Here is a 230686-nt window from a genome sequence, read left to right as displayed (position 1 = left end):
CTTCATTGAGCTTTTCCCACGCCGTGAGCCGACGTTTAAGCCCCGGAAAACCGTCACCTGCTATGTAAACGACCGCCCCTTCTCGCACGTGTCGGCCGTTGAACGGTAATCCAGTAGCAACGCTACAGCTTATGTCCAAAGAGAGAAGGCTTTTTCCGCTCTCGGGTTCCCCGAAAATGAGAGCTAAGACATTTTCTTCTATAAGCTTATCTACTATAAATACCGGCTCTCTTAACTCCATATCGCCGGCTCGAATGAGTTTAAAACCCCGCTCAGGTTCTGGCTCTTGATTGCCTTCTTGTTCCCCTTGCTCGGGGCTCCATTCCTCGCATTGTTCGGCAAGCTTTAAAAGTTCGCCCTTGCCGTGCCCGGCCTTCAGCCAATCGTAAATGTCTTCTTTGGGCTGTAGGCTTGGTAGCTCCAACAGCTTCACGGAGCAACCTCTTTTTTGTAAATCGCCTGCCACCTCGTAAGCATGCTTCCGCCCGGGCTCGTCGTTATCTGGTAAGACGATAACCCGTGTTCCGCCCTTAAACCATTTCCCGGCCCCGCCCCATTTACCCGCCCCGCCCGAATTCGTGGTAGCGACTAAACCCAGTCCCCGCAAAGATTCGACGCACTTTTCACCCTCAACGATATAAATTATCTGGTTGCTGTTTATAGCCTTGAGAAGTTCAGGCAAGCGATACGGAACCCTTTCAACCCCCTTCATGGATTTTTCCCTTTTTCCATTCTCACTGACGGCCCTTTGGAATACCCGCTTGCCGCTCACGTCGTCGAGCCTGACGACTTCGTATTTTAGGTTCCCGCTTGCGTCGTGGTATGGGTAGATGGTTTCCCTTGCTTGAATTTTTCCTCGTCCATGCCATGGAGACTGAACGCCGCAAAGTTCGCAAAGGTCTTTTATGCTTCCGCTCGAACCCGTGCTGTGGCATGTCCAGCAACCCTGTTCAACGTTGAAGCTAAAGCTCGGGCTCTTGTCACCGTTTTTGTGGCTATGGCTCGGGATGGGGCAAGAGCAATAACACTGGTCGCCTTCCCATTTTGAATTCTTGGGCTGAAGTGTTCGCTCGAACCATTGCCGGATATCGGCGGGGAAAAGCCCAATTTCTTGTAGGGATGACATTATGCCCGCCCCCTTTTCCAAGGAAGGCATAGCAATATTGCCCGGGCCAAGGAATAACTTATCAGGTAATGTTTATTGAAGTAATTTTTTATTTGGGAAAAAGAGATGATAGGCAACCATCTCAATAGAAATGGAAGGGGGAATACGTTTATTGGCGGGTCTGAGTCGTCGGGGTCGTCGCCGTCGCCACCGCCCCCGCTGTCTTTGGTTCGTTGCCGTTCATGGCGAATTCCACGCCTGCAAAAACCCCTTTTTACCGGTCGTTTGATAAAATTGGTAAAAAAGGATCTCTTCCGACGACTTCGAATCATCGCAACCGCCCTTTTAATGTTGTTTCGAACGAGCCGTTTCGCGAACGATTTAAGTTGAAGATCGCCCATGCAATGGTTTGCCATATCACGAATATCTCTGACAAAACGATTAAACATCTCCGTGATTCCAAGTAAACACTCTCTTCTCAAGGTTTGTTGAGCTTTTAACACCGTTTCTTTTATCGCCTCGGCGCAATCACAAAAATACACATCGTCATCTTGACTAACGTTTACGCAATCATTATAATCTAAACTGTAGTTCATATATAAACCTCCTTGCCGGCTAGCCCCGGCATTTTTTATTCCTCAACCCTTGCGAAACCTTCATCATCGACAATGGAAGACTGGTCAATGTTGAAGAAGTCAGCAAGGCTTCTTTGATATCGTGGATATAAAACTTGCCGTCGTAGCTCGCTTTGGCACAAAGTCGAAACATCAACCCCTGTAGCCATTGAAACTTGCTTCAAAGTGAGCCTATGCTTCTTTCTTAACCCCCTGATTACCGTTTCCATTGGATACCCCCCCTTCATTTTTATTTTCCGTTCTTAAGTCTTATGCTGATGTGATTCTCTAGACCTATTGATAAATGACAATAGCGTTTATAGTCTAATATGAGGTATTGTGTGGATTTATAAACAAATTGTATCACTATTAAATTATCTCACACTTCCCAGGATATACAACCCCATTAATGTTGTTTGCGTAAATAAGTTGTGGCTATGCCCACATATATAGAGTTACACATATACATCACATGAAATTTAACCCCATATACGTATGGCTTGAATTGTTTATTGTTATAGGTTATAAAAGAGACAAGGAAAGGACCCTTACATTTCCACACCAACGAAAAACAGGATTATTAACTTTGAAAAACGAACCTTGAAAATGTCAGAAGACCAACGCTCCAGAAAGGCATAAAAAAACGGGAACCCTTGGTATAACTGGATTCCCGACACATTCTATCTACCTACGGCTTGGAAGGCCATCGCTCTAGCCAACTGAGCTATTCCCGCTCGTTGCAACGAAGTTCTTTCGTTCAGCACGGGAAATACTACCATATGACCAGCATTCCTGCAACCATTTTTTGTGACTTATTTAAGTTCTACTGTTATATTTTTTGAAGGACTTTGCTCTTTTTATGTTTGAACTTTTAAAGAAGCGGTTTTTATGACTCTGGTGCTTCAAAACGTTCTACAAGCTATCGGGGGATGCAAAGTTGCTAAGTTGTGCTCTGCTGGTCGAATATTACGGCCTTTCCGGGGTAATGCTAGCCAGGGTGAGCATCTCAACCCTGGTTTTAGCAAAAAAGATCGCGTTGGTCTCCATATGATACTTGAAGCAGCGGGGGTACCCCCGCTGCTCTTAATTTGTTTAATGAACATGCTACACCGGCTTAAGCCCATTGATTTTAGTGATGCCAAGCCCAGGTCCTTTTGAAAGAGTGATTGCCGGGCCATCGTATTGGGCGCCACCTTCCACTGGATCTGCTGAACATAAAATAGGCGGGTCTAGATCAGCTCTGGTGATAACAGACATGGCAGTGGCAAGATGACATGCTGCCGTTACGCTGATTTTACTTTCCATCATGGCACCGATCATGCACTCTACCCCAGCGGAGCGAGCCATGGCACAAATGGCAAGAGCATTGCGAATGCCGCCCGTCTTCATAAGTTTGATGTTGAGAAGATCCGCAGCCCTCATAGTAAGGAGAGTAAAGGCATCTCGGGGAGAAAATACTGCTTCATCAGCAAGAATCAGCGTGTTTACTGTGTCTGTTACCATTTTCAGGCCTTCAAAATCATAAGCAATAACCGGCTGCTCTACCAGTTCAATATTTAGACCGTTATCTTCCATAAAATGAATGATGCGAATGGCTTCCTTGGGTGTCCACCCCTGGTTTGCGTCTACCCGCAACAATATCTTATTTCCTACCGCTGAGCGAATTTCTTTTAGACGGACCATATCCTGATGGAAATCAGTACCCACTTTGATTTTGAGGGCTGTGTACCCCCCCCCCACGGCTTCAAGACTGTCTTCCACCATTTCATCGGGGGCATTCACACTAATAGTATAGTCTGTGACCACTTTTCGTTTTATTCCGCCTAAAAGGGCGTAGAGAGGCTGATTCAGCATTTTCCCCCACAGATCATGAAGGGCTATATCTATTGCTGCTTTGGCCGAAGTGTTGTGTAATATAGCGCGATCTACAACATCAAGGATCGCCCCCAGATTGTCAATATCTTTGCCTATTAGAAGAGGGCGTATCCGCTCCTGAATGGCACCATAAATGGCACCATTAGTGTCTCCCGTTATAACCGCCGTGGGAGGTGCCTCCCCATATCCGCAAACTCCGTTGTCTGTTTCAATTACCACCACATTGGTTGTTACTTCTGAGACGGATCTCAAGGCCGTTTTAAAAGTTTTTTTCAATGGGATAGACAGTTGTCTCAGATAAATATCTTGAATCCTCATTTTAAACTCCCGCGATTATTGAAAGAACTTTGGCGACGAAAAGTCCTCCCCATGTACCTACTACATACCCCATAAGAGCCATAAGAACACCTATTGGCACCAAGGTTTCTTTATATGCAGCGGCAATAATAGGAGCAGCGGCAACAGCCCCTATATTAGCAAGACTTGCCACGGCGCATGTAAAAAGATCAAGTTTGATAATTTTAGCTATGATAGCCATGAGCAATGCGTGGATTCCCAAGACGACAAATCCCGCCGCCAGATAGTAAGGAGCATCTGTAAGCTCTTTGAAGGAAGCCCGGGAAGCAATGAGGCAGATAATAATATAAAGCATGGTAACAGAAACTGGAGATGAGCCAGGAATGCTGTTCATAGGAGTCATGGCGCATATGATGCCAAGGAATGTGGCTATTATGATGGTAACTGTGCTCACAGACAGAAAGTCGCTTTTGCCAAAAATATTGATGAGCATAGGCGATAAAACTGAAGCACCGTAACTTGATAGAGCAGAAACAAAAAGTCCGGAACCTACCAAGAGTACCAAGTCTCCTGTTTCCATTTTTGTGCGAGCGTTATCTTGCATTTCAGATAGCATCATTCCTACAGAATCAATGGTAGAAGTATCGGTCTTTGTCCATTTATTAAAAAACCGTGCGTAAGGAACGCTTGCAAGAAGTAGAATCACCCAAATAGAATAGTTTACGTTATCCACCAGAAGAGTGTATCCCATAGAAGAGTCGCTAATACCCAAAGCTCCCTGAATGGCTACCATGTTGGCTGTGCCGCCAATCCAGCTCCCAGCTAAAGCTCCCCAGGTCTTCCACGATTCCTCAGGGAAACCATTTTTCATGAGGAAAAACATCACTACGAAGCCTATCATGATGGTAAAAGTCGCAGAAAAGAAACCAATAAGCATGCGAGGCCCTAATTTGAGAATCTTTCTTATGTCGCACCGTAATAACATGATAAAAATCATTGCGGGGATAAGATTTCCTCTTATTACTCGGTAGGTAGCCTTGATACTGTCATTGTTCTCCCATAGACCGAAGGTAGCAAAGATCATACAAGAAACGTAGAGAATGACAGGAGTTGGTACATACTTAAAAAAAATAGAGTTCTTGTACTTCATTTCTAAGGTTGAAACGATTCCTGCGAAGCAAAACAAGAAAGCAAAATACGCGAAACCCTGGGTTATCACTGCAACCCCTCCTCAAAATGAAATATTAGGCCTATATTTAGAGCCTTTACATAAAAAAATCCAGCAGCTGCCGGCGCATATACGCCGGTAACCGCTGGATTTCATCCCCTGACATCCGTGAGCCAAACTCAAACGAACTTAAGGACGAAGCAGCCTTTCCCTATTAAGCTTTCTTTAAGGCGGTAACCTCTTTATACTTTTTTATTGCATCTCGGTATGCTGCTATAATAGCTTTTTGGGAAGACCCGAAATATCGTGTCAGAACATTTGAAACAATAACTTCTTCATCCTGAACAAGACGGCGCCCTAAAAAGATCTCCTGAACAAACCTCTCTGTTACTTTAAGAGTCATGGAAACGCCACAATCAATAATTTCCTCACTGTCTTTCAACAGAATGAAAGATATGAAGAAAGCTCCAAATTGCTGATTGATCGGATTAAAACTTGTTGTTTGCGAATTCCCCACTATAAGGATGGAATTCTCCGGATATTTAACATAATTCGACATGATGAAATTCTATCATGTTCTAATAGAATTTGTCTACTTTCGCCCCGGAGCATTAGATTTTATACAAAAAGGGGGAAACTGCATATTTGCAGCTTCCCCTGATCTAAAATGGTCGGGGCGAAAGGATTCGAACCTTCGACCCCCTGCTCCCAAAGCAGGTGCGCTAACCAGACTGCGCTACGCCCCGGTTTAAGCACTGGTGGAGCTGGGGGGATTTGAACCCCCGGCCTCTTCCGTGCGAAGGAAGCGCGCTCCCCCTGCGCTACAGCCCCACATGATCAACGGCGAATATTGTAATGATCGCAGCAGCACTTGTCAAGCTTTTAGCGGAATACTTGCTCTCGCGATAGTTTGTATCTATTATTCTATTATAAAAAGAAAGGAAAATATATCATGATATATGGAGCAGAATTTGTACATCAATGGGCAGAAGAACTTGATGAAATCCTTTCTGGCCAACGCCTTTTTCGGGTAGAGGGAGCTGAAAATTGGCTAGCGATGCGGTTTTCATCTATTCCCCTTTCACTATTTATAAGCTGGCATCCTCAAAGTTCTGGATGCAGCCTTCTCAGTGAAAATGAGCTTGATCAGGTAAAACGTTTTTCGGATGGCAAACACAGGTTCGTAGATGCACTGAAAAGCCATGTGGTCAAAGGAGAAGTAACTGCTGTAAAGCAGGTGGATTATGACAGGATCATCGCTCTCAACTTTTCACGTAAGGTTGGGGCCGGTTTCGATGTCGAGAGAACACTGATTTTAGAGTTTATGGATAGGAATAGCAATATTATCCTTCTCGATGAAAACAAAGTGATCATTGACTGTGTAAAACATATTCATCCTGAGATAAACCGCTACAGAACCATTGTGCCATCTCACCCCTATGTGACGCCGCCTCCCCTGCAGGGACCGTCTCCATTAGAACTGTCGCCAGAGGCATCTCTTGAAGATATGATGCAGGTGAAAGGCATTGGCCGAGGGCTGAGATCTTATATGAAAGACTACTGGCACCATCTTTCCCCATTTGAGTGGGCTGTAAACATTCGAAAGATGTATGAAGAAACGAAGCCTTCAAAAGGCCTCATACAGAAGCACAACAGTTATATAACAATATTTCCCCTTTCCTTGGAAGATATGGCATCTGTGGGGGAAAACAAGGCCCTTATAGCGTCAAAGATGTTTGTGCTTGATCCCTTTATTCGTGACAAAAGCGAACGGATAAAAAAAGAAACAATGAAAATTGTAAAGCGGGAGATAAAGTCACTTGAACGGCATCTTAAAGGAGTTGAGAAGCAAAAAAACGAATCACTAAAGGCGACATGGTACAGAACATGTGGGGAATTGTTGCTAGCCAACCTTTACTCTATTTCATCCAGAGCCGATAACGTGTCTCTTCCGGGATGGAATGACGAAGGGGAAATAACTGTGGAGATTCCACTAGATCCCAATAGATCTGCTTCAGATAATGCTTCTCTCTATTTTAAGAAATACAAGAAGGCAAAAGGCGATCTTGAAGAGATAGAACAGAATATAACAGCGCTTGAGGGGCGCATATCAGAACTTGAGGATCAGTTAGAAATTATAGAGGAGCTAGAGATTCCGTCTCTTATAGATACACTTTGTCGTGATATTCGAGAATGGTTGGTACCTGCTAAGAAGAAAAAGGGGAAGAAAGCAAAGAAAGAAGCGACGCGACCACCTCATCTTCGCTTGTTTTATGAAGATGCCATTCTTCTTGTAGGACTTAATGCCAGAGGAAACCGTTACGTAACATTCCAGGAGGCGTCTCAGGAAGATATCTGGCTTCATGTTCACGAATTGCCTGGCTCCCATGTAGTTATTAAACGGCCAGAAGGAACAAAGGAAGATTTGGAGGGTACAGATTTGCTGACGTTAGCGGCATCACTGGCCGCGTTCTTTAGTAAAGGTCGCCATTCAACAAGGGTTCAGGTGGATTATACGGAACGAAAACATGTGCGCCATATTTCCGGCAGCGGTATAGCTCATGTAACCTATACCCACCCTGAAACGATTATTATTGACCCTGACCTGTGGAAAGAATATTTTTCAGAAAAAGAGATAATTCCTGAGGGAGACAGGCTCTGAAACTCATTCGACTTCCATTTAGGGGATGATCAAAAGCCAATTTCCATGCATGAAGAAACATCCTGCCTGGTGTTCTTTGCAGACTTTGTTTTGTGCCGTAGAGGCCATCACCCACAATAGGGCAACCCCTATGTTTGAGGTGCACCCGAATCTGATGGGTACGGCCTGTATGAAGGGTGCATTCAATAAAGCTATACTTTTGGTGTGTCCAGAGAATGCGATATTCTGTCAATGCAGGGCGCCCCGTGTCTGTTACTGTCATCATGAGTCTGTTCCGTTGGCTTCGACCTATGGGTTCTTCTATAAAGCCTGCGGCCTTTCGAAGTTTTCCGCAGCTGAGAGCAAGGTATTTTTTCTCCACAGAGCGGCTTCGAAACTGGTTTTGGAGGTTCTGTAAGATCTTTGGGGTTCGAGCAACAACAAGAAGGCCAGAGGTGCCGCTGTCGAGGCGATGGACAATTCCTGGGCGAACCTCTTCATCGAATTTTCTCATGTCTCGGTATTTATACAATAAGCCATGGACAAGGGTCCCATGCCAGTTGCCGGGAGCAGGATGAACAACGAGGCCTGCTGGTTTATTGACAACAATAATATAGGGGTCTTCGTAAATGATCCCGAATTTTACCGGTTCTGGCTCAATTTCCAGAGTTTCAGCAGGGGGAACCACTATATGTATAGCCATTTCTGCCGTAACTTTAAGGGCAGGTTTCAGAGCGCGTCGAATTCCTGAAATTTCCACGTTGCCCAGACGAATCAGTTTTTGAACGTAGCTTCGAGTCAGACCAAGCTCTTCGGCAAGGAATGCGTCAATTCGCTTGCCTTCTTCATCCCCTTGTGGTGTAAGGGTAACTTTATGTTCTATGTTTTCTTCCTGCTCTTCGAAAAATTCGCCACGTTCTTTGTCTACCATTTTTATCCCTTTTCTAAAAAACAGGGGCGGAAACGAGCTCCGCCCCTTGGCATTGTTAGTCTTTTATTACTTCGGCACAGCGAGGACACAGTCCCCGAGCATCTACATCCTCTGAGTATTTCCAGCAACGAGGGCATTTTTCTCCCTTCGCCTTGTCCACTGCCACAGTCAAACCTGTTTCTTCATCTTGCCATGTAATGGCCAGATTTCCAGTTTCTTCTACCCATTTAAAGTCAGAAACAATAGCAAACATGCCCCACTCTTCTGGAGTGAAAAGGGAATGGTCATAGTCTTTTGATATCTTAACTTCCACCCTTGCTTCAAGGGAATGTCCAATAATGTCCGACGTTCTTGCTGACTCAAGGGCACGGCTGACAGCTCCTCTGACCGTTAGCACCCGATCCCACTTATCTTCGAGTTCTGGTGCAATATGTTTTTTTTCAATTTCAGGCCAGTCTGAAAGGAATACGCTTTCTGGAAGACGGGCGTCTATCTTTATCATTTCCTGCCAGATCTCTTCTGCAGTGAAGCTGAGAATAGGTGCCAACATGCGGGTCAATGTAAGGAGAACTTGCCACATAGCTGTCTGGCAGCCTCGCCTTGATATTGAATCCGTTTCATCTGCATAGAGGCGGTCTTTGCTTACATCGAGGAAGAAGGAGCTCAGCTCTGTAACGCAGAACTGGTGAATTACAAATGTAGGCACATGGAATTCATATTCGTCGAAGCCATGGGTCGCCCGATCTACAACTTGATTCAATTTCGATAAAATCCATTTATCGATTTCAAGAAGCTCATTATAAGGAACTGTGTCTTTCGCTGGATCAAAATCCACAAGGTTGCCAAGAAGATAACGAGCCGTATTACGAATGCGGCGATAAGACTCTGTAAGGCTCTTGATAATACCTTCTGAGATTCGGATATCGTTTCTGTAGTCTGTAGAGGCCACCCAAAGTCTTAGTATATCTGCACCATATTTGTCCACCACTTCCTGAGGACGAACGACGTTCCCAAGGGATTTAGACATCTTTTTCCCTTCCCCGTCAACAATAAATCCGTGAGTGAGAACATTTCTATATGGGGCCTTTTTACGTATCGCAACTGATGTCAGGAGTGATGTCTGGAACCAACCGCGGTGCTGGTCGCTTCCTTCCAGGTACATATCAGCAGGCCATTTAAGTTCAGGTCTTGTTTCTAGAACTGAAAAATGGCTTACGCCTGAATCGAACCATACGTCCATAATGTTGGTATCTTTCACAAGTTGGCGGCTTCCGCAAGTCGGGCACTGCGCCAGGTTTCCAAGAAGCTCTTCAGGGGACAGTTTCCACCATACACTTGATCCCTCTTCTTTCACTTTAGCCTGAACAGCCCGGATCAATTCGGGTTTGAGGATGAGTTCGCCACATTCCTTACAGTAAAATGCTGGAATCGGAACACCCCATACTCGCTGTCTGCTGATGCACCAGTCGGAACGATCTCGTACCATGTTGTAAATGCGATCCTTTCCCCAGTCAGGAATCCAACGTACACTCTTCTCAATAATGTCGAGGGTTTCCTGCCTGAACTTGGAAACTGCTATGAACCACTGCTCTGTAGACCTGAATATAATGGGACGTTTACATCTCCAGCAATGGGGATAGGAGTGTTTAATTTTAACCTTTCCAAGGAGTCTTCCGCTTTCGGCAAGAAGGGCAAGAACTTTATTTGCCCCATCGTCGAGGGAAAGACCACCAACTATGGGTGTTTTGGGCAAGAAGTAGCCGCTGCCATCCACAGGGTTATAGATCTCTATTCCATACCGAACACCAGTTTCATAGTCTTCTACGCCGTGGCCGGGTGCAGTGTGAACACAACCAGTTCCCGTATCGAGCATGACATAATCAGCAAGAAGCAGGGGGGTTGTCCTATTAGGATAGAATGGGTGGATAGCTTTAGCGTGCTCAAGTTCTCTCCCTTTACAACGATGCAGAATTTCACCGAATTCCAGGCCTATTTCCTTTGTAACAGCTTCAAGAAGGGCTTCTGCTAGAAGATATACCTTGTCTCCACTCTCTACAAAAACATAGTCGTAGCCTGGGCCAAGGGCTACAGCCATACTGGCAGGGAGAGTCCAAGGGGTTGTTGTCCATACCACTACATTCACATCCCGCCCCTTTAAAACCTCGATGGAATCGCCAATTTCAGGCATTGAATAGGCAACGAAAATAGAAGGAGATGTTTCATCCCAGTATTCTATTTCAGCAGCAGCGAGCGCTGTCTGGCAATCAGTGCACCAGTACACTGGTTTATGCCCTTTATATACAAGCCCCAATTCAACCATGTCGGCAAAAGCTCCTAGTTGAGCGGCCTCATATTCCGAATGAAGAGTTACATAAGGGTTCTCCCAGTCGCCTACAACACCCAGGCGGATAAATTCATTTCGCTGAATGTCAAGATATTCGTAGGCATATTTAGTACATTTCTCTCGAAGCTCAACAGGATCAATGGCATCTTTTGTAATGCCATGGCTCTTAAGAACATGAAGTTCTATTGGTAGTCCATGGGTATCCCATCCGGGGACATAAGGGGAATAATATCCCTTCATAATTTTGTATTTGGGAATAAAATCTTTCAGGATTTTATTGAATGCTGTTCCAATATGTATGTTACCATTTGCATAGGGAGGTCCGTCATGAAGAATGAAGGACTCTTTCCCCTCCTGTTTTTTTAACATTTTGTGGTAAATATCGATGTCTTTCCAAAATTCAAGATATTCCGGCTCTCTCTTAGCGAGATTAGCTCTCATCGGGAAAGACGTTTGGGGAAGCTTAAGTGTATTCTTGTAGTCTGTAGCCAATGTTATGTACCTCCTTTCAAATAGGAAAAGGCCGTCTCTAAAAAAAAGAGACGGCAAATTCGTAACTTGTTGATTTTAGCACAAGTTGAAAACTTGTAAAATGTTACTCTGTCGTCCCGGCTTCTTTCTTTGCTTTTCTAACCTGAAGTATATGGATGCCTATGAGGATAATCAATCCTATGGCATCTGTTTGCCAACCAGGGATCAATAGACCTAGAGCTCCGCCCAGGGCAATAACCCGCTTCCACCAGGCCATTGAAGTTTTATAGTATCCAATAGTAGCCATCCCTAGCAAAAATACACCTAAAACAGCAGTGATAATCGCTAATATAAAGGGGAAAAGCTTAAAGTCAACAAGCACAAGCATTGGGTTATAAACGTAGATAAAAGGAACAAGAAACCCAGCCAGCGCCAACTTGACAGCTGTAACCCCTGTACGCATTGGATCTGCGCCCGCAATGCCAGCACCAGCATAGGCAGCAAGGGCTACAGGGGGACTAAGGTCAGCCGCTATGCCAAAATAAAGAACAAACATGTACGCTGCCATGGGCGGGACTCCCAGTTTGAAGAGCGCTGGAGCTGCCATAGTGCTAGTAACTATAAAGTTAGCTGTTGTTGGAAGACCTGCTCCAAGGAGAATACAGGCTACCATTGTAAGAAGCAATGTTGCCAAGAGCTTCCCTCCGGCTATGGCGACAATGGCACTCGCTATTCTCAAGCCTAACCCTGTTAACGTGGCTGTTCCTACAATAATGCCGACTGTGCCGCATGCACAGGCTACGCCAAGTGCTCCTTTTGCGCCATTTTCGAGCGCAAGTTTTAGTTTTTCGGGCGTAAGTCTTGTTTCCTTATTCAGAAAAGAAACAGCAATGCTGATTATTATCCCATTATAAGCAGCTTTCAGTGGCGTGTATCCCGCTAGCAGGAAATACACTATGCCAAAAAGGGGCAGTAAAAGATGCCCTTTAGTTTTCAAAAGTTTCAAAAGGCTTGGGAGTTTTTCCTTTGGAAGTCCCAACAGCCCGAGGCGTGTAGCTTCAAAGTGTACCTGAACCATAACCGCAAAATAATAAAGAAGGGCCGGAACTACTGCCGCAAGAGCTACCTGAACATAGGGAACCCCCATAAACTGGGCCATAATGAAGGCAGCTGCTCCCATAACAGGAGGCATGATTTGTCCTCCTGTTGAAGCCACCGCTTCTACTGCTCCGGCAAAGTGGGGCTTATATCCAACACTTTTCATCAGAGGGATAGTGAACATTCCCGTAGTACAGACATTCGCCACAGAGGACCCTGAAATTGAGCCCATAAAACCTGAGCTTAGGACAGCGACCTTGGCAGGCCCACCAGTAGCCCCACCAGCCATTGCCATGGCCAGGTCGATAATGAACCGCCCCATACCTGTTTGTTCCAATACAGATCCAAACAAAATGAACATAAACACAAAAGTAGCAGATACGCCCAAGGGAATGCCAAATACACCCTCTGTTCCTAGATACATGTGGTTAATAATCCTTTGGATATTAAACCCCCGATGCTGAAACATTTGAGGGAAATAGCGCCCAAAATAACAATAAAAAAGAAAGAAAATAGCGATACAGGGTAACACTGGACTTGATACTCTGCGCGTTGCTTCCAACAAGAGAATAATACCCATAAAACCAACAATGATATCCATGGTCGTTGGCAAACCAGCCCTATTCACAAGGTCTTCAAACTCAAAGAAGATATAAAGAGTTGCAAATGCAGCAAGGGCCGCCAGTACAAAATCGTACAATGGAATGCCGTCTCTTCTGCTTGTTTCTCGGGCAGGATACAATAAAAAAACAAGAACTAGAACAAAGGCCAGGTGCAAAGACCCCTGTTTCATAGCCAATAGCAAACCGAAACCAGACGTATAAAAATGAAAAAGTGACATTGCTACAGCAATGGCAGTAATAAGTATACCCTGCCACCCTAAAAGATCACGATATCTGGCTTCAGTGTCAAACTGACGTCTAAGTTCATCTAGATTGATTTCTGAATTTTGAGCTGCTTCTGTCTTTTCATTTGGCAGATTGTTCACGTCACCCAAAAATCTCCACCTCCAGTCAGTATGTAAATTATCAAATAATTATCTTTTTCTGAAAAGCAGTGGGACTTGTGTCACTTCAATGTAAAAAACACTATTGGGTATAAGTTGATATAAATCTAGCTTCCCAGTTGTTGAGGAATAAATCCAGTTTTTGCCTAATTCATCGTCGCCTATGCGAATACGTAAAACTTCCCATGTATAAGGGCTTCCCCGAATAACCATCCAATCTCTCTGCAACAAAAAACGCCCTCGTGGAGGCGGTTCTGTAGGGAGGCCAGCATTATGAGAACGAAAATGCTCCTCCCAAAGCCAAAGGCGAGGGCCTGACAACACATAAACATCTTCCACTGGAGTTTTTTCTACAGAATGAATGTAACCAGTTTTTATTTCGACTCCAGAGGGGGCTGGTGCTGAACAGAGTTCCCGATCCTGGGTTCGAAAAGAAAGAAAATGTACTGGTACAAAAAGAAGATAAAAGGCAGAAAAAAGAATGAGTGATATCAAGATGTTCGAGGTCCAACGTTTCGACGTTCTTACCCCCTCCCTGATTTTCAGTCTTTTCAGACTCATAGCCCACAAAGAGGATTATACCTGTTTTTAACGTTAATTGGCAACTGAAAGGGCAATATATGGCGGACCTGGGCCGATTCGAACGGCCGACCTACGGCTTAGGAGGCCGTCGCTCTATCCCCTGAGCTACAGGCCCGCTCGGGACGGCGATAATGTTATCATGAGGTACTTTTTCGTGCAATATGCTTTATTTTAAATTCCCCCTTGTCTTTTGTAGCTAATTGGATAGTATATAGAGAGAAAAAAGGAGGCGACGGCGTGTTTTCTGGGAAAAGACTATCCGAATTAAGAGTAAAACGGGGATTAACACAATTAGAACTAGCTGAAAAGCTAGGGGTATCTTTTCATACAATTCTCCGCTGGGAAAAAGAACGGCGATTCCCTGATGTTTTCCACCTCTCCATCCTTGCTGATGTCTTGGGAACAAGTGTAGCCTACCTTATGGGGGAGAAAAAAAATGGAAGCGGCAAATATTATGCTCTGGACATTGATAAGGAAGCCGTTATAGCGGTTCCTTTGCTTGACTCCTCTTTTGTTGCCTGTGCTGGATGGGGCTTTGGTGATATGGAAGGAATAGAGCCTGATTTTTGCGCTACTTTGATAGTGGCCAAAGACGATATAGGGCGGATAGGGGGAAAAAGCCCTTATGCTGTAAAAGTTGAAGGTGACAGCATGCAGGAAGCGGGGATTCCCGATGGGGCCCGAATTTCCGTGAATCCGGAAGAACCCATTTACAATGGCGACGCTGTTTTAGTGAAGTGGGGGCGGCGGGGAGATTTAGCTGTAAAGTGGTATTACGAATATAACGATCGTGTGGAGTTGCGCTCTTCAAATCCTGCCAAATACCCCCCAATCATTATTACGAAAGAAGAGATAGAACAAGAAGCGGAGGCTGGGAATATCGATTTTTTTAGGATATGCGGAAAGGTTATGGTTGTAAGTGTTATCCCCAAAAGGGGAATTTAAAGGATTGGGGGGAATACGTATGGGAATACAATTTACCAGATCGGATGGGAAACCACGGTCGATCCACGACGAACTGCTGGGGATTCTTATTCCTGCCCCTCCCGCAGCATTTTTATTCAAAGAAAACGGGGCTATTTGCATCGTCGATCGATCTGTATCTCCTTCCAACGGAGACAACGTCATTATTTACGATGAAAGTCAGGGATTTCAGCGAATCACCTTTAGCGAACGAGTTGATAATGAACAAGTATGGGGTGTTGTGACGTGGATTTGTCATGAAGCATGTGGCAGTAAAGCCAATAGTTCTGTGCGATTGTAATAATTTTTTTGTTTCATGCGAGAGAATTTACAGACCTGATCTGCAAAAGAAGCCGGTAATAGTTCTATCAAGCAATGATGGTTGTGTTGTGTCACGATCAAATGAGGCTAAAGCATTAGGGATTCCCATGGGAGTGCCATTCTTCCAAGTAGAAAAAGCATGCCGCCATTATGGGATTGCCGTTTTTTCCAGTAATTTTGAACTCTACCAGGACATTTCTTCCCGAGTTATGGCTGTTATGAAAGATAATGTTCCAACCGTAGAAGTATATTCTATAGACGAAGCCTTTTTGACCTTTGATTTGTCAAGTTATGCTCATATAGAAGAAAAAATGGCCCAGATTCGCAAGCAAGTCTATCAGTGGATTGGAATTCCGGTTTCCATTGGTGCTGCCTCCTCTAAGACTTTGACAAAACTTGCCGCTGAATATGGAAAGAAACACGAAGAAACAGGGGGTTGTTACAGCCTTCTGTCTTTAGCTTCTGAAGAAATGACAAACTTCCTCGAGAGAGTACCTGTAGGTAATATCTGGGGCATAGGGAAACAACTGGCTGTGCGCCTAGGAAAACATAGGATACGTACGGCAAGGGAGCTGCGTGATGTTCGAGATGAAAGAATTATGAAGATAATAGGCATGCCAGGGGTGAAAACGGCATGGGAGCTCAGGGGGATTCCCTGTATCAAAATAAAGGAAGCTGAAACCTTGCAGAAAACCCTTCAGGTTTCCCGCTCTTTTGGGAGAGAGATTAAAGATGTTGATGGAATCGCAGCAGCTATTACTCATTTTGTTTCATCAGCAGGAATTCGTCTTCGTCAGGAAAAGGCCCTGGCCGGAGCTATAAGCGTATATATTACGACAAATCGTTTTCTGACCCCTTACTATTCCAACAGTGCCAAGGTTCTAACTCCCTACCCTACAAACTATACACCCCAGCTCATAAAGCTGGCCCTGTTGGGGCTGGACAGGATTTACAAGCCTGGATATTCCTACACGAAGGCCGGCGTTACTTTAGAAGATCTATCGTCCCGCAGCTATATGCAAAGGTATCTTTTTGCCAAGGACGAAGGCGATGACGCAGATAAAAAACAGACCTTGATGGATGTAGTGGACGCCATAAACGAGAATGTCGGGGGAAAAATTATTTCACCTGCAATCCTTCATTTCAATGAGGGAAAGGAATGGGCCCCTCGCTCAAATTTGAAATCTCCTGCTTATACTACTCGATGGGAAGATGTTCCTTATATAGAAACTGCTGACTAAAACGTCTGTAAAAAGGGTTTTCCCTTTCTGTGTTTTCTTCGAAGAGCGTCACCGCAATTTCTGAATCCCGAGAAAGCTGCTTTGCCAATGCTTGGCGGTTCGAAAAACGTTTTTCGCTCCTCAGATATTCTTCGATGAATACCATTATTTTTTTGTTGTAAAGGTCATCTGAAAAACCCGGGATATGTACTTCTATCCTTAACCCTTTTACATCTGTAAATGTGGGATTCGACCCGATGTTGAGGGCTCCAGGATGAAAGGAACCGTCTATTATAACGGTCGCAGCATAGGTGCCGCTTGGCGGGATGATTTTATGGTCAGGAACAGTAAGGTTAGCAGTAGGGAACCCTAGCTCTCTTCCTCGATGGTGACCATGCACTACGGTTTCATATAAGAAGAAAGGGTAGCCTAACAAATACTTGGCCATTTGCATCCGCCCAGAAAGAACCTCACTCCGTATTACAGTGCTGCTTACTGCCAAACCATCTATTTCAAGGGTTGGGACAGGAGAGAAAAGAATGTTTTTCTTCTTGCAATATTGCCGCAAAAAAGCTATGTCACCCTTTCGGCCAGCTCCAAAACGGAAATTCTCTCCAACAACAATTCCGGTTACTGATGTTTGGCTTTCGAGCCTGCGCAGAAAATCCAGAGGGTTCAGAGCCGCAATATACTGATCAAAGGGCATCCATAGAATATTTTGAATATGAAGGGCTGAAGCTATCTGTCGCTTTTCAGCCTCTGTAAAAAGCAAAAAAAGACGATCTGGATTAAACACATACTGGGGATGAGGGGTAAAAGTTACTACTCCCCAAGTGTCGTTTTGTTCCACAGAGAGACGTTCAGCTTCTTTCAGAAGCAATTGATGCCCCTTATGAAAACCGTCAAAAGCGCCTATAACCTGAATCATTGCCTACCCCTCTTATTGTTCTAGAGAAAAAGATTAGTTTGCGGCTTAAAGAAAATATTGTTTTCTTTTTTTACAAACACGCCTAAAGAGATCAGATCCCTGCCGGTAAAACAGACAACTTCTTCTGTGGGTACCTGACCACGAGATTCGCAATGCAGTTTTCTAATTGAAATAAACATCCCGTTTTTTAGGTCATTCTCCGTTTGATCGTCTCCGGAAAAGACCGTGAAATGTCTTATAAATTCTCCTATAGACATTATGTGTTTGTCTATATCTTGTTCTGCTGCAGTTTCTAACTCTTCAAAAGAAATGGCCTGGTCTAAAGACAGCAGCCCGGTTTTTAATCTAGTTAGTTCCACCACAATAGCTCCACATCCTAGCATATAACCAAGATCTCTGACTATGCTTCGTATATAGGTCCCTTTGTGGCATTTAATAAAAAACGAAACTTGCCCCTCTTCTGAGATAGTGGAAGTACGCAGAATACTGGTTATTGTTACTGGACGCGGAGATATTTGGGGTTCAATCCCCTTTCGTTTAAGGTCAGATGCCCGCTTCCCATTAAGCTTAATAGCCGAAATAACTGGTGGTTTCTGCATTCGCATGCCCAGAAAAGCCGGTAATATCCTGTCTATGTCTTTATCCTGAATATGACGAAAGGGATAGGTAGCCGTTACGGTACCGTCATAGTCAAGTGTATCTGTCGTCGTTCCTAATTGTATCGTCACCATATATTCTTTAGGCAACATCATAACGTAGTTTGAAAGTCGTGTAGCCGCTCCTGCAAGAAGAACAAGAAGGCCATCAGCTGTGGAATCAAGAGTTCCGCCATGACCCACTTTTATTTTTTGTGGAAGTTTACGCCGAAAAGCAGAAACGCACTGAGCACTTCGTAACCCTCTTGGCTTATTAAGAAGGAGAAGACCTTCTATCATTGCATTGCCTCTTTCACAGACTCAGTGATAATAGCAATGGCTTCGGTGAGAGCAGCTTCTATATGACACCCTGCAGCCTGAATATGCCCGCCCCCGCCAAATTGTTGAGCAATTTCACGGGCTGAGATATCCCCCCGGGAACGAAGGCTTACTCTTACCTGATCTTGTTCCTCTACAAGGAGAACAGCAAACTCTGCTCCTTTAACTCGCAGCAGTTCATTAACCAGGCCCTCCGTATCAGCAGGCGAAGACCCAAGTTGAGAGAAATCCTGAAGAGAGAGCCACGAAAGAGAGGCCCTATCATCGACTATGAGCTGAACTCTTTCAAAAGCCTTTCCCCACAAATGCACGCTTTCTACAGGCTGGCTATAGAAAATCTTATGATTAAGATCTGAGGGAGAAACCCCCTTCAGAAGCAGTTCGGCTGCTGCCTGGTGGGTTCGGGGGGATGTAGAAGAAAACGAAAACTTCCCACTATCAGTGATGATAGCGGTGTAAAGTCCTATAGCAGTATTGTAGTCATATTGAGCATTGGCAAGATGGAACATATGCCAAAGGATCTCTCCTAACGAAGACGCGCTCTCATCAATATAGTTATAATCGCCATATCGTGTGTTGTCACCGTGGTGATCTATATTAAAGATTGGATGCTTCTCCTGCACAACTTCAAGACCTGGCACCGAACGTTCCAGGTTACTCGTGTCGAGGGAGATGACCGCTGTTTTTTCAGGGAAGGGCAACAGTTCGTTTATATGGGTGAAGATTTCGTACTGATCTGCCAAAGGCAAAAAATAATACGTTGAAGGGAGAGGGTCTACCCCTCCCCAACGAATATTTTTACCGTGCTCCATTCCGTATACAGCAAGTGATGATGCCGCCCCCACAGCGTCACCGTCTGGTTTTTGATGAGTAAGAATAATCCACGTGCGAAATGAACTTAAAAGAGAAAATATTTCCTGAAGGGTAATACTACTCTCCAAATTCATCTATTTGATCATCCTCGGCCGATAATTCATTGTTGCTGCTTTCTTTGATACTGTCTAAAAGCGCATCAATACGCCGTCCATAGTCCACTGAAGAATCTATTTCAAAACGTATCTCCGGTATCTGTCGAAGACGTAGCCGTTTCCCAAGTAAAGAGCGGATTGGACCAGCTACACTCTCTAAGGCCTTAAGCACAGCCTTACGCTGCTTCTGATCGAGAGTGACAAAAAAGACTGTAGCAACTTCAAGGTCTTTTGAACAAGATACTTCTGTAATAATAGCATCCTTTGCCACATCATTTTTTATTTTATACTCCAAAAGCAAACAAATTTCTCGCTGAAGCTGTTTGTTAATCCTCTGCATCCGATAAGTCGCCATAAGCATCTACCTCTTGCCAGAAATGAATAATATTAAACGTCGCCATTTCCCCTTCTCGTTCCAGGAAATTTTTCAGGGCTTCTATACGATCCTTACACATCCCATAAGAAGTTCCGACGAGAGAAAAGGCAAGATAGGCCTGATCCCATCGATTTTCCGGCCCCAAATCAATTGCTGAAACATTCCACCGGCGACGAATCTTGTCGATAAGGGACCTTACAACCTGCCGTCGTTCTTTTACACTTCGACATGCTGGAATATCTATTTGTACCTGAAAAAAACCTACATAGGGCAATATGCTCTCGTTATTTTTCATTATTCGAGATATCGTTTTTCCTCCACGAGTTCATAGGCTTCAACAACATCGCCTTCTCTGAAGTCTTGGTAGTTGGTAAAGCTCATGCCGCATTCATAACCTGCTTTCACTTCTTTTGCTTCGTCTTTAAAGCGTCGCAAGTTAGCCAGACTTCCAGTCCATATTACAACCCCATCCCGGATAATCCTCACCCTGCAATTACGCTTAATCATGCCTTCAGTAACATAGCAGCCAGCAATTTTACCAGCCTTAGGCACCTTAAAAACCTGTCTGATCTCTGCCTGCCCCAATTCTTCTTCTTTAATTGTGGGGGTGAGCATTCCTTCCAGAGCTGCCTTTACATCATCAACAACGTCATAGATGACATTGTACAGTCGGATTTGAACACCCTCTACTTCAGCAATCCTCTCAGCATTTTTGTCAGGTCTGACGTTAAAACCGATAACCACAGCATTAGAGGCAGTCGCGAGCATTATATCCGACTCAGCTATGCGGCCGACACCACGGTGAATAATATTAATACCCACCTCATTTGTTCCCATCTTCTCCAAAGCAGCACATAGAGCCTCGTTTGTTCCCTGTACGTCAGTTTTAACCAGAAGATTAAGCTGGGGGATTTCTCCCTCTTTCAACTGAGAGTAAAGCTCTTCAAGGGTGAGACGTTTCGCAGTCACGTTTTCACTTTCGCGTTTTTCCTGTTCTCTTTTTGATATTTCATCCCTTGCGCTCTTTTCATTATCCACCCGTACGAAGTGTTCGCCTGGCTGTGGAACAGAAGTGAGCCCCAAAATCTCCACAGGAGTGCTTGGCCCGGCTTTTAGAAACTGCCGTCCGCGAGAGTCGAGCATAGCTCTTATCTTTCCCCACGTTGTGTCGAGAAGAATAATATCTCCTTTGCGAAGAGTCCCCTGCTGAACTATCACTGTAGCGACAGGCCCCTTGCCTTTATCAAGATTCGCTTCAATTACTATTCCTTCCGGTGTAACTGTGGGATCAGCCCGAAGCTCTTCCATTTCTGCAACAAGAAGCACCATCTCTAAAAGATGTGGAACGCCTTCGCCAGTCTTAGCAGAAACATCAACCATGATTGAGTCTCCGCCCCACTCTTCTGGAACAAGACCAACATCGGAAAGCTGTTGTCTCACCCTGTCAGGACGTGCTGCGGGTTTATCTATTTTATTAACGGCCACTACTATGGGCACGCCTGCCGCACGGGCATGGTTGATCGCTTCTTTTGTCTGGGGCATAAGGCCATCATCGGCAGCTACAACAAGTATGGCTATATCCGTAGCCTGGGCACCTCGTGCCCGCATAGCTGTGAAAGCTTCGTGGCCTGGAGTGTCAAGAAAAACGATGTTCTTTCCCTCATAGGTCACAGTGGAAGCTCCAATGTGCTGAGTAATGCCCCCGGCTTCACGAGCAGTAATATTTGTCTGCCTGATATAGTCAAGCAGCGTGGTCTTCCCGTGGTCAACATGTCCCATTACCGTAACAATTGGTGGTCTGGGTTCCATGTGCTTCCCATGAAAAACGGGCCTGCCAGTTGCGACTTTCTCTTCTTCCGGTTCTTCATATTCAAAATCAATACCATACGCTTCACCCAAGGCTATAAGAATGGTTTCATCCACTTGAGCTCCCGCTGGCGCCATGATTCCTAAATCTAAAAGGGCTTTCACCGCTTCTGCTACTGGAACATCAATTACTTGAGCAACCTCTTTAACAGTTGCTGCTTCTCGAACACGTATGGTCTGTTTTTCCTTCACCTTTGTTTCCTCTTTCTGTGTTTTAGGTGGTTGTTTAGCTTCTTTTTTGCGTATAGTCTCTTCAACAAGTTGTGCTGCGTCGTTATCGATAGAGCTCATGTGAGTTTTAGCGTCAATGCCAAGATCCTCTAGCATTGTCAGTAAATCTTTGTTGCTTATTTCTAACATCTTGGCTAATTCATAAACTCTTATTTTACTCAAGCATATTTCCCCCTTCCGCTAGCAGGGCTTGTATTTTCTCCCCAAGTCCACTTCTTCGTGACAATGCCACGATTTGTGTACTCGTGGTTCCTATGGCCCTTGATACCTCTCCGCAAGTGAGGGGTATGTTGATTAAAATACTTTGCCCTTCCGCCATTTTGGCTGTTACGCTTCGCTTAACACCAGAAGAAGCATCAGAAGCCAAAAGGACGAGGAGCCCCTCTTTATTTTTCTTTAACTTTTTATTTATTTCATCTACCCCTATTGTGAGCAGGCCAGCTCTGCGAGCCAGCCCGAGAACAGAAGAAAGCTCTTGTTCTATCAACGTTGCTCTCCTTCTACTATGGCAATTAACTCATCATAAATAGAATTATCCACCGAACAACGCAATGCTCTGGCCAAAGAGTGCTTTTTTCGGGCCTTCTCTATGCATTCCATATCCGAGCAAAGATAAGCTCCCCGCCCCGGTTTCTTGCCTGTTCTGTCGATAGTTACTATACCATCAGGAGACCGAACAATTCGAATTAGGGTTTTCTTCGGGCTTTCAGAGAGACAGCCTATGCAAGTTCTTGGCTTTCTGCGCTTTTCATCTGCCATAGAGGACAACTCCTCTTACTCTATAATATCCTGAAAAATATCCTGCAGTGTAGGCATGCGCTCAGGCTCCAGCGCCTTGATATCTATTTTCCAGCTTGTTAACCGTGCTGCCAGACGCACATTTTGGCCAGCCTTGCCAATAGCAAGGGAGAGTTGATCCGGTCTTGCATATACAGTAACAGCCTTATCCTGCTCAAGAACTGGTTCTATCTTTACAATTTTTGCAGGCGACAGCGAGTTGCGAATAAAAATTAAAGGATCGCTGCTCCATATGATAACATCTATTTTTTCTCCTGAAAGCTCCTGGCTGATAGATTTGATACGAGCTCCATTATTTCCTACACAGGCGCCAACGGGATCCACATTAATATCCAAGGTCTGAACTGCTACCTTAGCTCTGGTACCGGCTTCCCTGACAATGCTTTTTATTTCAATGATCCCTTCCTGAATCTCAGGCACTTCAAGCTCAAGAAGTTTACGCAGTAATCCCGGATGGGTTCTGGAAACGACTATTCTAGGACCCCGTGTCGTTTGTCGTACATCAAGTAGATAGAACTTAAGTCGTTCGCCAGGAGTGTATTTTTCACTGATAACACGCTCTTCCTTCGGCAGAATCGCTTCTGTTCGGTCATTTAGACGCACAAGAACCTGATCATTTTCGGATTTAAAAATGATTCCATTGACAAGATCTCCTACTCGACCGGAAAACTCTTCGAAAATAATTTGTCGTTCTGCATCCTTAAGTTTTTGAATAATAACCTGCCTGGCAGTCTGCGCAGCTATACGTCCAAAGTTCTCAGGGTTTTTTTCTATTCTTACATACTCATTCACTTCCACATCTGTAAACCCAAGCTTTTGGACATCTATAAGACTGATTTGAGTATCAGGGTTGTCTACTTCATCTACGACAAGCCTTACTTCATAGATAGAAACATTTCCACTTTCAAGATCGATATGGACTTCGGCATTCCTGTCTCCACCCTGATATTTTTTATACGCTGAAATAAGCGCCGCCTCCAGACTTGACGCTATGACCTCTGAGGTCAGCCCCCGTTCCGCCGTTAACTGTTTCAATGCACGGACGAAATCACGCCCAAGCTGCATAGTACTCCTCCTCCTCTATTGGTCGTAAACAAGGTTCCCTTTTTGAATAGAAGCAAAGGGAATTTCTACTATTTGATCTGATTCTTCCAGTTGAACGCATACAGTTTTTGTTGCATTGTTCACTGAAAGTATTGTCCCGGTAAAACGTTTCCGCCCCTCTACTAATATTTGACAACGAATTTTTACCTTTTTGCCAACAAATCGGGCATAGTCATCGAGGGAAAAAAGAGGCCTGTCCAACCCAGCAGACCCTACTTCAAGAAAATAACGATCTGGAAGAGCGGAGTCGTTTTCATCAAGATAACGGCTGAGACTGCGAGATACTGTTTCACAATCTTTTACAGTAATGCCACCGAGCACATCAATATAGACTTTAACATAAAGGTTTTTTGATTCCTGAGCAAAAACTACTCCTACGCATTCATATCCCAAACTTTCGACAATCTGGCGAAGAGAAGCAGATAGTTTTTCTTTATCAAATAATGGTTTAGACACGATCTTCTCCCCCTTTATAGCCTTTGAGCGTTAAACAAAAAACAAAGAGTGGGCGAAACCCACTCTTTGAAAATAAACACATAACATCTCGCGCATTATGTACTGCTGCATAGTATAGCACGTTTTATGTTTTTTTTACAATACTATAAAACAAATGGCAACGGCGCACTAAAGACACAGTCCCTATTCAATCCAGTAGTTTGGGGCCTCCTTTGTCACGACCACATCGTGAGGATGGCTTTCCTTGACTGACGACGGCGTTATTTTGACAAAACGTGCTATACTATGCAGATCTTCAATGGTCTTTGCCCCTACATATCCCATTCCGGCTCTCAAGCCGCCTACGAGCTGGTAAACTACCGCTCCTAAGGGACCCTTATGAGGAGCAAGCCCTTCTATGCCTTCTGGAACAAGTTTTTCGGCAGTAGCGCTTTCCTGAAAATATCTGTCTTTGCTACATCCTTCTTTCATTGCTCCCAGAGAACCCATGCCACGATAGCTCTTAAAAGACCGTCCCCTGTAGATAACAACTTCTCCGGGGCTTTCTTCTGTGCCGGCAAAAAGCGAACCTATCATCACGCTATCTGCCCCACCAGCCAAAGCTTTTACGATATCTCCAGAATAACGAATGCCTCCATCTGCTATTACTTTTCTACCTCGCTCATGGGCAACCTTGGCAACATTAAAAACAGCTGAAAGCTGCGGGACTCCAATTCCTGCGATAACTCGCGTTGTACAGATAGAACCAGGCCCAACTCCTACTTTTACTGCGTCTACACCTGAGTCAATGAGTGCTATGGCAGCTTCAGCCGTAGCAATATTCCCGCCAATAAGGGGAATGTCCTTATTCTTTCTGCGTATTTCTCTAATAGTCTGAAGCACTTTAGACGAATGCCCGTGGGCCGTATCTACAACTATAAGGTCTACACCACACTTTATAAGGGCCTCTGCTCTTTCGAAGACATCAGCGCCTGTTCCCACTGCGGCTCCAACACGAAGGCGTCCATGACCATCCTTGCACGCGCTAGGAAAGTCCTTTACTTTTTGAATATCTTTTATTGTGATGAGCCCTTTAAGTTTGTTGTTTTTATCAACAAGAGGCAATTTTTCTATCTTATGCCGCATCAAAATGTCTTTAGCTTCTTCAAGAGTCGTTCCTTCAGGACCCGTAATAAGACGCTCGTGTGTCATTAAGGCCGAGATGTCCTGTTCAAAGTTTGTAACAAAACGAAGATCCCTGTTTGTTATAATTCCAACAAGTTTCTGGCTATGGTCTACAATAGGAACCCCTGATATGTGGTAGTGCTCCATGAGCTCCACTGCCTGCTTAACCTTATCTTGCGGATGAAGAAAAAAAGGATCGACGATAATTCCTGCCTCTGAACGTTTAACCATGTCCACTTCTTTTGCCTGTCTCTCTATAGGCATATTTCTATGAACAACGCCTAGACCGCCTTCTCGCGCAATAGCTATGGCAAGACGACCATCTGTGACAGTATCCATAGCAGCGCTACAGATAGGGGCATTCATCTGAATATCAGGTGTAAGGTAGGTACTTACATCAACCAGTGATGGAAGAACCTCACTGTAACCAGGTTCAAGAAGCACATCATCAAAGGTAAACCCTTCATAGGGTACAAATTTGTTTTCTATTGACATGAAATAACCTCCTCTTTCATTTCTCTATGCTCTTTCAAGCCGTCGAAGAGTTTCTGATCTCCCTAATGCCGCCATTTCCAAAGGAATTGCCGGCCCTTTTTCTTCTCCCGACAGAAGAAGTCTCAATGGATGAAAAAACTCCTTCCCCTTCAGCTTTTTTCCCTTTTGCCAACTTCGGAGAGTCTTGTCAAGAATGGCAGGTTCCCATTCTTGTGTCTGGCGAAGTATCTCAATAATTTCAGGCTTCCACTCTGGTGATAAATTTTCTTTTACTTCGCTCAAATCAGGAGAGTCAAAAAGCCATTTGGAAGATTCTAAAACTTCAAGGACTGTAAGGCAAGCCCCCGAAATATCTTCGAGTAATAAATGTAAAAACCGGAGGTTCATTGCGAGAATCTTAGCTGTTATTGATGAGTCAAGCTTTATAAATTCTTCAAGAAGCCATTGTGGCCCTCTTGCCCTCAAAGCCTGCGATTGCCAGTGGTCTAGATGTGTTTCATCGTGGACAGGCGACGATGAGGCTATTCTTTCAAGAGAAAACGCCATGATGATTTCTTCCTTGTCCAAAAGATTGACGGATGAATCCGGCGCCCAGCTTAAAGTAGAGAGATATGCTATGAGAGCTTCTGGCAAATATCCTTTCTCCCTAAATCCCCTAATGGCGTCCGCTCCCGTCCGCTTACTTAATTTTTGTCTATCCATGCTCACTATCATTGGAACATGGCCGAAAAACGGGGAAGATAAACCCAGGGCTTTTTGTATAAGAATTTGCAGTACAGCATTTTTAATATGCTCATCACCGCGAATTACATGGGTAATATGCATAAGGGCGTCGTCCAGTGCTGCAGTAAAAAGATAGGTAGGCCAATTATCAGATCGCTGAACTACAAAATCACCGATTTCTGCATAATCAAAAGAAATGTCCCCATGGATAAGGTCACTCAATACAAAGGATCCTGATTCCGGCACTGCAAACCGCCAGCAGGGGCGTTCACCCTCAGCTATTTTGGGGCCGATTTCTTCGGTGGAAAGGAAGCGGCAACGCCCTTCGTAGCGTGGGGGCTTGCTGTTCTCCAACTGCCGCCGACGATCTTCCGCCAGCTGTTCAGGAGTACAGAAACAGGGATATATAGCCCCTTTTTCTTTAAGAATTTTTAAATAGTGCTCGTAATATTCAAAGCGTTGACTTTGAGTATAGGGGCCATAGGAACCGCCGGACCACGGGTTTTCATCAGAACAAAGGCCAAGCCACGTAAGATCTTCATTGAGCATTTCAGCGTATTCATGCCGTGATCGTTCCTGATCAGTATCTTCTATTCTCAGAATAAATTGCCCTCTGTTTTTTTTAGCAAACAGCCAATTAAAAAGAGCTGTCCGTGCTCCCCCAATGTGGAGCAATCCCGTTGGCGAGGGAGCAAAACGTGTGCGTATCATTCATTAAACCTCCCATTGCGAGAAAGAGTCGCCGTTGCAGTACAAATCATACATTGTGCATTTCCTACCAGCCCTATATGCTCACCGGATTTCACTTTAAGATGAACTATCAGCTTCTTATCGCAGCAATGGCACAGCCCACTCTGTAACTTTTCTACAATAACGTCTATATAAGAAGCCAAAGGCGGAACCTGGGCTTGCAGGGTAACATCAACCCACTCAATATTCCATCTGTCACGTTGAAGTAGCGATGCCACTTCTTTTAACAGATCGAAAGAATAGGCATCCTTATATGATGGCTCTGACGCTGGGAAGAGTATGCCTATGTCGGGAAGACCAGCAGCTCCCAAAAGTGCGTCCATTACAGCATGAGTTATAACATCCCCATCAGAGTGGCCTTCGAGGCCTAAGGGGGAGTCTATTGTAACCCCACCGAGAACTAGAATCCTGGAGGGAGTAAGGGGATGGATATCGAACCCTTGTCCGGTGCGGTATTCTTTTTTATTTCTCATGAGCATTTCAGCCATTTGAAAGTCCTGCGGGTATGTTATTTTCATGTTGAAGGAATCCCCTTCTACTTTTTTTAGAGACCCTTTAAATTTTAGCCATACTTCTGCTTCGTCCCTATAGGAATCAGCTCCTTCTTTCAAGACGGTCAATAAACCACACCGTGGAAAGGCCTGAGGAGTCTGGGTTATGTATAGATTTTCCCTTGACAGAGGCAAAATGGCTTCCTGATTTTGTATCGTTTCAACCTTCTTAAGGGCATCGGTAATCGGCAATACTGGGATGACGCCACATTCCGAATCCATAGCCTCTATAATTCTATGACAAAGGTTTACTGATAAGAACGGCCTGGCTGCGTCATGAACCAAAACGTACTCACAACCCGCTCCTTTGAGCCCATTTCTCACAGATTCTGTGCGGCTTTGTCCTCCTGCAGTTACAGTACAGTTTTGAGAAGAACCACTCAATACGGCAACTTCTTTTCTTATCTGCTCTACAGCAAAGGGCGGAACAACGATAACTATTTCATGGATGGCCTTTTTCATAAATAGCTCCCAGGCCGTAAAAAAACTCCATTGCCACAGAGGTTTCCCTCCGAGCCTACGAAATTGTTTGGGAGAGCCACCCATGCGCTCTCCCAAACCTGCAGCCACTATAATGAAGGAAAACCGTTTCATACCCGAACCTCTCGGCGAATTCGTCCGAAGACCATCCGCCCAGCTGAGGTCTGAAGCATAGAAGTAACAACTACTTCTACTCGTTTACCCACATATTCCTCTCCATCTTCAACGACAAGCATGGTTCCATCGTCGAGGTAGCCAACACCCTGATGGGGTTCCTTACCTTCCCGTATGACATCAACTATTATGGATTCTCCTGGCAAAAGCATAGGTTTCAAGGCATTGGCAAGATCGTTTACGTTGAGAACTGTGACACCCTGGATCTGCGCTATCTTATTAAGATTATAATCAGTGGTTAATATTTCTCCGCCTATTTGCTGGGCAAGAGCCACGAGCCCGCTATCCACAGTTTCAACTTTCAATTGTTTCAGCGTCACTTCCATAATTTCAACTTCAAGGGTCGAAAGTTTTTGTAGCTCATTTACAACATCAAGTCCCCTTCTTCCCCTTGTCCTGCGGGCTGGATCAGTTGAATCCGCTACGGCTTGCAGTTCTAATAATATAAAGCGAGGTAAGACAAGGACACCTTCCATAAAACCCGTTCGGGCAATGTCGAGAATTCGGCCGTCAATGATTACGCTGGTATCGAGTATCTTTCTTGGAGGGCACCATTCCTCTTCTAAAATCTCTTCACCGGCAACGCCCTTTTTACCCCGAATTTTCCTGGTCGTCAAGCGCTCTTTAAGGGCTCCTAAATTAAAGACTCCTCTTATATCCTCTTGCCGTTTCCAAAAAATTCTAGCGCCAAGGTATCCTAGAACAATGTTCAGTACCACAGCAATGTAGCTTCCAACAGGTAAATCAAAAAATGGAACAGCTATTAGATTGGCGATCAATAGACCGACAATAAGACCTAATATTGCAGAAGAAATGTCTTGCCAGCTCAACCCTTTGAGGTGAAATTCAAATAAGGCCCCAATAAAGCCAAGTCCTTTAAGCAGCAAAGGCGTTATTGCCCACCCTATGAGGGCAAATATGGCTACACAGGCTACCACAAAGAAAATCTCTTTCGCCAACCAGCCGGGCATCCATAAACGAAAAATTTCTGATACAGGTGCAGGAATAAAGGGCATGGCCAACATGGCTATCTGATATCCTGCTATTCCAAAGAAAACCATCATAAGCATTCTACACAATCTTTTGATCATGTTGTTAAAGCCGTCTGTCATACACCCTCACCTCCTCTTATTCTTTCTTACGTCGACACGTGATTCAAACGCTGCATGCAGTGTAATTCTGTCGGCAAATTCTATACTCCCCCCCACAGGAAGTCCATAGGCAAGGCGGCTAATCTTCACATCAAGATCTTCGAGCTCAGAAAAAAGAGAATAAAAAGTAAGGTCGCCCTCTACCCTGGGATTCGTCGCTATAATAACCTCCTTTACTCGTGTATTTATAATGCGCTCTTTTAACCGCTCGTATTCTGAAGGAGGAAGATCTTCCCCATCCAGTGGTGATATTTTCCCTTTTAACACATGGTACAATCCATTATATATCCCTGCCTGCTCCATGCTCAACAGATCCTCAGCTGTCTCAACAACGCAAAGAGTCTGTCTTTCCCGTAAGGGGTCTGTACAAATAGAGCATGGATCAACATCTGTTATATTTCCGCATTTAGAGCATTCACACAAACGTTCTTTTAATCCATGAAGAGCTATCGCTAATTCTTCTGGATAAGAGCCTGGCTGCTGAATAATGAAAAAAGCCATGCGCCGGGCGCTTTTTTCTCCCACTCCCGGTAGTCTTTTTAAGAGAGTAACAAGTTGCAAAAGTGGTTCTGGAAGGGCCACGTTACATTATCCCCAATGACCCAAGAGCCCCTGAAAATTGCCCCATTTTTGAGTTGGCTAGCTCTCTGCTGTTCTTGAGAGCATCTGAAACAGCGGCAAGGACAAGGTCTTCGAGCATTTCTATATCTTCAGGATCAACAACTTCTTTTTCTATTTTTACAGAAACAATGTCCCCTTGCCCATTCGCGATAACTTTGACCATTCCTCCGCCAGCATTGCCTTCTACTCTTTCATGAGCAAGTTCCTCTTGCATTTTCATCATTTGTGCTTGCATTTTTTGAGCTTGTTTCATAAGTTTATCCATTTTCATAGTGCTCGACTTCCCTTCTTGAATAATTAATGATGATACGACATTCCTTCATGAATGGCGATAGCCCGATATAATTGTTCTGTAAGAAAAAGTAAACACAATTCGTGGGGAAACGTCAACATAGAAAGAGCTATTTTCACCTGACTGCGCTTCTTTACCCTTTCTGCAACCCCATGGGAACCGCCTATAACAAAGACCAACCGCCCTCTCACTTCTCCTATAGATCTATACACCCATTGAGAGAAGGCCACGCTGGTAAATTGCTCTCCCTTCTCATCTAAGAGAACAAGATAATCCCGATCCTTGATTCGCTTGAGAAGCCCATCAGATTCTTGCTCTATTGCTTTTTCAGGAGCAGAAGCCCCCCGTGCTTCCGGAACATGTTCAAACTCCAGAGGCATAAAGGGTCGACAGCGTTTCGAGTATTCATTGATCAATTCCGCTATATTTTGATTTCTAGGCTGCCCTACAGTTATTATAACTATTTTCATTGCCAATCACTTTGCAATAGGGGAATATCCCTTTTCTTTCTTCTTTTTTGAAAGTTTCTTTATTGCGTAACGCTCTTGACGTTCTCTTTCTGAGAGAATGTCACATATTCTGCTCTCTTCCTGTTTTAACTCAGGAAGAAGTATATATTGTAACGTATTTATCTTCATCATGGTTTTTGACAGTTCTTTCTCAAGAGAAGCTAATTTTGCTTTCAAGTTAATATAAGTCCATATTCTTTCTTCGATCTTCTTCATTTCACTAAGCAGTTCGTCTAGATAAAGAGAAGTCATTGCCGGGTCGTAAGAAAGCCCGGTAAGGGGAGAGTTGTGGCCCTTTCCAGGTTGAAACTGAGTAAAGCGACAACCCATAAGGGTATGGCGTTTGGAAATTACTTTCAAAGTTCCGGCATCCGGCTTTAAAAGTTGCATAACAGTCTGCCCCTCATACATGCGGACCAATGCATAGACAAAAGATAGATGCTTTATCTGTTCTCTAAAGAGCTTGTCAAGCTCTTTAAATTTGCGGCGGTCCTCCTCAATTGCTCGGAGGAGCGCATCTCTTTTTTTCTCCAGAAGCTGTTTGCCGTACTGTACTGTGCCCATTTGCCGCCTGATATCCAGAAGCTGCTCTCTTGTGGGCGGGCGCATTCCCTTACTCATGGCGCCCCAATTTCTCTGTTATATAATGCTCAGGCAAGCGGTAAAGTTCTCTCACCGGAAGCTCAGATAGACATTGCCACGCAACATTGACAGACTCTGTAATAGTCCTATGAATGTGTCCCTGATTAACGAAATTCCTTTCAAATTTTTCCCCAAATTTTATGTAGAGATGCTCCGTTTCAGTGAGGCCGTCATCACCGACTATTAAACGAAGGCGAGAAAGTTCCAGAGCCCTGGCATAAGATGCATAGAGCTGATCTGCGAGAGCCCGGTGATAATCAAAGGTCTTCCCTTTGCCTATCCCCTTATTCATCAGCCTGCTTAAACTCGGAAGAACATTAATGGGAGGATAGGCTCCTCTATCATGAATACCACGGTCAAGAACAATTTGCCCCTCTGTAATATAGCCGGAAAGGTCTACGACAGGGTGGGTCATATCATCATCCGGCATGGTTATAATTGGAATTTGAGTAATACTTCCCTGGCAATTTTCTACACACCCTGCCCGCTCATAGATTTCAGCCAGGTCCGAATACATATATCCTGGATATCCTCGTCGGCCTGGCACTTCTTCGCGAGCCGCGCTTATTTCTCGCAGAGACTCACAATAGTAAAGCATGTCTGTCATAATTACGAGAACGTCGTATCCTTTTTCAAAGGCAAAATATTCGGCTGTGGTTAGGGCCATTCGAGGTGTAAGCAATCTTTCTACTGCAGAATCGCTGGCCAGGTTCATAAAGAAAATGCCATTATTAATGGCACCTGTCGATTCGAAAGTATCAATAAAATACCGCGCCTCTCGCCGAGTAATCCCCATGGCAGCGAAAATAACAAGAAAATCAGTTTCGCGACCTGGAACTGCGGCCTGCTGTACTATTTGAGCTGCTATCTCATTAGCAGGAAGGCCTGAACCAGAGAATATCGGAAGTTTCTGACCTCGTACAAGGGTATTCATCATGTCAATTGAGGATATCCCCGTTTCTACATACGCATTAGGACTCGTCCGCCGCACCGGATTGATAGGCATTCCTGTTATAGGCAAATCTTTATCTATAAAAGAAAGAGGGGTGCCGTCAATAGATCGTCCCCTTCCGTTCAGTACCTGGCCTACAAGGGAGAGTCCCACCGGCATTTTCACTACATCCCGCTCAAGCCAAACTGTTGTTTCACCAGTATTGAGCCCCATAGTCCCGTCAAAGACCTGAATGACGCATATATCATCCTGAATTTGCAAAATCTGGCCTGAACGCAAGCCATAAGGTGTCTCTATGCGCACAAGCTCACTATATCCTGCTTCTCTTATGCCCGAAACAAAAATAAGGGGCCCTGCTATTCCGAAAACCGAACGATAGCCTTCAAGGGCAAGTCTCATTCTGGAATCACCACCAGACTTTCGAGCTTATCATCAAAGTTCTTAAGCCACTGATTACCCTGTTGCTCAAGTTCTATTTCTGGCATTTCCCTCAAGCGCAACAATTCGACTCGTAAGGGGTAGTCGGCCACCTGGTCATATAGAAGCCCTGATTCTATACGCTGCCGCATTAAATTATCCAGGTCATAAAGTAGCTTCAGAAGTATAAATTGCTTCTTCATAGAGCAACTTGCATCTGCATCACTATAGGCATTTTGTTGTAAGAAGACTACTTTTATGGTTTCCACATGGGCTAATAGCCATTTATCTTCCTCAGAAAGGCCATCTCTCCCAACGAGCTGAACAAGGTCAGTGAGCACTTTTTCCCGATCAAGCATTTCCTTCAGATAACTTTTTAAAACTTTCCATTGAGATCCAAGCTCCCTCTCAAATACAGAAGCAAGACTCCCTTCGTAAAGAGTGTAACTCTGCTGCCAGTTAATAGCTGGGAAATGACGCTGCTGGGCCAGTCGTTTATCAAGGGCCCAAAAGGCCCCTGACAGGCGAAGGCTTGCCTGAGTAACAGGCTCAGAGAAATCCCCACCCGCTGGAGAAACTGCATTGATAACAGTCACTGACCCTTCTCGTTCCGGAAGCCCCAACAATTTCGCTCTGCCAGCGCGTTCATAATATTGAGCAAGACGTGTTCCCAGATAGGCTGGATATCCTTCTTCTCCCGGCATTTCTTCAAGTCGGCCACCAATTTCCCGAAGCGCTTCTGCCCATCGTGAGGTTGAGTCAGCCATAATTGCAGTGTTATAGCCCATGTCCCTGAAATATTCAGCCAGGGTCATGCCCAGATAGACACTAGCTTCTCTAGCTGCTACCGGCATATTAGAAGTGTTGGCAATTAAGACCATCCTTTCCATAAGAGGAGCGTTATGGAAAGGGTCGCTAAGCTCTGGAAACTCTTCAAGGACCTCTGTCATTTCATTGCCTCGCTCTCCACAGCCTATATATATAATAATTTCGGCATTACACCATTTAGCGAGGGATTGCTGCGTAACAGTCTTTCCAGTGCCAAATCCTCCTGGAAGCACTGCTGCTCCTCCTATGGCAATGGGAAATAAGGTGTCAAGTATTCGCTGCCCTGTCAGAAGTGGGGCGTCAAAGGAAAGGCGGCTTAAGACTGGGCGAGGGCGTCGTACTTCCCATCGTTGTTTCATTGTAAGTTCAACTCCATTTTCAAGACGGCAAATACTATCCTCAATGGTATAGTTTTCCTCAGAAGCAACCCAAAAAACTTTTGCCGGCTCTATATAGGGGGGAGCCATGATCCTGTGCTGAAGGAAAGAGCCTTCAAACACGTAACCTATAAATGTTCCCGGAGTAACAATTTCTCCCTCTTTTATTGAAGGAGTAAAATGCCATTTTTTCCTAGAATCTATAGCAGGGAGATGTATGCCTTTCTTTAAATAGATGCTATCTTTGCCCAAAATTTCTAAAGGGCGGCCAATGCCGTCAAAAACGCTGCCAAGGATGCCCGGCCCAAGATCTACCGCTAACAGTTCACCTGTAAATATTACAGGTTCTCCTTTTGTCAAGCCGCTTGTATCTTCATAGACCTGAATATCCACACGGTCCCCCTTGATCCTGATAACCTCCCCTAGAAGTTTGCTATGGCCAATATAGGCCACCTCGAACATTTTTATGGGGGTATATGTTACAGCCCCTATAACTGGCCCGGATATGCCCGTTATGTTTCCAGAAGAAGCTACTCCCATTATTTTCCACCTCAGTCCGTTTCTATCTCAAGGGATGGGAAAGGGATCCAGACTGGCTTTTGCGTTTTTGCCAGCCTTTTCCTGTAAGTATCAGGCAAATTCCTAAACCAACTCTCTTCTACAAGAACAAATGCAATGGATTCGTCAAGCAGCTCTCTGAAGATATGCTGAATATCAGATGGTTTTTCACAAAGAACCTTTTCGAATCCCTCGAGGCCCCAGAGATCAATAAAGAGCTGCCGCCCAAGAACAAGCGCTCTTTTCTCCTGAAAAGTCATTGCCTTTCACTTCCTCCTGGTCAACTATGTATAGGAATAAGATGAGATTCTAATTCTTTTTCAGAGAGTCCTAGCGAGAGTCCCACAGCTAAAAGACTTAGGTTCTGCCATTCTATAAGATATTTAGCAATAAATCCCAAGCCCACGGCCACACCGAGGGGATCAGCCCTGAAAAGATCTGATTGCCATTTCATAAACTGAACAAATAAGGCCCGTTGAAATTCTTGTGGTTTGCTGTTTTCTATCGGTTTTATAATCCCCTGCCAGGGTGTTCCTTGAACGACTTCAGATAGGATCGTTGTTTTTGAAAGTTTTTCTATGAATATCCATCGCCCGTTTTGAAGATACATTTTAGTAGCCTCTACTGTAGAAACCTGCCCATATCTTTGTCGAAGCCATATTCCTAAATTCCACATATCAATAGATCGCTCCAGGTATTCCTGAAGAAGCCTGCTGTTGCCCGAGTTAAACTGACCTACTTTCTTCCAGAAAAGATCGAGCATTGAAAGTAGAAGCATCCTTTCAGCTCTGACGAGATTGCCTGATTGATCCAGTTCTGCAAAAGAAGCTGCTATGGCCAGCGCATAAGGATGCCCCAAAGCTCTGCACCCTTCGATTATGTCTGTTGCTGTTTTAGTGTTTTTCCATAGATCACTATAAAAACCTTCGGTAAGGTTGCCATAATTGTGCCATTGGGGTTCTTCGCCGTTTTTACTCCCAGTATGGAGGGCTCGCAAAAGGATGCGCCCGTTCATTAAATCAGAACGGGCCAAGACCACTCCTAATAGTTCTTTTGCTTCTCCTTCGGCTTTTTCCTGAACAAATCGCAGCTGAAGATTGACCTCATGAGCAATTGCTGCCTCTATTCTGCGCAATGGCCCCCCGCGGGATGTTACCAATTTAAGACGCAAACTTTCACCATAGTGACTTTCAAGCAAAAATTGTTCAAGTGACTGCAATGTCCCGCGAGCAATGATGCTATAGTCTTCAGTCTTGAAGAGCCTCGACGTCCTCCCCCGAAGACAGGCGTTAAGATAGCCGTAATTTTCGTGAGAGAAACTCTGCTTCCCGAAGAATTTGGTTAGCCTGTGCTGCAATTTTCCTCGTAATGACAGGCTCAAATTTTTCCCATCTTGTTCTAAAGGTGTTATCAACAATAAAGTCACCCTTTTCTGACATCACCATACAGCCACCCCATCGCTGCATGGTTTTATCGGCTTTTATGACCACTCCGCGATCGTGGGTGAAAAAAATTTCATCTCCAGCATGAACAAAAATGACACATGGGATGGGGCAAAATTCAAGAGCCTCATCCAGTAAGTTTTTCATTATGACCCCATACAGCTCAGGATCTTGTCGTAACTCACTTAGACGTGTAGTGACTCTTCGCACCACCTCCGCCACTATGTTGTTATATTCATCAAGAAATTCTTTCCGAAGGCGATTGTGTACTCTCTTCTTATTCTTCTCTAAAAGCCTTTGCGCCCTTTCTTTATGAAGGTTCCGCATTTGGGCAATACGAATTTCCACCTCACTTCGCCTTGATGATATGGCATCGGCAATGTCGTTCTCAGTCTTTTTTCTCAAACTATCAATTTTTTCATCGTGCTCTTTTTTCAGGGCCTCAATAAAAAGAGTCAGGTCCTGATTCTGCAAAAAATTCCCCAAGGATCTCTCCACCTAGGCAAATTGTAAAATCAACATAATAGCAACAACAAACCCAAGGATGACCATGGTCTCTGGAATTGCTTCAAGGATAATCATGACACCGGCAGTTTCTGGTTTCTCAGCAATGGTCCCTGCCCCAGCGCTGCCTATTTTCGCCTGAGCCATGGCTGTGGCAAATGCAGGGATTCCAACAGCTAAAGCAGCTGCTAGTGCTATTATTCCTTTTTCCATCGAAGTTCCCTCCTCCGTGAAAACGGTCTGTAATTTTTACCGCCACCTACGTAAAATTTGCCCATGAACTCCACGTAATGTAACCGGGCTGCGTGTATGCTCGACCCGCCTATGGCCAAAACAAAATTTAGCAAATGGATACAAAGAGCCAAAAACAATCCTAAAATAGAAAGACCAAAGACATCTACGAATTTTGAAGCGACAAGAGCAAGTATGGCGGATGATAGTCCTATGGCCGCAATGCGTACGTAACTTAAAATATTCCCTAGTGATCCGAAGGACTCAACAAGTCCTCCTATGCCGCCACCAGCAATAAGAAAAACAAGGCCTAAAATTAATAGAGAAATTGCCATAGTAAAAAAGCTCTCTGGTAGCCAGCCTTTAAGCCCTACTAAAGCACAGATCAGAGCGAAGATAACAAGAAGGTTTCCAGCTTTCTCCATCCAGACATGCCTGTTCTTAGTTTTCACCCCTTCATAGAACCCTATCAACAGTCCCAAAATGATATGAGCAGCGCCCAAAACCACTGTAAATATCATAACGGGCATAACTGCATGGGAGCGCTCGAGCCATAAGGGGTTCAGGTGGAAAAGACGATGGGCGAGGTCGCCAAAGAACTCGCCGTAAGCGGCCCCCCAAAAGATGCTCCAGAAAGCTAAGAAGATAAAAATATATCCCACATTAGAGAGTATCTTTTTTTTCTTTTTACCGTAGAGCCAAAGCCCTAAAAGCAAAATAAGTGCTCCGTACCCCATATCTCCGACCATACAACCCGCGAAAAACGGGAAAAATAGGGCGATCACAGCTGTAGGATCAGCGGTTTTATAACGCGGAGGCTGTAGAAGTTTTAGAAAAATCTCGAAAGGCTTAAAAAGGGCTCGATTTGAGAGGGATGTGGGCACATAGTTCCACTCCTCTGCAGAAGGATAGCGCCATTGGATAAAAACATTTCCCCCAAACTGCTCTTTGAGACGAACTACGGTGAGCTCAAGTTCATCTCCAGGGATCCACCCTTCTATAAGAAAGGCGTCATCAAGGGAATGGGCCGCATTTTCAACGAGAAGCGCTTCTAGTTTCTCATCGGCAAGTATATAAAGGGCTGCAAATTTTGGCCCCCAAGTGAGGGCTGTTTCCCTTAAGTTCACCTGCAATTCTTCAAGGCGGCGAGGGATCACGCTTATTTCTTCTTTTATTGCATCAACAGAATCTAAAAGAACTTCCCGTTCGAATCCGGCTGGGGCTTTCCAGCGTATGGCATCATAGGAAACAAGCACTCTAGAAACAACATCCACATCCTGACCTAATACACTGATTGCAAGTAAGGTTTCATCGCCGCTGTGGCGATAGGAATGGTGGCGAAGATATTCTCTGTCTTTAACTGGTGTTTCCTGAACAATTTCGTTGCGAAGAGCAGATAGAATTTCTGAAATGTCCTCTCTTTCAACCCACCATAAGGAAACAAGGGCTCCTTGGGTTGTTTCTTCTTTGATAAAGGAATGAAAATGAAAGAGGATATCTTGGGATCTTTTTAGTTTGTGATGCAGCTCTTGCAAAGAATTTCTTTCGTTAAGGGTGGAAATGAGACGATCTGAAAACTGATCGAGGCTTTTGTTTACTTCTGAAATTATTTCGTCAAGAGGCAGACGCATGCTTTTTCGGGCATGTTCAATATCGCTGTCTTTCAGACTAGCCCACTCTTTCCACTCTAGGGATTCTAACATCCCCAACAGCTTTCCCCTCAATAGTCGCAGTTTGTCGAGATGAGGTGTCGACATATCCGTCGACCTTGGGAAATCAAGATGAAGAACCCCGAAATCATGTAAAGACTCTATTATTTCGGTTTTGCGGCTTGAAACGCCCCATATGGCAAGTCTGAGCATATCACGTATCAAGAGAGTATCTTCCTTTCTCTCAGCCCACCCGCCTCCTTAGTCTTCTATTTTCTTAATTGCCGTTATTTGCTTTTCTTCTTTCGACGACAGCATTTATCCCTTCATCTACTAAGTTGCCTAAGCCTATAGAGTTGTTCACCTTCTCTATAAGTTGTGAGAGAACAGAGCGAAGTTCTTTCTCATATTCTTCTGTTTGAAAGGCTACTTTCGCTTCTCTGTCTTTCCACTCATCCTCAACTTGTTGAATCGTGGCCTTTTCCATTTCCTCTAGACGAGCTAATGCTCTTTTCTTTTGTTCCAGAAGATTTTGTTCTTCATGTTCATATTCTTCTTCAAGTTTTAAACGAAATTCATCTATTTGTTTCTCCACAGATTGAACTTCGAAGTTATTCACTATCCCGTTCCTCCATCACATACTCGCAGAAAGCCTCTCGATTGATAATTCCTATAAGCTTGTTCCCTTCAACAACGGGAAGCCTCTTTATTTTTTTTCTCAACATGAGATCAGCCACAGTCATGAGGCTGGCAGAAGGGGGTACTGAATAGGGGTTTTTTGTCATAAATTCCCTTACTACCTTTTTACCTAAATTTTTGAAACGGTCAACAAGATGAATCTCCCCGTTATTTAAAAAAGAACTCTGAGCAAGTATTTCCAAATATGTGGGAATAGCTGCCTGCAATATATCAGTCTCCGAAAGATAGCCCACAAGCTCCCAATCTTCTTTTACAACAGGTATGCCTGATAAATTATGACTGTAAAGGATGTGAACAGCATCCTGTATCAGATCTTCTTCCATAACGGCAGTAAGATCACGATGCATTAGTTCCCCGGCACACGTGTTCAATGTGCTGCTACCTCCTCACTATACCCAGTTTCGTTAGCAAAACCCTGACAGCAAAAGCAAAGAGGTCCAGGTCCCTTTTCCAACGCCAAGGTTCCTGAATAAGGCGATATAACCATTCCAGACCTGCTTTTTGAATAAAGAGAGGAGCACGGGAAAGGTTCCCTGAAATGACGTCAAATGACCCTCCTACACCAATGGCTACCAGGTCACCTAACTCTTGACGATGGGCATGGATCCATTTTTCCTGACGTGGAATTCCCATTCCTACAAAAAGAAGACGTGTCCCGTTCTGTCGAATTTCTTCTATAATCCTTTTTTCTTCAGCAGCCGAAAAATAGCCATGTTGAACTCCAGCTACTTTTAGCCCAGGATATAGAGCCTGAAGTTTTTTCGCCGCTTGATCCGCAATATCAGGTTTTCCCCCAAGCAAATAGACTGGCCATTCTTCAGCACTTGCTGTACGACAAAGCTGAAGCAAAAAATCAATGCCCGTAATACGTTCCTGAATGGGTTTCCCAAGGAAACGCAATGCCCAGATTAATCCTGTTCCGTCTGCCAGGGTAAGGGCTGAGTGAGAAACTATCTCTTTATACTCCTGATCCTTCACTGCCGTCTGCACGGCCAACGAATTTACAGTGGTGATAAGGGAACACCCCGTATTTTGAATAAGAAGGGAGTGGACTTTTGCCACGGCATAGTTCATGGATACATTGTCGAGAGCGACACCCCATAATTCAGGGCGCTCCCCACTTGGAGTTTTCAGAGACATAAGCCTTGAGAATACGGGGATCATTGTCAAGCCCGCAAAAAAGACCAATACACTTACGAAAAAGACTGTCTGTTGTCCTGCAGTAAGCTGAAACATAGCGATAACAGCACCTACCAATGCACAAATAGAGGTAATGAATTTTACAGCACTTGGGTGGTCTATGCCTTTCCCAATAAGGCTGCGATAGATAACCATGGCACCTTTAGGGTTGGCTGAAAGCGCCATACTGGCAAAATGAAGGGACGTTTCCATCAAGGGGATGGCAAAAAGCCCTAGAGGGAGCACCATCATGGTGCTAAATGTTATTCCTTTACTCACGCCAAGAAGGGATGTGCCAGCTACAAGAACCCCCCAAAAGGCGGAGAGGGATTCTCCCAGGCGGCGATACATATGGCCATGACGGCTCCAGAACACGCCAAGAAGCAAAAGACCAGTCAAACTTGTATAAAAAGCATCTGGCAAATATTGACCTGACATGACTGTAGCTGCCAGCAAAATTGAGAATGTCACGGCAAGAAGGTGGCCAGCCATGCCGGGGATGTTGTCCAGTTCCTGTATAAGAATGGGGAAAACCGCAAGCCATGCGCCTGTGAGAGCTACTGAAATAAAATCATTCAAATAAAGATACTCTCCCTGAGGTAATCCTAAAAAAGTTATTTTAGGACCCGATACAGCGAAAAGAACGCCTAGTAAAAAATAGATCCAGCGTATCTTTTTCTGAGGGTAGACATGCTGATACATCCCCACTACAGCCGCGATAACTGCTGTTCCTGTAATGAGTGTGATCTCAGGATCCCCTGACCATATGCCGCTAACCATCCAAGCTCCAATGAGCAGTATGTCTCTCAAATAGTTATATTGGCTATTCTCCAGGGAACGCCTGCATAGTCTTTGAAAGAGAAAGCATGCGAAGACGAGTATGAACATGAAGAGATAGAGATCAATCTCGAATAGTAGAGATTTTACGTTGACTATGACAAGCCCACCTTTCCTCAAGAGTAATTATAAAGAAGCTCATTGAGATATTTTATCAATTTTACAGTGCTTTTGCACTATTTCCTTAAAAAAATAAAAGGTTATCTATTAGATTAACACATTGAGGAAGCATATTCATCAATGTAAGCTGATTCTGAAGATGACTACAAGAAAAACAGTGCAAAGTCACTCGCTGATCTTGTTAAAGCCAAATACAATTTCACACAGTGCCTTTACACCTATAACAAGTATCTCATCATTGAAAACATAGTTGGGAGCATGTATCGGTATCATATCGTATCCTTCCATATCATTTCCTATATAGAGAAAAAGGCCCGGTATCTGTTCCTGAAACAAAGCAAACTCCTCACACCCCATTACTGGAGTAAAGTTATCGGTTACCATGTCTGGCTCAAGTGCTTTCTTTAGAATTTCGTAAACCTGGGCTGTCAGACAAGCATCGTTGTTGACTGGCGGCATTATGCGGTCATAGGTTATTTCAAATGCTGCGCGAGCTGCTTGAGTAATACCCTTAACTATCTCTTCTATGCGGATTTGAATAAAATCACGCACTTTAGGATCAAAGGCACGAACGGTCCCGTCTAAGGTTACGGCTTCTGGAATGATGTTTACAGCCGTTCCGCCGCTAATCTTCCCAATGGTAATTGCCGCTGTTTCAAGAGGATCAATCTCTCGACTAATGATGTGTTGAAGCTGAGAAATTACATCAGCAGCAACAACAATCGGATCAACTGCCAAATGGGGCCATGCGCCATGTCCGGGTGTTCCAATTATTTTCAGTTGAAAGATATCACTGGAAGCCATTACGGGGCCCGATTTAACCGCCATAACACCTTGCTTGAGTCCCGGCCAGTTATGAAGAGTAACAATGGCATCCACATCGGGGAATTTCAGTCCGCCCGCCTTAATGATTTCGGCTGCGCCGCCTGTGTCTTCTTCTGACGGCTGAAAAATGAACTTCACATTTCCATTTAGTTTATCCTTGTACTGAGACAATATTTTGGCAGCTCCCAATACAATCGCCATATTACCATCATGTCCGCAGGCATGCATGATTCCACTGTTTTTAGAAGAATATTCTACACCGGATTGTTCTTCAATGGCCAGCGCATCCAGACAAGCTCTCAACCCAATGGTGAAACCATCGTTTTTACCTCGTAGAAGACCTATAACACCAGTTTCTCCTATGCCAGTTTTCACTTCAAATCCTAGCTTTTCCATGTAATTCGCCACTTTTGCGGCGGTACGAAACTCCTGGAAACCAAGCTCCGGATAACTGTGCAAATCTTTCCTGATAGTTACCAGCTCTTCTTTAATTGCGGCTATTTTATGACCCAGTAGTTTCATCCCATAGCCCCCTAGTCTTATTATCTATGCCCACAAGTAAAGGTGTGAAAGAGCATTGACCGTCAACGCCAATGCTCTTTGTTTGTTACTTTATTTGTTTGAGACTACCCACAAGGTAGTTTCTTCTATGGGTTACCTCTTCCACGCTTCACCGTATTTCTTTCATTCCGCCCATATAGGGAACGAGTGCCTCCGGAATTTCCACAGAACCATCTTCTCTCTGGTAGTTCTCGAGAACTGCGATCAAGGTTCTGCCTACAGCAATACCAGATCCGTTAAGGGTGTGTACATAACGCGGCCTTCCTCCATCGGCAGGCTTATAGCGGGTTCCCATTCTCCTCGCCTGGAAATCCTCACAATTACTGCAAGAGCTGATTTCACGGTATTTATCCTGGAAGGGAAGCCAAACTTCAAGGTCATAGGTTTTGCTTGCGCCAAAGCCCATATCTCCTGTGCAAAGCGTAATAACCCTGTAGGGGAGCCCCAGTTTCTGCAGAACTTCCTCTGCATTAGCTGTAAGTTTTTCAAGCTCATCATAACTATTCTCCGGTTTGCTTAATTTGACAAGTTCTACTTTGTCGAACTGATGCTGACGCATCATTCCTCTTACATCCCTGCCGTAGCTTCCTGCTTCTTTTCTAAAGCAAGGTGTGTAGGCTGTGTAATATAGAGGCAAAACTTCTTCAGGGAGAATTTCCCCACTATGAAGATTGGTTAAAGGAACTTCTGCAGTCGGGATAAGCCAGAGGTCTTCTCCCTCACATTTGTATAAGTCTTCCGCAAATTTGGGAAGCTGGCCAGTGCCCTGCATAGTCTGTGATGAAACCATAAAGGGGGGCTGTATCTCTTTATATCCATGGTGTTCTGTGTGAAGGTCGAGCATAAAATTAATCAGGGCTCTTTCAAGACGGGCGCCAGCACCTTTAAGGACAGTAAAACGGCTTTCCGCAAGAGAAACACCCTTTTCAAAGTCAAGAATTCCAAGCTTTTCCCCGATGTCCCAGTGAGCCTGAGGCTCAAAGACAAATTCTTTTGGGGTGCCCCATTTTCGAACTTCCATGTTGTCATTTTCATCTTTACCCACAGGAACGGAGTCATGAGGGCGATTAGGCATCTGGAGCAGCAAGGACTGCAGCTCCTGGTCTATTTCCGCAATCTTGCTGTCATTTTCCTTTACCATCTGCCCAAGATTTTTCATTTCTTCCATAAGGACATCGGCATCCTGACCGGAAGCCTTCGCCTCTGCAACTTTACGGGAACCTTCGTTTCTCTGGGCTTTTAGATTTTCAGTTTCAGTGAGCAGGGATCTCTTTTCCTCATCAAGAATCACTATCCTGTCCACATCGAAATCGTTATTTCTGTTTACCAGAAATGCTTTCACTTCTTCAATGTTGTTACGTATCCATTTGATTTCAAGCATTAATCTTCCTGCTCCTTTCCCGTTCTGAGTACCTTTAAGAGATTAGCTGTTTCTATGAAAGCCAGAGCTGACTCAGCTCCTTTATTTCCAGCTTTGCTACCAGCACGTAGAAGAGCCTGCTCAAGGGTGTCACATGTCAAAACACCAAAGGAGATAGGTGTTCTATGTGAGAGTCCTACTGTTGCGAGACCTTTTGCCATTTCGGAGGATACATATTCAAAATGGGGTGTATCACCTCTAATAACAGCTCCAAGAGCAATAATGCCATCAAACCGGCCTGAAAGGGCCGCCTCCTGAGCGACCAGGGGAAGTTCCCAAGCACCGGGAACCCAAATAATTTCGATGTTTTGATGTGAAACTTCATGACGCAATAAAATGTCTTTTGCCCCTTCGATCAACTTTGACGTAATGAGCTCATTAAAGCGTGAAGCTATTATACAGACCTTTAAACCAGTTCCAATAAGTTTTCCCTCTGATATCTTCATTCGTACGTTCCCCCCCTTTTTCTATCGGAGAATATCTTTTAGATGAAGCAAGTGTCCCAGCTTCTCTTCTTTTGTGTTCAAATAACGCTGATTGAATTCGTTGGGTTCTATTACAAGTGATACTCGTTCTGTAATTTTAAGGCCATATCCCTCCAGCCCCACTACTTTTCGGGGGTTGTTGGTCATCAGGCGAATGGAACTTAATCCAAGATCTCTCAAGATCTGTGCTCCAACCCCGTAATCTCTCAAATCTGCTTCATACCCAAGGGCCTCATTGGCTTCCACGGTATCGAGGCCTTTTTCCTGAAGTTGGTAGGCTTTTAATTTATTAACGATCCCTATGCCTCGCCCTTCTTGACGCATATAGAGAACCACGCCGCGGCCCTCTTCTTCGATTCTTGTCATGGCTGAATGAAGCTGTGGCCCACAATCGCACCGCAAAGATCCAAAAACATCTCCTGTTAAACATTCGGAGTGTACCCGAACAAGAACATCTTCTGCCTCTCGCACCTCGCCCTTTACAAGGGCAATGTGGACACGGTCCTGATCTTCATCCAAAACATCATGGTAGGCATGGGCAATAAAGTCACCATAGGCTGTGGGGAGTTTAACTTCGGCTACTTTTTCCACAAGTTGTTCCCTACAACTTCTATATCGAATCAACTCTTCAATAGAGATAATGCGGATGTCATGAGCTTCAGCAAACTTCAAAAGCTGAGGCAGACGGGCCATACTGCCGTCTTGGTTCATGATTTCACAGATAACCCCTGCGGGATACAGACCAGCAAGCCGTGTAAGATCTACTGCAGCCTCTGTATGTCCAGCTCGTTTTAGAACCCCACCCTTGCGCGCTGCCAGTGGGAACATATGTCCAGGCCGCAAGAAGTCCTCCGATTTTGTGTTTGGATCAGCAAGAAGCCGGGCTGTAATCGCTCGTTCTGCCGCAGAAATACCTGTGGTGGTTCCTTCCCTGGCATCGACACTGACAAGAAAAGCCGTTCCGTGACGGTCTGTATTGTCTTTTGCCATTAATTCAAGATCCAAGCATTGGGCCCTTTCAGCAGTGATAGGTACGCACACAAGCCCTCTGGCCTCTCTTACCATGAAGTTGATAATCTCTGTGGTGGCCATTTCCGCTGCAACCACCAAATCGCCCTCATTTTCTCGGTTATCGTCATCAACTACAATAACCATCTTACCATTCTTTATATCCTCAATAGCTTCATCTATTGAACTAAAAAATTGCTCCCTTCGCTCGCTCATAAATGCCCCGATCCTTTCCTCTTTCAGATAATTTAACTCCAACCTATCTCTCTCAGACGCTCAATGGTGATATCTGCTGAAGACGTGGTGATTTTTTCATCTTTCAGGTAATTCATAAATTTTAATACATATTTGCCTAAAATGTCTGTTTCAATGTTGATTATTTCACCTTCCCGCACTGTGCCAAGGGTACAACCAGCAAGTGTCACTGGGATAAGACCTACTGAAAACCAGTTTTGCGTCACATCTATAACAGTGAGACTGACGCCATCAAGGGTTACAGAACCTTTTACTACAATCAAATCAATAATATCTTTCTCTGCCTCTATACGCATGATCCTGGTCGTTCCCATAGAAATAATTTCAGCAACAGCACCTGTCCCATCAATATGACCGCTGACTATATGACCATCGAAACGACCGCCCGCCATAAGGGCTCTTTCCAAATTAACGGAACTGCCTGTTTTTAATAAACGGAATTTCGTCCGTTTCTGTGTTTCTGGCATTATATCAACAGTGAAAGATCTATTATCATGGGACGTAACAGTAACACACGCTCCTGAAACTGCAACAGATTGGCCAAGAACAAGTTCTGAAGCAATCATTGGTGCTTCTATTTTTAGACGAACCACATCATCTGCAGGTGTTATAGATACGAGCTTCCCTATGCACTCTATAAGTCCGGTGAACATTCTGGAACCCCCTCTATCCATATATCCCGCCCCGTTCTCGACATGTTAAGCACTCTAAAACGAATAAGCTTGTCCAAAGATGGTACTACAATTTCTTTAAAAAGAGAAATTCCCTGTCCCATTATAGTTGGTGCAATAAAAAGAGATAGGCCATCTATCAGCTTTTCCTGGATAAAAGCTGAAGCCAAAGTTGCCCCGCCTTCGACAAGAACAGAATTAAGTCCCCGTTCTCCCAGTATGATAGCCGCGCTTCTAAGGTCGACTCGATTGTTTTTTTCAGGAAGATAATAGATTTCTGCCCCTGCTTTAGAGAGCTGATCGTGTTTACCCATTTTTTGAGCAGAAATACCTGCCAGAATGATGGCTCCATCACCCCTTAAAATAGCAGCATCTGGTGGCATGCGAAGCATGGTGTCCACCACAATCCGAATAGGTGACCTCCCAACGGTATGGCGAACTGTAAGAGAGGGGTCATCGCGAAGCACCGTTCCTACCCCAACCATAATGCCGTCATGCTCCGCCCGCAACAAATGGGCCTTATTTCGAGATTCTTCCGATGTGATCCATTGGCTTTCTCCGTTGGGAAGAGCTATTTGTCCATCTATAGTCGAGGCAGATTTTAAGGTGAACCAAGGGCGCTGATCCCTCACCCTCCGAATGAATCCTCTATTCACCCATTTGCACTCGTCTTCAAGAACACCTGTTTCTGTGATGAGTTGGTTCGATCGGAGTATTTCAACTCCTTTCCCATTTACAACTGCATTGGGATCAACCATCCCTATAACAACTCGACCTACTTTAGATCTCACTAATTGTGGAGCGCAGGGAGGAGTTTTACCAAAATGAGCGCATGGCTCAAGATTGACATAGACAGTGGCACCTTTCGCGCCATCTCCCGCGCGCTGCAAAGCCTCTACTTCCGCGTGAGGCATTCCATAGGATCTATGATATCCCTCCGCTACAATAGTATCCTCTTTTACAATGACACAGCCTACCAGCGGATTAGGAGATGTCTGCCCCGTCCCGCGGCGTGCGAGACTTATAGCCCGTCTCATATAATATTCGTCGTCACGCCTCTGTTTCAGACTCATTGTCTTCACCTCTGAAAAATGCAGCTATATTTTTGGCTAAAACCGGACCTATCCCTTTAACTTGCATCAGCTCCTCAGGAGTTAGTACAGCTATTTTTTTGACGCTGCCGAACGAGGAAAGAAGAGAAGCAGCCATGTGTTTGCCTACTCCAGGGATTTCTTCCAGCACCGAACGCGTCAAAACTATGCCCCTTCCTCGCCTATGGCTCTTAATGGCAAAGCGATGGGATTCATCACGAACACGCTGTAAAAGGCGAAGGACCGGATCTGTCCAATCAAGACGAATTGGCGGTTCTTTTTCGTTATGGTATATCAGTTCCTCCCTTTTCGCCAGGGAAATGGCAGGTATCTTTTCCATTTTCAATTCAGAAAGGGCTTTTTTCGCAAACTCCAGCTGTATAGGGCCGCCATCTATGAGAATAAGCTGAGGAAGAGGTTCGTTATTTTCAAGCATCTTGCTATAGCGGCGTTTTACAACTTCTTCAATAGATCGAAAGTCATCGATACCTTCAACGGTCCGTACTTTAAATCGCCTGTATAGAGTGGGGTTCGAAACCCCTTGTTCAAAGACCACTACAACACCATAGGTTTCGTGACCAGCCATATGGGAAATATCAAATCCGTCGATTCGCCATGGAAGGGTATCCATATGGAGAAGGCACTGCAATTTATTCAGAGCTTCCCATGTTTCACTATCGATATCCTCGCGAAGACTAGAAGATATCCGCTGGCGGGAGAGGCGCCATATGGCGCTAATAGCATCACGGTGGCGTGCAGCTTTTTCAAAATCAAGGGAGTGTGCGGCTTCTTCCATCCGCTTTCGTATTCGTTCTACAAGTTCGGAAGATTGTCCAGTTAAAAGCAGAATAACGTCGTCAACCCTTTCTCTGTACTCTGTTTCACTGCAAAGTGCTGCACAAGGTGCAAGACATCTTCCAAGGGAATAATTGAGACAGGGCCTTTTTTTCTTATCTGGCTTCACTTCTGCCTTACAACTCCGAAGGGGGAAATAACGTTCAGCCACTCTTAAAAGCGCCCTAACATCTTTTGCGCTGATAAAGGGACCTAGATATGTTGCGCCGTCGTCATCCTTATGCCGGGTAATTACAAGCCGCGGGAACGCATCATCCGTTATTTTAATATAAGGGTAGCGTTCATTCATTTTGAGATCTATATTGAAAAAGGGCTTGTATTTTTTAATAAGGCGTGACTCTACAATAAGGGCCTCCGCTTCTGTTTCAGTTCGTATAACAGATATATCAGCAATGCTTTCTACAAGTTTACGCAAACGGGGAGAAGCAAAACCCTCATGTCTAAAATAAGACGACACTCTTTTTCGAAGGGATTTTGCTTTGCCTACGTATATTACTTTCCCTTCCTCGTCGCGCATGATATAAACCCCAGGGCGAAGGGGAAGATTTCTTATCGTATTTTTCAATTTTTGGTTTATCATTAGATCACCATTATATGAAGTATAATATGGTTTCTAAGCTCTATCTTCCTTTTATATGACTCCATATTATAATGTATTCTAACAAACGGAGGTGAATAGAGTGAGTTTAATGCTCTATAACGATTTAACGCGAAAAAAAGAACCTTTCATCCCTTTAAAAGAGGGGGAGGTGGGCTTTTATAGTTGTGGGCCAACAGTATACGATTTTTTCCATATAGGAAATGCTCGCCCATTTATTGTTTTCGATGTATTCCGCAGGTATCTTGAAGACATTGGCTACAAAGTAGTTTTCGTCCAGAACTTTACCGATATTGATGACAAGATGATCAATAGGGCCAACGAAGAAGGCATCACCGTTAAAGAATTGGCAGATACTTTCATCAAAGAATATTTTGAAGATGCTGATGCTCTGGGTGTTCGGCGGGCCGACATTTATCCCCGAGCTACTGATCATATGAAAGAGATTGTAGAAGTGGTTCAAACTCTTATTGATAAGGGACATGCATACGTTGTGGACGGGGACGTTTTTTTCAGTGTCGAAAGTTTTCCGGGATATGGTAAGTTGTCAAAACAGAGTATAGAAGACTTACAATCAGGCTCACGTATAGATGTGAACGAACAAAAACGTCACCCCCTTGATTTTGCTCTGTGGAAAGCCCAGAAACCTGGTGAGCCAGCATGGGAAAGTCCATGGGGGCTGGGACGTCCAGGATGGCATATTGAGTGCAGCGTTATGTCGACTAAGTATTTAGGAAACACTTTCGATATCCACTCTGGCGGAAGCGACCTTATCTTCCCCCATCACGAAAATGAGGTAGCACAGGCAGAAGCCGCCACTGGAATGCAGTTTGTACGATTTTGGCTCCATAATGGATATCTATTGATAGACAAGGAAAAAATGTCGAAATCCCTGGGAAACTTCCTCACAGTACGAAACGCTCGGAAGAAGTACTCTCCCCTTGCTATTCGCTACTTTATGCTGAGTGCTCATTATCGTTCCCCCATTAATTTTTCAGAGGAAGGGCTGAATCAGGCGACAGGTGCCGTAGAGCGGCTGCGCAATTGCTGGACAGACCTTGAGTATGCCCTTCAGTCTCGGGAACAGAAAGAAAAGGATGACACAGAAGCATTCCTTAACGAGGTTAAACAGGCTGAAACAAAATTCTTTGAAGAAATGAACGACGATTTTAACACAGCAGGAGCTTTGGGTTCGGTTTTCGAAGTTGTTCGCCTGATAAATACGTATCTTAAAGACAACAGTTCAATCGATTTTAAAGTTTGCAAAGCTGCCCAAACATTCTTTACAAAGATCGATGGGATTATGGGCATCATGGGTCTTGAATCAGAGAAGGAAGAATTGGATACTTCTGAAATAGAATCCATGATAGAAGAACGCACCGCTGCGCGTAAGGCAAGGGACTTTGCAAAGTCAGATGCCATACGAGACCAATTAGCAGAAAAGGGTATCATCCTTGAAGATACCCCCGAAGGAACCAAATGGAAGAAGCAGCTGTCCTAACAAAGGGACAAAGACTTTAAGCGGGAGTAACTATAGCTCCCGCTTTTCTTTTCCATATTTCTTCTCAAGAAAAATAATCAATGGAATGCCAAGAAAAGCGCACGCAACAATTTCGCCAAGTCCCACATAAAGGGCCGTATAAATAAAGGGCATTTTTGCTAGAATAGACAGATATCCCCCCACCACAAGGCTATTAACCACTACCGGTGGAACTGCAGCGAGATAGGGAGTGGGCATGCGGCTTGTGATTATGGCCGCTATAAGGGTCGCTGCGCTCCCAAAGACTACATCGATGATACCGAAGCCCCCGGCAAAATTGGCTATAAGGCAGCCTATGAAGAGTCCGGGTATGGCCTGCGGCCAGAGATAGGGCAAAAGTGTCAGGGCTTCTGACACTCTAACTTGTATTGGGCCATAAGAGATGGGAGCCAGAATTATGGTTACTGTAGCGTATATAGCAGCTATGAGAGCCGAAATTACTATGTTTTTAATCGTTAAAAATTCTTTCATCCTTTTATTCATTAAACAAATCTCCTTTAGAAGGATTAAGGGCCTGGAAATGATTCCCAAACCTATCGGGCCGAAAGAGATACTCTTTATATATTGGCTTCGGCCAATTTTAAAATGGTGCCAAGAGCAATATCTACACCTTTTTTCAGCTGCTCATAATCTGTCCACTCTTCGGGACAGTGACTTCTACCACCTTTACTGGGCACGAAGAGAAGGCCGACCCTGGTTAAACTTGCCATAATCATGGCATCGTGGCCGGCACCACTCACCATAGTGCGATAACTAATTCCTCTATGGTTTGCTTCCTGCTCAAAGATACCCCGTATTTTTTTATCGAGGTGAATAGGCGGAACCGAGATTTTCCTCTCCATATGAACGGAAACCCCCATGCGGGCGGATACTAATTCCAGTGTTTTTTTCATCTCTTTGACAATATCTTCTATATTGCTTTGCTCCACAGAGCGGATATCAACAGTGAAAAATGCTTTTCCAGGAACAATGTTAGCGCCTCCTGGATAGATCTGCATTATACCTACAGTTCCCACAGTTCCTTCCCCTTTAGCATAGGCAACATCGTGCACCGTCTTTACCACTTCAAGAGAAGCCAGGAGGGCATCCTTTCTCATGTGCATGGGAGTTGTTCCCGCATGATCTGCCCGCCCCTCAATTTCTATATCAAATCGAGTTATACCAACTATGGTACTTACAAAACCCGCATCAAGGGTTTCAGACTCAAGCACTGGACCCTGCTCGATATGAAGCTCAATAAAGGCCTTTAAGTCTTCAGGGTTACGAACAGCATCTTTTACTTTAAGAGGGTCGAGGCCAAAGTCCTGAAGAGCTTTTTCAAGAGAAATGCCATTAGCATCACGAAATGTTTTTATTTCATTATTAGATACTTGTCCAGCCATGGCTCTGCTACCGTAAAGGCCTGCGCCAAATCGTGTGCCTTCCTCTTCGATCATAGCTACAAACTCTATAGGGTTTTCTGTGGAAATATTATTTTCATGAAGAATCCTTGCTACTTCCAGGGCTGCCGCAACTCCAGCAGGCCCATCAAAGTTCCCGCCATTTTTTACTGAATCAAAGTGAGAACCGATCATTACAATTGGAACTCCCTCACCAACGCCATCTCTTCGTCCACAGATGCTGCCTGCCGCATCTGTGTAAACATGCAACCCCGCCTTTTCCATTTCAGAACAAATGTATGCTCTAGTTTTTCTATCTTCTTCAGTAAAGGAAAGCCGTGTCATTCCATTACCAGGTGTGGCTGTATATTGAGCCATGGTTTCTATATCACGCTGAATTCTTGAAATTTTGCTTTCAAGCATTTTTCATTCTCTCCTTTCTGTTGTTTCATGAACATGTGCAAGAAAATTATGCCACATGTAGTTGGAGAGTTAAACCCCGCATACTTAACCAAAACGTAAATCTACGGGTGGACTTTTTTCATATTCACCTTTAGAATTATCAATTGTCTACGGAGGCGAGTGGTCTCTGGTGAGGCCCCCGGGCTTCAAACCCGGCCGAGAGGCGGCATTGGCTGTCTTTGGTGAGTTCGATTCTCACACGCCTCCGCCATTTTTTTATGGAGCCTTGATATTACAGACTTTTCAGAAGCCGATTACTGGAATTTGCACCCTTAAAGCCTTATAAACACTTTGCTACACGCACTTACCACAGTGTAGTTAAACAGTATAAAATGTGGACATTAAAAGTTTGTCTTTGGCTTTTATATGCAACATTATCGATATGCTATTCATTTTACTGTTGCTATTAACCCTATGGTGTCAAAATATTGGTTATTTTCAGCCTTCATCATTTCTATATCTCTTTTCGCGTATGGATTGTCACATTCTAACCAATCTTCCCATGCTTTTTTATGACAAGACAAAGATAGGCTCTGCTCTATTTTCACCTTCTTAGACTCTTCCCATAAAGAACGCCACCAACTTCTTGAATAAAAATTCATGTCTTCATCTTGCCAATAAGGTTTCAATACCTCAGGAACATCATTAAAAAAATCTTTTTGCAATCCAGGAACGGCAACTGCTATAATGCCGCCTTTTTTAGTCAAAGGAACTATATATTCGTCCAAGAAGCTTCTTTTAGCACCAAAATAATGATATGCATCTATACTAATGATCGCATCAAAAAAACCTTTAGCATAGGGCAATTCGTGAGCATCTGCATGAATTGGAATAATTTTATGATCAAGCTGTACAAGTTTGAACCGCTCATAATTTTCTGTCGCATTAATCCATAGGTCTGTAGCAAATACTTCAACATCATATATCCCTGCTAGAAAAATTGATGTTAGTCCTCTGCCGCAACCCAAATCTAAGACACGCATCCCCGAATGTAATTCTACTGATGCTAAAAGCTCTTCAAGAATTCTGACACAATTGGGCCCCATCATGTTCTGAAGCAAGAATTCCCTAGTAAATAAATTTTCTCTTTTGGTTCCCATTTTTACACTCCTCTCTTATCTACGGGGTTATTTCTTTATACCACCTACTGAGAAAAAGGAAGACCTCCTTCATGTTTCTGAAACAAACAAAAGCCACAAGATTCAATCTCATGGCTCTTTTCATCAAGAGTTACATTCAGTATTTCTTATTATCTTATAGATCGTCTTAGAAAAAAGACAATGCAATTTTGCACGCTGCTCCACAGTTACTTCGTTTTTGCACTTTGCGAATATTTTCAGCTTACGAGCAGCTATAGTTTTCTTAGTCTTCTTTACTTCTCCTCACACCTTTTTATTACATTCCTTACGAGGGATATAAATATATTCTCCTTCAACATAGTTTTGAATAATATTGGTAAACTGGCTGTTCGTATTTAAAACCCGAGATTACGCTGTGCTTTTGTGAATCTTTCGTGCCCTGCCTGGCAATACCACTTTGCAGCTGTCTGAATATCTCCTCTAACGCTGGCTTCATTACCTTTTTGCATCGCTATTTCTGCTGAATTTGAAAAAGTAATGCCTGAAAATAATATGACCCCAAAGAATAAAAGCGTGAGAAGAAATACTGTCTTCTTCATCCCATCTCCTCCTATATATAATATTTCGAACACCTTGGGAATAGTTCGTTTCTGAGGTTATAGAAACACACCGTACTACTATTAATATTGTACGGTTATTTAATAAAATTTCAAGGTTAGTGTAGGTGAATTTTTTTAATCTTTTATTTTCTAACCTTTTAACTTGAGAGGTGTTTCTTTTCTCATGCTGTGATATTATTAAAGTCACCCTGTTTTTTGGCCCCATTGGTATACTAAATATCAAGGAGGTTAAGAGAGATGAGTGTCAAAAATGCTATGACAATAGAGTTTTTGCGTTCCGCTTATGGTGGCGAAAGCATGGCTCACATGCGATATCTTATATGGGGAGAAATAGCTCGAAAAGAAGGCTTCCCCAATATCGCAAAGCTTTTTGAAGCCATAGCCTATGCGGAGTGGGTTCATGCAAGAAACCATTTTACAGTGCTTAATGGCAATGTAGCAGACTACTCTGTGACGGCAGGGGGGGTTTGGGGGAACAAGGTGACAGCAGAAAATCTTATCGGAGCCATTATGGGCGAAGATTTTGAAGTTGATCAAATGTACCCAGTCTATCTGGAAACAGCTAAATTCCAGGGGGAAAAGGACGCGGCAAGATCCTTTATCTATGCTTTAGAAGCAGAAAAAATTCATTCCAAGCTTTTTTCAAAGGCTCAAGCAGCGGCAAAGGGCGGCATTGACCTAGAGTTGAAAGCTGTTCTTGTTTGTCCTGTCTGCGGGCATACAATTCTAAATGAAGCACCAGATAAATGTCCCGTGTGCGGACTTGCCAAAGAGAAATACCAGAAATTCTGAATAAATAAAAAAGCAAAAGAAGGACCTCGATGAAGTGCACCTCTAGCAGAGCATTATGAGGCCCTTATTTTTATGAGATTGATATTCTCTTAACTCCTTCTTTTTCAAGAAGGGTTTTGATTCTTTCTCTTTGGTCGCCTTGAACCACTATTGTTTCATTTTCAATGCTGCTTCCACATCCTAACTGTTTCCGCAGATATTTTGCGAGTAAATCTTTTTCCTCAAGGGTTCCGCTGGCAGTCTCAACAAGAGTAACTGTTTTGCCACCTCTTCCCTTTCTTTCGATCCTTATTGCGACTTTGCCTGAGAGAGTAGTCTTAAAAGAAGAAGCTGTATCCTTCTTGGGTTCTTTCTTTTCATGATGATCGGATTCATAAGCAGTTCTTTTAAAAACATCACGAAAAGCCGTATTATATAATTCTTCTTCTTCAAGAGAGTGTTTATTTTTCTTAAAACGTGCCATTTCCCGTCATCCTTATAAGGCTTTTAAATAATCTATTGTTGATCGTATGATATCTCCTTTTTCAGAAAGCACTATTTGTCCCTCAAAGGGGAAAATTTTTCTTGAGAAGACAAAGGGGGCAATTTGCAGATAAAAGAGATTCATGTCATGGAGGGTAAAGCTTTCATCAATGTCATACCATTCAACTAACCCCTCTTCACCACTCTTCAAGTCACCTGAATATGAACGGCAAGTAAAGTAAAAAGTGAGAGTTTCTTGAGGGTTGTTTTCCTGGTAATTATGAACCATACCAGCAAGTTCAAGAGAACACGGCGTCAGCCCTGTCTCTTCCTCAACTTCTCGAATGCATGCCTGGGAAAGACTCTCTCCATGTTCTTTCTTGCCTCCAGGCACAGTAAGGGTATTTGCATAGGGTTCTTTTGTTCTGCGGATTAAAAGAATTTTATCTTTGTCGATAATAAAGCAAAAAACAATGATTGTGTTGTTTCCGTAGTGTTCGCAACTCATGTGGTTCCTCCTACCATCTAAACACCTGCTCCTTATTTTTTTCAGAGAGTTCTTTTTCCCCTGTCGTAAAAAGTGGCATTGGATCGACAAGTTGTCCTTGAAGTGCCATCCCAAAATGAAGATGAGGCCCTGTAATACGTCCTGAAACTCCACTCTTAGCTATGAGATCCCCCCTCCTGACATGCTCGCCTCCCTGAACCAGTGGCTTCGATAAGTGACAATATAGAGAAACAACTCCAGAGCCTGAATTAATATATATTACATGCCCGCTGAAATAGTGTTCAGCGACAAGAGTTACAATTCCGTCTGCTGCTGCATAAACGTCTGTTCCCGCTGACGCCCGTAAGTCTATTCCCGTATGAGGGTTAGAAGGCTTTCCATTGAGTACTCGCCTTTTACCATAAGCGCTTGTTATCATACTGTCAACAGGTTTAAAAAAAGGCAAATCCCAAAATCGATCTTGTCGAATATCGAGTAATGTCTGTCGGACTACCCTTTGCTCCTCTTTTATTCTGACGAGTTCGTGACTGGGTGGCACAACCATTTTTTCAGGCAGTGTAAGAAGCTCGCGAGGATAGCTTTTTGCCAGAATTTCTACAGGCACTGCAAACTTCTCCGCTTTTCCGTTCATAAAGAACTCCATACGAAAGCTAGCCCGCCCTGGAGATGCTGTTTTAGCGCTCGTCCCCATGAGCAGAGACTGAGAGTAAGATGTTTTTTCAGAAAAGTGAATGGGTATCTGTTGTCCGCACCAGTAGGCTTTTCCTTCCAATGGCAGTTGCGGCGTTTTCAAGTGAATAATAAAGGGCATTCCTATTTCCACAGAAGGAGGGAAAGACACTTTGATCTCTCCTCCGTAGGCCACCTTTCCAAAAGTCAGAAGCATAAGGATCAAGAGGCTGCAAAAAAGTTGTTTAAATTGCGACACAAAGAATTTAGTCATGAGGCTACTATCTCCATAATAAGGTTTTGGTCTAAAGGTTTGATGCTCTGAAGAGTTACAGCATGCTCAAAGTAAAAGATCGCCTGCTGAAGCTTCTCTTCCTTTGAATAATAGATGTCCAGCAGCGGGTTGCCTTTTTCTACATAATCCCCTATTTTAGCGATAAGATGGACAGCAACTTTCAAGTCAACATGTTCTTCTTGGCGAGTGCGCCCACCCCCTATACGTTTTACGCCCTCTCCTATGGACCGGGCGTTAAGATCACTCACAAAACCAGATTCTGAAGCATAGACTGTATGTTTTTTTCCGGCTGGTTTTAGAACCTTCTCAGGGGAGTCGCATACTGCCCCGTCTCCCTGTTGAGCAATTATGAGCTCCTTGAATTTCTCCAAAGCCTTTCCGCTTTTAAGGGTATTTTGTGCCATTTCTATTCCTTCTGCCAGCGACTTTGCTTTTCCGCCTAGATAAATCATGGTTCCAGCGAGATTGAGAGACAGCGTTTCTGTGTCAGATGGCCCCGCTCCCTGAAGAACACGGATGGCTTCGTACACTTCCATGCTGTTTCCAACCCATTCCCCAAGGGGTTGGTCCATTGCGCTTATTATGGCCATGCTGGGACGCCCCAACGATTCGGAAAGAGAAACAAGAGCTTCGGCCAGGTCACGTGCCTCAGAGAAGGTTTGCATAAAAGCACCTCTTCCGCATTTGACATCAAAAACAAAGCTTGACGCTCCCCCAGCTATTTTTTTACTGACTATGCTGCTGCATATGAGAGGAAGAGAAGGAACGGTAGCCGTCACATCCCTCAGCGCATAAAACTTTCCTTCGGCAGGAGCTAGCTCCAACGAGTGGCCAGAAATTGCGCATCCTATTCTGTGTACCTGGTTCATAAAGGCTTCTGTAGAAAGATGTACGTTCATCCCTGGAATGGCTTCCAGTTTATCCACCGTTCCACCTGTAAAACCAAGGCCACGCCCTGAAAGTTTAGCTACTGAAACTCCTGAAGCTGCTACAAGAGGAACTACTACAAGTGTGGTTTTATCTCCTACTCCTCCTGTACTGTGCTTGTCTGCCGCTTTAAAACCTTGAGGGAAGGATACAACGTGGCCAGAATGAGCCAAAGCTAGTGTTAGAGTTTTAAGCTCTTCAGTGCTCAGCCCCTTATGATAAACAGACGTAAGCCAGGCACTGACCTGATAACCCGGAATGGTTCCCTGATGAAACTGATTTACAAAAGTTTCGATATCCGCAGCTTTATGAACCATACCGTCTCTTTTCTCTTCGAGGAAAGAGAGAATATCAAACATATTCCTCACCTATTTTGCGCAAAAGGCCCTTCAATAGAATTGTCAATTTTCCCGTTGCCTTTTCCATTTCACGAATAACTTCCTCTTCTGACAATTTCTGAGAGGTAACTCCAGCAGCATAGTTAGCTACACAAGAAACGGCAAAGACCCGCATGCCCATTGAATGAGCGACTATTGTCTCCGGTACTGTAGACATGCCCACCACGTCGGCCCCTAACGTCCTGGCCATCCGTATCTCTGCAGGGGTTTCGTAGGAAGGGCCTGTAAAGGCAATATATACTCCCCGGCGAACTGTAAGATTGTTTTCTCTTGCAGATGCTTCTGCCATATCAAGAAGTTCCCTGTCATATGTATATGACATGTCAGGGAAGCGTTCTTCTTTTTCTGAGAAAACAGTCCCAATGAGAGGGTTAGTTCCCATATAGTTGATGTGGTCATAAAGCATAACCATGTCGCCAGGCAAGTATGCGAGATTGATCCCGCCAGAAGCATTGCTGGCTATATAACAAGAAATTCCCCATTCTCCAAAAACTCTCACTGGGAATGTGATGTCTTTCATTGAATAACCTTCGTAAAAATGCACTCTGCCCTGCATAACGGCAACGTAAACATTATCCAAAAAGCCAAAGACCAGTCGGCCTGCGTGGCCTGGGGCCGTGGAAAGTGGCCAGTGAGGAATTTCCGTATAAGGGATAACGATAGGATCTTTAATGGAGTCAGCAAGACCTCCGAGACCGGAACCTAAAACAAGCACTGCTTTAGGGGTTGTAGAAACCCTCTCGCTTATGTATGAGAGTGCTTCCGCTACTTTTTTATTGTATTCCATAAGAGACACCTCCGAAATTAAGCTCGTGGATGAGTCTTATCATATATGTCCCGAAGCTCCAGGTCAAAATGAACATATTTTTCAGTGGTAGCTATGGTAGCATGCCCTAACAACTCCTGGAGGGTACGGAGATCCATTCCTCTTCGCAATAAATGAGTAGCAAATGAATGGCGCAAAATATGAGGAAAAAGTCGGGAGGAGGAAATTCCTGCCGCAGCTCCTCTCTTTTTTACAATCCTCCATATATCCTCTCGTCTTAGGGGATTTCCAGTCTTAGAAATAAATAATTCCTGAACATGTGCATCTGGACGTGCTTTTTCCATGTAAAAACCTACGCGGCGGCTGACTTCTCCAAGGAAGGGGATTATTCGCTCTTTCCCACCCTTGCCAAAGATTCGCAGTGTCCGGCCTGAGAAATCTATATCTCTCAAACAGATAGTACAAAGCTCACTTGCTCTCAACCCGCAACCATAGGCAGTTTCTAGAATAGCTCTGTCACGAATAGCCAGAAAGGAGTTACCAGAACAGGCCTCAAAAATTCTCTCCACTTCTCCCTCATTTAATATATGAGGCAGGCTGTTCCCCTTTAAAGGGAGGGTTGGCAATGTAACTTCTTCTTCCACCAATTTTTCACTGTCGAGATATCGCAGCCATGAACGAAGGGATGCAATTGCACGCTGCTGGGAAGAACGCTTTTTACCTTCTTCGTGTAAGGATCGCTGATATCTTTCTAAATAAGTTTGATTAGGGGGGTAGGCTGGTTGATCATTTTTATCGCAAAAATCCAGCCAGGCCTTGATATCACGATTGTAGGCCAAGATCGTGTTTTCACTGCATCCTCTTTCAAGAAAGAGATAATCAAGAAAATCATCAAGCAATTGGTCGTATTCAAACTTTACCATGGGATATTATTAAAAAAGGGCTGGTTATGCCAGCCCCTTCCTCCTGCTAAGTTATTTATGAGTCTTTGAGGTAATTTAAGAGCCAGGATAAAGCTCCAAAAGTTTTACAGTCCCGAATGGATCCATCTTTCAATAGCCTGGGGATATCATCCACACTTACAGTTTCTACTACAATTTCTTCATCATCATCTTGTTCAAGAGATGACGGGCAGAGATCTAGGGCAAGAAAGATGACAAGAACTTCGTCACTGAACCCTGGGGAAGTGAAAAATCGCCCAATTTCCATCAGTTCTCCGGGGTAATATCCTATTTCTTCCTGAAGCTCCCTAATGGCCGTGTCTTTAAATGTTTCGCCTTCTTCAACTATCCCTGCCGGAATCTCAAGTATTTTTTGTTCAAGGGCATAGCGAAATTGCTTAACCAGCAGTACTTCTTTGTCACTTGTCAAAGGAATTACAGCCACTGCCGGTTCATGTTCTACCACTTCTCGTACTACTCTTTTGCCAGAGGACAAACGGACATTATCCACTCTAAGGTCAAGGACCTTTCCTCTATAGACGACATTTTGTGATAGAACTTTTTCGACGGAATTCATTTATCAACCTAGAATCTTTCTCGCAATTTCCTTCCCTTTAGCAAAAGCCTCGAGGTTCATTGGAAGAAATTGTGGTTTCCTTTTCCCCAATTTATCTTTTATTGTTTCGATACACGTTTCTTCTTCAACAATTCCTGTAGCTTCAACTAAGGCCCCCAAAGCAACAATATTAGCCACTTTGTCGCTGCCTAGCTCTGCTGCTACTGAGTTAGCCGGAACAGCAATAATCTTAATGTCAGTGCGGGGATTCTCATATGTCACAAGATCACTATTGTATATAAGAACTCCGCCTTCCCTGACTGATTTTACAAATTTGGTAAGGGAGGGCTGGTTCATAATAACAACAGCATCGGCTTCCGCGACAACGGGAGACGCAATTTCTTCACTGCTTAGAACAACACCGCAGTTTGCTGTGCCGCCTCGCATCTCAGGGCCATAGGATGGAATCCACGTTACATGAAGTCCCTGGGCTATGCCAGTATATGCTACCAACTGGCCAAGCACCATTACACCTTGTCCGCCAAATCCTGCCGCGATGAGGCTTCTATCATATTTAACAGTCATTGTGTCTGCCTCCTACTCGTAATCCTTAAACAGACCAAGGGGATAGTAGGGCATCATTGAATTCACAGTCCATTCAAAAGCTTCCACGGGTCTCATTCCCCAGTTTGTAGGGCAGGAGGAGAGAATTTCAACGAAGGAAAACCCCTTCTTGTCGATTTGATACTGGAAAGCTTTTTTCAGGGCCTGTTTTGCTCTGATTATATATTTAGGCTGTGCCACTGTAACCCTCTCTATGTAGCCAGGAGTAGCAAGTGAGCTTAAAAGCTCGCAAACCCGTATGGGATAGCCGCTGACTTTGGGATCTCTTCCCAAAGGACAGGTTGTCGCTCTTTGGCCTATAAGAGTTGTTGGTGCCATCTGGCCGCCTGTCATACCGTAAATAGCATTATTGATAAAAACAACAGTAATATTTTCGCCCCTGTTCGCAGCATGGATAATTTCTGCTGTTCCAATAGAGGCAAGGTCCCCGTCTCCCTGATAGGTAAAAACTACCTTATCTGGACGGACACGTTTCAACCCTGTTGCCACTGCCGGTGCTCTTCCATGTCCCGCCTCGCAAAAATCTGTATCTATATAATCGTACATCATGGCGGCGCATCCCACTGGCGCTACTCCGATAGTATCCTTTTGAATATTAAGCTCATCGATGATCTCACAGACAAGACGGTGGGCTATGCCATGTCCGCAGCCAGGACAATAGTGGGTATGTACTTCAGGCATCCATGTTTTAGGGCGTTCATATACCTTTACTTCTTTCATCGCATTATCCCTCCCTACTCCAGGCCGAGCAATTTTCTGCACTGCTGTTCAATTTCTTTTACGGAAGGTGACATGCCGCCGGATCGACCATAGAAACTAACTGGGATTTTGCATCCGGTTGCAACTTTCACATCGTCCACCATTTGTCCGCAGTTCATTTCTGCCACAAGAATGTTCTTTACGGTCTTAGGCAGCTTTGCAAAGTCTGCGTAAGGATAGGGCCATAGGGTGATGGGCCTAATCAGACCGACCTTGTGACCTTGTTCTCTAAGGTTGTTGATAACAGAACGAGAGATACGGGCTGTTGTTCCATAAGCTGCTATGACCAATTCTGCGTCCTCAGTCATATAGCTTTCACATCGAGACTCTCTTTCTTTTATTAAAGCATATTTCTTCTGAAGATCTTTATTGTGGTTCTCAAGGGCTTCCGGAGAAAGATACAAGCTTTTAAGAGAACTTCGTTTCCCGCCTCTTTCTCCCATGTACCCCAATGCCCATTCAGTAATATCTGGTACATCCTTATCGACGTAGGGTTTTATTTCAACAGCTTCCATCATCTGCCCCATAAAGCCGTCGGCAAGAATAAGCACGGGATTGCGGTAACGCAAAGCAAGCTCAAATGATTCCTGTGTAATATCGACCGCTTCTTGTAGGGTGCTTGGGGCCATTACTATCAAGTTGTAATCGCCATTCCCGCCGCCCTTGGTAGCCTGTAAATAATCTGCCTGGGATGGTAGGATCCCACCAAGGCCTGGCCCTCCTCGCATAACATTTACAATAACAACCGGGATTTCAGCTCCAGCCATATAGGTTATTCCTTCTGACATGAGAGAGATTCCTGGACTGGACGATGTTGTCATAACCTTATGACCAGTTGCTCCGCCTCCCATGATCATATAACTGGCCGCTACTTCACTTTCAGCTTGTACGAAGGTTCCGCCAATCTCTGGCAGATGGGCTGACATGTATTCGGGAATTTCATTTTGCGGTGTAATAGGGTAACCAAAGAAAAATTTGCAGCCAGCCTGTATGGCTGCCTCTGCAATGGCTTCAGTTCCTTTCATCAGTACGCGTCCCATTAGATTTTCCACCTCCAGAAAACGTTAGCCTTCAACGACCTTAAATACTTCGATCGCTGCGTCAGGACATGAGGTTGCACACATTGCGCACCCAATACATCCTTCTTTGAATTGCTCAACTGGCCTATGCCCTCTGCTATTAATTTTTTCTGATATTCGCAGAACTTTGACAGGACAGGCAGCGACACAAAGCCCACAACTCTTGCAATACTCTTCAAGAACGTTAATACGTCCTTTTGCCATTACGTGACACACCCCTTCCCCATTTAGTTCGACTCTTCAGTCTGACGAGACCACATAAAACCATCTTCCCATGGAAGAAGCATATATCTCGAGAGAGGCCATATCGGGACAGGGTATTCCTCTCCCAAGACTCTTTTTACATCAGAAGCTAACGACGGATCAACACCTGCATAAAGAACTGGCAGATCGAGGTTCTGCCCAGCATCATAGACGGTTTTTATTCCTTCTATAGCATCGTGGACTGTTGTTTCATGCATAAGGTGAGAATTACTTATAAGAGCCCCCACTTCCAGCCCGCAAATACTCTCCATTTTTTTCATCATTTTCTGGATTCTTGTTACGCTGGCGGTCTGAGGGCGAAACGCATTTACTACAAGGATAAGCCGATAACCAACTTTTTTGATAATAGGTTCAAATTGCTTAAGTGCCAAGGCCCCCTCTGCATCCCCTCCTATATCCATTAGGAGGCGTGTACTTTCATCATGGAGAGCCCAGTCCACCTTGGGTGTTACAAGGGACATATCAAGCCATTTCGCCTGTTCAGGCATGGTTATGACAGAGAGCCCCTTTTTTTCAAGAACGTCGCTTACCTGACGTATACAAAAATATGGATTAATAATATCAATATCAGCAATTGTTACTTTCTCCCCAGCCTCTAAAAGGGCAAGGGCCATATTCAAAACCCATTCGGTTTTTCCTGAACCGAGGGCGCCTGTAACCGCTACGGCTTTTGGCCATTCATAAAGGCGAATTAAATTAGCAAGAGGAGTAAGTCTATTATTCAACAAGTTTGTCCCCCTTCTTTAAACGAATGCCTCTGCTCCATTCTGAACCTGATTGAACTCGGCGGCCTTCTGGCTGAACCTCAAGAAGAAGAACTGCGCCTTCTTGCAATGCTACGAGAGGATTCCCTTCTATAAAATCAAGTACTTCGCCTGGTTTTCCTGCCTCTTCACAAACAGATGTTTTCCAAATTTTAAGCCTGCGTTTTTTATAAAAAATAAAGGCCCCCGGTTGGGGATTCAGAGCTCGAACCGTGTTGTGGAATCTCTGTGCATCAAAACTCCAAGAAAGCTGAGTTTCTCTTTTTTCTATTTTTGAAGCATATGTAACTAATTTAGAATTTTGTAACGTTGTTATATTAGTACCCTCATTACAAGATTTTACAACTACTTTCAGTAAATTACTACCCTCTTCCGCTAACCTCTGGAATAGGTCCCCCGAGGTTTCTTCTGGCGCTATCTCTATTTGAGTCTGTCCAAGGACAGGCCCAGCGTCCATTTCCTCCACCAGTCTGAACACTGTTACACCTGTTGTTTTTTGTCCATCCATCAAAGCTCTCTGGATGGGAGCAGCACCTCGATATTGAGGTAGGAGGGAGGGGTGGATGTTGAGGCAGCCCCATAGAGGGGTGCTTAAAAATGGTTCCTGGACTTTCTGTCCAAAATCAACAACGATAATGCAATGGGGTGGAGATTCTAAAAGAACTCTTTTTAGTTCCTCGTCTTTTGAAAATTTATCTGTCCGAAAGACGGATCGGTTCAATTTTGCTGCTGTTTCTTCTACATATGAAGGTCTTTCACCCATGCCTCTGCCTCCACGCGTAGGCATGCCAGTAATAATCCGATCAAAATGCATATTACATTTCGAAATGAGATGTTCAAGGCAAAAAGCCGCAAATGAACCCGTTCCTATAAACCATATCTTCATTATTAGCGTTCATCCTTTGCATGCTTTCTCATTTTTTTCCGTATAATATTCTTTTTCAAGGGAGAAAAATGGTCGATTAAAAGCCTCCCTTCAAGATGGTCCATCTCATGAAGAAAAGCTCGGGCAAGAAAATCTTCAGCTTCTATTGTCAGTTTCTCCCCATGTTCATTATAAGCCTCAATTACTACATGACGGGGGCGAAGAATATTCCCGAATATTCCCGGGAAGCTCAGGCACCCCTCTTCATTAACCTGCTCGCCATCGGTTTTTAAAATGACGGGGTTAATGAGGACATAAAGAGTTTCATCATAATATACAATTGCCAGTTTTTTTGATACCCCCACTTGGGGGGCTGCAAGTCCTACCCCATCCGATTCAAGCATAATAACCTTCATTTCTTCAATGAGATCCATTAGTTCCGAATCAAATAGGTCTATGGCTTCTGTTTCTTTTCGCAAAACAGGATCTGGATAGGTTCGAATCAGAATTTTTTTCAAGATCTTGCTCCTCTAAATTATGACTTTTCAAAATTTTATTCAGTAAAAAGGGCTGCTGGTTCCAGCAGCCCTTCTCTTTATTTAACGATTAAGAAAGTCTTTCAAGACATCCCCGATAGTAATCGAGGGTTCTTCTTCATGGAATGTTGGCTGCTGTTTTTGCCTGCCCTCTTCTGCTTTCTGAGCGAGACGTTTCTTTTTCTCTTCTTCGCGATTCTTACGAATCTCTTCTTCGAAGAGAGCGCTAATACTTAGTCTCATTCTTCGCTCTGCAGGATTAATTTCAATGACCCGCGCTAAAACTTCCTCGCCTTCAGACAATACGTCTTCGGGCTTGTCTACGCGTTTTGTGCTCAGTTGAGAGATATGGATGAGCCCCTCAACGCCTTCTTCCACTTCTACAAAGGCACCGAAATCAGCCAGCCTGACAACTTTAACAGTAATATCCTGTCCTTTAGTATATCTTTCCTCTATTCCTGTCCAAGGGTCATTAAGCTGTTTGTAGCCGAGGCTCATACGTTTTTTCTCTGCATCCACATCAAGAACCACAACTTCTACATTCTGGCCCTTTTTAAGGACATCACGTGGATGTTTAATACGCGCCCAGCTAAGATCACCAATATGGATAAGCCCTTCAATGCCAGGTCCCACTTCTACAAAGGCTCCAAAGTCTGTGACATTTGTAACTACACCAGAAGCTTTGTCCCCAATTTTCCAGTTCTCATCTACAATGCTCCAGGGATCTGGCTGAGTTTGTTTTATGCTGAGGGAAACACGGTTGTTTTCCTGCTCTATACCAATAACCTTTACCTTTACGGTTTCACCTTTTTTAACGACTTCTTTCGGTTTTACATTGCGCTTCCATGAAAGCTCGCTAATGTGCACAAGACCATCGATGGGGCCAAGATTGATAAAAGCACCGAAAGATGTAATGCTGCTTACCCTGCCCTCAAGAACGTCTCCCTCTGAAACAGTTGTATAAAATTTATCCCGCTGCTCCTCTACTGCTTCTTCAACAAGCATTCTTCTTGAAAGAACAAGACGTCTCTTGCGTCGGTCTTTCTCCAGAAGTTTTACATCAAAGACCTCTCCCACAAATTTACCGGGGTTCACCCCTCGTCCCTCTTCAGCAAGATGGGAAATAGGAATAAACCCTTCGAGATTAAAGCAGTTGACCATCAATCCGCCCTTAACCTTGCGTAGTCCTCTCACTGAAATAAGATCGTGAGAAGAAACAAAGGATTCCAACTCAGCCCAACGTCTGTCAAATTCACAGCGCCAGCGACTTACCAGAAGCTGAGCATCTTCTCCGTGGCGTATATTGATGACCTGTACTTGAATTTCATCGTTAATAGAGGGCTCTTCTTCCTCTTCAACTAATATTTTATGAGTCCACTCTCTTCGAGGAAGAAAACCTTCACATTTATATCCTACATCCACGAGCCAACCATCTTCATTTGCTCCAACAATTGTCCCTGTTACGACTTTCCCTTTGTGAATTTCTTCTCCCGCATATTTCTCGAGCATGGATTCCATATCCATATTTTCGAAATTTTCGGTTGTTTGAACATCATTATTCATTTCTTCCATCATAACCTTCCATCCCCCTTGGCTACCTGCGTGATGACAATGTATTTTTAAGCTGACTAATCAGCCAATCCGGAGTACTGGCCCCGGCTGTGATACCTACTCGCGCCTTACCTGATAACCACCTCCTGTCCAATTCTTCAGCGTGTTCTATCCACACAACGTCAATTCCGGAAAAGCGGGCTATATCATACAGCTTCCCTGTATTTGCGCTGTTCCTGCCCCCCACTACTATAATACCATCTACAAATTGAGCTAGCTTGCGAGTGGCATCTTGTCGTTCACGAGTTGCATTGCAAATCGTGTTATAGACGCGCATTTCCTGAGTTCTGAGCGCGAGCTCTGAAACAATGGCTGCAAAAACCTTACTATCCTGTGTTGTCTGTGATATTACTCCTAATTTAGCAGTTTTACCAATATCTGTGACGTCCTCTTTTTTTTCTATGACCGTAGCCTTGCCCTCAACTATCCCCTGAAGAGCTTTTATTTCTGGGTGACTCCCGTTACCGATGATACAAATCGTATATCCTTCCCGAGCAAGAAGCTTTATTCGCTCCTGAGCTTTTTTAACAAATGGACATGTCCCATCAACTATGTGAATGGAGTGCTTTTGAAGAGTGGAAAAGATTTCTGATGATATCCCATGGGCACGAATAAAAATACGGGATAACGGGGGAATCATATTGGGGGAGTCAACAACAATAAGGCCCTTCTTCGCAAGTCTCTCAACTTCCTGTGGATTATGTATGGGCATGCCGAGAGAATATATGGGGCCTTCATCGCTCAATATTTTTTCGAGGGTTTCTATAGCTCTGCGAACGCCAAAACAAAAACCCGTAGGGTCAGCAACTATTATTTGCTTCAGATTTCGTTGCCCCTTTCAAGATGCCTTAAACAGGCTTCTAAAACATTTCGCTTCAAATCATCTTCATTGTAAGCAGAAATATCATACCACAGAGTTGGCAAAAACTTTTTAAACCAGGTCATTTGTCTTCTGCAAAACTTTTTAGTTGCACTTATATCTCCTTCGACAGCTTCTTCTTTCGTTAATTTCCCACGAAGATAAAGTGATATTTCCTTATATCCAAAACCCTGCATAGATGGAAACCGCTCATCAAAACCATGATGTAAAAGCCATTCCACTTCTTCTATAAAGCCACCATCGAACTGTTGACGGACACGTTTCTCTATAGCGTCGAAAAGAAGTAGTCTAGCCCGATTCAGCCCTAAATAAAGCACATCATAATATCCCTTTCTTTTTTCTTCGGAGGAATACCACCATGTAGCATTTTGTCCTGTCAGCTTGTAAATTTCAATAGCCCGGCTTACACGACGCACATCGTTAACATGAAGCTGTGAAGCTCTTTTCGGATCAATTGCGCTCAGTTGGTCATGAAGAGCCTGGTTTCCATGTTCTGATGCAAACTTTTCAAGTTCATCAGTGAGTTTTCTATCCCTAGGAAGGTCTTTCGTCAGAACTCCTTCAAAAAGCGCATGATAATAAAAAGGTGTCCCTCCCACAAAAAGGGGAATTTTTCCCCGATTCATGATTCGCTCAATCGCCGCCATGCTTTTGTCCACAAAATCTGCAGCAGAAAAAACTTCGTCAGGATCCACCACATCAAGCATATGATGTAAAATATGCTGCCTTGTCTGGAAGGTTACTTTATCAGTACCCACATCCATATATCGATAGACTTGTCTTGAATCCACAGAGATAACCTCGGCCTTTAACGTTTCTGCTATTTCTAAGCTTAATTTGGTTTTCCCCACTGCTGTGGGGCCAATAATAGCAAGAATTGGCAGCTTTCCCTTCATCATTTTTCCCTCCCGAAAAATTGTTCGATTTCATATTTATCTAGTACGAGTGTTGTCGGCCGGCCGTGGGGGCAAACAGAAGGATTTTCACAGAATTGCAGTGCTGCATAAAGGTGTAATGCTTCTGCAGCATTGCAATGGGTTGCAAGTTTTACCGCTCGTTTGCAGGCAATTGTAGCCCATTTTTTCCAAATCACATCATCAATAGCTCGGGAACCAGTTTCATTCCATGTCAAAATTGCCGTCCTTAAGAGGAAAAGAGGTCCCTCTCTTCCTTCAATGGGAAGAGCGGGGGAAGCAGAAAGCATGCTTTGTCCTTCTTCAATTTCAAAAATAAAACCTGCCTTTTCCAACTCCACTCCATACTCCTCAACTTCAGAGGCAAGAGTTGGTGGGATGAGAAGCGGCGGATTCAACTTTTGAGATGGAAATTGCTCAGATTTCATTCTGGATAAGACTTTTTCATATTCTATGCGCTCGTGAGCCGCATGAGGATCCATAATAATGAGCTGCCCGTTTTTCTCAAACAGAAGGTATCCTGCAGCCATTTGAGCTATGAAAAATATCTTTGACTCATCTGGGGAAAAGACACTTTTTTCCCCCCAACTTTCAATTTTCACTTCTTCTAAAAGTTCCGGGGATGAAACTCTGGAAAATAGATCCTGTCCTTCTTCTCGTTGCAGAAGTGCTTGTTGATGTAAATGAGGCGCAACAAATTCCTTCAGTTCTTTCCCTTTCCAAAAAGAAGGGAAAGAGAGCCTGGTCGGCCTGTTCTGCAAATCCAGACTCGCCGCTTTGACCGCCTCAAAAATTTCGGCAGGATATCTAAAACGTACTTCCGCCTTTGCCGGATGGATATTAACATCCACAAGTTCCGGGGGAAGAGTAAAAAAGAACATCCAATTTCCAGAAAAATCCTTACAGGCTGCAGAAGCCGCTCCACGTATCAACGGGTCAGATACAATTCTTCCGTTAACAAAGGAGGTAATTATGTTTTTTTGGCGTCCAGGAGTGGACTGCCACCAGCACTCAAGCTTTATTGATCCGCATGAGACTGTTGTGGACCGAGTTTCAGGAGAGGCCCCCCATAATGAACGAAGAACGGCGGCACGATCCCCAGTGCCCTGAGTTTCAAATATTTTATTGCCATTATGATAGAGACTGAATAACACTGCAGGGTAGGCTGCTCCAAAGTCTCGCATTAACGCAGATATTTTCCTCAATTCGGAAAGGTTGCTTCGCAGAAATTTCTTACGTGCCGGGAAATTGAAAAAAAGGTCATCCACCTGCAGGCGGGTCCCTTCTTTCCATGGCAGCTGTTCATGACAGACAATACTGCCCCCCTCCGCCTTTAGAAGTCCTCCTTCGGCGGCTCCTTTAGCTTTGCTTCGAAGGTCTATTCTGCTCACAGCGGCAATACTGGCAATAGCTTCACCACGATATCCTAATGTCTTAATATTGCTCAGGTCATTAACAGTTGCTATTTTGCTAGTAGCATATCGGGTAATAACCAGGGGCATTTCTTGCCATAGGATGCCGTTACCATTATCTTCAACAACGATGGAGGACTTTCCCCCTTCAGTTAAAGTTACCAGGATGCGAGACGAATGGGCGTCAAGAGAGTTTTCCAGAGCTTCCTTCACTACCGACACTGGGCGTTCCACAACTTCCCCAGCCGCTATTTTGAGAGCAACTTCACGGGGAAGTTTAAGTATTGCCATGAGACTGCAGCTCCTCTCTGCATTGATCAGTGATTTTATACATCATCTCTAACGCCCTGAAGGGAGTCATTTTGTTGGGGTCAATTGCCGCAAGCTCCTCTATTATAGCCTGACTTGAAACAGGGAAAAGCTGTATTTGCTGGGATGCTTCCATAACTTCGCCCGATGGCTTTACCTCATCGGCGCGCTCAAAGGTTTCGAGCAAATGGAAGGCCCTTTTCAGCACTGCTGGAGGAATGCCGGCCAAACGGGCAACCTCAATGCCATATGAACGGTCAGCTGGCCCATCAACTACTTTATACAAGAATGAGATGCCCCTTTCTCCTTCATGAACGGCCATACTCAAATTTTTAAGACCATTAAGATGATCTTCCAACGCCACAAGCTCATGGTAATGGGTGGCAAAAAGAACTTTCGGCTTGGAGCCGCACCCATGATCAAGATATTCAAGTACAGCCCACGCGATGCTCATCCCATCATAGGTAGAAGTGCCACGCCCGATTTCATCCAGCACCACAATGCTTCTATCCGTTACATTGTGGAGTATATTAGCTGTTTCTATCATTTCCACCATAAATGTGCTGTTACCGCGAGAGAGCTCGTCACGAGCCCCTATACGGGTAAAGACCCTGTCCATCAATCCCATGGAGGCCTCGGCAGCTGGGATAAATGCCCCCATCTGAGCCATGATGACAAGCAATGCGGCCATTCGCAAATAGGTAGACTTGCCTGCCATGTTTGGGCCGGTAATCAAGGCTATCCTCTCTTCGTCCCCATCAAGAACGATATCGTTGGGAACAAATGGCAGATCTAGAAATGTGGCTTCTATGACTGGATGGCGGCCGCCTTCTATTTTCAGACTCAGACCGTTATTTATTTGTGGGCGGATATAGTTCCGCTCCCAGGCAACCTGAGCAAGTGAAGCAAGAACATCAATACAGCTGAGCATAGCAGCCCCATCTTGTATTTTTTGTACATGTTCCAAGGTGTGCTGAACAAGATCTGCGTAGATCTTCGATTCTAAGCTCGCTATTTCCTGCTCAGATGCTGCCATTTTTTCTTCAAACTCCTTAAGTTCAGGAGTGATAAAACGTTCAGCCGAAACCAAGGTCTGTTTGCGAATGTAATTTTCCGGCACCTTGTCAAGGTTGCCTTTGCCGATTTCTAAATAGTAGCCGAAAATCTTATTACTTCCCACTTTCAGTTTGGGAATATCCGTTTTGGCTTTCTCTTTTCCCAAATATTGATCAAGCCACTGGTCGCCATGCTCCCGCAATTCTCTCCACGAATCGAGCTCGCTATTAAAACCGGTGCGAATTACGTCCCCATTATGCAAATGGCGAGGAACTTCATCGCACAGGGCAGAAGCCAGCAGGGTGGAGAGTGTTTCCAAACTGTTATCGGATGATATGAACTTTTCCAGTGGTGAAGATTTACAATACCCATAAACAAGAGGTATAAGAAGCAAAGTGTCACGAATGGCTGCCAGGTCCCTGGGATTTCCTGTGCCAAGGCTCAGCCTGGAAGATGCCCGTTCTATGTCTCGACATTCCCCCAGCAAATTTTGAAGTTTTTGCCGCACAACAGGATCCTGTACAAGAAATTCAACACTGTTCTGTCTCTTGTTGATTGCATCTTGATCAAGAAGAGGGCGAAGTATCCACTCCCTGAGAAGCCTCCGCCCCATTGGATTTTTACATTTATTCAGCACTGAATATAAAGTAGGGCCATCGCCGCTGACAAGTTCCAGATTCTGTTGAGAGGCGACATCAAGATGTAAAAAATGTTTCTCGCGCAAGGGATATATTCGCGTCACATGCTGTATAGCCCCAAACTGGGTTTCTTCAAGGTAATGAAGAACCGCTCCCGCACACCCTGTATCAAAAGCCCCTTCTTCAAGGCCAAAAACCGATAAAGCAGGAACATTAAAGATCTTGCACAGCCAGCGGGCAGCCCCGTCAGGGGTAAACTGCTCTTTTGTTCTTTGGAGGATAAAAAAGTTTTGCAGTTCCACAGGAAGATCCTCTCTTTTGATCGTATCTGGAATAAGAACCTCTCCTGGATTAAAACCGGTAATAAGTGACAGAGCCTCTTCTTTCTTCAATACTCCTGCCTCGAGGCATCCAGTATTTACAGAAAGCATGGCTAAAGCGATAGTGTCATCATTTAAGAGGTTTATCGAGGCTAGACGTCCCTCTTCCCCTGCCTCTTCAGGGACATAGGTTCCGGGAGTTACAATGCGAATAACCCTGCGGTCTACAAGGCTTTTTCCGTCTGGGACGCTTACCTGCTCACAAATAGCTACTTTATAACCTGCTTTAACAAGTTTTCCAAGGTAATTGTCCACTGCATGGAACGGAACGCCAGCCATAGGAATACTCTTGGAAGGGTCTCTGCTCGTCAAGGCTATATCGAGTATTTCAGATGCCTTCTGTGCATCTTCAAAAAACATTTCATAAAAATCCCCCATCCGAAAGAATAGAAGACAATCAGGGTATTTCTTCTTCCATTCCACATATTGAGAAAGCATGGGGGTCATTTTTACATTGGGAGGAAGTATCAAAAGCTAAACACCTCTCGTATGGTCAAGATAATTCTGAAGAATCAGGGCCGCTGCAAGCTGATCCACCTTTTCTTTTCTTTTTTTTCGTGACACATTCCCTTCGAGAAGCACCTGTTGAGCTATGGCTGTTGTGAACCTCTCGTCCCATAATACTATAGAAATATGAGGATATCTTATTTTCAGTTCTGCCGCAATGTTTTTTATCTTATCGGTTTCAGGGCCAGCTGTTCCATTAGTGCGGAGGGGGTTGCCGATTAACAGCATCTCTACATTTAGAGAAACGAGATTTTCGTCTAGTTTTAAAAGCCATTCCTTATTCATGGGGATGAAACCGACCCCCTGGGCAAAACACCCCAGGGGATCGGAAACAGCCATTCCTATCCTTTTTTCGCCAATATCAAGGGCAAGAATTCGGCCCATGTCACGCTCCCATCTGTTTTTCAACGATCCCTCGCAAAGCATGAAAGGCCTCGTCTATTTTCTCAGGTTTTTTGCCGCCGGCCTGAGCTATAGCAGGCTTACCGCCGCCGCCGCCGCCTAGAATAACCGCTACTTCTTTTACGATTTTCCCGGCATGGGCCCCCGCCTTCATGGCTTCGTCATCAGCCATGGCAACGATCAAGACATTTTCTTCTGAGATCTGGCTTGCTAATACAATAACTATGTTCTTGTTTTTTACCTTGATACGATCGCAAAGTTCACGCAGCATGTCAGCTGAAACACCCTTAAAGCTCCCCTGGAAAATGGACGTTCCGTTGGACAGAATTTCTTTTTTCACTGATTCATCTATGGCTGCTGCAAGATTGTTCAGTTTAAGCTCGTCGATCTTTCTGCCTAATCCCTTTATTTCCGCCTGCATATTCTCAACATAGTAAACCAGTTCCTCTGGGGTTGATGTCAGAACACAGCAGAGTTCTTCTACTACTCTAAAAGAGCTTTGGAAGGTACGGAAGGCATTAAGTCCAGTCAATGCGGTAATCCTCCTGGTTCCAGATCCAATGCCCTCTTCTTTTATGATCTTGAAGGCACCAATATCGCCAGTGGCATCCACGTGGAGGCCGCCGCATAATTCAGTAGAGAAATCTTTTATACGTACAACCCGTACAACATCTCCGTATTTCTCATCAAAGAGAGCTTTCGCTCCCATCTCTCTTGCCTGTTCAAGGTCGCTTTCTATTGTTTCAAGAGGAATGTTCTTGAGGATTTGCCTATTGACCATATCTTCCACAGCTGCAATCTGTTCTCTTGTCATGGATTCGAAATGGGTAAAATCGAAGCGAAGCAAGGCTTCGTTTACAAGGGAACCCGCCTGACGAACATGGCTTCCAAGAACCTGTGACAAAGCTTCATGAAGAAGGTGGGTTGCTGTATGGTTTCTTCGTATGGATTCTCTTTTCTCTTTATCAACAGAAGCATGGACGGCAAGACCTTCTGTAAGGACGCCTTCAAGAACTGTTACTCTATGAACAATAAGATCAGCTGTTTCGGCTGTGGTGTCAGTTACACAAACCTTAACGCCCGCTGCGGAAAGAAGCCCCTGATCCCCAATCTCTCCGCCCCGTTCAGCGTAGAATGGAGATACTTTTAATACTGCCTCTCCGCTTTCACCTTCAGAAAGAAAATCAACAAGCTGTCCATCTTTTATAAGAGCTACAACTTCTGTGTCCAATTCAGAAAGCACATAGCCCTCAAAGGAAGTTTGTCCCTTTTCAGCAGCAATTCGAGAGTAAACATCACCTTTCATTTCGCTGCTTAATTGTTTGCTTGAAGCCCGAGCCCGCTCTCTCTGTTTCTCCATTTCTACGTGAAATCCTGCTTCATCCACTTTAATGTCATTTTCAGCACAGATTTCAGTTGTGAGTTCAAGAGGAAATCCGTAGGTATCGTATAGTTCAAAGGCAATTGTTCCCGAAAGAGCGTCTATATGACGTAGCCTCAGTCTGGAAATTTCCTGCTCTATAAGTTCTGTTCCTTGTTGGAGAGTTCTTCCAAAGCGTTTTTCCTCCATGCTCACAATCTGTTCTATCATGGGGCGGTTATCAAGAAGCTCCCTGTAGGGATCGGCCATGAGATCTAACACGTCGGGGAAGAGTTCGAGAAGAAATGGCCGGTCAAGACCAATAAGCTTTCCATAACGAGCTGCCCTCCTGATAAGTCGGCGCAGCACGTAGCCTCGTCCATCGTTCGCTGGCAAAATGCCATCGGCAATCATGAAGGCAACAGAGCGGATATGGTCGGCTATGACCCGTACCGCAAGGTTATGAGATGGAGAAGAACCGTAGGTCACACCTGTCATGGCGCAAATATGATCTATGAGCGGTTTAAAGAGATCAGTTTCAAAATCGGTACGTACGCGCTGCACTATGGATGTTAAACGTTCTAGCCCCATTCCGGTATCAATGTTCTTTTTCGGGAGTGGAACCAGGGTGCCGTCTTCCTGAAGATCAAATTGGGTAAAAACAAGGTTCCAAATCTCAAGATAGCGGTCACAATTACAGCCAACGTCACAAGTAGGCTTGCCGCAGGAAAATTCCGGGCCCTGATCATAAATGATTTCGGAACAGGGGCCGCAAGGACCGGTGTTTCCCATAAACCAGAAATTTTCATCCTTGTCGAAACGATAGATCTTATTTTCCGGGAGGCCAACCTCGTTCCTCCACACAGAATATGCTTCTGCGTCATCTTTATAGATCGTTGCGTATAGCCGCTCAGGTTCGAGTCCTATCACTTCCGTCAGAAACTCCCAGCCCCACGTTATAGCTTCTTTTTTAAAATAATCACCCCAACTGAAATTACCAAGCATTTCGAAAAAAGTATGATGACGAGCGGTTCGCCCTACATTTTCGATATCATTTGTCCGTACACACTTCTGAGATGTCACCGCTCGTGTAAATTCCGGCTGTTGAATACCAAGATAGTATGGTTTGAAAGGAACCATCCCCGCAATGGTAAAAAGTAAAGAAGGATCATTAGGAATTAAGGAGAAACTCGGATAATGCTTGCTTCCCTTCGATTCCCAAAAATCAATGAAAAGAGAACGTATTTCTTTTCCTGTTCGCCAACGCATATATTTTCCCCTTCTTTCTCAACTCTCAAGAGATTAAAGCTTTTCTTGCCTGAGCCGCTTGTTTCAAAATTTCTTCTCGATCCACACTGGGGAATTCCCCATTAAAATAAACCCACTGCCCTTTTACCATTGTCGCTTCAACATCGGTAGAAGAGCCTGCGTAAACAATATATACGGGAAGGTTCTCTACGTCAAAGCCGAGATAGTGAGGGCGATCAAGATCGATGAGAACGAGGTCTGCATCCCAAGTTTCGCGGATAAGTCCCGTTTTTTCAAAGCCCAGTCCACGCGCTCCATTCAAAGTTGCCATGGTCAAAATTTGTTTCGCTTTTATTATTGTAGGGTCATGGCGAACACCTTTATGAATAAGGGCCCCATGACGCATTTCTTCCCATATATCGAGCCGGTTGTTGCTGGCGGCGCCATCCGTGCCGAGGGAAACAGAAATACCCTGATCGATCATTTCAGGAAGAGGCATAATGCCGCTTCCCAATTTTAAATTGCTATTAGGATTATGAACTATGGTTATATTGGAATCTTTTAACAATGGAAGTTCCTCTGGCAAGAACCATACTCCGTGGGCAAGTATGGTTCTTGGAGTATTAAGCAATCCTGTCTTTTCCAGATATTCCACTGGTTTACAATTAAGTTCGTCTCTCAGATACTGCCGTTCCCATTCAGTTTCAAGAAAATGGGTGTGGATTCCTACGTTCCTTTCTAAAGCCAGCTCACTTATTTTTTTCATGGCATTCATGGGGACAGTATAGGGAGCATGGGGACCTAGCTGCACAGAGAGAAGTCCTTTCTTTCCATGCCAATCATCGATAAGTTTCAGGTTCTCATCGATCCTCTTCTGATCTTCACCGATGAGGCCTCTGGAAAGAGCGCATTTCATTCCCATGGCCAAAGAAACTTGAGCCACCTGATCCATTTCAAAATACATATCGCCAAAACATGTTACCCCGCAGGAAGCCATTTCTAAAAGGGCCAATGCCGTTCCCCAATAAATATATTCCGGTGTAAGGCGGGCTTCCACTGGCCAAATCTGTTCTTTCAACCACGACATCAAAGGCGTTTCTTCGCCAAGTCCCCGTAAAAGGGACATGGCCGCATGGGTGTGACCATTAACAAAACCGGGAAGAAGTAGTTTTTCCCCGTTACAGTCAATAAGGGAGACATGGCCATCGTCGATGGTGTTAGGAGCTTCTATTTTAGAAATTACCCCATTCTCTACGAGCACATCGCAGCGCAGGCCTCGTTCCATTTGTCCATCGTAAATGTATGTGTTTTGAAAGAGGTAGGTTGACATTCATTATTCCTCCCAGCTTTTCATATAAAGCTCTTGCTCCTCAGTTAACTTTTCCAGCGAAATGCCAAGAGACGCCAACTTTACTTCCATGACACTCCTGTCTATTTCTTCAGGAACTGGGTGCACTCCGGCAGGAAGGGAGATGCGAGAAATATGAAGTGCGGACTCAAGTTGAAGGGCGAAGCTCAGGTCCATGATTTCTATGGGATGTCCGTCTGCACAAGCCAGATTCACAAGACGTCCTTCTCCTAAAAGATGAAGAAACCGCCCATCGTGCAGTTCATAGGTTTCAATGTTCTGCCTGGTAGATTCAATGGAACGAGCCATTTCTGAGAGGTCGCGCTTACTTATCTCCACATCGAAGTGGCCTGCATTGGCAAGAATCGCACCACTTTTCATGTGCTGAAAATGCTCTTTTCTGATAACCTGTGTATTCCCTGTAAGGGTTAGGAAAATGTCCCCAAGGGAGGCTGCTTCTTCCATGTTCATAACCTGATGGCCATCCATCAGAGCTTCAAAGGCACGGTGAGGATCTACTTCCACGACAATAACAGAGGCCCCCATGCTCTGTGCCCGCATGGCTACCCCCCTGCCGCACCATCCATACCCTGCCACAACAACCCTTTTGCCGGCAATGAGCATATTGGTGGTACGCATAAGGCCATCCATCACCGATTGCCCTGTCCCGTAGCGATTGTCGAAAAGATACTTGCTGTAGGCATCATTTACGGCAATCATGGGAAATTTTAGTGTGCCGTCTTCCTCCATGGCCTTGAGACGCTTAACGCCGGTAGTTGTCTCTTCAGAACCTCCCCGCACCAAAGAAATGAGCTGAGGGAATTCTGTATGAAGAGTAGCTACGAGATCAGCTCCGTCATCGATAATAATATCAGGGGCAATTCTAAGAACTGAACGTAGGTTATCATAATATTCTTTTGTTGACATTCCATAATGGCTAAAAACGTGAACCCCCTTTTCCACGAGGGCAGCACAGACATCATCCTGGGTTGAAAGGGGATTACTCCCTGCAGCCCAGACCTCTGCCCCGAGTTTATGAAGAGTTATAAGCAAACATGCTGTCTTTGCTTCGAGATGCAGGCATGCCGCCAGTTTCAGTCCATGTAAAGGAGCCTTAGGAACGTAGTCCTTGGAAAGGGTTCGAAGCACTGGCATAAATTGCCATGCCCATGTAATCTTTTTCATCCCTGCTGGTGCAAGGTTCACATCTGCAATGCGGTTTTCCATGGGGTATTTCCTCCCTAAAAAATTTATATATCAATGATCTTTTCAAGAAAGGGCGGAGTCAGAACCCCTTTTTCTGTGACGATTGCTTGTATTAGTGTATGTGGGGTTACATCGAAGGCCGGGTTCCAAACAGGGAATGACTCTGGGATCAGAGGATGGCCGGCAGGCTCCCGCACCTCGCTGCCGTCCCTTTCTTCAATTTCAATGCAAGACCCCTCGCAGGCCTCCTTATCTATGGTCGACGTTGGCGCAACCACATAAAAGGGCACTGAGTGATAGCGGGCCAGAATAGCGAGGGAATAAGTGCCAATTTTATTAGCTGTATCACCATTCAATGCAATTCTATCGGCTCCTACCAAAACAGCGGCAACAGCCTGTTTTTGCATAAGAGCACCTGCCATATTGTCACATATTACAGTAACATCAAACCCCTCCTCAAGCAGTTCCCATGCGGTAAGGCGAGCCCCTTGAAAGACCGGACGGGTTTCATCAGCATAGACCTTTATATTTTTACCATGTTCCCGTGCTGCACGAATTACTCCCAATGCTGTACCATAACCTGCAGTGGCAAGAGAACCGGCATTGCAGTGAGTTAAAACTATGCCATCCCTGGGAAGAAGGCTCTGACCCAAAGTGCCGATCTGACGATTTATAGCAATATCTTCTTCCCGAATGGCGTGGGCTTCATTAAGCAAACACGAAAAGAGTTTCTCTTCTTCTGTTCCCGCCGCAATTTGTGACATTCGATCCAGAGCCCAGAATAGATTTACAGCAGTTGGTCTCGTTCTGGAAAGCCTTTCTATGGCTCTTTCTACTTCTAACTTTCCCTTTCGTGCCCCAAGTGCCACCCCATAGGCTGCCGCAACTCCTATGGCCGGGGCACCGCGAACTGCCAGGCTTTCTATTGCTTGCGCCACATCTTCACAAGTGTTGCAAAATATAAAAGACACTTCCCAGGGAAGAAGCCTCTGGTCTAAAACGCAGAGGTTTTTTTCTTGGTTATCCCAGCAGACCGGACAAGGCAGCATGGTCTTCGTCCTTTTCTCCAGTTTTTGTTATCTTTTCTACCCGCACATTTGATCGTCCATCTATAAAGGAAAGAATGAGTTTTTCCCGAATCTCAAGCTGATCTACAGAAGTTACCACTTCTCCTTCTTCCTTTGTACAGCTTATAAATCCTCTTCCAAGGATGGATAAGGGAGAAAGGGCATTAAGTGCGCCTGCTACAGATGATAGTGCCTGTTTTCTCCCTTCCAGGAGGGTTTTCATTAGAAGATCCATATGTCTTTTATTTTCCTGGAGGATTTTAGCCCCTCTTTCCACCGTTCTGGAAGAGTAAGTAAACATGAGCTGTTGGAAATGAGCGAGGTTATCTTTTTTCTTTCTAATATCCGTCTGCATGGTTCTAGACAAAGAAGATGAGAAAAAATCTACGTGACGAATGAGGTCTATGTGGTCGGGGAAAAGACGCTCTGCCGCTGCTGAAGGTGTAGAAGCAGCGACATCAGCAGCCAAATCGCTTAAGGTCGTGTCTGTTTCATGTCCTACTCCAGTTATCACTGGGATAGGACATGATCGTATGGCGCGGATAACCCTTTCGTCATCGAAAGGGTTGAGATCATCGCGACTTCCCCCTCCCCTCACAAGCATCACTGCGTCAACATCTATGAGAGGCCTGATCTGCACGAAGGCAGAAAATATTTCTTCCGGTGCATCGTAACCCTGAACGAGACAAGGGACAATCACAATAGTACATTGGGGGAAACGATTACGTGACACCTTCAGCACATCTTTTATAGCAGCCCCTGTCGAGGAGGTGATTACTGCCACTTTCTGAGGATAAGCGGGAAGTTTTCTTTTTAAGCGAGGGTCAAAAAGCCCCTCTTTATCAAGCCTCAAGCGCAATTCTTCCCTGGCACGAGCCGCAGCTCCTATTCCTTGAGGGGTAAGGCGGCGTACGTAGAGCTGATAGCTCCCCCTGGGAGGATACACACCAATGCGGCCTTCCGCCCACACTTCATCCCCTTTTCGGGGCCACTCAGGAATACGAGCAGCATCATTCTTGAAAAGAACACATGATAACCGCCCTTCATCACCTGACAAAGTAAAATAAACATGGCCGCTTGTATGTTTTTTAATTTCAACAATTTCGCCCACAACTATAAGGTTCTGTAGTTCCGGATCAGAAAAAAATAGTCCTTGAATGCGCTTCGTTACCTCGTCAACTGAGAGTTTTGGAAGGTTTGTCCCCTGCATTTTCCTCATCCTTTACCGATGGTGAAAGAGCACGTACAATTTTGCCGAGTACTCCATTAACAAATCGGCCTGACTCGTCTGTTCCAAAGGTTTTCGCCAGCTCCACGGCTTCAGAGATGGCCACAGGTACAGGGATCATCTGTTTTATAATCCCTTCATAAATAGCGAGACGAAGGGCGGCGCGATCAACGGCCACCATTCGCTCAGGCCTCCACCCTACTACATGTTTGCGTATAAGGGTATCAATTTCAAAGCGCGATTCCCACACTCCTTTAACAAGAAGAGAAGCATAAGAAACAACATCTGGCTCCTCATCTTCAAATGGATAGAGTGAGAACATTTCATTCACCTTTTCACTATTGCGAATATCGAGGGCATATAAAATCTGTATCGCTATTTCACGAGACCTGCGTCTTTTTTGAGGAAGGATGTTCTTAGTCAACATTTACCTCCTAATAATCTGTTTAACACGATCGATGCATCGGTGCAACAAAATCTGCCCATTTTCAGAAAGAAGGAATCGAGCTATCACAAAAGTCAGCGCGCCCACTACTATTGTCCACAGAACACCTCTTATGCGCATATGGATAAGGGCCGTTAACCCCGCTGCTCCCACAGTCCATGACAAGGGGGTTTTTAAGATTTCTGGAAAAATCCTAGGTTCTATGGGCTGCTTTTCTTCAGTCCACGAAATATGGGTGCCTAATCCCATTTCATTACAAGACGCTGATATTTTCTCCTCTAGCATCTTAACTTCGAGAGTATTATGGGGATGAGGCAACGATAAAACAATATACAACGAATTCTCTGCTCTGGAAAGGGCTACTTCTTTACATGCATAGGAAGGCAAAAGCAACGAATTTATAAATTCTGTTATCCCTTCCCTAGAAAGACTGAGACTTCCAAGGGCTGTACTTTTCCAAAAAAGATACACTTTTAACCACCCCCGGGATTAAGACAGGCCGGCCTCAATGGCCGGCCTGTCAATCTTATAGTAAGAACTAATTCTATTTAGGCTCAGCGTCAACATCAATTCCTGAAGTAAAATCTTCTTTGGCAGGAATCTTATCTGAAGCTAGTTTTTCTGTATCGGTAACAACATTCTCTGCCGGGCGATCATTAATAAATATTCCCTGCACGTTGACATTGACAGCTTTCACTGCATAGCCAGTATACTGTTCGAGATTGTTTTTTACTGCCTCCTGAAGATCCCAAGCCACATCAGGAATACGAAGTCCGTATTTTACCAGTACGAACACATCCACAGTTATAAGGGGTGGAGTTACGTTCTCTTCAACAGAAACCTTTATCCCGTCAATAGCTTTGCGTCCTACTAACCCTAATTTAGAGGCTAGCCCTGGATTTGCCGGTTGCACCCCAGGGACAAGAGATAACGTTTTTCGGGCTAGTTCAGTGATGACATCTTCTGCAATATGAACGCTCCCCTGAACAGAACGCTCTTCATCAGCCATTGTCTGTTCTTCTATTGCTCCTTCTGGTTCTTTTTCTTGCTTCTGAGATTCCAAGTCCAGGGTATTATGAACTTCATCCATCACTAACCCTCCTTTTTAGCTTACTCCTCAGCTGGTTGGGCAAAGGTCTCTCCACAGTCAGGGCATTGAAGAGCTTCGCCTTCTTCATACATTTCCGGCTGGTAGTAAAAAACATGTCCGCATTTCGGACATGCTACAGACTCATAGGCTTCATCGAATTCATTCTCTTCTTCGTCGGTTTCTTCAAAATCTTCACCCATGAACTCTGCAAAGGATCGTTCTAAAGTATCAAGGTCCTCGTCAAGAAGAGAGAAATCGTCTTCAAGCTCTTCATAAAGATCCTGCTGCTCTTCAATTAGTGCTGCATGCTCTTCAATTTCATCTGCAAGAGCTTCAAGAGCTTCAGTAACCGAGCTAAACGCTTTAGCTGCAGTTTCATCCTTCATGTTAAGCCCAGCCAACAAGCCCTTCAGATATGCTATCTTTTCTTTTGCGCTCATAGTTTGCCCTCCCAGATTCTCATTTTTTAGCCCGTTCGAGATATTCTCCAGAACGGGTATCAACAACCACTGTGTCTCCAATGTTTATAAAAATTGGCACTGTAATTGTTATTCCTGTTTCCAGTGTTGCCGGTTTCCCTCCGCTGGAAACAGTATCCCCCTTGTATCCAGGAGGAGTATCTATAACTTGCAACTCCACGCTTTTGGGGAGATCGATTCCCATTACTCGTTCTTCAAAATACTCAATCTGTACTTCCAGGTTGTCAGTCAGGTAATTAATTGCATCCCCGAGCACATCTTTATGGATATAGAGCTGGTCATAGGTTCCCATATCCATGAAAACATAGCTGTCACCTTCCTGGTAAAGAAACTGCGCTGCCTTCTCGTCATAAATGACTCTTTCAAATTTTTCTCCGGAACGGAATGTCGTCTCTACAGAAGAACCTGTTTCGACATTTCTAAGTTTTGTGCGAATAACAGCTCCACCGCGGCCCATTTTATGATGCTGGTAATCTATTATTTCCCATATTCCATCTTGCCACTTCACTTTTATGCCCGAATAAAAATCACTGGTGTCAATAACTTGACTCATGCATTTCTTACCTCCTAGTAATATCAGAGCTTGTTATACACATGCAGTAAGGATACAGCATAAACGCTATAGATGCAAAGTGTAGAAGTGACACTTTCTGTTAAAGCCGCTTTTTTATAAGTATTTGCTATGATAGCTCTTCTTATGTATATTATGCCACATCACCTAAATAATTTATCCATGGAATTTATTATGCATTGCATGCATTTCGCGCCTATGCCCATCTGTTGACAGGTATTTATCACCATGATAGACTGCGTTATAAATTAAGAGTTTTATCCTTTAATTAGATAAAGCTGCAAAGAAGCGGGGTCTTAAGATGTCGTCTTTCAAACAAATGATCCGTCTCGATAAAAACGAGAATCCCTTTTCCATTCCAGATTTTATTCAAAAGGAAATCTTTTCTGCTCTTGTACATACAGAAATAAATAGATATCCCGACGCATCGTATGGAGAAATTAAGGAGTCACTGCGAATATTAACAGGTTTTTCACCTAAAAACTATATTTTGGGAAACGGTGGAGACGAGGTTCTCTGGCTTCTGTTTGCCGCATACGCAAGGCCAAACGCGACCATTCTTTCTTTTTCTCCTTCTTTTTCAGAATATGCCCACTTATGCAAGGTCTTTCATGCCCGTCATGTAACAGTGCCCATCGATATGGGCGATAAGGATTGCTCTTTTGACACAGGCCTTTTCTTAGAGAAGGTCAAAAGTGAAAGACCGGCCCTAGTCCTTATAGATTCACCCAATAACCCCACCGGTAAAAATCTGCCGCAACACTTCCTTAGAGAGGTTATAGAAAACAACGAGGGAATTACAGTGATTGATGAAGCTTATGGGGAATTTGCTCAGAAAACCTTTTTGCAATCCCTCCAGACGAAAGAAATGTCTCCGAATACTGTAATTCTTAAAACTCTCTCCAAAGCATGGGGGCTGGCAGGTATTCGTTTTGGCTACGGCATCTGTGATCCCACAGTAGCCCACGCTCTAAATACTATAAAAAGCCCTTTTAACATCAATCAGCTTACTGCTGCTATAGTTCAAATAGTTCTGAAGTATCCCCAATTATTTGAAAATCGAAAGATGGAACTTATAAAAATCAGAGACTCTTTTATTGATCAATGTTCACGATTCCCATGGCTTAAAATTTATCCGAGTGAAGCTAACTTCGTGTTGCTTCATATTCCTGAAGAGAAAAAGTTTTTGCAGCGGTTTTTTGAAGAAAACAATGTAGCAGTCAAGTTTTTCAAGATATCCCATGAAGATGATAGTTGGATTCGAGTTTCAATTGGCCTCTCCAGCGAGATGGAAAAGGTGCTAGATTGCCTTTCTCGACTATCAAAACGTTTTGAATAACGAGGAGGTAAGGAGTATATGTCAGAAAAGTGGAAAGATCGGTTAACAGATCAACTTTGCGAAGCGCTGCTCTCGTTAAACTCTGTTGATGAAATGTATGGGTTTCTCGAAGACGTAGCTACCATTGGGGAAATACGTGCCTTGGCACAACGTCTTGAAGTGGCTAGACTTCTCGACGAAGGATACACCTATCCTCAAATTGCGCAACAAACCGGAGCGAGCACTGCAACCATAAGCCGAGTAAAAAAGTTTCTCGAGTATGGAGCAGACGGATATCGCGCTGTCTTGGGAAACCTCAAAAAATCCGAGGAAACAAAAGAAGAGGCATAGGCGGCCAGAAGGCCGCCTATTGCACTTCTCCATTTATTACAAAAGCACATAAGTCGTTTACTGAACATTTATCGCATCGGGGCTGCCTTGCGAGACAGATATTTCTTCCGTGGGTAATGATATTAATGTGGCCACCCAGGTAACGCTCTTCTGGAACTACCTGCTCTAACATTCCTTCTATTTCTTCTGGTTTACAACGATCATGGGCCCAGCCAATCCTCTTAGAAAATCGGTGGATATGGGTGTCTACTGGGAAAGCAGGATACCCGAGATCAAATAGCAGCACACATGCCACAGTTTTTGCCCCCACTCCAGGCAATTTAAAAAGGAAAGCCCTTGCCTGTTCGCGGCCACGCTTTCGAAGCTCTTTTATGGAGTAACTGCCAAATGTGTCTTGTATCGCTACAAGGATTTCTTTTATTCTTTTCGACTTGATATCAGATAGACCTGCGACCCGAATGGCTTCTTTTATTAGTTCAGTATCAGCCTGTGCAACTTCTTCCCACGTTGGGTATAGTTGTCTTAAACTCTCGTAAGCCCTGTCTCTGTTCCTATCGTTCGTATTCTGGGACAGAAGGGTTAATATGAGCCCATCCAAAGGCTCTTCATGGCGAAGATCCGGAGGATTTTTCTCCATATTCCAGCAAAGTTCAAGACGATCTAAAACTTTAACGACATGAAACGAATTTGGGAGAGATTTACAAACTTTTTCCTTCAATGGGCTCCCCCGGTTAAGCTTTTGAGGCGTCTTTCTCATTCTCTGATGACGCACCATATTTCTTCTTCAGCTTCGCAGCTTCTTCCATCCACGTAACAAGCTGCTTTTTCACAAGACCATGCACAGAATCCTCAGGATATGTACACTTTTCGTCAGGCACTCCTGCCGGTTTACCTGTAAGGATCTCTACCCCCTGGTCAATAGTTTCCACTGCCCAGATATGGAATTGACCCTTTTCAACGGCATCCAGCACATTCTGGCTTAACATTAAGTGAATAGTATTGGGCGCCGGGATCATGACCCCCTGAGTTCCCGTCAGGCCACGATGCTCACAGTACCTGTAGAATCCTTCTATTTTCTCATTTACTCCCCCTATGGCCTGCACATTCCCAAACTGGTCCACAGAGCCTGTCACCGCTATATCCTGTCGCAGCGGGAGGCCGGAGAGAGCTGAAAGCAGGCAGTATAGCTCGGTAGAGGATGCGCTGTCCCCCTCGATCTCACCGTAGGTCTGCTCAAAAGCTATACGAGCTGAGAGGGAAAGAGGCATGTCCTGAGCATATTTCCTTCCAAGGTAGCTGGTAAGAATCATTAGCCCCTTATTATGGATAGGCCCCGTTAATTTCACTTCTCGCTCAATATTTACAATGCCTTCCTGCCCCATGTAGACATTTGACGTGATCCGCGAGGGGTGACCGAAAGCGTAATCCCTCAGATCGATAACAGAAAGTCCGTTGATCTGCCCTACTAGGGCGCCTTCCGTCTGGATGTTGATAACTCCCTCTTCATAGGCTCTCTGGATACGCTCCTGAATAAGGTTGCTTCGAAATCTTTTTTCTTCTATGGCCTTATAAACGTGACGATCTTCAACTAGAGTTGCATTCTCGGAAAGAGCCCATGCCGTGGCTTCTACAATCACCTCTATTATCTTATTGAATTCCGTTGTTACACGATTCTGATGCTCTGCAAGGCGACCTGCCCATTCTATGACCTCCGCAACCGCTTTCACAGTGAATGGTATTTTCCCCTCATTACGTACGAAGCCGCAGATAAATTGGGCCATCTGCTGCTCTGATTCAAAAGTACGCGGCATATCCCTATCAAATTCGGCCTTGATCTTAAACATCTTAAGGAACTCGGGATCGTAATATTGCAGCAAAGCGTAGAGATAGGGCGTTCCCACCATAACAACCTTAACGTTAATAGGGATAGGCTGAGGTCGAAGAGAGGAAATGGGAATTGCCCCATACTGTTCCCCAAGGTTTTCAATGGTAGCTTCTCCTGTTCTAAGAGCACGCTTCAACGCTTCCCAGGACATGAAGTTGAGAAGTACCTTTTCAGCATCAAGCACGAGATATCCGCCATTTGCCTTCTGGAAGGCGCCAGATACAATCTTATGAAAGTCAGTGTAAAGATAGCCCTGACGGCTTTCATACTCCACTTTCCCTGTCAGATTATAATAAGTGGGGTTGGTTTCCCAAATCACAGGCACGCCGTTTTCAGGGTCATTGGCTACGAAGACATTTATGGTGTACCGGCTGAAGTCTATTTCCGTTGATTCGTCTTTTGCTGCCGCAACGAATATATTGAAGTTGCTGATAATATCTTCGGCCAGGGCATCGATCCACTTGCAGAGGATCTCAGTGGTTCCATACTTTTCTTTAACATCCTGCAGGTAGGGGGTAATAGCGGAACGGCAAATTTCCGCTTCGAGTTTGCCAATCTCTTCTTTTAAGGCTTTTTCAAGATCACGGATTTTACGCAGGGTGTCGAGAGTCCTTTGAGAGATCTCTTCTGATTTTCCCTGCAATTCCTTCTGTTTCTCTTCAGAGAGAGATTCAAATTCCTCCTGCTGCAATTCTCTTTTAGACACATCCCCTGATTCCGTAGTTTCTTCGATCATAGGAATATTGACAAAGCCCTGAGGAGTTCGTTTAAGAGCGAAGCCTTTCTCTCCTGCCCAGGCCCGCACTTCTTCCATAAGCCCATTGACCTGCTCCTGAAAGTTCTTTACAAGCTGGGCTTTGGCATCTTCATACTGGCTCTTCTCGAAGGCTTTACTGATCGCTAATTTAAGCTCACTCAGCAGTTCCTCGAAGGCAGATCCCATTTCCTTTCCTTTTCCCGCTGGTAAATTGATGGCCAGCGGTCGACTGGGGTCACTAAAATTATATGCGTAGATCCAGTCATCTGGCGCTGGTTTCTCTTTGGCACTTTCATGAAGTCGCTGAAGAGAGTAGCTCGTGCGGCCACTCCCTGGATTTCCGAGAACAAAGATGTTATAACCTTTACTTTCTACAGACAAACCAAAGGAAATAGCTTGCACTGCCCTCTCTTGTCCAATAAATTTTTCCAGACATTCTATATCATCTGTTGTTTTAAAGGAAAGGGCGCTAATATCGGTTCTTTTCCTCAGTTTCTCTAAAGGTAGTTTATTTTCATTGATTACTGACACGGGGACACCTCCTCCGATGAGATAATAATTCCTCCGCCACAAACAACGTCTTTATTATACAGAACGAGGGATTGTCCTGGAGCTACAACTGGACAAAATTCCACTCCTCTAACCACCATGGCCTGTTCCGTCACTCTTTCTATCATTACAGGGAAGGGGCTAGTTCTGTATCTATGCTCAGCCATGTAAAAAGCTCCTTCAGTTAAATAGCTATACATCACGGGCGCTTCACACCAAATACGCAAAGAAGAAAGCTCCTTTTTACGTGAGACATGCAAAATATTATGAACTATATTTTTAGAAACTACAAACCAGGGACCGCCGGGCAAACCTAAACCTTTCCGCTGCCCAATGGTGTAACGCCACAGCCCGTTGTGAGTTCCGATTTCTTTGCCGCTTTCATCCATAATACTGCCCGGCTGGCATGTCTTCTTATCACTCAAATGAAAATTTAAAAAATCGCCAAGACCTTCCGGCGCAAAACAAACATCCTGACTCTCCTTTTTCTGGACCACCCACCCTGGCAAAGACGACCTGGCTATCTCCCGAACTTCCTCCTTGCGAAGATCACCAAGGGGAAAAACAATAGAACCCAACCACTCCTGAGGAAGGCGATACAACATGTAACTTTGGTCTTTTCTTTCGTCAACTCCGCGTGCTATGGCAGGCCCGTTTTCTCCCTCCGCTATACGGGCATAATGACCTGTAGCAACGTATGGGATAGCTTTTTGCTCTGCAAGAAAAAACAAGAGTTTAAACTTGACAGAAGGGTTACAAAGAATACATGGATTGGGCGTCATTCCCTTCTCATAAGCAGAAAGAAGTTTCGTTAACACATCTTTTTGAAAGAGTTCCCGGCCATCGTAAACTTCGAATTTTATGTCAAGTTTCTGGGCCAGATCTGCGGCCTGTCTTTCAGCAACGCTTTCATCTGCTCCTGAAAGGGTGAGAAAAATTCCCTCTATCTCATACCCCTGTTTTTTTAAAAGAAGAGATGCGACCGCGCTATCAAGACCGCCACTCATCCCTACAAGAATCTTTTTCTTCATTTTCCCACCTAGAATTCTGTAATGAACTTACGCAACTGAGCAATTAAAGTTGGAAGCAGCGCCGCACAGAAAACTATCCCCCACTCTTCCAGTTGAAGGGGGACAATCCTTAATACCTCCTGAAAAAGAGGAATGTACGTAATACTAATTTGAAGTGATATGGATAAAGCTATTCCACACAAGAGCCACAGATTCTGCCATAATTGCGATGGGTATCTGAAAAGGCTCTGCTTCCGCACACTTACGACAAAAAAGAGCTGAGCCAGAACCAAAGTATGGAAACTGATCTCTGTTGCCCTTACAAAATCTCCTTTATGATACCAGAGAGACCAATAATACGCCGCAAAAACACCAGAAGTGATAACCACACTATAGAAAAGAATCAATATCTTGTGGGTTCCTGTAATTATACCTTCATCTCTGCTTTTAGGCTTACGGTCCATAATGCCCGGCTCTGCAGAATCTAGAGAAAGAGCGAGGGCTGGCAAAACATCTGTTACTAGATTGATCCAGAGTATCTGAAGGGGAATGAGTATAGCCGGCAGTTTCATTGTAATGCTGATGAAGACTGTCAAGACCTCGCTCATGTTGCAGCAAAGTAAAAAGAGTATGGCTTTTCGAATATTATCAAAAATGCGGCGACCTTCTTTTACAGCTTCCACTATAGTATTGAAACGATCGTCCTGCAGAATGATGTCAGATGCCTCCTTGCTCACTTCCGTTCCCTGAATGCCCATGGCAATCCCAACATCCGCCTGCTTCAACGCTACGGCATCGTTCACTCCGTCACCTGTCATGGCAACAACTTCTCCCGCTTTTTGAAGCCCCTTCACTATTTTTAGCTTATGCTCAGGCGCAACTCTTGCCACAACTGCCACTTGACCAGCCTGGGCTGCAATTTCATCTTCCGACATCCTTTCGAGATCTGCACCTGTCAGAGACGTCTTGTGGGTATCTTTTAATATACCAATCTCCTGAGCTATGGCTTCCGCGGTAACACGATGGTCTCCCGTTATCATAATAACGTGTATGCCGGCCTTATGACACAGAGCTACTGCTTCGGGCACTTCTTCTCTAGGGGGATCATCTATTCCCGCCACTCCTAAAAAAACAAGGTCTTCCAATGAGGACCCCCAAGCCATCGCTATGGTACGCATTCCTTTTGAAGCAAGCTCCCTTACCTTGGTATACCATTTCTCCCGCGATTCTTCGGTGAGGGGGATCGCACCTTCTTCAGACCAGATAGCGCTGGAATCATTCAGTATCCGCTCTGGAGCCCCTTTCACTGCGACCCCATTCTCATGCCATGTAACCATTCTCATAGTTTGGGAATCGAAGGGTTCTTCCTTTATCCGAGGAAAGCTTTTTCGTAAAGACACGATGTCCTCTCCCGCATAGCGCAAAAGAGCTACTTCCATAGGGTCGCCAATTCCTTCGTCCTTTGAAAGAACAGCATCGTTACAGAGTACCGCTGTTCGAAGAAAAAGAGAACTTGCCAAAGGATGGACAAGCTCTGCCGTTCGAACTGTCATGTTATTCATAGTGAGGGTGCCCGTTTTATCTGTACAGATTACTGTGGTGGAACCCAGGGTCTCTACCGATGCAAGATTCCGTACCAGTGCATTGATTTTGGCCATTCTATGAACGCCGAGGGCCAGGGTCATGGTGGCAACAAAGGGAAGACCTTCTGGAACTGCCGCTACTGCTAGAGCAATGCCGGTTTCAAGCATAGAAACAAAACCTCGCCCCTGAAAGATGCCTATCCCTACAATGATTGCCGCTATAGCAAGGGTTGCCCAGATAAGGAATTGACTGAATTTTGCCAGACGTTCTTCTAAGGGTGTAGACTGAGCGTCCACATGCTGCAGCATTTTCCCAATTCGCCCTATTTCGCTATCCATGCCAGTATTGAAGACCAGAGCTCGGGCAGTGCCTTTAACAACGCTCGTCCCAGCGTATACGCAATTCTTTCGATCAGGAAGCAATGTTTCATATGCCAAAGTTTCTGTTATTTTTTCGCTGGGCATGGATTCCCCTGTCAGGGCTGCTTCGTTCACCATAAAGTTAGATATTTTAAAAAGACGTCCGTCTGCCGGAATCACATCTCCAGCTTCCAGAATTAAAATGTCACCAGGAACCACGTCCTTCGACTGGATCAATGCGGGCCGGCCATTCCTCAACACACGGCAATGGGGAGATGTCATGGCTTTCAAAGCTTGCAAAGCCCGTTCTGCCCTGTATTCTGTAAGAAAACCAATAACCCCATTAATAATGATTACCACAACTATTGCACTTCCATCGAGAGTTTCTTTCATCACAAAACTGATAATGGCAGCCGCTGTCAGAAGATAGACCATAGATGTGGTAAACTGCCGTAATAAAATTTTCCACCATGGAACGGTTTCCGTTTCTTCCAGTACATTCGCACCGTACTTTTCCAGGGCCAGTGCGGCCTGCCTGTCGTTTAGCCCCCCCTCGGGAAGGGTCCCGAGTTCGTTCATAAGATGCTCCACTGATGCAGCGTGAGGATTCCTATTCATATGACTGCCTTCCTTTCTCCATCCCAAGCCCCTTAGTATTCAATGCCCCGTCGACCCGTTATCCCCTTCTGAAAAGGATGGCGAATTTCTTTCATTTCAGTTATCAGATCAGCATATTCCAGCAAGGCTACTGGTGGATTCCGTCCTGTCAACACCACTTCCACAAAGGAAGGGCGCTTTTTAAGAAGGTCTATTACTTGATCCAGTTCGACTAGTTCGTAGTCAAGGGCAACGTTTATTTCATCTAAAATAACAATATCAAAAAGTCCTTTTTCAATCCATTTTTTTGCCAGTTCGAGCCCTCGTTGAGCTTCTTCTATATCAATTTGCAAAGGGGCGCCCTTTTTAACAAAATCAGGGCGGCCTGTCTGAACCAATTGTATCTCTGGGAAGCGGGCTAAACTGGCAAGCTCTCCATATTGGGGCCAGCCCTTCATAAATTGGATGATCCCGACTTTCATGTTCCATCCCGCAGCTCTTATTGCTAGTCCTAGAGCAGCAGTGGTCTTTCCTTTCCCATCGCCCATATAGACCTGAACAAAGCGCCTGACCTCTGTATTTTTACCCATTTTGATGGCAAAGCTCCTTTATTCATATATTTGGCCCTTGAGCCAAAGCTTTCTCTGTTTTAAAATGCCTTGAGAACGGAGGTTTGTCAATGCACAATATCTCGACTTTTCTTGTTACAGGAATAGTACAGGGAGTAGGATTCCGGCCATTTTGTGCCCGACTGGCCGAAGACATGGGGCTTGGCGGCTCTGTAAAGAACACATCCGATGGTGTTGTCATAAAGTTGCAAGGTTCCCAAACCCAAATCGATGCTTACCTTCAAAGACTACAAAAAGAAAAACCTGAAGCCTCCCACATATCATCTATAGACCTGCTTTTTCAGGAAGACAGTTGTGAAGAAAAGGGAAACTTTGTTATAGAAAAAAGCCTTCGTCTTGAACATCAACGGGTGCTTATACCTCCTGATATAGCTACCTGCAATGATTGTCTCAGAGAAATGAGAAACCCATCAAACAGGCGGTATCGGTATCCCTTTATCAATTGCACTAACTGTGGGCCCCGATACACCATCATAGAAGATCTACCTTATGACAGACCATCTACCACCATGAGATCCTTTGCTATGTGCCCTCAATGTCATTTTGAGTATACTCGGTCATCTGATCGAAGATATCACGCACAACCTAACGCCTGTTTCGATTGCGGCCCCTCTCTCTACCTCATTGATAAAAACGGCAGGGTCGCGGCAGAGGGTGAAGAGGCCCTTCAGATCTGCTGCTCACGGTTAAAAAAAGGGGAAACTGCTGCCATTAAAGGGCTAGGAGGGTTTCATCTCGCCTGTGACCCTTTCAATAGTGAGGCTACGCAAAAGCTGAGGCGACGTAAAAACAGAAAAGACAAACCTTTCGCTTTAATGGTTTCAGATCTTGCTCGGGCCAAACAACTTGTCTATCTGACAGGGACAGCAGAAAAACTTCTTACATCCTCAAAACGACCAATTGTTTTGTGCCCCGCCAAGAGAAATAGCGGCCTGTCTCCATTGGTGGCCCCTGGACAGAATGCCCTTGGCATCATGTTGCCCTACACACCCCTTCACCATTTGTTGCTAGAGCACTTCGATGCCCTTATTATGACAAGCGCCAACATGAGTGACGCCCCCATTATTTCTGATAACAACGAAGCCCAGGCGTCCCTTTCTGACCTCGCTGACCTTTTCCTTATGCACAATCGGGATATCCACATGGCCATCGATGATTCTGTCATTGCATCCCAGGGGCAAGAGTACATAGTGCTGCGCCGGGCTAGAGGATTTGTTCCTATCCCCCTTGCATCTCTTCATAAGGGACCAGTAATAATTGCTGCAGGGGCGGAGATGAAATCCACATTTACACTGACCCAGGATAACACCATCTTCCCAGGACAATATCTAGGCGATCTCAAACAGATAGGGACAATAGTCTATTATAAAAAGGCATTAGAGCATTTTCTTAAGCTTTATAATTTGCACCCAGAATATCTTGTCTACGATCTTCACCCCCAATATATTTCTGCCCCACTCGCCCGAAAGGTGATAAAAAGACCCTTTAATGCAACTCTTGGAGTACAGCATCACCATGCCCATATGGCAGCATGCCTTCTTGAAAATCGCAGGGAAGAACCGACCATAGGAGCAATCTTTGATGGCACCGGGTATGGAGATGACGGAACGATATGGGGTGGAGAATTTTTAGTGGCAGACATGAAATCCTATGAGCGTAAGGGCTCACTGCTGCCTTGCCCACTTCCAGGGGGAGAAAAGGCCGTGCTTGAACCGTGGAGATACGGCCTGGCTCTTTTAACATTAACCCTGGGAAATGAAGAGGCAATGGCGCTTTCTGGTCAAATTTGGCCTGAAAAGAAGAGTCTGCTACCGAGTCAGCTCGCTATAATGAATGCTTCCCCTATAACCACTTCTTGCGGACGTTTCTTTGACGGTGTATCCGCTCTATTGGGTTTCTGCACCGACATTTCCTACGATGGACAGGCGGCAATGGAGCTCGAAGGACATGCGAAAGGAGAATCTATTGCTCCCTTTGAAATTCTGGAAAAGGACGATTTTTTGTCTTTGGACTGGCGTCCCGCATTGAAATGGATGGTAGAAAACCGCCAACACCATAGAAAGGAATCCCTTGCAGCTGCATTCCATGGAGGGCTTGCTCTTGGCACGGCTAACCTGTGTTTGCGCATCTCTGAGCGAACCGGGATAAAACACGTAGCCCTATCAGGCGGAGTGTGGCAGAACAGGAGGCTCCTGGTTCTGACTCTTTCCTATCTTCGCAGAAGGGGACTTCTCCCACTTACCCATCATCTGCTTTCTCCAAACGATGAGAACGTTTCTGTGGGACAAGCGGCCATAGGCATGGCCCACTGGGCAGTGCCAGGTCTTGAATATGTGCAGAGTGGGCAATAAAAAGGAGCTGCTTCGTCAGAAACAGCTCCTTTACAGTTTCATTCAAAATAAATGTTTCTTATTGATGGTTGGCCTCATATTCAGGTGCATAGTCTATGCCGCTGATAGTACATAATTTTTTAGGGTGATGAATGGCCTCTACATATCGCACAGTACCGCTTTTCGAGCGCATTACCATAGAGAAGGTACGAATGCGTCGGCCTTCATAACGAACCCCCTTCAAGAAATCACCGTCTGTAACGCCAGTGGCAGCAAAGAAGACATTGTCTCCTTTAACGAGGTCGTCTAGGGTAAGCACAGCATCAAGATCAAGCCCCATGGCCCTGCTCTCTTCAGCTTCCTTCTCATCCCTTGCCCAAAGTTTGCACTGCATATTACCCCCAAGACATTTAATGGCACAAGCAGTAATAACAGCCTCCGGAGAGCCTCCTATCCCTACGAGAAGGTCTGCGCCACCCTCTTCCTTGCAAGTCAAAAGAGCTCCTGCCACATCTCCATCCGGAATCAGCTTTATACGTGCCCCTATTTGGCGTATGCGGCTTTTTATCTCATCGTGACGGGGTCGATCTAGAACAACAACTGTTACGTCTCCAACAGATTTAGCTTTCTTTTTAGCTACCCTCTTAATATTCTCTTCGATGGGAGCCTCTATATCTATGACTCCGGCCGCATCGGGACCGGTAGCTAGTTTGTTCATATAAAAAATATTCCTGGGATCATACATGGTTCCTTTTTCAGAAAGGGCCACTACGCTAATTGCACCAGGAAGCCCCATGGCCGTTAGGCGGGTACCATCTATGGGATCAACGGCAATATCTACTTCAGGGGAAACCCCGGAACCCAGGCGTTCGCCATTGAAAAGCATGGGAGCCTCGTCTTTTTCTCCCTCTCCTATGACTACGGTCCCATCCATAGCTATCGTATTCAGCATATAGCGCATAGCTGTAACGGCAGCCCCATCAGCTTCGTTCTTATCTCCCCTGCCCATCCAACGGCCGGCAGCCATAGCAGCAGCCTCTGTTCCTCGCACCAGTTCAAGAGCCAGATTTCGTTCTGGAATCGCCATAATTTATCCTCCTAATCTTATTCTTGAATCTGAGACGGTTCAGTAAATCTTGAAAAGACCTCATCTACAGCACTCAAATAGTAGTCAATGTGGAATAGGCTATCAAGTTCTTCCCTTGAAATATATTGATTAACTCTATTGTCAGCCCATAGAAGGTCTGCAAAGGTTCCTTCTCCGCGCCAGCATTTCATAGCATTTTCCTGTACCACAGCGTAAGCTTCTTCCCGGGCCAGCCCAAACTTTTCAACAAGTTCAAGCAAAACCCTCTGACTAAAAACAAGCCCCTTCATCTTTTTAAGGTTGGCCATCATATTTTCAGGTTCTACGTCAAGGCCTTCCACAATCTGGGACATTTTCTGCAGCATATAAGTAATGAGATGAAAGGCATCCGGCCAGATTATCCTCTCTACGGAAGAATGACTGATATCCCTTTCATGCCAGAGAGCCACATTCTCCATGGCAGCTGCGGCGTATCCCCTCAACAAACGGGCCATTCCCGTAAGTCTTTCGCAAAGGATCGGGTTTCTTTTATGGGGCATGGCTGAAGAACCTTTTTGCTTTTTGCCAAAAGGTTCGAGAGCTTCAAGAACTTCTGTCCTTTGAAGGTGACGAACCTCCACGGCCATGCGTTCAATAGCTGCGCCAAGAAGGGCCAGAGCATTCATGACATGAGCATGTCGATCCCGCTGAAGAATCTGGGTTGATATCGCCGCAGGCTGTAGATCAAGAATTTCGCAGACACGCCTTTCTATGCGGGTGGGGCAATGGGCATAAGTACCTACGGCACCAGAAATCTTACCGTAGCTGATCTGCTCCCTGGCCTGTCCCAGACGTTGTTTGTCTCGAAGCAGTTCATAATACCAATTTAAAAGTTTCAATCCAAAGGTCATGGGTTCAGCGTGAATCCCGTGGGTTCGCCCAACACAGGGGGTGTATTTGTGTTCAACCGCACGTTTCCATATGAAAGAAAGAAGTCTGTCTACCTCTATTATGACAACGTCAAGTGATTCTTTAAGCAATAATGATGAAGCTGTATCAAGCACATCACTGCTAGTGAGGCCTAAATGAATGAAACGCCCGCAGGGGCCAACTTTTTCTGCCACCGCTGAAACAAAGGCGATCATGTCATGATGAACCTGATTTTCTATCTCGTAAATCCTCTCTATATCGAAATCTGCTTTTTTTTCAATTTCTTCCAGGGCTTCCCGAGGAATGAGCCCATCTTCCGTCCAGGCTTTACATACAGCCAGTTCTACCTGGAGCCACGTTTTATATTTGTTATCATCTGACCAAATTTCTTTCATCGATGGAGTTTCATATCTCTCAATCATGAACGTTATCTCCTCTCCGCCATTTCCTTAGACCAGATATCCCTGGCTTTCAACAGAAAAGCATCATAACGCTCACTGGCAAAATCAGGGAAAGTATAATCAAAGGGAACCCACCGCTTAAAGCGGTATCTCATTGTAACCTCAGCAAAAATCCCATCAGAAATATAAATACGATGGGCATGGTCCTTAGTGGAGGCCAGCACAAGCCTAGCTCCATTGACATACCCCGGATCAATATTTACAGTTCGTATGGTTCGGTTTTCAAATGCCTTGCTGCTCTCTTCTTCAATAGAACAGCTCTCTTTTTTCCATCGGACAATATCTCCTCCATGGCGAAGTCCCTTAAAAGAAAGAAACTGCCGATAGAGAGTTGGAGCTATGTCATGGTAATAATTTGTAAGGTCAAAAGGAACAGGTTCACTCTCTGCGTCAATCTCGCCCCAAACTGCAGTAACTTTTTCTATTACCCATTCCCGCCATCTCTCGTCAGGGTACAGAACTCCTGTGATCAATTTCACTGGATAAAACATACAGAGGACTCCTTTTATACGTTATTCCCGTTATTTTCAAGCAGCGCTCGCACAAATTCCTGGGGTTCAAACAGCCTCAGATCATCCACACTTTCTCCTAGACCTATATATCTGATCGGCAAAGCAAGACGGTGGGCTATGGCAAGGATGACACCACCTTTTGCAGTGTTGTCATATTTTGACAAAATCACTCCATTCAGGTTGAGAGCCTTATGGAATGACTCGGCCTGGGCAAATCCATTCTGCCCCATAACGGCATCAAGCACTAGAAGGTTTTCCATAGAATCCCGCCCCACTTCGCGCTCAATAACACGGACAATCTTTGTCAGTTCCTCCATCAGATTATGTTTTGAATGAAGCCTTCCTGCTGTATCGATAATCAAAACATCCGCTCCAGAAGCCCTAGCTGCCTGAAGGGCATCGTAAGCGACTGCGGCAGAATCGCTTCCCTGCTGCTGAGCAATAACGCGGCTTCCCGTACGCTCCCCCCATATTTTCAGTTGATCGATAGCAGCAGCTCTAAAGGTATCGGCTGCGCCTAAAATAACCTTTTTACCCTGTCGATGGAACTGTTCTGCTAATTTTGCAGCAGTAGTAGTCTTTCCACTACCATTCACTCCCACGAGCACGATGACTTTAGGTGATTTGTCAAGGACAATTTCCTTGCCCATTCCATCCACAGCTACAAGGCGTTCTGTCATTAAGTCGATAAAATACGTTATTAGCTGGTCAGGCGTTTTCAGGCCTTCCCGCTTCACAGTTTTTTGAAGCTCTTCGATCAATTCTTCCGTAAGATCAATACCTACGTCGCCAGATATAAGAATTTCTTCTAGGCTCTCCCAAAAATCTTCATCTATTGTGGAGCCTGAAAAAAGTGAAACCAACCCGCCGCTCCAACGATTTTTTACCTCTTTCAGGCTATCTTTTAATTTACTCCAAAGAAACATTCGCTCCACCTCACACCACTAATCGTCTTTAGACGTATCTGTTTTTTCCGGCCTCTTTTTTCTCAAGGGCCGTTTGTTTCGGGGACGGCTCCGTTCTTCTCCCGAACGGGTTATTTTGTTTCGGGGGGTTTTTTCTTTTTTCCCCTCCGCCCCACCACTCCCAGACTGTGGTTTCTTTTTGCGTTTCCGTTTCTTTTTATTTCTGGCACTATTTTCTTCTTTTCCCCTATGCCTTTCTTTTTTCTCTTTTATATTTTCGTCCTCTTCCTGAACATCTGCAGGTTTAAAGGCTTCTGCATCTGTAAGGACTGTCGCTGCCAAACGTTCTTCTTCTATATCATGATTGAATGCAACAAGAACTCCCTCTTCTGGTAAAAGGGAAGGGGTTTCGAGAATAGACGATTCCCAGTTTTCACCCTTCATGACCGTTTCCTTGAAGTTTTCAAAGTCTTTTACAGATACTAGTACTTCAGTCCCTTCGGGAGTCCTTGCTCGAAAAGCGCTATGGGCCAGGTCGACGCCAAGTATAATATAAACACCTTGAGGAGATTTAATCTTCGCTCCAGGATTGGGAAGATCCTTCCAGAGGCACCCGTACATCTGATGTTCATAGGCCATACAACACATGAGCCGCCCACAAACGCCAGATATTTTGGTGGGGTTGAGGGCCAGATTTTGCTCTTTTACCATTTTTATACAAATGGGATCAAATTTATGCAGCCAATATCCGCAACAACATTCTCTTCCGCATGGCCCCAGACCGCGCACCGTTTTAGCTTCATCACGAACTCCAATTTGGCGAAGTTCTATCCGCGTTTTAAATTCCCGAGCAAGGTCACGAACATAGGCCCTGAAATCCACCCTCTGTTCTGATGTGAAATAGAAAAAAAGTTTTTTGCGGTCTAATAAATATTCAACATCTACCAACTTCATAGATAGGTCATGCTGGGAAAGAAGCTCTCTCGCCTTAACAAGAATAGCTTCCTCTTCTTCCCGCTGAGTTTGTGCCATCTCTTCATCCTCTTCCGTCGCAGTGCGTACAAAAGAGATATTTTGCAGCATAGGTTCCCCACCCTTGGGCTGTCCATCGCAGAGATCCTCGCAACATGTATTTCGATAGCGGTCCTCCTGCTCTTCAGAAATTGGGCCGCCCACAATAGCCAGTTCTATACCTCTCATTGTTTCAGCAACAATTTTTTCCCCTTTTTCCGGGGTGAATGCTGTGTCTTCTATGTTTACTAAACCTAGGTATCTTGGTTTACCAAAGATTGTCAAATACATGTTCAAACGCAAAACCCTCCTTGAGTGATAATAATATAAGATCAAGCACCATCCCCTGTGGAAGTTTGCGGCTTTCACATATGAGACGTAACCTATCGACCCGGGCAGCAAGAGAGGCTTGTCCCTCTTCAATGGCCCATGTTTCCCAACAATGAAGTTGTTTCTCCAACTCTTCTATAGTCATAGTTTCCCCACTTTCAAGCCATTTTTTCCAGCTTCTCTCTGCTGATGGAATTTCTTCTGGCTCAAAGCGTTCTTCATGAGCTAAAGCGAGATTCCAGCATCGGCTCTTTAGTGTTGGTAAAAACTTGTCATTTTCCAAAAGGAAAAGAATAACTCCGTGCTCTGGCGGTTCTTCAACTATTTTCAACATGCTATTAGCAGCTGGAAGTAATAGAGTGTCCGCTGACTGAATAACTACAAGCCGACAAGAGGCAACCACCGGATAAAGAGAAAGTTCTACTGCTATCTCCCTGCACTCGCCGATGGTAGGCGCCTTTTCTAAGGAACCCGAAAGGACGAGATCAGGGTGGGTTTTCTCGTGCCAGGAACAGCACGAGAGACACTGTCCGCATGCATTCTTCTTTTCACATAGGAGAAGCCGGGCAATATCAATTGCTATCTTTTCATGATACTGCTTAGGTGCTGACAGCGCCAAGCTCTGTGGAAACCGATTTCCCTCCAAAGCTTTTTTCAGTTCAGACCACATTAGGCTTGATGTCACGAAACATGTTTCTTTTTCGTTCATTTCGATAGATGGACCTCCACAACTTTCCATATCTGTGCCGATACTTCCTCGGTTGGCTGCGAACCGTCTATTCGCACTATCCTATGGGGGAAACGCCTTGAGAGCTCTTTATATCCCTCACAAACCCTGTTAAGGAACCCGTCTGTTTCGGACTCTATGCGATCAAAATGCCCCCTTGTGGTTTTTATCCTGTTTATTGCCACGGGAAGGGGCGTGTCTATCCATAATGTAAGATCAGGTTCGGGGAAAGAACACCATGCGAAAAGGTCTTCTACTTTCTCTTCCGGCAAGCCTCTTCCCCAGATCTGGTAGGCTCGAGTGGAATCGGTATAACGCTCACATAAAACAATCTGGCCGCACGAAAGGGCTGGAGATATAACCTGACTCACATGTTCACAGCGATCAATTACAAAAAGGAACAGCTCGCTTAGTTCGTGGCGTAGATCCTTCTCCAAAAGAAGTGTTCGCACAAAATCTCCATGAACCCATCCTCCCGGCTCACGAGTCCAGAGCACAGGCTCCTTTTTCTTCTGTTGCAACTGTTCTTTTAAAAAGGCTGCCTGGGTGCTTTTGCCGCAACCGTCAATCCCCTCAAGGGTTATAAACATCGTTATTTCCTTTCCTTGGCATCATTTTCTTGTGGTTCTACCTGTATTATTTCACGAAGGAGGCCTTCCACCACATAATCTGTTTTAAAGATGCGCAATGTCCCCTCGTCAAGCCTTCTTTCCTTGGTCTGACTCAAAAGCTCACGATCTTCTTTTGTTGGCCCCGGCTTCGCTCCATCATCAGGAACTTTATCATAGTTCAGTTCTAATATAACCTCATTGTTAGTTTCAAGGGCGTTAATTTCTTTCAGCATCTGGTCAAAATTATCAATAGACTTCCACCCCTGGACAATAGCCTCTTCTTCAAGGGGCATGATTCCACCGCCACGCACTGCGACCTCAACTGATCCGGCAGCATTTTGGGGCACCATCAGTTCAAATTTCTTTTTTGTCTGTTCTCCCCGGTAGGGACGCAATGTTATTTCCACAGGAACCTTTTCACCTGGGAGAAAGGTTTCACCTTCAACTTCCAGGCCCTCAATATATATAACGTTGGGTTTTTGTGTTATCTCCACAGCGAGGTGAAAGCCCAGCGGATAGACCTCCTTATAAGGATTCAGGGAGATCGCTTTCATTATTTCTCTAATCTCGCTAAGAGCTTCATCGCCAATATCTTTGTCTGAAAAGAACATGTTACTTCGAGTCCACCCTTTTGGGAGGCCAAACCCCTCTATCTGCAGAGAAATCCTTGCCGTCCCTTCTCCAATTCTTCCCCATAGGCGGTCAATCAAGCCCGTAAAAAGGGTTGATGTCATATCAGAGTTCACAAAGGGATCTGATACGATATGGAACCGCTTTAAGTCTCTCTGGTTTCGATCAATATCCCTAAAACGAAAGGAGGCATCCACAGATGGAGTAAAGTAACCTACTTGCCCACCAACAGCCTCTGCTCGATCCTGAGTCACCGTTCCTATAATTCGCGAGAAGCTGCCCACTTTAAATGGACTTTCCAAACTCGGGATGACATTATGTACCTGAACTTTTGCGGCAGGGAAAGCTACAATGCCTTTCTGTAGAAAAGGATGCCCGAAAGCTAAAAAACGCCCCTTTTCATCAATGGATGTTACAGTACCAATAGTTCCAACTGTTACGTCACCCCATGCCAGAAGAACCCCTACCGCCTCCCCTGGGACCAACTGACTGCTGTAGTCTACCAGTTGTCCCTCGCCATTTAATCCTCCGGCAAGGACTGCCTTTCCTCCCAGAAAGGTCCCAAGACGATCTGCTGTCCTCTGGCTGACTCCACCAACTTGAAGGGGAGCTGCTTTTTTGATCAACCCTGTAATCTCATTTTCCTTTTCATCCTCTTTTTCTTGTTCCAGTTCAAGTTCATGTTCTTCCGGAGGAAAAACCGATAGTTGTGGAAGTTTCTGTCTTTCATCTGGCCATTCCCAAATAGACATCATATCTTCTATAGGGGTTACGTACCCAATATCATGCTCGCTAAAATTAAAACCGTATCCAATTGCTCCTATGAGTTTTTTATTGATATAAACGGGGCTTCCGCTCATCCCTGCTGCAATGCCCCCTGTCTTTTTTATAATATCACCGCCAGCACGTACCATAATCAAATGGCGCGGCCTGCTTTCAAGCTGGGGGACTACGCTTATTATCTCTATGGGAAAGGATACTACATCTTCACCTTGAATAACGGTCAAAGCTTCCCCTTTCATTCCCGGCTTGATCTCACTGAGAGGAAGAATTGGTACAGATGAAGCAAAAGAAACTGAAGAGGCAAAACCTGTTTCTATTAATATTGTGAGTAAAATTAAAATGGAAACAATGCCAACGGAAACTTTGCTTCGTACATAACGTTCTATCAAGACTATCCTCCTCCTAACCACTCTATTCGCTATTTGCTGCCTAGTTTCTTCCAACGCAAGTAGGCCATTATGAAGTCGTCAATATCTCCATCTAGCACGGCCTGCACATTCCCCGTTTCCTCTCCAGTCCTGTGATCTTTGACGAGGGTATAGGGGTGAAGGACATATGAACGGATCTGACTCCCCCAGCTTATTTCTTTTTTCTCTCCTATAATGGTGTCCATTTCGTTTCTTCGCTCTTCAATGGCCCTCTCATAGAGCTTGCTCTTCAGAACCTGCATTGCCACAGCTTTATTCATATGCTGAGAACGCTCATTCTGGCAGCTTACCACAATACCGGAGGGGAAATGGGTTATACGAACTGCTGAGTCAGTCATGTTGACATGCTGGCCGCCAGCTCCGCTTGATCGGTAGGTATCGATCCGCAAGTCTTCAGTTCGTATCTCTATGTCTTCATCTTCAGGAAGTTCAGGAACAATATCCACAGAAGCAAAACTCGTATGACGTCTCCCCGCTGAATCAAAGGGCGAAATCCTGACGAGACGATGAACACCCTTTTCAGACTTTAAATACCCATAGGCATAGCTACCTTCAACAAGTAATGTAACGTTGCTAATTCCGCCTTCTGAATCTTTGATCAAGTCGAGTACCTTTACACGAAAGTCATTCTGTTCCATCCATCGCGCATACATCCTATAAAGCATTTCTGCCCAATCCTGGGAATCCAGACCGCCTGATCCTGCATGGACAGACACAATAGCATTGCCCTGGTCATAATCTTCACTCAGAAGCTCAATAAGCTGCTGGCGTTCTATTTCTTTTTTAAGGGAAAATGCTTTCTGCTCAAAATCCTTTTGAAGCTCTCTGTCTTCTTCTTCCTTAAGCATCTCTTCTATGATTTCAAGATCCTCATAGTCTTCGGCTATTTTCTTCCAGGAATCAAGTTTGTCCTGATAGCGAGCCAATTCCTGTGTTACTTTCCTTGCCTCATCACTTCCCCAGAAATCCGGTTTTAAAGTCTTTTCTTCCAGTTCTTGTATTTTTACCTCCAAAATGGGCAGGTCAAAGACTTTCCTGCAGTTCATCTTTTAAGGAACGCAGTTCCTCCAATACTGTAGAGTTTGGAATTGTTGCCATAATTCCAAATGCCCCCTTTACAAAATGCTGTATAATTTTCTTCAAGCATTTTATTATAACATTCTGATTGAGCTGTAATTGCTTTTATTCCAAAGAATTGTAAAGATAAAACATACTAAATATCCACCATATAAAGTGCACCTTTTAATAGAGGTGCCTCTTTAAGAAAGCTATGTCTTTTTGTTATAATTATTATTGCGTTTAAACATCAAAGGAGGCCTTCGCGCTATGCGATTAACAGAACTCTCTAAAACAAGTGGCTGAGCAGCCAAAATAGGTCCGGCGGACCTGGAAAAGATTTTGCGGGATCTCCCTCCCGTAAAAGATGACCGTATTATTTCGACATGGGCATCAGGAGAAGATGCGGCTCTTTGGATCATTGATCAGAAGCGTCTTGGCATATTGACCCTGGATTTTATAACACCTATTGTGGATAACCCAAGAAAATGGGGGGAAATCGCTGCGTGCAACTCCATAAGCGATGTTTTCGCCATGGGTGGACGTCCGATAGTGGCCCTAAATATCGTGGGCTTCCCTGTTAAAAAACTTGATATAGAGGTATTGCGGCAAGTTCTGGAAGGCGGCTACGCAAAAGTCAGGGAAGCAGGGGCTTTTCTAGTAGGAGGCCATAGTGTAGAAGACGATGAACCTAAATATGGCCTTGCGGTGTATGGAGAAGTGTCCAGAGATCATCCATGGCAAGTTATAGGATCCATGCCAGAAGACGCCCTAATACTGACAAAGCCGGTAGGGACAGGCGTTATAGCTACTGGAATCAAAGCGGACATGATCGAAGATCCTATGGGACCAGAGGAAGCCATACGCTGGATGACAACACTGAACAATGTTCCCCTTGTTCTTCCGCAGCACCTTCTTGATGAGGTTCATGCCTGTACAGATGTAACAGGTTTTGGCCTAATAGGTCATGCCCTTGATATGCTTTCAACCAAAGAACTGAATCTATGTCTCGGCCTTCATAATGTTCCTCTTCTTCCCGGGGTCATAGAGCTGGCAGAGAGCGGGCTCATACCTGCAGGAACGTATAACAACAGAATCCAGTACGAGAATAGTGTTGTCGAAATTGAAACTTTGCAGGAAGAAAGGGTCGACATGCTTTATGATGCCCAGACATCAGGCGGATTGCTTCTCTCCGTTCACAAAGATCATGTGCCGGCGGTGATAGCCGCTTTAAAAGAAGCTGGTTTCGAAAAAACTGAATGTATCGGTTATTTCAAGAAAGGGCAGGGACAGATTGAAATTGTCCATAACGTTTAGTAATATAAGACTATAGCATGACTTTTAATTAAACTCCCTCATTAAAATGAGGGAGTTTCAAAGGGGCTCTACTCTATGCGCAAAACTTTATCATCTCATCATAGCTACATTTTATTGACTCTTTCCTTGGCGCTTTTCTGTGCAATGCTCGGAGTTGGAGTTATCAGCCCTATTTTGCCGATTTACGCATCAAAGCTTGGTGCAAGCGGAATCCTCATGGGGTTAATATTCGGAACTTTCCCTTTTGCAAGAACTGGGGGAATGATACTAAGCAGTGAACTTGCAGAACGTTTTGATAGAAAACGTTTGCTAAGTGCCGGTTTGCTAGTCTATTCACTAGCATCTTTGGCTTATATTCATGCAGAAACAACTGAATCCCTTATTACGATCCGTTTTTTCCACGGACTTGGCTCCGCCTTTGTCGTTCCTATTGCTATGGCTATAGGTGCGGATATTGCGGAAAAGGGTAAAGAGGGAGTCTTTTTCGGCACCTTGCAGGGAGCGCATTTTCTGGGGATTGGTTTTGGTCCCCTTATCAGTGGTGTCCTTACAGACCATTTCGGGTGGCATGTTCCTTTTTACTTTATGACAGCTCTCACTGCTTTAGCTCTAGTTATGGTTATCAAAAAACTCCCCGTAGAGCTGACTGCCAAACCTTCTTCCAGCGGCCAAATGCTTTCTTCTATTGGTGGAATGATAAGGAACTCTGCCCTTCGTACATGTTTTTATTACCAATTCTGCTTTGCCATGTGTCGGGGCACAATGCTCATGGCCATTCCCCTTATGGCGGCCGGTTTGTCCCTATCCTTCTCACAAATAGGAATAATATTATCTCTGAACTCTCTTACAACTGGTGTACTGCAAAGATATTTCGGGAAACTCGCAGACAAGATATCCCGGTATAACCTGATCATCATAGGGGGTATCATTTCGGGGATAGTTTTTATGATCATTCCTTTTTTCAATACTTTCATAGGACTCACAGTGGCAAGTGTAATTTTCGGCGTAGGACATGCTCTTTCGTCGCCATCCCTTGCAGCTATCGCTGCAGAAAACAGTTTCATGTTTGGCAGCGGCAGGACCATGGGTGTATTTAACATTTTCTTTAGTCTCGGCTTGATGACCGGCCCAGTTCTCAATGGTTTTGTAGTTCAATCAACTCTTTCTCTCAGCCCCTTCCATGTGTTAGCTGTTTTTATTTTTTCAGCCACAATTCCCTTCCTCTTTCTTATAAAAAAGAAAGAAGTATCTACTGTGGAAAACGTTGATTAACTTCCACCCGAGGAAGCTGCATTCCAAATCGCCAAGTATTGATCGTACAGAGAAAGAATAATATCTTGTCCAATATCAGGATATTTCAATAGGACAACACCAAGGCTTTTACTCTCTAAAAGCACTTTATGAATAGAGACCGGGCTTTTCATATCAAATAGCACCGGGACGCTGTTCTTTCGGCATTCCTCGATTTTTTGTTTAAGGCCATCCAGAGAGTCTCCTTTGGCCCACTCCTTCCAAAGCTCATCCTCTGGATGAAGAATCTCGCATTGCGCTGCACGTAAAAACTCAACGAAGCCCTTGGAGAGGTTGAAAACCTTTTTCCCTTTTAGCAACTGTCGTCCAAGAAGGACCGTACTCTCAAGACGCCCTTGAAACTCGGCCAGCCGACGTTGATAGAAAAAGTAATGTTCATGATCAAGACTCGAAAAAATGTTCATAATCCTTTGTGCTATAAAAGGGAGGACTGATGGGTCTGTAAAATATGTGTCCGCCTCTTCGTAAGAAAAAGGCAGATGTGTATATAGAACAAAAAGATTCTTCTGAGATGACTGGATGCCATATTTCAGTGCCTCATCATAATCTAAAGCAATAAAATGGCTGCCAGCGGGAACTTTTTTTATAGAAAGCTTATTTATTCCACCATCTTCTGCCCATTGGCCTAATGGCTTAACATTGATGAAAACACCTCCCATAAAATTAGCAACTACAGAAAGCCATGGAGAAGTTATCCATACGTCCATGGCAAAGACTTCGGAAGAAAAGGAAAACAGACAGAAGAGCAACAGCAAAAATCTTGCCGCACCCTTTCGAAACCGAGAAATTCCTGGGTTAGCTGTCTTTTTCACAGATAACCACGTCATTCTTGCCATCTATTTCTTCTACACGTACTTCCACTATTTCGTTGGAAGATGTGGGAACCTTTTTGCCGCAATAATCAGGCTGGATTGGAAGCTCCCTATGCCCACGATCAATAAGGACAGCCAGCTGAACAACTGATGGGCGCCCTAAATCCATAAGGGCGTCAAGGGCAGCGCGGACTGTTCGTCCCGTGTAGATCACGTCATCCACTAAAACCACTTTTGTTCCGTTCACATCGAAGGGAATAGACGTGCTTTGAACAACCGGCTGTTCATGAAGGAGGGTGAGGTCATCCCTGTAGAGCGTTATGTCAAGTTCGCCAGCAGGTATTTTTGCCTTTTCCTGTTTTTTAAACAAATTCTGGAGATGCTTGGCCAAAAAAACGCCGCGTCTTTGAATGCCTACTAAAGCTATATTCTCTGTCCCTCTGTTTTTTTCAATAATTTCATTGACGATTCGTTTGAAAACCCTTTCCATATCGTCGCTGTTCATAATTATTGCTTTTTCCCTGAGCATTTCCAAGGCCCTCCATAATGGTTATTTTTTACACCCCAAACCTACCTGTTCCAATGCTCGCTGCGCCGCTAGAGTTTCCGCTACTTTAATAGAATGCCCCTGACCGCTCCCGTAAAGCTGCCCATCTATTTTAAGCTGAACTGTAAAAATCGGCATGTGAGGGGGGCCTTCTGTTGAAATAACCACATAACAGGGCTGCCCTAAACCTCTTTTTTGTGTTTCTTCCTGTATAAGAGATTTTGGGTCGCTATTCTTGTCATAAGCGTTAATGTTCGATTGGAAAAAAAGATATCTCCGCACAACATTTTGGGCTGCCTCAAACCCGCCATCTAAAAAAACTGCACCTAATACAGCTTCAGACGTATCAGCAATTATAGACGCACTCGCCCCTTGCTGTTCTAGGCCCTTCCCCAAACGGATGATCTGTGGCAACCCTGTGGATTCTCCCCATACTGATAATGCATTTTTGCAAACAAGGTTTGAACGGTATCGAGTGAGGGTACCCTCGTCAACATCAGGATATCCGTTAAAAAGATTAGTTGAAACAATTAATTCAAGAACAGCGTCTCCCAAAAACTCTAAACGCTCGTTATGAAAATGGAGGCCCTTTTCATGTGCATAAGAAGCATGGGTTAGGGCCTCCTGGAGAATTTCCTTTTTTGAAAAAAAGTATCCTAACCGTTCCTGGAAGGAGGCAAGCTCTCGTTGCCACCATTGCTCCCTCTCTGATAAGCTCCCTTTCAAAATTTTACCCCTCGAATTTCTGGATTGCTACAACTGCATTATGCCCGCCAAAACCAAAGCTATTAACGAGAAGACGGGCGACATCTTTAGAAACGGCCTCTGTCCCCACAACATTAATAGCGCACTCTGGATCTGGAGTTTCATAGTTTCTTGTTGGATGAATAACTCCCTCTGCAATTGTCTGGATTGCGGCTATGGTTTCAAGGGCTCCTGCTGCTCCCAAACAGTGTCCTATCATAGATTTTGTTGAGTTAACGTGAACTTTCGGCGTATGGTCGCCAAAAACAGTATTTATTGCCATGGCTTCCATTTTATCATTGAGCTCTGTCGATGTCCCATGGGCATTGATATAGTCTACATCTTCAGGAAGCCATTTTGCCTGACGCATGGCCTGGCGCATAGCTCTTACAGCTCCATCACCCTGGGGGTCTGGCGCCGTTATGTGGCTCGCATCGCATGTAGAGCCATATCCCACTATTTCGCCATAGATCGTAGCTCCTCTTTTTTTGGCATGCTCGAGCTCTTCTAAAACAAGAACCCCTGCCCCTTCTCCCATAACGAACCCGTCACGATCCTTATCAAAAGGACGAGATGCACGTTCTGGTTCGTCATTTCGAGTAGAGAGAGCTTTCATTGCCGCAAAACCAGCTATGCTTATGGAACGAAGGGCTGCTTCAGTTCCCCCAGCTAGAATAATGTCAGCATCATCACGCAATATGGAGTAATATGCTTCGCCAATGCTATTCGTTCCAGTGGCACAAGCTGTAACAACACACATATTGGGCCCCTTGGCACCATATCTGATAGCCACATAGGCCGTTGACATATTACTGATCATCATTGGAATAAAGAAGGGACTTACCCGTCTTGGTCCTTTTTCAATAAGGGTCTGAAAGTTGTTAAATGTGGTTTCAATACCCCCCTGACCTGTTCCAATATAAACTCCGAATCTATTCGAATCCAGGCTCGTTACATCTAGATGGGCATCCTCAACTGCAAGATCTGCGGCAGCAACGGCAAAATGAATTACCCGATCCGATCGTTTTGCCTCTTTTTTGTCAAGCCAAAGTGTTGGGTCAAAATCTTTTATCTCGGCGCCAAAGGTTACCGGGAGATCACTGGCATCAAATGTGGAAAAAGGTAAAACTCCGTTTTTTCCTTCTTTAAGAGCCTGCCAAAAGTTTTCCCTACCATTCGCGATTGGGCTGACAAGACCAAGCCCTGTGATAACTACCCTTCTCAAATTATGTCACTCCTCACCGTTCAGGGATAGGGCGTTTCATTGTTTTGGAAGGCCGGAGGATGTTAAAATCTTTCCCCTCCGGCCTTTACGATGCATTTATTGTGTTTATTCTTCCACTCCAAGCTTATCGAGGGTATACTTCATAGCTTCCCCTACGGAAGTGAGCTTTTCTGCATCCTCATCAGGAATCTCGATGTCAAACTCTTCCTCTATACCCATAATGAGCTCAACAATGTCAAGAGAATCTGCCCCAAGATCTTCTACAAAGGATGCCTCAGGGACGATCTGGCTTTCTTCTACGTCTAGTCTGTCGATGATTATTTCTTTCAGATGGGCAATTACTTCGTCTTTCTTCATTCTCTTTCACCCCCTTCCAAACTCTTAATTCAAATATAAAATGTCTTTAACACATGGTCATGCCGCCATCGACGGCTAACACCTGTCCTGTAATATATGCTGCATCATCACTTGCGAGAAAAGCTGCAGCTTTCGCTATATCCTCGGGTGTACCTACTCTATTCAGTGGGATCTGAGACAGCATAATCTGTTTTATCTCTTCTTTCAAGATAGCGGTCATGTCTGTTTCAATAAATCCTGGTGCTATGGCATTGACTGTAATGCTCCTCCCCCCGTATTCTCTTGCAATAGCTTTTGAAAAGCCTATTATGCCTGCCTTTGAAGCGCAGTAGTTTGACTGACCGGGGTTTCCAATGAGCCCTACAACTGATGAAATATTAATTATTCGCCCCCACCTGGCTTTTACCATTTTCTTAAGGGCCTGTTTAGAACAGCGATATACGGATGTCAGATTGGCTGAAATAACGCTATCCCAATCATCATCCTTCATGCGCATAAGAAGATTGTCCCGGGTTACACCTGCGTTGTTAACAAGTATTTCCACAGGCCCCAGTTCTTTTTCAATCTCTGAAAACAGAACCTCTACCTGATCTGCAAATGTAACATTGCATTTTACCGCCAGGCTCTTAACGCCAAAGGTTGAAATTTTTTCGCATATTTTTATCGCTTCGTTTTCGCTTCTGTTATAACTAATGGCTACATTATTCCCTCGAGAGGCAAGTTCCAGTGCAATAGCACTCCCTATGCCCCGTCCACCACCTGTTACAAGAGCAACCCTTCCAGACATTTTACGCGGCACCTCCCTCGCTGAACAAAGCGGCTATAATCCGCAAATCCTCTTCATTCATAGCCGAATAGGTTTTCAGCCCCTTCTGGCATCTTTTAATAAGTCCAGCCAGAACTGTTCCTGGACCTAATTCCAGGTAAGTGTCAACTTCTTGTGAAACCATATATAAAACCGAATCTGCCCATAGAACAGGACTATAGGTCTGATGAAAAAGTGCCTTTTGAATATCTTCCACTGTAAAAACAGGCTGGGCCGAAACATTAGCAACTATGGGGCAAAGAGGAAGATTCCACTGGCATTTTTCAAAAGCCTTTTGCAACTGATCCGCTACGGGCACCATCAAATTGCTATGGAAGGGAGCACTCACCTTCAACATAACGGCTTTACGAGCTCCCTGGACCTTCGCCTCTTCAACCGCCTTTTCAACAAAAGACGTTTCTCCGGAAATAACTACCTGCCCTGGAGAATTGAAATTCGCGGCCTGGCATTCTTTGTTCGGAGCAACCCTTCGGCAAACCTCTTCGACCACATCAGGCTCTAGCCCTATGAGGGCAGCCATTGCGCCCTTACCCTCAGGGACAGCCTCCTGCATCAGGGATCCTCGCAAATGGACTAGGCGAACTCCATCTTCCAGTGAAAGGGCTCCTGCGGCAACAAGGGCCGTATATTCTCCAAGGCTGTGTCCCGCAAGAAATGCCGGCTTTAACGATACACCCATGCTCTCTGTCAAAACCCTATATGCGGCAATGCTTGCAGTTAAAATAGCAGGTTGAGTAAAAGCCGTAAGGGTCAATTTCTCTTCGGGTCCTTCAAATATGAGCTGGCTTAATTTGAAATTGAGGGCATGGTCAGCTTTTTGAAAAACGTCTCGTGCGGCATCAAAAGTATCATATAAACTTTTCCCCATACCGACTTCCTGAGCCCCTTGGCCAGGAAAAACCAGAGCATATCTCACAGTAGACACCTCGTTTCCCTAAAACACAAAATGTGGGAGCTTAGCTATAACGCCAGCAGCTTCGTCAAACATGGCATGTATAATTTCCGCAGCTGGTTTAATGTCATTGATCATGGCAGAGCTTTGCCCGGCCATAAGAGACCCCCACTCAACGTCGCCATTAACCACCGCCGCCCTCAGCCTTCCAGTGCCAAGTTTTTCTATTTCCTCTATTGATGCTCCTGCTGATTCAAGTTCTTCAAAACGTGATGTTAGTTTGTTTTTCAGACAACGTACAGGGTGCCCGGTAGGCCTACCCGTTACTACATTGCTTCTGTCACGAGCCTTTATAATAGCCTCTTTGTAATTCTGATGAACTGTACACTCAGAACAGCATACCATCCTGGTTCCCACCTGAACTCCCTCAGCGCCAAGACAGAAAGCGGCGGCTACTCCACGTCCATCCGCTATTCCACCTGCCGCTATAACTGGAATTCCAAGTGCATCCACTACTTGAGGCACGAGAACCATCGTAGTCGTATCTCCAACATGTCCCCCCGCTTCTGTCCCTTCTGCCACAACAGCATCAGCACCTTGTTTTTCCACCCGTTTAGCCTGAGCTACTGATGCTACCACAGGGATAACTACCGTTCCAAGAGGTTTTAATCTATCGATAACTTTCCCCGGACTTCCCGCACCAGTGGTCACTATGGGGACACGGTGTTTTTCTGCAAGTTCCAGTGCATCATCTGCGGTAGGAGACATAAGCATAATATTGAGCCCAAAAGGCTTATCTGTAAGCTGCCTTATCCGCACGAGTTCCTGGTCGAGGATTTCTGGAGGCATATTAGCTGCCCCGATAAGTCCTATCCCTCCTCCATTGCTCACAGCTGCGGCAAGGGCCGAATTTGCTACCCAGGCCATGCCTCCCTGTATGAGTGGATATTTCACCCCGAGAATCCGCGTTACTCTATTTTCCCAAACCAAAATTTTCACCTCACATCTCATACAGTATAGAGCCGTATGTCATACCCGCTCCAAAACTTGTCAACACCATTTTATGTCCTTTTTTCACTCGCCCGCTCTCAAAAAGTTCGGCAAGGACAAGAAAAATAGAAGCCGCAGATGTGTTTCCGTAACGATCAAGATTTATCCATGTTTTTTCAGGTTCAGCATCAAGGCGCTTCATCACTCCGTCTACTATGCGAAGATTGGCCTGATGGAACAGCCACCAATCGATTTCTGCCGGTTGAATATTTTCAGCCTGAACAAACTCCTTTAAAAAGGTTGGAATAACCTGGTTCACAAACTTGAAGACTTCGTTCCCCTTCATATGGACATAATGCAAACCCTCTTTAAGGGTCTTTTCTGAAGCTGGATTTTCAACAACCCCACCAGGAAAAATAATGAGGTCTGACTTTGTTCCATCTGACCTAAGATCAGATGAAATAAACCGACCTTGCCCAGCATGGGCTGAACCAAGAACTACCGCTCCGGCACCATCTCCGAAAAGCACACACGTATTGCGATCCTGCCAATTTATAATTCTGGAAAGCACTTCTGCTCCCACAACTAGAACCTTATCCCAAAGCCCGCACGAAATGCCAGTTGCAGCCACAGTAAGAGCATACACACACCCTGTGCATCCAGACTGGAGGTCAAAGGCTCCAGCACGAGAAGCATTTAGTTTTCCTTGCACTTTAGGAGCTACCCCAGGAAACACCGTATCCGGGGAGTTTGTCGCCACAATGACCATGTCTAGTTCAGACGGTGATACGCCGCTTTTATCAAGAGCTGCCAAAGAAGCTTTGTACGCTAAATCGCTTGTCAATTCTCCTTCTGATGCGATATGTCTCTCCCGAATACCTGAACGCTCCTGTATCCACTCATCACTCGTATCGACTATTTTTGAAAGATCGTCGTTTGTCAATGTTTTGTCTGGAACGTACATTCCCGTTCCAAGAATAGTGACATCGCGACCGTGAAACTGGCCCATAATATAATTAAACCTCCTTGTGAAGCTCATTTGTTATATGTTCGACGCCCTTCTGCAGAACAAAGTTTCTCGCCACTCTAATCGCACTCGCAACAGCTGGGGCTTTCGAACGGCCATGAGCTTTAATTACAACTCCTTTTACGCCGAGAAGAGGTGTTCCTCCATGCTTTTCGTAATCGAACCGGCCCCATAAACTCTTAAGCATGGGAACCATGAAAACCATGCCTATTTTAGGCAATATTCTTCGTCCCATCTCTTCTTTGGCAATTGAATAAACAGCCTGAATAACGCCCTCAGCAAATTTCAAGACCACGTTTCCGGAAAATCCATCGCAAACCACAACATCAGCCTTGCTGAAAGGAACTTCGTCACCTTCCACGTACCCTGTGAAATTTAAGGAGCTAACTTTTAACATTTCCTTTGCGCTTGCTATAACTTCGTCTCCCTTAATATCTTCAGAACCATTAGAAAGCAGAGCTATTTCTGGGGAAGACACCCCTAAGATATATTTTGAGTAGATATTACCCATTAAAGCGAATTGATAAAGATTAATAGGCTTTGCTCGAACAGTAGCTCCCACATCTAAAAGGAAAGTATATTTATTCAGAGTCGGCATGGCCACTCCTAATGCGGGGCGGTCAATTCCGGATATACGACCTACGACAAGAACACCACCAGCAACGATAGCCCCCGTGTTCCCAGCTGAAACACACCCCTGGGCTTCACCGCTTCTAGCCATTTCCATGGCCAGCCGGAGGCTGGAATGTCGTTTTTGTCGTATGCTTCTGCTCGGATGTTCATCCATGGAAATATATTCTTCCGTATGGACCACAGAAAGTCTTCGGCGTACATCATCAGCCGCCTGATCTATAATAGGTTCAATTTGTGCACGATTTCCCACAAGAATGATTTCAAGATCGCTAAATTCCCTACAGGCTAAAATAGCCCCTTTACAGGGCTCATGTGGAGCATTGTCTCCCCCCATTGCATCAAGAGCCAACAACATGGCAAATTGCCTCCCCTCTTAACTCTTCATCTCGAGGGAGTCGATGACCACAGCGATAAAACGGCCGACAAAAATCTCTTGATCTCCTACCCGAGTCCTGACACTGACTATATATTTGTTGTCTTTATGAACACCGACTTTAGCGCGTGCGATCAGTACGTCCCCAACTTTGGCGTGGCTTTTATACTCGCCTCTCATTGAATCGATTATAACCATATCTGCTTCAACGACAGCAATCGCTATTGAACTCGCCTGGGAGTATATATAATGATCACATACATAATCTGTATGGCGGAAAGCCATCTCTTTTTTTGTCTGAAGAACTGATAAAGCCCATTTATTGGGCTCAAGTTCGAGAAGATCGCCTACCACTTCACTTTGTTTTAATGAGCGCAGCTTGCTCGTAGCACGCTGAGCCATATTTATGGTGCGTTCTCTCAGTTCTGGCACACCAAGGAGAGCTCGGTCAAGGCGAATAGTGCTAACACTAGCTGACAAGGCATCAGCCAATTCTTTATCCGTATAAAGCGGATTTTGCTCTAGGAGTTTTAATAATTTCCCTTGCCGTTGTTTCTTCTTTTTTGAACGAATTACCAACGACCTCCAATCTTATGACCAGGTACCAATATCTGATCTGATGACTTGGTCAGTATAATATGTTTCTCAAGGGAGGTCAAGAAAAAAATAACGGAGAGCAATTTCCTCTCCGTTATAAACTTTCTTAGAAATTTCTAAGGGTTTTATATATGCCTTTTAGGCCTCTTCCACTGTTTCTTCAGCTGTTGTCTTAATAACCTTACGGCTACGATAATAACCACACTCGGGACAAGCCCTGTAGGTCATGATCATTTCACCGCAATGAGGGCACGTAGTAAGACCTGGCATAGAGGCAGATCCAAGCCAATTTGCTTTTCTTTTATGGGTACGTGCATGAGAAACTCTGCTTTTCGGCGTTGCCATATCAGTTCCCCTCCTTTTCTTTAAGCTTCCAAATCGTCTTCTTTCATTTTCAACAGGTCTGAGAGCCTGGGATCTATAGCCTGGCGGTTACAGCCGCAGTCCCCTTCGTTAAGAGATGCTCCGCAAATAGGACAAAGCCCCTTGCACTCCTCTCTGCAAAGGGGATTGAGCGGAAGGCTTAAAATAAGACTCTCCCACACCTGGGGAGTAATATCCAGTCTGTTTTCTAAAGAATCCACAAGCACTATATGTTCGTCAGCTTCCTGTTCACGACCTGACGATACAAAATCCTGCAAAGAGTAAAGATACATGAAATGCGTCCGTAATGCAATATCTGTTAGCTCGAGACAGCGAACACAGGGAACTGAAATCGTTGCCTCTAGATCTATTTCAACCATAACTGACTGATCAGCCCAGCGCGCATGAGCGTTGACCTGCAATGGAGAAATAAAAGTAAATTCTTCCTGAGCAAAAAATAACGGCTCCTTGAGTTCCACATTCCAGGAAGCATCTACAACTTCCGGACCTTCCTCTCGATCTGGAAGAAGAATCCAGAACGACCAGTCAGAAGGCAGATCAGTTATCGCCATGCTGCACCATCCTCCCGTCTTCTCTTACTTTGATACTATATCCCTGGTATCACGGGCAATAACAAGCTCTTCGTTTGTGGGGATGACAAGCACCTTGACTCTGGAATCGTCGGTGCTGATTACCGCTTCATTCCCTCGGACATTATTCTTCTCTGAATCGATCTTAATGCCAAGGAATTCCATATTCTTACAAACCATTTCTCTGGCCCTGGCACTATTTTCTCCAATTCCAGCAGTAAATACAAGCGCATCTATACCGCCCATAGCTGCGGCATAGGCGCCAACATACTTTTTAATGCCGTAATAGAGCATGGATTCAGCAAGCTCTGCCCGTTTATTTCCCTTCGCCGCTTCTTCTTCTATGTCCCGAAGATCGCTGCTTATTCCTGAAATGCCAAGAAGTCCGCTTTCTTTGTTCAGAATATGGTTCATTGCTTTCGGGTCGATATCTTCCTGCTCAGCAAGGAACGTAAGAAGCTGGGGGTCGACATCTCCGGCGCGAGTTCCCATAATAACGCCGGGAAGCGGGCTGAAGCCCATGCTTGTGTCGATGGATTTGCCGCCATCGACAGCCGTAATGGAACTTCCATTCCCTAAATGGCATGTTACAATCTTCAGATCTTTAACATCTCTCCCTAAAAACTCAGCCGCTCTGTAGGAGACATAGAAATGGCTTGTTCCATGAAAACCATATCGGCGAACTTTATACTTTTCATAGTAGTGATATGGTACTCCGTACATAAATGCTCGCCCCGGCATTGTCTGATGGAAAGCTGTATCAAAAACACCAACCTGAGGAACATTGGGAAGAGCTTCCTGCATAGCTTCGATGCCCATAAGATTTGCCGGGTTATGAAGAGGGGCAAGAGGCACACATTCCTGAAGAGCGTCGACAACTTCTTTGTTTATCATGACAGAATAGGCGAACTTCTCTCCTGCATGAACTACCCTATGTCCGACCGCATTGAGCTCGTCTAGACTTTTCAGCACACCGTGTTCTGTGCTGAGCAAGGCCTCAAGTACATGTTTGATAGCTACTTTGTGGTTATTAATTTCAATGTTTTTAATTACAGGATCCATTCCAGTCTTAGAATGCTTAATACGAGAACCTTCAATCCCAATACGCTCTACCAGCCCCTTGGCTAGAACAGCCTCTGTTTCCATATCAAAAAGCTGATACTTTAAAGACGAGCTTCCGCAATTAAGAACTAGTATTTTCATTGTTTCTAGATTCCTCCCTCTTCTTGACCTGATAGAATTCTACAGGGTATCTTTATAAATATATAGATCATATAACTTTAAGAAAGTGTGATAAACCATGAGCAACAACATTGTTGGCATCATCGCAGAGTATAACCCACTGCATAATGGGCATGTATTCCAATTGGAAGAGGCTGCTCGAAGAGCAGAAGCTTCAGGGATAGTTGTTGTTCTCTCTTCCCACTTCACCCAAAGAGGAGAACCCTCTTTTATTGATAAATGGCAGCGCACTGCCCTGGCCCTTCAGGCAGGAGCAGATATTGTCTTAGAACTGCCAGTTTTTTTCTCGTGCCATAATGCCGGAGTTTTCGCCGCAGGAGCGGTAGATATTCTGGCAGCATGCCACACTGTTACCCACCTATCTTTTGGCATGGAAAATCATTGCAGTGATTTGTCTGCAATCCTTGACATTCTAATTCACGAACCTGATCCTTTCAAGAGACAACTCCGCCGTTATCTGGATAAAGGGTACTCATATGTAAAAGCGCGAGCAATGGCTATGGATGAAATGATCCCATTATCTGGTTCCATTCTTTCTCGCCCCAACAATTCTCTCGCTCTGGCCTACCTTCTCCACTCCAGAAAAAAGGGATACTCCTTCCAGACCCTTCCCATAGAAAGGAAGGGGGCGGATTTCCATGATGAAAAGAGCTGCGGCAAATGGGCCAGCGCATCTGCCATCAGAAAAGCATATAGTGATGGAAGGATCTCTGATGTACACTTGGCCCTCCCCCCCTACTCCCGTCTGGTCCTTGAAAGAACCTTGGAGAAAGGAAGGATCGTTTTTTCTGCCCAAAATCTCTGGCCCTTCCTTCAGACAAGCCTTCTGCGGAGCTCACAGGAAGAAATTTCTCGTACGGCGGAAATGAAAGAAGGGCTTGAAAATCTATTTCTCAAGCTAGCTGCCACGAGTTCTTCATGGAAAGAATTCATTTCAAAGGGCACCTCTAAGCGCTATACCATGGGAACGCTCCAGCGCCTCGCAATCCACCACCTATTAGGTATCTCTCATTGGGAGAACAGAGCATGGCAGCGATTAGGCCCTCAATATATTCGCGTACTCGGATTTTCACAAAAGGGGCAGAAAATGCTGGGGGATATGAGAAAAAGGTCTACACTACCTATTATAACAAGGGGGCACATGCCGACCTCCCAGGGGATTGGAAGCCGGCTCCTCCAACTAGAACACTTTGCCTCCATATTGTGGGAGCATCTTGTCCCATCTCCTATATTCAACCAGGAAATAAAGGCAAAGCCTCTTCAGACAGAGAGCTCCTTCCTTGACCTTAATTAACTATGGAAGGGTCTCGGAAAACGTTCTCGAAGCCGCCTATACACTCCCGGAGGCACCATTTCCTGAATGGGTCCTCCAAAGTGGAAGATCTCTTTAACGGCATGGCTTGAAAGATAGGAATACTTTGCGTCAGTCACAATAAAAAGGGTTTCTATATCTGGGGCAAGCTGCCTATTCATAAGCGCAAGCTGAAATTCATACTCGAAATCAGAAAGAGCCCGGAGGCCGCGTATAATGACACGGCTTCTCTCTTGCCGCAAAAAATCTACAAGAAGCCCCTCAAAGAAACTCACTTTGACATTAGGTAAATGGCTTAGAGCCTCCCTCGCCATGGCCTGCCGCTCCTCCACACTAAACGTTGCCTTTTTTTGAGGGTTAAGCAACACACTTACTACGAGTTCGTCAAAAAGAGCTGCCGCTCGCTCTGCAATGTAGATGTGCCCATTGGTAATGGGGTCGAAAGAACCTGGATAGACAGCTCGCATGGGGCGTCTCATGAAATGGCCTCCTTCTTTTTTAGAAAGGTGAGTATGGTGTCTCCGTAAGTGCGACGATCAATCACTACAAAATCTCCTTCAAGTATATCAAGAGGTTCATGAATAGAATGTTCTATAATAATATCTCCTTCATTTTTGATTATAGAATTTCTCTCTTTTAACAACTGAAGGATATTTCCAGGCCATCCTTCTTCGTAAGGAGGATCTGCGAAAATAATATCAAAAGAGTAGTTTTTCTTCTCTAGCCACTGAAGGGCCCTTCGAATATCCATAGAAAGTACAATATAGTTATTCTCCATGCCTATTCTTATGTTTTTACGGATAGCTGCAGCCCTTTTTTGCAGTAATTCCACTTCAACCACAGCAAACGCTCCGCGCTCATAGGCCTCAAGCCCCACCCTACCTGTTCCGGCGAAGAGATCAAGGAAGGTCAAACCATGAAGGGGCCCCAAAATATTAAACAAAGCCTGAAGGACCTTAGATGAAGTGGGACGAACATCTTTCATTTGGAACTCTCCATGACAAAAGGTTTAATGTCAAGGACCGGGGTTCCGTCAATAGCATCAAGCCCTTTAACAAAAAGCACCGCTCCTTCTCTTCTGACCAGGCGGCATCGAGTAGCCCCAAGAAAATTTGGACGACGGGGGGAACATGTGGAAAAAACCCCCCGTAAGGGACGGCTGGCATCTCCTCTTGGATGGACCGCAAAAGGAAAGGATGAAGACCTATGAAAGCGGAAAATAACCAGAATATCCTGTGGATCCCTTAAATCTTCAAAAGCTGGAAGATAGAAGGAATCAAGAACGACACGGGACTCATGATCTTTGAACATGTCAGGAGAAACAGGATTCTTCATTGAGGATCGTACAACCCCCACAGGGCTTAATGCAAAACCTTTCATGAATGGTCCTTTGCCTGTGAAAGATGCTCTGCCAGACAATATATAGATTGTTTCAATGCAGGGGTACGAAAAGCAGTACAATTAGGGTCAAGTTTAATAAGGGTCTCTTTTTCCCCTTTAACCAACTTTAAAAAGAAGCGTTGCTCGAAGCCTCCATCAGAAGCTATTGTTTCCAGCAAAAAGGACTCTCCTGAAGACATGTAATAATTCTTATAGGTCCAATGGCAATCCCCCTCTTTCCCCTCTAATCCATTAAGGACTTGGAGTTGAGAGGGAGTCCAGGTAACGTTTCCAATTTTTGTATGCATAACATTTTCCTCCTTGATGAGACGATCTACAGTAAATTTTTCTTTCTTCTCTATCTGGACGAGGAAGATATCTTTTCCCTGGGCAAGCCATTTTCTTTCGTACTTCGTAGTTACTGAACGGTGGGGATTCTTCTCGTAAGCATAAAGGGCAAGGGCCTGATGATCAGAGAGAACGGCTTTGACTTCATCTGCATACCACTCTTCATCGGTTACCAGTTCAAAAACACCGCCACGACAAAGAACGGCGGCAAGCATATCCGCAAAGCCCGAGTATGTTACTCGCCGCTTTCCATGGCGGGATTTAGGCCATGGACATGGGAAGTTCATATATACTTTATCAATAGTTTCATCCTGAAAACATTCTCGAAGCAGAAAACGCGCATCGCCGCACATGAGAAATAAATTTTTTATTCCAAGGTTTCGTATTCTTTTTGCCGCTTTTAACACGCAGGTCTGAGAAACCTCTATCCCCCAAAAAGTATCTTCCCCATGGGAACGGGCCATATATACCGGAAACTCCCCGTTGCCAAAGCCTATTTCTACCACATGTTTTCCTGTACCATAGGATGATAGGTCAAAGGGAATATCTATACCTTCTGGCCGAACAATTACATTCTCTAACGCTACTGAATCCACAGGCATCAACGCCTCCTCAACCTTAATTCACACTCGTAAAAAAGCAAATAAATTATAGCAGTCTTTTCATTAAATGCAGCGTTGACATACTAAGAAAATGTATCTACCATTTGTTATTACTATAACATTTTGTAGCTACTACAACATTGACAGCACCTTTCATTATGATAATATCAAACACAAAAGAAGGTCTGGTTTTACCATCGTTTTAATGGAAATAAAGTTTTTAAATATGGGTTTTTACAAATGTTTTTCCTTCTCCTGAACTTTTTTTTAGCAATTAATTGTTATTATATTTCAATAGAGACACAATTATTCTGGGATACCAGAAGTATAAGGGCTCTTTATTGAAAAAAACAGAGGGGGTACATGAATGGTGGCTAAGCAGTGGAAGACGATGGATGGAAACACCGCGGCAGCGCATGTTTCCTACGCGTTCACTGAGGTTGCTGCTATCTATCCCATCACTCCTTCTTCTCCTATGGCAGAAGAGATTGATGAGTGGGCAGCACATGGTTTGAAAAATATTTTTGGCAGAACAGTTGATGTGGTAGAGCTTCAATCAGAAGCTGGTGCAGCAGGTGCAGTACACGGTTCTCTTTCGGCAGGTTCTTTAACGACAACCTTCACAGCTTCACAGGGACTCTTGTTAATGCTTCCCAACATGTATAAAATTGCCGGCGAACTTTTGCCGGGGGTTTTTGATGTTACTGCCAGGGCTGTAGCAGGTCACGCTCTTTCAATCTTTGGTGACCACAGCGACGTGACAGCATGCCGCGCTACCGGTTTCGGATTCCTCGCTTCTGGTAGTGTACAGGAAGTTATGGACCTGACAGGAGTTGCACACCTTGCTTCCATTAAGGCAAGCATTCCCTTCGTTAACTTTTTTGACGGGTTCAGGACTTCTCATGAGATTCAAAAAGTCGAAGTTATGAACTATGACGATCTGGCTAAAATTGTTGACTGGGATGCAATAAAACGCTTTAAAGCTCGTGGGTTAAACCCGGAGCGTCCTTATCAGAAAGGTACCGCACAGAACCCTGACATTTACTTCCAGGCCAAAGAAGCGGCAAACAGATTCTACACAGACCTTCCTGACATCGTTGAAGGCTACATGCAGGAAATAAAAAAAATAACAGGAAGAGAATATCATCCCTTTAACTACTACGGAGCACCTGACGCAGACCGCATAATCGTTCTTATGGGTTCAGCCTGCATGGCTGCAGAAGAAACAGTGGATTACCTTAACGCAAGAGGAGAGAAAGTGGGAGTTATAGCTGTACACCTGTATCGACCTTTCTCCGCAAAATACTTCTTCAACGTTCTTCCCAACTCAGTCAAAAAAATTGCCGTACTCGACAGAACGAAAGAACAGGGCGCACTTGGCGAACCTCTTTACGAAGATGTCTGTACGCTTTTCTACGATAGAGCAGATAGACCGGTTATCGTTGGCGGCCGCTATGGCCTTGGTTCTAAAGATACTACTCCAGCACAAATCAAGGCAGTATTTGATAATCTGAAGGCAGATGAGCCCAGAAACCACTTTACCATTGGCATCGTTGATGATGTAACCCACACTTCCCTTGAAGTGAACGAAAACATTAATGCAGCTCCTGAAGGAACCATCCGCTGCAAGTTCTGGGGACTTGGCTCTGACGGTACTGTAGGCGCTAATAAAAACTCCATTAAGATCATCGGCGATAACACTGACATGTACGCTCAGGGATATTTCGCCTATGATTCTAAAAAATCTGGCGGCGTAACGATCTCCCATCTTCGTTTCGGGAAAAAACCGATTCGTTCTACCTATCTCATTGACGAAGCGGACTTCATCGCTTGCCACAAACAGGAGTACGTTTACCTTTACGACGTTCTTGCCGGTCTTAAAAAAGGCGGGACATTCCTTCTTAATACCCAGTGGACAACCTTAGAAGAACTTGAAAAGAACCTCCCTGGAAATGTAAAGAAATATCTTGCCGAAAACGAAATAGAACTATACGTACTAAACGGTATTGACCTCGGAATGGAAATTGGCCTGGGGAACAGAATCAATATGATCATGCAGTCAGCCTTCTTCAAACTGGCCAAAGTCATTCCTCTTGATGATGCCGTGAAATATATGAAGGATGCCATTTTAGAAACATATGGTCTGAAAGGTGAAAAGATCGTTGAGATGAACTACAAAGCAGTAGATGCAGGAATAGGCGCCCTCATTAAAATAGACGTTCCTGCAAGCTGGAAAAATGCAGAAGAGAGCTGCTGCAGCTGTAGCAAAGATAGCGACAGACCTGATTTCATTAAAAACGTCTGTGACGTTATCAACCGCCAGGAAGGCGACAAACTTCCTGTCAGCGCATTCTTAGGCAGAGAAGACGGCAGCTTCCCCTCAGGAACATCCGCATACGAAAAACGCGGCGTAGCCGTTAATATTCCTGAGTGGCTCAAAGACAAATGCATCCAGTGCAACCAGTGCGCTATGGTCTGCCCCCACGCAGCCATCCGCCCGGTTCTTCTTGATGAAGAAGAAAAGAAAAATGCACCTGCGACCTTCGCTACAGTTGAAGCCAAGGGCAAAGAATTTGCGGGACTTTCCTTCCGCATGCAGGTTTCTTCCCTTGACTGCCTTGGCTGCGGAAACTGCGTAGACATCTGCCCCGTAAGCGCTCTTGAAATGAAACCTCTCGCCTCTCAGACAGAGGCGGAAGTTCCTAACTGGGATTACTCTGTCACAGTAACAGACAAGTCACATCTCACCAACAAGAGCACTGTGAAGGGGAGTCAGTTCTCTCAGCCGCTGTTCGAGTTTTCCGGCGCGTGTGCTGGCTGCGGAGAAACACCCTATGCCAAACTGATCACCCAGCTTTACGGTGATCGCATGCTCATCGCTAACGCCACAGGCTGCTCCTCCATCTGGGGCGGCTCTGCTCCAAGCATGCCCTACACAAAGAACGTAAAGGGTCAGGGCCCAGCATGGGGCAACTCCCTCTTCGAAGATAACGCTGAATATGGATACGGCATGTATCTTTCCGTCAAGAACAGCGTGAAGGCCCTTGCGGAAAGTGTCAGAAAACTGCTCGACCTTGATATCCCCGCGGATGTTAAAGCTGTTTTTGAAGAGTGGCTTGAAAATAAAAAAGACGGAGATAAGTCCAAGGTGGCAGCTGAAAAAGTTTATGCCATTCTTGACAAAGACCTTGGAAACGCCGAAGCCAATGCGCTGCTCGCCAAAATAGCCGAGAGCAAAGACTATCTTGTGAAAAAGTCTGTGTGGATCTTCGGCGGCGACGGCTGGGCATATGACATCGGATTTGGCGGACTTGACCACGTTCTCGCCTCTGGCGAAGACGTAAACGTATTTGTATTCGACACTGAAGTTTACTCGAATACAGGCGGACAGTCCTCAAAAGCCACTCCTACCGCCGCTGTAGCTAAATTCGCTGCTTCCGGCAAGAGGGTCAAGAAGAAGGACCTCGGCCATATCGCCATGACCTATGGCTATGTCTATGTTGCCCAGGTAGCTATGGGAGCAGATAAGAACCAGCTTATGAAGGCTATTACTGAAGCTGAAGCCTATAACGGACCTTCCCTCATCATCGGCTACGCTCCATGCATCAATCACGGCATTAAGGTTGGCATGGGCAAATCCCAGGCTCAGGAGAAAAAGGCTGTTGAGGCGGGATACTGGCACCTGTATCGTTTCAACCCGCTCCTCAAAGAAGCTGGCAAGAACCCCTTCGTTCTTGACTCCAAGGAACCCAAGGCAGACTTTAAAGAGTTCCTTATGAGCGAGGTTCGATACGCTTCTCTGGCTAAATCCTTCCCGGATATCGCTGAGTCTCTCTTCGAGAAGGCGGCGGAAGACGCCAAGGATAGATATGAATCTTACAAACAACTTGCTGAAATGGGAAAAGAAGCTGTTAAAACAGAAGCATAACCCATAAATAATCAAGCAAAAGGCCGTTCCTCAGCGGGCGGCCTTTTTTATTGCTTTACAGAGAATGTATAATAGAAAGACGCCATGAAAGCTTGACCTTCACTGGTATATTAGGTAAAATACCCAAGTCATCGGGACGTAGCGCAGCCTGGCTAGCGCACCTGCATGGGGTGCAGGTGGTCGGAGGTTCGAATCCTCTCGTCCCGACCATGGATAAGTAAGCGGGGTATTTACCCCGCTTTTTTGTTTTGTAGACATTATGGTTTTTAGTTTAGAAAGGGCAACGAAAGTTATATGAAGGATCAAACATTTAAACACAAATCTAGTTTAGGGCAAAACTTTCTTACGGATAGGAATATTCTAGGGCAGATAGTTAAATGGGCTGCCATAGATGAGTCTGACATTCTTTTGGAAATAGGGGCCGGTCAAGGGGTTTTAACAAGAGAGCTCGCTCTTTCTCCATGCAGCCGTATATTTGCCCTCGAAATCGATAAGACACTTCACACTCATCTCGACCCTCTAGAAGAAGAGTTCAGACCGAGGCTTTCTATTATCTGGGATGACGCAGTTACTTTTGATTACGAAACCAAATTACCAGCTGCCCCAACTAAGGTTGTCGCCAATATCCCCTACAATATAACAACACCTCTTATCTGGAGGCTTCTAGAAGCCTTTGCTGGCAAAGGTTTACATTCGATGATCTTAATGGTTCAGCGAGAAGCTGCTCTTCGTTTAAACGCTTCCCCTGATACCAAGGATAGATATCCCCTTGGGATCACCCTTGAGATTATGGGAGAACGAAAAATATTAAGGAAGGTTCCGCCTCAGGCTTTTTATCCTCAACCTGCAGTAGATTCCGCTGTAATTGAGATAAAGGTACAAAGAAACTTTGATCTGCCCCGGCAAAAAAACTGGAGGACCCTCCTTCGGGCTTCCTTTGCCCAGAGGAGGAAAACACTGATTAACTCTGCCTCTCGAAATGGCGTCAGCAAAAACCACCTTATTGATGCCTTTTCAGCCCTCCATTTCAATCCCTCCCTTCGGGCAGAGAATCTTACAGGAAAACAGTGGCTTGAACTCTGGCATATGTTAAATAGCATTGAAAAAGAGAGAGGCCCCTTTTAGGGGCCTCTTCTTTAATAATAAAACAAAAATTCCTATTCCACTTTTTCCTTAAGAGCCTTGCCTGGCCTAAAGACGGGAACCTTCTTCGCTGGAATCTTAATGACTTTTTTAGGATCCTGAGGGTTTCTTCCTTCTCTAGCCGCTCTTTCGCGAACCTCGAAGGTACCAAAACCAACAAGCTGTACTTTATCACCCTTGGCCAGAGAATTCTCAATAGCCTGCAGCACCGCACCTACTGCGGCACCTGCCTCGCGCTTGTTCAGCCCTGTTGCTTTAGCTACTGCGTTAACAAGATCTGTCTTTGTCACCCTTAATTACCTCCTTTTCTTTTAATTTAATATAAAGGTATGTAATTGACAAGCTTCGCGTCATTTTATTATTACCAGTAACTGGCACTGCGGTCAAGCCCTAATTTCACTATATTTATAGAATTACTGCTTCACACGCCAATAGAGACGCAAAGGGGTTCCATCAAAAGTATCCATTTCTCTTATTTTGTTCTCAATATGCTTGCTAAATGACTGACTGACAATTTCTGGGTCATTTACAAAGAACACAAACGTAGGAGGCTCTATGCTCGTCTGAGTACAGTAATAAATTTTTAAGACTCTCCCTTTGCGGCTTGTGGGCAAAGTCTGAAAGGCCAGCACATCCCTTATAAGACGGTTCAGTTCAGTAGTCCCTATTCTTCTACTTCTATTTTCTTGAACGTTTTTAATTGTTTGTGTTAGTTTGTTTAGCCCTCTTTTTGTCAAAGCTGAAACAAACAGCAAGGGGGCATGGGAGAGAAAGGGCATTTCATCCCGTACTCTTTTTCTCATTTCATCCCCCAGCTTGTCTGCTGCTTCTAAGGTGTCCCATTTGTTAATAAGCAGGATTAACCCCTTCCCCTTCTCGATAACTTGAGCCGCCATTTTTTTATCCTGATCTGTTGTGGGTTCGGAGGCATCCATGACGAGCAGGGCGACATCACTCCGATCCACCGCCTGCAATGTTCTTACAAAAGAATAATATTCAATGTCGCTGTCAATGCGACTTTTCTTGCGAAGTCCAGCCGTATCTATAAAACGGAATTTACCCTCTTTCATCTCGATAACAGTGTCTGTGGCATCTCTCGTAGTTCCTGGGATATCGCTTACTAAAACACGATCGCTCCCTGCTAATGCATTGACCAGGCTTGATTTCCCCACATTGGGACGGCCTACGATTGAAACTCTTATTTCCTCAGGATCCCGTTCCTCCTCTTCATCTGAAGGAAGAAGAGACACAGCCATGTCCATAAGATCATCAATATAACGCTTGTGGAGCGCACTAATCCCCACCACATGCTCAAACCCAAGAGAATAGGCATCGTAGACCCTATCCTCATGAATGCCGTCATCCAGCTTGTTTGCAACTACAATAACAGGTTTGCCAGATCGCCTGAGAATATGAGCTACGTCTTCATCCATCCAGTTGGGGCCATTGAAGCCATCAATAACAAACAATATGACGTGGCTTTCCTCAATAGCGAGAGTAGCTTGTTTTCTTATACCTTCAACAAGAGGATGTTCATCTCGAACGAGAAGCCCTCCAGTGTCTACAATATAGAATTGTCTTCCTTTCCACTCGGTTTCTCCATAGATACGGTCGCGGGTAACTCCTGGCATATCATCCACGATTGCTTCCCGTCGTCCCAAGATTCTATTGAATAGCGATGACTTCCCCACATTGGGTCTTCCCACTATAGCTATTATGGGCATCGTCTTTGATTTCCTCCTTTAATGCATTTCTTCTCCGTTATTTTAATCAATCCAAAGAGAGACACTTGGAAAACCTTCCCTAGACTTCGATATATTGAACCATGGTTCAAGAGCCTTCTTTAATTTCTGAGGTCGCTGGATGAAAGCCCACAGTGAATTTTGTTCACCTCCAGGGTCCATAATAGTAAGGTTCTCGTCCACTAAATATTGAAGCAAAGCTTCCTTCTTCCCCGATGGTGGGGTAATTTCAGCTAACATATTAAAAGGCGGGAAACCATACTCTTCTCGTTCCTTCAGCTCTCTGCGCCAAAATGCTTTCCAACCATATTTTAGCCCTCTCTGCCAACCGCTTCCTGGCCTGCGAGATTGAATCACTACCTTGCGCTCTGAAGGATTGGTTCCGCGCCAGGCCGACTCTAACACCATTCGATAAGCATCAAACCTGGAGCGATATAAGATCTTGCGCGCTTCTGCATCTGCATCTATCCATCCTACCATCCCGACATTCACAGCATCACAAAGAGAGATGGCAGCCCGTGATCCAACGACTATGCCCCCTCCTGCCAAAACTGTACAGACTTTTTGAAAGGCTTTCTTACTCGTATTTTTTTCTGCATGCCATTCTACCACTGGGAAAGCCTCTCCACATAGTGCCTGGGCTACTTTATAAACTATTTCCAGACCTGGGCGCTTCCCACTAAGCAGCAGCCCCCTGCATTTAGGGCATTCCCGAGGAAAAACCGTGCTATAGCCGCATAGAGGGCAAACAAGCCGGGATGCTTCTTCCTCAGCCCGCAAAGCTACCCCGCAAGAATGACAGATGAGAGTGCCACCGCACTCTTCGCAGGTGATTTCACCCGCGTACCCTTTCCGATCGAGAATCCACAATGCAGCTTTTCTCTCTTTTAAACAGCTCATCGACTCTCGAACTAAAGCATCACTTAAGGGAAACGAGGAAGTTATGCCTGGAAAAGAGGGTCTCGAAGCTCGGTTCATATCTACGAATATAAGACGATTTCCCATGGAAGTACCGTGCTCTTCCGGCATTTTATAAAGAGATACCTTAGAAGATGGCAACCGCCCACAGAGAAATAGGAAACTGTTGGCTATGCGAGCCCGCTGCATGGCTATTGAGCGGATATGGAGCAACGGCGCAGCCTGCATACGATAGGCCGGGCTGCTCTCTTCATCAACAAGTATAAGCTGGGGATCCGGCAAGGGGGCAAAAATGGCACCTGGTCCGCCGATGATGATCTTATGCTCTCCACTGCGGGTTCTATTCCACGCCTCCCATAATTTTTTACCCCCAACAGATGGCCAAAGAAAAATGTTTTCGATACTCTCCGTTTCCAGAAAAGAGTAAAAAAACTCGGCTAAAGCCCTTTCTGGAAATAGCAGGATAGCCGGGCCCGGATGCTCCTGTAAAATTTTAAGGTATCTTGCATGTCTTTCCTGGTCTTCGGGGAAATAATAATAATTATCCTTAAAGGCTCTGCTCTCCCAAAGACATTCCCAAGGAGCTGCAGGAGGCACTTCTTCCCCCTTCATAAGCTGAGATGGGGACATAACGCGCAGAGCTTCGCCCTGTCCGCAATAAAAATTGACGCCTATCCAGCGGCTTAAAACCCAGAGGTCGCGGGGTAAGGGGGCCGCCGTATCAAGTACTTTATTGATCGTGCGAATACGATATGCTCCACTCTTATTGGAAGTGACAGAGGAAACTCCCAGAGAAAAACCAACCCTTTTAGCAGGTCCTACTGGGACCTGTACACGATTTCCGGCAGGTACAGCTTCTTCATGTTCATAAGTTAGAGGATTCCACCATGGCCCAGGCACAATGACATCGATCAGTGTCACCTGTTCTCTTCCTTTTGGCACATTTCACTAACCGTATTCAAGACCCCCCAGGCAACTTCTTCTTTGGTGCCTACAAGTTCGTGCCAATCTCCAGCCTTTTTTATGATCTTTACCCTATTGGTATCAACGGCAAATCCGGCATCTGTTGCCGTAATATCGTTTGCTACTATAAGATCCAGATTCTTTCGTAACATTTTTTCCTTTGCATGTTCTACAAGATGGCTGCTCTCCGCGGCAAATCCCACAAGTATCTGGTCGGGAGATTTGCGGGCTCCTACTTCTGCGGCAATATCTGGATTTTGCACTAGATTAAGGGTCAAGGTATCTTTCCCTTCTCTTTTCATCTTTTCCGTTTCAATAGAAGCAGCCCTGTAATCACTCACTGCGGCAGATTTTATGATAATTTTCGCGAAATCCATTTTTTCGATAACAGCCTTATACATGTCCATGGCAGATTTTACGGGACAGTACGTTATCCCATGGGGAGTCGGGAGGGAAACAGGTCCTGAAACAAGAGTTACATCGGCTCCTCGATACCATGCCGTTCTAGCAAGAGCAAAACCCATTTTCCCACTGCTTGGGTTACTTATAAAACGGACTGGGTCAATAAATTCCCATGTGGGGCCAGCCGTAACAAGAACAGAAACACCAGCAAAATCCTTTCGGGGAGAAAGAGCACGCCATGCTTCCTCAACAATAACAGAAGGGGCAGGCAGACGTCCCTTTCCTTCATACCCACAGGCAAGGCTTCCTTCATCAGGATCAACAACCGTATAGCTCATGGCCCTTGCCTCTTTTATATTTCTCACTGTTGCTGGATGCTCAAGCATATGGCTGTTCATAGCAGGAAAAAGAAGCACTGGAGCCTTTGTAGCGAGAACCGTAGCGTCAAGAAGGCTTTCCCCCCGCCCCTGAACAAGACGGGCAAGGGTTTCGGCAGTACAGGGTGCTATAATGACAAGCTCAGCCCAGTCCGCCAAATTTATGTGAGGTATTTCCCAACCCTTCTCCTGCGAAAGAAAATCGTCTTGGGTCCAAGTCCGTCTGCCGGCCAACGTGGAAAGCACCATTGGGCTGACAAAAGATTCGGCTCCTTCTGTCAATACCACTTCAACTTCACAACCTGCCCTTTGAAGGGCTCGAAGTATCTCTGGCCCCTTATATGCGGCAATACCGCCTGTAATTCCAAGAACTACTCGCCTTTTATTTTTCCACGTCAACATCGTAGCCACCGGGAAGCACTCCTTTAGCCCGTGATGCTGGGATTCTGAGCTTGACCCGTTCTTTCGCAATATCATCCATAGCAACCGACAGGTATTGCTCAAGATCTTCTTCGAGAACACGGCTTTTCTGTTCGCTAATATAGCGAGACCAATTTGCCACAATAACCGTCAATAGATATTTATTGGTAATGCCAGCTCTTTTTTCTAAATAATCTATATCGTAAAATTTCATACTTAAACCTCCATTCTATAAACAGCACTCAAGGCTGTAACTTGCAATAATACGTTTTATTTCCAGGGCCGCGCGAAGAACAGAATCATTTACTACAACATAATCATACATATGCATTTTTTCCATTTCTTTAAGGGCATTGCTCAGACGAAGCTGCACTGTATCCTCTTCTTCAGTCCCTCTGTTTCGAAGCCTCCGTTCCAGCTCCTCTTTAGATGGGGGCATGATAAATATAAGCACTGAGTCATCAAAAGCATTTTTTACCTGAAGAGCCCCTTGCACATCTATCTCCAAAACAACATCGACTCCAGCCTCAAGAACTTTTTCCACGTCAGACTTTAGAGTCCCGTACAAATGCTCATGAACAACTGCCCATTCAAGAAATTTTTTCTCTTCGACCAGTTTTTTAAATTCTTCTTCACTCAAAAAACGATAATCCACACCATCCCTCTCCCCGTCCCTTGGTTGGCGGGTGGTGCATGAAATAGAATATACGAGATCTGGCATCTGTTCGAAAAGAGCTTTTCTCACTGTCCCCTTTCCTGCGCCACTTGGGCCGGAAATTACAAACAACTTCCCCCTCTTACTTGTTTTCTTCATTCTCTGGCTCTTCCTCAAATCGATTTACAATGGTTTCAGGCTGAATGGCAGAAAGCACAACATGATTGCTATCTGTAACAAGAATAGCACGCGTTTTTCTCCCCTGAGTCGCGTCGATCAGACGGCCCTGGTCTTTTGCTTCTTCTTTCAAGCGTTTGATCGGAGCAGAGTTTGGATGGATAATCGCTACAATCCTTTCTGCCACAATCATATTACCAAACCCTATGTGAACTAAACGATAAGACATCCCAATCACTCCACATTCTGTACTTGTTCTCGTATTCGCTCTAGAGCTGTCTTAGCTTCCACCGCAAGCCATCGTATTTCTGCGTTCGTTACTTTAGATGCAACAGTGTTCACTTCTCTGTTCATTTCCTGAATCAAAAAATCCATTTTCCGTCCTTCTGAAGATGGGCTGTTCAACACTGTCTGGAATTTTTCAATATGGCTCTGTGCGCGAGCCAATTCTTCTGATATGTCCCATTTATCAGCTATGAGAGCAATTTCCTGAGCTATCCTGCTTTCTTCAACCGCAGGGCCATTGTCTTCAAATATTTTTTTGATCCGTTCTCGCGTTTCTTCAACGACACTATCTCGGGCCTTCTCCCATTGCTGTGAAATCTGGCCTGTCAAAGACGAGAAACTCTCTAAATTGGTTTTGATATCCAGTTCCAGATCTTTCCCTTCGGTCTGACGCATCTTCTGCAAGGAATCCACTGCTTTTGCCACCATAGAATCAAGGGATTTCTCTATATCTTCCTCTAGAGATTCCCGCCCAGAAGCTGAATCAGTAACCCCCGGCAAATTAAGCAACGACTCTAGTCGTATAGCTTCTTGATTTCCCAATTTTTCCTGCAATCCCTTTATCTGATGATAGTAGTTTTCAAGAATTTGCCCGTCAAGAGAAACCGCACGAAGATCAGAAGACCATGTAACTTCTACACTAAGTCTTATCTTTCCCCGCCTTATAGATTGTCTTAATCTATTGTTCAGCGACGGCTCGCAATATGAAAGCTCCCTTGGCAGCCGTATGGAGATATCCTGATACCTATGATTAATTGTAGACATTTCCACTGAGAGCGTTCCCCATGAAAATGTCTGGCTTTCCCGGCTAAAACCTGTCATGCTCAACAGCACTATAAATCCTCCCATCTATTTTGGAGCTACTTTGCCATCTTATTAAACAGCTGATACTCCACTTCTTGCAATAGTTCTGTTACGCCTACTCCTGACAGAGCGCAAATAGGAAGCACTTTAGCTTTGCTTCTGCCTTGAAGGCGAGTTTGAAGAAAAGGAATCAATGAAAGATCTATTTTGTCTATTTTATTCAAAACGATGAGGCGAGGTATGGCTCCTGCCCCAATATCAGACAAAGTTTCCTCCACCACATCAAGTGTTTCCATTACATCTGGCATACTCCCATCAAGAACGAGGAGAATGAGTGACGATACTGAAATTTCCTCAAGGGTTGTTCGGAAAGCAGCAATGAGAGCAGGAGGAAGGTCCCGTATAAACCCAACAGTGTCAGAAACAAGCACATCATGTCCATCTGGAAGTTCAACCTTGCGAACGTATGTGTCAAGAGTTGAAAAGAGCTGGTCCGCAACATACAAGTTTCGTCCATGACTCAATTGCTGTAAAAGAGTAGATTTCCCACTATTTGTATAACCGGTCAGTGCTACAGTCGGTATTCCCGCTTTTTCACGTCTATACCGTTGGAATGTCCTCCTCTTCCTAACCTTTACGAGCCTCTCGTTAATATCCCGCACCCGTCGTTCGAGTTTGCGGCGATGGCGCTCAAATTCCGTTTCGCCTGGGCCACGGGTACCTATGCCTGCTCCAAGCCGGGACATTTGGCGCCCTAAACCTTTCAGATGTGGTATTTCGTATTGGCACATGGCCAGCTCTATCTGCAAACGGGCCTCTGTTGTTCTCGCCCTTCTCTCAAATATTTTCATAATGACAAAAGGACGATCCCAGATCTCAATCCCTAATATTTGCTGCAAATTCAGCCGTTGTCCCGGAGTAAGCTGTTCGTTGCAAACGAACAGATCCGCCTTTACCTCTTTACAGAAGAGGGCGCTCTCTTCTGCCTTTCCCTTGCCCAGCATATAGGCTGGGTCAGGCTTGTCTCTTCTTTGAATAACCTCACCTGCCACATCTATGTTCAGATTTACAAGAAGCATCTTCAGCTCGTCTAAAAGGATTCGTGGGGTATAGTCCTGGGCAGGTACATCGAGAGCAGCAACAACTGCTCGTTGATGACGCGCCCGGCCGTCTATGTCAATCACTCTTTTCAAGATTTTCTAAAGCCTCGTACACTCTATCCAAAAACTGTTGCCGGCTATCTTTGGCAGACAGGCCTGTCTCCAATTCCCTGGGGTAGATGGCCTCGCCGAAAGTCACTTGGATGCGGTTCGGCCGTACAAAACTCGCTCCGGGAGGCATGGACTCGAAGCTCCCTTTAATAAAGGCAGGGATAACTGGCGCACCGCTCTTCATGGCGATTAACGCTACCCCTCCTTGCAAGGGCTGAAGTTTGCCATTAAGGGATCTGGCTCCTTCTGGAAAAAGAAGCACATTTTCTCCTTTTTCCAATAAGTCCAAAAAGGCTTTCAGGGCTGCTCCTGCACTTTGCTGATCCTGTTTCTTTACAGGAATGGCCCCCAGTGTCCGTATTAGCAGACTCATCCCCAAGGTTGAAAAAAGTTCTGATTTGGCCAGATATCGCAAGCGTCTTGGAAATAAAGCCCCTATTATGATTGGGTCAAGGTTGCTGCAATGGTTAGCCACTACAATTACAGGATCTTCTTTGGGCAAACTCGCGAGCCAGCGGACAGAAAGACGATTATAAAGCTTAAGAACAATAAAGCAGAATATTTTTGTCAGTGTATAAAATAAGTGCCTCATAGAACCACCTGATTGCTATTTTCCTTTACTAATCGAACAAGATAATCAACAACTTCATCCTCTGTCATAGAAGACGTATCAACAAAAATTGCATCTGAAGCCTGGCACAATGGCGCTATTTCGCGATTTGAATCAAACTGGTCACGATTCTGGATCTGTCGCAGCACCTCATCAAATGATACTTTTTCTCCCCGCTCTAACAGCTGCAAGTGCCGTCTTTTCGCACGGACGCTGTCACTGGCGGTAAGGTATATTTTAATAGTTGCGTCAGGGAAGACCACAGTACCCATATCTCTTCCATCAGCTACTAGCCCCCCTTCTTCTGCCTGCTCACGCTGAATGGAAAGCAGACAGCGCCTGACTGTCGGCAGTGCGGCATAGCTAGAAACAATACTATCAACCCTTGGAGAACGAATATGTTCAGTTACGTCTGCACCGTTAATATAAACACAGCCATCGCTCAGAGAAACTTTGATCTTAGAAAGAATTTCCGTCAGATAAGGGCTTTCTACTGGTTCGAAACCCATCGCGTTCAAATAAAAGGCCAATGCCCTGTAGATCGCGCCTGTGTCAAGATAATCCAACCCTAGAAGTTCTGCTACTTTTTTTGCAACAGAGCTTTTGCCTGCCCCCGCTGGTCCGTCAATCGCAACAACAAGATTTTTCATTATCATTGATTGCAATTCTCCCATCTCTTCAAAGAAGCATACGCTGCAGCATATGTGCGCAGACATGAATTCCTTCATGTTGGAAAGTTTCCCCATTTCATTACGAGATTTAGACGATACCGCCACGCTCTATTTTCTTTAAAAGCTCGTCTCGAGAAAGCTTTATAGTTTGTCCTTTATTAAGATTTCGCAACTCCATTCTACCAATTCTACGCCGAATAAGCACCATTACCTTATACCCTAGATGCTCAGCCATTAAACGAACCTCTCTTTTCAGACCTTCAGTGATCGACACTGTGACCCATCGGCCATAAGGTGGTCTGCAAAGTGGTTGGACGGAAAGGGGGTGTACAAATCCCCCTTCTATTTCAAAGCCCTTAAGCCACAACTTCATTTTTTCTACCGTCAACTCTTCGTTTAACAGTACCTCGTAATCTCTTTTTATATTTGACGAAGGGTGCATAAGAAAGTGAGCGAAATCCCCGTCGTTCGTTAAGACGAGCAATCCTTCGCTTTCTTTATCAAGACGCCCTACCGGAAAAAGACGAAACTTTGAGTAGGCGGGGGGGAGGACATCGATCACTGTCATGTCAAAGCGGTCTTCCACCGCACAAACGACCCCCTGAGGTTTATTCATTACTATGTAGACCCTGCTCTCCGGAGACACTTCTTTTCCGTCAAGGGTTACTGTGTCCGTTTCTTCTACTGTGGTAGAGAGATCGCGGACAACCCTTCCATTCAAGGCTACGCGGCCTGATAAGACAAACTCTTCTGCCTTTCTGCGGGATGCAAGGCCGCATGAAGCAAGATACTTGTTCAATCTAATTGCCATTGGTTAGTGTTCGCTCTCCTCCACACTGTATTCTTCCACTTCTTCGAGAGTGGGAAGTTCCGCTATTGACTCAAGACCAAAATGTTCAAGAAAAGTTTCGGTAGTCCTGTAAAGCAAGGGAGATCCTGTCCCTCGCCTTCGCCCCGCAATACGTATAAGGCCATGGGAAAGAAGGGTTTCAAGTACCCGTTCACACCTGACCCCTCTGATTTCTTCAATTTCCGCCCTCGTAACTGGCTGGTTATAGGCTATTACAGCAAGACTTTCAACAGCTGCGCGGCTTAACCGCACTTTTTGACGTAATGCCGTTTCTCTGAAAATAGCCACGGTTTCGGCAAACTCAGGATCTGTGCATAGTTCCCAACCCTCTGCCACTTTTCGCAGGGTAATTCCATGACCCTGGGCATAATGGTCTGAAAGCTCTCCTAACGCTGAGCATACAGCTTCCAGAGATTCATCCAAATGCGTAGACAGTTCCTTCTCTGACACTGGTGTAACAGCGACAAAAAGGAGAACCTCAACGTGTTTGGCTAGAGATGATAACATCTCCAAACAACTCCTTTTGTGTAATGGATATGAGTCCAGTCCTAGCCATTTCCAGAAGAGCCAGGATCGTAACCACAAGAACAGAACGAGTGGAAGTCCCTTTGAGAACGTGAGAAAGGGATAAAGAGGAATAATCTTCTAAATACGCTCTGAGCTCTTCTATTTTTCTGTCGATTTGTATTTCTTCAGGCACTGCCGCAGGAATTCCCCGCCAGTTTCCAATGGATTGTTTTTCTATATTCGACAATGGCTCTTCTCTGCTAGGGGCAGCGATCAGCTGCCACCAGAGATGGCTTAAACTGTAAAGATCTCCCAGGTCGTAAGATGGGACTTCCTCAACATCAGCTGCTCTCTTAAAGAAATTATCCTGCTCCTCTTTTTTTTCTATAAGGCGAAAAGCTGCCTCACGATAGGGTCTGTACCGCAAAAGGTGCCCCAACAACTCTTCTTCAGAAATAGGATCTTCGGGAGGGGAGCTTTCTTCCCCATCAGTCTTATGCTGACCAGGCAATAGCGCCATAATCTTTTCAAGAACCAGCCCTGCTGCAAGAGAAAGAAACTCTGCCACCACATATATAGACACCTTTTTAGAATGGGACAGATAGGCCCCGTAAATATTAACCAGGTCTGAAACCTTTATCTGAGTGGCTTCAAACTGGCGACTCTCTACGAGATAACAAAGAAGATCTAAAGGCCCTGAAAATCCCTCTATCTCTACCTGGAGGGGGAAGGTCCCTTTTTCCACACTCTATCTCCCCTATCCCCTGGGGACAAAACCAATAGAATTTACTATCTCGTCGATGGTTTGCTGAGCTAAAATCTGTGCTCTTTCTGCGCCAGCCAGTATGATATTCCTCAAGTTCTCAGAATGGGATTCGTAATATCGGCGTCGCTCATGGATAGGTTCCATCACCCGCTTTACATGCTCCATAAGCATTTTTTTACACTGAACGCACCCTATTCCCGCTGTAGTACATCCTTTTATAATTTCTTTATGCTGTTCCTTGTCATCATTAAAAACTTTGTGCAGATCCCAGACTGGGCATTTTTCCGGATCCCCAGGATCTGTTCTGCGCTCTCTAGCGGGATCTGTAATCATGGTCCGAATCTTATTCCACATTTCTTCTGGAGAGTCAGCTATATCTATGCTGTTTCCATAAGATTTGCTCATTTTTCGACCGTCTGTACCTGGTACCTTGGGAGTCGGTGTCAAAAGCATTTGCGGCTCAGGGAGTATTTCTCCATAAAAATTATTGAAACGACGGGCCAGCTCTCTACTGATCTCAAGATGGGCGCTCTGATCCTCCCCTACCGGAACCATCTCTGCCTTGTAAAGAAGAATATCTGATGCCATAAGAACTGGATAACCCAAAAAAGCATAGGTACCTAAGTCTTTATTCTGTATGTTTAATATCTGCTCTTTGTAGGTTGGATTCCGCTGAAGCCAGCCAAGAGGGGTTATCATGGATAAAGCCAAATGGAGCTCAGCATGCTGGGGAACATGAGACTGCACAAAAATTGTACTCTTTTCAGGGTCAAGACCAGCCGCAAGCCAATCTAAAAGAACCTCCTTGCAGTTTTTTCGAATCCTGCTGCTATCTGCGTAATCAGACATCAAAGCATGCCAGTCAACAATACAGTAAAGACATTCGTATTCGTTCTGAAGGCGCACCCAATTTGTTAGAGCCCCGGCCAAATGGCCCAAATGAAGTTTTCCTGTAGGTCGCATGCCGCTGAAAACTCTTTTTGCCATGTTTCTCCACCTCATTTATTTGAAATAAAATTAAAAAATAATCTTTGACTACTGTTATTTTACTCGATTTGAAGTCTGTTAGGGCCTTTATCTTTAAGTTGTACTACAGGAAGATTAGAGAGGGCCATCAGCCTGCAAAGGGCGGCCAACGAATATCGCTCCATTTCGCCGTGATCCACAACACAAAGGGCCATGCCCAAAGAGCATGCATCCAAGATCTGATGATACTTCATGTCAGCGGTAATATAGACATCAGCGCCCTTATCAAGGGCGGCAGTCCAGAGATCACCACCGGATCCGCCGCAGAGGGCAGCAGTCTTCACAATTCTATCTGGTTCCCCATATCCGGTCACCCATGACAGATTCCAGTCATTGCGAAGCTTAACCATCAAATTTTGCAGGGAACAAGGTTTTAGCAAAGATCCCCATGCCCCAAGCCCCTCAGAGTTTTCCATTGGAAGCAAAGGGAGAAAGCCCTCTTTCAGCAAAGGTCTTGCAAGCTGTACATTAACGCCTTCACGCGCCTTGTCCCAGTTAGTGTGCACGCTGATGACAGCTATACCATACTCAAGGGCCTTCTGAATAACCAGAGAGACAGGGCTTTCAAGATCGATAGTTTTCAGCGGCGAGAAAATAAGAGGGTGATGCACCACGAGACAATCACATTTTTCACCTCTAGCCTCTTCTAAAACATGTACGTCTGGATCCAGGGCCACTCCTATTTTTGAAGCCCTCCACTGCGAGCTTCCTACCATAAGACCAACATTATCCCATGGTTCTGCAAGACTCAGGGGAGCAAAGGTATTGATATGATTTATAATATCAATTACTAGCATCTTTTCACCTCCAAGTTCCTACTTTACGGCAATCAAACTATATAAAAAATGCCGCTTCCTACAGGGAAACGGCATTAACCTTCAATGGTGGGCCTACCTGGACTCGAACCAGGAACCTTCCGGTTATGAGCCGGTGGCTCTAGCCACTTGAGCTATAGGCCCTAAAAGAACGCTGACCATTATACGCCCCTTCCCCCTCTAATTGCAACCCCTGCTTCGTCAAAATTACCCTTTAGCAATTAAAAGGGGGATTCCAGCCAAAGAGAATCTATTCCTCTACTGTTATGCAGGCTACTGGACAGCTATCTGCTGCATCCTTAGCACATTCTGCACCTTCCGGCTTCATTACCTTTGCAACCCCGGCATCTTCATCTAAAGAAAACACCTCGGGGCAAATCTGAGCGCACACACCGCAACCGATGCACTCATTTTGATCGAGACTTACACGCATGAAGACCGGTCACCTCCTCCTGAAGCAGGATTTTATATCAGGTCGATGCATGAGTCAAACTTTGTCCTCAAACTTATTTCCAAAAAGCCACTTCCGGAGTAGACTTACCCATACTTTTCAGGCTGAATAAAGCTGTATAGTCAGACACAGCCTTTATCTCTGGTTCCGCAGAAGCAAGGAAAACTCCTATGCCGCATACTTCTGCGCCAAATTCTTTGGCAACAAGCAGCATCCCCGCCGCTGTGCTTCCGCCCCTCATAAAATCGTCAACTATCAAGACTCTGCTGCCACGTTCCAGTTGCTTTGTTCCCATATACATTGCTCTCACTTCCCCTGTTTTTGTCGGGAAATGAACGGCTACGGCAGAACCATCACTGGGACGGTTGCGGAACCGGCAAACTGCAAGGGGAACGCCGAGAGCATGGGCAGTAAAGAGCCCCAGAGGAATTCCCTTAACTTCAGTTGTCATAACGATATCAGGTTTCGTTGCCTGGAAATACGTCGCCATAATAAGCCCAAGACGTGACGCATAATAGGGATTAAACAGAATATCGCTGTAATAAATAAGCCCGCCGGGTAAAATTCGATCCTCTTGGGAAAGCAGGTCTTTGATCTCCAAAAAAAGCTGGCCTTTTACATTTTCAGACATAGAGGGGATAAAAGAAGCTCCGCCTGTACGGCCTCTGTCTACCTGTATGCCCCCAAGACCTTCCTGGGTCAGCGCCGAATCAATCAGTACCACGTCATCACTTATAACAGTTTTTGAAACGCCAAAATCGTTCGAAAGAGCTGTGAGTGAAATTTGCCGAGACGGCGTTGTCAAAAAACGGCATACAGTCCTGATGAGACGTTCCGTTCTCTGTCCTTTCAACGATCATCACTCCAAAATAAGATTTGTTGGATCCATTCCATCTTTTCAAATTGTGAGAGCTTAACCGGTTTACCATTTGCCGGGAACAAGGCGAAAACACTGCTTCCGCTGCCAGACAACCCATAGCCCAATGCATTGGAACTCTCACATTCATTAAAAAAAGCTTCATATTCAGGATGTTGTTCCGCCAGCCAAGGATAAAAATCATTGGGTAGAAACCCTACATTTTCTCCCCTCAGAAGACTTTGGTAGATTTTTTCCACCTCTGCCAGGCCAGTCCACTCATTACAGGGGAAACTGCCCCCCTTATCCACTCCGTAAAAGGCATCTACACCTGCGTAGGCAAGGGACGTAGACACCCCCCATCCAGGGATGGCGACAACTATCTGCATGGGCGGCAACGGCCCTCTGCAAGCTGATTTTTCTCCTTTCCCCACAACAAGGGAAAGGAAATATCTGCTGTAAAGGAAGGAAACATCTGAACTGATCTTTTCAAGAATATCGGAAGTCACTTCGCTTCCTTCGAAAAGCCGAGCCCATCGCAAGAAAGAAGCCGCATTGCCGCTCCCAGCCCCCAACCCTGTTCCAGGCGGGATCTGCTTAGCGAGGGCAACATGTAAACCAGGAAGACTCCATCCTTTACTTTCAAGACACTCTATTGTCTTTTCTACAATATTTTTCCCATCTATGACGATATGGCCAGTTGTGGCAATTTCCCTGACATTATTATCTTTATATGTAGAAATTGTCAATGACTCCATCGCCGGTAAACGTAAAAACAGGGAGACCAGGTTATGATAGCCATCTCCCCTTTTTTCTGTAATTCTCAAGGTGAGGTTTAATTTCCCATCAGAAGAAAGGGTGTATCGCATATTATCGACCTCCATATCCCACAGCAGGCAAAAAAATACCCCGGCGTGTTGAACGCCAGGGTTTTGTTGCATTACAAGGTTTATTATGTATTGTTACCGGACATAGGCTCTAATTCTACTTCTTTTGTTAGTAGTTCCGCATAACTGAACGAAACCTTACTGTCTTGAGACTCCACATAGAGGGTAAATAGATTCGGATAAACCTCAAGAACAACTCCCTGTTTCTCTTCAATTTTGCGACGTCCTTTGGATGTCCGGTACTTCACGCGCATTCCCTTGTACAATGCTACTTGCTCACGAATTGAGGCAAGATTTCCAGCCATCCAGGGTCACCTCTATTATAAATAAGTTTCACGAATTATAACACAAAAATGCAAAAAACACAAACAATATGGCTGGAGTCTTGCAATTTTGTTACCTTATTTTTGACTTTTTTGTTCCAGTTTATGAAGAAGCAAGACTCGTTTCTCCCCCACTCGACGAGTATACCCCCTGGCATCCAAATACTCGAGAAGGGGAAGAACGAATTTTCTGCTGCTTCCAGTTATATCACGAACTGCAGCGATAGTGATGTCATCTTTGATCTCTTTAACAATTGTAATAAACTTCTCCTCTACATCTTTCGCCAAAACAAACTTTCCGCCAATAACGAAGGCCTCCCCCCGTTCCCGTAAATCCTTCAAGAAAAGAGAGAATTCCTTTTCTCCCATGGAAAGACCATGCTGCAGCTCATCTATAAGGGGCAGCTGAAATTCAAGGTTCCCGCAAAAAATCTTGAACTCGTCAAGCTTTTTAAAGAAAGCGCTGTCGTCCTGAGGAACAAAATCAGGCAAGCGCATCATGTTGCTATCAATAACAAAAATATTTTTCTGCGCCATGAAGTCGATCAACAAACGAGCCGTTTTTCTCTCTATACTTTTAAGGGGGCCGGTAAGTATATCGTCGATCATTGCGCCAGCCTGGTGAGGGCGTTCTTCGTGAAATGCTTTCAAGAAGGCAGCAATATCATGCTGGTAGTGGGCGAAGGTATCCTGAGACATATAGCAATCCACCCCCGAGGCCAGCAGAACTATCTTGTTATCCTTTTGCAGCTGACGAGCCATTTCGTCCACATCAGCGGGAAGTTCCTGCAAATCCACAAGGATATCTTCTCTGGAAATGCTTCCATGGAAACGCACCAGAATTTCCATTCTTTCTTTTGGCCCCTTTGCGTCACGCAACTCTTCAAGACACTGTTTATAAGCACCTTTAGCCCCTTTCCCCTTGGGTTTTTTACCGTAAGCAAAGAGGATTCTTCCGCCGCCGATGGTTACCAGCGGACTGTAGAAACGAATGACAAATCGCTGATCTATGGTGGCCACAACGCCTTCTTCCATAACCAATTGAGCAACAGCTGATTCCCCAGGTAAAAGAGACGTTTTATCAAAAAGTGAAACCCGGGCAATCACATCAGCCGTCCCAACATGAAGGCGTACCCGCTGCCAATGCTTTAAGGGTTCCGAAAAGGAGGTGAGAAGAGAAAGTTCAACATCAAAACATCTGGTCTCTCTGTAAACATCACGGGCACAAACTACATCTCCACGAGTCAGCTCATCTAAAGAAACGCCCGACAGACTCATGGCTACACGCTGGCCAGCACAGGCAACATCCACAGTATGGCTGTGCACCTGTACACTTCGAACCCGTACATCCTGATCTGCGGGAAGAATTGAAACTTCCATCCCGGGCCCTACTTGCCCCTTATAGGCCGTACCGGTAACGACCGTTCCAAAGCCTGAAATGGGAAAGGCCCTGTCAATGGGCATAAAAAAAGGCCCCCGCCTTGTACGAGGCTGAACCCTATCTATTAATTTAGCTAATTCCTCCATAAGAAGGGGAATATTTTTATTTGTCACTGATGAAACGGGGACTACCACCTTCCCCTCAAGAAAAGTACCTTGCACAAAATCAGTAACGTCGGCAATAGCAAGCTCCAAAAGCTCTTCATCAACCAGATCAGCCTTAGAAATGACAATGACACCGTCATGCACTCCAAGAAGATTGAGAATGGCCAAATGCTCTCGTGTCTGGGGCATAACTCCCTCATCTGCAGCCACAACAAGCATAACGGCATCAATGCCTGACGCGCCGGCCACCATTTGACGAATAAACTTCTCATGTCCTGGCACATCTACTATGCTCACAACGCGGCCATCATGAAGCTTAAGAGGGGCAAAGCCCAATTCTATGGTTATGCCTCTCTTTTTCTCTTCATTCAGCCTATCACAACTTACCCCCGTCAGCGCCTTTACCAGAGTAGTCTTTCCGTGATCGATATGGCCGGCTGTTCCTAGAACGAGAGATATTTCCTTCTCATTCACCTTTCTTCACCTCCAGCAGCCACGCCAGCCCCTGAAGAATCCGCTCAACATCTTTGTCCATCAGAGTCCTCACATGAAAGATCAGTGAGTCTTCACTGGCTCCCGCAACTATAGGCATCTCTGCCTGACGCAACAGGGTCTGAAGAGTGCCGGCACTTCCAATGTGTTGAATTTTCAATGCCACCCCATATCCTTTAAGCCTGGTTACCGGGAAGGCCCCCCCGCCAACAGCATCGTTTACTTCGACCACGGCTGGCTCCAGATGGGGAAAGGTTTTTTTGATCTTACGGCGTAGAGCCTGGGCTTTTTTCCTGAGATCTTCCACCTTTAATGTAAGCATGCTCAATGTGGGAATTTCATTCCATCGCCCCTGCAAATACATTCGAAGAACTTTTTCAAAGGCGGCCAGCGTCATCTTGTCTACACGCAACGCACGCAAAAGAGGATAGGTGCGAAGTCTGTCAATGAGGCTTTTTTTGCCCACAACCGCTCCTATTTGGGGACCTCCCAGCATCTTGTCTCCTGAAAAGGTGACGAGATCCACTCCCGCCATAATACAATCCTTTACAGTGGGTTCTCCGCAAAGTCCCCACGGAGAAAGGTCTATAAGAACCCCGCTTCCCAAATCCTCCATAAAGATTACGTTTTTTTCCCGGGCCAAATGGCTCAGTTCTTCCCGAGGCACAGAGGAAGTGAACCCCTCGATTCTGAAGTTTGAAGGGTGCACCTTCAGCACCATGGATGTTTCATCTGTAAATGCCTGCCCATAGTCTTTCAGATGGGTACGGTTTGTAGCGCCAACTTCTACTAACCTAGCCCCTGAAAAGGCCATAATATCCGGGATTCTGAAGGAACCACCTATCTCCACCAGTTCTCCCCGTGAAACAATAACTTCTTTTTCCCTTGCCAGAGCCGCCAGGCATAAAAGGACAGCTCCCGCATTATTATTCACAACAACAGCAGCTTCTGCGCCTGTAAACTGACAAAGGAGCCATTCTACATGGGCGTTACGCTGCCCTCTTTTGCCTTCTTTTAGGTCAAACTCAAGGGTGTTATAGCGCGCCGCAACCTGACAAACTGCTTCCACGGCCTCAATAGGCAGGCAGGAGCGTCCCAGATTAGTGTGCACAACCACCCCAGTGGCGTTCACTATAGGCTGTAAACTGAGAGCAACTCGCCCTTTCAAAACAGCAATTGCTCTTTGATTAATTCCGTCTATGGATGTTTCTACTGCTTCGTCATGGAGAACGGCTTTTCGCGTTTCCGCCAAAATAGAAGAAAACACATTTTTAACCATTTCTCGCCCCAGCTGCTCCTCATAAAAAAGAACCCATGGCTCACTCAGCAACTCGTCCATTGCGGGAAGATTTTTTAAAATTTTGTTCTTATCTGATTCCACCGCAGCTCCCTGCCTTCCTAATGGCATCGTCTATGCCCTTCATCTATAAACTAGAAAAAAACAAGAGAATGGGATACATTATAATTATTATTCCTAAAAACTGTATCGCTCTCTATATAGGCACTATTCTAACCGATAATGAAGATTAACCGCGCAAGGAGGCAAACATAAATTCATAAAGCTTCCCTTGCCGCAGCCCATATAACAAGAATGGAGGAATCAACAATGACAAAGAAAATTGATGCCCGAGGAAAAGCATGCCCCCAGCCGGTCATGATGACTAAGGAGGCCGTAGAAAAAGGAGAAAGGGACCTTGTTATTTATCTTGACAACCCTGTAGCCGCATCGAATGTACAGCGTTTTCTTTCAAAACAGGGATTTTCCATGTCCCTCCGGGATGAAGAAGGCCACATAATTATAGAAGCCAAGGCACAGGGGAACCTTTCTCCTGTTCCTACCCCAGTACAAGCCCAGGACGACAAAACAGCGATTTTGATCACCCGAATCATTCTGGGCGGAAAAGACGCAGAGCTTGGAGAAGTTCTCATCAAAGGCTTTTTAGGAACTCTTGCCCAGCTTGAAGTTCCACCTGCATCCATAGCCCTTATGAACGAAGGCGTTAAGCTTGCCAACAAAGGAACACCCACATGCGAGCACCTTCAAGAAATAGCAGCAAAGGGAACGACAGTGCTCGTGTGCGGCACATGTACCAATCATTTTGGAATAACGGATAACGTTGGCGTAGGCACTATTTCAAACATGTTTGAAATCACTGACACTCTGCTTAAAGCCGCAAAAGTAATATCCTTTTAGAGTTGCCTGATCATCCAGCATTGCTTTAGAGCCGTAACGGAAGAGAGCTAAACACCATGTTTAAAAGAAGGGACGCGGCCTCTTCCGTATTTTTTTCTGGAGTGAGAGCTTCAAATAAATCTTTGTACTTCTCGACCTCCGGAACGTAAACGATCTCGAAATCTTCACCAGTCTCGTCTCTGCTCGCATGAGGGGCTGTTTCATCAAAAATAACCAGCCAACCGGGAAAGGTTATGCCCATAACCGCCCAATCCATTTCGGGAACTTCTGCCAATGGGCCCAACACTGTGGATGATTTATGGACAAGCTCGTCGTTCTCCAGCCATACTCCTAGTTTTTCCGCTTCATTCCCCACCAATAGAACGAGGAGTCCACTTTGATCATCTGCCGCATAAACTCTCAACATGTTTTTTATGCAATACACATAGGATGATGACACCTCGGATACGTAATCGAGATAGTTCCTGAGATCTTTCTCCACTTCCAACTCATAGCCTTTGGGCGGTCTGGTTTTTTCTGCATAAAACCGGGGGATCTCAAATAAGAGATGTTGAAATAAGTCTTCGTTAGCGTTAGAAAATTTCAGCAACCAATACACTGTCCTCTTCCTTCCTTCCTAAACTTATTGTATTTTTGGAGCTAGATAATGAGCGACCATATAGCGTTGGCCACTCTCATACCCTTTCTGGAAAGAGCCAGAGACGTCCCGTTCATGAGAAGGCAATCTTCTGGCACATTTTGCAGATCACTGAGGATGCTATTAAAGAGTTTATCCCCGAACCGCTGTGTAAAAAGAGAGATATCAATACCCTGAGAAGTTCGCAAAGCTAGTACAGCAAATTCTCTACCCCTTTTTTCTAAGTCGAGGCGCTCTTTCCCCTCTACTGCTGATTTATCTTGAGATATCCTGTCCACGTACTCAGCTAGGGTTCTTACATTCCAGAAACGGACCCCATCATTATAGCCCCACGCCGAAGGGCCGAGGGGCAATACGTTCTTTTGGAACCAGTACGCTTGATTGTGACGACACTCACAGCCAGGTTTGGCAAAGCTCGCAATCTCATATTGAGAAAAGCCTTTTTCTTCCAGATACCACTGAGACCATCGATAATGACCATATCCATTCTGCAGACCGGAAGGAGGCATTTTCCCCCAGACAGAGCCCTCTTCTATAGAAAGCTGGTAGATCGAAAGGTGCGATACTCCTGAATGGACCAGACCAGAAAGGGAGTGGTGCCATTTTTTAAGAGACTGGCCTGCAAGTCCGAACATGAGGTCGCCGCTTACATTAAAACCATATTTTAAAAGCTGATCAACAGCCCATAGGGCCCGTGCTGCGGTATGATGCCTTTTTAGCCATAGAAGTTCATCGTCCCATAGACTTTGTATCCCTAGACTAACCCTTGTTACACCCCAATCCTTCCACAAAGCCATATGCTCCACTGAGAGGGATTCAGGATTGGCCTCGATTGAAATTTCTGTATCCAAACAAAGTTCAAGGTGGGTCACAAGGGATTCTATAAGTCTCTGCCACTGCAATACCGAAAGGCACGTGGGTGTGCCCCCCCCTACATATAAAGTGTGGATAAGGGGCTTTTCGCCATATTGGCGATCCCACCACCGCAACTCCTTCTCTATAGATCGAACATAAGCATCTTTTTCATCGTCTGTCCCTCTCTGGCTATAAAAAGCACAATAGGGACATTTTACAGAACAAAAAGGAACATGAAGATAAACAGAAAGGGGGTCTATTGTTCATCCTCCTCGTCAACCTTGAGAAAAGCAAGGAACGCTTCCTGAGGAATTGAAACCTTCCCCAACTGCTTCATTCGTTTTTTTCCTTCTTTCTGTTTTTCAAGCAGTTTTCTCTTTCGAGAAATATCTCCGCCATAACATTTAGCCAAAACATCTTTACGAAGGGCTTTAACATTCTGCCGAACGATAACTCTTCGTCCTACAGACGCCTGGATCGGCACCTCAAAAAGCTGTCGTGGAATAAGCTCTTTCAGTTTTCTTACCACTGCCTGTCCCCGATGAAATGCCGCATCTTTGTGACAAATAAATGAAAAGGCATCGGCTGCTTCTCCGCTGATAAGCACGTCTACGCGCACCAGGTCTGCCGCACTATACCCGCGATAGTCGTAATCGAGTGATGCAAAACCCCGAGTTTGTGATTTTAGTTTATCATGAAAATCAAGTATAAATTCGGCTAAGGGCAAATCATAGACTAAACGAACCCTCTCCGGGGAAAGATAATCCATGGATACGTAGTTTCCACGCTTATCCTGGCAAAGCTGCATAGCTTTCCCTACAAACTCTGAGGGCAAAAAGGTTGTAAGGCGAATAATGGGCTCGCGCACCTCTTCAATTTCTGATATGTCGGGAAAATCCGAAGGTCGGTGGGCCTCTATAATATCTCCCTCTTTTGTAGTTATTTCATATAGAACGTTAGGAGCGGTAGCCACAAGGTCTACGCCAAATTCTCTGTGCAGACGCTCTTTCGCCACGTCCATGTGCAATAGTCCCAGAAAGCCGCATCTGAAGCCAAATCCAAGGGCCTCGGAAGATTCTGGCTCGAAGGTAATGGATGAGTCGTTTAGGGTCAGTTTTTCAAGGGCATCACGAAGCTGAGGATAATCATCTCTCTCCACAGGGTAAAATCCACAGAAAACAACTGGCTTTACCTTCTTGTACCCTGGCAATTGTTTGACCGCTGGTTTCTCATAATCAGTAATGGTATCTCCCACATGGGCCTCAGCTACTGTTTTGATATTGGCTATGACATATCCCACTTCCCCGGCTGAAAGGGTTTCCACAGGTTCGAAAAGAGGTCTGAAAACTCCCACTTCCTCTATTTGATAAGACGAGCCCGTCACCATGAAACGAACATTCTGGCCAGCCGTAATGGTGCCATTTACAACCCTGACATAACAGATAACACCACGATAATTGTTATAAACGGAGTCGAAGATCAACGCCTGAAGGGGGGCTTCCGTATCTCCTTCTGGTGCCGGAACCTGGGCTACAATCCGTTCAAGAATATCCTGTATGCCTATTCCTTCCTTGGCGCTTGCTAAAATAGCGCCATCAGCGTCTATACCGACAACTTCCTCTATTTCTTTTTGAACCGATTCCGGGTGGGCTGATGGAAGGTCAATTTTGTTGATGACCGGTATTATTTCAAGCCCCTGGTCTACCGCCATATAGGCATTGGCCACCGTCTGGGCTTCCACGCCCTGGGATGCATCAACCACAAGCAGAGCCCCTTCACAGGACGCAATAGACCTGGACACTTCGTAGGTAAAATCCACGTGTCCTGGGGTGTCGATCAGATTCAGTATGTATTCGTTGCCGTCCTTACTCTTATAACTCATTCTCACCGGCACAAGTTTGATGGTTATTCCCCGTTCTCGCTCCAGATCAAGGGAATCAAGAAGCTGAGCCTTCATTTTTCTAATTTCCACCGTCCCTGTATATTCAATAAGACGGTCGGCCAGCGTTGACTTCCCATGGTCAATATGGGCGATAATACAAAAGTTGCGTATTCTAGAAAGACTCATATTTAAACTATTCCCTCCGCTTCTCCTCTTTCGAAGGCAGTTGTCTCTTCATTTTTAACAAAATTCCGAACCATATACACTATAATTATTACAAACCACCATTCTACAATTATAGATGAACATATATTATACAGAAACAAATGACATTATACCCGAAAAGACATTCCAAACATATTTCTTGATAATGCCTCTGACTTGCCATCAGACAGAGACAATAAAAAGGCTGGGAAGCCTTTTTTCCCATACATAAACGCCCTTTCGCAATCTCTCGAAACAGAAGAGGTAAAGGTTGACATTTTTCAGGCTAAGAATAATAATGTAAGCATATACCCTTTTTGGAGGTGCCTTACATGGTAAAAAAAGAGCTTTTATATGAAGGAAAAGCCAAAAAAATGTACAAAACAGATGATCCAAATATGATTATTGTAGAGTACAAAAATGACCTCACGGCGTTCAATGCCCTGAAAAAGGATTCTATTGAAGGGAAAGGTTCCCTCAACAACGCTATTAGTGCTTCTCTTTTCGAGTATATGAACGAAAATGGCATACCGAACCATTTTATCCAGAAAATTGACGATACTCACCAGATTGTAAAAAAAGTAAGAATCCTTCCCGTCGAAGTCGTGGTTCGGAACATTACCACCGGAACCCTTTGCAAACGCCTTGGCATCGAAGAAAACATCCGTCTCCCCCGTCCCCTAATAGAATTCTATTACAAAAATGACCAGCTCGGCGATCCCCTTATCCTTGAAGACCATGCCGAACTCTTTGGCTGGGCTACAAAAGAACAAATTTCCTTTATGAAAGAAACATCTTTGAAAGTCAATACACTGATGAGTGCCTATTTTGACACTCTGAATATCATTCTGGTGGATTTCAAGCTTGAGTTCGGGGTGGATGCAAATGGCACTATTCTTCTGGCCGACGAAATGTCACCAGACACCTGCCGTTTTTGGGATAAGACCACAATGAAAAAACTTGACAAAGACAGATTCCGGAAAGATCTTGGCGATGTTCTAGGCGCATACAGAGAGATCTGGCGTCGTATTTCTGAAAAGGAGGCAAATTAAATGACCTTTAACGTAAAGCTTTTAGTCTATCCAAAAGAAGAGGTGCTTGATTCTCCGGGAAAAGCCGTTGCCGGCTCCCTTTTATCTTTAGGGTATTCTTCTGTAAAAAACGTGCGCATTGGACGCTATATCCAGCTATTGATCAATAGCGACACGGCAGAAGAGGCACGTCAGCAAGTGGAAAAGATGTGTGATGATCTTCTTGTAAATTCCCTTATTGAGGAATTTACCATTATTTCAGTGGAGGCATAGCCGTGAAAGCATGTGTAGTGGTCTTTCCTGGAAGCAACTGCGACCAGGATGTAGTCTATGCCCTGCGCCATGTAGTTCAGGCCACAGTAGAAACTGTGTGGCATAAAGAAAAGAACCTGCCAGCAAACACGGACCTTGTTGTTCTGCCAGGAGGCTACTCCTACGGTGACTATCTTCGCACTGGCGCTATGGCTGCACGCTCTCCAATTATGGATGCCATTCGTGAGTATTCTGAAAAGGGGGGGCTCCTTCTTGGTATTTGTAACGGTTTTCAGATACTTACAGAGGCCGGTCTTCTGCCTGGAGTGCTTCTTGCGAACAAATTTCTTCGTTTTATCTGCAGCCCCTGTTATTTGAAGGTAGAACGCAATGACACACCCTTTACCCTTCGCTACTCTAAAGGACAGGTAGTTCAGTTCCCCATCGCCCATCATGAAGGGCTTTTTTATCTTCCGGAAGAAGATTTGAAAGTACTGGAAAAAAATAATCAGGTGGTGTTCAGATATGCTTCCCGCGATGGAGAAATAGCTGAGCAGCACAACCCAAACGGAGCTTTACACCATATTGCAGGGATTACCAATGAAAAAGGAAATATCTTAGGTCTTATGCCTCACCCGGAACGAGCCAGCGAACTGCTTTTAGGCGGAGACGACGGAGCTGTAATGTGGCAATCGATCAAAGCATGGATCAAAAAGGAAGGTGTCAGATGATGGACTATCGCCTGGCTGGATTGAGACAGGAAGAATATGAAGAGATAAAACGCGTTCTTGGCCGTGAACCCAACGAAAACGAACTTCGTATCATGGGAGTTATGTGGTCAGAACACTGCAGCTATAAATCGACGAAACATCTTCTGCGCAAATTTCCCACCACTGGAGAAAAAGTCATCCTTGGCCCCGGTGAAAATGCTGGCGTAGTCGACGCTGGCAATGGATGGGGAGCAGCCTTTAAAGTAGAGAGCCATAACCATCCCTCTGCCGTTGCGCCTTACCAGGGAGCAGCCACTGGCGTAGGCGGCATCATCCGTGATGTCCTTGCTCTTGGTGCCAGACCTGCCGCATCTATGGACGGTCTTTTCTTTGGCGATCCTGAAAACAGGAGAACGCAGACACTTTCACAGGGAATCGTGGAAGGAGTGGGCGGTTACGGCAACCCTGTTGGAGTTCCCACAGTAGGAGGAAAAACTGTATATGATTCCTGCTATACCGATAATCCCCTCGTCAACGCTTTTAATCTTGGCCTTGTCCGCCTTGACCAGCTTGTAAGTTCTAAAACAGCCAGACCCGGCCTTCGAGTTCTGATCCTTGGTTCTAAAACGGGAAGGGATGGAATAGCTGGCGCAGCTTTTGCATCAGCCGAGCTTTCGGACGACACGAAGTCAAGCCGCCCTTCCATACAGATCGGAGACCCTTTTACAGAAAAGCTGCTGATCGAAGCCTGTCTTGAACTCAGAGATAAAAAACTTATTGTCAGCATGCAGGACATGGGAGCCGCCGGCATTACGTCTTCTTCCAGCGAAATAGCTGCTAAGAGCGGCGTTGGCATGATCCTCCATTTCGATAAGGTTCCTCTTCGAGAAGAAGGAATGACCCCTTGGGAAATTGCCTTATCAGAATCCCAAGAGAGAATGCTCCTTATCGTCGAGCCAGAAGATTATGACGAGGTAGCTGCTGTTGCTTCTAAGTGGGGGCTTGACTGTACCGATATCGGAGAAACCATCCCCGGAGATCAGTACACCATCCTGTGGAACTCCGAAGTTGTGGCTCAAATGCCAGCCTCCCTTATTGGAGACCGTTGCCCATCCATACACTGGCCCTCAAAACGTCCAGGAGACCTTGAAAAAAGATGGGAATTCGATCTGGAAGATCTGCCCATGCCAGAAGATTTCAACAAGGCCGTACTTGATCTTGTAACATCTCCATCTCTTCGAAGCAGACGGTGGATATATGAACAATACGACCAGATGGTCCAGGCCAATACTGTTCAGGGACCGGGGGTGCCAGTCAGTGTTATCAGAATAAAGGAAACCGGTCGTCTCATAGCCATGACAATGGAATCCGACCCATGGAAATGCTACCTCGACCCCTACCGCGGCGGAGCCGAAACTGTTGCCCGCTCCATCAGAGCACTGGCCGTGGCAGGAGCTACTCCCCTTGGCCTCACAGACTGTCTGAACTTCCCTTCACCGGAAAAGCCTGAGCAATACTGGGAGCTGGAAGAGGTTGTCCACGGAATGTCAGATTGCTGTAAAAACCTGGAGTGCCCTGTGGTTTCCGGTAATGTGAGCCTTTACAATGAAAGTTCAACTCAGCGCATTCTTCCAACCCCTGTTGTGGGAACCGTAGGGGTTATAGATTCACCTGACCATTATCTTAGAAGCGGCACCTGGCAGGAAGGGGATCATCTTTTTCTCGTTGGTGCAATGAATGCTCCTCTGGACGGCAGCCAGTATCTCTTGCAGGCTACTGGAAAGACAATGGGGCGGCCACTGCCCTTCACCCCAGAAATAGAGACGGATTTTTCCCTTCGCGCCCTTAAAACAGCGCGACAGCAGCTTGCCCATAGCGGTCGACCCATCGCTGGCGGCGGGCTGGCGGCGGCACTGGTAAAAGAAGCCGTAATGACCGGTCTTGGAGCGGCGATGAGGATGCCCTTCCCCACCCGCATGGATGTTTTCCTCTTCGGAGAAGGCACTCCGCGAGCCCTCTACGCTGTCCCTTCAGACAAAGTGGTGCAGTTCAGGTTAGTATGGAATGGATTTCCCTTTGTGGAACTCGGTCAGATTGGTGGAAACTATCTAACACTCGAAAATATATTCGATCTTCCAGTCCCGGTTCTCACTGAGCGTTGGGAGGGGCGTTAAATGTGCGGTGTCTTCGGTGCGTTTACCCAAAATGGAGGGCCTGTCCTTGAAGATGTGTATCTCGGTCTTTATGCCCTTCAGCATCGGGGGCAGGAATCAGCAGGTGTTGCCTGGGTAGATGACAACAACGCAATAAGAACTCAAAAGGGAAATGGGCTGGTCCACCTCGCCCTTGATCAGGAAGCTTTGGCTAAAATAGACACTCGATGTGCAATTGGGCATGTACGGTATTCCACTGCGGGTGGTTCTGACCCAAGAAACATTCAGCCTCTTACCGCCAGCAATTCCAGAGGTTCTGTTGCTGTCGCCCATAACGGCAACATTACAAACGCCGAAGCACTGAAACAATATCTTGAAAACAGGGGGGCTATTTTCCACTCCCTTACTGATACTGAAGTTTTGCTGCACCTCATGGCTCATCAGCCCCATAAACCCATGATCGACGCCTTTGTCGACTCTCTGAGGCGGCTCAAGGGCGCCTATTCCCTGGTTATGATTCTCGACGGGAAATTGGTAGCTGCGCGAGACCCATGGGGGTTCCGCCCCCTGGTCATTGGACAGCGCGATCGTATCATATATGTTTCTTCTGAAACATGCGCACTGGACCTTGTAGGGGCGAAAGCTCTTCGAGAAGTCGCGCCTGGCGAAGTGGTGGTTATTGACAAGGATGAGATAAAAAGCATTAGAATTCCTGTTCAGACCAAGTGCCATTATCAGTGCTCCTTCGAATATGTTTATTTCGCCCGCCCCGACAGCATCCTGGCAGGTCGTTCTGTTTACGCTGTCCGCAAAGCACTGGGGCACTGCCTGGCTAAAAGAGCTCCATGTCTTTCCGCAAACATGGTCACAGGGATGCCGGATAGCGGAACCATCGCTTCTATGGGATTTGCGGAAGGAAGCACTCTCCCCTATGAAAAGGCCATCGTACGAAACCGATATGTGGGACGAACCTTTATTAACCCCACACAGAGAGTCAGAGAACTTGGGGTCCGTATCAAATTGAACCCTATACATGATCTGATCAAAGATCGCAAGATCGTAGTTATCGACGATTCTATCGTACGGGGAACCACAAGTCAGCGCATTATAGCCATGATCCGAGCGGGGGGAGCAAAAGAAGTCCATGTACGGATCTCTTCTCCTCCCGTCTGTTTCCCCTGTTACTACGGGATCGATACGCCAAGCCGTGTTGAATTGGCCGCTGCCCGTATGAATATTAAGGAGTTGGAGAAAATTATAGGAGCCGATTCCCTGGAATATATTACTGTTGACGATCTTGTCCAGGCCATCGGATTACCCCGTAACGAACTCTGTACCGCATGTTTTACGGGAGAATATATGGAAGGAGAAACGCAGGATGAGCTTGAGCTATAAAGAAGCCGGTGTTGACATTGAAGGCGGCAATGAGTGGGTTCGTACCATCGGCCGCATTATGTCGACCCTACCAAGAGATCCTAACGTGGTAGGTGGAATTGGAGGATTTAGCGGCCTTTACAAAATAAGCGATGATCTGATGCTTGCCGGCTGCTGTGACGGCGTAGGAACAAAACTGGAAGTTGCCAAACTGGCCTCTGATTACAGCGGTCTTGGCCAGGATCTGGTGGCCATGAATGTTAATGACCTCATCACCTGCGGCGCCAAGCCTCTCTTCTTTCTGGACTATATTGCATGTGGGCGCTTAGACCAAGACGTGCTCGCGCCAATTGTTAAAAGTGCGGCAGAAGCCTGTATAGAAAGCGGCTGCGCCCTTCTCGGAGGAGAAACAGCGGAAATGCCGGGAGTCTACCCTGAAACCGGCTTTGATCTCGCAGGTTTTTCTGTCGGCATCGTATCGGCTTCAAAGCTGATAGATGGGCGTTCCATAGAAAAAGGAGACGTTCTCGTCGGTCTGCCAAGCTCTGGCATCCATAGCAACGGCTATAGCCTTGTGAGGAAAGTACTTCTGGAAGGTGAAAGGGCCCTGCCCATAGACACCTTTCTTCCCCAGCTGGGGGAATCGTTGTCAAAGGCCCTTCTTCGTCCAACTCGCCTCTACCCAAGAATTGCTTTAAAAACCATAGAAAGACACCAGATCCACGGGATGGCCCATATTACCGGCGGCGGGCTGGAAGAGAACATACAGAGGGTTTTACCTTCGGGGCTATCGCTCCATGTGGATTTTTCAGCATGGGAACGTCCTGCAGTTTTCCAGGTGATCTCTGAGGCAGGCGTAGAAGAAAAAGAAATGCGTCATGTATTTAACCTTGGTATTGGATACAGCTTCATAGTTTCTCCTTCTGAAGCGGATAGCATTGTTGGCTTTCTGACCAGAGAAGGCGAAAAACCTGTGATATTCGGAGAAGTTCACTAGTCATGCCCCGTATCGCTATCCTCATCTCTGGAACAGGAACCAATATGGCTGAAATCAACAAGAGAGTTAAGAGCCATGACCTTTCCTGTGAAATTTCTTTTGTAGCAAGCGATAATCCTGTCGCATTAGGCTTGCAATATGCCCAGAGTGAGGGGCTCGAAACAGTGCTGCTTCCCTATGGAACAGAGGGGAGAGACAAAGCAGAAAAGGTATTGCATGATCTCTGTTGTTCCCGTGATGTTGAATGGATCGTCCTCGCAGGCTTTATGAAAATCCTTTCACCCAGGTTTGTGAGGAAATGGGAACGGAAAATCGTTAATATACATCCGGCCCTTCTTCCTTCCTTCCCAGGAACAAATGGGGCCAGGGATGCCTGGGACTATGGCGTAAGAGTAACAGGGGTGACGGTCCATTTAGTGGACAGCGGAGTGGATACAGGTATTATTCTTTCTCAAAAAGCCGTTACTATTGAAAAAGAAGACACCCTTGATTATCTTGTAAAAAAGATCCATGAGGTAGAATATGATCTCTATTGGCAAACACTTAAAAAGCTATTCCAAGGCGCATATTCTTTTCAAGGGAGGAGAGCAATAGATGACAGCAACTAAAAGAGCTCTTATTTCTGTTTTTGACAAACAGGGAGTAGAAGATTTTGCAAAGAAACTTATAGAAAGAGGCTGGGAGATCGTTTCCAGCTCTGGTACTGCCAAAAAGCTGCAGGAAGCAGGTATAAATGTCATAGAAGTTTCTGATCTCACAGGATTCCCCCACATTTTAGGAGGCAGGGTCAAGACCCTCCATCCCTTTATTTCAGGCGGAATTCTTGCCCGCCGCCATGTGGACGGAGATCTGAGGGACATAGAAACTTTTAAGATACCTTTAATAGATATGGTGGTCTGCAATCTTTACCCCTTCCAGGAAGTGGCCCAAAGAGGAGCTAATATAGACGAACTCCTTGAAAACATTGATATTGGCGGGGTTACTCTTATCCGTGCCGGGGCTAAAAATTACCCTCATGTCATTATACTGACCGACCCTTTAGACTATGAACAAATACTGGAAGAGCTAGATGCGGAAGGCAACGTCACCCTTCTCACCCGTCAAAGTCTTGCTTTGAAAGCCTTCGCTCATACGGCCGCCTATGATGGCGCTATCGTGGAAGGGCTTTCTTCTGAACTCGGCGTTGAGCCTGAAATGAAAGAAGAGCTCACTATCCCCCTGAAAAAGGAACAAGATCTCCGCTATGGAGAAAACCCTCATCAGGAGGCGGCCCTCTATCTTCCACCTATGAAGAAACTGCCATGGGAGCAGCTTGGGGGGAAACCTCTTTCATATAACAACATACTTGATCTCGATTGTGCCATGAGGGGAGCTGCCCTGCTTCAGGATGGGCCGGGGGCGCTTGTCATTAAACATACGACACCCTGCGGAATGGCCTATGGATCAACATTGAAAGAAGCCTACGAAAAGGCCTTCAGGTGTGATCCGCTTTCCGCCTTTGGTGGCGTTGTGGGCTTTTCCCGCCCTCTGGATATGGAAACAGCTCTCGCTGTTTCACAGCATTTTACAGAAGTACTTCTCGTTCCAGATGGGGAAGATGAGGCCTTAGAGTTCCTAAAAAAGGATAAACCCTCTCTGCGCATTCTGAAATGGAAAGGCGGCAAAGTGCTCCCCTGGCAAATTACCAGCACATGGAGCGGCTTCCTTGTACAGCAGGACATTTTACCCCCTCTTCCCAACCCTGATAAGGGAACATGGATTGGACCACGAAGGGACGAGCTCTGGAAAGACATGCTCCTCGCATGGAAGGTTGCCTGTCTTTCAAAGAGTAATGCTGTAGCCATAATAAAAGATGGTGAAGCCGTGGGAATAGGCATGGGGTTCTGCAGTCGTGTATTCGCTGTAGATTTTGCCACAAACCAGGCTAAGGAAAAAGCAAAAGGCGCCGTGATGGGCAGTGATGCTTTTTTCCCCTTTCCAGATGGCGTAGAAGCAGCAGCCAAAGCTGGTATCAAGGCTATTATTCAACCTGGCGGATCGGTACGAGATGACGAAGTCTTTAAAAGGGCGGAAGAGCTGGGACTCAGCATGTTCATTAGCGGCTGGCGCACATTCCGTCATTAAGGAGGGAGCCCTGTGAATTTTCTTGTGATTGGAAGCGGCGGTCGGGAACACGCCCTCGTCTGGGCTCTTTCTCAATCTGAAAAAGTCAATGAATTGCATGCCGCCCCGGGTAATCCAGGGATGAAAGATTTGGCTACATTGCACAGCGCCTCTGTAGAAAACGAGAAAGAGATACTGGCCCTGGCCAAAAAAATTCAGCCGGATTACATTATAGTAGGCCCTGAGGCTCCCCTCGTCGTAGGCGCCTCCGACCTTTTGCGCAAGAACGGCTTTAAAGTTTTCGGCCCTGGAAGGGAAGGTGCGTCTCTGGAAGGAAGCAAGATCTTTGCCAAAGAGTTCATGGCACGCCACTCTATTCCAACGGCCCCCTTCGATGTCTGCCTCTCCATAGAAGAAGGAGAGGCGGCTCTCAATAAGCGCCAGGCGCCTTTCGTTGTAAAGGCAGACGGTCTTGCGGCGGGGAAAGGGGCATTCGTTCTTCAGACAAGAGAAGAAGCCCTGGCTGTCATTTCCAATCTTCTTGTCAAAAAAGAGCTGGGAACCTCTGGAGAGAAAATCATTATTGAGGATTTTATGCCCGGCCTGGAACTAACCATCCTATGCGTGAGCGATGGGAAAAACTATCGTATATTGCCGGGCAGCCAGGATCACAAAAGGGTCTTTGACCATGATCAGGGTCCCAATACTGGCGGAATGGGGGCCTACTGCCCTGTCCCCTGGGTAGATGAAGATCTGCTGCGCCGGGTGGAGGAAACTGTAATTTCCCCTACTTTTTCGGGGCTGCGATCTGAAAATATTTCCTACTGCGGCGTTCTCTATTTCGGATTGATGATTGATCCGGACGGAAGTCCCCGTGTCGTGGAATATAATGTGCGTTTCGGAGATCCAGAGGCAGAAGTGGTTTTACCCACATTAAATGTTGACTTCGCCCAGCTCATAATGGCAACATGCGATGGGAACCTGCGGTCTCTGCCGAAAATTCATTCCACCCAGTGGGCTGTGGATGTGGTGATGACTTCTGAAGGTTATCCTGGTGCCTACACAAAAGGTTATCCTATCACCGGCCTTGATGAAGCCGCTGCCACTGGCAAGGTTCTAGTGTTTCATGCCGGAACTGCCTTGAATGAAAAGGATGAGATCGTCACTGCGGGAGGAAGGGTGCTCAATGTAGTGGGCCTTGGAAAAACCCTGGAGGAAGCCCTCGAACAATCGTACAAAAGTGTTAGGAAGATACACTTTACGGGAGCTCATTATCGTAAAGATATTGCGGCCAAAGCGCGATAAGGAGGTATTCTATGAGTGAGGAGAAAACACCACAGATAGGAATTGTGTTGGGGTCTAAATCTGATCTTCCAGCTGCCCATAAAGCTGCGGAGATTCTGAACCAATTCAATGTTCCTTTTGAAGTGACTATTGCGTCAGCCCACAGAACCCCCGAAGATGCGGCCCAGTATGCAGCTCTCGCCGAGGATAGAGGCCTTGAGGTCATTATAGCCATAGCCGGTTTGTCGGCGGCGCTGCCTGGCGTGTTAGCAGCTCATACCCTTCTGCCGGTAATAGGTGTTCCCGTCTCTGCAGGAACCCTTGGCGGTCTTGATGCCCTTCTCTCTATTGCCCAGATGCCCCCAGGGGTTCCTGTGGCTTCCACTGGCATCGACGGCTCAAAAAACGCCTCTCTTCTGGCCCTCCGCATATTGGCCAGAAAGAATGAAGAGATAAGAAAGCAGTTAACTCTCTTTAGGGAAGAGGAAGCGCAAAAAATCCAGCAGGGCCGCGAAACCATTGTGGATTTACCTAACGCGCCTGCAGAGGCATTTTTGATGTTCCGTCCATTGTCTTAACTTGGCAAGATTCAACGCCTGTTGTCATGGGCTGCAAAATAGCCTATGGCAAGAAGTACTATAATCCAGAAGTACCGTAGTTTTCCCTGAAAAAGAGTTCCTACTGTTTCTCTGCCGAGGAAAGCAGTTAAAAGAAAAATGACCATAACGAAAATGGTTAATGCAATAATTATTTTCCCACGGGGGGGCAACCTTTTTTCTTCTGCCATTTATCGACCCATCCTTTCGGGAATAATGAGAAAAACATTTTCTCTATTGTACAGCTTTTAAAAATGTCTGCAAAATAAAAGGGTGCCAGCTATTTACTGGCACCCTCATTCTTATGCTCATAAAGTAGAGAAACCTACTCCTTTTTAGTGTTCCATTTCTTGTGGAGTTCAGAGATAAACCCTTCCTCCTGAAGCTGAACCACAATTTTATTTACAGCCTCCAGAAAAGCAGGGTCGTTTTGGCTTACGGCCAAAGCCTGCTTGGCACCCTTCAACTCCACTGTAAAGGATTTTTTAAGCTGCCCCTTGAACTCTTCGCTGTTTATATATGTTTCAGCTACGGTTTCGTCCATGAGAGAAGCGTCGGCACGTTTAAGAGTCACCTCTCGAACAGCATCGTTCAGCTTTGGAAACTGCTTTACCGTGACTCCTTCCACTTCTGAAATATATACATCCTGCGTCGTTCCAAGCTGAACGGCAACAGTCTTTCCTTTAAGGTCTTCAAGGGTTGCCATTTCACCGCTATCCTTATTGAGCACAAAGGCACTGAGGCTCACCATATAAGGAGTAGAGAAAGCGACCTTCTTGCTTCGTTCTTCAGTGATGCTCAGGCACGCCGCGATCATATCGATCTTCCCGGTCAGAAGTGAAGGAATAACCCCATCAAAGGCCATGTCCACCCACTCCGCCTTTTTGCCAAGGCGAGCAACCACTTCATTGGCAAGATCTATGTCAAAACCGACCAGAGCCCCCGTTTTATCATGAAACTCAAAGGGAGGGTAGGAACCGGAAGTCCCAATAATCACCGTGTCCTTCTCCATAACGGACCCTGCTCCAAATGCCGGACCCCCGACAACCCCTAACAGAAGCGCAAAAAACATTACTAGCACTACACTCTTTTTCATTACCATCTCTCCTCCCCCCGGGGGGTATGCAAAAATTCAAGACCTGGCACCATTAGCAAAAGATTTCAACTGGCATTTTGTCTTTGTGAACCTGTTTCCATGTTTTTACAGGAAGTCCCCATATCTTGATAAACCCGACAGCCGCTGCGTGATCGAATGCGTCGCCTTCTGAGTAGGTGGCCAGATTTTGCTGGTATATGGAGTTGGGCGATTTCATCCCCCGTACCACTGCCTGACCTTTATAGAACCTGACCTTAACAACACCGTTTACATATTCCTGAGTTGTATCTACAAAAGAATCAATTGCCTCTTTCAAAGGAGAGTACCAATATCCTTCATAGGTCAGTTCCGCATACTTCACCTCTAGCTCTTTTTTAGAAGCTAAAACTTTTTTATCAAGGGTCAGAGTTTCAAGAGCCTTATGGGCGGCAATAAGAGTCATGGCCGCAGGACACTCATAGACTTCCCGGCTCTTAAAGCCTACAAGCCGGTCTTCCACCATGTCGATCCTTCCTACTCCATGTTTACCAGCCTGCTCGTTCAGCGTCTGAATCAATGAAGGGCCATCCATTGCTTCGCCATTTAAAGCAACCGGAATTCCCTTTTCAAAAGTTATCTCCACAAACTCCTGGTGGTCTGGGGCATTCCATGGGTCCACTGTCAGGGTATATGCGTCTGCAGGGGGTTCGTTCCACGGATCCTCCAAAATGCCGCATTCTATAGAGCGGCCCCAGATGTTCTCATCTATACTGTATGGAGAAGCTGTAGTAGCCACCACAGGGATGCCGTGGGCCTGGGCATACTCCATCTCTGCCTCTCGGCTAAAATGCCAGTCTCGCACAGGGGCCAAAACGTCAAGTTCGGGGTTTAGCGCATTGGTGCACACTTCGATTCGCACCTGATCCTGCCCTTTTCCGGTACAACCATGGGCCACGGCTCCCGCGCTCTCTTTTTTTGCCACCATAGCCATAACTTTGGCAATTAGCGGACGGGAAAGAGCTGAATTCAAGGGGTAGGTTCCCTGATACATGGCATTCGCCTTTAAGGCAGGCCAAACAAACTCTTTAACGAACTCCTGTTTCAGATCCATAACATAGGCCTTGGAAGCGCCGCTTTTAAGTGCCTTCTGTTTGGCAGCTTCAAGATCCACCTGCTGACCCACGTCGGCGGTCATGGTAATAACCTCATACCCCTGTTCCTTGAGCCACATAGTGGCCACCGATGTGTCAAGCCCCCCACTATACGCGAGAACTACCTTTTTCTTATCTAACATTTTCAAGAACTCCCCTTTCCAACATCCCTAAAAAATAAACAGACCCGTCCCCAGTACAACCAGGGACGGGTCTGATACCCGCGGTGCCACCCTTATTGGCAAAAGATGTAATGTTCCCTTCCCTTTGCCCGCTCTCTTGCCTCTACTTGACAAAAATGTCTTTCTTCGAGGCCGGCTCAAGGGCTCTATTCTTCCCCCATATTCTGAAAAGGCTTTCAGCCGATGACCTTTTCTCTCTGTTGAATAGTGGAGGGATTACTCTTCCCTTTCATTGCCGTGTCGCAACTGCTTATTATTTATAGCAGAAGATTATACACGTCAATGAACCTTTGTCAACTATTTTTTTTAAAGTAACTAAAAGTTTATTTTTTGAAGTCCGTTCTCGCTGTATCGCTCCAGTGACGGATAGTGAGTCATGTCCATATGGACTGGCGTTATAGAGACATAACCATTGGCCAGAGCCCAGACGTCGCAGCCTTCCACAAGCTGGTCTTCCGGCCGGCCTGAAACCCAATAATATGCCCGTCCGTGGGGATCTCGAAGTTTCGTAACTTTCCCTTCGTAAAGACGCACCCCTTTACGGGTAACCTTGACGCCTCTCAATAAGGTTAAGGAGAGATTAGGAACATTTACATTGAGCAATACTCCTTCTTCCAGCGGTTCTTTCTCAATGACTTTCAATATCTTTTCCACTACGACGGCGGCTGTTCTGTAATGGCAGGTATCATCACGGCTGCTGCAATTCAATGACACCGCTATTGACGGGCATCCCATAATAACCCCTTCCATAGCTGCCGAAACCGTGCCGGAATAGGTCAGGTCATCTCCCACATTAGGGCCGCTGTTGATTCCCGAAATAACCATATCTGTTTCAGGCTGCACTTCCTCTATTCCCAAAACAACGCAATCCGATGGAGTGCCGTCGCAAGCGTTCACATTCTGTCCCTCGGGATAAAGTCCCTGGCTCACACTCCACAGACGAAGGGGGCGGGTCAAGGTTATAGCGTGTCCCACACTGCTTCTTTCTCGATCTGGAGCCACTACGGCCCATGAATATCCCTTATCAGCGAGGTGAGCTGCCATGGTCATAAGTCCTGGTGCAAATACTCCATCGTCATTCGTTAAAAGTAATTTCACTATCTCTCATCCTCTCTTCTCACTCTACACTGATTATAGAATCCAACGTATCAACAAAAAGACAATGGGGTTCATAATGGCCTGAATAACTCCTAGGGCAAGAAGAACCATGAGAATAATAAACCCGTACTGTTCGAGCCAAAAATATTTTTCAAGCCACTGCGGCGGTAGAAGAACATACAGAATCTTCGAACCGTCGAGGGGAGGAATTGGGATCAGATTAAACACCGCCAGCCCCACATTGATAGCCACCATGAGGAACATAAAGAGACGGAGGGCGGAATTTCCCAAAAAGAAACTCGGAAAAAGACGTATAAGCACTCCTATTGCAAAAGCGGTCAGAATATTCCCCGTTACACCGGCAATGGAAACAAGAAAAAGATCACGCCTGGGCTTCTTAAAATAACGCGTATCTATGGGAACCGGTTTTGCCCATCCAAAACGAAAAACAAGAAGCATCAGCGCCCCTACGGGGTCGAGATGGGCCAGGGGGTTGAGGGATAAACGGCCTGCTCTTTCAGCCGTAGGGTCTCCTAAAAGATAGGCCATATAGCCATGGCAAAATTCATGGAATGTTATGGCCCATAATACGGCAGGGAGGCTTAATAATAATTCAGGAAGGGATGGAAAATGGAACATAGCTCTCACACTCCTTATATATTCAATGGCGCTTTGTTTGTTGCAACTCTAAGGGGAAGTTGTTTTTTATCCAGGCTACTTCCTCTTCGAGGGTAGTCAGTTCTTCGTTTAAACAGCGATCTCTCAGCTGAGATAAAATCTCTCCGATCTGAGGCCCCCCCCTGTACCCCATCTCTATCAGATCGCGACCTGTCAGATGGCTCTTAGTTCTATAAAGGCGAGTCAAGTAAGAAAGAATCCGACGCCTCACCCGCCAGCGTTCCGTAGCAGCGCTCCAAAACAAGGCCGTTACAGGCGATATCTCACGGAGATAACCATAAATTTCAGAGTTCTTTACAAGGGTTCGACCTCCCAGATCCTGCTCTGCCGCACGAAGGCCGTCAAGGGATTGTACCATGATATCCCGTTCTCTTGGTGCCAGACTCAAACGGTCAAGAATAGCAAACTGAACTGTTTCATGAGATTCTATGGCTAGGGCAGCGAGAAACGCCAGCCATTCATATCCTCTGAAGTCAGGAAAATCTCTTGATATACGGGCAAGAAAAGCAGAAAGACGGCGAATAGTCCGCACAGCTGTCTTTCCAATACGTAATCCGGGAAAGAGAATATCCCATACACCGAGTTCGGCCATCCGCTTTAACGCAGGGAAAGGAGCCTTTTCCTGCATGGTCAATTCAAGTTCGCTGCGAAGACGATAACCTGAAAGCCGGGCCAGAAGACCGCCTTTTAAACAACTATGCAAAAGGCGAAGAGTATTATCTTCCAAGTGAAAATTAAGACGCTGCTCAAGACGTATGCCCCGGATGACCCTTGTGGGATCTTCAACAAAACTCAGGTTATGGAGTACTTTCAGTGTTTTTTTATTCAAGTCCCTTCGTCCGCCGAAGTAATCGATAAGAGTTCCCCAGGAATCAGGGGTTATGGAAACAGCCATAGCGTTAATGGTAAAGTCTCTACGATACAAATCATGTTTTAGGGAATCGCTGGATACCCTGGGCTGGGCCAATGGGTACTCGTAGAACTCGCGACGGGCTGTGGCCACATCAACTTTCATGCCATCAGAAAAAATGAGGGAACCTGTCTTATAACGCTCGTGCAACGATATGTGACACCCTTCCTGATTTATGCTTTTCAAGAAATCCACTGCGTTTCCTTCTACAACCACATCAAGGTCAAGGCTCTCTCTGCCAAGCATAATATCCCTCACAATACCTCCAACGATATAGGCTTTCATGCCGAGAGACTGAGCTTCCTTTCCCAGATAAATAAGAATTTCATACTGGCGCGGAGTAAGAGTTTCTTTTAAAAGATGTTCCAGGTTATCTGTCCACGGCATCTCTGGAGCTATCTTTCTTTCTTCAGGGGGGAGGGATTCTGGATAGAGAGCCCGGATGAGATCTGTACGGGTCACTATCCCGACCAAAACATGGCCGTCAAGCACAGGAAGACGGCCTATATTGTGAAAAACAAGAATCCGATGGGCCTCTGCTATGGAAGCTTCTTTTGATACTGAAATAACGCCCTCCGTCATAAATTCCCTCACGAGAGCCAGGCCAAAACCGTGAAGCTGGGCCTTGTCAAGGTCTTTCCTGGTAATGATGCCCTTGACCTTTTCTCCATAAACAACTGGGAGGGCGGAGTGACCATACCTTATCATGGTCCTGTAGGCATCATTCACCGAAGAATCCGGCTCCACAGCCATAACTGGGCTAGTCATTATATCTTCCACTTTGATACGGGGCTGAATGGATTCCTCCAGCTTTTTTTCAAGACTTTCCAGTATAGATAGAGGACGCACATTATGCAAAGTCACAGAGGCGGCCTGGGGATGTCCCCCACCACCGAGATGGGCGAGAAACTTCGATACATCCAGAATGCTCTCGTGGCTTCGCGCCACTACATAGGTTCTCTTCTCCATGCGGACAGCCGCAATGGCTATCTCTGCGGCAAAATAATCTCTAAGTCGATGAACGAAGAGAGAAAGGCCGTCCACGTATACCGGGGAAGATGTGTATGAAAGAACTACCCGAGCGCCGTTTATATAACGAACCCAGGCGTTCTCGATAAGGAGATCAAGAATTCGCCGCTCAGGGGCAGAGAAGCTCATCTCTATATGGGAAGGGATGATTGTCAGATCGGCTCCTAACTCTTTGAGTCTGGAGATGGCATAAAAGTCCCTCTCCGTCGTGCCGCCAAAGGTTAAGCCTCCTGTGTCTTCGTAAATTCCCATGGCAAAAAGGGTCGCTTCATGGGGTGTAATTGGTATCTGCCGTTCAAGAAGAATCTCTACAAGTAAGGTGGTAGTGGCCCCAACGGGGTCTATGACCATAAGTTCTCCATCAATATCGTCGAAAGAGGGAGGGTGGTGATCGTACACATGAACCGAAACATCTTTGCGCCCAAGCAATGTAACATAGGGACCAATCCGGGATCGAGACCGAGTATCGACGATAATCAGCTGAGTAACTTCATCCTTACGCACTTTGCGAGGAGTCACAATTGGCCAGCGCTGCGGAAATTTCCTCAAGAAATCCCGCACCGTCCGGCTCGTGGAACCAGACAGGGAAAGGACAGCGTCGGGGTATAATTTAGACGCCGCTACCATACTTGCGATGGAATCAAAATCATTTCCCATATGACTCGTTATTACTTTCACCCAATGATCTCCTCCACTAGCTCGTTCCGAAGAGAGCGAGAAAGGCGGCGAATCGAAATAAGCTCAGTTTCTTCAAGCCCCTCTTCTGTCAATGTCCTTTCAACAAAGGGCCAATAAAACTCACATGAATAGGCCCTCATCATATATCTTTTGTTCATAGAAAGGGAACCGCCTCGAACCAGAGCGTTTGTCAAGGGCACTATTTCAATTCTTGTGACCTGACCAGAGGCTCCTAATCGTATGGCGGCCTTCTGTATAACAAGTTCATCGGAAGAATAGCCTCTTATTTCGCAAAGAGCGGCCATTTTCTTAAATAAGGCCGCATATCGGCTCAGACTCTGTTCAAGAGTGTCAATTGAGCTATCATTGCGTATAACCAGATCGGCTTCAGCGCGCTTTTCTTCAGCGTTACGGAGAAAACGTTCGCGACGTTCTATTTCTTCTTTGTTCCATCCCCGCACTTCGTTTCTTGCTAGGCGAAGATCAAGAGGGGCTGTTACGTAAACAGAGAGATCGACCCACCAGGGAATCCTGTTTTCAAAAAGAAGGGGAATCTCCGCTATAACCCATCCTTGTAGAGAGGCAACTTTCCGTTCCATTTCGATACGGACAAATGGATGGATCATGTCACAAACCCATTCATACTCCGTCATATCGGAGAAAACAATGGAGGCCACCACCGATGGATTTATATGGCCATTTCCAAGAAGGACCTGGGTTCCCCAACGCTCACTTGCCCTGCGAAGCACTGTGGTGTCTTTCCACGCCTCATGGGCTAATGCATCGGCATCGATAATAGTAGCGCCGAGGCTTTTCCAGATTTGGCTTACAGTTGACTTACCAGCCCCAACGTCTCCTGTCACTCCCAAAACCAGCATTGGTCCTCTCCTCCTCGCCTCGATCATCAACATTTTTATTTCCGTCTGGAATCTCCCATAAGAACCGGGAAAGCCCATTACGGAACACTGTGCCAAAAAGGCGTCGACTCCGGGCGCCAGACATATAAAGTTTCTCTTCAGCCCGAGTCATACCAACATAGCACAGACGCCGTTCTTCTTCGAGACTTTCCTGAACCTCAAGACATTTAAAATGAGGGAAGATCGCTTCTTCGAGCCCCACAAGAAATACTACTGGGAACTCGAGTCCTTTGGCTGCGTGGAGGGTAAGGAAGTTCACAGCTTCAAGATCATCCATATCTGTAGTTTCAAGGTCTGTAAAAAGGGCTACTTCAGCCAGAACCTCCGCGAGATCCCCACCACTAGTGATCAAAGAGCCTAACTCACGTATATTTTCTACCCGCTCTTCCCATCCTTCGGGGTCGTCTTTTTTCAACTGATCCTCATATTCTATACTATCAAGAATATAAAGAAGAACATCATGAAAACTACCTGATCTTTTTATAATATTAAACATATGACGGCCTAATTCCATCGCACCAATCTTGGCTTTTCCCGTCAACCCCAGATCTTTCCCATCGGCCACAGCGCTCCATAGCTGTTCAGCTTCCATTTCAGGAATGGCCCCAAGGCCCTCCATAAGCTTTTCCTGGCTTTTCTTACCAATCCCACGGGTCGGAACGTTTGCTATTCTTCCTAATGAGGCGCCATCGAGAGGATTCACAGCCAAACGCATAAATGAAAGCACATCTTTAATCTCTTTACGATCATAGAAAGCGGTGCCTCGCACAACTCGATATGGAACCCCTTTTTCTATGCATTTTTGTTCGTATATGCGGCTCATGGCATTTATCCGATACAATACCGCCATGTCCCCATACCTGTACCCGCAGAAATTATGAAGTCTATGCATCTCAGATAAAATAAAATCGGCCTCCTGGTATTCGTTAGGGGCGAGGAGGACATAAATTTTTTCTCCCATATCCCTTGCTGTCCAGAGGTTCTTTTTCCTTCTGCGTTCGTTGCTGATAATAACTGCATTGGCCGCTTTTAATATATTTCCTGTAGACCGATAGTTCTGATCAAGAACTACCACCTTGGCCGCCGGGAAATCTTTCTCAAAATTAAGAATCATGGTCATATCGGCTCCCCGCCAACCATAAATAGACTGATCAGGGTCGCCTACTACCATAATATTTCCTTTTGTCCCAATAAGTCTGCGAAGCAAGAAATACTGGGGTTTGTTAACGTCCTGATATTCATCAACAAGAATCCAGTCCAGACGGGATTGCTCTTGCTCACGAAGTTTTTCGTCAACCATAAGAAGGTGAAGAGGCAAAATAAGAAGGTCGTCAAAATCTACAGCATTCTGCCTGCGAAGTTCGTCATGATATTTTCTATAGACCTCATGTTCTATTCCTTCAAGACCTACAGGCTCAAGGGTTTTATGGTTTCCTTCTGTTTTAGCCTTTGAAATATGGTCAAGGACGTTGGTCGGATCTATCTGTTTTGGATCAAGCTTTAGATCCTCCATAATTTTCTTTACAAGAGAACGGCTATCGTTCCGGTCAAAGATGGCAAAGCCTTTTCTGAGACCGAGAAATTCCAGCTGGTCGCTATTGCGAAAAAGAAAGTGGAGACCAAAAGAATGGAAGGTGCTTACCTGCATTGCCGAAGCCTTGGCTCCGACCAAGGCCTGCACTCTCTCCCCCATTTCCCTGGCTGCTTTATTTGTAAAGGTCACAGCTAAAATGCCCTTGGGTGAAGCGTACCCCTTCTCGATGAGATAAGCTATTTTATGGGCTAAGACACGGGTTTTACCACTCCCCGCGCCTGCCAGTACAAGGAGTGGCCCATCACAATAACGCACTGCCTCTTGCTGCCTTGGGTTCAGTTTATCTAAAATAGAATCAGCTACACTCATACAGAACGTTTCTCCTTCAACCATGTTTCAACTAGTGACACCCATCGGTCAATCCCTTTTCCGTTCAAAGCTTCTATTTCGATACATTCCACACGCGGGTTCAGATGCTGCAAATCATTTTTGTAGAGATCCATATCGAAGGGGACGTAGGGGGCCAGATCCATTTTTGTCAGCAGCACTGCCTTTGCCTCAGAAAAAAGGTGGGGGTATTTGAGGGGTTTATCAGCACCTTCTGGAACGCTGCTCACCGCGACCTTCATATCTTCGCCGATATCAAATTCCGCGGGGCACACTAAATTCCCTACATTCTCTATAAAAATAACATCAAGATCTTCAAGAGGAAGCTCTTTAAAAGCCTTACTCACAAGATTCGCTTCGAGATGACAGCCCCCATGGGTATTTATCTGAATAGCAGGAACTCCCAGTTTAGACAACCGCTCGGCATCTCGCGATGTGGCAATATCTCCTTCGATAACGGCAAACCTGAAGGAGGCCGCCTTTTTTGTAGCTTCGAGAAGGGTGGTCTTTCCAGCTCCGGGGGAACCAATAATATTGATCACAAGAATGCCACGGTGATGGCTTTCATCCCTCATCCGGCGGGCAAATTCTTCATCGGCGGCCATAACAGACTGCCTTATTTTATATACTTTCGCCATGGTCCTCTTCCACCTCCACAGACTCTATATCCAGTTCCATACCAGATAGAACATTTACTTCGTAACTTCCACAGAAAGGGCAAATAAAATCCATTTGATCCTCTCCCCATTCTTTAAGGCAACCCTTGCATTGAAAGCCCATGGGTATTTGCTTAATTTCCATACGAGAACCTTCAAGGGGAGTCCCTTCTGTTGCCACCTCATAGGCAAACATCATAACATCAGGAATGACCTGACGCATGGCTCCGACATGAAGGGTTACTTTCTCTATCCGTTTCCAGCCGTGCTGGCCTTTCAACTCAAGAAGAGATTCAATCACAGACTCCACAAGAGACATTTCATGCATTGGTACTCCCCCTAACAACCCCTACAGAAAAAAAGGCCCCCAAAGGGGGGCCTTCTGTACCTTCACAGAAAACCTTTCAGTGTTACTCTAAAGGCTCAATGAGCCCAAAACCACCGTTTTTCCTTTTATACACCACATTAACTAAACCAGTCTCTACGTTTTTGAAAAGAAAGAACTCATGGCCCAGAAGCTCCATCTGCATTGTCGCCTCTTTGGCCGTCATAGGACGAAGAGGAAACCGTTTGGTCTTCACTATCTCTTCTTCCGCTGGGAGCAACGGCTCAGTTTCCACAAAGCCCTCGAGATTAAAGGATATATCACGGGTCCGCAACAGGGCCCTGTCTTTGAGATAATCGTTATGCCGTTTGATCTGACGCTCAATATTCTTCAAAGCCTTGTCAAAGGCTTTTCGCATATCAGGAGCACTCTCCTCGCTTCGCATAATCACACCATTCGCGTTGGAGGTAATTTCAACGTTGTGCATCCCGCGACCGAAACTCACAAGCACTTGGTTATCAAGGATCCGGTTAAAAAACTTGCCTAATTTCGAAACCTTCTCCCTCATGTAACTTCTGAGCTCGTCGTCAATTACAGCATTTCGTGCTACAAAGCGTACGTCCATATACATCCCTCCAATCTTGCTCTATTCCTGTTTATTCTAACATTGCCCCATGATATGAGCAATAAACAAGCACTGGCTGACTTAAGAAGCAGAGACCAGTATAATATCCTATACAGTGACTTACTATAAAAATCAGGAGTTGATATTCTATGCATATTTCCCAACGGGCAAAGAGAATGGAACCCTCCGCGACCCTTGTTGTCACAGCAAAGGCTAAAGCACTCAAACGGGAGGGAAAACCTATAATTTCCTTTGGTGCCGGTGAACCGGATTTTCCTTCTCCTTCTTCGGCTCTGCGATATGCAGAAGAGGCAATGGAAAGAGAGCAAACCCACTACACCCCCGCAGCAGGCATTCCTGAACTTAAGGAAGCTGTATGTTCATACTACAAGAATCACTTTGGACTTACATACGAAAGCAATCAGGTTCTTGTAGGGGCAGGCGCCAAGCCTCTTCTCTATGAAGCCCTAGGCTGCATTGTAGATCCAGGCGATGAAGTTCTAGTTTTTACTCCGGCATGGGTGAGCTATGTGGAACAGATTCGCCTTTTTGAAGGAAAAGAAGTGCTCATAGACACATCAAGCACCGGGTATGTTCCCAACCTCGACGTAGTACGCCAAGCCATCACTCCGCGAACACGATGCATGATGCTCAATACGCCAAACAACCCTACCGGCGCTATCTACGACGAGAAAACCCTTAAAGGACTCGCGGAACTTGCCGTGGAAAAAAACATTGTCATCATCTATGACGAAATATATGAACGCCTTGTCTATGGCCATGCCAGACACCACCAGATCCTCAATCTTTGCCCAGAAGCCAAAGATTTGACCATCATCGTAAACGGCGTAAGCAAGGCCTTCGCCATGACTGGCTGGCGCATAGGCTATGCTCTCGGCCCCACAGAGATAATAGCCACTATGGGCTCTTTTCAGGGGCACCTTACATCCAATGCCTGTTCTGTGGCCCAATGGGCGGCGGTGGGAGCCCTTCGAGAGGCAAACAATGATGTAATCGCCATGCACAATCAATTCAGCAAACGGAAAGACCTTGCTGTCAGTCTTCTTAAAGATATGCCGCTCATCAAGTTTCAGGAACCTCAGGGCGCCTTCTATGTATGGATCAATATAGAGAAGACCTTTGGCAAAAAACACGGGAATACACTTATCACAGATGATAGCTCTTTCTGCTCAGCCCTTCTCGACAGCAAGTATGTAGCGGGCGTACCAGGAACAGCCTTTATGGTGCCTGGATATATGCGCATCTCCTATTCGAACTCAACAGAAGAAATTACGGAGGGAATGGGGCGCCTCAAAGAATTTCTTGAGGAAATTAAATAAACTGAAACCATAGGTTCGCAAATAGCGTGAAAAAAGATGGGGCAGGAGCTTTCTCAAAAAAGAGGGTCCCTGCCCTTTAATTATTATGGGTTTACCACATAAAGCGGTTGCCGTCCTTCCAGAGCATCAATCAAGTTTTGCGCGGCAAGGCGGCTCATGCCCCCCCTGGAATCGTACGTGGCACTTCCCATATGGGGCATAACTGTCACGTTCGGAAGGGTAAGGAGGGGCTCATCCAAAGGTACCGGCTCCTTTGCAAAAACATCGAGGCCTGCAGCCCATATCCATTTTTCTGACAAAGCCTTACACAAGGCCTTTTGATCCACCACCAGGCCGCGGGAAGTATTCACCAGAATCGCTGTAGGCTTCATCATTTGCAGCTCTCGCTCTCCAATGAGGCTGCGCGTTTCATCCTTCAAAGGGCAGTGAAGGGTCACATAATCAGACGTTTGAAGCAATTCATCAAGTGAAACCCTCTGGGCTCCCAACTCTTTTTCCGCCGCTGGCTTCGCAGATGGATTATAGTAACAGATGGACATGCCAAAACCCTTTGCCCGCCTGGCCACTGCTTGCCCAATTTGTCCAAAGCCCACAATGCCAAGTTTCTTGCCAGCTGTATCCATTCCAAGCCACATATCCGGATACCAGGTAGTCCACTGGCCTCTCCTCAAATACTCGCTGCACTCCACGATGCGGCGCGCTGCTGCCAACAACAAAGTGAAAGCCAGATCAGCAGTGGCGTCAGTTAAAACATCAGGGGTATTGCAGATAATGACCCCATGACACTTTGCCGCTTTAATATCGATATTATCAAATCCTACCGCGTGCTGACTCACAACTTTCAGTTTTGGAGCATGGGAAAAAAGCTCGTCGTCAATTGCGTTTGCCGGCATTGAAAGAAGCCCTTCCACGTCCTGAACCTCCCGTAACAGAGTTGCGCGATCTGGGGCTCCCTCCCCTCTCCACATTTTATAATCCACATGTCCATTGAGAAGGTCCATTCCCTCTTTTAAAATCCTTTGGGTGACATATACTTTAGGCAAAGCCAATAAATCCACCTCCTAATTATTCGCTAAAGGTTATGGTAATATTCTAGCAGGTAAAACATTTCACATTTTCACCTTTGCCCATATCTGCTGACTGGTCAGACATTTCTTTATCCCCTTTGGGGATGATGTTATCCTGTTTGATGACACAAATGTACTTTAGCTCATTGAATTTTATAAAAGTATGGATTATACTTCCCACTGTTCTTATCATATTAAAACAATGAAACAGGAGGTTGTAAAACCATGGCTTCATGGCTTGAAAAACGTTTTAAAGTGCGGGAAGCAGGAAGTGACGTACGTACTGAAATTTTGGCGGGGATAACGACCTTTATGACAATGGCGTATATTATTTTCGTCAATCCAAGTATTATGGAAAGTGCAGGAATGCCTTTCGGTCCCGTAATGACCGCCACATGCCTCGCAAGCGCTTTTGCCACTCTTCTCATGGCATTCCTAGCCAACTACCCTATTGCTCTTTCAGTAGGCATGGGGCTTAATGCCTTCTTTGCCTTCGGAGTAGTCCTTGGAATGGGGATCAGCTGGCAAACCGCCTTGGCCGCCATATTCACTGAAGGCGTCATTTTCATACTCCTTACATTAACACGTCTTCGCGAAGAAGTGGTCAACGCCATCCCAACATCCCTAAAGATAGGCATCTCTACAGGTATCGGCTTGTTTATTACATTTATCGGCCTTCAAAGCGCTGGCATTATTGTTAACAACGATGCTGTTCTGGTGGGCATGGGCAATTTGAAAACCCCCACTGCCCTCTTAGCCATCCTTGGCTTCTTCATAATGGTCACCATGGAAGCGCGGCGAATCAGAGGAGCAATCCTCTGGGGCATACTCATCATTACTGCGGCAAGTATCCCACTGGGTGTTACAAACATGCCTGGCGGCCTTATTTCCGTGCCGCCATCTATTGCCCCCATATTCGCAAAACTTGACTTTTCTTCTATTCTGAACCCCAACTTCTGGATAGTTGTCTTTACCTTTTTCTTTGTAGATTTCTTTGACACAGTTGGAACCCTTGTAGGCGTAACCCACAGAGCAGGAATGCTCGATGCCGAGGGTAACCTTCCCAGAGCAAAAGAAGCTCTTCTTGCCGACGCTATTGGAACCGCAGCCGGCGCCATTCTGGGAACATCAACAGTTACATCATATGTAGAAAGCGCCAGCGGCGTAGAACAAGGAGGCCGGACAGGTCTCACCGCTCTTGTAACGGCAGTCCTTTTTATTTTAGCTCTCTTCTTCAGCCCATTAGTTGCCATTGTTCCCGCCTGTGCTACGGGCCCTGCCCTTGTTATGGTTGGCATCTTTATGATGATGAGCTTAAAACAATTTGATTTTACCGAGTGGACAGACCTCGTTCCAGCCTGTATCGCTATTTTTACTATGCCATTCAGCTACAGTATTGCGGCAGGAATCGAATTCGGAGTAATCAGTTTTGTCATAGTAAAGTTTTTCACCGGGCGCAAATATCAAATCAGTCCCATGATGGTCTTCCTCTTTGTGGTATTTATCCTCAAGGAGATATTCTTTTAACAGACTGGCTATCAACTAGCTGTTGCGGTTTCAAAACTGAAAGGGATAACAAGGGCCCCCGTCGATCGATCCAGTATCTCGACGGGGGCCCTTGAAATAAAAACAGTGAATCGAGGCTAGTCTCCCTCAATAATTTCTTTTTCTTTCACTTTAAGCACTTCGTCAATCTTTTTGATGAAGTCGTCTGTTATATCCTGAACATCTTTTGTATATTTCCTCTGTTCGTCCTCGCTGATAACAGAATCTTTCTCCATCTTTTTCAGTGTGTCGTTTACTTCCCTTCGAATGTTACGAACAGCGATCCTGGCCTCTTCAGCGTATTTTGATACAACCTTAGAGAGCTCAATACGCCGTTCCTTTGTTAGTTCGGGAAGGGTAAGACGAATGTTCTCTCCATCGTTCTGGGGATTAATGCCAAGAGAAGATGCCTGAATGGCCTTTTCAATCCCTTTAAGAATAGACCTATCAAAAGGAGCAATCAGAATTTGCCGCGCTTCAGGAACGGAAACTGTCGCCAACTGCTTAATGGGAGTCTGGCTTCCATAGTAGTCAACCCTGATGTCGTTTACCAGACCTGGGTGTGCTCTACCTGTTCTGATACTGATAAATTCCTCTTTGAGATGCTCGATGACCTTCTCCATTTTCTCACTCATGGTTTTTATAGCTTCTTTAGGCACTGTATACTTCCTCCTCCCCTGTCGAAACTATTGTTCCAATCTTTTTCCCATCAACCAGAAAATTATGTAAATTGCCTTTTTTAAGGACATTAAGAACCACTATTGGAATACGGTTTTCCATACACAGGGAAAAAGCCGCCGCATCCATTATTTCGAGCTGCTGCTTTAGAGCTTCCATGTAGGTAATTTTATGCAAAAGCACAGCATCGGGGTTTTTTTCCGGATCCGCACTATATATACCATCTACTTTCGTCGCTTTCAACAAACAATCTGCGTCAACCTCCGCCGCCCGTAGGGCAGCAGCCGTATCTGTGGAGAAATAAGGAGACCCGGTCCCCCCCGCAAAAATAACAATCCGTCCCTTTTCAAGGTGCCGAATGGCCTTTCTTCTTATGTAAGGCTCCGCTAGCTGCCTCATCTCAATGGCTGTCTGTACCCGGGTGGGCACCCCCAGCTTTTCAAGTACATCCTGCAATGCCAGAGCGTTTATGACCGTAGCCAGCATTCCCATAGAATCAGCCTGAGCTCTCTCTATGCCCATGGTTTGAACATCTCTGCCACGAAGCATATTACCGCCGCCAACAACCATGGCAATCTCTACTCCCGTACGTGCTACTTCTGCAATTTCTTCACAAATCGAATGTATTGCTTCTAAATCAAGACCGAAACTTTTCGAGCCGGCCAATACTTCTCCAGAGAGTTTTAGCAACACCCTTTTTACCATGGCATACCCCTCCAACAGAATATTAAGGCAAAAAAAAGGCGAGGTCTCTTTTGGCCTCGCCCCTGTAATTATTACTCGCCGATCGCGAAACGGGCGATTCGTCCTACTTTAATGTTCTCACCCAGTTTAGCAATATGTTCGATTATAAGATCGTTTATTTTTTTATCGCCATCGCGAATATAGGCCTGATCAAGAAGGCATGATGTTTCAAAATACTTCTGCACTTTTCCTTCAGCAATTCTGTCCACAATATTCGCAGGCTTGCCTTCTACAAGAGCCTGCTGCCGATAAATTTCTTTTTCTCTTTCTACAACATCTTCAGGCACTTCTTCTGAAGAAACAAACAACGGCGCGGAAGCCGCCACCTGCATCGCAAGCTCGTGGCCAAGCTCCTGGAACTCATCTGTTTTCGCCACAAAGTCAGTTTCACAGTTCAACTCCACCATTGAGGCAATCTTGGCATTGGTATGAATATAACAGAAGACCCTTCCATCCTTGGCGCTGCGGCTTGCCTTCTTTGCAGCCTTTGCTATCCCCTTCTCACGAAGATAGTCAATCGCCTTTTCCATATCACCCTTTGTTTCTGCCAAAGCGTGTTTACAATCCATCATACCTGCTCCGGTACGCTCTCTTAGTTCTTTTACTGCAGATGCACTAATCGCTGCCATGCTCAATACGTCCTCCCTTAATTATTCTTCTACTTCTTCAGTATCGTCATAAACTTCGTGGAGCCGCTCTCGCACGGAAATAATGTCTTCATCCGTCACTTCTTCCCCTTCTTCAACGACTTTCTTTACAGCAGCATCTTCACCCTGACGGCCTTCGATCATGGCATCTGCCATAAGGCCAGAAATCAATTTAATTGCGCGAATCGCATCGTCGTTACCGGGAATGGGGTAATCTATCATTTCAGGATCACAGTTGGTATCTACAATAGCTATTACGGGGATACCCAACTTCTTCGCTTCAAGAATGGCAATTTCCTCTCTCCGGGGGTCAATGAGGAACAGCGCATCGGGAACATTTTTCATTCCGGCAATTCCACTGAGATATTTCTCAAGTTTAGCCAGCTCTTTTTTAAGAAGGGCAACCTCTTTTTTAGGAAGATTGCTCCAATTATCTTCTGCCGCCATCTTACGAAGTTCTACCATGCGGGTTACACGTTTGCGGATAGTGGAGAAATTCGTTAAAAGGCCGCCAAGCCACCGCTGATTGATAAAGTACTGGCCGCTGCGCTCCGCCTCTTCACGAATAGTATCCTGTGCCTGTCGTTTTGTTCCGACAAAGAGAAGAGAACCATTATTCTGAGCTATCTCACGAACGAAAGCATAGGCTTTTTCAAGGCCCCGAACAGTTTTCTGCAAATCGATAATATAAACGCCATTTCTCTCTGTGAAGATGTATGGTTTCATCTTCGGATTCCAACGTCTCGTCTGGTGACCGAAATGGACGCCACACTCAAGAAGCTGCTTCATACTTACTACTGACATAATAACCCCTCCTACATAATTGGTTTCTTATTCCCTCCACAAACATCCCTTGGAAGTGGAACCTTCGCAGCTCAAAGGCACCCCCACTTCCATCAGTTTATGTGTGTGATATGGGCCAACGGAAAGTATATCACATTTTATGAACGCCCTTCAACTGTTGCAGAAAAAGGGTATACCCTGTATTGTTTAGAGAGTAAAGTTACTAAACAATAGTTTTCAAGGAGGATAATCCATGACTAAAAATTCCCTTATCAACAAGCTGGACAACATGTCTCCTACCGGAAAAGCAATGCTCAACAGATTGCGCCGCATAGAAGGCCAATTACGTGGCATTCAGAGAATGATTATCGAAGAAAAACCCTGCTATGAGGTTCTTCTTCAGCTCTCTGCCGCACGCAAGGCCATGCAGAAGGCTTGCATTGAGATATTGAAGAATTACATTAACCAATGCGTCCACGAAGCAAAGGATCCCGACATTGGCAACCTGGAAAAACTCATCGAGGCTCTCATCGACATAGCTCCTGCCGGCATGGTATTTACAGAAGACCAGGAGCAGGAAAAAGAAGAATAAGCTGCGTATAAAAGCGGTCTTCTCCGGGAGATCCAGCTTCCTGTGGCACCCAAAACGCTCCGCTTACTGCTGCTCCCTCCCGGGCCTGACAGGGTTCACGGTGTTTCGCCGCACAGGGCTGAATCTCCCGGAGAAGACCGCCGAAAGGTATTGTAACAGCCTTTTGAAATGCTGGCAACCTGCAGCCCCTAAAGGTCTGCCTACTTACTAAAACGCCCCATCAGCTCAGTTTTGGCAAGCACATGCCCTTCCATAGACTCTTCAAGAACATGCAATGGGGCTCCACCCTTTAGATCAAGCTCCTCATCGAGGGCGTAGAGTGTAAAATAATAACGATGCACACCTGATGGCGGTTGGGGTCCATCATACCCTGACTCACCCCAGCTATTCAGCCCCTGTCGTATGCCATCTGATGTTTCGATAGCGCGTCCCAGATCCGACGGAAGGCAGCATCGTTCAGCAGGAATATTATAAACAACCCAGTGTGTCCATGTACCGGCAAGGGCATCGGGGTCTCTGCACACAAGAGCGAAAGTGCGAGTTTCAACTGGAACTTCCTCCCAGCACAGGGAGGGAGCGCTGTTATCAAATCCTCGCCCGTGATGTCGGGGAATCATCTCTCCATGATTAAAACTGGAACTTGTAAGTTTCACCTCTTCCTTCCCCCTTTCTTTTATAAATATAATTATAGACGAGAGATATGAAAACACCATAATTTAAATTTAAAAGGTATGATTAACTGTATCGCCATGATAGAACAATTTCTTTACTTACGGAGGTGTAATAGTGATCTCTCAGGAACTAGAAAAAAAAGTGCTTTTTTATCGCCGTGATTTTCACAAATATCCCGAAACAGCTTGGTCTGAGTTCAGGACAGCATCACTTATCGCTGAATATCTTTACAAAATGGGCTATAAAGATCTACTTTTTGGTTCTTCCATCTTCGATTTCACCTCAGTTATGGGAAGGCCTGATGAAGACATCATCGACCACCACGTAGAGACAGCTATCCGGCAAGGGGCGATAAAAGAATGGATAGATAAAATGGAACGTCATCCCGGAGTGATGGCGATTCTGGATACGAAACGATCTGGCCCCACTGTAGCGCTCCGTTTCGATTTAGACGCCGTGGATATTACAGAAACAAAGGATCCGGCCCACCGCCCGGTAAAAGAAGGTTTTGCTTCGGTACATGACGGAGCCATGCATGCATGCGGCCATGATGGTCACGCTGCCATGGGACTAGGCATCGCCGAGCTTATTATAGAACATAGCAACTCTCTAACAGGAACATACAAGCTTATCTTTCAGCCCGCGGAAGAAGGGGTGAGAGGGGCTAAGGCCATGGCAGACAAAGGCATTCTAGATGATTGTGACTACTTTATCGCAGTACACCTTGGCATGTCCCACCCAACAGGCAAAGTTACTGCTGGAGCGCAAGGTTTTCTCTGCACTACTAAGTTTGACGTTCGCTATACAGGTGTTTCCGCCCATGCCGGCGCCGCTCCTGAAAATGGAAGAAACGCCCTTCTTGCCGCCTGTGCTGCCGCTTTAAACATGCATGCCATAGCACCCCATGGTAAAGGGATAAGCCGTATAAACGTGGGAGTGCTGCAAGCTGGAGAGGGTCGCAACGTCGTTCCTCCCAATGCATTCATGAAAGTGGAAACAAGGGGAGCAACTGAAGAAATAGAAACCTATATGTACAGCAGAGCAAGGGAGATTATCGATGGAGCAGCTAAAATGTACGGTGTTGAAAGTGTCGTCTATGAAACAGGAGCAGCTACGACTGCACGCAGCAGCAATAAAATAGTAGACATCATCGCCAATGAAGCCGTTAAAGTAGATGGAATAACAGAAATAGAAAAAACTGCCGCAGCAGAAGGCAGCGATGACGCTACGTGGATGATGAAACGGGTTCAAAACCTTGGCGGCCAGGCAACCTATATAATAGTGGGATCTAATCTCACCGCCGGACATCATAACAAGTATTTCGACTTCGACGAAAGGTCTCTTTTCATTGGAGTTGACCTTATATTCAAAACCCTTCAGGCCATAGCGAAAAATGGTGCCAGGTCTTGAATTTGTGCATACGTACATGGGTATGCACAAATTCAAGACCTGGCACCACAGATGTTTGCTATAATATTTACTATCACTTCTACTCCTTTTTCAAGGGCAAATACCGGTACGTATTCAAAGCGCCCATGGTAATTATGGCCGCCTGTAAAAAGGTTGGGAGTTAAAAGGCCCCGCTGCGAAAGGCTTGAGCCGTCAGTTCCCCCGCGAACAGGAACCACCGTGGGATTCACGCCCGCTTTTTTCATGGCCTTTTCAGCAATTTCAACAATATACATGGCCCCCCTGATCTTTCCCGCCATATTGTAATATTGGTCGCGCAGAGAACAACCTATAACACGAAAACCATATTTCTGCTGTAGACTAAGAATTGTCTCTTTTACAAAGGCCTTACGCTCTTCAAACCTTTCCACATCATGATCACGAATAATATATTCAAGCTCAGCTTTCTCCACATCCCCCCTGAAAGAGAGGAGATGGTAAAAGCCCTCGTAATTCTCTGTTTCCGCAGGAGTCTCCTTTTGGGGGAACATCGAAACGCATTCAGCCCCTATTAGAGCGGCATTTATCATTTTTCCCTTCGCCGTTCCCGGATGAACGTTTCTGCCATGGATGGTAATGACAGCCTTCGCCCCGTTAAAGGTTTCATAGTTCAACTCCCCCACAGGCCCGCCGTCAACAGTGTATGCGAAATCAGCGCCAAAGGCTTCTATGTCAAGGTACGCGGCCTGGTGCCCAATTTCTTCATCTGGAGTGAAACATATTTTAACAGCCCCGTGTTCTATCTCTGGATGGGCAATAAGATACTCCACTGCCGTCATTATTTGAGCCATTCCCCCCTTATCATCCACACCCAGAAGAGTTGTTCCATCTGTAACGATAAGGTCTTCTCCCTTGTAGCTTTCCAGCTCGGGGAAATCCTTTGGGGACAGCACCACGTTCTGTTCTTCGTTCAACAAGATGTCGCCCCCGTCATAATTGGAGACCACTCTCGCCTTTACATTGGCGCCGGATATTTCAGTTGATGTATCAAGATGGGCTATAAATCCAACAGTCGGTACATTTTTTTTGGCAGTATTGGCCGGAAGTGTTCCCATGACATAGGCATGGCCATCTACAGAAACATCCGTCATCCCCATTGTTTTCATCTCTTCAGCCACGTCATGAGCGAGAAGAAACTGCCCTCCAGAGCTGGGAACAAGGCCAATCCCTTCCACAGACTGGGTATCAAATGCAGTGTAATGTAAAAAACGTTTAACCACAGAAGACATATGCTCCTTCCCCCTTTTGAATGGTGCCAGGTCTTGAATTTTTGCGTACCCCTATGGGTATGCAAAAATTCAAGACCTGGCACCACATCAGAGTCCTAAGACAAAACGAGCTACATTAAAATAAATTAGTAGTCCGGTAATATCAACTATCGTTGTCAGGGCCGGACTCGCAACAATGGCCGGGTCACACCCCAGGGCTGCCGCTCCCATGGGAAGAGCCGCCCCTATAAGGGTGGATGTTATCACCTGTATGGCCAGAGCAAGGGCTATAGCCAGAGCTATCATTGATAAGGTCATATCTCCCGGAATAGCCAGGCTTCTTGATAAAAACAGAACCTTCCCATAAGAAAGCGCCCCAAGAACGGCCCCCAGCATCAATGATACTTTCAATTCCTTGAATAGCACTTTAAAAATATCCTCCAGGTGGAGGTCACGCAATGCCAAGGCCCGTATGATCACCGTGGCAGCCTGGCTTCCTGTATTACCCCCACTATCTGTAAGCATGGGAAGGTAGAGAGCCAAAATCATAAAATGAGCCAATGTGGCTTCAAACCGATGAATTACCATTCCCGATATAAGGCCGATGGCCGCCAAGCCAACAACCCATAGAACCCTGTTTTTAAAGTGGTCCAATGCCGGAGTTTTCAAATAGGATGCCACTTCGTGGCGGCCGCCAATAGCCATGAGTTTTTCAATGTCTTCCGTATGTTCCTGGTTAATAATGTCAATGGCATCGTCATGGGTAATAATTCCGACCAGGGAACCCGCATCATTTACAACTGGCAGGGCAATAAGATCGTACTTTGCTATTTTTCGAGCCCCTTCTTCCTGGTCTTCCGTTACATGGGCAAAAATAAGATCCCGATGCATAATATCTGAGACCTTGAGAGCAGGATTAGAAACTATGAGATCTTTTAGAGAGACGAAGCCCAGAAGTTTGCGATCCTCCCCTAAGATATAGACGTAATAAATGGTTTCTCTATCAGGAGCCTCCTTGCGCAGTTCCTCAATGGCCTGTGCCACTGTTATTCCCTCTGTCAGGGCCGCATAGTCGGATGTCATAACAGATCCGCACGTTCCCTCTTCGTATGAAACAAGTCGCCTGATATCATCCCTTTCTGCCTGGGCAAGGGCTGGAAGCAGCATTTCCTGGGTGGCATGGGGCAACAGTCTAAATAGATCAGCTCTATCATCTGGAGACATGTCGGTTACAAGAGCCGCCAGGTCAAGACGGGACAGGCGGTTGGCCAAAGCAACCTGGCTGTCTTCATCGATCTGACAAAAAACCTCTGCTCTTTTATGAGGATCGAGAGCAGAGAGCACCGACCATATTTCCTGAGGCTCAAGGGAAGACAAAAAATCAGCAACGATCGCTGGGTGAGCAGAAAGACAAAATTCTTTGATCAAAGAAAAATCTTTGCTCAGCAGAAAACTCTGCAGAGCTTGTGTCAACGAAATATTCATTGGTATCACTCCTATTCAGAGCCCATCATCAGGCCTCCGAAAAAGAGTGTGGCTGTTCCCGAGTGAAAAATCAGCGATACTGAAAGGAGGAGGCCTGCCTGAAAGACGTAATAAAATTTAAACATTCCCTGCTACTAGGGACGTCATCCATGGAACGAACCTCCTTGTAATGTGATAAGTCAACCTGTAACCCTACCCATTGTAACCAAATCCATTAATATTGCAACTTTCATATAAAACTAGGGGCTGCCACGCTGGCAGCCCCTAGAATGCTTCCTTAACTACGAATCGTAACTGGAATCCTCATATCCACCGTAGCCTTCCCATGGGTCGATATCCACATCAACCTCTTCATCACTCATTTCGTCAATATCCACGCCCATATCGTTCCATGACCGCTCCTCTGGACTGAGAATCTCGTTTTCATCACTTTGAGATGCTCTTTCTGCTGTGCGATTCTTTTCTGCAAGAACTTTAAGAGTGGGTTTTTCCCGCCCTGGCACGTCCAGATACACTTCGAGGCGACACCCTCGTTTTCTAGGCGTCCCCTCTCTGGGGATGCTCGTAATTATGGCCTCCACAGGCAAATCTTTTTCCAGAGCCGGGAATATGAACTCTGCCACTTCCCTTGGCAATGTCCCTATCTGCTCTTGCTGCCCTGTCACAACGAAAATATGGTCTTCTTCGACAACAAAGTAAACCGTATCCCCTGCCCGACACTCCCTTAAAATTTCCTGGCGGGATTTGCCGTTGCCATTGGAGAGTGCCGTGTCAAGCACTCTGGAATGAACAGACCGCTCTTCGAGAGGTGACTTTTTTTCTCCCCTTTCACATGGCCGATCGGGGCAAATCTTCGAATAAAGCTCTGGGGAAATATGAAGACGGGAAAAGAAGGCTTCTACAACATTTTTCACTGGAAACTTTTTAACGAGAGGAGCGGTGCTCGAAGGATCCTTAAATTCGATATGAAGGTACGAAACTCCCTTTTCAGAAACTTCCGCTTGCACAATCTCTCCTTCTCCGTAGATGTTATGGACAATGGTCGCTCCCTCAATAAGTGTAATGTTTTCGAAGTTTGTCTCTTCCATATACTTCCGCACAAGGTCCAGAGAAAGCTCTTTCAGTGTTTCTCTCGTTCCGGTCGTCATGAGACTCACCATCCTCTGGTATAACGTTATGTGCGCACATTATAAACTACTTTTCTTATTTGAAAAGGGGGCAACAAAGAGAATGTGAAGAAATATTATTTGGTGTTAAAAAGGAGGCCAAAAATCAATAAAAACAGCCGTTAATGAAAAGTAAGCCGCGACCCAATAGACACCTTTTCATGAGGAATATGGCCCGTTGGACACTCAACAACCATGCGGGCGCCGCGGCACACAGCCATTCTCCAGGGGGCGAGGTTCCAGCGAATATCTAGAACCCGTCCCATCTCGTCAAGAAAGAACACATCAAGGGAAAACCGCATAAAAAAAGTGTGGATGGAATTACAGGGAACCAAAATTAAGCCATAGCCCTTTTTGGGGGGGCGGAACATAAGCCCCCGAAAACGGCGCCAAAAAGAACCGGCATAAAAAAGAGGGAAGAAAAGAAGATTTCCCTCCTCATCAGTAAGGCTCAATAATCGAGCTCTATACCTTTGTTTTGCAGTAACCATATTAATTCTTTAAAAAAGCCTCCATAATAGACATCACTGCCGGCCCTAAGATAACTACAAAAAGAGACGGAAAAATAAAAAGGATCATGGGGAACAACATTTTAACAGGGGCCTTGCGGGCATGCTCCTCCGCCTTGAGCCTTCGCAGCCGCTTAAGGGTTCCGGCCTGGCTTCGAAGCACTTCGCTTACGGCCACTCCAAGCTCTTCTGCCTGAATGAGACTTGCTATGAAGTGGCGCACCTCCTCAATTGGCAGCCGCTCCATAATGCCGCGAAAGGCAGCCTGACGGCTCTCTCCCAAACTTATTTCGTGAAGGGCCCGGGCGAAGTTTTCCCCCATGGGACCGCGAAGACGGTCTGCCACACGAGACATGGCCGCGTCAAGGCCAAGACCGGCCTCAACACTCACCACCATAAGATCCATAACGTCGGGAAGCTGATTACGCGCCTTCACCTGGCGCTGCTTTCCCTTGTTGGTAATCCAGAGTCCCGGAATCATATATCCCAGAGCCCCTAAAATAATAGCCCCTGAGATGCGAAAGGGATCAGGAATAACAAAAAAAGAAACCATGGCTATAATCAGGGCAAATGAAACCTTCAGCCCGGCCAAAACCTCTCCCCGCAATCCTCTGGGGCGGCCGGCCATAAGGCAGTATCGATCCATACGGGCAATGGCCTCCTGGGGAAAGAAAAAACGTCCAATGCGGCTGATCTTTGCCCGCAGAGGGTCTACCACCCGCTCTTTAAAAGAGGCTGTTTCATCGTCCCACTCTTCTGCAAAACGAAGGGCCCTATCAAAGGAGTCTTCCTTTTCGGGAGAAATGACATTCAATATAAGAAAAACTCCCAGCACTATAACCAGCACTATAAAAGCAATAACCAGAAGATCCATTCCGCCACCTCCCTAGTATCGAGGTTTCACTATGCGCTGAATGACCAGAATGCCTAAAAAGGCAAAAAAGATCGCTACTCCGAGCATCATTTGTCCTGTTGGTGTGGTAAACAAGGGGGTCATATACCCTGGACTTAATAAATTTATAATTATCGCCATGGCCACAGGCAGAAGGGAAATAATAAGGCCTTCTAAACGTCCCTGAGACGTCAAAGCCTTCATTTGAGCTGCCACATCCTGGCGATCCCGCATAACCCTGGCAATATTTTCCAAAATTTTGGCCAGGTTTCCCCCAATTTCTCTTTGAATCAATATGGAGGTCACGGCCAGCTCGAGGTCTAGGCTTCCTACCCGTTCTACCCACCTATTGAGTACATCTTCGAGGTCAAGCCCCAGAGAAATTTCTGCCACTACCTGCTGCAATGTATCTCCCAGCGGCGCTTCTATCTGAGCCCCGGCATTCTGCAGGGATTGCAAAAAACTAAAACCTGCCCTCAAGCCCGAAGAAACCATATCGAGCATGGGGGGAATCTGGCGCTCAAAGCGTTGCAGACGGCGCTGTTTTCGCACCCTGGCTATAATTACGGGAACAATTATTGCAACCACTATGCCTACAGCCAGGCCGAAGGCGCCGCGAAGAAGAAAAAGCAAAAAAGGCACAACTATAATAAGGCCAAGCCAAATCAGCAAAGCTTCATGAAACTTTAAAGGGAGGTCGGCTTTGCTCAGCTCTGCCTCAAACTTTTTTTGAAAGTTATCAGGGGCAAATGGCCTGCCCCCTGTTTTTTTCTCACTCGTCTGCTTCCCCGCCCGGTCTGAAAAAAACCAGGCTTCAGTTCGTGTCATCTGGTCTTTTTCTTCTCCCACCATGACAAAGAAAAGAATCCAGACCATTAAAAATAGAAGCAGCCCTATAATGAGAGCAAACAACATCCCTCCCATGGTCAGATCCCCCTTCTAGACCTCAATATGTCGCTGGGCAAAGCCACTCCAGCCATATCAAACTTATAGCTGCGATGAGGCTGAATACCCGTGGGATCGAGGTTACCCCGTATTCTTCCCGCGTCATCGAACCCCTGGTGATTGAACAAAAACAGATCCTGCATCTGGATGGTGTCTCCTTCCATACCTGTAATTTCAGATATGGAAGTAACGCGGCGGGTTCCGTCCTTTAATCGCTCCTGATGAACAATGAGGTCGATACCGGAGGATATTTGTTCTCGTATGGCGCGGACGGGAAGCTCCATCCCAGCCATGAGAACCATGCTCTCAAGACGTGAGAGTACGTCCCGGGGGGAATTGGCGTGGAGCGTGGTCAGAGAACCGTCGTGCCCCGTGTTCATGGCCTGAAGCATATCAAAGGCCTCCTCACCGCGGCACTCTCCCACTATAATACGGTCGGGCCTCATGCGCAGGGAGTTGCGAACAAGCATGCGAATGGTTATGGCCCCCGTACCCTCTATATTAACGGGACGGGATTCCATACGCACTACGTGATCCTGCTGCATACTCAGCTCTGCCGCGTCTTCAATGGTAACAATACGCTCTCTGTTTGGTATAAAGCTTGAAAGCACATTAAGGGTGGTGGTTTTACCTGAACCTGTTCCCCCTGTAACAATAATGTTATATCGAGCCTCTGTGGCAACCCGCAAAAAGCTCACAGACTCATCAGAAAGAGTGCCTAGGGCAATGAGGTCCTGGGCTGTAAATGGCTCTCGTCTGAACTTTCGCACCGTCAACGTGGGCCCATCAATAGAAACTGGAGGAATCACCGCGTTGACACGGGAACCGTCGGGCAGGCGGGCATCCACCATGGGGGAGGCCTCATCGATGCGCCGCCCCAGAGGTGCCACTATTTTGTCAATAATACGCCGTATGTGATTATCGTTATTAAAAAACACATCGGTAGGCTCGATTTTGCCCCACCGCTCTACAAAAACCTGCTCGCAGCCATTCACCATAATTTCTGTCACTGTGTCGTCATCGAGCAAGGGCTGAATGGGGCCGTACCCGAAGACCTCGTTCAAAAGATCATCGTGAAGGCGGTTGATCTCTAAGACATTGAGGCCCTTTACCTCTTCGAGCATAGCTTGTATTTCAAGGGTAATCTGCTCTTTAACGAGAGGGGATTTTCCCCAATCGGGCTTCGAGGCAACCTCTTCCATATCTATCTCATCGGCCAGACGGGAGAGAATTCGGCGATGGGTTTCGCGGTAGAGCTCTGACACGCTTCCCCGTCCCCGCCTGTCTCCCCCTGTATTTCCAGCAATCCGTCGTAAAAGGCTCATTAAAGGCTCACCTTCTCCTTACCAACAAGCTCTGAGGCTATCTCCCGTATGACTTTAGAGTAGGGAGACCGGGGCTGGCTTAAAATAAGGGGCTCTCCCTTCAGCCAACCCTTTTCAAGCTTTTCGTCAAAGGGAAGCAGACCCTTTACACCATATTCCCTTTGTATCTTCTCTACAATAGACCGGTTTTCCCGCTCCGCCTTATTAACAATAACCCCCCGCTCTATCCACGATATTCTCAGCTGATCGAGCAAACCTGTCACTAAGTGGAGATTTTTAACGCCGGTGCAGCTGCAATCTGTAACGAGCCAGATCCGCTGGCATCCTTCTGCCAATTCAATGGTTATATCTCCAAAGTTTCGGTGGAGGTCAACAACAATATAATCGAACCGGTCAGAAAGAGACTCTATAAGGCGGTCCCCCATGCCGGATTTTACCAGTTCCGCCTGTACAGGGTTCTTTGCTGTCGGCATAATCATAAGATCCTTTGGGCCAAGGGCCAAATATCTTTCGCCATCAACAGTTCCGCTCAGACATTCGTTAGCCCAGCTGGTCCAGTTCAACTCATAGGGGGTATTGAGCAGAAAAGCCACGTCTCCCATATAGAGATCGCCATCTATCAATGCTGTTCTCTTGCCCATAGAAGCAAGCTGCAAGGCAAGGGATATAGAAAAAGACGACCCTCCCGCCCCGCCGCGGCAGCTTAATACAGCAATGCGCTCTGCCTGGCGGGTTCCCCCTTTAGAAAGGGTTTCTGTATTTACCCGCCTGATAGAATCCACCAGTTCGCCGCTGGCAAAGGGCTTTAACAGATAATCTCTGGCACCCGCCTGCATGGCCTTTCTCAAAAAGGCCACGTCTTTTTGTACAGACATCATAATAACCCCTGGCGCGCCGGGCATATGGGCCAGTTTTTCTGCCAAATCCGTACCGTCGCCATCGGGCAGCTGAAGATCAAGAAGCAAAACAGAAGGCCTGAGGCGAGTGACCGTTTCTATAACACCTTCAAGACAGTCGCTCTCGCCGATGATTTCCATATCCGGCTCTATCTGGATCATGCCCCGAATCACATCTCTTGTAACAGCATCGTCATCTACAACGTAAACCCGAATCATAGGGCCACCACCTCCGGCGTTACCGTGATTACGAGTTCAGTCTCATCGTTGGTGAACTCCCGGCTCTTGAAGAGTTCGCCAATAATGGGAATATCCCCTAATAAGGGTATCTTTTTAACGAGCTTTGACTGCTTATTGTCGAGAAGGCCTCCAACCACAAGGGATTCGTTGTGGCCAAGGCGCACTTTGTTGGCTATTTTTCTTGTTCGTATGGCGGGAATCTTAATGCCCTGGGTTTCAATGGCATTCTCCCAATCTATTTCGCTCACTTCGGCTTCAAAAGTCAGCCAGATCTCGCCGATTCCGTCAAGTTCGGGGGTAAATTTCATAATGACGCCATAGGGCTTCCATTCAATCTTGATTTCGTTGTTATCTACACCTACCGGCACGGGAATTTCCCCGCCTACATTAAGGGAAGCCTCTTCGCCGCTCAATGTAGTAAGATAGGGCCTGCTCAAGATCTTCGCCTCTTTGTTCTCTACAAGGGCATTGATCCAGGCATTGATTTTGGCAGAATAGTGAGCGCCTTTAGTGTAATCGAGCATATGGCCTGAGTCGGGCGTTAAATCAAAAATCCCCCAGAAAGTACCCTCCTGACCTTCAAGACGTTTCATGCCAAGGGCATCGCCATCCTGCTTCTTCACTTCCATCACCACGGCTCTCAGCTTAATCTGGGGAGCACTATCCACTTCGAGAAGATTTATAACCTTTTCGCCAAAAGCACCGGCGATGGCCACTGCGCGAAGCCTGTCCCGAGGGGTTTTTACCTTTCCCTCGAGAACTACGGCATCTCCTCGAACTGTAACATCTATGTTTTCGGCTTGAAGCAGCTCCTTAAGTTCCCAGGAAGGGGCCTCAATGGAAGGGTGGACAAGAATTTTCTCCATATGCATGCCCGCGGCATCCCAGACAATAAGGGCGGCACCCCCTTCTACCTTGCCTGTGAGCAGTACCTGGTTGTTATCAAGGGGAATAGCATCAAGCACGTCTGGATTTCCCACCGACATTCGCTTGACATTCTGGTATTTCAGAACCGCGCTGTCGCCCACATCAAGATGATAGGTAGCCGCCAATACAGGAAGGGCGCCCAGCACAACAGTTAAAAATACAACGGCAAAAAACACCCATAGTTTTCTTTTAAGGCAAGCCATCAGCGAGACCTCCCATCAGGAGATACAGTTACTGTGGATACATTTCCAGGTTGTATCATTTCTATTTTCCAACCTTGAGGAACAGCCCTGACGCTTCTTTTCGCAGCCGGTTTTGGAGGGGCAGATTGGGCTGCTGTCTTCTGAGGCTCAGGAGAAACTTCAGGCCCCTTATAGACCACTGCGGGAGTCAAAGTCTCTTCATTGGCAGGGCGCAACGCCAGCCATACGCTTCCCAGGCTCTGGGCCCATGCGGCTACTGCCGCCTCTTCAGGAGAAACTTCTACCACAGCAGACCTGGCGAGCATTTCTTTTTCTTTCGTTCCCTCTTTTTCCTCTTTTCGGGTGAGAACGCCGCCAAGGGCAAGTACTTTAACCCGTGAGAGAAGAAGGCGGGAAGTGGGGCTCACCGCATCTTTTTCACGATAGACATGGAATACATCAACGTAATCCCCCGGACGAAGGAGCCCTCCCGCCGCTATCACTTCATCAATGGGCAAGGCAATGGCAACGCGCCCATCAGGAAGCTGGAAGGCCACTCCCAATTTTTCAGGATCCAAAGAAAGCTTGCCTTTAAGAACAGGGTCTCCTTCAGAAAGGGCCAGCATAGATGCTTTCCCAACCACTTCATCAAGAGACAGAACCTCACCTGTCGGAATGCTGCTTCGAGGCATGCGAACAACTTTCACGTCTTCAGCCGTGATAATAGAAAAAGCATCCTTGGGACGTGCGGCCACTACCACAGAAACAAGCTCTCTTTCAGCCCGGGCTATCTTTAATTTATAGCTGCGTATCTGCTGATATACCAAAAGCCCTGCCATAATTCCCAACAACAGAGAAACGATTAAAAAAATGCCGCGTTTTTTCACGTCCTCACCTCACTCTCATTGTATTAAACTGACAGAATAGCCGCCAAACTCGGTGCTTCCTCCTCCAGAGCTGCCCGGTATAACCCTTTCAACAAACCGCCCCACAACTCTAGAATCTTTTCCAGAGCCTTCTACTCCCTCAAGAAAGAAGCTGGCAAACCCTACCACCTCAACGGTATCCCGCCCGTGGACTTCCCAATTATCAACAATGGGAACAAGGATTAGACGAGGGCTCGCATAAAGGTCATCTAGGTGGGAGGCATACCAGTCCCACGAAATGTGACCCGACTGGTCAAGGATATACTCTATGCCTTCTTTAATGATCTCAAGGGCAACAACATAATCGATGCCATCTTCTGTAGGGCCCGACATATTACCCGGTTCTGTCGTAATCGTGTCTCCAATGGATATAATGCCATCATATCCATATTTAATTTTTTCACGGTAATTGTTCGCCCCGTTCCCCCCAAGGGCCAATGCGTGGAAATTGCCGCTGGAGGTTCCATCGTGGGGGCCTATCTTTAAAAGATATTGGTCTCCAAACACAAAATCCTGGCTCTGAATACCAAAGGGGCGAAGCCCTTTTGCTGACCCCGCGCCAGAAAGCCGTGCCGCCGCCTCTGCCAGAACGGTACTCTCGTTAACCCCTAAGATGCGGGCAAAAGTCATGGCTATAGTTTCTTGCCCTTCAACATGGCATGTATCTGCATCGGGAAAATCCACGGCGTAGGCGCCCTCGCTTTTATTGTCGCTGGCAACAGAGCCGGCAACTTGTGCGGCGCTGGCTTCCCGAAGGGCCTGGCTTGCTGATTTGTTTCCAAGCTCCCAGGCCCCCGCAAGGCTTCCCGCATCCACTGCTGTCTGAAGACGCCAGCGAGCCACAACAAGACGGCCATAGTCAAGAGAAAGGGCACCCGCCCCAAGCAAAACCACCATGGAGGCCGCTACCCAGACCAGAACGGCTCCCCTGCTTCGCTTTAATTCTTTTCTATTCTCTCTTCTCATAGCTATCACTCCACCCTGAAAGACGCCGAGGCGTGGGCCTGCCAGTTGGGTATCAGCCCTTCAACAAAGGCCCCCAAGGGCGTCAAAAAAGCTACAGGAGCCTGCGCCGTAACTACAGACTCTTTATAAGACCCTTTATCGGTCTCTGTAACATTCACAGAAACCTCTGCACTGGTCCACCGTACGGCCAGAATCTCTTCTACTCTGGATGTTACATCTGCTGCAGACCCGCCCACAGAGGCCATGCGTGCCCCTTCCCGGACACTGTGGTTAAGCGTGAGATACTGCTGCATTATCAACCCAAAATCTATTATCCCCATTACAAGAACAAGCAAAAGAGGCAACACCACCGCAAACTCAACGATAGCCTGCCCTCGGCTTCTTTTTTTCAAAACCTCTAACATCCTCATTCCATCACCCCCGCTCACAGCAGGAGATATATTGCGTACCCAATCGCTATTGCCAGAGCATAGGGCACTTTTTCTTTACGTCGTTCACGCCCTGACATCAAAATGCTTTTAAAAAACCTGCCGGGCCCTCCGGCGAGGGCCACCCAAAAACCTTGGTAATCCACGCGTTTTAAGGCTAGGGCAATTACCACTATCCCGCCTGCTATTGAAGAGTACAAAACCACATAGAGCGCTCCCGGCCATGCAGCCATCGCACCCGCGGCAGCCAGAAGCTTTACGTCGCCTGCGCCCATGCCTCCCAGCAGGTATGGAATTAAAAACCATCCCAGACCTACCCCGGCCCCGAATAGAGACATAGAAACAGCGCCATAAAAACTATGAAAGAGAATCGCCGCCAGCAGCAAACCATAAGTGAGCCAGTTCGGTACCTTCTTATATTTCAGATCGTAAAAACCTGCCCAGCAAAGAACTGCCAGCGCCACCCACTCCATAGAATCACTCCAGTTTTAGAAAGAAAGGGCAGGATTCCCTGCCCTTTCTTTAAAGTGCGTCGCTAAAGTATTCTCCTTGCTATTGCTAGGGCAAAGCACTGTTAGCGTTAGTGAAAAGCTGAAGAATTTTGGGACCTATGAGAAGAATAGCGGTTATGGCAGCAATAGAGATCAAGGCTAGAATAATGCTATATTCCACCATTCCCTGACCTTCCTCATCTGTTACGAAGCTACATCGTAGCCTATGGCAATGCGGTATTGACATCAGTGAAAACTTGTAGAATCTTCGGCCCTATGAGAAGGATCACAGCGATGGCCGCAATAGAAATTAAGGCTAAAATCAACGCGTACTCCACCATTCCCTGGCCTTCCTCATCTGTTACAAGGTTACGAAGTCTTTTCAACATTTATATTACTTCCCTTATTTATTTCTGCTATATTTTTTCTACTGTACTGGGATTATAATACACGTTTCATTTTAGATTTAACAGTAACTTAAGAATCATAGAGAAAAAGTGAAACTCATTAAAAAAGGGGGATTTTCCATACACTACATTGGGAAATTTTCCCGATTTTAACATAATTAAGCCTCTATTGAAATAAAACATGCCTGTCTGTTTCAATTCAATTGCTTACTGCCTCTTCATCTTCTGTTGGGGGGTGTTCTGTCAATCCCCACTTCCAGGCCAGTGCGATGGCCTGGCTCTTTTCCTGCACATCCAGTTTCTTCAATATCTGGGACATATGGTTCTGTACTGTCTTGTTTGAAAGAATCATACGCCGCCCTACCTCTCGTGAAGAAAGACCATGGGATACCCAATAGAGAACTTCTTTTTCCTTAATTGTAAGTGTTTCAATCTTTGATTTAAATTCAGCATGGGGAGAAAAGGATTTAAGGAGCTTTGAGGCTATCAGGGGATCAACGTACCGCTCTCCGCTAGCTACCGTACGCAAGGCGTAAAGAAGCTCTGCCAAACCTGAAGATTTTAATACATACCCTTCTATCCCAGCCCTCGATACACGAGTTATCTGATTTTCAGCATCAAGGGCCGTTATAACAACAAAGGCACTTTTACATCCTTCTTTTCGAAGAGTGGTTACCACCTCGATGCCATCGGCTCTGGGCATGCGTATATCAAGCATTACCACGTGGGGAGCGGTTTTTTTCACCACATCTATGGCCTCAAGACCATCCCGCGCCTCACCAACAACCTCTATGTCGTCTTCCATGTCAAGAATTTTCCGGATGCTCTCCCGAAAAAGACTGTGGTCATCGGCTAAGACAACTGTAATTTTTTTCATTACCTATCATCCTCCGGAATAGGAACACTCATTAAAATGACAGTGCCGTTGCCAGGAGAGCTATCGATAGTAAGCTTTCCTCCAAAAAGACGGGGTCGTTCTTCCATATTTGTCAGGCCGTAAGAACCTCGTTCCTGGGCAATCGTTTTCGCCTTAGCCACATCAAAGCCCTTGCCGTTATCAGCGATACGGGCGCTAAACCCATCAGACTTGGCACTGAGGCTTATATCTACTTTTTTGGCGGCGCCTCTTTGTATGGCGTTATCCAGGGCCTGATGAATAACCCTGAAAAGATTGCTTCGCAATGTCATGGAGAGGCCTGTAATGTTGCCATCTGTTTGAAAAGATATATCCACGCCATATCGGTCACAAGCCTGCTTTGCATATCGTTCAAGAGCTACATCCAACCCTTCTTCAAGACCCTGTGGGTGTATCTGAAAAAGAAGGGTTCTGATATCAAAAATTGCCTCTTGCATTTGTGTTTTAACCTTACCAAGCTCTATCTGGGCTTCTTTTATTTTTTTAGCTTCTAAATATCGCTCTGCAAGCTCGCAAAGCATTATGGCCCCAGAAAGTTTTTGGGCAGACCCATCATGAAGATTGCGGGCTAAAAATCGGCTGTCAAGCTCTGCCAGGCTAAAAGCGGCAGAGAGGAGTTTTATGTTTTTTTCAGTGTCGCTGTCTGATATGACTTTAATTCCCTGATCCTGTAAAAACTCAAGGATAAGACGAAACTTGTTTGCCATATCTTCACTTCTGCTGAGGAATTCTTTTACACCATTTTCTTCTTTTAGAAGAAAGCTTCGCTGAAGTTTCAGGTTCTGCTCGCGCTCTTGGTGAGTTGAAAGTTTTTTTCGCAACGTGTCTGCTTTTTCGTAAGCCGCGAGTTCTGCTGCGGAGTCCTCTTCTTCCATGGATTCAACAAGCTCTTGCTGGGCAGCTTTGAAGGCTGAATCAATTTTTGTTGAAGATAGTTGAAGATAATCAATGTCTTTTTGATTGGAGTCAAGTTTTTCACGCACTTCTTTAAGTTTCAGCAACTCCTGTTGACGAATCACTGAAACATTCGACAGGTTTAACGCCACATATTTACAGACCTTATCGTAGATGCTTTTTAATTTTGCATGGAATGAATCTTCACTCATAAAGGCTCCTCCACCCATGTAACGGGAAAATTTATCTTATTTTAATAAAAATGCATTCTATATGCAAGGGGAATCATACATTTTCTAGTTCTTTTTACCCAGCATACAAGGGGGTTTAATCTTTAATAATCGGGATAATTAATCATACAAGTTTTATTATATCAAGAATTTTTAGCTATGACAAAGGCTCCCATCATAGCAGATAATGGGAGCCTTGCGCGAGAAATCACCTATTTATTAAATAGATGGGTTTAATTTTATTTTTTAATTTAAACGTTGTACCACTATAGCGGCAGCCTGCCCTCCCCCAATACACGCGCTTGCGATTCCGAACTCTTTGTCGGTATTTTTAAGGGCATAGAGAAGGGTTGTCAAAATTCGGGCCCCCGATGCCCCTATAGGATGGCCGAGCGCGATAGCTCCGCCGTGTATGTTCAGTTTTTGCATGTCGAGGGGCATGACCCGATGACAGGCGATGATCTGGGCCGCAAAGGCTTCATTAATTTCGATAAGGTCCATATCGTTTATGGTCATTTTTGCCATTTCCAGAGCTAAAGGCATGGCAAGGGTGGGAGCGATGCCGAAACGGTCCGCGTCGAGGGCAGCGCTGGCATACCCTAAGATTCGCGCCATAGGCGCGTGACCTTCGTTTTTTGCCCACTCTTCGTTTGCCACAACTACTGCGCTTCCCGCATCGCATAAAGCGGAACTGCTTCCGGCCGTGATCGTTCCCCCTTGTTTAAAGATGGCAGGGAGACGCCCAAGGGCTTCTATGGTGGTATCTTTTCTGGGTATTTCTTCGCTATCGATGGCAATTTCGCCTTTTTTTCGATCTCGAATGATAAGGGGGACGGTTTCTTCGGCAAAGAGTTTTTTTTCCATTGCTTCCACTGCTTTCATATGACTTGATAGAGCATATTCATCTTGTTCCTGCCTTGTAATGTTATATTCCTCAACAAGGCGCTCTGTCAGCGTTCCCATTAAATCTCCCGCCACAGGGCAAATAAATCCGTCCTGATGGAGTACGTCCAGCACCTTTTTTTCTCCCATTCGATGGCCCCATCGGGCTTCGGGGAGGAGGTAAGGCGTATTAGAGGCACTTTCCATGCCTCCAGCCACTCCGGCCTTAATGTCGCCGAGCCTTGCCCGGTCGGACATAAGCATAATGGTTCGCAAACTTGATCCGCAACGTTTATTCACTGTGAAGGCCGGTATGTTTTGAGGCAGGTTTGCCTTAACCATGGCAATACGGGCGGGGTTTGCTCCCACTCCGGCTTGCCAGCCATTCCCCATAATGACCTCTCCAATATCATCTGTAGCTATACCAGAACGCTTAACAGCTTCTGCAATGGCTTTTCCGCCCAGATCCGTTGCTTCAAAAGGTTTAAGGGAGCCGCCATATTTTCCGCCTGGAGTGCGGCAAGCGCTCAGAATAACAGCTTTTGTCATTTGGATGCCTCCTCGCACAGTTCTTCTTCGGTTCCTTTCATCAAGCAAAGATCGCTGCTTACCTCTAACTCCATTCCCGTGTTGGCCAGCAATTCCTCGAGGTTTACACCAGGGGCTATTTCTGTTAAAACCATCCGTCCACTTTGTTTTCGAACAACACAGTATTCTGTAACTATGGTAGAAACAACCCCGGCGCCTGTGAGGGGAAGAGAACATTTCTTGACGAGCTTGGGCCGGCCTTTTTTATCAGTGTGGGTTGTAGCAACGTAGACAGCTCTGGCACCAGTGACAAGGTCCATGGCGCCTCCCATTCCGGGAACCAGCTTGCCAGGAATCCACCAGTTTGCCAGATTCCCCTCCTGATCCACCTCCAGAGCGCCGAGCACCGTAGCATCCAGATGGCCTCCGCGAATGAGGCCAAAGCTGACTTCACTCGCCACAATAGAAGAACCGTCGATAAGGCTGAGGCCCCGTCCGCCTGCGCCAATGAAGCGCAGATCAGGCTCTTCTGGAGAGGGGCCTGCTCCAACAACACCGTTTTCAGTCTGCATGATGACCCGAACATTGTCAGGAATATAATCTGAAACGAGTGTTGGAATACCTATGCCCAGATTGACAACCGCGCCGTTATCGAAATCAAGGGCTATCCGCTTGGCAATTCGTTCCCGTACAATCTTTTCATCAAGTTCTGGAAGCATAGTATCCATCTCCTTTCAGCACAAGGATATCTATGAGGATTCCAGGAGTAACTACGTCATTGGGATCTATTTCTCCCTCACGCACAATGGAATCAACTTCTGCTATAACAATGTCCGCGGCCGTAGCCATAGCCGGGTTGAAGTTCCTGTTCGTTCCAAAATAGGTCAAATTCCCCCATCTGTCTGCCTTGTAAGCACGAATAAAAGCTATGTCGGCACGCAGCGGAAGCTCAAGAATATATTTTTTCCCCTCCACTTCTATTGTTTGCTTGCCTTCTTCATAACATGTGCCGACACCCGTCGGCGTCAGAATGCCTCCCAGGCCAAACCCACCAGCACGAATGCGCTCTACAAAACTTCCCTGAGGGACAAGCTCAAGTTCCATTTTGTTTTCGTTGAAGAGGCGCTGGGTTTCCCTGTTGAGCCCAATGTGAGAAGCGGTTACTTTACGCACCTGGCCATTAACTACAAGTTTGCCGTGTCCCACTCCTTGGGGAAATTTATCGTTGGCATATAAGGTATCGTTGGCTATGAGGTGCAAGTCCCGCACATCAGCAGCAACCAGGGCATCAACCAGAGTGTAAGGCACACCACCATAGTTGAATCCGCCGACCATCAAAGAGGCGCCTGGCTTGACAAAACGAACTGCTTCTTCTGCCGACATAACAGGTTTAATGGTTTTTTTGGGCATTTGCCGAACCTCCCTTTCATTATTGTTCCGGATTTTCTTCGAGCACGGGAGAGACAACTTGTGCTGCTCTTCGTTTCTGTATAACAAACATAAGCGCTATAATCCCCACGGCTAAACAATTCGATATAAGAGAAGGATGGATCAGCAGCAATGGAACCGAAAGAAGAGCCGCCCGCCCCCAGAGTGCAAGATGGGTAACAAAAAACCCCTGAACGCCTGCCGCCAATCCAATGATTCCCAAAAAGGCCGTAGCGCAGCCCAAAACAATTTTGATTAAACTGCCCTGAAAGAGAAGATAGCTGTTATACACAAACATATAGGGAACTATAAAACCTGCGACAGCAACGACAAGGGCCGTAAATCCAGTTTTAATGGCATTGGAACGGGCAATACCCGCCGCAGCATAAGTGGCAAGGGCGACAGGGGGTGTCACGTCTGCCAGTACTCCAAAGTATAGGCAGAATAGGTGGGCAGACATCATGGGAACGCCCATTTGGGCCAATGCCGGCGCTGCCAGAGTCGATGTAATAATGTACTGGGCAGTGGTAGGCACACCCATGCCAAGGATAATTGAGCCGATCATGGTTAAGACAAGGGCCAGAGGAAGTATCCCATGGGATAGGCTCATGACAAATGATGAAAATGCTAGACCTACACCGGTGATCCCGATAACGCCAATGACTATTCCTGAACAGGCACAGGCTGCCGCAACATCAACAGCTCCGATGGCCCCATCAATAAGGGAGTTGAGAACTCGTTTGGGAGTCATACGGTATTTTTCATCTCCTAACCATGATGCTCCGACAAGACAGACGATAGACCAGAAAACTGCTTTTACCGCGGAATACCCAGTGGCAAGAAAAAGGACAAGGGTAATGATAGGAATTAGCAGATGCCAGCCTTCCCGCAATACAGGCCCTATTTTGGGAACTTCTTCATCGGTCATGGCCCTGATCCCTCTTTTGCCGGCTCTGAAGTGGACCATAGCCCATATGGAAAAAAAGTATAGTGCCGCAGGAATAGCCGCGGCTACAACAATATCCCAATAGGAAATGCCTAAGAACTGGGCCATAATAAAGGCCGCCGCTCCCATAACTGGAGGCATAACTTGTCCTCCAGTAGAGGCTGCCGCAACTATGGCGCCTGCAAACTCAGACCGATATCCGGCCGTCTTCATGAGAGGTATGGTAAAAGCACCAGTCGTAACGGTGTTAGCTACAGAGCTGCCGGAAACGGTTCCCATAAGAGCACTGGCAACAACCGCCGCCTTGGCAGGGCCTCCACGGCTTTTTCCTGTTAGGGCGATGGAGAGGTCAATAAAAAATTGCCCCGCCCCGGAAACGCTAAGAACCGCTCCAAACAAAACAAAAAGGAATATAAAGGAGGCAGATACCCCCAGGGGAACACCAAATATTCCGTCAGTGCGCAGATACTGAAAAGGAGCTATTTCATCAAGGGCAAAGCCGCCATGGGACAGGATGCCTGGAAAATAGGGACCAAGAAAGGCATATACCAATGCGATCGTAGCCATAATAGGCAAGGGCAGCCCCATAGCTCTTCTTGTTCCTTCAAGAACAAGCAAGACCATAATAGTGCCCCAATATATATCTGAGGTTATTGGTGCTCCCTCCCTCATGGTAATGACTTCCCAGTTAAGGATAATATTGAGACATCCTGCTATAAGCAGCCCGGCGAAAACCCAGTCCCACCAATCAATGCGATTCTTAGGCCTGTTTTTACTCACTGGATATAGAAGGAACATAAGCCCTCCCATAAAGAGCCAGTGGATGCTTCGCTGGTACATTGCTGAACGCAACCCAAAAACAGCCGTATAGAGGTGAAAAACAGATGCCGACAAGGCCAGAGCAGCTACAATCCAATACTGCCAGCCATGGAGTTCTCTTTTCTTCGCATCCACATCTACTGGCTGAACATCCTGCGACGTTGATGTTGAAGAATTCGTCATTGAGTTTCCCTCCCCAATTTCGTCTCATTGATGCGGGAGAGGTTAACCTCTCCCGCTCAAAAGAGACTTATTTCACCTCTATGCCTTTTTCCTTGAAGAATTTCACCGATCCTGTTGTAAAGGGTATTATTCCCACACTGGCCTCTTCGGGTACAAAGTGAGCAGCCTGCTGTGTAATATCCATAAATGCCTTATTATTCTCTATAATTGTTTTTACAAGGTTGTACCCAAGCTCTTCTGGCATATCCTCGTGAACCACAAGGAAGTTGCCATCAGCAACTGTGAGAATATCTTCTTTAATATCAGGATAGGTGCCTTTAGTTATGATATAGGGGAAGAGGAAAGGATTCTTTTCCACAACTTTATCTACCACTTCCTTAGGAAGGGGAATCATTACAATATCACGAACTGCTGCTACTTCAAGAACGGCCGAACCGGGAGCCGCAAAGTTCCAGAAGACCGCGTCAACGTTTCCGTCCTTCAGCGCCATAACTCCTTCCGGCTGGGTCAGCTGCTGTTTATGAATGTCTTTATCTGGGTCTATGCCTGCCGCGTTCAAAATAATATGGCTCAATATCTGATCACCGCCGCCTGGAGCTCCCAGAGAAACTTTTTTCCCCTTTATGTCTTCAAAGGACTTAATACCGGTTTTAGTCGTGGTCACAAGATGCTGGGGGGCAGGATACATATGCATAAGAATGCGAAGAGGAAGTTTGCCATCCTGCTCAAAAGCTTCTACGCCCGTATAGGCCTGATACAAAGTGGAGCCCATAGACATGCCTATTTGGGCCTTTCCTGAAGCTACAAGGCGGCAGTTCTCTTTAGAAGCTGCCGTTGAACGAGAGGTCGCCTTGACACCAATATCGGCCTTTGACAAAATTTCTGCCATGGCCCCGCCCAGAGGGTAGTATGTTCCTCCCACTCCGCCTGACCCAATAGTGACAAAGGTAACAGCCGCAGCTGCCGAGCCAAATGCCACGAGAGCCAGAACCGCTACCAAGACCAACCATTTTTTCTTCATATAAGGACCCTCCTTTTACTTGGTTCACTCCACTCTTATTTCCCAGACAGCAATTTATCGCTTGCTGACCTCAGCCCTCTTTCTAGACGCATAAAGATTTCGTCGATCTCACTCTCTGTAACAGTAAGAGGAGGAGCCACCAGGAACTGGTCTCCCTCTATTCCATCGATTTGTCCCCGGCCGGGGTAAATCACAAGCCCTTCCTTGAAACATTCGCCTGTAACTACGCCAGCCGCATTTACAGAAGTGGAAAAAGCTTCTTTGGTACTCTGGTTCGCCACGATTTCAATTCCTCTCATAAGACCCATTCCGCGAACTTCACCAACGATGGGTATTTGATACAGTGTCTCTAGTTTTTTGTAGAACCGCTCTCCCTGTAAAGCTGCATTTTCAACAAGTTTTTCCCGTTTGATCAAACGGAGGGTTGCAGTTACAGCTGCGGCAGTTACCGGGTTCGCGTTGTAGGTATGACCATGCTGAAAAGCTCCGCTGCCTTTTTTTAGAGATTCAACAATTTCATCTTTTGCTATAAGGGCGCCTACCGGGGAGTACCCTCCAGATAAGGCCTTTGCGGAACAAATCATGTCTGGCGTCACATTCCAATGGTTCAGGCAGAAATTTTTACCAGTGCGGCCTATACCCGTCATAATTTCATCGGCAATAAGCAGCACATCGTATCTGGAACAAATATCCCTAACGATGGGCCAATATTCTTTTGGCGGGTGCAAGGCGCCAACGGTGGAGCCAACAATGGGTTCAGCCACAAAAGCTGCCACATATTGTTGCCCTATTCTTCTTATTTCATGTTCCAGGGCATGGGCACACCTAAGATCACAGGAAGGGTAAGAAAGACCATAGGGGCATCGGTAGCAATAATGGGATGCTATTTTGGGATGATCCTGATAGAGCGGAAAGAACGTTCTTCGCCGAGCCATGCTGCCTGCTAATCCCATAGTTCCAATAGTACTCCCATGATAGGAGTTCCAACGGGCTATCATGACATACTTAGAAGAGCCCTCTCCGTCCCGCTCCACAAAATATTGTCTGGCCAGCTTCAAAGCAGATTCAATGGCTTCGCTTCCGCCGCTGACGAGCCAGACATAGTTGAGCCCGTCAGGGGTAATAGACGCTACTTCTTTTGACGCTTCCATGGTCGCATCGTTATACCATCGGGAAGGGTGGGCAAACTCAAGAGTTGTAAGCTGTTTGTATATAGCGTCAGCTATCTCTTTATTGCCATGCCCCACGCTCGAAAGCAACGCCCCGCAGCAGCCATCGATATAGGCTTTACCTTCTTCATCGAAGAGGTACATCCCTTCACCTCGAACTGCCTTTCTGAGGGCCGTTTTGTAGCTACGAGGAATCATAGACCCATATTCCGGCACACAAACCATCCCCTCTCTGTTTTTTAAATTACTCTCGCAGGATCTCTGTTGTAGTCCGGCCGGAACCCACAGAGAAAAAGCCTTATGGTTATAATTGACATTCGATGAGGCAGAAGGAAGGGAGCATAATGGATAACGGATAATGGATAAAAAAGAAGTGCGAACTACTTTCATGTTATTGTTATGAAGTTTTGCCTTCGTCAATAATAGAGTCTTCTTTATAGTTTGTCAATTTGCAATAGATTAAAAATATAAAAAGGACCGCCTATTTTGGGCGGTCCTTTAATTATTCCATCTAATGGTGGAGCTATTTATTGTTTTTACTCTCAGCAAGAATTCCTTTCGCCGTAAAGATATACCGTTCATCCATAAAAGCAACTTCTTTTAGCCGGTAATTTCCCAAAACCTCTGAATAAAAGGGAACTGCTGCTTCTATTAAAGTCTTAGCCGCCCTCCCTATATCTTTCTTTTCCAGTTCGTATATGAGGGTCATATCAATAAGGGGGTGTTTTATATTCACCGTTATTCCCTTTTCCGGTTTCCTCGCTATGGTATGACCTGTTTCGGGAAACTTAATAGCGACTCTTTTCTTTTTAGTGCTGATAACAAGGGCAGGGTCGTCGATGGACTCGAAGTGGTGGGATCGGTCTATGTTCTCATTAAAAAGTCTCACATCAAAAGGAGCATCCTCTACCAGCCATTTGTTCGGTATAGTGAGAAGGTAGGTAGGGCTTACCAACTCTGTGGCTGCTGCCTCATTCACTGCTGAAAGCCGTATTTCCGATATTTCCTCCTTGAACCTGTTGAGATAGGTTACATTTCGGCATCGTCCGATGAGATATAATTTATCGCTGTTTGATACGCGGGTATCAGAGAGCATTTTTTTCATGGTCTCCTCAAATTGCAGCTGATCACCTGCATCCAGCAAAATTTCGGCAAGCAACCGGCTGTTGAGTGATACCTCGTACCCATTATCAATGTTGCGCTGCAAGTTTCTGCGGGCTTCATCGACCATTCCCAGTTTCGTGTAGGCTAAACCGACAAAAAGAAAATTCTGCCAGTCCGAGTTATTAGATTGACGAATAATCTCTTCAAGGTCCGCTATTATACTTTGACTGTCTGTTTCTTTTTGTAAACGAACGCGCTCCATGAGAACGCTGGCCCATAAGATATCTCTTCTGAATATGGGACGCTGGGTCTGTAAAAACCTGTTAAGACAGCCAAGGACAAATACTTCATCTTCCTCTCTCGTTAGAGAATAGTAATACCAGAAGGGAGGAAAGTATTCAAAGGCAGGGTTATCCTGCAAAAGCCGCTCAAGTTTTCGATGCTGCATCTCTGCCGGATTCGACTTTACATTTTCAACAAATTCATTGATCTGTTTTTCAGTTAAGCGATATTGGTCATCGATATTGTACTTTTTAATAATAGACCACGAAGCTGTGAGCATGTCTTTGCGTATGGAGTTAATGACATTGAGTTTTTCATCGTCAAGGGCCTCGATTATTTCTTCGCTTTCATCCATATACTCCTCTATCCGCCTCTGATAGTTTACATACATGGACCCCATGGAAGAAACAGCGCTTACAGCGGCTGAAACCACACTCTGAGGAGATACATTCACTCCTGATAGAAAATTATAAAGGGTTCGCTCAAGCCTCTTTTGGTAGCTTTTTTCGATACGTTCCCGTTTTCGCTCAGATATAATCTCATCTTTTAGGGTATCCATAAGCTTTACAATCTCTTCGTCAGTAATGGCGTTGAGGTTCAGGTTGTTGATGATGTTGTCGTACTCAAAAGATAGAACGACACGATCGTTGAAAGAAACAATTTTACTCAGCGAGTAGGTGCAATAGTTCAAGGCCTGTAAAACTTCCAGGGGATCGTAGGATTTTTCATCTTTAAGTGTTACAGCCCCTTCCACACAAGGCCCGATGAAAAAAGAAGTTGCACAGATAAACATGACGAGAAGAGATATGAACCGTTTCATTGTTCTGTTTTAAACCTCCGATACTTTTGATGGTACTCCATATTACAGCAAAGCTCCCCGAAAAGGCTAGTAAAATCTTCCCGGGGAGCTTTACGCTATTATCCCTGTCTCTTGTTAGAGAATAGCCGCAGTTTATTACTGCTGTGACACCTCAACAGCATCTCCATGCTTGAGAAGGCGGCCTCCAGAAATAACAACTATGTCTCCTTCCGCAACCCCTTCAGTTATCTGAAGAACGGAATCTGTTTCTATTCCTATTTTTACCGGCGTTTCTTTAATCTTCCCGTCTTTAACGAGGAGTACTTTTGCTTCACTTTCCTTTATCACCGCATCCACTGGAACCACCAAAGCGTTTTCTGCTTCCTGGCGAACGATAAAGACTCGAGCGAACATCCCAGGCACAAGGCGGGAACCGTTTTGGCCATTGACAACATAGACTTCAACCTGAACTGTCCGTGTGTCTTCTTTTACGAAAGGGCTTATCCGCTCAATAGCCCCTTCAAAAACTTTATCGCCGAGGCCATCGCTTCTGATCCAGCCCTTCATACCCTTTTCCAGACCAATGGCCCTTGCTTCTGGAACTTTGACAACTGCCTTCAACGTTTCTACGTTGGCAATCTCCACTACAGCGAGGGATGGCCCCATCATTGCGCCGGTGGTATGAGCATAGTCGTTGAGCACCGTTCCTGTTATGGGAGACTTAATATAATACTCAGAGAGTGTTACTTCGAGATTCTTGAGTTCAGAGCGAGTCTGAAGAACAGTGGCTTCAGAAAGCTTGTACCGCGCTTCTGCCTGGAGATAGGCTGTTACTTTATTATCAAGCTGCTGTTGGGTTGAAAAACCTTCCTTTAACAGACGCTCATAACGTTCACGTTCTGTTTTCGCGTTATTCAATGCGGCTCTTGCCTCTGCTACCTGAGCTTCTGCCACAGCTATTCTTGCTTTTAGCGAGGCAATTTGAGCGTCGATATCTCTATGGTCAAGAACGGCGACAACCTGACCTTTTTCTATAGGGTCACCCTGGCGGACATGAAAAAACTCAAGGCGCCCGGTAACCTTGGGATACACAACAACTCGCTCTATGGCTTCTATAGTGCTGTTTTCTTCAAAACCTTTGCGCAATAAGGGCGTTTTTTCTACCGTGATAACAGAAACCTTAGCCGCGGCTGGAAGGGCAGAAGACCCGTCTTGAGATGCTTCCGGTTTCTTTTTTAATGGACCGAAGAGAGACAGTCCGCCCAAAGCAACTATGATGGTAACAAGTATAAGCAGTTTCTTTGTAAACTTCATAGAATGATCACTCCCATATCTAAGGAAGAACTGGTTCTTCGGTTAGTACCCCTTCTGCCTTGCGCAAACGCACAATAGCAAAAGCGTAATCCTTAACAGCCGCCGAGTACTCACGCCGCGCCTGGGTCAATGACGCCCTGGCATCCAAAACATCCAACTGGATACCCACCCCTTCTCTGTAACCAACCTCTGCAAGACGCAGTGTTTCTTCAGCAAGCTTCAGATTTAACTTGGCTTCCTCTAAAACTTGTGCAGCTGTTTTAAGGTCAAGATAGACGCTGCTCACTTCAGATCGAATACTTTCTTCTTTCTTTTCTACGTTCCTCATGGTTTGCTCTCTCAGAGCTTTCTGCTGTACGATCCGTCCATGGGTAAGGCCGCTATCCATAACAGGAATATCTACAGTGAGGCGAACCTGCCATGTGTCGCCGCTCTCATAGTAGGCCTGTTCCGGGTCATCATACCGATAAGATCCCGAAACAGACGCGGAGGGCTTTAATCCGCTCTGGGCAATTCTTATCTGCTGATCCTGAACATCTACCTGCAATTTTGCCCGCTGGTAGTCTGGGCGGTAGGCGAGAGCCTTTTTCAACGACTCTTCAGGCTGCCCAGCAACAGGCGCGTAAGAAAGATTTCCTTCAATTGTATAGGATGTATCGAGTTTAACATTTAGCAATTCAAGAAGGTTGATCTTCGCTACTTCAAGGTTGTTACGGGCCCGGATCAGGGCCGTTCTACTTTCTGCCTGTTGCTTTTCCGCCCTCGTTATTTCTAAGCCTGTCGCTAGTCCCAAAACATGTTTTTTCTTGACTTCATCCAGATATTTTTCGGCAAAAGCAAAGGCATCTTCAGCTGTTTTTACATTCTCTTTCTCAAGAAGAACTGCATAGAAGCGGTTATATACGTTAAGGGCAACCTGTTCAGCTATTTCAACATAATAGTACTCTGCCTGCTGTATTTCTATTGATGCCTGCTGCTTTCCTGCCCTAATCTTTCCGCCCTGATAGAGGGGCTGGGTCAAAGTTAAAGCAGCGCCAAAAATATTTTCTTCATCATTGCCTGCCAGGTCAGGTTTTTCACGGCGGGTATAACCTGCTCCCAGATTAAGGGATGGAAGGCCTCCAGCCCTGGCTTCTGTCAGTTTGCCTTTCGCACGGACAAGTTCCTGCTGGGCAGAGAGGATGTCAAGGTTCTGCTCTTTGGCCACAGAAAGAGCTTTCTCTAATGTCAATACTATGTCTTCGCTTGCAGCCGCCCATAAGGAGCCGCCTATAAACAGCAACACCATACTTATTATAATTATTTTCTGTATGCGTCTCATTTTTCCCCTCCACTCAAATTCGTGCCAGGTTCTTTTATCTGTACGGCAGATGTTTTTTCTTTAAAAACACTCATGGCTACCTGAGCCGCTTTTTCTTTAACGTCTCCCAGAATGACATAGACCGCAGGAATAACGAACAACGTTAAAAATGTCGATGTGAGCATTCCCCCAATAACCGCAGTAGACATTGGCTGGCGTATTTCTCCTCCTTCACTCAGTCCGAGAGCTATAGGCACAGCCGCAATGGAGGTAGAAAGAGCTGTCATAAGGATGGGACGGAGACGAAGGGGGGCCGCTTCCTGCATAGCTGTTCTGCGGTCACACCCTGAGGCTTTCCGCTGGTTGGCGAAGTCGACAAGAATGATAGCGTTATTCACAACAATGCCAACAAGAAGAATGATCCCCATCATACTCATCATGTCTAGTTCTATACCGGTAAGAAGCAGAATGCCAAAGACCCCTGTGGTGGCAAGAGGCAATGAAAACATAACCATAAAAGGGTACATAAAGGATTCAAATTGTACCGCCATAACCATGTAAACCAGTATAATGGCAATGGCGAGAGCCATAAAGAGTTCTTTAAAATTACTCTTCATGTGCTTGGACATTCCTGTGGGAACAATTCTTATGCTACCATCGGTGGGCGCATATTTCCTAAAGGTTCCCATAACGAGAGTCATTCCTTCTCCTGATGATATTCCCGCGGTATTGGCGCTGATAGTAAGAGAACGCTGTCTATCATAACGTTTAACAAGGGTTGGACCTCGCCCCTCTTCAACTTTAATGAGCCCTGGAGCTTTAATGAGGTTTTTGTTGCCATCTTTAAAGGCGATGTTTTGAATATCCTGTATGTTCCGTCGGTACCCCTCTTCCGCTTTTAAACGAATATCGTAACGATAGCCGCCATCTTTGAATATTCCAGCCTTCACGCCACCAAAGTAGGCCTGTATTTCCTGGGAAAGATCCCGTATGTTCACATTCAATTCATCAGCAAGTCCCCTGTTTATCCCGACGTTTATACGGGGACTGTCAAGCCTTACGTCTGTGGATATGTCAGTAAGTCTTTTATCCTGCTCAAGATCTTTTTTAACTTTCTGAGCCACTCTGTCAAGCTGTTCTGTATCTTGCCCTACAAGAGTAAGGGTAATATCTGAACTCCACGTTCCGTAGGTAAGTTCTACGTCCTTATAGTTGGAGAATTGTTTTCTCATTTTACCCATAATTTCTGTAGATGTAGCGCGCTGGCTTCGGGGAATTAACGTAACGGCCAGTTTCCCCTTATTCACTTCCTGACCAATGCCAGAACCAATGGTTCCGTAAGTATAGGCCACCTCAGCGTGGTCTCGGACAGCGACACCCAGTTCAGACATGAATTTTCTGCTTTCCGCAAGAGAGGCTCCCGCAGGAAGTTCAAAGTTGATAGAAAAGCTTCCCCTATCTTCGCTGGGGAAAAAGCCTGTTCCCAAGAATCCAGCAATAAAAATTCCCAGGGCAAATATCCCTGCAGCAGCTCCTAACACAATGAATCGGTGCTTTAAAGAAAAAGCCAGCCCTTTTTTATAGGCTTCTTCAAGGCGCACTAAAAATGCTTCTATTTTGAGGGCTATTTTGCCAGGATGATCTTTCCGCAGAATACGAGAGCAAAGGAAAGGTGTAAGAGTCAAGGAAAGAACAAGAGAAATCACGATGGTCATAACCACTGTAATTCCAAAAGCATAGAAGAATCGTCCGATAATGCCTCCCATAGACGCTATCGGTGCGAAAACACAAATTGTTGTAGCCGCACCAGCTAAAACAGAAAATCCAACTTCGCTGGTTCCTTCAGAAGCTGCCTGGATAGGCAATTTCCCGTTTTCAAGATGACGGTGAATATTTTCCAGAACAACAGTAGTGGCGTCTACAACCATACCCACAGCCAAAGACAGTCCCATCATGCTCAAGTTATTGATAGTAATCCCGAGTGCTCTAAGGACAATGAGGCTTCCAAGCAAACACACAGGGATGGTTACTACAGTTACAAAAGTAGCGCGTATGGTACGCAAAAAGAAAAGCATAATCAGCGAGCAGAGCCCTATGCCTATGAGGGTGTCACTTAAAACACCAGCCATGGATTTGCGAATAAATCCTGACGTATCATCCAACATTTCTATTTTTACGCCCTCTGGAACCAACTTGTTAAGGGAGTCTAGCTCTCTATACACACCATCCGCTAAAAAAATCTCATTTGCTCCTCGTTGTTTTCGAATTTCAAGCAAAATAACCGGTTCCCCATTATAAGTGGCGATAGAGCGAAGATCTTCGTAACCGTCCTCTACTCTCGCCACATCTCGAAGGCGGATAACAGCGCCATTCCTGGAAACAATGGGAAGTTCCTCCAATTCTTGAACAGAAGCATATTCCCCTTCAAGACGAATGCTGAGTTCTCTGCGTTCAGACTCAAGACGCCCCGCGGGAAGTTCAACGTGTTTATCTTTAATGGCATCTTTTATATCTTTAACCGTAAGATTGCGGGATTCTAAAAGAGCTGGGTCAAGCCATACTCTGACCTCGCGCTCTCGAAGGCCTATGGTTTCAACGCTGCCCACCCCATCTACAGTCTGAAGGTGTTCTTTCATCACTTTATCAGCAAAATGAGACTGTATCTTGTAGGGCGCCGTTCCCATTACACCTAAAGTTATGACTGGACTATCACCAGCGTTGAACTTCTGAACTATGGGCGTTTCGGCCTCTGTCGGCAAATCTGATATGGCGAGATTCACCTTATCGCGAACGTCAGCGGCCGCAGCGTCAATGTTCCGGCCCAGCTCAAATTCGACTATAACGAGAGAGCGGCCTTCGTAGCTGTTTGATCGGATATTTTCAATGCCGGAGATGGTGTTCAGTTTTTCCTCGAGAACGTCAGTTATGTCGTTATCTATAACTGTAGGGCTTGCCCCCACCATTGTTGTTGAAACAGCAACAACTGGGAAGTCCACGTCTGGAATTCGTTCCATTCCCATATTTCTCATAGCCAGGATTCCAAAGAAAATAAGAGCAAAGGTTCCTATTAAAACTGTAACTGGCCTGCGTAAAGAGATATCTGTAACCTTCATAGTGTTCCTCCTTCAACCGAAGCGAGTAGACCGCGCAAAACAAAAGATGCAACATCCCTGGCCACTTCTTCCTTTGATATATCAATATCGCCCAGAGCTATCTGACGGGAAATTCCTGAGAAAAGAGAATTGACCATGGCTTCTGCCAAATTCGGATCTATGGGCCTGAATTCTCCATTATTAACGCCCTGAGAGATTACTTTATGTATAACTTCCCTCACATTTTGGTAGGGGTGGGACCGTGGATCAAATTTTCGCCGAAGTTCACCATCCTCATGAAAGGCCAGTATCATAGCCGATATTATTTTCTTATTTCTAATCAGCTCTACAATGACAGTTTCAACAATGGCTGATAAGGTGTCTTTCATAGTGGAGAACTTTTTTCTCTGAACTATAGTAATAACTTGCTCATTTATAGGTTCAATATTTTTCTCCATAACCACCATCATAAGTTCGCGCTTATTTTTAAAATAGTTGTAAACCGTTCCCTTAGCTATGCCAGCCTCAGAGGCCACTCGATCCATGGTAGTACCAGTCCAGCCATACTGCTCTATGACAGAACGGGCCGCTTTATATACGGTTTCTCTCATTAGTTCACTGATAACTTCTTTTTTCTTTGATTGAATTCGGGACATATAAACCCTCCCTGCCCGTTGACTAGCAATCCATTAATATGACTAATTAGTCATATTACGACAAAAAGTATTATAAAGGGGGTTTTTGCCACAGTCAAGGAAGGATTTCATGGATTCCATTGAACAGGAACAGTATTACTTCCAATAATCGCGAAAAATGGAACGCCATGATCGTTTCCTATCAATTTAATCTTTTAAAATTTCATTTTTTTGTGTAGAATGGATGTTCAATATAAAATTAATATAAAAAAAGAAGAGGAATGTTAAAAGACTAAATGATGGGAATTAACAAACAATCAATTGACGCTAAATACCGTAGCGAGTTTGATTTTTTTCTGTGGCAGAAGAACATTAATCATATTTTTATTTTTTGCTGCTTAGGCCTTGTCCTTATTTTTGCTGATACAATCCATGTCTATAAGGTCGGATCCGATCGATACTTGCCACTGTATGGTGCTCTTTATTGCGTGGTGTTCTTTATTTTCCCTTTTATTGCATTTCTGAATAAAAGAAGATATATAGAAAGACCCCCCTATTCTCCACGCATTGAATTTTTATTCCTTTTGGATATCCTTATTTTTTCTGCATCTCTAAGTTTGACAAACCAGTTCTATACTGAAGCTATTTCTGAATACCTAATCATACTCTTTTGTGCAGCTTCTTTTTTCTACGTACCTCTCCCTACCATATTGAGTGTTTTACTAATTGCTCATGGTTTTTTTGTCGGTACTCTTTTTTACGTGCAAAGCAATACTTCAGTTATACAAAACCACATCTTAATTTCGACAGGTGCGGTTGTGATAGCCTTCATAGTGTCGAGAATCAGTTTTCAATTAAAAACAAGGACTTTCCTAGACGGAAAGATCATAGAGGAACAACTTGAGACATTAAAGGACCTTTCTATAAGGGACAGCATGACAGGGCTTTATAACCATAAACACATATGTCAGCGTCTCGAAGAAGAAATACGAAGGGCATTTCGCTACGATTCTCCCCTATCCGTAGGAATATTCGATCTGGACGGGTTCAAAAACGTAAATGATACATTTGGACATCAGGAAGGAGACGTGGTTATTTTGCGGGTTGCCCAAACCATGATATTAACCTTTAGGAATACAGACATTCTTGGTCGATACGGTGGGGATGAATTTCTGGTTATCCTCCCTGAGACAAATTTGGAATCTGCCGTAACGTGTAGCGAGCGTTTTCGGAAAAACTTGCTGGAACGTCTTCAAGGAACACGAAACGATCTTTTATCCATAAGCGGAGGCATAGCCACTCTTAAAAAAGATGATTCGGCGCAAAGTCTCATCCAACGAGCAGACACGCTGCTCTATGAAGCCAAAAAGCTGGGGAAAAATACAATAGTGTGGTAATAAGACATAAAAAAAGCTGCCTCAATGGGCAGCTTTTAATATTCATGGCGGAGAAGGTGAGATTCGAAAAGATTCTATAAAGCCTTGCAATTACTCGCTTTATAAATTTATATTTTTCTTCTGTGTCCGGTTTAGTGTACGGTTAGTTCGAAGTAACTACTTTTTGAAGCGTTCTCTTTTGGCGCACTCTTTAGAGCTTATTTGAAAATAATACCCCTCTAGGAGTAAAGAGACAAGGCCCATCCCCCTTATTTGGCAGAATAGGCCTCAAATCTGGTTATGTTTTAACGAACTTACTATAAAGGATAATTGATGCCTCTTTAAAAAGTTATGGTGTTTAAATCGCATTTTGAGAGGTCATTTCTTCTCCCAAGGCCAATGATTTTTTGTCCGCTTAAATATAACGCACCCTACGGCTGCTAAGACGAGAATTCCTGCTAAAACGTTCATATTCATTTTATCACCTCCTAATTTCCTGCTACATACCCAATCCCAAGGGCGAGCAGGAGATAGATAGTATTTTTTGTCTGAGAGACTTGTATTTCTTTCTTCCAGGCTCTCCTTTCCACTTCCATTTGCTCCTTTAAAAGTTTCAATTCTTCTTTTGCGCTCTTTTGATAGCTGAGGATTTCAGATCTCAGATCACCGTACGCATTCTTCCAGGCTTCCGATTGCCCCTTATATGTCTTTAGCGCTGCAAGGGTATCTCGTCCGTCAGCCTCGGAGCCGAAGTACCCTGGCTCAGGAGCCGTCCAGCCCTTCGGGACATATTCCCACGCGAAACTCGGCGAGCTCATCATTGAGACCACGAGCGATATCATCAGGAGGCAAAATACTAATTTCTTTAATTGTTTTCTCACGAATCACCCTCACCTCTTTCTTAGTTGCCGCTTCAAGATCATTTATTCTCTTCTCTAGGGCTTCAATTTCTCTCTGAATTTTCCCAGCTTGGTGATCTGTATGCTGTACCACCTCTGAGACTGAAGGAGCCTTAAACGCTGAGTAAGTAAGCCATACAGCCCCAAACGTTATGAGAATGGCCATAGCAATAAGGATTACATTCAACTGCTTGTTGGAAAACATGCCCTCACTCCCTTGCCTTCTTTGTGGCTTCGTAGCTTGATGATGCATAATAGGCTGCCAGGGTAATTCCTCCGAACCACTTCAAGAGTTCTGCTGTATTAGGCGGCACGTCAACACCTTGAACTCTGCATGCAATCAAAACTCCTCCTACCAGCACCGCAGCATAAACCGCTAAAGGCTTTCTCAAAGGCCTTGACCCTATCCAGTTCAACATGGAATCACTTCCTTAGAGCCGGCAAGAATGAATGCGACAGCCAGCCGAATATTCCACCTATCAACCCTGCCGCAGCGATCCATGCCTTTAAACCTGCGTACATAAGTTCTAGTTCGCTGACTCTTCCATGCAAACCAGCTTGATTTGCAGCAAGGGCAGATATTTGTCTATCGCGATCTTTCAGCTGCTCCTCCATACGAATTGTTCTATCTCTAATTTCGAGGAGGAGTTTGCCTACATCTTCCGTCATGGTTTATCCTCTCCATTGACGCAAATGCCCGTCTTTTGATTTGTGTACATCTACGTGTATACGCCCACTATAAAGGCCTAGCCCTCCAAGCTCCGTAAGTATCCCTTCGCGATATGCCCGGAGAACCTTCGCATGGAAAACGCTATTAGAATATTTAGTCTGGCGAATATCTGCGGCTACGCCTTGCGTATGCCAGCTATTTGGAACCCCGCCCACTTTTTTGTTATGCGTAGGGCAGCGGTAGCCGGAATTGATGAAGATTGGACTTTCTACTAAGGAGCGGATTTTTTCTAAAAGGCTCAAAAGTTCTTGTTTGATGACGCATCTATTGCAGCCACAACGGCATGCAAGTTCGGATCTGCTAAAGTGCTCTGAAAGCATGTGTCTCCCTCCTTTCTAGGCATTAAAAAAGCCGCCCGAAGGCGGCGTCTTGACAGAATCATTATATTTTGTAAAAAGTCTTGACACACCTTGTGTCAAGGAAGTTTACAGAAAACGTGAGGATGTCAAGAGCTCCATAGGGATGGAAGCTTTTCATAACACCATCCCCAGCGTCACACCGACTAACCCGCCGGCGACGGTAGCAACAAAATCCAACCATTCCGGCGTGCCGTGGCCATAGTAGTCATAGATTTCCTTGCCAATGCCCAAGAGTGCGGAGAACGCAAGGGCTATCGTTGTATTAAAAGTTGCAACGTATACAACGATAGAGGCTATTGCACCCGCTATAAAGTGTTTAATTTTGTCCTGTTGTATCTGCAAGTTGCTCCCTCACTTCCTGTGGCAAGTCCTCTGCCTCTATTTGCCCCTGCTCTATCTTGTGGCGCAATAGTTCCATAAAAATCTCATTCATACCTACACCTCCGTCAGTTCCCAGCTTGCGACTACGCCTCTTAATAGTCATTAGCGGTCTCAAGGGTTCGTCAAACTCAAACACACCATAAGCCAAGTCACCAGCAGTCAAACTTGCGCTGGTAAAACTCAGTCCATCACCCGCTATAACAGCATCAGTAATTGGTGTTTCGGAGCCGTACTTGTACAGTTCCTTGACAGCGGTAATTGCCTTGGTCAGCGTGAATTTATCGGTGTAGACCGCAATATCGGGATACCAAGGTTCGTATGTCACAGTACCTTCAGATAAGGCTAAGAACTGCCCATTTGTATCAACCTCTGTGTCGTAAGGCTCTGCTATTGCCACTCCGTCAGAGTCAACGTTGTGCGTGTGGTAATATTTCCCGCCATCGTAGGCTAAGACATCTTTTAATGTGGCATTGGAGTACATCGGCGTTGTTTCAAAATACATCCTGCCCGTCTCGGCTTCGGCTGAATCCTTGGAGACAAGGCAACCGACACCGCCAAAGGTTTTTTTGCCCTCAAAGTAAACCGGAATTAAATCATCAAGTTGTGCTGTGGTTAATGATTCAAGCCCATATGCAGTTAAATCTATTAATTTGATTTGTGTGAAGGATACGTTAATCGCGTGTAACTGATTGTACGCAGACAAATACATACGGCTATTACCATCTGCATGTTCTGTCTGGGCGGTTGCAATTACTGACAATGTTAATTCTGTGCCATCTGGATACGCTGTAGCCCCGAGTAGAAATGTTGTAAAATTATATTTAGAACTAGAACCACCAAATCGCATTATAGAAAATTTTGTAGCTTCGCTGTTATTAAACCCGCTGTTTAATCTGATTTTGGCACAAACGAGATACTTATGTCCGGCAACCACATTAGATAGTGCGGCAGCAGAGATTGAGAATAACGTGGCAGCGTTCGCGCTTTTAGTAGCCCATCCATCTACTATAGTATCGTACCCTGTCCAACCAGCAAAAGTATCTCCATTAATAACTAAATTCTCCACCGTCACCCCATCAATACCGACAGTCCCCACGCCCCTGAGCAGGTGTGTACTGACCCCAGAACTCAGTAATATCAGTTCATTTCTCATCTAGTCCACCAGAAGCAGTTTTATTTTCCGCTCCGCCGACTGGTTGACCGGCGTTGTTGATGTGCCTGAGCGAATTTTGAAATACCGCATAGCTGTGAGTGGTAAGGCATTTGAGCTTAGGGTTATAGTTCGTTCAGCATTTGCCAGGATTGTGATTTCTATGCCATTATCATCATAAAGTGGGTAAAATGTTCCACTAGGCTTCTCAGCTTCTGTGAACGTTAAATCCGCTGCGTCCCATTCCTCTGGCATATAGATTCGTGCCAACCTCAATCCCCAACCGAAAACTGCTGATGTTTCCGATGTCCCTGCCGGAATTGTACACTCTATCTCTTGAACTCCATAAATGATATCTGCCATGTCATTTCCTCCTTCTTACCACTCTATGAGCGCGAGATCATCAGCGCTTGAAGCCCCGTCTACTGCCGCACAGAGGGTCGCCTCCTTGACGTAGAGACTCTCCTTGTAGTCCATGAACCCCTCACAGAGGAGTATAAAATCACTCGCTGTAAGGGTGACCCACCCTTCCATGGTCTTCCACTGTTTGGAGTATTCTGGGTCCCCCTTCGCCTCCATGTAGGCGGCGAAGACGTTGAACTGGGACTCCCGATCCGAGTGGAAGGTGTGGCCGCCATAGGCGTACCCGCCCGTCTCCTGGGCCCACCTGGCGTGGGCGATCTCCGCCCTCTTGGCCGCCTTGAGCTCGGAGAGGGGCGTGGGGGGCGGGGGCGTGTAGGGTGAGATGGGGAAGGTTCCCATCCTCTCCCGCACGAAGAGGCTTGCCGCCTCACCGTCGTTTGCACTGTAAGTGAAGGGGATCTCGCCATCGCTCGTAACGAGGGTGAGGTCGATGAGCTCCCCCACCCCATCAAGATATCTCGCATTCTTTATTTCTAAAAATTCCATAGAGCCACCTCCTAGGCTATGCGGACGAAGAGTCCAGAATAGTTGTGTGTTTTTCCTTCTTTGGATTCCTGCTTCAAGACAGACCCACCACTAATGTTTTTCCAGGTACCAGTTAATGTAGTACCCGTTAATACAAGGTTGGGTGATGAATAATCAAACGCCGTACGCATTAATTTAGAACCAGCTATCGTGGATCCGTTTGCGACAGTGACAGCTGGGGATGATGCCATATTAAACGCTGTAACCCACACCCCAACAGGGAGGGAGCTTGAAGAGGGGATTGGAGCATAGGCGTGGGAGTGTGAAGTGTTTGCCTTCCCATCCAGCGCCGTCTGCAAGTCTGCCTGATCTGCCAGTGTTCCTGAGATGCTGCCCCATACGGGATCTGTAATATTAAGCAACTCGCCAGGTATCTTGCCCGTAGCATCCAGGCCTGCGTAGCCATTCGCGACGTTTTTTTCCCCTTTCTGCTGAAGCAACTCTGGATTGATTGAATCTGCATAAGACTTGGCTGCCATTTCGGAATTCTTAGCATTTACTTCAGACAATAGAGCATTATCTTCAGACAATAGAGCATTATCTTCAGAAGCTTTAGCATTGGTCTCACTAGTTTTAGCGTTTGCCTCGCTTACTTCGGCGGCCTGTTCAGAAGCCTTGGCAGCCAACTCCGCCGTTTTCGCGTTATTCTCACTTGCAAGAGCATTGCCCTCGCTCACCTTTGCCGCCTGTTCAGAGGCCAGGCCCTCGCCTGCACTTATTGAGGAGGCATTCTCTGAAGCCTTGGCTGCCATTTCGGAATTCTTAGCATTTACTTCAGACAATAGAGCATTATCTTCAGAAGCTTTAGCAGCTGTTTCAGATGCCCCGGCCGCCGTAGCAGCAGATTGTGCGGCACTAGAAGCCGTTAATATTTCTGCTAATAACGTGTCCCCTGGCTCAACCGAGTCAATAGGATATTGAACAGCTCTCCCAGTGGTTTCATTTACTTGTTGCAAAATCATTACGAGCCTGTCTATCGCAGTTTCGATCGTCTCTGGGTACAGGTTCGCCTGATTTGACAGGTCTAAAAATTGCTGGTTTATAGGCAAGCGTCGAACCAGAGTGATCTTCCACCCTACAGGGAGTGGGTCTGGAACAACAGGAGGCTCTGCCCCTGGTTCATAGCCAGGGTAAAGGACCCTGCTGGTGTCTACGTCAACCCAGTACCCCCCTGTTAAAAGGGAAATGACCCCTGCTGGATCGGTAAGGTAGACTTGTATCAGGCTACTGTCTGGTTTGCCTGCTTTTATGGGCAATTCAAATTCGTATGGCCACTCCGTTGTAAGGCCGTTCCCCGCATAGACGTGCTTGTTGTAGTCTTTAGATACGGTCACTAGATTCGCACCTCCTTCTCAAAAGTTAAGGGGCCCGAAGGCCCCTATTTTTTACGCTTCCTTATAAAGAGCTGAGAAATATCCCAGTCGCTCTCTTCGCCCAGCATGTAGAGCAAAAGCTGTCCTATGGTGATCTTCGCTTGGTAGATCGGGAACTGTCCCCAATAGCCTATGACGTCAAGGGCAGGGCTGATAATATCTTCCCAGTCGTCGCCTCCCATGGCCTGTGTCGCTTGGATAATCAAACTCCCAACGCTTTCGATCGCCCTTACCGCCGGGGAGAACGAATACCCATATTGGGGCTTTGCCACATAGGCGGCCAGGTCTCTAACCCCTACAACTGCCTGGAAGGGGTACATTGCGATCGTGCCTACCAGCCATTCCCCCCAATCATCATCATCGTCGGGGCCTCTGCCTGTCGCCAATTGCCCTAGCACCGCAGGGACAGCCACGAGCCAGAGGAAGGAGGCTGCGAGCTTTGGAAGACCCTTAAGCCCCTCAGCCCTTGTCATCCCAAGCCGCGAGGCGAAGAGGTTATAAAGCACTGAAAAATAGTTATAGAACATGGTTGACAGCTTCATCAGTTCACCGCCGCGCATAATGCTCGGCAGATCCTTGGCGTTCGATGCCGGCTGAGTTTGGCGTATTACAGAATCAGCGTAATAGATGGCCGTTTTTTCGTTTCCTGTCTCCTGGAGTTTCATATCATACGCCTCAAGCCATATGGGTATGACAGCAGCAGCATCCATAAGCCCATGTGTATAGAACATCATGGCAATGACCTTGCCCTTCTTCCCCTTGCCTGTATGGTTTCTGATAGTATCTCGGATATCGCGGTCGAAGGTCGTCATGCGAGTGCGAACCTCAGGAGACTTGGAATAGACGAAATCAACTTTTTTCTTCCATTGCAGCGGGTTCTTGTAAAAATCCTGTAATGCGTTGAGCATGTGCGCCGTCCCTATGCGCTCGGCGGCTCCGAATACAGACATGAACTGCATGATTGACGTCGTGATTTTAAGGCCAAGCACCCCAACGGTAACCCCCTTACGCCCCCTGCGGAGGAGTTTTTCCCAGGGGCCTATGGGCGAATACGAACCACTGGCAATATGCTGCACCCACGGCTTGAATTCCCGCCACATTTCAGGCCCGGCCTTTGATATTGACTCTGAGACCCTCTCGTCATTGAGAAGCAAGGTAACATCCCGTACTGCTCTCCTGTGCGTGAGATCATGAATGACTTCGCTCACGTGTTCCGAAATCACGTTTAGATGAAGATCTACAGGCCGGCTCACATTCTCAAGCCGCGTCTTTGTGAACCCATGCTGTGTCTGGGCACGGTAGATCTGGCAACCCATGAAGTTGTCGAGCTTTTTTTTCTCATCAAACTCCCAGGCCTTTATGTTCTGCCGCGGGTCGTATTTGATGGGGAAATACCCGCCGCTCATCCTAATGCCTGACGGCGTAGTAAAAGGAAGAGCCGAAACCTTTTTGGGCTCGATGCCTGTCATTTCTTTATCAAGCTTTGCGATAGCGGGCCAAAATGAATCAAGGAAATCCCACACACTTTGCACGAACGCCCAGTCGGAATCTGTTAGTTCGGCAAGGAGTCCTTCCACTTGCGCCTCCGTCCATCCCTTACTTTGTAAGATACGATCTCTGTTCCCCTCGTTGCCCCAGTTAAGTGCGATGGACAGGAGGTTTTCCTTTGACAACTTCCAGTCTATAGACGGGTAGTACTTCTCCTTGTGGGAGTGGGACCCCTTGACGTCGAGCATGCCAAATATTTCCTTCACGGCCTCCTGAGCTGCCTCTGTCATTACTGTTTCATCGTTCTGCGCGTCAACAAAGGGCTTGAAGAACAGCTCCCAGACAGGGCCACAGTCCTTGTTTCCGTCGAGCTTCCTTATAAGAGTCTCCATGCGAGTATGTGCAGCGTGGGCACTCCTGAGTCCTGACATGACCTTGTCGGCCATGTGCTCGTTCTCCCCTACAATGTCATGAGGATTTTTAGTGTTCTCGCCAACGGTCTTGACGATAAGGTCTACCGCAGCTTCTAAATCGCGGACTCGCGAATTGGCCAAGAGCTTATTCTTTAGATTGCCCAAGTGATTTATGTTCTTTACAGAGTCTTTGAGATCCCGAAGCTCGCTCAGTGTCAGCGTTTTAGCGTGTCTCTTCCCCGCTAGAGCAATAATACGATCAGGGACCACTACGATATTTCCTGCGTCTTCCTGCTCTTTCTTCCACTGCATGAAGCTCTGTACTTCGGCTTCTGCCTTCTTTTTCCGGCTGCCGAAGTAGAGTCCGTCGAGAAGAGTGTGGATTTGCTGCGTATAGTCGTTATCAACCCCATAGCCCCGCTTGAACTTCTTCTTGCTCATGCGCTTCAAATATCGCTCTATAACAGGGATTTCTTGCAACGCCTTTGACGATTCCGAAACGAGAGCTGCATTGAGTATCTGAATATCTTTTTGACGGGTTGCCTCTTCAAAATCGTTAGCCTTGAGAGCCCTCTCTATAGCTCTCTGAGCCTTCTTCTCAGCTGCCATATACATTGCTGGTTTGATGTCGTAAACAGGCTTCTCAGAAATCACCTTTCCAGCAATCTCTTTGGCGGCTTGGGCTCGGCTTTTAGCTATGGCCCTTGCGTCTTTTCTCCACCGCTCCCTCGCTTCTGTTACCTGCTTCACAGCCTCTCTCATCTGCCGCTTAATGTCCCGGGCCCTCGCCTTTGCTTCTTCAGAACCTTCTTTGAAAGCAAGGCGCGACACCCGCTGCGCAAGACCCCAGGCCTCTTTCATTGACGCCATTGCGGTAGGCGAAGTGACAGCTGCGTTTATAGCCTCTTCCACCGAGACCTGTTCCCATCTCAGAGAGCTTTTGACCTTCTCCTGACTCTTTGGCTTCTTCGCGGTTTCCCCGCTCATCTCTTTTGCTGCCTTGATGGTCTCCTTAAGAATTGAATCAGCTTCGGCAATATAGTCTATCTCATTCTGCAGATCCACCATCTGGGCACGGATGTCGTCCGACCTGTCCGTCTCAAAGGCCGCCATCGCCTCTTTCAAGGCTTTATTCAGGCTCCGCTTCCGCTTCCTGAGATATTTCAATGATTCGTCGTTGCCTAAAATCCACACCAGCCATGGCAGGGACTCGTCATTAACAGCCACGTCAACGTCTTTTGCTGAGGTGTCTTCTCCCATATCCTTGGCCCAGTCGGGCATCTCGCTTTCTTTCACTTCGCCCTTTAGCTTCTGAGCGATGTCTTCTCTCTCTATGGCCAGGGCTTCAAGGCGATCATCGTTTCTGAGAGCTCCGGCCGCCTCGCCTTCAGATAGCGCCGCTTCTCTTTCCATCATAATATCTACTTGTTGCTTTACCACTTCGTTGATGGGAGGAAGTGTCGATAGATCTCTCACCATCTCATCGCCAGAACCATAGCCAAAACGGACAGCAAGATCATCCATTTGCCACGTGGACTGCTTAGAAAGGACCCCCAGGGGCTTTAAATTTTGGTCCACAAATTCCTTGCCGTACACTTCTATGGCCTCGGCCTCATTAATCTTGATTCCGCCCTTGTTCGCAGCCCTTTTCATCGAATTGAGAGTGCTGTATCCTCTTGACTCCTCAAGCTCGGTTTTTATCTGCTCGGTCAGTTCAAGTCGGCGCTTCTTGAGATCTTTTGCAGAAGGGACTTTCCCCACGTCTTCAACGGCCTTCCCGTTCGCCATTGCATGCCTTGCCAGGCTCTCAAGCGTCGTTTCCGTTGCCGTTTCGTACCCAGCCATATTTCGAGCGATTTCTATATCTTCATCGGTAGCAAGCAAACGGTTGAAGATATCCTTCGCTTCGTCTGATAACGCTATGTCCTCCCCAGCCTCCTGAGACAATCCCACAATATCCTTATAAATACTCACAAGCCATGACCGGAAGTTCCTGAATACCCGCCTCAGCCCCTCAGAAGGAGCTTCCCCGTTCATCAGGTACGCTTCGAAGGTCCGGGCGAACTTCTCATGGGCCGCAACCCGCTGTTCTCTCGTCAGGGTTACCCAATCCTCAACGCCGAGCCAATCCTGGACGGCTTTCAGGTCCTCTGCTGCCTTCTCATTCTCAAGAGCCAGGCTACGAAGGTCTTCCAGGAAGACATGCCCTGTCTCGTGAAGAAGAGTCGACCTGTCGGAGGTCTCGAAGAGCCTGATTACAGTCTCTCTGGAGCTGAAGGACGTGGAGCCGCGTGGTGAAAATCTATCATCTCTCTGGTAGCGGATATCTGCTGTTTCCAAGTTAAATCGTTCGGAGAGCGGGATAGGATTGCCGCTATCATCGTAGGTTACAGCGTCGGCTGATTTTATAGCAGTGCGGTCTTTGATAACTATAGTATCGGCGATTGGCAGGTCTTTTTCTGCTGTGGCCCCTCCTTCGCGAATGTTCTTAGCTACCAAAACCTCTGCGTTGCCAATTTTCCTCTCCGGAGATTCATTCCCGGGCCTCCAAAGCGCGCCGCCATAATCGTGATATATAGGGGTGCCAATCTTTAGATAGAACCTGCGATATTCGTCTCCCGCCTCGCTTCTTTCAATAATTACCGATTCTGCGGTGGCGACTTCTGGGAACCAATCGGCCAAATTTTGCCTAGTCCTGTCGCTATATTCATCCTCTTCCTGCAACCAGTTCCAACCCAGGTGCCAGTCCTCTGTCTCGAAAGGCTCAATAAGTATGCTCTCGAAGGTGTTTTTAGAGATAACTTGCTTATCGCCATTGATTGAAATAACATACATGCCTTCCTCAGCGAATCTATGAGCGACCTCAGGGTCACTGCTAAAGAAGGACATGCCGTTGTCAAACACATTAAAAACTTTCCCCGTTCTTGAACCATGCCAACCCTCAACAATATACCCCGCCTTTCTTGCCGCCTCGTCCACCATCCGCTGGGCCGACTCCATATCCCCGGCCTCGACAGCGGAAAGGTAGTCAGCATCAAGCGCGGCCATAGAGTTGCGAGCTTTGCCTTGGTAAAAGGTATTCAAAACCTCAATCGCCTCATCGTCAAAGATGACGTAATTGTATGCCCCTTCGCCCTTAGCCCTCGACGTGCTGTCAAGGTACTTGATGCCCTTGATGCCAATAGAGTTAAGGTACTTAGACGCAGCTTCTTTGCGGGCATCACTGCTATCATCGTCCTTTATCTTGTAGCCCAGCCCTTCAGCCACAAAGGGTGCCTGAAGCTCCTTATAAATCCATGACCCAGTAGATGCCTCGCTAGCCCCTTGGTTGATGTAATCTTTCAAGGCACTCTTAACGTGTTCGCTCTGTTCGCTTAACGGCTTATCCCAATCAAGAAGAACGTTGTCACTTGGTATGTCAACTTCGTAAAGTTGGCCTTGAGTGGGTGTTTTATCTTTATATTTTAATATCTCCTTTACAAGTTTATCTGAAATAACTTGCGGCATATTATGGGCATCTCTGTAAAAAACATTGCTGAACTCGGCAGATATATCTGCTAAGTCAAGGTTTCTATCTGCATAAACATAAAGCTCATCTTCAAATAGATTTGCTAAGCCCTCATTAGACATTGCCCACGAAAGGTATTTATCAGATACTTGTTTTGAGACAAGATTATGTCTATACCACTCAGCTATACCTTTATCACCCGCAAAATACAGCCCCCACCCGTAGGCTTGCATCCCCTCGCCCGTACCAATGTGTTCTAGGGTGAACCTGTCGAAACGATGCGGGCTGCCATGAAAAGCTGATTGGTAGTAAGGCTGCCCCCCCGAATCCTTGACACCGGCGAGCATCTGGCGTATTGTGAGATACTTACCTGGAGAGGCATCTCGTTTCCCGCTAAATGCGCGCCCTTCAACGGGGTTGCTGGCCTCTTCGGGGAGAGAGTTGTCCCACAGCGGCGAGCCTTCTCGGCTCGGGGGCAACTCTTGCTTTTCTCCAATGATGTCGTAAAGCTCTACCCCGTCAACAGTAATATCCCCGTTTCCCATCTCGAAAGCCACAAGACGCAGAGTTGCCACCCCCGTGTTGTCCTTCACTGGCACGTAGAACCTGTGGACATTTTTCACTTTGGGCTTTTGTTGCTTCTTCTGGTTTGGAAAACTCTCAATAAGAACAGTGTTTGCCAAAACTCTTTCTAAGGCTGCTAGAGCTTTGTTCCTCTTTGCATTTCTCCTGCTTCTTTTGTCACTCGACCAGAAAACATGCCTGGGGTCCTTCCGGTAGAGGTGCGCATCAAGAACTTTACCGTCCTTCCCAGTGGAAATCTTCAGGGGAGCACCCTTCCACTGCTCCACGAACGCCTTGCTGCCCGATCCAGAGATCCTCACTGGGGCCACATCAGTCAGGTCCACCACGGGAACTTCCATGTCCAAATCCACATCCGGATTCAATGGCTGATGATACCCTACTCTGCCAGCCTCTTCTGTCTGACTTATCTGAAGGCCTATCCTGTCGTACCACTCCCTGGGATTGATCCCATACCGGCCAAGGATAGCCTTCGCTCGTGCCTTGAAAAGAGATGCATTGCCCTCTGCCACATCTGCAGCTACCCCCGCCGATAAGGCTTGCGTCATGAATGAGCTTTTGACATACTCAAGGTCAGCTTCCAGCGCCTCGTCCTCGGCTATCAGCTGTTCAGCTTTTTCGAGAGCCCTGCGTTCAATCTCTTTTTGCTCGGCCATGAACACCGAGGCTTCTCTCATTGTCATTCCTTCCGGGGTGAAAGTAACATCATCAAGAAGTGCATCGCCAGCTTCTGTTCCTGCTATTTTCACGGCATACTCGCTCGTAGGAACGGCAAGCCTGCCCTCTGTGGCCAAGGCCATTGTGACATCAGATTCCTCAACGCCTAGCTCTTTTGCCACTTCCATTGGGTCTACCCCAGCCTCTTGGAAGTATTGGAAAAAATGTTCAGCGTCAATGTACGTCGTCTCGACAGGCCCATTTTGGGTGAGCATTTCTACGTGTCGACGTGCAGCGTCAGGCAATCTTACCTTCGTCTTCGATTCTTTCGCTGCACCAGAAATCTCTAAGAAAACCTGTTTTTCTATCTTGGCTCTTTCTACGTTATGTAGGTCTGCAGCAAGCCCCATCCCGGGACCTACCATCTGCGAAAGGGAAAAACTCCACGCTGACGATATAGCTTCTTCTCCAAAAGCCTTAACATACTCTGCAGGATGGGCAATCTCTACACCGGTCGCCCCTTCTCCTTCAGCAATGTATTTTGCAAGCTCTCTGCCGAACATGGCAGTTACTTCCTGAAGGCCCTCCTGCGTTGACTCTAAGGCCAGCCCCGTTGCATAATTTTTAAGGAAAGATACAAATACTTTCCGTGCGGTCGGAGTCGCCAAGATGGCTTTTATCCCAGCTCTGCCAGACATCTCACCAAGCCCTGGAATAAATCGAGTAAAATACTCCATGGGGAAAAACTCTCCCAGGCCCGCTGCTCCGCCAAAAAGGTCCGAAATAAAGTTTATAGTTTCCTTATCAAGATATGAGCTAATGGGAACCCCTTTTTCGTCTTCCAAGCTCATAATCTCTCGATAGAGCATTTCTGTTTCAAGTCTCATCATATATTCGGCGCTTTTCTTTGTTGCCGTAGCCTTGGTCATAAAACCGAGAATTCCAGGCACTGTGGAAAGAACCCCTTTAGCTCCAAGCATTACTCCTGGAGCAATGGCCATCGGGTTAACTGTGCCTATTCCTAAAGCTACTAATGCGCTTGCTGCGGCCAGGGTGGGCAATAATTCTTTAGCTGTTTCCGACCATGGAATAAAGCTATGCCCTGCTTGTTGCCCCAACCCAGACATCGGATCTCCGCCTGATGCCTTTGACATCTTCGCTAGCAGATATTCAAATCTTTCCTGCTCGTTCACGCTCAGTCCGGATGTTCTTTCTTTCTTGCTGAGTTTTGCCCATTCGTCCATGTCAATGCTACTCATAAAACCTCTTCCAACTGCCTTGCCCGCTTTGGTAAAAATATTTTCTGTCTTCTTTAAATTCTCAATATCGTCTTTTGAAACAACCATATTCTGGTACATACTGAGGTAATCACATGTAACAGGATAATTCTCGCTCAAATCACCAAAGTCTGGCTGCGCAATATTCGCCTCGGCTTGTTTCCTGTTTTCTTCTCCCCTCTGAACCATCCACAGTGGCCAATGGTTTTTCTCTGCCAACGTAGCGTCTTTTGCATAAGAGTCTGGGTCGACTTTCGTGCTCTCGGCCCAAGCCCCGCGCAAAGATTCTGTCCGTATTTGTCTTTGTTCTTCGGGAGTGAAGGGGACAAAGGTTCTCTTTTTAGGCGCTTCTGCCGCATCGATCCCCTGTGAGGGGATCAGAGTCATTCTTTCTTTATTCTTTTGTTCTTCCTGTTCTTCAGGAGAAAAAGGGACGAAGGTCATCGTCTTCACTCCTCTGTATATCGCCCTATAGGCGTGCCATTCAGGTCATAAACAATGCCAGTGTTGGGATCCTCGTATTCCCACTGATTATGTTCACCATTAAATTCGTAACCAGGGGGGATTTTATATCCCATTATCTTCTCGTGTATCCACCATGCCCTCCTTCTGAGTATTTTCATTTCAGACAGATCTTGGATAACCGCTGTTCGTTCCGTCGTCGTGAGCTTGCGCCCCTTAATTCCCTCGTCGTAGGCTATATGCGCAATCACGGAATCGTGGAACTTCGACTGCTCTTTGAGGTCGTCTATCTTCGCGTCTTTTATTGCTTTATCAATGGCCTTTTGCAGCGAGAAAACCACTGGCGGCTTTTCTGTACTCTCATACATGCTGTGATACCTGTTGCGATCACCGTACGACAAATCCGCCCCAAATTCAGCGTAGAAAGCCTTCCATGTCGGATATTCGTCAAACAATATTTCTTTGTCCATGAGGTCTTGGAGCCTCGCACTAGTAGCAGGGGGCGTGACAGGGCTCCCGCTCTCGCTGACTTCGAAAATCTCACGGGCATACGCTTCAAGAGAACGTCTATGCCGCTTTTTTACATCTGATTTTTCTATAATGGTCAGAGCCTCAGCGTAACTCGACGCCCCGGCCACCTGGTCATAGAGGGAATCAAAGGACTTACTTTCACGCTCGGCCTTGAATCGTCGCTCGTCAACATACCGAGCCTGCAAATGGGCCATAAGTTTGCTCTCTTTGTCGCCTTCGTAGTGATCTCGAACCCATTTCACTGCCTTCGCTTCGCCGTCAATGCCAAACTTTTGATAGAGTCGGTCGCTTTCTTCCTGGCCAAAAAGGATGTCCACCTCTTTTTCTATGGCCGCCTTCCACTTGGCATGCTGCTGCCCATCTATTTTGTCCTTGTTCTCCTTAAAATAGGCCTCTGCTGCCCTGGGATTGTCTTGGAGAATGCCAGTCAGCCGGGCTTCATGAGCTGCCGAGTGCAGAGACTTGACCTTTTCGGATACGATCTCCTCACCTTGGTCTCCGACAACGGAGAAGATAGCGTTTTCGGCTCTGTCAAGCTCTGCCTGAAACGTTTCTTCATCATACGGAGAAGCGGAAATACTCGAGATAGCCGTGTTCACGGAATCGTCCGCAACCTGCATCCGGTACTTGTTGAATTCACTTCGCTCGTGCCGGGATACACCTTCGATACGAGAAAGCCGATCCCTCATCACAAATCTCTTAAAAAGCTCGCGTTGGCGATCGTTCTCAAGGCCTTTGGATATTTCACGCTCGATTTCGTCAAGGTGTTTTGCTGTATCTCCTGTAGCCCCCTTCGCACCTTTGCCCATACGTGTATAAATGCCTTTTTCTGGATCGTTAAGGAAACCTGTTATATCCTCCGCCCACCTATTCGAAGCGTCGAGGACGGCGATGTCATCAGCCTTGGCCTGCTCGGCCACATGTATCTTCAAAAGCTCATTAGCTGCACCAGAGAGAACATCTCCCATCATGCTGGTGGCCTTGGTCACTGAATCATCTGTGACAGGTCTTGTGTTTTGATATGACAGTGGCCGCTTCGCAACAGTAGGTGCGACTTGCGGGGTCACCTGTGGATCGTCATAGACGGGTATTCTCATTCGTGCCATCTCCTCTCTGGTTAATGGTATGGTGTCCTAACTTTATGGGGGTCATAGTTCGCAGGATAGCTAATGCCCTGTGAAGGTTTATCTTTCTTCAGGGACTCTAGCGGGTTATATCCCATCTGATACCAGCTCGAAGCTACAGTCATCCCTGTGCCGATAAGCCCCGTCAAGGCTCCTATCTTTCCGGCGCTCTTGGCATGTTTCCCAGCCACCATGCTCATATCTGCCTGGCCTCGTAGTCCGACAGCCTGCGTCTTATGTTCCAATGCCTGGCGGATGTATTCGTCGGCTTCGGAGAGATGTCCCCACCGATTAACCTGATAGTTGTATCTGAGGGTCTCAATATCTCTTGCTCCCATCTCTTCTGTGTCAAGAAGAGTTTCGAGATTGGAGCCGCTTGTAATCTCAAAGCCCGACGCCCCGGCAGCGGCCTTCTGCTCTCCCTTGAGGCGAGCAATTTTGAGGCGTAGCCGCGCCTCTTCAGCCCCGCCGGCCATAACCGTTTCGTGAGCCTCGGTTTCTTTCCGTTTGGCGTTCATTTCTGCGACCTTTGCGTTGGCCTCGGCAAGCCTGGCGTTCTGGCGCAGCATGTTTGCCTGGTATTGATATTCGGCCTGTGCTATTTTGCCCTGGTAGTAAGAACCAGCTGCTCCGATAAGGCCGCTACCTATCTGTAAAATCCCTATTATTGAGGGCTCGCACATCGCTATCCCCTCCCCCTCATCTCAAATCTATGGAACGGGAGCCCAAGCGCCCCGTATGGCCTCGCTTCATGGATAGTGAACCCTAGAAATTTAAGCCATCTAATGCTTGTTAGGTTCCTAGCATCAACGTAGTTGAACAGAAACTGATACTGCGAAGC

224 protein-coding genes, 6 tRNA genes and 1 other RNA gene (2 of these 231 only partly in view) are annotated in these 230686 nt (G+C 45.8%); 33 read left to right on the top strand and 198 right to left on the bottom strand.

Annotated elements, in window-relative coordinates; genetic code table 11:
• The 8 genes from B2U56_RS07740 to B2U56_RS07705 all read right to left on the bottom strand — a co-directional run.
• Nucleotides 1–1126, bottom strand: the beginning of a protein-coding gene (locus tag B2U56_RS07740; RefSeq protein WP_286953093.1) for an AAA family ATPase. Its footprint begins 1241 nt before the window's first position; 1126 of the gene's 2367 nt are visible here — the first part of the coding sequence; the start codon lies at nt 1124–1126; the stop codon falls past the left edge of the window.
• On the bottom strand, nt 1126–1701 hold the full coding sequence (locus B2U56_RS07735; RefSeq protein ID WP_286953092.1) for a hypothetical protein: 576 nt from the start codon (nt 1699–1701) through the stop codon (nt 1126–1128). The genes B2U56_RS07740 and B2U56_RS07735 overlap by 1 nt, the downstream gene beginning before the upstream one ends.
• A 35-nt stretch (nt 1702–1736) precedes the next feature.
• Nucleotides 1737–1949 carry a hypothetical protein gene (locus tag B2U56_RS07730; protein ID WP_286953091.1) on the bottom strand — a complete coding sequence of 71 codons (213 nt, stop codon included), beginning with the start codon at nt 1947–1949 and terminating at the stop codon, nt 1737–1739.
• Nucleotides 1950–2823: 874 nt separating this feature from the next.
• Nucleotides 2824–3912, bottom strand: a complete 1089-nt coding sequence (locus B2U56_RS07725; protein ID WP_286953088.1) for a dipeptide epimerase — start codon at nt 3910–3912, stop codon at nt 2824–2826.
• 1 nt (nt 3913) lies between these two features.
• On the bottom strand, nt 3914–5110 hold the full coding sequence (locus B2U56_RS07720; protein ID WP_286953086.1) for a DUF819 domain-containing protein: 1197 nt from the start codon (nt 5108–5110) through the stop codon (nt 3914–3916).
• Nucleotides 5111–5273: 163 nt separating this feature from the next.
• Nucleotides 5274–5618, bottom strand: a complete 345-nt coding sequence (locus tag B2U56_RS07715; protein ID WP_286953084.1) for a DUF3870 domain-containing protein — start codon at nt 5616–5618, stop codon at nt 5274–5276.
• Between the two features lie 109 nt (nt 5619–5727).
• A tRNA-Pro gene (locus B2U56_RS07710) sits at nt 5728–5805 on the bottom strand.
• Nucleotides 5806–5815: 10 nt separating this feature from the next.
• A tRNA-Ala gene (locus tag B2U56_RS07705) sits at nt 5816–5890 on the bottom strand.
• Nucleotides 5891–6011: 121 nt separating this feature from the next.
• Between B2U56_RS07705 and B2U56_RS07700 the strand changes: the two genes are divergently transcribed.
• Nucleotides 6012–7721, top strand: a complete 1710-nt coding sequence (locus B2U56_RS07700) for an Rqc2 family fibronectin-binding protein (protein WP_286953083.1) — start codon at nt 6012–6014, stop codon at nt 7719–7721.
• On the opposite strand, the gene B2U56_RS07695 is transcribed toward B2U56_RS07700, so the two are convergent.
• The 5 genes from B2U56_RS07695 to B2U56_RS07675 form a co-directional block, all read right to left on the bottom strand.
• The gene (locus B2U56_RS07695; RefSeq protein ID WP_286953082.1) at nt 7651–8631 is read right to left on the bottom strand and encodes an RluA family pseudouridine synthase; all 981 of its coding nucleotides are present in this window, start codon (nt 8629–8631) and stop codon (nt 7651–7653) included. The genes B2U56_RS07700 and B2U56_RS07695 overlap by 71 nt on opposite strands.
• 55 nt (nt 8632–8686) lie before the next feature.
• Nucleotides 8687–11467: an isoleucine--tRNA ligase gene (gene ileS / locus B2U56_RS07690; RefSeq protein ID WP_286953080.1), complete on the bottom strand. Its 2781-nt coding sequence runs from the start codon at nt 11465–11467 to the stop codon at nt 8687–8689.
• 103 nt (nt 11468–11570) lie between these two features.
• Nucleotides 11571–13541, bottom strand: a complete 1971-nt coding sequence (locus B2U56_RS07685; RefSeq protein WP_286953079.1) for a TRAP transporter permease — start codon at nt 13539–13541, stop codon at nt 11571–11573.
• Between the two features lie 39 nt (nt 13542–13580).
• Nucleotides 13581–14045, bottom strand: coding sequence for a DUF1850 domain-containing protein (locus B2U56_RS07680; protein ID WP_286953078.1), 465 nt, complete (start codon nt 14043–14045; stop codon nt 13581–13583).
• Between the two features lie 126 nt (nt 14046–14171).
• Nucleotides 14172–14247, bottom strand: a tRNA-Arg gene (locus B2U56_RS07675).
• 122 nt (nt 14248–14369) lie between these two features.
• On the opposite strand from B2U56_RS07675, the gene B2U56_RS07670 reads away from it, so the two are divergent.
• From B2U56_RS07670 to B2U56_RS07660, 3 genes are read left to right on the top strand one after another with little or no spacing between them, the layout of a single operon-like run.
• Nucleotides 14370–15077, top strand: a complete 708-nt coding sequence (locus B2U56_RS07670) for a LexA family protein (protein ID WP_286953077.1) — start codon at nt 14370–14372, stop codon at nt 15075–15077.
• A 19-nt stretch (nt 15078–15096) separates the two neighbouring features.
• Nucleotides 15097–15396: a hypothetical protein gene (locus B2U56_RS07665; protein WP_286953076.1), complete on the top strand. Its 300-nt coding sequence runs from the start codon at nt 15097–15099 to the stop codon at nt 15394–15396.
• A complete protein-coding gene (locus B2U56_RS07660; protein WP_286953074.1) occupies nt 15353–16657 on the top strand; it encodes a Y-family DNA polymerase in 1305 nt (434 codons plus the stop codon). The genes B2U56_RS07665 and B2U56_RS07660 overlap by 44 nt, the downstream gene beginning before the upstream one ends.
• Here the strand turns inward: B2U56_RS07660 and ribF are convergent.
• The 35 genes from ribF to B2U56_RS07485 all read right to left on the bottom strand — a co-directional run bounded on the left by ribF (nt 16614) and on the right by B2U56_RS07485 (nt 49433).
• Nucleotides 16614–17564, bottom strand: coding sequence for a riboflavin biosynthesis protein RibF (gene ribF / locus B2U56_RS07655; protein WP_286953073.1), 951 nt, complete (start codon nt 17562–17564; stop codon nt 16614–16616). The genes B2U56_RS07660 and ribF overlap by 44 nt on opposite strands.
• Before the next feature lie 20 nt (nt 17565–17584).
• The gene (gene truB / locus B2U56_RS07650; RefSeq protein WP_286953072.1) at nt 17585–18499 is read right to left on the bottom strand and encodes a tRNA pseudouridine(55) synthase TruB; all 915 of its coding nucleotides are present in this window, start codon (nt 18497–18499) and stop codon (nt 17585–17587) included.
• The gene (locus tag B2U56_RS07645) at nt 18496–19485 is read right to left on the bottom strand and encodes a DHH family phosphoesterase (RefSeq protein WP_286953070.1); all 990 of its coding nucleotides are present in this window, start codon (nt 19483–19485) and stop codon (nt 18496–18498) included. The genes truB and B2U56_RS07645 overlap by 4 nt, the downstream gene beginning before the upstream one ends.
• Nucleotides 19469–19861, bottom strand: coding sequence for a 30S ribosome-binding factor RbfA (gene rbfA, locus B2U56_RS07640; protein ID WP_013048358.1), 393 nt, complete (start codon nt 19859–19861; stop codon nt 19469–19471). The genes B2U56_RS07645 and rbfA overlap by 17 nt, the downstream gene beginning before the upstream one ends.
• Nucleotides 19833–20177 carry a DUF503 domain-containing protein gene (locus B2U56_RS07635; protein WP_286953068.1) on the bottom strand — a complete coding sequence of 115 codons (345 nt, stop codon included), beginning with the start codon at nt 20175–20177 and terminating at the stop codon, nt 19833–19835. The genes rbfA and B2U56_RS07635 overlap by 29 nt, the downstream gene beginning before the upstream one ends.
• A complete protein-coding gene (infB, locus tag B2U56_RS07630; RefSeq protein WP_286953065.1) occupies nt 20177–22141 on the bottom strand; it encodes a translation initiation factor IF-2 in 1965 nt (654 codons plus the stop codon). The genes B2U56_RS07635 and infB overlap by 1 nt, the downstream gene beginning before the upstream one ends.
• Nucleotides 22134–22466 carry a L7Ae/L30e/S12e/Gadd45 family ribosomal protein gene (locus B2U56_RS07625; protein WP_286953062.1) on the bottom strand — a complete coding sequence of 111 codons (333 nt, stop codon included), beginning with the start codon at nt 22464–22466 and terminating at the stop codon, nt 22134–22136. Before B2U56_RS07625 ends, infB begins: the two co-directional genes overlap by 8 nt.
• Complete coding sequence (gene rnpM, locus B2U56_RS07620; protein ID WP_286953060.1) at nt 22463–22738, bottom strand: RNase P modulator RnpM; 276 nt, start codon at nt 22736–22738, stop codon at nt 22463–22465. The genes B2U56_RS07625 and rnpM overlap by 4 nt, the downstream gene beginning before the upstream one ends.
• A gap of 15 nt (nt 22739–22753) precedes the next feature.
• Entirely contained in the window at nt 22754–23842 is a 1089-nt protein-coding gene (gene nusA / locus B2U56_RS07615) for a transcription termination factor NusA (protein ID WP_286953059.1), read from the bottom strand.
• A gap of 15 nt (nt 23843–23857) precedes the next feature.
• Nucleotides 23858–24337 (bottom strand): ribosome maturation factor RimP, encoded by a 480-nt coding sequence (gene rimP / locus B2U56_RS07610; RefSeq protein ID WP_286953058.1) that lies wholly within the window; start codon nt 24335–24337, stop codon nt 23858–23860.
• A gap of 183 nt (nt 24338–24520) precedes the next feature.
• Nucleotides 24521–25996: an IMP dehydrogenase gene (gene guaB, locus B2U56_RS07605; protein WP_286953057.1), complete on the bottom strand. Its 1476-nt coding sequence runs from the start codon at nt 25994–25996 to the stop codon at nt 24521–24523.
• Between the two features lie 24 nt (nt 25997–26020).
• On the bottom strand, nt 26021–27430 hold the full coding sequence (gltX, locus tag B2U56_RS07600) for a glutamate--tRNA ligase (RefSeq protein WP_286953056.1): 1410 nt from the start codon (nt 27428–27430) through the stop codon (nt 26021–26023).
• Complete coding sequence (ispF, locus tag B2U56_RS07595; RefSeq protein WP_286953055.1) at nt 27427–28614, bottom strand: 2-C-methyl-D-erythritol 2,4-cyclodiphosphate synthase; 1188 nt, start codon at nt 28612–28614, stop codon at nt 27427–27429. Before ispF ends, gltX begins: the two co-directional genes overlap by 4 nt.
• On the bottom strand, nt 28611–29786 hold the full coding sequence (locus B2U56_RS07590; RefSeq protein WP_286953054.1) for a PIN/TRAM domain-containing protein: 1176 nt from the start codon (nt 29784–29786) through the stop codon (nt 28611–28613). The genes ispF and B2U56_RS07590 overlap by 4 nt, the downstream gene beginning before the upstream one ends.
• Before the next feature lie 6 nt (nt 29787–29792).
• Complete coding sequence (gene recR, locus B2U56_RS07585) at nt 29793–30407, bottom strand: recombination mediator RecR (RefSeq protein WP_013048369.1); 615 nt, start codon at nt 30405–30407, stop codon at nt 29793–29795.
• Between the two features lies 1 nt (nt 30408).
• Entirely contained in the window at nt 30409–30717 is a 309-nt protein-coding gene (locus tag B2U56_RS07580; RefSeq protein ID WP_013048370.1) for a YbaB/EbfC family nucleoid-associated protein, read from the bottom strand.
• A 26-nt stretch (nt 30718–30743) separates the two neighbouring features.
• Nucleotides 30744–31208 carry a 23S rRNA (pseudouridine(1915)-N(3))-methyltransferase RlmH gene (locus tag B2U56_RS07575; protein WP_286953053.1) on the bottom strand — a complete coding sequence of 155 codons (465 nt, stop codon included), beginning with the start codon at nt 31206–31208 and terminating at the stop codon, nt 30744–30746.
• 6 nt (nt 31209–31214) lie between these two features.
• Nucleotides 31215–31868, bottom strand: a complete 654-nt coding sequence (locus tag B2U56_RS07570; protein ID WP_286953052.1) for a V-type ATP synthase subunit D — start codon at nt 31866–31868, stop codon at nt 31215–31217.
• Nucleotides 31861–33240: a V-type ATP synthase subunit B gene (locus B2U56_RS07565; RefSeq protein ID WP_286953051.1), complete on the bottom strand. Its 1380-nt coding sequence runs from the start codon at nt 33238–33240 to the stop codon at nt 31861–31863. The genes B2U56_RS07570 and B2U56_RS07565 overlap by 8 nt, the downstream gene beginning before the upstream one ends.
• Nucleotides 33237–35003, bottom strand: coding sequence for a V-type ATP synthase subunit A (locus B2U56_RS07560; protein WP_286953050.1), 1767 nt, complete (start codon nt 35001–35003; stop codon nt 33237–33239). Before B2U56_RS07560 ends, B2U56_RS07565 begins: the two co-directional genes overlap by 4 nt.
• Before the next feature lie 11 nt (nt 35004–35014).
• Nucleotides 35015–35281 carry a V-type ATP synthase subunit F gene (locus B2U56_RS07555; RefSeq protein ID WP_286953049.1) on the bottom strand — a complete coding sequence of 89 codons (267 nt, stop codon included), beginning with the start codon at nt 35279–35281 and terminating at the stop codon, nt 35015–35017.
• 20 nt (nt 35282–35301) lie between these two features.
• Entirely contained in the window at nt 35302–36378 is a 1077-nt protein-coding gene (locus B2U56_RS07550; RefSeq protein ID WP_286953048.1) for a V-type ATPase subunit, read from the bottom strand.
• Nucleotides 36311–36949, bottom strand: coding sequence for a V-type ATP synthase subunit E (locus tag B2U56_RS07545; RefSeq protein WP_286953047.1), 639 nt, complete (start codon nt 36947–36949; stop codon nt 36311–36313). The genes B2U56_RS07550 and B2U56_RS07545 overlap by 68 nt, the downstream gene beginning before the upstream one ends.
• 12 nt (nt 36950–36961) lie before the next feature.
• A complete protein-coding gene (locus tag B2U56_RS07540) occupies nt 36962–37180 on the bottom strand; it encodes an ATPase (protein WP_013048378.1) in 219 nt (72 codons plus the stop codon).
• The gene (locus B2U56_RS07535) at nt 37165–39072 is read right to left on the bottom strand and encodes a V-type ATP synthase subunit I (RefSeq protein WP_286953046.1); all 1908 of its coding nucleotides are present in this window, start codon (nt 39070–39072) and stop codon (nt 37165–37167) included. The genes B2U56_RS07540 and B2U56_RS07535 overlap by 16 nt, the downstream gene beginning before the upstream one ends.
• Nucleotides 39073–39124: 52 nt before the next feature.
• Entirely contained in the window at nt 39125–39466 is a 342-nt protein-coding gene (locus B2U56_RS07530) for a hypothetical protein (protein ID WP_286953045.1), read from the bottom strand.
• The gene (locus B2U56_RS07525) at nt 39459–39917 is read right to left on the bottom strand and encodes a CBS domain-containing protein (protein ID WP_013048381.1); all 459 of its coding nucleotides are present in this window, start codon (nt 39915–39917) and stop codon (nt 39459–39461) included. Before B2U56_RS07525 ends, B2U56_RS07530 begins: the two co-directional genes overlap by 8 nt.
• Before the next feature lie 7 nt (nt 39918–39924).
• Entirely contained in the window at nt 39925–41505 is a 1581-nt protein-coding gene (locus B2U56_RS07520; RefSeq protein WP_286953044.1) for a WecB/TagA/CpsF family glycosyltransferase, read from the bottom strand.
• Between the two features lie 342 nt (nt 41506–41847).
• On the bottom strand, nt 41848–43029 hold the full coding sequence (locus B2U56_RS07515) for a M20 metallopeptidase family protein (RefSeq protein WP_286953042.1): 1182 nt from the start codon (nt 43027–43029) through the stop codon (nt 41848–41850).
• A 148-nt stretch (nt 43030–43177) separates the two neighbouring features.
• Entirely contained in the window at nt 43178–44449 is a 1272-nt protein-coding gene (serS, locus tag B2U56_RS07510; protein WP_286953041.1) for a serine--tRNA ligase, read from the bottom strand.
• Complete coding sequence (gene ribH / locus B2U56_RS07505; protein ID WP_013048385.1) at nt 44449–44934, bottom strand: 6,7-dimethyl-8-ribityllumazine synthase; 486 nt, start codon at nt 44932–44934, stop codon at nt 44449–44451. The genes serS and ribH overlap by 1 nt, the downstream gene beginning before the upstream one ends.
• 21 nt (nt 44935–44955) lie before the next feature.
• Nucleotides 44956–46197, bottom strand: coding sequence for a bifunctional 3,4-dihydroxy-2-butanone-4-phosphate synthase/GTP cyclohydrolase II (locus tag B2U56_RS07500; RefSeq protein ID WP_013048386.1), 1242 nt, complete (start codon nt 46195–46197; stop codon nt 44956–44958).
• A gap of 32 nt (nt 46198–46229) precedes the next feature.
• Complete coding sequence (locus B2U56_RS07495; RefSeq protein WP_286953040.1) at nt 46230–46889, bottom strand: riboflavin synthase; 660 nt, start codon at nt 46887–46889, stop codon at nt 46230–46232.
• Nucleotides 46871–47980 (bottom strand): bifunctional diaminohydroxyphosphoribosylaminopyrimidine deaminase/5-amino-6-(5-phosphoribosylamino)uracil reductase RibD, encoded by a 1110-nt coding sequence (gene ribD, locus B2U56_RS07490; RefSeq protein WP_286953039.1) that lies wholly within the window; start codon nt 47978–47980, stop codon nt 46871–46873. Before ribD ends, B2U56_RS07495 begins: the two co-directional genes overlap by 19 nt.
• Nucleotides 47958–49433 carry an excinuclease ABC subunit UvrC gene (locus B2U56_RS07485; RefSeq protein WP_286953038.1) on the bottom strand — a complete coding sequence of 492 codons (1476 nt, stop codon included), beginning with the start codon at nt 49431–49433 and terminating at the stop codon, nt 47958–47960. The genes ribD and B2U56_RS07485 overlap by 23 nt, the downstream gene beginning before the upstream one ends.
• 100 nt (nt 49434–49533) lie before the next feature.
• Between B2U56_RS07485 and cysS the strand changes: the two genes are divergently transcribed.
• Complete coding sequence (gene cysS, locus B2U56_RS07480; protein ID WP_286953037.1) at nt 49534–50952, top strand: cysteine--tRNA ligase; 1419 nt, start codon at nt 49534–49536, stop codon at nt 50950–50952.
• A 30-nt stretch (nt 50953–50982) separates the two neighbouring features.
• Here cysS and B2U56_RS07475 read toward each other — a convergent pair whose 3' ends face one another.
• On the bottom strand, nt 50983–51474 hold the full coding sequence (locus B2U56_RS07475; protein ID WP_286953036.1) for a QueT transporter family protein: 492 nt from the start codon (nt 51472–51474) through the stop codon (nt 50983–50985).
• A 74-nt stretch (nt 51475–51548) separates the two neighbouring features.
• Nucleotides 51549–52793: a Zn-dependent hydrolase gene (locus B2U56_RS07470; RefSeq protein ID WP_286953035.1), complete on the bottom strand. Its 1245-nt coding sequence runs from the start codon at nt 52791–52793 to the stop codon at nt 51549–51551.
• A gap of 151 nt (nt 52794–52944) precedes the next feature.
• Here B2U56_RS07470 and B2U56_RS07465 point away from each other — a divergent pair.
• Nucleotides 52945–53043, top strand: a tRNA-Sec gene (locus tag B2U56_RS07465).
• A gap of 178 nt (nt 53044–53221) precedes the next feature.
• On the opposite strand, the gene B2U56_RS07460 is transcribed toward B2U56_RS07465, so the two are convergent.
• Entirely contained in the window at nt 53222–53932 is a 711-nt protein-coding gene (locus tag B2U56_RS07460) for an SAM-dependent methyltransferase (RefSeq protein WP_286953034.1), read from the bottom strand.
• A gap of 374 nt (nt 53933–54306) precedes the next feature.
• Complete coding sequence (locus B2U56_RS07455) at nt 54307–54510, bottom strand: hypothetical protein (protein ID WP_286953033.1); 204 nt, start codon at nt 54508–54510, stop codon at nt 54307–54309.
• A gap of 258 nt (nt 54511–54768) precedes the next feature.
• Here B2U56_RS07455 and B2U56_RS07450 point away from each other — a divergent pair, with 258 nt between their 5' ends.
• Nucleotides 54769–55323 (top strand): rubrerythrin family protein, encoded by a 555-nt coding sequence (locus tag B2U56_RS07450; RefSeq protein ID WP_286953032.1) that lies wholly within the window; start codon nt 54769–54771, stop codon nt 55321–55323.
• 70 nt (nt 55324–55393) lie between these two features.
• Here the strand turns inward: B2U56_RS07450 and B2U56_RS07445 are convergent, their stop codons facing one another.
• The 30 genes from B2U56_RS07445 to efp form a co-directional block, all read right to left on the bottom strand.
• A complete protein-coding gene (locus B2U56_RS07445; protein WP_286953031.1) occupies nt 55394–55786 on the bottom strand; it encodes a translation initiation factor in 393 nt (130 codons plus the stop codon).
• A gap of 12 nt (nt 55787–55798) precedes the next feature.
• Nucleotides 55799–56293 carry an NUDIX hydrolase gene (locus B2U56_RS07440; RefSeq protein WP_286953030.1) on the bottom strand — a complete coding sequence of 165 codons (495 nt, stop codon included), beginning with the start codon at nt 56291–56293 and terminating at the stop codon, nt 55799–55801.
• 10 nt (nt 56294–56303) lie between these two features.
• On the bottom strand, nt 56304–57236 hold the full coding sequence (locus B2U56_RS07435; RefSeq protein WP_286953029.1) for a M23 family metallopeptidase: 933 nt from the start codon (nt 57234–57236) through the stop codon (nt 56304–56306).
• Entirely contained in the window at nt 57233–58543 is a 1311-nt protein-coding gene (locus tag B2U56_RS07430; RefSeq protein WP_286953027.1) for a thymidine phosphorylase, read from the bottom strand. The genes B2U56_RS07435 and B2U56_RS07430 overlap by 4 nt, the downstream gene beginning before the upstream one ends.
• Nucleotides 58536–59369 carry a purine-nucleoside phosphorylase gene (locus B2U56_RS07425; protein ID WP_286953025.1) on the bottom strand — a complete coding sequence of 278 codons (834 nt, stop codon included), beginning with the start codon at nt 59367–59369 and terminating at the stop codon, nt 58536–58538. The genes B2U56_RS07430 and B2U56_RS07425 overlap by 8 nt, the downstream gene beginning before the upstream one ends.
• A 17-nt stretch (nt 59370–59386) precedes the next feature.
• A complete protein-coding gene (locus tag B2U56_RS07420; RefSeq protein ID WP_286953023.1) occupies nt 59387–60271 on the bottom strand; it encodes a tyrosine-type recombinase/integrase in 885 nt (294 codons plus the stop codon).
• 55 nt (nt 60272–60326) lie between these two features.
• The gene (locus B2U56_RS07415; protein ID WP_286953022.1) at nt 60327–60866 is read right to left on the bottom strand and encodes an NUDIX hydrolase; all 540 of its coding nucleotides are present in this window, start codon (nt 60864–60866) and stop codon (nt 60327–60329) included.
• Nucleotides 60867–60869: 3 nt separating this feature from the next.
• Nucleotides 60870–61430: a 2-oxoacid:acceptor oxidoreductase family protein gene (locus tag B2U56_RS07410; RefSeq protein ID WP_013048403.1), complete on the bottom strand. Its 561-nt coding sequence runs from the start codon at nt 61428–61430 to the stop codon at nt 60870–60872.
• Nucleotides 61431–61442: 12 nt separating this feature from the next.
• Nucleotides 61443–62189, bottom strand: a complete 747-nt coding sequence (locus B2U56_RS07405; protein WP_286953021.1) for a thiamine pyrophosphate-dependent enzyme — start codon at nt 62187–62189, stop codon at nt 61443–61445.
• Between the two features lie 14 nt (nt 62190–62203).
• Nucleotides 62204–63268 carry a 3-methyl-2-oxobutanoate dehydrogenase subunit VorB gene (gene vorB, locus B2U56_RS07400; protein WP_286953019.1) on the bottom strand — a complete coding sequence of 355 codons (1065 nt, stop codon included), beginning with the start codon at nt 63266–63268 and terminating at the stop codon, nt 62204–62206.
• 24 nt (nt 63269–63292) lie between these two features.
• Complete coding sequence (locus tag B2U56_RS07395) at nt 63293–63511, bottom strand: 4Fe-4S dicluster domain-containing protein (RefSeq protein WP_013048406.1); 219 nt, start codon at nt 63509–63511, stop codon at nt 63293–63295.
• Between the two features lie 23 nt (nt 63512–63534).
• On the bottom strand, nt 63535–64296 hold the full coding sequence (locus B2U56_RS07390) for a hypothetical protein (protein WP_286953018.1): 762 nt from the start codon (nt 64294–64296) through the stop codon (nt 63535–63537).
• Nucleotides 64289–65221: a methionyl-tRNA formyltransferase gene (gene fmt / locus B2U56_RS07385; RefSeq protein ID WP_286953017.1), complete on the bottom strand. Its 933-nt coding sequence runs from the start codon at nt 65219–65221 to the stop codon at nt 64289–64291. Before fmt ends, B2U56_RS07390 begins: the two co-directional genes overlap by 8 nt.
• Nucleotides 65222–65223: 2 nt before the next feature.
• Complete coding sequence (gene def, locus B2U56_RS07380; RefSeq protein WP_286953016.1) at nt 65224–65718, bottom strand: peptide deformylase; 495 nt, start codon at nt 65716–65718, stop codon at nt 65224–65226.
• A gap of 81 nt (nt 65719–65799) precedes the next feature.
• Complete coding sequence (locus tag B2U56_RS07375) at nt 65800–67311, bottom strand: 30S ribosomal protein S1 (protein ID WP_286953015.1); 1512 nt, start codon at nt 67309–67311, stop codon at nt 65800–65802.
• A gap of 19 nt (nt 67312–67330) precedes the next feature.
• Nucleotides 67331–68113, bottom strand: coding sequence for a 4-hydroxy-3-methylbut-2-enyl diphosphate reductase (gene ispH / locus B2U56_RS07370; RefSeq protein WP_414631802.1), 783 nt, complete (start codon nt 68111–68113; stop codon nt 67331–67333).
• Nucleotides 68114–68166: 53 nt separating this feature from the next.
• Entirely contained in the window at nt 68167–69126 is a 960-nt protein-coding gene (gene miaA / locus B2U56_RS07365; protein ID WP_286953014.1) for a tRNA (adenosine(37)-N6)-dimethylallyltransferase MiaA, read from the bottom strand.
• On the bottom strand, nt 69123–70844 hold the full coding sequence (gene mutL, locus B2U56_RS07360) for a DNA mismatch repair endonuclease MutL (protein ID WP_286953013.1): 1722 nt from the start codon (nt 70842–70844) through the stop codon (nt 69123–69125). The genes miaA and mutL overlap by 4 nt, the downstream gene beginning before the upstream one ends.
• Entirely contained in the window at nt 70831–73383 is a 2553-nt protein-coding gene (gene mutS, locus B2U56_RS07355) for a DNA mismatch repair protein MutS (protein WP_414631801.1), read from the bottom strand. Before mutS ends, mutL begins: the two co-directional genes overlap by 14 nt.
• A 27-nt stretch (nt 73384–73410) precedes the next feature.
• A complete protein-coding gene (gene ruvX, locus B2U56_RS07350; protein ID WP_286953011.1) occupies nt 73411–73851 on the bottom strand; it encodes a Holliday junction resolvase RuvX in 441 nt (146 codons plus the stop codon).
• The gene (gene alaS / locus B2U56_RS07345; protein ID WP_286953010.1) at nt 73829–76474 is read right to left on the bottom strand and encodes an alanine--tRNA ligase; all 2646 of its coding nucleotides are present in this window, start codon (nt 76472–76474) and stop codon (nt 73829–73831) included. The genes ruvX and alaS overlap by 23 nt, the downstream gene beginning before the upstream one ends.
• Nucleotides 76475–76499: 25 nt before the next feature.
• Nucleotides 76500–77783, bottom strand: coding sequence for an amidohydrolase (locus B2U56_RS07340; protein ID WP_286953008.1), 1284 nt, complete (start codon nt 77781–77783; stop codon nt 76500–76502).
• Between the two features lie 3 nt (nt 77784–77786).
• Nucleotides 77787–79028 carry an adenosylhomocysteinase gene (locus tag B2U56_RS07335; RefSeq protein WP_286953007.1) on the bottom strand — a complete coding sequence of 414 codons (1242 nt, stop codon included), beginning with the start codon at nt 79026–79028 and terminating at the stop codon, nt 77787–77789.
• Between the two features lie 23 nt (nt 79029–79051).
• The gene (mtnA, locus tag B2U56_RS07330; protein ID WP_286953006.1) at nt 79052–80056 is read right to left on the bottom strand and encodes an S-methyl-5-thioribose-1-phosphate isomerase; all 1005 of its coding nucleotides are present in this window, start codon (nt 80054–80056) and stop codon (nt 79052–79054) included.
• Nucleotides 80028–81284 carry an exodeoxyribonuclease VII large subunit gene (gene xseA, locus B2U56_RS07325; protein ID WP_286953005.1) on the bottom strand — a complete coding sequence of 419 codons (1257 nt, stop codon included), beginning with the start codon at nt 81282–81284 and terminating at the stop codon, nt 80028–80030. The genes mtnA and xseA overlap by 29 nt, the downstream gene beginning before the upstream one ends.
• The gene (nusB, locus tag B2U56_RS07320) at nt 81250–81729 is read right to left on the bottom strand and encodes a transcription antitermination factor NusB (protein ID WP_333593308.1); all 480 of its coding nucleotides are present in this window, start codon (nt 81727–81729) and stop codon (nt 81250–81252) included. Before nusB ends, xseA begins: the two co-directional genes overlap by 35 nt.
• The gene (locus tag B2U56_RS07315; protein WP_286953004.1) at nt 81730–82218 is read right to left on the bottom strand and encodes a hypothetical protein; all 489 of its coding nucleotides are present in this window, start codon (nt 82216–82218) and stop codon (nt 81730–81732) included.
• A gap of 73 nt (nt 82219–82291) precedes the next feature.
• Nucleotides 82292–82837: an Asp23/Gls24 family envelope stress response protein gene (locus tag B2U56_RS07310; protein WP_286953003.1), complete on the bottom strand. Its 546-nt coding sequence runs from the start codon at nt 82835–82837 to the stop codon at nt 82292–82294.
• A 20-nt stretch (nt 82838–82857) separates the two neighbouring features.
• The gene (locus B2U56_RS07305; protein ID WP_013048424.1) at nt 82858–83277 is read right to left on the bottom strand and encodes a CD1247 N-terminal domain-containing protein; all 420 of its coding nucleotides are present in this window, start codon (nt 83275–83277) and stop codon (nt 82858–82860) included.
• 19 nt (nt 83278–83296) lie between these two features.
• Entirely contained in the window at nt 83297–83869 is a 573-nt protein-coding gene (efp, locus tag B2U56_RS07300; RefSeq protein WP_013048425.1) for an elongation factor P, read from the bottom strand.
• Nucleotides 83870–84188: 319 nt separating this feature from the next.
• Between efp and B2U56_RS07295 the strand changes: the two genes are divergently transcribed.
• Both B2U56_RS07295 and B2U56_RS07290 read left to right on the top strand, forming a co-directional pair.
• Nucleotides 84189–85226: a pyridoxal phosphate-dependent aminotransferase gene (locus B2U56_RS07295; RefSeq protein ID WP_286953002.1), complete on the top strand. Its 1038-nt coding sequence runs from the start codon at nt 84189–84191 to the stop codon at nt 85224–85226.
• A gap of 18 nt (nt 85227–85244) precedes the next feature.
• Nucleotides 85245–85556: a YerC/YecD family TrpR-related protein gene (locus B2U56_RS07290; protein WP_286953001.1), complete on the top strand. Its 312-nt coding sequence runs from the start codon at nt 85245–85247 to the stop codon at nt 85554–85556.
• A gap of 16 nt (nt 85557–85572) precedes the next feature.
• Here the strand turns inward: B2U56_RS07290 and B2U56_RS07285 are convergent, their stop codons facing one another.
• Genes B2U56_RS07285 through B2U56_RS07265 form a run of 5 tightly spaced genes read right to left on the bottom strand, consistent with a single transcriptional unit; the run spans nt 85573 to nt 92887 of the window.
• Entirely contained in the window at nt 85573–86274 is a 702-nt protein-coding gene (locus B2U56_RS07285) for an endonuclease III domain-containing protein (protein ID WP_286952999.1), read from the bottom strand.
• Between the two features lie 13 nt (nt 86275–86287).
• On the bottom strand, nt 86288–88729 hold the full coding sequence (locus B2U56_RS07280; RefSeq protein ID WP_286952997.1) for a Lon protease family protein: 2442 nt from the start codon (nt 88727–88729) through the stop codon (nt 86288–86290).
• A complete protein-coding gene (gene mnmA / locus B2U56_RS07275; protein WP_286952995.1) occupies nt 88720–89778 on the bottom strand; it encodes a tRNA 2-thiouridine(34) synthase MnmA in 1059 nt (352 codons plus the stop codon). Before mnmA ends, B2U56_RS07280 begins: the two co-directional genes overlap by 10 nt.
• Nucleotides 89779–89786: 8 nt before the next feature.
• Nucleotides 89787–92318: a cation-translocating P-type ATPase gene (locus B2U56_RS07270; protein ID WP_286952994.1), complete on the bottom strand. Its 2532-nt coding sequence runs from the start codon at nt 92316–92318 to the stop codon at nt 89787–89789.
• A gap of 32 nt (nt 92319–92350) precedes the next feature.
• On the bottom strand, nt 92351–92887 hold the full coding sequence (locus B2U56_RS07265; protein WP_286952993.1) for a cob(I)yrinic acid a,c-diamide adenosyltransferase: 537 nt from the start codon (nt 92885–92887) through the stop codon (nt 92351–92353).
• A gap of 89 nt (nt 92888–92976) precedes the next feature.
• Between B2U56_RS07265 and hypF the strand changes: the two genes are divergently transcribed.
• Nucleotides 92977–95277 carry a carbamoyltransferase HypF gene (gene hypF, locus B2U56_RS07260; protein WP_286952992.1) on the top strand — a complete coding sequence of 767 codons (2301 nt, stop codon included), beginning with the start codon at nt 92977–92979 and terminating at the stop codon, nt 95275–95277.
• A 58-nt stretch (nt 95278–95335) separates the two neighbouring features.
• On the opposite strand, the gene glpX is transcribed toward hypF, so the two are convergent.
• From glpX to prfB, 9 genes are all read right to left on the bottom strand, one after another.
• Nucleotides 95336–96343 (bottom strand): class II fructose-bisphosphatase, encoded by a 1008-nt coding sequence (gene glpX / locus B2U56_RS07255; protein ID WP_286952991.1) that lies wholly within the window; start codon nt 96341–96343, stop codon nt 95336–95338.
• A gap of 17 nt (nt 96344–96360) precedes the next feature.
• A complete protein-coding gene (gene purB, locus B2U56_RS07250) occupies nt 96361–97674 on the bottom strand; it encodes an adenylosuccinate lyase (protein ID WP_286952990.1) in 1314 nt (437 codons plus the stop codon).
• A gap of 5 nt (nt 97675–97679) precedes the next feature.
• Nucleotides 97680–98204, bottom strand: a complete 525-nt coding sequence (locus tag B2U56_RS07245; RefSeq protein WP_286952989.1) for a DUF4416 family protein — start codon at nt 98202–98204, stop codon at nt 97680–97682.
• Between the two features lie 14 nt (nt 98205–98218).
• The gene (gene ftsY, locus B2U56_RS07240; RefSeq protein ID WP_286952988.1) at nt 98219–99151 is read right to left on the bottom strand and encodes a signal recognition particle-docking protein FtsY; all 933 of its coding nucleotides are present in this window, start codon (nt 99149–99151) and stop codon (nt 98219–98221) included.
• A gap of 18 nt (nt 99152–99169) precedes the next feature.
• Complete coding sequence (locus tag B2U56_RS07235) at nt 99170–100432, bottom strand: PSP1 domain-containing protein (RefSeq protein WP_286953125.1); 1263 nt, start codon at nt 100430–100432, stop codon at nt 99170–99172.
• Complete coding sequence (locus B2U56_RS07230; RefSeq protein WP_286952987.1) at nt 100410–101180, bottom strand: hypothetical protein; 771 nt, start codon at nt 101178–101180, stop codon at nt 100410–100412. The genes B2U56_RS07235 and B2U56_RS07230 overlap by 23 nt, the downstream gene beginning before the upstream one ends.
• Nucleotides 101177–101788 (bottom strand): dTMP kinase, encoded by a 612-nt coding sequence (gene tmk / locus B2U56_RS07225; protein ID WP_286952986.1) that lies wholly within the window; start codon nt 101786–101788, stop codon nt 101177–101179. The genes B2U56_RS07230 and tmk overlap by 4 nt, the downstream gene beginning before the upstream one ends.
• A gap of 2 nt (nt 101789–101790) precedes the next feature.
• Nucleotides 101791–103611 carry a SpoIVB peptidase S55 domain-containing protein gene (locus B2U56_RS07220; protein ID WP_286952985.1) on the bottom strand — a complete coding sequence of 607 codons (1821 nt, stop codon included), beginning with the start codon at nt 103609–103611 and terminating at the stop codon, nt 101791–101793.
• Nucleotides 103612–103640: 29 nt separating this feature from the next.
• A protein-coding gene (gene prfB / locus B2U56_RS07215; RefSeq protein ID WP_286952983.1) for a peptide chain release factor 2 occupies nt 103641–104748 on the bottom strand; the annotation gives its coding sequence in 2 pieces (ribosomal slippage) (nt 103641–104675 and nt 104677–104748; 1107 coding nt in all).
• A 228-nt stretch (nt 104749–104976) separates the two neighbouring features.
• On the opposite strand from prfB, the gene selD reads away from it, so the two are divergent.
• Nucleotides 104977–106023, top strand: coding sequence for a selenide, water dikinase SelD (gene selD, locus B2U56_RS07210; RefSeq protein ID WP_286952982.1), 1047 nt, complete (start codon nt 104977–104979; stop codon nt 106021–106023).
• Nucleotides 106024–106098: 75 nt separating this feature from the next.
• The gene (locus tag B2U56_RS07205; RefSeq protein ID WP_013048444.1) at nt 106099–107295 is read left to right on the top strand and encodes an MFS transporter; all 1197 of its coding nucleotides are present in this window, start codon (nt 106099–106101) and stop codon (nt 107293–107295) included.
• On the opposite strand, the gene B2U56_RS07200 is transcribed toward B2U56_RS07205, so the two are convergent.
• The 14 genes from B2U56_RS07200 to B2U56_RS07135 form a co-directional block, all read right to left on the bottom strand.
• Nucleotides 107292–108170, bottom strand: a complete 879-nt coding sequence (locus tag B2U56_RS07200; protein WP_286952980.1) for a hypothetical protein — start codon at nt 108168–108170, stop codon at nt 107292–107294. The genes B2U56_RS07205 and B2U56_RS07200 overlap by 4 nt on opposite strands.
• The gene (gene pyrR / locus B2U56_RS07195; RefSeq protein WP_286952979.1) at nt 108130–108675 is read right to left on the bottom strand and encodes a bifunctional pyr operon transcriptional regulator/uracil phosphoribosyltransferase PyrR; all 546 of its coding nucleotides are present in this window, start codon (nt 108673–108675) and stop codon (nt 108130–108132) included. Before pyrR ends, B2U56_RS07200 begins: the two co-directional genes overlap by 41 nt.
• Nucleotides 108676–108696: 21 nt before the next feature.
• Nucleotides 108697–109419, bottom strand: a complete 723-nt coding sequence (gene rnc, locus B2U56_RS07190) for a ribonuclease III (RefSeq protein ID WP_286952978.1) — start codon at nt 109417–109419, stop codon at nt 108697–108699.
• A 4-nt stretch (nt 109420–109423) separates the two neighbouring features.
• Nucleotides 109424–110662, bottom strand: coding sequence for a beta-ketoacyl-ACP synthase II (gene fabF / locus B2U56_RS07185; RefSeq protein WP_013048448.1), 1239 nt, complete (start codon nt 110660–110662; stop codon nt 109424–109426).
• Nucleotides 110663–110767: 105 nt separating this feature from the next.
• Nucleotides 110768–111019 (bottom strand): acyl carrier protein, encoded by a 252-nt coding sequence (gene acpP / locus B2U56_RS07180; RefSeq protein ID WP_013048449.1) that lies wholly within the window; start codon nt 111017–111019, stop codon nt 110768–110770.
• Nucleotides 111020–111065: 46 nt separating this feature from the next.
• Nucleotides 111066–111806, bottom strand: coding sequence for a 3-oxoacyl-[acyl-carrier-protein] reductase (gene fabG, locus B2U56_RS07175; RefSeq protein WP_286952977.1), 741 nt, complete (start codon nt 111804–111806; stop codon nt 111066–111068).
• A gap of 1 nt (nt 111807) precedes the next feature.
• Nucleotides 111808–112761, bottom strand: coding sequence for an ACP S-malonyltransferase (gene fabD / locus B2U56_RS07170; protein ID WP_286952976.1), 954 nt, complete (start codon nt 112759–112761; stop codon nt 111808–111810).
• A gap of 18 nt (nt 112762–112779) precedes the next feature.
• Nucleotides 112780–113727 (bottom strand): nitronate monooxygenase, encoded by a 948-nt coding sequence (locus B2U56_RS07165; RefSeq protein WP_286953123.1) that lies wholly within the window; start codon nt 113725–113727, stop codon nt 112780–112782.
• A 10-nt stretch (nt 113728–113737) separates the two neighbouring features.
• Nucleotides 113738–114736 carry a beta-ketoacyl-ACP synthase III gene (locus tag B2U56_RS07160; RefSeq protein WP_286952974.1) on the bottom strand — a complete coding sequence of 333 codons (999 nt, stop codon included), beginning with the start codon at nt 114734–114736 and terminating at the stop codon, nt 113738–113740.
• A gap of 7 nt (nt 114737–114743) precedes the next feature.
• Entirely contained in the window at nt 114744–115742 is a 999-nt protein-coding gene (gene plsX / locus B2U56_RS07155) for a phosphate acyltransferase PlsX (protein ID WP_286952973.1), read from the bottom strand.
• Nucleotides 115743–115760: 18 nt separating this feature from the next.
• Nucleotides 115761–116339: a transcription factor FapR gene (gene fapR, locus B2U56_RS07150; protein ID WP_013048455.1), complete on the bottom strand. Its 579-nt coding sequence runs from the start codon at nt 116337–116339 to the stop codon at nt 115761–115763.
• A 156-nt stretch (nt 116340–116495) separates the two neighbouring features.
• Nucleotides 116496–116702, bottom strand: a complete 207-nt coding sequence (gene rpmF / locus B2U56_RS07145) for a 50S ribosomal protein L32 (RefSeq protein WP_013048456.1) — start codon at nt 116700–116702, stop codon at nt 116496–116498.
• Between the two features lie 20 nt (nt 116703–116722).
• A complete protein-coding gene (locus tag B2U56_RS07140) occupies nt 116723–117292 on the bottom strand; it encodes a YceD family protein (RefSeq protein WP_286952972.1) in 570 nt (189 codons plus the stop codon).
• 24 nt (nt 117293–117316) lie between these two features.
• Nucleotides 117317–118513 (bottom strand): acetate/propionate family kinase, encoded by a 1197-nt coding sequence (locus tag B2U56_RS07135; protein ID WP_286952970.1) that lies wholly within the window; start codon nt 118511–118513, stop codon nt 117317–117319.
• A gap of 97 nt (nt 118514–118610) precedes the next feature.
• On the opposite strand from B2U56_RS07135, the gene B2U56_RS07130 reads away from it, so the two are divergent.
• Nucleotides 118611–119846: a tRNA(Met) cytidine acetate ligase gene (locus B2U56_RS07130; RefSeq protein ID WP_286952969.1), complete on the top strand. Its 1236-nt coding sequence runs from the start codon at nt 118611–118613 to the stop codon at nt 119844–119846.
• On the opposite strand, the gene coaD is transcribed toward B2U56_RS07130, so the two are convergent.
• Genes coaD through trmB form a run of 4 tightly spaced genes read right to left on the bottom strand, consistent with a single transcriptional unit; the run spans nt 119843 to nt 122194 of the window.
• Entirely contained in the window at nt 119843–120343 is a 501-nt protein-coding gene (gene coaD, locus B2U56_RS07125) for a pantetheine-phosphate adenylyltransferase (protein WP_213700018.1), read from the bottom strand. The genes B2U56_RS07130 and coaD overlap by 4 nt on opposite strands.
• Nucleotides 120340–120849, bottom strand: a complete 510-nt coding sequence (locus tag B2U56_RS07120; protein WP_286952968.1) for an RsmD family RNA methyltransferase — start codon at nt 120847–120849, stop codon at nt 120340–120342. Before B2U56_RS07120 ends, coaD begins: the two co-directional genes overlap by 4 nt.
• Nucleotides 120846–121244 carry a tRNA (N6-threonylcarbamoyladenosine(37)-N6)-methyltransferase TrmO gene (gene tsaA, locus B2U56_RS07115; protein WP_286952967.1) on the bottom strand — a complete coding sequence of 133 codons (399 nt, stop codon included), beginning with the start codon at nt 121242–121244 and terminating at the stop codon, nt 120846–120848. Before tsaA ends, B2U56_RS07120 begins: the two co-directional genes overlap by 4 nt.
• A complete protein-coding gene (gene trmB / locus B2U56_RS07110) occupies nt 121241–122194 on the bottom strand; it encodes a tRNA (guanosine(46)-N7)-methyltransferase TrmB (RefSeq protein WP_286952966.1) in 954 nt (317 codons plus the stop codon). The genes tsaA and trmB overlap by 4 nt, the downstream gene beginning before the upstream one ends.
• Nucleotides 122195–122564: 370 nt before the next feature.
• Here trmB and nifJ point away from each other — a divergent pair, with 370 nt between their 5' ends.
• The 3 genes from nifJ (at nt 122565) to rsmA (ending at nt 127247) form a co-directional block, all read left to right on the top strand.
• A complete protein-coding gene (gene nifJ / locus B2U56_RS07105) occupies nt 122565–126122 on the top strand; it encodes a pyruvate:ferredoxin (flavodoxin) oxidoreductase (protein ID WP_349679264.1) in 3558 nt (1185 codons plus the stop codon).
• A gap of 132 nt (nt 126123–126254) precedes the next feature.
• A tRNA-Pro gene (locus B2U56_RS07100) sits at nt 126255–126332 on the top strand.
• Nucleotides 126333–126416: 84 nt separating this feature from the next.
• Entirely contained in the window at nt 126417–127247 is an 831-nt protein-coding gene (gene rsmA / locus B2U56_RS07095; RefSeq protein ID WP_286952964.1) for a 16S rRNA (adenine(1518)-N(6)/adenine(1519)-N(6))-dimethyltransferase RsmA, read from the top strand.
• Between the two features lie 32 nt (nt 127248–127279).
• On the opposite strand, the gene B2U56_RS07090 is transcribed toward rsmA, so the two are convergent.
• The 23 genes from B2U56_RS07090 to selA form a co-directional block, all read right to left on the bottom strand.
• Entirely contained in the window at nt 127280–127555 is a 276-nt protein-coding gene (locus B2U56_RS07090) for an HU family DNA-binding protein (protein ID WP_013048466.1), read from the bottom strand.
• Between the two features lie 123 nt (nt 127556–127678).
• Entirely contained in the window at nt 127679–128989 is a 1311-nt protein-coding gene (gene der, locus B2U56_RS07085; RefSeq protein WP_286952963.1) for a ribosome biogenesis GTPase Der, read from the bottom strand.
• A gap of 42 nt (nt 128990–129031) precedes the next feature.
• The gene (locus B2U56_RS07080; protein WP_286952962.1) at nt 129032–130846 is read right to left on the bottom strand and encodes a prephenate dehydrogenase; all 1815 of its coding nucleotides are present in this window, start codon (nt 130844–130846) and stop codon (nt 129032–129034) included.
• Nucleotides 130843–132069, bottom strand: a complete 1227-nt coding sequence (coaBC, locus tag B2U56_RS07075) for a bifunctional phosphopantothenoylcysteine decarboxylase/phosphopantothenate--cysteine ligase CoaBC (RefSeq protein WP_286953121.1) — start codon at nt 132067–132069, stop codon at nt 130843–130845. Before coaBC ends, B2U56_RS07080 begins: the two co-directional genes overlap by 4 nt.
• On the bottom strand, nt 132050–132301 hold the full coding sequence (locus B2U56_RS07070) for a DNA-directed RNA polymerase subunit omega (RefSeq protein WP_013048470.1): 252 nt from the start codon (nt 132299–132301) through the stop codon (nt 132050–132052). Before B2U56_RS07070 ends, coaBC begins: the two co-directional genes overlap by 20 nt.
• Nucleotides 132302–132316: 15 nt before the next feature.
• Entirely contained in the window at nt 132317–132901 is a 585-nt protein-coding gene (gene gmk / locus B2U56_RS07065) for a guanylate kinase (protein WP_286952961.1), read from the bottom strand.
• Nucleotides 132885–133148, bottom strand: a complete 264-nt coding sequence (locus B2U56_RS07060) for a DUF370 domain-containing protein (RefSeq protein WP_213700209.1) — start codon at nt 133146–133148, stop codon at nt 132885–132887. The genes gmk and B2U56_RS07060 overlap by 17 nt, the downstream gene beginning before the upstream one ends.
• A gap of 5 nt (nt 133149–133153) precedes the next feature.
• Nucleotides 133154–134038, bottom strand: coding sequence for a YicC/YloC family endoribonuclease (locus tag B2U56_RS07055; RefSeq protein WP_286952960.1), 885 nt, complete (start codon nt 134036–134038; stop codon nt 133154–133156).
• 26 nt (nt 134039–134064) lie between these two features.
• Nucleotides 134065–135192 carry a GTPase HflX gene (hflX, locus tag B2U56_RS07050; RefSeq protein WP_286953119.1) on the bottom strand — a complete coding sequence of 376 codons (1128 nt, stop codon included), beginning with the start codon at nt 135190–135192 and terminating at the stop codon, nt 134065–134067.
• Nucleotides 135185–135811: a lysophospholipid acyltransferase family protein gene (locus B2U56_RS07045; RefSeq protein WP_213700208.1), complete on the bottom strand. Its 627-nt coding sequence runs from the start codon at nt 135809–135811 to the stop codon at nt 135185–135187. The genes hflX and B2U56_RS07045 overlap by 8 nt, the downstream gene beginning before the upstream one ends.
• Complete coding sequence (gene cmk, locus B2U56_RS07040) at nt 135808–136485, bottom strand: (d)CMP kinase (RefSeq protein WP_013048476.1); 678 nt, start codon at nt 136483–136485, stop codon at nt 135808–135810. The genes B2U56_RS07045 and cmk overlap by 4 nt, the downstream gene beginning before the upstream one ends.
• 103 nt (nt 136486–136588) lie before the next feature.
• A complete protein-coding gene (locus B2U56_RS07035) occupies nt 136589–137311 on the bottom strand; it encodes a pseudouridine synthase (RefSeq protein WP_286952959.1) in 723 nt (240 codons plus the stop codon).
• Between the two features lie 3 nt (nt 137312–137314).
• Complete coding sequence (gene scpB / locus B2U56_RS07030) at nt 137315–137857, bottom strand: SMC-Scp complex subunit ScpB (RefSeq protein ID WP_286952958.1); 543 nt, start codon at nt 137855–137857, stop codon at nt 137315–137317.
• The gene (locus B2U56_RS07025; protein WP_286952956.1) at nt 137829–138602 is read right to left on the bottom strand and encodes a segregation and condensation protein A; all 774 of its coding nucleotides are present in this window, start codon (nt 138600–138602) and stop codon (nt 137829–137831) included. Before B2U56_RS07025 ends, scpB begins: the two co-directional genes overlap by 29 nt.
• A gap of 12 nt (nt 138603–138614) precedes the next feature.
• Nucleotides 138615–139610, bottom strand: a complete 996-nt coding sequence (gene trpS, locus B2U56_RS07020; protein ID WP_013048480.1) for a tryptophan--tRNA ligase — start codon at nt 139608–139610, stop codon at nt 138615–138617.
• Between the two features lie 59 nt (nt 139611–139669).
• Nucleotides 139670–140446, bottom strand: coding sequence for a Nif3-like dinuclear metal center hexameric protein (locus tag B2U56_RS07015; protein WP_286677126.1), 777 nt, complete (start codon nt 140444–140446; stop codon nt 139670–139672).
• Between the two features lie 85 nt (nt 140447–140531).
• Nucleotides 140532–140608, bottom strand: a tRNA-Ile gene (locus tag B2U56_RS07010).
• 106 nt (nt 140609–140714) lie between these two features.
• A complete protein-coding gene (locus tag B2U56_RS07005) occupies nt 140715–140897 on the bottom strand; it encodes a ferredoxin (protein WP_013048538.1) in 183 nt (60 codons plus the stop codon).
• A 73-nt stretch (nt 140898–140970) separates the two neighbouring features.
• Entirely contained in the window at nt 140971–141768 is a 798-nt protein-coding gene (locus B2U56_RS07000; protein ID WP_273312376.1) for a phosphoribosyltransferase family protein, read from the bottom strand.
• Entirely contained in the window at nt 141765–142640 is an 876-nt protein-coding gene (locus tag B2U56_RS06995) for a 4-(cytidine 5'-diphospho)-2-C-methyl-D-erythritol kinase (RefSeq protein ID WP_286952954.1), read from the bottom strand. Before B2U56_RS06995 ends, B2U56_RS07000 begins: the two co-directional genes overlap by 4 nt.
• An 83-nt stretch (nt 142641–142723) precedes the next feature.
• Nucleotides 142724–142963: a Veg family protein gene (locus B2U56_RS06990; RefSeq protein WP_013048541.1), complete on the bottom strand. Its 240-nt coding sequence runs from the start codon at nt 142961–142963 to the stop codon at nt 142724–142726.
• A gap of 96 nt (nt 142964–143059) precedes the next feature.
• Complete coding sequence (gene selB, locus B2U56_RS06985) at nt 143060–145000, bottom strand: selenocysteine-specific translation elongation factor (protein WP_286952953.1); 1941 nt, start codon at nt 144998–145000, stop codon at nt 143060–143062.
• Nucleotides 144993–146426 carry an L-seryl-tRNA(Sec) selenium transferase gene (selA, locus tag B2U56_RS06980; RefSeq protein ID WP_286952952.1) on the bottom strand — a complete coding sequence of 478 codons (1434 nt, stop codon included), beginning with the start codon at nt 146424–146426 and terminating at the stop codon, nt 144993–144995. Before selA ends, selB begins: the two co-directional genes overlap by 8 nt.
• A 198-nt stretch (nt 146427–146624) precedes the next feature.
• Here selA and yedF point away from each other — a divergent pair, with 198 nt between their 5' ends.
• Nucleotides 146625–147212, top strand: coding sequence for a sulfurtransferase-like selenium metabolism protein YedF (gene yedF, locus B2U56_RS06975; RefSeq protein ID WP_286952951.1), 588 nt, complete (start codon nt 146625–146627; stop codon nt 147210–147212).
• 25 nt (nt 147213–147237) lie between these two features.
• Here the strand turns inward: yedF and B2U56_RS06970 are convergent, their stop codons facing one another.
• The 3 genes from B2U56_RS06970 to lepA are packed head-to-tail and all read right to left on the bottom strand — an operon-like array spanning nt 147238 to nt 150772.
• Nucleotides 147238–147810, bottom strand: coding sequence for a hypothetical protein (locus B2U56_RS06970; RefSeq protein WP_286952949.1), 573 nt, complete (start codon nt 147808–147810; stop codon nt 147238–147240).
• A 41-nt stretch (nt 147811–147851) separates the two neighbouring features.
• Nucleotides 147852–148964, bottom strand: a complete 1113-nt coding sequence (gene hemW, locus B2U56_RS06965; protein WP_286953117.1) for a radical SAM family heme chaperone HemW — start codon at nt 148962–148964, stop codon at nt 147852–147854.
• Nucleotides 148961–150772 (bottom strand): translation elongation factor 4, encoded by a 1812-nt coding sequence (gene lepA, locus B2U56_RS06960; protein WP_013048547.1) that lies wholly within the window; start codon nt 150770–150772, stop codon nt 148961–148963. The genes hemW and lepA overlap by 4 nt, the downstream gene beginning before the upstream one ends.
• 350 nt (nt 150773–151122) lie before the next feature.
• Between lepA and purC the strand changes: the two genes are divergently transcribed.
• Genes purC through purE form a run of 10 tightly spaced genes read left to right on the top strand, consistent with a single transcriptional unit; the run spans nt 151123 to nt 161272 of the window.
• A complete protein-coding gene (gene purC / locus B2U56_RS06955; protein ID WP_013048548.1) occupies nt 151123–151842 on the top strand; it encodes a phosphoribosylaminoimidazolesuccinocarboxamide synthase in 720 nt (239 codons plus the stop codon).
• Complete coding sequence (gene purS, locus B2U56_RS06950; protein ID WP_013048549.1) at nt 151843–152094, top strand: phosphoribosylformylglycinamidine synthase subunit PurS; 252 nt, start codon at nt 151843–151845, stop codon at nt 152092–152094.
• A gap of 2 nt (nt 152095–152096) precedes the next feature.
• Nucleotides 152097–152804: a phosphoribosylformylglycinamidine synthase subunit PurQ gene (gene purQ / locus B2U56_RS06945; protein WP_286952948.1), complete on the top strand. Its 708-nt coding sequence runs from the start codon at nt 152097–152099 to the stop codon at nt 152802–152804.
• The gene (gene purL, locus B2U56_RS06940) at nt 152804–154957 is read left to right on the top strand and encodes a phosphoribosylformylglycinamidine synthase subunit PurL (protein WP_286953115.1); all 2154 of its coding nucleotides are present in this window, start codon (nt 152804–152806) and stop codon (nt 154955–154957) included. The genes purQ and purL overlap by 1 nt, the downstream gene beginning before the upstream one ends.
• Nucleotides 154958–156331, top strand: coding sequence for an amidophosphoribosyltransferase (gene purF / locus B2U56_RS06935; protein WP_013048552.1), 1374 nt, complete (start codon nt 154958–154960; stop codon nt 156329–156331). It abuts the gene before it with no gap.
• Nucleotides 156315–157307 carry a phosphoribosylformylglycinamidine cyclo-ligase gene (gene purM / locus B2U56_RS06930; protein WP_286952946.1) on the top strand — a complete coding sequence of 331 codons (993 nt, stop codon included), beginning with the start codon at nt 156315–156317 and terminating at the stop codon, nt 157305–157307. Before purF ends, purM begins: the two co-directional genes overlap by 17 nt.
• A gap of 2 nt (nt 157308–157309) precedes the next feature.
• Nucleotides 157310–157915, top strand: a complete 606-nt coding sequence (gene purN / locus B2U56_RS06925) for a phosphoribosylglycinamide formyltransferase (protein ID WP_013048554.1) — start codon at nt 157310–157312, stop codon at nt 157913–157915.
• Nucleotides 157902–159431, top strand: a complete 1530-nt coding sequence (gene purH, locus B2U56_RS06920; RefSeq protein WP_286952945.1) for a bifunctional phosphoribosylaminoimidazolecarboxamide formyltransferase/IMP cyclohydrolase — start codon at nt 157902–157904, stop codon at nt 159429–159431. The genes purN and purH overlap by 14 nt, the downstream gene beginning before the upstream one ends.
• A gap of 12 nt (nt 159432–159443) precedes the next feature.
• Nucleotides 159444–160715 carry a phosphoribosylamine--glycine ligase gene (gene purD, locus B2U56_RS06915; protein WP_286952944.1) on the top strand — a complete coding sequence of 424 codons (1272 nt, stop codon included), beginning with the start codon at nt 159444–159446 and terminating at the stop codon, nt 160713–160715.
• An 11-nt stretch (nt 160716–160726) separates the two neighbouring features.
• On the top strand, nt 160727–161272 hold the full coding sequence (purE, locus tag B2U56_RS06910) for a 5-(carboxyamino)imidazole ribonucleotide mutase (protein WP_013048557.1): 546 nt from the start codon (nt 160727–160729) through the stop codon (nt 161270–161272).
• Between the two features lie 11 nt (nt 161273–161283).
• Here the strand turns inward: purE and B2U56_RS06905 are convergent, their stop codons facing one another.
• The 11 genes from B2U56_RS06905 to hpf form a co-directional block, all read right to left on the bottom strand.
• Nucleotides 161284–161481 carry a hypothetical protein gene (locus B2U56_RS06905; RefSeq protein ID WP_013048558.1) on the bottom strand — a complete coding sequence of 66 codons (198 nt, stop codon included), beginning with the start codon at nt 161479–161481 and terminating at the stop codon, nt 161284–161286.
• A gap of 134 nt (nt 161482–161615) precedes the next feature.
• A complete protein-coding gene (locus tag B2U56_RS06900) occupies nt 161616–162386 on the bottom strand; it encodes a transporter substrate-binding domain-containing protein (RefSeq protein ID WP_013048559.1) in 771 nt (256 codons plus the stop codon).
• Between the two features lie 52 nt (nt 162387–162438).
• Nucleotides 162439–163659: an argininosuccinate synthase gene (locus B2U56_RS06895; protein WP_213700754.1), complete on the bottom strand. Its 1221-nt coding sequence runs from the start codon at nt 163657–163659 to the stop codon at nt 162439–162441.
• Nucleotides 163660–164013: 354 nt separating this feature from the next.
• Complete coding sequence (gene surE / locus B2U56_RS06890) at nt 164014–164796, bottom strand: 5'/3'-nucleotidase SurE (protein ID WP_013048561.1); 783 nt, start codon at nt 164794–164796, stop codon at nt 164014–164016.
• Nucleotides 164797–164829: 33 nt separating this feature from the next.
• On the bottom strand, nt 164830–165435 hold the full coding sequence (locus B2U56_RS06885; RefSeq protein ID WP_286952943.1) for a site-2 protease family protein: 606 nt from the start codon (nt 165433–165435) through the stop codon (nt 164830–164832).
• Between the two features lie 22 nt (nt 165436–165457).
• Complete coding sequence (locus B2U56_RS06880; RefSeq protein ID WP_286952942.1) at nt 165458–168091, bottom strand: CBS domain-containing protein; 2634 nt, start codon at nt 168089–168091, stop codon at nt 165458–165460.
• Nucleotides 168088–168969, bottom strand: coding sequence for a dephospho-CoA kinase (gene coaE, locus B2U56_RS06875; protein ID WP_286952940.1), 882 nt, complete (start codon nt 168967–168969; stop codon nt 168088–168090). Before coaE ends, B2U56_RS06880 begins: the two co-directional genes overlap by 4 nt.
• The gene (locus B2U56_RS06870) at nt 168929–170911 is read right to left on the bottom strand and encodes an ATP-dependent helicase (RefSeq protein ID WP_286952939.1); all 1983 of its coding nucleotides are present in this window, start codon (nt 170909–170911) and stop codon (nt 168929–168931) included. The genes coaE and B2U56_RS06870 overlap by 41 nt, the downstream gene beginning before the upstream one ends.
• The gene (gene hypB / locus B2U56_RS06865; protein ID WP_013048566.1) at nt 170908–171567 is read right to left on the bottom strand and encodes a hydrogenase nickel incorporation protein HypB; all 660 of its coding nucleotides are present in this window, start codon (nt 171565–171567) and stop codon (nt 170908–170910) included. The genes B2U56_RS06870 and hypB overlap by 4 nt, the downstream gene beginning before the upstream one ends.
• Nucleotides 171551–171913 carry a hydrogenase maturation nickel metallochaperone HypA gene (gene hypA, locus B2U56_RS06860; RefSeq protein ID WP_013048567.1) on the bottom strand — a complete coding sequence of 121 codons (363 nt, stop codon included), beginning with the start codon at nt 171911–171913 and terminating at the stop codon, nt 171551–171553. Before hypA ends, hypB begins: the two co-directional genes overlap by 17 nt.
• 82 nt (nt 171914–171995) lie before the next feature.
• Nucleotides 171996–172535, bottom strand: coding sequence for a ribosome hibernation-promoting factor, HPF/YfiA family (gene hpf, locus B2U56_RS06855; RefSeq protein ID WP_013048568.1), 540 nt, complete (start codon nt 172533–172535; stop codon nt 171996–171998).
• 149 nt (nt 172536–172684) lie between these two features.
• Here hpf and B2U56_RS06850 point away from each other — a divergent pair, with 149 nt between their 5' ends.
• On the top strand, nt 172685–173875 hold the full coding sequence (locus B2U56_RS06850) for a pyridoxal phosphate-dependent aminotransferase (protein WP_286952935.1): 1191 nt from the start codon (nt 172685–172687) through the stop codon (nt 173873–173875).
• 83 nt (nt 173876–173958) lie between these two features.
• Here the strand turns inward: B2U56_RS06850 and B2U56_RS06845 are convergent, their stop codons facing one another.
• Nucleotides 173959–174933: a 2-hydroxyacid dehydrogenase gene (locus B2U56_RS06845; protein WP_286952933.1), complete on the bottom strand. Its 975-nt coding sequence runs from the start codon at nt 174931–174933 to the stop codon at nt 173959–173961.
• Nucleotides 174934–175167: 234 nt separating this feature from the next.
• Between B2U56_RS06845 and B2U56_RS06840 the strand changes: the two genes are divergently transcribed.
• Entirely contained in the window at nt 175168–176469 is a 1302-nt protein-coding gene (locus B2U56_RS06840; protein WP_286952931.1) for an NCS2 family permease, read from the top strand.
• Between the two features lie 116 nt (nt 176470–176585).
• On the opposite strand, the gene frr is transcribed toward B2U56_RS06840, so the two are convergent.
• The 4 genes from frr to rpsB form a co-directional block, all read right to left on the bottom strand.
• Nucleotides 176586–177146 carry a ribosome recycling factor gene (gene frr, locus B2U56_RS06835; RefSeq protein ID WP_013048572.1) on the bottom strand — a complete coding sequence of 187 codons (561 nt, stop codon included), beginning with the start codon at nt 177144–177146 and terminating at the stop codon, nt 176586–176588.
• Nucleotides 177139–177870: a UMP kinase gene (pyrH, locus tag B2U56_RS06830; protein WP_013048573.1), complete on the bottom strand. Its 732-nt coding sequence runs from the start codon at nt 177868–177870 to the stop codon at nt 177139–177141. Before pyrH ends, frr begins: the two co-directional genes overlap by 8 nt.
• Before the next feature lie 71 nt (nt 177871–177941).
• Nucleotides 177942–178538 (bottom strand): translation elongation factor Ts, encoded by a 597-nt coding sequence (tsf, locus tag B2U56_RS06825; RefSeq protein ID WP_286952928.1) that lies wholly within the window; start codon nt 178536–178538, stop codon nt 177942–177944.
• Between the two features lie 21 nt (nt 178539–178559).
• Complete coding sequence (gene rpsB / locus B2U56_RS06820; protein WP_286952926.1) at nt 178560–179360, bottom strand: 30S ribosomal protein S2; 801 nt, start codon at nt 179358–179360, stop codon at nt 178560–178562.
• A gap of 232 nt (nt 179361–179592) precedes the next feature.
• On the opposite strand from rpsB, the gene B2U56_RS06815 reads away from it, so the two are divergent.
• Nucleotides 179593–179931 carry a metal-sensitive transcriptional regulator gene (locus tag B2U56_RS06815; RefSeq protein ID WP_213700041.1) on the top strand — a complete coding sequence of 113 codons (339 nt, stop codon included), beginning with the start codon at nt 179593–179595 and terminating at the stop codon, nt 179929–179931.
• Between the two features lie 26 nt (nt 179932–179957).
• Here B2U56_RS06815 and ffs read toward each other — a convergent pair.
• Nucleotides 179958–180056, bottom strand: an RNA gene (ffs, locus tag B2U56_RS06810) — signal recognition particle sRNA small type.
• Between the two features lie 75 nt (nt 180057–180131).
• Entirely contained in the window at nt 180132–180584 is a 453-nt protein-coding gene (locus B2U56_RS06805) for a YbhB/YbcL family Raf kinase inhibitor-like protein (protein ID WP_286952924.1), read from the bottom strand.
• A 133-nt stretch (nt 180585–180717) separates the two neighbouring features.
• Here B2U56_RS06805 and B2U56_RS06800 point away from each other — a divergent pair, with 133 nt between their 5' ends.
• Entirely contained in the window at nt 180718–182013 is a 1296-nt protein-coding gene (locus B2U56_RS06800) for an amidohydrolase (RefSeq protein ID WP_213700043.1), read from the top strand.
• 32 nt (nt 182014–182045) lie between these two features.
• Here the strand turns inward: B2U56_RS06800 and pepT are convergent, their stop codons facing one another.
• The 28 genes from pepT to B2U56_RS06660 all read right to left on the bottom strand — a co-directional run bounded on the left by pepT (nt 182046) and on the right by B2U56_RS06660 (nt 212608).
• The gene (gene pepT, locus B2U56_RS06795) at nt 182046–183281 is read right to left on the bottom strand and encodes a peptidase T (RefSeq protein WP_213700044.1); all 1236 of its coding nucleotides are present in this window, start codon (nt 183279–183281) and stop codon (nt 182046–182048) included.
• An 87-nt stretch (nt 183282–183368) separates the two neighbouring features.
• Nucleotides 183369–184745, bottom strand: a complete 1377-nt coding sequence (gene mgtE / locus B2U56_RS06790; RefSeq protein WP_013048579.1) for a magnesium transporter — start codon at nt 184743–184745, stop codon at nt 183369–183371.
• 281 nt (nt 184746–185026) lie between these two features.
• Nucleotides 185027–185893, bottom strand: a complete 867-nt coding sequence (locus B2U56_RS06785) for a hypothetical protein (protein ID WP_013048580.1) — start codon at nt 185891–185893, stop codon at nt 185027–185029.
• A 140-nt stretch (nt 185894–186033) separates the two neighbouring features.
• Nucleotides 186034–186366 (bottom strand): DUF192 domain-containing protein, encoded by a 333-nt coding sequence (locus B2U56_RS06780; protein WP_286952918.1) that lies wholly within the window; start codon nt 186364–186366, stop codon nt 186034–186036.
• A gap of 37 nt (nt 186367–186403) precedes the next feature.
• Entirely contained in the window at nt 186404–187294 is an 891-nt protein-coding gene (locus B2U56_RS06775; RefSeq protein WP_286952916.1) for a type II secretion system F family protein, read from the bottom strand.
• 12 nt (nt 187295–187306) lie between these two features.
• A complete protein-coding gene (locus B2U56_RS06770) occupies nt 187307–188236 on the bottom strand; it encodes a type II secretion system F family protein (RefSeq protein ID WP_286952914.1) in 930 nt (309 codons plus the stop codon).
• Between the two features lie 2 nt (nt 188237–188238).
• Nucleotides 188239–189582 carry a CpaF family protein gene (locus B2U56_RS06765; RefSeq protein WP_286952912.1) on the bottom strand — a complete coding sequence of 448 codons (1344 nt, stop codon included), beginning with the start codon at nt 189580–189582 and terminating at the stop codon, nt 188239–188241.
• Nucleotides 189582–190697: an AAA family ATPase gene (locus B2U56_RS06760; RefSeq protein WP_286952910.1), complete on the bottom strand. Its 1116-nt coding sequence runs from the start codon at nt 190695–190697 to the stop codon at nt 189582–189584. The genes B2U56_RS06765 and B2U56_RS06760 overlap by 1 nt, the downstream gene beginning before the upstream one ends.
• Entirely contained in the window at nt 190694–191848 is a 1155-nt protein-coding gene (locus B2U56_RS06755) for a type II and III secretion system protein family protein (protein ID WP_286952909.1), read from the bottom strand. Before B2U56_RS06755 ends, B2U56_RS06760 begins: the two co-directional genes overlap by 4 nt.
• On the bottom strand, nt 191848–192714 hold the full coding sequence (cpaB, locus tag B2U56_RS06750) for a Flp pilus assembly protein CpaB (protein WP_286952908.1): 867 nt from the start codon (nt 192712–192714) through the stop codon (nt 191848–191850). The genes B2U56_RS06755 and cpaB overlap by 1 nt, the downstream gene beginning before the upstream one ends.
• A 15-nt stretch (nt 192715–192729) precedes the next feature.
• The gene (locus tag B2U56_RS06745) at nt 192730–193719 is read right to left on the bottom strand and encodes a pilus assembly protein TadG-related protein (RefSeq protein WP_286952907.1); all 990 of its coding nucleotides are present in this window, start codon (nt 193717–193719) and stop codon (nt 192730–192732) included.
• 5 nt (nt 193720–193724) lie between these two features.
• The gene (locus tag B2U56_RS06740; RefSeq protein WP_286952906.1) at nt 193725–194129 is read right to left on the bottom strand and encodes a TadE/TadG family type IV pilus assembly protein; all 405 of its coding nucleotides are present in this window, start codon (nt 194127–194129) and stop codon (nt 193725–193727) included.
• A 14-nt stretch (nt 194130–194143) separates the two neighbouring features.
• On the bottom strand, nt 194144–194620 hold the full coding sequence (locus tag B2U56_RS06735; RefSeq protein WP_286952905.1) for an A24 family peptidase: 477 nt from the start codon (nt 194618–194620) through the stop codon (nt 194144–194146).
• Nucleotides 194621–194705: 85 nt separating this feature from the next.
• On the bottom strand, nt 194706–194822 hold the full coding sequence (locus B2U56_RS06730; RefSeq protein WP_286952904.1) for a Flp family type IVb pilin: 117 nt from the start codon (nt 194820–194822) through the stop codon (nt 194706–194708).
• Between the two features lie 40 nt (nt 194823–194862).
• The gene (locus tag B2U56_RS06725; RefSeq protein WP_286952902.1) at nt 194863–195027 is read right to left on the bottom strand and encodes a Flp family type IVb pilin; all 165 of its coding nucleotides are present in this window, start codon (nt 195025–195027) and stop codon (nt 194863–194865) included.
• A gap of 217 nt (nt 195028–195244) precedes the next feature.
• Nucleotides 195245–195922, bottom strand: a complete 678-nt coding sequence (locus B2U56_RS06720; protein ID WP_286952901.1) for a response regulator transcription factor — start codon at nt 195920–195922, stop codon at nt 195245–195247.
• Nucleotides 195922–197067 (bottom strand): sensor histidine kinase, encoded by a 1146-nt coding sequence (locus B2U56_RS06715; RefSeq protein ID WP_286952900.1) that lies wholly within the window; start codon nt 197065–197067, stop codon nt 195922–195924. Before B2U56_RS06715 ends, B2U56_RS06720 begins: the two co-directional genes overlap by 1 nt.
• A 264-nt stretch (nt 197068–197331) precedes the next feature.
• Nucleotides 197332–198516 (bottom strand): thiolase family protein, encoded by a 1185-nt coding sequence (locus tag B2U56_RS06710; protein WP_013048595.1) that lies wholly within the window; start codon nt 198514–198516, stop codon nt 197332–197334.
• Complete coding sequence (locus B2U56_RS06705) at nt 198513–199214, bottom strand: 3-oxoacid CoA-transferase subunit B (RefSeq protein WP_273312134.1); 702 nt, start codon at nt 199212–199214, stop codon at nt 198513–198515. Before B2U56_RS06705 ends, B2U56_RS06710 begins: the two co-directional genes overlap by 4 nt.
• Nucleotides 199198–199905 carry a CoA transferase subunit A gene (locus B2U56_RS06700; protein WP_273312135.1) on the bottom strand — a complete coding sequence of 236 codons (708 nt, stop codon included), beginning with the start codon at nt 199903–199905 and terminating at the stop codon, nt 199198–199200. The genes B2U56_RS06705 and B2U56_RS06700 overlap by 17 nt, the downstream gene beginning before the upstream one ends.
• A 19-nt stretch (nt 199906–199924) precedes the next feature.
• Nucleotides 199925–201871, bottom strand: coding sequence for a TRAP transporter permease (locus tag B2U56_RS06695; protein WP_286952898.1), 1947 nt, complete (start codon nt 201869–201871; stop codon nt 199925–199927).
• A 67-nt stretch (nt 201872–201938) separates the two neighbouring features.
• Nucleotides 201939–202892 (bottom strand): TAXI family TRAP transporter solute-binding subunit, encoded by a 954-nt coding sequence (locus B2U56_RS06690; protein ID WP_273312138.1) that lies wholly within the window; start codon nt 202890–202892, stop codon nt 201939–201941.
• 35 nt (nt 202893–202927) lie between these two features.
• A complete protein-coding gene (locus B2U56_RS06685) occupies nt 202928–204481 on the bottom strand; it encodes an aspartate aminotransferase family protein (protein WP_333593310.1) in 1554 nt (517 codons plus the stop codon).
• 103 nt (nt 204482–204584) lie between these two features.
• Nucleotides 204585–206267, bottom strand: coding sequence for a hypothetical protein (locus B2U56_RS06680; protein WP_286952897.1), 1683 nt, complete (start codon nt 206265–206267; stop codon nt 204585–204587).
• Between the two features lie 135 nt (nt 206268–206402).
• The gene (locus B2U56_RS06675) at nt 206403–207560 is read right to left on the bottom strand and encodes an efflux RND transporter periplasmic adaptor subunit (protein WP_273015222.1); all 1158 of its coding nucleotides are present in this window, start codon (nt 207558–207560) and stop codon (nt 206403–206405) included.
• Nucleotides 207561–207579: 19 nt separating this feature from the next.
• A complete protein-coding gene (locus B2U56_RS06670; protein ID WP_286952896.1) occupies nt 207580–208881 on the bottom strand; it encodes a TolC family protein in 1302 nt (433 codons plus the stop codon).
• Nucleotides 208878–211973: an efflux RND transporter permease subunit gene (locus tag B2U56_RS06665; protein ID WP_286952895.1), complete on the bottom strand. Its 3096-nt coding sequence runs from the start codon at nt 211971–211973 to the stop codon at nt 208878–208880. The genes B2U56_RS06670 and B2U56_RS06665 overlap by 4 nt, the downstream gene beginning before the upstream one ends.
• Nucleotides 211970–212608 carry a TetR/AcrR family transcriptional regulator gene (locus B2U56_RS06660; RefSeq protein WP_286952894.1) on the bottom strand — a complete coding sequence of 213 codons (639 nt, stop codon included), beginning with the start codon at nt 212606–212608 and terminating at the stop codon, nt 211970–211972. The genes B2U56_RS06665 and B2U56_RS06660 overlap by 4 nt, the downstream gene beginning before the upstream one ends.
• 797 nt (nt 212609–213405) lie before the next feature.
• Here B2U56_RS06660 and B2U56_RS06655 point away from each other — a divergent pair.
• Nucleotides 213406–213984, top strand: a complete 579-nt coding sequence (locus B2U56_RS06655; RefSeq protein WP_286952893.1) for a GGDEF domain-containing protein — start codon at nt 213406–213408, stop codon at nt 213982–213984.
• Between the two features lie 741 nt (nt 213985–214725).
• Here B2U56_RS06655 and B2U56_RS06650 read toward each other — a convergent pair.
• The 4 genes from B2U56_RS06650 to B2U56_RS06635 are packed head-to-tail and all read right to left on the bottom strand — an operon-like array spanning nt 214726 to nt 215912.
• Nucleotides 214726–215067: a hypothetical protein gene (locus B2U56_RS06650; RefSeq protein WP_286952892.1), complete on the bottom strand. Its 342-nt coding sequence runs from the start codon at nt 215065–215067 to the stop codon at nt 214726–214728.
• Nucleotides 215068–215071: 4 nt separating this feature from the next.
• The gene (locus B2U56_RS06645) at nt 215072–215281 is read right to left on the bottom strand and encodes a hypothetical protein (protein WP_286677102.1); all 210 of its coding nucleotides are present in this window, start codon (nt 215279–215281) and stop codon (nt 215072–215074) included.
• 4 nt (nt 215282–215285) lie between these two features.
• A complete protein-coding gene (locus B2U56_RS06640) occupies nt 215286–215531 on the bottom strand; it encodes a hypothetical protein (protein ID WP_286952891.1) in 246 nt (81 codons plus the stop codon).
• Between the two features lie 3 nt (nt 215532–215534).
• On the bottom strand, nt 215535–215912 hold the full coding sequence (locus B2U56_RS06635; protein WP_286952890.1) for a YcbK family protein: 378 nt from the start codon (nt 215910–215912) through the stop codon (nt 215535–215537).
• Nucleotides 215913–215961: 49 nt separating this feature from the next.
• On the opposite strand from B2U56_RS06635, the gene B2U56_RS06630 reads away from it, so the two are divergent.
• Complete coding sequence (locus B2U56_RS06630; RefSeq protein ID WP_286952889.1) at nt 215962–216153, top strand: hypothetical protein; 192 nt, start codon at nt 215962–215964, stop codon at nt 216151–216153.
• Between the two features lie 114 nt (nt 216154–216267).
• Here B2U56_RS06630 and B2U56_RS06625 read toward each other — a convergent pair whose 3' ends face one another.
• The 8 genes in view from B2U56_RS06625 to B2U56_RS06590 are tightly spaced (at most 44 nt apart) and all read right to left on the bottom strand, a layout consistent with a single transcriptional unit that may run on beyond the window.
• Nucleotides 216268–217485 (bottom strand): hypothetical protein, encoded by a 1218-nt coding sequence (locus tag B2U56_RS06625; RefSeq protein WP_286952888.1) that lies wholly within the window; start codon nt 217483–217485, stop codon nt 216268–216270.
• Nucleotides 217486–217845: a hypothetical protein gene (locus B2U56_RS06620; RefSeq protein ID WP_286952887.1), complete on the bottom strand. Its 360-nt coding sequence runs from the start codon at nt 217843–217845 to the stop codon at nt 217486–217488.
• Between the two features lie 15 nt (nt 217846–217860).
• Nucleotides 217861–218391, bottom strand: a complete 531-nt coding sequence (locus tag B2U56_RS06615) for a DUF4376 domain-containing protein (RefSeq protein WP_286952886.1) — start codon at nt 218389–218391, stop codon at nt 217861–217863.
• An 11-nt stretch (nt 218392–218402) separates the two neighbouring features.
• Nucleotides 218403–219764 carry a hypothetical protein gene (locus B2U56_RS06610; protein ID WP_286952885.1) on the bottom strand — a complete coding sequence of 454 codons (1362 nt, stop codon included), beginning with the start codon at nt 219762–219764 and terminating at the stop codon, nt 218403–218405.
• Nucleotides 219765–219808: 44 nt separating this feature from the next.
• Nucleotides 219809–228172 (bottom strand): hypothetical protein, encoded by an 8364-nt coding sequence (locus B2U56_RS06605; protein ID WP_286952884.1) that lies wholly within the window; start codon nt 228170–228172, stop codon nt 219809–219811.
• Between the two features lie 5 nt (nt 228173–228177).
• On the bottom strand, nt 228178–229818 hold the full coding sequence (locus B2U56_RS06600) for a hypothetical protein (protein WP_286952883.1): 1641 nt from the start codon (nt 229816–229818) through the stop codon (nt 228178–228180).
• A 20-nt stretch (nt 229819–229838) separates the two neighbouring features.
• Nucleotides 229839–230528: a virion core protein, T7 gp14 family gene (locus B2U56_RS06595; protein ID WP_286952882.1), complete on the bottom strand. Its 690-nt coding sequence runs from the start codon at nt 230526–230528 to the stop codon at nt 229839–229841.
• A 2-nt stretch (nt 230529–230530) separates the two neighbouring features.
• Nucleotides 230531–230686 carry the end of a hypothetical protein gene (locus B2U56_RS06590; protein WP_286952881.1) on the bottom strand. 270 nt of this gene lie beyond the right edge of the window, so only the last 156 of its 426 coding nucleotides appear in the window; its start codon lies beyond the right edge, outside the window; its stop codon occupies nt 230531–230533.

Source organism: Aminobacterium sp. UBA4987, from assembly GCF_002396985.1.
In the GTDB taxonomy this organism is placed as follows: Bacteria; Synergistota; Synergistia; order Synergistales; family Aminobacteriaceae; genus Aminobacterium; species Aminobacterium colombiense.
The sequence above is the reverse complement of the archived record's forward strand: the minus strand, read 5'-3'. Positions and strand labels throughout refer to the sequence as shown.

Excerpts from the sequence above, each read along its gene's own strand:
- ribF (WP_286953073.1), bottom strand. The coding sequence starts at position 17,564 with ATGATTCAGGTTATAGGCGCTTTTGACGGTTTTCATAAGGGGCATCAA.
- B2U56_RS06705 (WP_273312134.1), bottom strand. The coding sequence starts at position 199,214 with ATGCTTCCAGAACTTGATGAAAAGATTGTACGGGAACGAATTGCCAAG.
- B2U56_RS06905 (WP_013048558.1), bottom strand. The coding sequence starts at position 161,481 with ATGGCAGAAGAAAAAAGGTTGCCCCCCCGTGGGAAAATAATTATTGCA.
- B2U56_RS06675 (WP_273015222.1), bottom strand. The coding sequence starts at position 207,560 with ATGAAGTTTACAAAGAAACTGCTTATACTTGTTACCATCATAGTTGCT.
- guaB (WP_286953057.1), bottom strand. The coding sequence starts at position 25,996 with ATGTCAATAGAAAACAAATTTGTACCCTATGAAGGGTTTACCTTTGAT.
- nusB (WP_333593308.1), bottom strand. The coding sequence starts at position 81,729 with ATGTTGACTAAGAACATCCTTCCTCAAAAAAGACGCAGGTCTCGTGAA.
- B2U56_RS06595 (WP_286952882.1), bottom strand. The coding sequence starts at position 230,528 with ATGTGCGAGCCCTCAATAATAGGGATTTTACAGATAGGTAGCGGCCTT.
- B2U56_RS06665 (WP_286952895.1), bottom strand. The coding sequence starts at position 211,973 with ATGAAGGTTACAGATATCTCTTTACGCAGGCCAGTTACAGTTTTAATA.
- B2U56_RS07140 (WP_286952972.1), bottom strand. The coding sequence starts at position 117,292 with ATGGCGATAACTGATCTGCCTTCTGACTGGTCGTTCTGGATTCTTCTT.
- glpX (WP_286952991.1), bottom strand. The coding sequence starts at position 96,343 with ATGGCGATTCCAGAACGAAATCTGGCTCTTGAACTGGTGCGAGGAACA.
- serS (WP_286953041.1), bottom strand. The coding sequence starts at position 44,449 with ATGCTTGAAATCAAATGGATACGTAACAACATTGAAGAAGTGAAAGCA.
- hypB (WP_013048566.1), bottom strand. The coding sequence starts at position 171,567 with ATGGCGAAAGTATATAAAATAAGGCAGTCTGTTATGGCCGCCGATGAA.
- B2U56_RS06785 (WP_013048580.1), bottom strand. The coding sequence starts at position 185,893 with ATGACGACCGGAACGAGAGAAACACTGAAAGAGCTTTCTCTGGACCTT.
- B2U56_RS07450 (WP_286953032.1), top strand. The coding sequence starts at position 54,769 with ATGAGTGTCAAAAATGCTATGACAATAGAGTTTTTGCGTTCCGCTTAT.
- tmk (WP_286952986.1), bottom strand. The coding sequence starts at position 101,788 with ATGTTTATAACCCTTGAGGGGATTGACGGTTGCGGCAAAAGCACCCAG.
- plsX (WP_286952973.1), bottom strand. The coding sequence starts at position 115,742 with ATGTTGTTGGCTCTTGATGCAATGGGGGGAGACAATGCTCCACATGAG.
- B2U56_RS07420 (WP_286953023.1), bottom strand. The coding sequence starts at position 60,271 with ATGGTAAAGTTTGAATACGACCAATTGCTTGATGATTTTCTTGATTAT.
- B2U56_RS07580 (WP_013048370.1), bottom strand. The coding sequence starts at position 30,717 with ATGAAAATGGATAAACTTATGAAACAAGCTCAAAAAATGCAAGCACAA.
- scpB (WP_286952958.1), bottom strand. The coding sequence starts at position 137,857 with ATGTTATCATCTCTAGCCAAACACGTTGAGGTTCTCCTTTTTGTCGCT.
- B2U56_RS07205 (WP_013048444.1), top strand. The coding sequence starts at position 106,099 with ATGCGCAAAACTTTATCATCTCATCATAGCTACATTTTATTGACTCTT.
- purC (WP_013048548.1), top strand. The coding sequence starts at position 151,123 with ATGGTAAAAAAAGAGCTTTTATATGAAGGAAAAGCCAAAAAAATGTAC.
- purN (WP_013048554.1), top strand. The coding sequence starts at position 157,310 with ATGCCCCGTATCGCTATCCTCATCTCTGGAACAGGAACCAATATGGCT.
- B2U56_RS07475 (WP_286953036.1), bottom strand. The coding sequence starts at position 51,474 with ATGAATAAAAGGATGAAAGAATTTTTAACGATTAAAAACATAGTAATT.
- ribD (WP_286953039.1), bottom strand. The coding sequence starts at position 47,980 with ATGAGTCTGAAACAGAGGCGTGACGACGAATATTATATGAGACGGGCT.
- B2U56_RS07695 (WP_286953082.1), bottom strand. The coding sequence starts at position 8,631 with ATGGTAGACAAAGAACGTGGCGAATTTTTCGAAGAGCAGGAAGAAAAC.
- B2U56_RS06650 (WP_286952892.1), bottom strand. The coding sequence starts at position 215,067 with ATGTTTTCCAACAAGCAGTTGAATGTAATCCTTATTGCTATGGCCATT.
- cmk (WP_013048476.1), bottom strand. The coding sequence starts at position 136,485 with ATGATAATGAAAAATCTTGTTGTTGCGATTGACGGACCAGCGGGGGCA.
- rbfA (WP_013048358.1), bottom strand. The coding sequence starts at position 19,861 with ATGGCGACTTATCGGATGCAGAGGATTAACAAACAGCTTCAGCGAGAA.
- B2U56_RS07265 (WP_286952993.1), bottom strand. The coding sequence starts at position 92,887 with ATGGGTAAAAATACAGAGGTCAGGCGCTTTGTTCAGGTCTATATGGGC.
- B2U56_RS06895 (WP_213700754.1), bottom strand. The coding sequence starts at position 163,659 with ATGTTAGATAAGAAAAAGGTAGTTCTCGCGTATAGTGGGGGGCTTGAC.
- B2U56_RS07560 (WP_286953050.1), bottom strand. The coding sequence starts at position 35,003 with ATGGGAGTAGCTTCTTCTGGAAACATAACGGGCATATCCGGGCCAGTT.
- truB (WP_286953072.1), bottom strand. The coding sequence starts at position 18,499 with ATGATAGAAGGTCTTCTCCTTCTTAATAAGCCAAGAGGGTTACGAAGT.
- B2U56_RS06615 (WP_286952886.1), bottom strand. The coding sequence starts at position 218,391 with ATGGAATTTTTAGAAATAAAGAATGCGAGATATCTTGATGGGGTGGGG.
- B2U56_RS06760 (WP_286952910.1), bottom strand. The coding sequence starts at position 190,697 with ATGATTCGGGTTTACGTTGTAGATGACGATGCTGTTACAAGAGATGTG.
- vorB (WP_286953019.1), bottom strand. The coding sequence starts at position 63,268 with ATGGGACGCGTACTGATGAAAGGAACTGAAGCCATTGCAGAGGCAGCC.
- B2U56_RS07645 (WP_286953070.1), bottom strand. The coding sequence starts at position 19,485 with ATGAATTTGGAGAGTAGTATTACCCTTCAGGAAATATTTTCTCTTTTA.
- mnmA (WP_286952995.1), bottom strand. The coding sequence starts at position 89,778 with ATGAAGAAAAAGATTCTTGTAGGGATGAGTGGCGGTCTTGATAGCGCG.
- B2U56_RS06690 (WP_273312138.1), bottom strand. The coding sequence starts at position 202,892 with ATGAAGAAAAAATGGTTGGTCTTGGTAGCGGTTCTGGCTCTCGTGGCA.
- B2U56_RS07660 (WP_286953074.1), top strand. The coding sequence starts at position 15,353 with ATGAAGCATGTGGCAGTAAAGCCAATAGTTCTGTGCGATTGTAATAAT.
- B2U56_RS07730 (WP_286953091.1), bottom strand. The coding sequence starts at position 1,949 with ATGGAAACGGTAATCAGGGGGTTAAGAAAGAAGCATAGGCTCACTTTG.
- B2U56_RS06770 (WP_286952914.1), bottom strand. The coding sequence starts at position 188,236 with ATGGGAGGGATGTTGTTTGCTCTCATTATAGGGCTGCTTCTATTTTTA.
- fabG (WP_286952977.1), bottom strand. The coding sequence starts at position 111,806 with ATGTCTGGAAGGGTTGCTCTTGTAACAGGTGGTGGACGGGGCATAGGG.
- B2U56_RS06600 (WP_286952883.1), bottom strand. The coding sequence starts at position 229,818 with ATGAGAATACCCGTCTATGACGATCCACAGGTGACCCCGCAAGTCGCA.
- B2U56_RS06775 (WP_286952916.1), bottom strand. The coding sequence starts at position 187,294 with ATGGATCTTCTGGTTATTGCTTTTATAGTGCTGGTTATAGTGCTGGGA.
- B2U56_RS07725 (WP_286953088.1), bottom strand. The coding sequence starts at position 3,912 with ATGAGGATTCAAGATATTTATCTGAGACAACTGTCTATCCCATTGAAA.
- B2U56_RS06640 (WP_286952891.1), bottom strand. The coding sequence starts at position 215,531 with ATGACGGAAGATGTAGGCAAACTCCTCCTCGAAATTAGAGATAGAACA.
- B2U56_RS06660 (WP_286952894.1), bottom strand. The coding sequence starts at position 212,608 with ATGTCCCGAATTCAATCAAAGAAAAAAGAAGTTATCAGTGAACTAATG.
- hypA (WP_013048567.1), bottom strand. The coding sequence starts at position 171,913 with ATGCATGAAATGTCTCTTGTGGAGTCTGTGATTGAATCTCTTCTTGAG.
- B2U56_RS07665 (WP_286953076.1), top strand. The coding sequence starts at position 15,097 with ATGGGAATACAATTTACCAGATCGGATGGGAAACCACGGTCGATCCAC.
- B2U56_RS07515 (WP_286953042.1), bottom strand. The coding sequence starts at position 43,029 with ATGAAACTACTGGGTCATAAAATAGCCGCAATTAAAGAAGAGCTGGTA.
- B2U56_RS06815 (WP_213700041.1), top strand. The coding sequence starts at position 179,593 with ATGACTAAAAATTCCCTTATCAACAAGCTGGACAACATGTCTCCTACC.
- B2U56_RS07715 (WP_286953084.1), bottom strand. The coding sequence starts at position 5,618 with ATGTCGAATTATGTTAAATATCCGGAGAATTCCATCCTTATAGTGGGG.
- B2U56_RS06710 (WP_013048595.1), bottom strand. The coding sequence starts at position 198,516 with ATGACAAAAGCTGTTATTCTGAGCGCTTGCCGCACTCCAGGCGGAAAA.
- B2U56_RS06765 (WP_286952912.1), bottom strand. The coding sequence starts at position 189,582 with ATGAGCCTTTTACGACGGATTGCTGGAAATACAGGGGGAGACAGGCGG.
- purH (WP_286952945.1), top strand. The coding sequence starts at position 157,902 with ATGACAGCAACTAAAAGAGCTCTTATTTCTGTTTTTGACAAACAGGGA.
- fmt (WP_286953017.1), bottom strand. The coding sequence starts at position 65,221 with ATGAAGATATGGTTTATAGGAACGGGTTCATTTGCGGCTTTTTGCCTT.
- B2U56_RS06735 (WP_286952905.1), bottom strand. The coding sequence starts at position 194,620 with ATGGAGTGGGTGGCGCTGGCAGTTCTTTGCTGGGCAGGTTTTTACGAT.
- acpP (WP_013048449.1), bottom strand. The coding sequence starts at position 111,019 with ATGAAGAAAGACGAAGTAATTGCCCATCTGAAAGAAATAATCATCGAC.
- B2U56_RS07735 (WP_286953092.1), bottom strand. The coding sequence starts at position 1,701 with ATGAACTACAGTTTAGATTATAATGATTGCGTAAACGTTAGTCAAGAT.
- B2U56_RS07405 (WP_286953021.1), bottom strand. The coding sequence starts at position 62,189 with ATGAAAGAAGTAAAGGTATATGAACGCCCTAAAACATGGATGCCTGAA.
- B2U56_RS06900 (WP_013048559.1), bottom strand. The coding sequence starts at position 162,386 with ATGAAAAAGAGTGTAGTGCTAGTAATGTTTTTTGCGCTTCTGTTAGGG.
- ispF (WP_286953055.1), bottom strand. The coding sequence starts at position 28,614 with ATGAAACGGTTTTCCTTCATTATAGTGGCTGCAGGTTTGGGAGAGCGC.
- B2U56_RS07045 (WP_213700208.1), bottom strand. The coding sequence starts at position 135,811 with ATGAGGCACTTATTTTATACACTGACAAAAATATTCTGCTTTATTGTT.
- B2U56_RS07340 (WP_286953008.1), bottom strand. The coding sequence starts at position 77,783 with ATGTCAACCTACCTCTTTCAAAACACATACATTTACGATGGACAAATG.
- purM (WP_286952946.1), top strand. The coding sequence starts at position 156,315 with ATGAGCTTGAGCTATAAAGAAGCCGGTGTTGACATTGAAGGCGGCAAT.
- purE (WP_013048557.1), top strand. The coding sequence starts at position 160,727 with ATGAGTGAGGAGAAAACACCACAGATAGGAATTGTGTTGGGGTCTAAA.
- B2U56_RS07335 (WP_286953007.1), bottom strand. The coding sequence starts at position 79,028 with ATGGAAAACCGCATTGCAGATGTGAACCTTGCACCAGCAGGGATGAAA.
- rnpM (WP_286953060.1), bottom strand. The coding sequence starts at position 22,738 with ATGGCAGATGAAAAGCGCAGAAAGCCAAGAACTTGCATAGGCTGTCTC.
- B2U56_RS06725 (WP_286952902.1), bottom strand. The coding sequence starts at position 195,027 with ATGTTGAAAAGACTTCGTAACCTTGTAACAGATGAGGAAGGCCAGGGA.
- pepT (WP_213700044.1), bottom strand. The coding sequence starts at position 183,281 with ATGTCTTCTGTGGTTAAACGTTTTTTACATTACACTGCATTTGATACC.
- mutS (WP_414631801.1), bottom strand. The coding sequence starts at position 73,383 with ATGACCCCCATGCTTTCTCAATATGTGGAATGGAAGAAGAAATACCCT.
- B2U56_RS07485 (WP_286953038.1), bottom strand. The coding sequence starts at position 49,433 with ATGATAAACCAAAAATTGAAAAATACGATAAGAAATCTTCCCCTTCGC.
- B2U56_RS06695 (WP_286952898.1), bottom strand. The coding sequence starts at position 201,871 with ATGACGAATTCTTCAACATCAACGTCGCAGGATGTTCAGCCAGTAGAT.
- rpmF (WP_013048456.1), bottom strand. The coding sequence starts at position 116,702 with ATGGCAACGCCGAAAAGCAGAGTTTCTCATGCACGTACCCATAAAAGA.
- B2U56_RS06700 (WP_273312135.1), bottom strand. The coding sequence starts at position 199,905 with ATGCCCAAAAAAACCATTAAACCTGTTATGTCGGCAGAAGAAGCAGTT.
- B2U56_RS06840 (WP_286952931.1), top strand. The coding sequence starts at position 175,168 with ATGGCTTCATGGCTTGAAAAACGTTTTAAAGTGCGGGAAGCAGGAAGT.
- selA (WP_286952952.1), bottom strand. The coding sequence starts at position 146,426 with ATGCCATTAGGAAGGCAGGGAGCTGCGGTGGAATCAGATAAGAACAAA.
- B2U56_RS07635 (WP_286953068.1), bottom strand. The coding sequence starts at position 20,177 with ATGAAAAATAACGAGAGCATATTGCCCTATGTAGGTTTTTTTCAGGTA.
- yedF (WP_286952951.1), top strand. The coding sequence starts at position 146,625 with ATGACAAAGAAAATTGATGCCCGAGGAAAAGCATGCCCCCAGCCGGTC.
- hpf (WP_013048568.1), bottom strand. The coding sequence starts at position 172,535 with ATGGACGTACGCTTTGTAGCACGAAATGCTGTAATTGACGACGAGCTC.
- B2U56_RS07410 (WP_013048403.1), bottom strand. The coding sequence starts at position 61,430 with ATGACTGTTAAATATGATAGAAGCCTCATCGCGGCAGGATTTGGCGGA.
- mutL (WP_286953013.1), bottom strand. The coding sequence starts at position 70,844 with ATGGCAATACTTAAACTTCCCCGTGAAGTTGCTCTCAAAATAGCGGCT.
- pyrH (WP_013048573.1), bottom strand. The coding sequence starts at position 177,870 with ATGGTAAAAAGGGTGTTGCTAAAACTCTCTGGAGAAGTATTGGCCGGC.
- B2U56_RS06645 (WP_286677102.1), bottom strand. The coding sequence starts at position 215,281 with ATGTTGAACTGGATAGGGTCAAGGCCTTTGAGAAAGCCTTTAGCGGTT.
- trpS (WP_013048480.1), bottom strand. The coding sequence starts at position 139,610 with ATGGCAAAAAGAGTTTTCAGCGGCATGCGACCTACAGGAAAACTTCAT.
- B2U56_RS06885 (WP_286952943.1), bottom strand. The coding sequence starts at position 165,435 with ATGTTCCATTTTCCATCCCTTCCTGAATTATTATTAAGCCTCCCTGCC.
- B2U56_RS07460 (WP_286953034.1), bottom strand. The coding sequence starts at position 53,932 with ATGGGAACCAAAAGAGAAAATTTATTTACTAGGGAATTCTTGCTTCAG.
- B2U56_RS06670 (WP_286952896.1), bottom strand. The coding sequence starts at position 208,881 with ATGAGACGCATACAGAAAATAATTATAATAAGTATGGTGTTGCTGTTT.
- pyrR (WP_286952979.1), bottom strand. The coding sequence starts at position 108,675 with ATGCTCAGGGAAAAAGCAATAATTATGAACAGCGACGATATGGAAAGG.
- tsf (WP_286952928.1), bottom strand. The coding sequence starts at position 178,538 with ATGGCAGCGATTAGTGCATCTGCAGTAAAAGAACTAAGAGAGCGTACC.
- B2U56_RS07555 (WP_286953049.1), bottom strand. The coding sequence starts at position 35,281 with ATGACTTTTCAGGAGAAAAGAGCGCTTGTTCTTGGGCGGCAGCTCTTT.
- B2U56_RS07135 (WP_286952970.1), bottom strand. The coding sequence starts at position 118,513 with ATGAAAATACTAGTTCTTAATTGCGGAAGCTCGTCTTTAAAGTATCAG.
- B2U56_RS07245 (WP_286952989.1), bottom strand. The coding sequence starts at position 98,204 with ATGTTTTATCCAGTGAAATTGATCACAGGAGTTCTGTACCCTGACGAG.
- B2U56_RS07005 (WP_013048538.1), bottom strand. The coding sequence starts at position 140,897 with ATGCGTGTAAGTCTCGATCAAAATGAGTGCATCGGTTGCGGTGTGTGC.
- B2U56_RS06870 (WP_286952939.1), bottom strand. The coding sequence starts at position 170,911 with ATGAGTGTAGCTGATTCTATTTTAGATAAACTGAACCCAAGGCAGCAA.
- B2U56_RS07500 (WP_013048386.1), bottom strand. The coding sequence starts at position 46,197 with ATGAGCGAGCGAAGGGAGCAATTTTTTAGTTCAATAGATGAAGCTATT.
- B2U56_RS07590 (WP_286953054.1), bottom strand. The coding sequence starts at position 29,786 with ATGACAGACGGCTTTAACAACATGATCAAAAGATTGTGTAGAATGCTT.
- B2U56_RS06605 (WP_286952884.1), bottom strand. The coding sequence starts at position 228,172 with ATGACCTTCGTCCCTTTTTCTCCTGAAGAACAGGAAGAACAAAAGAAT.
- B2U56_RS07440 (WP_286953030.1), bottom strand. The coding sequence starts at position 56,293 with ATGAGTTGCGAACACTACGGAAACAACACAATCATTGTTTTTTGCTTT.
- B2U56_RS07015 (WP_286677126.1), bottom strand. The coding sequence starts at position 140,446 with ATGCTAGTAATTGATATTATAAATCATATCAATACCTTTGCTCCCCTG.
- B2U56_RS06850 (WP_286952935.1), top strand. The coding sequence starts at position 172,685 with ATGCATATTTCCCAACGGGCAAAGAGAATGGAACCCTCCGCGACCCTT.
- coaD (WP_213700018.1), bottom strand. The coding sequence starts at position 120,343 with ATGAGACGCCCCATGCGAGCTGTCTATCCAGGTTCTTTCGACCCCATT.
- tsaA (WP_286952967.1), bottom strand. The coding sequence starts at position 121,244 with ATGAAAGGTTTTGCATTAAGCCCTGTGGGGGTTGTACGATCCTCAATG.
- B2U56_RS06720 (WP_286952901.1), bottom strand. The coding sequence starts at position 195,922 with ATGAAAAAAATTACAGTTGTCTTAGCCGATGACCACAGTCTTTTTCGG.
- B2U56_RS06740 (WP_286952906.1), bottom strand. The coding sequence starts at position 194,129 with ATGAGGATGTTAGAGGTTTTGAAAAAAAGAAGCCGAGGGCAGGCTATC.
- B2U56_RS06745 (WP_286952907.1), bottom strand. The coding sequence starts at position 193,719 with ATGAGAAGAGAGAATAGAAAAGAATTAAAGCGAAGCAGGGGAGCCGTT.
- purB (WP_286952990.1), bottom strand. The coding sequence starts at position 97,674 with ATGATTGAGAGATATGAAACTCCATCGATGAAAGAAATTTGGTCAGAT.
- B2U56_RS07060 (WP_213700209.1), bottom strand. The coding sequence starts at position 133,148 with ATGTCTTATCGTTTAGTTCACATAGGGTTTGGTAATATGATTGTGGCA.
- B2U56_RS07310 (WP_286953003.1), bottom strand. The coding sequence starts at position 82,837 with ATGGATGAAGTTCATAATACCCTGGACTTGGAATCTCAGAAGCAAGAA.
- ftsY (WP_286952988.1), bottom strand. The coding sequence starts at position 99,151 with ATGTTTCTTTGGAGTAAATTAAAAGATAGCCTGAAAGAGGTAAAAAAT.
- ribH (WP_013048385.1), bottom strand. The coding sequence starts at position 44,934 with ATGAAGATATCAGAGGGAAAACTTATTGGAACTGGTTTAAAGGTCTGT.
- alaS (WP_286953010.1), bottom strand. The coding sequence starts at position 76,474 with ATGCGTTGGCGAACAGGAAAAGAAATACGTTCTCTTTTCATTGATTTT.
- B2U56_RS07230 (WP_286952987.1), bottom strand. The coding sequence starts at position 101,180 with ATGAACGAAAAAGAAACATGTTTCGTGACATCAAGCCTAATGTGGTCT.
- B2U56_RS06995 (WP_286952954.1), bottom strand. The coding sequence starts at position 142,640 with ATGCGATACACCCTTTCTTCTGATGGGAAATTAAACCTCACCTTGAGA.
- B2U56_RS06715 (WP_286952900.1), bottom strand. The coding sequence starts at position 197,067 with ATGAGTGAAGATTCATTCCATGCAAAATTAAAAAGCATCTACGATAAG.
- B2U56_RS07565 (WP_286953051.1), bottom strand. The coding sequence starts at position 33,240 with ATGAGACTTGCCCTTGAAGGCTATCGTTCGGTTTTCGGAATAGCAGGG.
- B2U56_RS07290 (WP_286953001.1), top strand. The coding sequence starts at position 85,245 with ATGTCAGAAAAGTGGAAAGATCGGTTAACAGATCAACTTTGCGAAGCG.
- rpsB (WP_286952926.1), bottom strand. The coding sequence starts at position 179,360 with ATGTCAGTAGTAAGTATGAAGCAGCTTCTTGAGTGTGGCGTCCATTTC.
- B2U56_RS07200 (WP_286952980.1), bottom strand. The coding sequence starts at position 108,170 with ATGGCAAGAATGACGTGGTTATCTGTGAAAAAGACAGCTAACCCAGGA.
- hypF (WP_286952992.1), top strand. The coding sequence starts at position 92,977 with ATGCACAATATCTCGACTTTTCTTGTTACAGGAATAGTACAGGGAGTA.
- rsmA (WP_286952964.1), top strand. The coding sequence starts at position 126,417 with ATGAAGGATCAAACATTTAAACACAAATCTAGTTTAGGGCAAAACTTT.
- efp (WP_013048425.1), bottom strand. The coding sequence starts at position 83,869 with ATGAGTCAAGTTATTGACACCAGTGATTTTTATTCGGGCATAAAAGTG.
- B2U56_RS07270 (WP_286952994.1), bottom strand. The coding sequence starts at position 92,318 with ATGAATAGGAATCCTCACGCTGCATCAGTGGAGCATCTTATGAACGAA.
- B2U56_RS06730 (WP_286952904.1), bottom strand. The coding sequence starts at position 194,822 with ATGGTGGAATATAGCATTATTCTAGCCTTGATCTCTATTGCTGCCATA.
- B2U56_RS07470 (WP_286953035.1), bottom strand. The coding sequence starts at position 52,793 with ATGCTTGAAAGCAAAATTTCAAGAATTCAGCGTGATATAGAAACCATG.
- B2U56_RS07495 (WP_286953040.1), bottom strand. The coding sequence starts at position 46,889 with ATGTTCACCGGACTTATAGAGTGCATAGGGAAGCTCGTATCTATAACA.
- B2U56_RS07445 (WP_286953031.1), bottom strand. The coding sequence starts at position 55,786 with ATGGCACGTTTTAAGAAAAATAAACACTCTCTTGAAGAAGAAGAATTA.
- B2U56_RS07455 (WP_286953033.1), bottom strand. The coding sequence starts at position 54,510 with ATGAAGAAGACAGTATTTCTTCTCACGCTTTTATTCTTTGGGGTCATA.
- B2U56_RS07130 (WP_286952969.1), top strand. The coding sequence starts at position 118,611 with ATGAGCAACAACATTGTTGGCATCATCGCAGAGTATAACCCACTGCAT.
- B2U56_RS07575 (WP_286953053.1), bottom strand. The coding sequence starts at position 31,208 with ATGAAAATAGTTATAATAACTGTAGGGCAGCCTAGAAATCAAAATATA.
- B2U56_RS07395 (WP_013048406.1), bottom strand. The coding sequence starts at position 63,511 with ATGGCAAAAGGACGTATTAACGTTCTTGAAGAGTATTGCAAGAGTTGT.
- B2U56_RS07430 (WP_286953027.1), bottom strand. The coding sequence starts at position 58,543 with ATGTTTGATATTCTCTCTTTCCTCGAAGAGAAAAGAGACGGTATGGTT.
- B2U56_RS07035 (WP_286952959.1), bottom strand. The coding sequence starts at position 137,311 with ATGGCAATTAGATTGAACAAGTATCTTGCTTCATGCGGCCTTGCATCC.
- lepA (WP_013048547.1), bottom strand. The coding sequence starts at position 150,772 with ATGAGTCTTTCTAGAATACGCAACTTTTGTATTATCGCCCATATTGAC.
- gltX (WP_286953056.1), bottom strand. The coding sequence starts at position 27,430 with ATGATACGCACACGTTTTGCTCCCTCGCCAACGGGATTGCTCCACATT.
- mtnA (WP_286953006.1), bottom strand. The coding sequence starts at position 80,056 with ATGCTGCCTTGTCCGGTCTGCTGGGATAACCAAGAAAAAAACCTCTGC.
- B2U56_RS07425 (WP_286953025.1), bottom strand. The coding sequence starts at position 59,369 with ATGGAATACAATAAAAAAGTAGCGGAAGCACTCTCATACATAAGCGAG.
- B2U56_RS07415 (WP_286953022.1), bottom strand. The coding sequence starts at position 60,866 with ATGAATTCCGTCGAAAAAGTTCTATCACAAAATGTCGTCTATAGAGGA.
- purL (WP_286953115.1), top strand. The coding sequence starts at position 152,804 with ATGGACTATCGCCTGGCTGGATTGAGACAGGAAGAATATGAAGAGATA.
- gmk (WP_286952961.1), bottom strand. The coding sequence starts at position 132,901 with ATGAAGAAAACAAGTAAGAGGGGGAAGTTGTTTGTAATTTCCGGCCCA.
- coaE (WP_286952940.1), bottom strand. The coding sequence starts at position 168,969 with ATGCTGGTTTTGGGAGTGACAGGAGACGTTGGGGCTGGTAAGTCAACT.
- B2U56_RS07375 (WP_286953015.1), bottom strand. The coding sequence starts at position 67,311 with ATGATGGAAGAAATGAATAATGATGTTCAAACAACCGAAAATTTCGAA.
- B2U56_RS07120 (WP_286952968.1), bottom strand. The coding sequence starts at position 120,849 with ATGAAAGATGTTCGTCCCACTTCATCTAAGGTCCTTCAGGCTTTGTTT.
- B2U56_RS07160 (WP_286952974.1), bottom strand. The coding sequence starts at position 114,736 with ATGGGCCAGTTTCACGGTCGCGATGTCACTATTCTTGGAACGGGAATG.
- miaA (WP_286953014.1), bottom strand. The coding sequence starts at position 69,126 with ATGATGAAGGGAAAGCTGCCAATTCTTGCTATTATTGGCCCCACAGCA.
- B2U56_RS07520 (WP_286953044.1), bottom strand. The coding sequence starts at position 41,505 with ATGGTTAGCGGCATATGGTCAGGGGATCCTGAGATCACACTCATTACA.
- B2U56_RS07305 (WP_013048424.1), bottom strand. The coding sequence starts at position 83,277 with ATGAGCGCAAAAGAAAAGATAGCATATCTGAAGGGCTTGTTGGCTGGG.
- B2U56_RS07700 (WP_286953083.1), top strand. The coding sequence starts at position 6,012 with ATGATATATGGAGCAGAATTTGTACATCAATGGGCAGAAGAACTTGAT.
- mgtE (WP_013048579.1), bottom strand. The coding sequence starts at position 184,745 with ATGAATATTTCGTTGACACAAGCTCTGCAGAGTTTTCTGCTGAGCAAA.
- B2U56_RS07295 (WP_286953002.1), top strand. The coding sequence starts at position 84,189 with ATGTCGTCTTTCAAACAAATGATCCGTCTCGATAAAAACGAGAATCCC.
- purF (WP_013048552.1), top strand. The coding sequence starts at position 154,958 with ATGTGCGGTGTCTTCGGTGCGTTTACCCAAAATGGAGGGCCTGTCCTT.
- xseA (WP_286953005.1), bottom strand. The coding sequence starts at position 81,284 with ATGCAGGGGACAAACCTTCCAAAACTCTCAGTTGACGAGGTAACGAAG.
- B2U56_RS06625 (WP_286952888.1), bottom strand. The coding sequence starts at position 217,485 with ATGAGAAATGAACTGATATTACTGAGTTCTGGGGTCAGTACACACCTG.
- trmB (WP_286952966.1), bottom strand. The coding sequence starts at position 122,194 with ATGCCTGTGGATTCAGTAGCGTTAGAGAATGTAATTGTTCGGCCAGAA.
- B2U56_RS07070 (WP_013048470.1), bottom strand. The coding sequence starts at position 132,301 with ATGAAATTTTACGATATAGATTATTTAGAAAAAAGAGCTGGCATTACC.
- B2U56_RS07570 (WP_286953052.1), bottom strand. The coding sequence starts at position 31,868 with ATGAGTAAGGGAATGCGCCCGCCCACAAGAGAGCAGCTTCTGGATATC.
- B2U56_RS06990 (WP_013048541.1), bottom strand. The coding sequence starts at position 142,963 with ATGGCTGGAAATCTTGCCTCAATTCGTGAGCAAGTAGCATTGTACAAG.
- B2U56_RS06635 (WP_286952890.1), bottom strand. The coding sequence starts at position 215,912 with ATGCTTTCAGAGCACTTTAGCAGATCCGAACTTGCATGCCGTTGTGGC.
- B2U56_RS07540 (WP_013048378.1), bottom strand. The coding sequence starts at position 37,180 with ATGGAAAAAGGAATAATAGCACTAGCAGCTGCTTTAGCTGTTGGAATC.
- B2U56_RS06620 (WP_286952887.1), bottom strand. The coding sequence starts at position 217,845 with ATGGCAGATATCATTTATGGAGTTCAAGAGATAGAGTGTACAATTCCG.
- nusA (WP_286953059.1), bottom strand. The coding sequence starts at position 23,842 with ATGCAGCTTGGGCGTGATTTCGTCCGTGCATTGAAACAGTTAACGGCG.
- der (WP_286952963.1), bottom strand. The coding sequence starts at position 128,989 with ATGCCCATAATAGCTATAGTGGGAAGACCCAATGTGGGGAAGTCATCG.
- B2U56_RS07235 (WP_286953125.1), bottom strand. The coding sequence starts at position 100,432 with ATGTATTTGACAATCTTTGGTAAACCAAGATACCTAGGTTTAGTAAAC.
- B2U56_RS06755 (WP_286952909.1), bottom strand. The coding sequence starts at position 191,848 with ATGGCTTGCCTTAAAAGAAAACTATGGGTGTTTTTTGCCGTTGTATTT.
- purS (WP_013048549.1), top strand. The coding sequence starts at position 151,843 with ATGACCTTTAACGTAAAGCTTTTAGTCTATCCAAAAGAAGAGGTGCTT.
- B2U56_RS06680 (WP_286952897.1), bottom strand. The coding sequence starts at position 206,267 with ATGAAACGGTTCATATCTCTTCTCGTCATGTTTATCTGTGCAACTTCT.
- B2U56_RS07435 (WP_286953029.1), bottom strand. The coding sequence starts at position 57,236 with ATGACTAAATTCTTTGTGTCGCAATTTAAACAACTTTTTTGCAGCCTC.
- coaBC (WP_286953121.1), bottom strand. The coding sequence starts at position 132,069 with ATGTTGACGTGGAAAAATAAAAGGCGAGTAGTTCTTGGAATTACAGGC.